This window comes from Paenibacillus sp. D9 (assembly GCF_001188365.1).
GTDB lineage: Bacteria > Bacillota > Bacilli > Paenibacillales > Paenibacillaceae > Paenibacillus_O > Paenibacillus_O humicus.
This window is the reverse complement of record NZ_JZEJ01000001.1, coordinates 953232-1137758: the sequence shown is the minus strand read 5'-3', so window position 1 is coordinate 1137758 and position 184527 is coordinate 953232. Positions and strand designations below refer to the sequence as shown.

The 184527-nt window shown below is 59.8% G+C and carries 177 protein-coding genes, 1 pseudogene and 2 riboswitches (1 of these 180 cut by a window edge); of the genes and pseudogenes, 134 read left to right on the top strand and 44 right to left on the bottom strand.

Features of this window, described 5'->3' with window-relative positions; genetic code table 11:
* From VE23_RS05295 to VE23_RS05275, 5 genes are all read left to right on the top strand, one after another.
* A partial coding sequence (locus VE23_RS05295; RefSeq protein WP_332310157.1) for an ATP-dependent helicase C-terminal domain-containing protein occupies positions 1-1019 on the top strand: 1019 nt, incomplete at its 5' end.
* Positions 1020-1148: 129 nt separating this feature from the next.
* The gene (locus VE23_RS05290; RefSeq protein ID WP_232313192.1) at positions 1149-1421 is read left to right on the top strand and encodes a DUF1294 domain-containing protein; all 273 of its coding nucleotides are present in this window, start codon (positions 1149-1151) and stop codon (positions 1419-1421) included.
* A gap of 152 nt (positions 1422-1573) precedes the next feature.
* The gene (locus VE23_RS05285) at positions 1574-3646 is read left to right on the top strand and encodes a HelD family protein (RefSeq protein ID WP_049867508.1); all 2073 of its coding nucleotides are present in this window, start codon (positions 1574-1576) and stop codon (positions 3644-3646) included.
* A gap of 355 nt (positions 3647-4001) precedes the next feature.
* On the top strand, positions 4002-4826 hold the full coding sequence (locus VE23_RS05280; protein WP_049867507.1) for an EcsC family protein: 825 nt from the start codon (positions 4002-4004) through the stop codon (positions 4824-4826).
* Between the two features lie 14 nt (positions 4827-4840).
* Positions 4841-6067: a nitric oxide synthase oxygenase gene (locus VE23_RS05275; protein WP_084781687.1), complete on the top strand. Its 1227-nt coding sequence runs from the start codon at positions 4841-4843 to the stop codon at positions 6065-6067.
* 121 nt (positions 6068-6188) lie between these two features.
* Here the strand turns inward: VE23_RS05275 and VE23_RS05270 are convergent, their stop codons facing one another.
* A complete protein-coding gene (locus tag VE23_RS05270) occupies positions 6189-6410 on the bottom strand; it encodes a hypothetical protein (RefSeq protein ID WP_127505389.1) in 222 nt (73 codons plus the stop codon).
* Positions 6411-6626: 216 nt separating this feature from the next.
* Between VE23_RS05270 and VE23_RS05265 the strand changes: the two genes are divergently transcribed.
* From VE23_RS05265 to VE23_RS05210, 12 genes are all read left to right on the top strand, one after another.
* Complete coding sequence (locus VE23_RS05265) at positions 6627-8318, top strand: spore germination protein (RefSeq protein WP_049867505.1); 1692 nt, start codon at positions 6627-6629, stop codon at positions 8316-8318.
* The gene (locus tag VE23_RS05260) at positions 8315-9415 is read left to right on the top strand and encodes a GerAB/ArcD/ProY family transporter (protein WP_049867504.1); all 1101 of its coding nucleotides are present in this window, start codon (positions 8315-8317) and stop codon (positions 9413-9415) included. The genes VE23_RS05265 and VE23_RS05260 overlap by 4 nt, the downstream gene beginning before the upstream one ends.
* Positions 9412-10707, top strand: a complete 1296-nt coding sequence (locus VE23_RS05255; RefSeq protein WP_048743726.1) for a Ger(x)C family spore germination protein — start codon at positions 9412-9414, stop codon at positions 10705-10707. The genes VE23_RS05260 and VE23_RS05255 overlap by 4 nt, the downstream gene beginning before the upstream one ends.
* A complete protein-coding gene (locus tag VE23_RS05250) occupies positions 10704-10886 on the top strand; it encodes a hypothetical protein (protein ID WP_021881273.1) in 183 nt (60 codons plus the stop codon). Before VE23_RS05255 ends, VE23_RS05250 begins: the two co-directional genes overlap by 4 nt.
* A gap of 269 nt (positions 10887-11155) precedes the next feature.
* Complete coding sequence (locus VE23_RS05245) at positions 11156-14002, top strand: Na+/H+ antiporter subunit A (RefSeq protein ID WP_157054062.1); 2847 nt, start codon at positions 11156-11158, stop codon at positions 14000-14002.
* Positions 14003-14341, top strand: coding sequence for a Na(+)/H(+) antiporter subunit C (locus tag VE23_RS05240; RefSeq protein WP_021882178.1), 339 nt, complete (start codon positions 14003-14005; stop codon positions 14339-14341).
* A complete protein-coding gene (locus tag VE23_RS05235) occupies positions 14334-15818 on the top strand; it encodes a Na+/H+ antiporter subunit D (protein WP_049867502.1) in 1485 nt (494 codons plus the stop codon). Before VE23_RS05240 ends, VE23_RS05235 begins: the two co-directional genes overlap by 8 nt.
* Positions 15818-16297: a Na+/H+ antiporter subunit E gene (locus VE23_RS05230; protein WP_048743720.1), complete on the top strand. Its 480-nt coding sequence runs from the start codon at positions 15818-15820 to the stop codon at positions 16295-16297. The genes VE23_RS05235 and VE23_RS05230 overlap by 1 nt, the downstream gene beginning before the upstream one ends.
* Positions 16294-16569, top strand: a complete 276-nt coding sequence (locus VE23_RS05225) for a Na(+)/H(+) antiporter subunit F1 (protein ID WP_021880176.1) — start codon at positions 16294-16296, stop codon at positions 16567-16569. The genes VE23_RS05230 and VE23_RS05225 overlap by 4 nt, the downstream gene beginning before the upstream one ends.
* Positions 16562-16963: a monovalent cation/H(+) antiporter subunit G gene (gene mnhG / locus VE23_RS05220; RefSeq protein WP_049867501.1), complete on the top strand. Its 402-nt coding sequence runs from the start codon at positions 16562-16564 to the stop codon at positions 16961-16963. The genes VE23_RS05225 and mnhG overlap by 8 nt, the downstream gene beginning before the upstream one ends.
* Before the next feature lie 228 nt (positions 16964-17191).
* Positions 17192-17722 (top strand): GNAT family N-acetyltransferase, encoded by a 531-nt coding sequence (locus VE23_RS05215; protein WP_084781312.1) that lies wholly within the window; start codon positions 17192-17194, stop codon positions 17720-17722.
* An 89-nt stretch (positions 17723-17811) separates the two neighbouring features.
* Positions 17812-17997: a hypothetical protein gene (locus tag VE23_RS05210; RefSeq protein WP_049867500.1), complete on the top strand. Its 186-nt coding sequence runs from the start codon at positions 17812-17814 to the stop codon at positions 17995-17997.
* Between the two features lie 183 nt (positions 17998-18180).
* Here VE23_RS05210 and VE23_RS05205 read toward each other — a convergent pair whose 3' ends face one another.
* Positions 18181-19680 carry a phytoene desaturase family protein gene (locus tag VE23_RS05205; protein WP_048743717.1) on the bottom strand — a complete coding sequence of 500 codons (1500 nt, stop codon included), beginning with the start codon at positions 19678-19680 and terminating at the stop codon, positions 18181-18183.
* 155 nt (positions 19681-19835) lie between these two features.
* Between VE23_RS05205 and VE23_RS05200 the strand changes: the two genes are divergently transcribed.
* The 9 genes from VE23_RS05200 (at position 19836) to VE23_RS05165 (ending at position 28078) form a co-directional block, all read left to right on the top strand.
* Positions 19836-20978 (top strand): glycosyltransferase, encoded by a 1143-nt coding sequence (locus VE23_RS05200; RefSeq protein WP_049867499.1) that lies wholly within the window; start codon positions 19836-19838, stop codon positions 20976-20978.
* On the top strand, positions 20968-21513 hold the full coding sequence (locus VE23_RS05195) for a hypothetical protein (RefSeq protein WP_048743715.1): 546 nt from the start codon (positions 20968-20970) through the stop codon (positions 21511-21513). The genes VE23_RS05200 and VE23_RS05195 overlap by 11 nt, the downstream gene beginning before the upstream one ends.
* A complete protein-coding gene (locus VE23_RS05190) occupies positions 21503-22651 on the top strand; it encodes a DUF3900 domain-containing protein (protein ID WP_049867498.1) in 1149 nt (382 codons plus the stop codon). Before VE23_RS05195 ends, VE23_RS05190 begins: the two co-directional genes overlap by 11 nt.
* A gap of 108 nt (positions 22652-22759) precedes the next feature.
* Complete coding sequence (locus tag VE23_RS05185) at positions 22760-23119, top strand: Lin0512 family protein (protein ID WP_048743710.1); 360 nt, start codon at positions 22760-22762, stop codon at positions 23117-23119.
* Between the two features lie 69 nt (positions 23120-23188).
* Positions 23189-23986 (top strand): undecaprenyl-diphosphate phosphatase, encoded by a 798-nt coding sequence (locus VE23_RS05180; RefSeq protein WP_021880169.1) that lies wholly within the window; start codon positions 23189-23191, stop codon positions 23984-23986.
* A gap of 147 nt (positions 23987-24133) precedes the next feature.
* Positions 24134-24268 carry a hypothetical protein gene (locus VE23_RS27625; RefSeq protein WP_269745398.1) on the top strand — a complete coding sequence of 45 codons (135 nt, stop codon included), beginning with the start codon at positions 24134-24136 and terminating at the stop codon, positions 24266-24268.
* Positions 24265-25770, top strand: coding sequence for a spore germination protein (locus VE23_RS05175; RefSeq protein WP_048743705.1), 1506 nt, complete (start codon positions 24265-24267; stop codon positions 25768-25770). Before VE23_RS27625 ends, VE23_RS05175 begins: the two co-directional genes overlap by 4 nt.
* Before the next feature lie 18 nt (positions 25771-25788).
* Positions 25789-26871, top strand: a complete 1083-nt coding sequence (locus VE23_RS05170; protein WP_049867497.1) for a GerAB/ArcD/ProY family transporter — start codon at positions 25789-25791, stop codon at positions 26869-26871.
* Between the two features lie 16 nt (positions 26872-26887).
* A complete protein-coding gene (locus tag VE23_RS05165; RefSeq protein WP_049867496.1) occupies positions 26888-28078 on the top strand; it encodes a Ger(x)C family spore germination protein in 1191 nt (396 codons plus the stop codon).
* 64 nt (positions 28079-28142) lie between these two features.
* On the opposite strand, the gene VE23_RS26950 is transcribed toward VE23_RS05165, so the two are convergent.
* A complete protein-coding gene (locus VE23_RS26950) occupies positions 28143-28316 on the bottom strand; it encodes a hypothetical protein (protein WP_198156135.1) in 174 nt (57 codons plus the stop codon).
* Positions 28317-28675: 359 nt separating this feature from the next.
* Between VE23_RS26950 and VE23_RS05160 the strand changes: the two genes are divergently transcribed.
* Positions 28676-29851 (top strand): hypothetical protein, encoded by a 1176-nt coding sequence (locus VE23_RS05160; protein WP_048743701.1) that lies wholly within the window; start codon positions 28676-28678, stop codon positions 29849-29851.
* A 71-nt stretch (positions 29852-29922) separates the two neighbouring features.
* On the opposite strand, the gene VE23_RS05155 is transcribed toward VE23_RS05160, so the two are convergent.
* Together VE23_RS05155 and helD are read right to left on the bottom strand one after the other, a co-directional pair.
* Complete coding sequence (locus VE23_RS05155) at positions 29923-31347, bottom strand: hypothetical protein (RefSeq protein ID WP_049867495.1); 1425 nt, start codon at positions 31345-31347, stop codon at positions 29923-29925.
* 84 nt (positions 31348-31431) lie between these two features.
* Positions 31432-33795: an RNA polymerase recycling motor HelD gene (helD, locus tag VE23_RS05150; RefSeq protein ID WP_049867494.1), complete on the bottom strand. Its 2364-nt coding sequence runs from the start codon at positions 33793-33795 to the stop codon at positions 31432-31434.
* A gap of 295 nt (positions 33796-34090) precedes the next feature.
* On the opposite strand from helD, the gene VE23_RS05145 reads away from it, so the two are divergent.
* From VE23_RS05145 to VE23_RS05110, 8 genes are all read left to right on the top strand, one after another.
* Complete coding sequence (locus VE23_RS05145) at positions 34091-34531, top strand: hypothetical protein (RefSeq protein WP_049867493.1); 441 nt, start codon at positions 34091-34093, stop codon at positions 34529-34531.
* 68 nt (positions 34532-34599) lie between these two features.
* Positions 34600-35160, top strand: coding sequence for a macro domain-containing protein (locus VE23_RS05140; RefSeq protein ID WP_021880836.1), 561 nt, complete (start codon positions 34600-34602; stop codon positions 35158-35160).
* Positions 35161-35316: 156 nt separating this feature from the next.
* Positions 35317-36687: a sensor histidine kinase gene (locus VE23_RS05135; protein WP_049867492.1), complete on the top strand. Its 1371-nt coding sequence runs from the start codon at positions 35317-35319 to the stop codon at positions 36685-36687.
* Positions 36677-37339, top strand: coding sequence for a response regulator transcription factor (locus tag VE23_RS05130; RefSeq protein WP_048748531.1), 663 nt, complete (start codon positions 36677-36679; stop codon positions 37337-37339). Before VE23_RS05135 ends, VE23_RS05130 begins: the two co-directional genes overlap by 11 nt.
* Positions 37340-37490: 151 nt before the next feature.
* A complete protein-coding gene (locus VE23_RS05125) occupies positions 37491-37940 on the top strand; it encodes a thiol-disulfide oxidoreductase DCC family protein (RefSeq protein ID WP_049867491.1) in 450 nt (149 codons plus the stop codon).
* Complete coding sequence (locus tag VE23_RS05120) at positions 37937-38902, top strand: DoxX-like family protein (protein ID WP_049867490.1); 966 nt, start codon at positions 37937-37939, stop codon at positions 38900-38902. Before VE23_RS05125 ends, VE23_RS05120 begins: the two co-directional genes overlap by 4 nt.
* A 20-nt stretch (positions 38903-38922) precedes the next feature.
* On the top strand, positions 38923-39630 hold the full coding sequence (locus tag VE23_RS05115; protein ID WP_049869640.1) for a DUF4166 domain-containing protein: 708 nt from the start codon (positions 38923-38925) through the stop codon (positions 39628-39630).
* Positions 39627-39848, top strand: coding sequence for a hypothetical protein (locus VE23_RS05110; RefSeq protein ID WP_049867489.1), 222 nt, complete (start codon positions 39627-39629; stop codon positions 39846-39848). Before VE23_RS05115 ends, VE23_RS05110 begins: the two co-directional genes overlap by 4 nt.
* Here VE23_RS05110 and VE23_RS05105 read toward each other — a convergent pair.
* Positions 39845-40900, bottom strand: coding sequence for a polysaccharide deacetylase family protein (locus VE23_RS05105; RefSeq protein WP_049867488.1), 1056 nt, complete (start codon positions 40898-40900; stop codon positions 39845-39847). The genes VE23_RS05110 and VE23_RS05105 overlap by 4 nt on opposite strands.
* A gap of 93 nt (positions 40901-40993) precedes the next feature.
* Positions 40994-43696, bottom strand: a complete 2703-nt coding sequence (gene mprF / locus VE23_RS05100; RefSeq protein ID WP_084781307.1) for a bifunctional lysylphosphatidylglycerol flippase/synthetase MprF — start codon at positions 43694-43696, stop codon at positions 40994-40996.
* 169 nt (positions 43697-43865) lie between these two features.
* On the opposite strand from mprF, the gene VE23_RS05095 reads away from it, so the two are divergent.
* Positions 43866-44138: a hypothetical protein gene (locus VE23_RS05095; protein WP_069202429.1), complete on the top strand. Its 273-nt coding sequence runs from the start codon at positions 43866-43868 to the stop codon at positions 44136-44138.
* Between the two features lie 217 nt (positions 44139-44355).
* Here VE23_RS05095 and VE23_RS05090 read toward each other — a convergent pair whose 3' ends face one another.
* Complete coding sequence (locus tag VE23_RS05090) at positions 44356-44799, bottom strand: GNAT family N-acetyltransferase (RefSeq protein WP_021878573.1); 444 nt, start codon at positions 44797-44799, stop codon at positions 44356-44358.
* A 96-nt stretch (positions 44800-44895) separates the two neighbouring features.
* Between VE23_RS05090 and VE23_RS05085 the strand changes: the two genes are divergently transcribed.
* The 12 genes from VE23_RS05085 to VE23_RS05030 all read left to right on the top strand — a co-directional run bounded on the left by VE23_RS05085 (position 44896) and on the right by VE23_RS05030 (position 55894).
* A complete protein-coding gene (locus VE23_RS05085) occupies positions 44896-45645 on the top strand; it encodes a metallophosphoesterase family protein (protein ID WP_049867486.1) in 750 nt (249 codons plus the stop codon).
* A gap of 94 nt (positions 45646-45739) precedes the next feature.
* A complete protein-coding gene (locus tag VE23_RS05080; RefSeq protein ID WP_048748527.1) occupies positions 45740-46321 on the top strand; it encodes a hypothetical protein in 582 nt (193 codons plus the stop codon).
* Positions 46322-46413: 92 nt separating this feature from the next.
* Complete coding sequence (locus tag VE23_RS05075) at positions 46414-47148, top strand: DUF421 domain-containing protein (RefSeq protein WP_049867485.1); 735 nt, start codon at positions 46414-46416, stop codon at positions 47146-47148.
* Positions 47149-47232: 84 nt separating this feature from the next.
* Positions 47233-48981: an ABC transporter ATP-binding protein gene (locus VE23_RS05070; RefSeq protein ID WP_049867484.1), complete on the top strand. Its 1749-nt coding sequence runs from the start codon at positions 47233-47235 to the stop codon at positions 48979-48981.
* Positions 48978-50855: an ABC transporter ATP-binding protein gene (locus VE23_RS05065; RefSeq protein ID WP_048748525.1), complete on the top strand. Its 1878-nt coding sequence runs from the start codon at positions 48978-48980 to the stop codon at positions 50853-50855. Before VE23_RS05070 ends, VE23_RS05065 begins: the two co-directional genes overlap by 4 nt.
* A gap of 99 nt (positions 50856-50954) precedes the next feature.
* The gene (locus tag VE23_RS05060) at positions 50955-51866 is read left to right on the top strand and encodes a MarR family transcriptional regulator (protein ID WP_049867483.1); all 912 of its coding nucleotides are present in this window, start codon (positions 50955-50957) and stop codon (positions 51864-51866) included.
* A gap of 275 nt (positions 51867-52141) precedes the next feature.
* Entirely contained in the window at positions 52142-53134 is a 993-nt protein-coding gene (locus tag VE23_RS05055; RefSeq protein ID WP_048748523.1) for a serine hydrolase domain-containing protein, read from the top strand.
* Positions 53135-53189: 55 nt separating this feature from the next.
* The gene (locus VE23_RS05050) at positions 53190-53531 is read left to right on the top strand and encodes a hypothetical protein (RefSeq protein WP_021878582.1); all 342 of its coding nucleotides are present in this window, start codon (positions 53190-53192) and stop codon (positions 53529-53531) included.
* Positions 53532-53695: 164 nt separating this feature from the next.
* Positions 53696-54085: a hypothetical protein gene (locus VE23_RS05045; RefSeq protein WP_048748522.1), complete on the top strand. Its 390-nt coding sequence runs from the start codon at positions 53696-53698 to the stop codon at positions 54083-54085.
* A gap of 112 nt (positions 54086-54197) precedes the next feature.
* Positions 54198-54632 carry an organic hydroperoxide resistance protein gene (locus VE23_RS05040; protein WP_048748521.1) on the top strand — a complete coding sequence of 145 codons (435 nt, stop codon included), beginning with the start codon at positions 54198-54200 and terminating at the stop codon, positions 54630-54632.
* A 182-nt stretch (positions 54633-54814) separates the two neighbouring features.
* Positions 54815-55567, top strand: a complete 753-nt coding sequence (locus VE23_RS05035; protein WP_049867482.1) for a GNAT family N-acetyltransferase — start codon at positions 54815-54817, stop codon at positions 55565-55567.
* Between the two features lie 108 nt (positions 55568-55675).
* On the top strand, positions 55676-55894 hold the full coding sequence (locus tag VE23_RS05030; RefSeq protein WP_021878586.1) for a cold-inducible protein YdjO-related protein: 219 nt from the start codon (positions 55676-55678) through the stop codon (positions 55892-55894).
* A 251-nt stretch (positions 55895-56145) separates the two neighbouring features.
* On the opposite strand, the gene VE23_RS05025 is transcribed toward VE23_RS05030, so the two are convergent.
* On the bottom strand, positions 56146-57180 hold the full coding sequence (locus VE23_RS05025) for a HoxN/HupN/NixA family nickel/cobalt transporter (protein WP_049869637.1): 1035 nt from the start codon (positions 57178-57180) through the stop codon (positions 56146-56148).
* A gap of 181 nt (positions 57181-57361) precedes the next feature.
* Between VE23_RS05025 and VE23_RS05020 the strand changes: the two genes are divergently transcribed.
* From VE23_RS05020 to VE23_RS05010, 3 genes are read left to right on the top strand one after another with little or no spacing between them, the layout of a single operon-like run.
* Positions 57362-57826 carry an SACOL1771 family peroxiredoxin gene (locus tag VE23_RS05020; RefSeq protein ID WP_048748520.1) on the top strand — a complete coding sequence of 155 codons (465 nt, stop codon included), beginning with the start codon at positions 57362-57364 and terminating at the stop codon, positions 57824-57826.
* Entirely contained in the window at positions 57823-59856 is a 2034-nt protein-coding gene (locus VE23_RS05015) for a peptidoglycan D,D-transpeptidase FtsI family protein (protein WP_021878589.1), read from the top strand. Before VE23_RS05020 ends, VE23_RS05015 begins: the two co-directional genes overlap by 4 nt.
* Positions 59857-59897: 41 nt before the next feature.
* Positions 59898-60212 (top strand): HNH endonuclease, encoded by a 315-nt coding sequence (locus tag VE23_RS05010; RefSeq protein ID WP_021878590.1) that lies wholly within the window; start codon positions 59898-59900, stop codon positions 60210-60212.
* Positions 60213-60394: 182 nt separating this feature from the next.
* Here VE23_RS05010 and VE23_RS05005 read toward each other — a convergent pair whose 3' ends face one another.
* Positions 60395-60910, bottom strand: coding sequence for a GNAT family N-acetyltransferase (locus VE23_RS05005; RefSeq protein ID WP_084781305.1), 516 nt, complete (start codon positions 60908-60910; stop codon positions 60395-60397).
* Positions 60911-60971: 61 nt separating this feature from the next.
* Positions 60972-61409 (bottom strand): annotated as a pseudogene (locus VE23_RS27280) (IS1595 family transposase); the annotation flags it as partial.
* 118 nt (positions 61410-61527) lie between these two features.
* On the opposite strand from VE23_RS27280, the gene VE23_RS05000 reads away from it, so the two are divergent.
* From VE23_RS05000 to VE23_RS04990, 4 genes are all read left to right on the top strand, one after another.
* The gene (locus tag VE23_RS05000) at positions 61528-63408 is read left to right on the top strand and encodes an LTA synthase family protein (protein WP_049867481.1); all 1881 of its coding nucleotides are present in this window, start codon (positions 61528-61530) and stop codon (positions 63406-63408) included.
* Positions 63409-63550: 142 nt separating this feature from the next.
* Positions 63551-64615 carry a lactonase family protein gene (locus VE23_RS04995; protein WP_049867480.1) on the top strand — a complete coding sequence of 355 codons (1065 nt, stop codon included), beginning with the start codon at positions 63551-63553 and terminating at the stop codon, positions 64613-64615.
* A 270-nt stretch (positions 64616-64885) separates the two neighbouring features.
* The gene (locus VE23_RS26360) at positions 64886-65050 is read left to right on the top strand and encodes a hypothetical protein (protein ID WP_021878597.1); all 165 of its coding nucleotides are present in this window, start codon (positions 64886-64888) and stop codon (positions 65048-65050) included.
* 91 nt (positions 65051-65141) lie between these two features.
* Entirely contained in the window at positions 65142-65930 is a 789-nt protein-coding gene (locus VE23_RS04990; RefSeq protein WP_049867479.1) for an SDR family oxidoreductase, read from the top strand.
* A 79-nt stretch (positions 65931-66009) separates the two neighbouring features.
* Here VE23_RS04990 and VE23_RS04985 read toward each other — a convergent pair whose 3' ends face one another.
* Both VE23_RS04985 and VE23_RS04980 read right to left on the bottom strand, forming a co-directional pair.
* Complete coding sequence (locus tag VE23_RS04985) at positions 66010-66486, bottom strand: GNAT family N-acetyltransferase (RefSeq protein WP_049867478.1); 477 nt, start codon at positions 66484-66486, stop codon at positions 66010-66012.
* Positions 66483-67076 (bottom strand): CGNR zinc finger domain-containing protein, encoded by a 594-nt coding sequence (locus VE23_RS04980; protein ID WP_049867477.1) that lies wholly within the window; start codon positions 67074-67076, stop codon positions 66483-66485. Before VE23_RS04980 ends, VE23_RS04985 begins: the two co-directional genes overlap by 4 nt.
* Before the next feature lie 158 nt (positions 67077-67234).
* Here VE23_RS04980 and VE23_RS04975 point away from each other — a divergent pair, with 158 nt between their 5' ends.
* The gene (locus tag VE23_RS04975; protein WP_049867476.1) at positions 67235-67741 is read left to right on the top strand and encodes a DinB family protein; all 507 of its coding nucleotides are present in this window, start codon (positions 67235-67237) and stop codon (positions 67739-67741) included.
* Between the two features lie 57 nt (positions 67742-67798).
* On the opposite strand, the gene VE23_RS04970 is transcribed toward VE23_RS04975, so the two are convergent.
* Positions 67799-69049, bottom strand: coding sequence for a DNA glycosylase AlkZ-like family protein (locus tag VE23_RS04970; protein ID WP_049867475.1), 1251 nt, complete (start codon positions 69047-69049; stop codon positions 67799-67801).
* A 335-nt stretch (positions 69050-69384) separates the two neighbouring features.
* Here VE23_RS04970 and VE23_RS04965 point away from each other — a divergent pair, with 335 nt between their 5' ends.
* Genes VE23_RS04965 through VE23_RS04935 form a run of 7 tightly spaced genes read left to right on the top strand, consistent with a single transcriptional unit; the run spans position 69385 to position 76966 of the window.
* A complete protein-coding gene (locus VE23_RS04965; protein ID WP_049867474.1) occupies positions 69385-70170 on the top strand; it encodes an ABC transporter ATP-binding protein in 786 nt (261 codons plus the stop codon).
* On the top strand, positions 70167-70973 hold the full coding sequence (locus VE23_RS04960; protein ID WP_232316811.1) for an ABC transporter permease: 807 nt from the start codon (positions 70167-70169) through the stop codon (positions 70971-70973). The genes VE23_RS04965 and VE23_RS04960 overlap by 4 nt, the downstream gene beginning before the upstream one ends.
* Positions 70970-72091 (top strand): ABC transporter permease, encoded by a 1122-nt coding sequence (locus tag VE23_RS04955; protein ID WP_157053908.1) that lies wholly within the window; start codon positions 70970-70972, stop codon positions 72089-72091. The genes VE23_RS04960 and VE23_RS04955 overlap by 4 nt, the downstream gene beginning before the upstream one ends.
* Before the next feature lie 52 nt (positions 72092-72143).
* Positions 72144-73181, top strand: a complete 1038-nt coding sequence (locus VE23_RS04950; RefSeq protein WP_049867473.1) for an ABC transporter substrate-binding protein — start codon at positions 72144-72146, stop codon at positions 73179-73181.
* Positions 73182-73205: 24 nt separating this feature from the next.
* Positions 73206-74087: a nitrilase-related carbon-nitrogen hydrolase gene (locus tag VE23_RS04945; protein ID WP_198156219.1), complete on the top strand. Its 882-nt coding sequence runs from the start codon at positions 73206-73208 to the stop codon at positions 74085-74087.
* A 13-nt stretch (positions 74088-74100) separates the two neighbouring features.
* Positions 74101-75567, top strand: a complete 1467-nt coding sequence (gene mmsA, locus VE23_RS04940) for a CoA-acylating methylmalonate-semialdehyde dehydrogenase (protein ID WP_049867472.1) — start codon at positions 74101-74103, stop codon at positions 75565-75567.
* Positions 75568-75598: 31 nt separating this feature from the next.
* Positions 75599-76966: an aspartate aminotransferase family protein gene (locus VE23_RS04935; RefSeq protein WP_049867471.1), complete on the top strand. Its 1368-nt coding sequence runs from the start codon at positions 75599-75601 to the stop codon at positions 76964-76966.
* On the opposite strand, the gene VE23_RS04930 is transcribed toward VE23_RS04935, so the two are convergent.
* On the bottom strand, positions 76858-78246 hold the full coding sequence (locus VE23_RS04930; RefSeq protein ID WP_049867470.1) for a PucR family transcriptional regulator: 1389 nt from the start codon (positions 78244-78246) through the stop codon (positions 76858-76860). The two genes, VE23_RS04935 and VE23_RS04930, sit on opposite strands and share 109 nt — an antisense overlap.
* A gap of 224 nt (positions 78247-78470) precedes the next feature.
* On the opposite strand from VE23_RS04930, the gene VE23_RS04925 reads away from it, so the two are divergent.
* From VE23_RS04925 to VE23_RS04875, 11 genes are all read left to right on the top strand, one after another.
* On the top strand, positions 78471-79772 hold the full coding sequence (locus VE23_RS04925; protein ID WP_049867469.1) for a Zn-dependent hydrolase: 1302 nt from the start codon (positions 78471-78473) through the stop codon (positions 79770-79772).
* Positions 79744-81117: an NAD(P)-dependent oxidoreductase gene (locus VE23_RS04920; protein ID WP_049867468.1), complete on the top strand. Its 1374-nt coding sequence runs from the start codon at positions 79744-79746 to the stop codon at positions 81115-81117. Before VE23_RS04925 ends, VE23_RS04920 begins: the two co-directional genes overlap by 29 nt.
* A 115-nt stretch (positions 81118-81232) precedes the next feature.
* Positions 81233-82519, top strand: coding sequence for an NAD-dependent dihydropyrimidine dehydrogenase subunit PreA (preA, locus tag VE23_RS04915; protein ID WP_049867467.1), 1287 nt, complete (start codon positions 81233-81235; stop codon positions 82517-82519).
* 2 nt (positions 82520-82521) lie between these two features.
* The gene (gene hydA / locus VE23_RS04910; protein ID WP_049867466.1) at positions 82522-83958 is read left to right on the top strand and encodes a dihydropyrimidinase; all 1437 of its coding nucleotides are present in this window, start codon (positions 82522-82524) and stop codon (positions 83956-83958) included.
* Entirely contained in the window at positions 83955-84194 is a 240-nt protein-coding gene (locus VE23_RS04905) for a hypothetical protein (protein WP_021880781.1), read from the top strand. The genes hydA and VE23_RS04905 overlap by 4 nt, the downstream gene beginning before the upstream one ends.
* Before the next feature lie 262 nt (positions 84195-84456).
* The gene (gene deoC, locus VE23_RS04900) at positions 84457-85131 is read left to right on the top strand and encodes a deoxyribose-phosphate aldolase (protein WP_021880780.1); all 675 of its coding nucleotides are present in this window, start codon (positions 84457-84459) and stop codon (positions 85129-85131) included.
* Between the two features lie 232 nt (positions 85132-85363).
* Positions 85364-86545, top strand: a complete 1182-nt coding sequence (gene deoB / locus VE23_RS04895) for a phosphopentomutase (RefSeq protein ID WP_048744112.1) — start codon at positions 85364-85366, stop codon at positions 86543-86545.
* Positions 86546-86593: 48 nt separating this feature from the next.
* On the top strand, positions 86594-87310 hold the full coding sequence (gene deoD / locus VE23_RS04890) for a purine-nucleoside phosphorylase (RefSeq protein WP_049867465.1): 717 nt from the start codon (positions 86594-86596) through the stop codon (positions 87308-87310).
* Positions 87311-87479: 169 nt separating this feature from the next.
* On the top strand, positions 87480-88781 hold the full coding sequence (locus VE23_RS04885; RefSeq protein ID WP_049867464.1) for a pyrimidine-nucleoside phosphorylase: 1302 nt from the start codon (positions 87480-87482) through the stop codon (positions 88779-88781).
* Positions 88782-88985: 204 nt separating this feature from the next.
* The gene (locus VE23_RS04880) at positions 88986-90032 is read left to right on the top strand and encodes a M42 family metallopeptidase (protein ID WP_021880775.1); all 1047 of its coding nucleotides are present in this window, start codon (positions 88986-88988) and stop codon (positions 90030-90032) included.
* Between the two features lie 52 nt (positions 90033-90084).
* Entirely contained in the window at positions 90085-90696 is a 612-nt protein-coding gene (locus tag VE23_RS04875; protein WP_048744107.1) for a thymidine kinase, read from the top strand.
* 87 nt (positions 90697-90783) lie between these two features.
* On the opposite strand, the gene VE23_RS27620 is transcribed toward VE23_RS04875, so the two are convergent.
* Positions 90784-90912 carry a hypothetical protein gene (locus VE23_RS27620; protein ID WP_021881879.1) on the bottom strand — a complete coding sequence of 43 codons (129 nt, stop codon included), beginning with the start codon at positions 90910-90912 and terminating at the stop codon, positions 90784-90786.
* Positions 90913-91128: 216 nt separating this feature from the next.
* On the opposite strand from VE23_RS27620, the gene VE23_RS04870 reads away from it, so the two are divergent.
* Positions 91129-91389, top strand: a complete 261-nt coding sequence (locus VE23_RS04870; protein WP_021881878.1) for an HPr family phosphocarrier protein — start codon at positions 91129-91131, stop codon at positions 91387-91389.
* Between the two features lie 81 nt (positions 91390-91470).
* On the opposite strand, the gene VE23_RS04865 is transcribed toward VE23_RS04870, so the two are convergent.
* Complete coding sequence (locus tag VE23_RS04865; RefSeq protein ID WP_048744104.1) at positions 91471-92409, bottom strand: DMT family transporter; 939 nt, start codon at positions 92407-92409, stop codon at positions 91471-91473.
* 124 nt (positions 92410-92533) lie between these two features.
* Between VE23_RS04865 and VE23_RS04860 the strand changes: the two genes are divergently transcribed.
* A complete protein-coding gene (locus VE23_RS04860; RefSeq protein ID WP_021881876.1) occupies positions 92534-92857 on the top strand; it encodes an antibiotic biosynthesis monooxygenase in 324 nt (107 codons plus the stop codon).
* A 79-nt stretch (positions 92858-92936) separates the two neighbouring features.
* The gene (locus VE23_RS04855; RefSeq protein ID WP_021881875.1) at positions 92937-93128 is read left to right on the top strand and encodes a hypothetical protein; all 192 of its coding nucleotides are present in this window, start codon (positions 92937-92939) and stop codon (positions 93126-93128) included.
* Between the two features lie 85 nt (positions 93129-93213).
* On the opposite strand, the gene VE23_RS04850 is transcribed toward VE23_RS04855, so the two are convergent.
* The gene (locus VE23_RS04850; RefSeq protein ID WP_049867462.1) at positions 93214-93915 is read right to left on the bottom strand and encodes an HAD family hydrolase; all 702 of its coding nucleotides are present in this window, start codon (positions 93913-93915) and stop codon (positions 93214-93216) included.
* A 167-nt stretch (positions 93916-94082) separates the two neighbouring features.
* On the opposite strand from VE23_RS04850, the gene VE23_RS27615 reads away from it, so the two are divergent.
* A complete protein-coding gene (locus VE23_RS27615; protein WP_049867461.1) occupies positions 94083-95126 on the top strand; it encodes a globin-coupled sensor protein in 1044 nt (347 codons plus the stop codon).
* A gap of 68 nt (positions 95127-95194) precedes the next feature.
* Here the strand turns inward: VE23_RS27615 and VE23_RS04840 are convergent, their stop codons facing one another.
* On the bottom strand, positions 95195-96658 hold the full coding sequence (locus tag VE23_RS04840) for an NAD(P)/FAD-dependent oxidoreductase (protein WP_049867460.1): 1464 nt from the start codon (positions 96656-96658) through the stop codon (positions 95195-95197).
* A 48-nt stretch (positions 96659-96706) separates the two neighbouring features.
* A riboswitch (purine riboswitch) is annotated at positions 96707-96806 on the bottom strand.
* Between the two features lie 290 nt (positions 96807-97096).
* Here VE23_RS04840 and VE23_RS04835 point away from each other — a divergent pair.
* Together VE23_RS04835 and VE23_RS04830 are read left to right on the top strand one after the other, a co-directional pair.
* Positions 97097-97783, top strand: coding sequence for a Na-translocating system protein MpsC family protein (locus VE23_RS04835; protein WP_021880766.1), 687 nt, complete (start codon positions 97097-97099; stop codon positions 97781-97783).
* A 108-nt stretch (positions 97784-97891) separates the two neighbouring features.
* Positions 97892-98989, top strand: a complete 1098-nt coding sequence (locus tag VE23_RS04830; RefSeq protein ID WP_049867459.1) for a sensor histidine kinase — start codon at positions 97892-97894, stop codon at positions 98987-98989.
* Here the strand turns inward: VE23_RS04830 and glsA are convergent.
* Positions 98986-99927, bottom strand: coding sequence for a glutaminase A (gene glsA, locus VE23_RS04825; RefSeq protein ID WP_021880768.1), 942 nt, complete (start codon positions 99925-99927; stop codon positions 98986-98988). The genes VE23_RS04830 and glsA overlap by 4 nt on opposite strands.
* A gap of 203 nt (positions 99928-100130) precedes the next feature.
* On the opposite strand from glsA, the gene VE23_RS04820 reads away from it, so the two are divergent.
* Positions 100131-101480 (top strand): PDZ domain-containing protein, encoded by a 1350-nt coding sequence (locus tag VE23_RS04820; RefSeq protein WP_049867458.1) that lies wholly within the window; start codon positions 100131-100133, stop codon positions 101478-101480.
* A gap of 58 nt (positions 101481-101538) precedes the next feature.
* Here the strand turns inward: VE23_RS04820 and VE23_RS04815 are convergent, their stop codons facing one another.
* Complete coding sequence (locus tag VE23_RS04815; RefSeq protein WP_049867457.1) at positions 101539-102609, bottom strand: permease; 1071 nt, start codon at positions 102607-102609, stop codon at positions 101539-101541.
* 182 nt (positions 102610-102791) lie between these two features.
* Between VE23_RS04815 and selD the strand changes: the two genes are divergently transcribed.
* Positions 102792-103841 (top strand): selenide, water dikinase SelD, encoded by a 1050-nt coding sequence (gene selD / locus VE23_RS04810; protein ID WP_049867456.1) that lies wholly within the window; start codon positions 102792-102794, stop codon positions 103839-103841.
* Between the two features lie 11 nt (positions 103842-103852).
* The gene (gene mnmH, locus VE23_RS04805; protein WP_049867455.1) at positions 103853-104896 is read left to right on the top strand and encodes a tRNA 2-selenouridine(34) synthase MnmH; all 1044 of its coding nucleotides are present in this window, start codon (positions 103853-103855) and stop codon (positions 104894-104896) included.
* 114 nt (positions 104897-105010) lie between these two features.
* On the opposite strand, the gene VE23_RS04800 is transcribed toward mnmH, so the two are convergent.
* The 4 genes from VE23_RS04800 to VE23_RS04785 form a co-directional block, all read right to left on the bottom strand.
* A complete protein-coding gene (locus VE23_RS04800) occupies positions 105011-105874 on the bottom strand; it encodes an SDR family oxidoreductase (RefSeq protein WP_048744085.1) in 864 nt (287 codons plus the stop codon).
* Between the two features lie 80 nt (positions 105875-105954).
* Positions 105955-106926 (bottom strand): electron transfer flavoprotein subunit alpha/FixB family protein, encoded by a 972-nt coding sequence (locus VE23_RS04795; RefSeq protein ID WP_049867453.1) that lies wholly within the window; start codon positions 106924-106926, stop codon positions 105955-105957.
* 35 nt (positions 106927-106961) lie between these two features.
* Positions 106962-107729 (bottom strand): electron transfer flavoprotein subunit beta/FixA family protein, encoded by a 768-nt coding sequence (locus VE23_RS04790; protein ID WP_048744081.1) that lies wholly within the window; start codon positions 107727-107729, stop codon positions 106962-106964.
* Positions 107730-107762: 33 nt separating this feature from the next.
* The gene (locus VE23_RS04785; RefSeq protein WP_049867452.1) at positions 107763-108347 is read right to left on the bottom strand and encodes a TetR/AcrR family transcriptional regulator; all 585 of its coding nucleotides are present in this window, start codon (positions 108345-108347) and stop codon (positions 107763-107765) included.
* 343 nt (positions 108348-108690) lie between these two features.
* Here VE23_RS04785 and VE23_RS04780 point away from each other — a divergent pair, with 343 nt between their 5' ends.
* From VE23_RS04780 to VE23_RS04755, 6 genes are all read left to right on the top strand, one after another.
* Positions 108691-110961 (top strand): (Fe-S)-binding protein, encoded by a 2271-nt coding sequence (locus tag VE23_RS04780; protein WP_049867450.1) that lies wholly within the window; start codon positions 108691-108693, stop codon positions 110959-110961.
* A gap of 158 nt (positions 110962-111119) precedes the next feature.
* Positions 111120-113519 (top strand): 3-hydroxyacyl-CoA dehydrogenase/enoyl-CoA hydratase family protein, encoded by a 2400-nt coding sequence (locus VE23_RS04775; protein ID WP_049867449.1) that lies wholly within the window; start codon positions 111120-111122, stop codon positions 113517-113519.
* Between the two features lie 276 nt (positions 113520-113795).
* The gene (locus VE23_RS04770; protein WP_048744135.1) at positions 113796-114980 is read left to right on the top strand and encodes an acetyl-CoA C-acyltransferase; all 1185 of its coding nucleotides are present in this window, start codon (positions 113796-113798) and stop codon (positions 114978-114980) included.
* 146 nt (positions 114981-115126) lie between these two features.
* Positions 115127-116911, top strand: coding sequence for an acyl-CoA dehydrogenase family protein (locus tag VE23_RS04765; RefSeq protein ID WP_084781300.1), 1785 nt, complete (start codon positions 115127-115129; stop codon positions 116909-116911).
* 25 nt (positions 116912-116936) lie between these two features.
* The gene (locus tag VE23_RS04760; RefSeq protein WP_049867448.1) at positions 116937-118640 is read left to right on the top strand and encodes a long-chain-fatty-acid--CoA ligase; all 1704 of its coding nucleotides are present in this window, start codon (positions 116937-116939) and stop codon (positions 118638-118640) included.
* A gap of 26 nt (positions 118641-118666) precedes the next feature.
* Positions 118667-119101 (top strand): PaaI family thioesterase, encoded by a 435-nt coding sequence (locus VE23_RS04755; protein ID WP_084781298.1) that lies wholly within the window; start codon positions 118667-118669, stop codon positions 119099-119101.
* Positions 119102-119163: 62 nt separating this feature from the next.
* On the opposite strand, the gene VE23_RS26355 is transcribed toward VE23_RS04755, so the two are convergent.
* Positions 119164-119535 (bottom strand): hypothetical protein, encoded by a 372-nt coding sequence (locus VE23_RS26355; protein WP_157053907.1) that lies wholly within the window; start codon positions 119533-119535, stop codon positions 119164-119166.
* A 412-nt stretch (positions 119536-119947) separates the two neighbouring features.
* Between VE23_RS26355 and VE23_RS04750 the strand changes: the two genes are divergently transcribed.
* From VE23_RS04750 to VE23_RS04730, 5 genes are all read left to right on the top strand, one after another.
* Positions 119948-120631 carry an NAD-dependent epimerase/dehydratase family protein gene (locus tag VE23_RS04750; RefSeq protein ID WP_049867447.1) on the top strand — a complete coding sequence of 228 codons (684 nt, stop codon included), beginning with the start codon at positions 119948-119950 and terminating at the stop codon, positions 120629-120631.
* The gene (locus VE23_RS04745; RefSeq protein ID WP_049867446.1) at positions 120628-121701 is read left to right on the top strand and encodes a hypothetical protein; all 1074 of its coding nucleotides are present in this window, start codon (positions 120628-120630) and stop codon (positions 121699-121701) included. Before VE23_RS04750 ends, VE23_RS04745 begins: the two co-directional genes overlap by 4 nt.
* 55 nt (positions 121702-121756) lie before the next feature.
* Entirely contained in the window at positions 121757-123679 is a 1923-nt protein-coding gene (locus VE23_RS04740) for an ATP-dependent DNA helicase (RefSeq protein ID WP_021879883.1), read from the top strand.
* A gap of 1 nt (position 123680) precedes the next feature.
* On the top strand, positions 123681-123980 hold the full coding sequence (locus VE23_RS04735) for a DUF6509 family protein (RefSeq protein WP_048749697.1): 300 nt from the start codon (positions 123681-123683) through the stop codon (positions 123978-123980).
* A gap of 64 nt (positions 123981-124044) precedes the next feature.
* Positions 124045-124380: an MGMT family protein gene (locus tag VE23_RS04730; protein ID WP_049867444.1), complete on the top strand. Its 336-nt coding sequence runs from the start codon at positions 124045-124047 to the stop codon at positions 124378-124380.
* On the opposite strand, the gene VE23_RS04725 is transcribed toward VE23_RS04730, so the two are convergent.
* Positions 124377-125357, bottom strand: a complete 981-nt coding sequence (locus tag VE23_RS04725) for a DMT family transporter (protein WP_232316804.1) — start codon at positions 125355-125357, stop codon at positions 124377-124379. The two genes, VE23_RS04730 and VE23_RS04725, sit on opposite strands and share 4 nt — an antisense overlap.
* A 122-nt stretch (positions 125358-125479) precedes the next feature.
* Positions 125480-125633, bottom strand: a riboswitch (FMN riboswitch).
* 132 nt (positions 125634-125765) lie between these two features.
* Between VE23_RS04725 and VE23_RS04720 the strand changes: the two genes are divergently transcribed.
* On the top strand, positions 125766-126152 hold the full coding sequence (locus VE23_RS04720) for a hypothetical protein (protein WP_049867443.1): 387 nt from the start codon (positions 125766-125768) through the stop codon (positions 126150-126152).
* A gap of 156 nt (positions 126153-126308) precedes the next feature.
* Here VE23_RS04720 and VE23_RS04715 read toward each other — a convergent pair whose 3' ends face one another.
* Complete coding sequence (locus tag VE23_RS04715) at positions 126309-127664, bottom strand: MFS transporter (protein WP_049867442.1); 1356 nt, start codon at positions 127662-127664, stop codon at positions 126309-126311.
* Between the two features lie 126 nt (positions 127665-127790).
* On the opposite strand from VE23_RS04715, the gene VE23_RS04710 reads away from it, so the two are divergent.
* The 6 genes from VE23_RS04710 (at position 127791) to VE23_RS04685 (ending at position 135344) form a co-directional block, all read left to right on the top strand.
* On the top strand, positions 127791-129284 hold the full coding sequence (locus VE23_RS04710; protein WP_049867441.1) for an aminotransferase-like domain-containing protein: 1494 nt from the start codon (positions 127791-127793) through the stop codon (positions 129282-129284).
* Positions 129281-129997: a response regulator transcription factor gene (locus VE23_RS04705; protein ID WP_021882428.1), complete on the top strand. Its 717-nt coding sequence runs from the start codon at positions 129281-129283 to the stop codon at positions 129995-129997. The genes VE23_RS04710 and VE23_RS04705 overlap by 4 nt, the downstream gene beginning before the upstream one ends.
* Complete coding sequence (locus VE23_RS04700; protein ID WP_049867440.1) at positions 129994-131337, top strand: sensor histidine kinase; 1344 nt, start codon at positions 129994-129996, stop codon at positions 131335-131337. The genes VE23_RS04705 and VE23_RS04700 overlap by 4 nt, the downstream gene beginning before the upstream one ends.
* Positions 131338-131441: 104 nt before the next feature.
* Positions 131442-132122, top strand: coding sequence for an ABC transporter ATP-binding protein (locus VE23_RS04695; protein WP_049867439.1), 681 nt, complete (start codon positions 131442-131444; stop codon positions 132120-132122).
* On the top strand, positions 132122-134893 hold the full coding sequence (locus tag VE23_RS04690; RefSeq protein ID WP_049867438.1) for an FtsX-like permease family protein: 2772 nt from the start codon (positions 132122-132124) through the stop codon (positions 134891-134893). The genes VE23_RS04695 and VE23_RS04690 overlap by 1 nt, the downstream gene beginning before the upstream one ends.
* Positions 134894-135098: 205 nt before the next feature.
* The gene (locus VE23_RS04685) at positions 135099-135344 is read left to right on the top strand and encodes a hypothetical protein (protein WP_048746150.1); all 246 of its coding nucleotides are present in this window, start codon (positions 135099-135101) and stop codon (positions 135342-135344) included.
* 1 nt (position 135345) lies between these two features.
* Here the strand turns inward: VE23_RS04685 and VE23_RS04680 are convergent, their stop codons facing one another.
* Positions 135346-136248 (bottom strand): DMT family transporter, encoded by a 903-nt coding sequence (locus VE23_RS04680; protein ID WP_049867437.1) that lies wholly within the window; start codon positions 136246-136248, stop codon positions 135346-135348.
* Between the two features lie 136 nt (positions 136249-136384).
* On the opposite strand from VE23_RS04680, the gene VE23_RS04675 reads away from it, so the two are divergent.
* A complete protein-coding gene (locus VE23_RS04675) occupies positions 136385-137263 on the top strand; it encodes a LysR family transcriptional regulator (protein ID WP_048746217.1) in 879 nt (292 codons plus the stop codon).
* A gap of 73 nt (positions 137264-137336) precedes the next feature.
* Here VE23_RS04675 and VE23_RS04670 read toward each other — a convergent pair whose 3' ends face one another.
* Positions 137337-138593: an N-acetylmuramoyl-L-alanine amidase gene (locus tag VE23_RS04670; RefSeq protein WP_049867436.1), complete on the bottom strand. Its 1257-nt coding sequence runs from the start codon at positions 138591-138593 to the stop codon at positions 137337-137339.
* 127 nt (positions 138594-138720) lie between these two features.
* On the bottom strand, positions 138721-139029 hold the full coding sequence (locus VE23_RS04665; RefSeq protein WP_049867435.1) for a hypothetical protein: 309 nt from the start codon (positions 139027-139029) through the stop codon (positions 138721-138723).
* Positions 139030-139176: 147 nt separating this feature from the next.
* On the opposite strand from VE23_RS04665, the gene VE23_RS04660 reads away from it, so the two are divergent.
* The 3 genes from VE23_RS04660 (at position 139177) to VE23_RS04650 (ending at position 141083) form a co-directional block, all read left to right on the top strand.
* A complete protein-coding gene (locus VE23_RS04660; RefSeq protein WP_049867434.1) occupies positions 139177-140256 on the top strand; it encodes a hypothetical protein in 1080 nt (359 codons plus the stop codon).
* Positions 140257-140310: 54 nt separating this feature from the next.
* Positions 140311-140604 carry a hypothetical protein gene (locus VE23_RS04655; protein ID WP_049867433.1) on the top strand — a complete coding sequence of 98 codons (294 nt, stop codon included), beginning with the start codon at positions 140311-140313 and terminating at the stop codon, positions 140602-140604.
* A 104-nt stretch (positions 140605-140708) separates the two neighbouring features.
* Positions 140709-141083, top strand: a complete 375-nt coding sequence (locus VE23_RS04650; RefSeq protein WP_049867432.1) for a hypothetical protein — start codon at positions 140709-140711, stop codon at positions 141081-141083.
* 69 nt (positions 141084-141152) lie between these two features.
* Here the strand turns inward: VE23_RS04650 and VE23_RS04645 are convergent, their stop codons facing one another.
* Positions 141153-141515, bottom strand: a complete 363-nt coding sequence (locus VE23_RS04645) for a DUF423 domain-containing protein (protein WP_049867431.1) — start codon at positions 141513-141515, stop codon at positions 141153-141155.
* Positions 141516-141628: 113 nt separating this feature from the next.
* On the opposite strand from VE23_RS04645, the gene VE23_RS04640 reads away from it, so the two are divergent.
* From VE23_RS04640 to VE23_RS04605, 8 genes are all read left to right on the top strand, one after another.
* Entirely contained in the window at positions 141629-142174 is a 546-nt protein-coding gene (locus tag VE23_RS04640; protein WP_373864505.1) for a cysteine hydrolase family protein, read from the top strand.
* Positions 142175-142285: 111 nt separating this feature from the next.
* Positions 142286-143581: an MFS transporter gene (locus VE23_RS04635; RefSeq protein ID WP_049867430.1), complete on the top strand. Its 1296-nt coding sequence runs from the start codon at positions 142286-142288 to the stop codon at positions 143579-143581.
* Positions 143582-143655: 74 nt separating this feature from the next.
* Complete coding sequence (locus VE23_RS04630; protein WP_049867429.1) at positions 143656-144372, top strand: class I SAM-dependent methyltransferase; 717 nt, start codon at positions 143656-143658, stop codon at positions 144370-144372.
* Between the two features lie 213 nt (positions 144373-144585).
* Positions 144586-146091, top strand: a complete 1506-nt coding sequence (locus VE23_RS04625; RefSeq protein WP_127505525.1) for an FTR1 family iron permease — start codon at positions 144586-144588, stop codon at positions 146089-146091.
* 37 nt (positions 146092-146128) lie between these two features.
* Positions 146129-147307 carry an iron uptake system protein EfeO gene (gene efeO, locus VE23_RS04620; RefSeq protein ID WP_049867427.1) on the top strand — a complete coding sequence of 393 codons (1179 nt, stop codon included), beginning with the start codon at positions 146129-146131 and terminating at the stop codon, positions 147305-147307.
* Between the two features lie 31 nt (positions 147308-147338).
* Positions 147339-148559: an iron uptake transporter deferrochelatase/peroxidase subunit gene (efeB, locus tag VE23_RS04615; RefSeq protein WP_049867426.1), complete on the top strand. Its 1221-nt coding sequence runs from the start codon at positions 147339-147341 to the stop codon at positions 148557-148559.
* Positions 148560-148691: 132 nt separating this feature from the next.
* Positions 148692-149588: a phosphogluconate dehydrogenase (NAD(+)-dependent, decarboxylating) gene (gene gnd, locus VE23_RS04610; protein ID WP_049867425.1), complete on the top strand. Its 897-nt coding sequence runs from the start codon at positions 148692-148694 to the stop codon at positions 149586-149588.
* Between the two features lie 49 nt (positions 149589-149637).
* On the top strand, positions 149638-150447 hold the full coding sequence (locus VE23_RS04605; protein ID WP_049867424.1) for an MBL fold metallo-hydrolase: 810 nt from the start codon (positions 149638-149640) through the stop codon (positions 150445-150447).
* A gap of 55 nt (positions 150448-150502) precedes the next feature.
* Here VE23_RS04605 and VE23_RS04600 read toward each other — a convergent pair whose 3' ends face one another.
* From VE23_RS04600 to VE23_RS04590, 3 genes are read right to left on the bottom strand one after another with little or no spacing between them, the layout of a single operon-like run.
* Positions 150503-151654, bottom strand: coding sequence for a Ger(x)C family spore germination protein (locus VE23_RS04600; protein WP_048746168.1), 1152 nt, complete (start codon positions 151652-151654; stop codon positions 150503-150505).
* Complete coding sequence (locus VE23_RS04595; protein ID WP_084781289.1) at positions 151651-153177, bottom strand: spore germination protein; 1527 nt, start codon at positions 153175-153177, stop codon at positions 151651-151653. The genes VE23_RS04600 and VE23_RS04595 overlap by 4 nt, the downstream gene beginning before the upstream one ends.
* Positions 153122-154105 (bottom strand): GerAB/ArcD/ProY family transporter, encoded by a 984-nt coding sequence (locus VE23_RS04590; protein ID WP_049867422.1) that lies wholly within the window; start codon positions 154103-154105, stop codon positions 153122-153124. The genes VE23_RS04595 and VE23_RS04590 overlap by 56 nt, the downstream gene beginning before the upstream one ends.
* Before the next feature lie 3 nt (positions 154106-154108).
* Here VE23_RS04590 and VE23_RS27610 point away from each other — a divergent pair, with 3 nt between their 5' ends.
* The 5 genes from VE23_RS27610 (at position 154109) to VE23_RS04570 (ending at position 157527) form a co-directional block, all read left to right on the top strand.
* On the top strand, positions 154109-154234 hold the full coding sequence (locus VE23_RS27610; RefSeq protein WP_269745987.1) for a hypothetical protein: 126 nt from the start codon (positions 154109-154111) through the stop codon (positions 154232-154234).
* 129 nt (positions 154235-154363) lie between these two features.
* Positions 154364-154939 (top strand): DUF1697 domain-containing protein, encoded by a 576-nt coding sequence (locus VE23_RS04585; RefSeq protein ID WP_048746173.1) that lies wholly within the window; start codon positions 154364-154366, stop codon positions 154937-154939.
* 135 nt (positions 154940-155074) lie between these two features.
* On the top strand, positions 155075-156004 hold the full coding sequence (locus VE23_RS04580; RefSeq protein ID WP_049867421.1) for an RluA family pseudouridine synthase: 930 nt from the start codon (positions 155075-155077) through the stop codon (positions 156002-156004).
* Positions 156005-156129: 125 nt separating this feature from the next.
* Complete coding sequence (locus VE23_RS04575) at positions 156130-156552, top strand: DUF1801 domain-containing protein (RefSeq protein ID WP_049867420.1); 423 nt, start codon at positions 156130-156132, stop codon at positions 156550-156552.
* Positions 156553-156672: 120 nt separating this feature from the next.
* Complete coding sequence (locus tag VE23_RS04570) at positions 156673-157527, top strand: phosphotransferase (protein WP_332310156.1); 855 nt, start codon at positions 156673-156675, stop codon at positions 157525-157527.
* Between the two features lie 403 nt (positions 157528-157930).
* Here VE23_RS04570 and VE23_RS04565 read toward each other — a convergent pair whose 3' ends face one another.
* The 5 genes from VE23_RS04565 to VE23_RS04545 all read right to left on the bottom strand — a co-directional run bounded on the left by VE23_RS04565 (position 157931) and on the right by VE23_RS04545 (position 162363).
* Entirely contained in the window at positions 157931-158299 is a 369-nt protein-coding gene (locus VE23_RS04565; protein WP_049867417.1) for a GNAT family N-acetyltransferase, read from the bottom strand.
* Positions 158300-158383: 84 nt separating this feature from the next.
* Positions 158384-159133 carry a class I SAM-dependent methyltransferase gene (locus tag VE23_RS04560; RefSeq protein WP_332310155.1) on the bottom strand — a complete coding sequence of 250 codons (750 nt, stop codon included), beginning with the start codon at positions 159131-159133 and terminating at the stop codon, positions 158384-158386.
* A 73-nt stretch (positions 159134-159206) separates the two neighbouring features.
* Positions 159207-160358: a DHHW family protein gene (locus VE23_RS04555; RefSeq protein ID WP_049867415.1), complete on the bottom strand. Its 1152-nt coding sequence runs from the start codon at positions 160356-160358 to the stop codon at positions 159207-159209.
* A gap of 24 nt (positions 160359-160382) precedes the next feature.
* Positions 160383-161801 carry an MBOAT family O-acyltransferase gene (locus tag VE23_RS04550; protein ID WP_049867414.1) on the bottom strand — a complete coding sequence of 473 codons (1419 nt, stop codon included), beginning with the start codon at positions 161799-161801 and terminating at the stop codon, positions 160383-160385.
* Positions 161802-161814: 13 nt separating this feature from the next.
* Complete coding sequence (locus tag VE23_RS04545) at positions 161815-162363, bottom strand: DUF4358 domain-containing protein (RefSeq protein ID WP_083436401.1); 549 nt, start codon at positions 162361-162363, stop codon at positions 161815-161817.
* A gap of 212 nt (positions 162364-162575) precedes the next feature.
* Between VE23_RS04545 and VE23_RS04535 the strand changes: the two genes are divergently transcribed.
* From VE23_RS04535 to VE23_RS04510, 6 genes are all read left to right on the top strand, one after another.
* The gene (locus VE23_RS04535) at positions 162576-163295 is read left to right on the top strand and encodes a YebC/PmpR family DNA-binding transcriptional regulator (protein ID WP_048746186.1); all 720 of its coding nucleotides are present in this window, start codon (positions 162576-162578) and stop codon (positions 163293-163295) included.
* 181 nt (positions 163296-163476) lie between these two features.
* Positions 163477-164214: a PadR family transcriptional regulator gene (locus tag VE23_RS04530; protein ID WP_084781287.1), complete on the top strand. Its 738-nt coding sequence runs from the start codon at positions 163477-163479 to the stop codon at positions 164212-164214.
* Positions 164211-165950: an ABC transporter ATP-binding protein gene (locus tag VE23_RS04525; protein WP_049867409.1), complete on the top strand. Its 1740-nt coding sequence runs from the start codon at positions 164211-164213 to the stop codon at positions 165948-165950. Before VE23_RS04530 ends, VE23_RS04525 begins: the two co-directional genes overlap by 4 nt.
* Positions 165951-165954: 4 nt before the next feature.
* A complete protein-coding gene (locus VE23_RS04520) occupies positions 165955-167709 on the top strand; it encodes an ABC transporter ATP-binding protein (RefSeq protein WP_049867408.1) in 1755 nt (584 codons plus the stop codon).
* Between the two features lie 37 nt (positions 167710-167746).
* Entirely contained in the window at positions 167747-168658 is a 912-nt protein-coding gene (locus VE23_RS04515; RefSeq protein ID WP_049867407.1) for a LysR family transcriptional regulator, read from the top strand.
* Positions 168659-168758: 100 nt separating this feature from the next.
* Positions 168759-169196: a rhodanese-like domain-containing protein gene (locus VE23_RS04510; RefSeq protein WP_049867406.1), complete on the top strand. Its 438-nt coding sequence runs from the start codon at positions 168759-168761 to the stop codon at positions 169194-169196.
* A gap of 151 nt (positions 169197-169347) precedes the next feature.
* Here VE23_RS04510 and VE23_RS04505 read toward each other — a convergent pair whose 3' ends face one another.
* Positions 169348-170073 (bottom strand): response regulator, encoded by a 726-nt coding sequence (locus tag VE23_RS04505; RefSeq protein WP_049867405.1) that lies wholly within the window; start codon positions 170071-170073, stop codon positions 169348-169350.
* A 15-nt stretch (positions 170074-170088) separates the two neighbouring features.
* Positions 170089-171681, bottom strand: coding sequence for an ATP-binding protein (locus VE23_RS04500; RefSeq protein ID WP_048746196.1), 1593 nt, complete (start codon positions 171679-171681; stop codon positions 170089-170091).
* Between the two features lie 212 nt (positions 171682-171893).
* Between VE23_RS04500 and VE23_RS04490 the strand changes: the two genes are divergently transcribed.
* The 3 genes from VE23_RS04490 to VE23_RS04480 are packed head-to-tail and all read left to right on the top strand — an operon-like array spanning position 171894 to position 174954.
* Positions 171894-172907, top strand: a complete 1014-nt coding sequence (locus tag VE23_RS04490) for a Bug family tripartite tricarboxylate transporter substrate binding protein (RefSeq protein WP_048746200.1) — start codon at positions 171894-171896, stop codon at positions 172905-172907.
* 46 nt (positions 172908-172953) lie between these two features.
* On the top strand, positions 172954-173415 hold the full coding sequence (locus VE23_RS04485) for a tripartite tricarboxylate transporter TctB family protein (RefSeq protein ID WP_049867403.1): 462 nt from the start codon (positions 172954-172956) through the stop codon (positions 173413-173415).
* A 12-nt stretch (positions 173416-173427) separates the two neighbouring features.
* Positions 173428-174954: a tripartite tricarboxylate transporter permease gene (locus tag VE23_RS04480; RefSeq protein ID WP_021881627.1), complete on the top strand. Its 1527-nt coding sequence runs from the start codon at positions 173428-173430 to the stop codon at positions 174952-174954.
* Between the two features lie 124 nt (positions 174955-175078).
* Here VE23_RS04480 and VE23_RS04475 read toward each other — a convergent pair whose 3' ends face one another.
* On the bottom strand, positions 175079-176335 hold the full coding sequence (locus VE23_RS04475) for an MFS transporter (protein ID WP_049867402.1): 1257 nt from the start codon (positions 176333-176335) through the stop codon (positions 175079-175081).
* A gap of 103 nt (positions 176336-176438) precedes the next feature.
* Between VE23_RS04475 and VE23_RS04470 the strand changes: the two genes are divergently transcribed.
* The gene (locus VE23_RS04470; protein WP_049867401.1) at positions 176439-178238 is read left to right on the top strand and encodes an ABC transporter substrate-binding protein; all 1800 of its coding nucleotides are present in this window, start codon (positions 176439-176441) and stop codon (positions 178236-178238) included.
* Between the two features lie 187 nt (positions 178239-178425).
* Here VE23_RS04470 and VE23_RS04465 read toward each other — a convergent pair whose 3' ends face one another.
* Positions 178426-180042: an S-layer homology domain-containing protein gene (locus VE23_RS04465; protein ID WP_049867400.1), complete on the bottom strand. Its 1617-nt coding sequence runs from the start codon at positions 180040-180042 to the stop codon at positions 178426-178428.
* A gap of 152 nt (positions 180043-180194) precedes the next feature.
* Here VE23_RS04465 and VE23_RS04460 point away from each other — a divergent pair, with 152 nt between their 5' ends.
* From VE23_RS04460 to VE23_RS04435, 6 genes are all read left to right on the top strand, one after another.
* Positions 180195-180389, top strand: a complete 195-nt coding sequence (locus VE23_RS04460) for a DUF3934 family protein (RefSeq protein WP_021881569.1) — start codon at positions 180195-180197, stop codon at positions 180387-180389.
* A gap of 91 nt (positions 180390-180480) precedes the next feature.
* Positions 180481-182091, top strand: a complete 1611-nt coding sequence (locus tag VE23_RS04455; RefSeq protein WP_198156134.1) for a zinc ribbon domain-containing protein — start codon at positions 180481-180483, stop codon at positions 182089-182091.
* Positions 182092-182343: 252 nt separating this feature from the next.
* On the top strand, positions 182344-182769 hold the full coding sequence (locus tag VE23_RS04450; protein WP_048746210.1) for a DMT family transporter: 426 nt from the start codon (positions 182344-182346) through the stop codon (positions 182767-182769).
* Between the two features lie 44 nt (positions 182770-182813).
* Positions 182814-183521, top strand: coding sequence for a Crp/Fnr family transcriptional regulator (locus VE23_RS04445; RefSeq protein ID WP_049869629.1), 708 nt, complete (start codon positions 182814-182816; stop codon positions 183519-183521).
* A gap of 6 nt (positions 183522-183527) precedes the next feature.
* The gene (locus tag VE23_RS04440; RefSeq protein ID WP_021881564.1) at positions 183528-184019 is read left to right on the top strand and encodes a DMT family transporter; all 492 of its coding nucleotides are present in this window, start codon (positions 183528-183530) and stop codon (positions 184017-184019) included.
* Positions 184016-184527, top strand: the 5' portion of a protein-coding gene (locus VE23_RS04435) for a YjjG family noncanonical pyrimidine nucleotidase (RefSeq protein WP_021881563.1). Its footprint extends 190 nt past the window's final position; 512 of the gene's 702 nt are visible here — the first part of the coding sequence; the start codon lies at positions 184016-184018; its stop codon lies beyond the right edge, outside the window. Before VE23_RS04440 ends, VE23_RS04435 begins: the two co-directional genes overlap by 4 nt.

The window sequence follows — 184527 nt, the reverse complement described above, 5'->3', positions numbered from 1 at the left end:
GCTCGGCCGCCGGCGAAGCCCACCGCGGCGGCGAGCCGGGCTTCGCTGCGGCGGAAGCGCCGGGCGGCCTGCTGCTCGCGCTGGCGTATCCCGACCGCATCGCGCAGCGGAGGCCGGACGGCCGCTTTCTGATGTCCGGCGGCCGGGGGGCGGCGCTGCCGAATCCGCAGCCGCTCTCGCAATGCGGCTATCTCGTCGTCTGCGAGCTGGACGACTCCGGCACGGAGGGCCGGATCGACCTGGCTGCTTCCGTCGAGCTCGAGGAGCTGGAAACGCATTTGCCGGAGCTTTTCCAAACCGAGGAGCTGGTCGTCTGGGACGATGGAGCGCAAGCCGTCCGCAGCCGCAAGAAGCTGAAGCTCGGCGCGATCACGGTCCGCGAGGCGCAGCTTCAGCAGCCCGATCCCGCCATGGTGTCAGCCGCGCTGATGGACGGAATCCGCAAGCTGGGCCTGCGCATCCTTCCGTGGAACCGCGCCTCCAGGCAGCTGCAAGCCCGCATGAGGCTGATGCATGCGATGCGTCCGGACTGGCCGGATGCCTCCGACGAGGCGCTGCTCGCAAGCCTGGAGCATTGGCTCGCGCCTTATGCGGTCGGCATCCGCAGCGCGGCCGGGCTGCAGAAGCTGGAGCTGACGGCAGCTCTAGACGTGCTGCTCGGCTGGGAGCGGCGCCGCCAGCTCGACGATTATGCCCCGACGCATCTCGCCGTGCCGAGCGGTTCCCGAATACCGGTCGACTACAGCGATCCTGAGGCTCCCTTCCTCGCGGTCCGGCTCCAGGAGCTGTTCGGCATGAAGCAGTCTCCGAAGGTCGGCGGCGGACGGCTGCCGATCGTCCTGCATCTTCTGTCTCCGGCACAGCGGCCCGTGCAGGTCACCCGCGATCTGGAGAGCTTCTGGACATCGGCCTACTTCGAAGTGCGCAAGGAGCTCAAGGTGCGCTATCCGAAGCATTACTGGCCCGAAGATCCGCTGCAGGCGCAGGCGACCAGCCGCGCCAAGCCTAGAGGCACCTGAACGCTGCGTTCCTTGTCGGTTGGCCTGATCTGCTCTTCATAGCGGCATGATCGCGGTCTGTATTCAATTCGGCACAGGCGGCTTCGCTGCCGAAGCTTTCAAAAGGAATACTGGAAGGAGTGAATCCATTTGACGAAGGCATTCCTGGCCATCTATCTGCTGGCGGCCAACGTCCTGGCTTTCGCCATGTTCGGCATCGACAAGGCGGCCGCTAGAGCGGGGCGGCGGCGCATCCCCGAGAAGAGGCTGTTCGCCGTCAGCCTGCTGGGAGGCGCGCCCGGCGCATGGGCGGGCATGAAGAAGTGGAGGCATAAGACGCTCCATAATTCCTTCCGGTTCGGAATTCCCCTGCTCATCGTCATTGATGCCATATGGGTGTATGCGGTATTGAAAATGATCTAGCCGCACTTGTTCCGGGCTTGCGGCCCGGATTTTTTTATTTCGTCTCGCAGAAAATGAAAGCGGCGCCACATTTCCGATTGCTGCCAGATTGTCTTCTGTGCTATAGTTACCTTTCGCTTTTTCCAAAAACCCACCCTTAGGAGGTAACTGGCATGAGTGCTCAAAGTGCCTATCAAGAGGAAGAAACACGGCTCGCAAGTGCCGTTAAGGACATCGAAGTCCAGCTGCGGGGCATCGGCCCCCGCTATACCGGCGACGATTTCACCGAGCAGATGCTCGACCTGCAGAGAGAGGAACGGGAGAGAAGGCTGGAGCTGGCGCGCAAGGAAGCCTACTTCGGAAGGATCGACTTCCAGGAGGAAGGCAAGGCGGATCCCAGCCCTCTCTACATCGGCAAGGCCGGAGTGGCCCGTTCGGGCTCGGACGAGCTGCTCGTCATCGATTGGCGCGCTCCGGTAGCGAGCCTGTTCTATTCGTTCAGCGGGGGGGAAGCCCCGGTCAATTATGTCTCCCCGGACGGGGAAATCGAAGGCACCGTCCATCTCAAGCGCAACCTGATGGTGCGCCGGGAGGAGCTGCTGAGGCTGGTCGACAGCTTCGTGCGCGGCCAGGAGGACGATGCCGTCACGGATGAGTTTCTGCTCTACCGGCTCGGCAAGAGCAAGGACAACAAGCTCCGCGACATCGTCTCGACGATCCAGCAGGAGCAGGACAAGATCATCCGCGCGGACAAAAATCTCGCCTTGTTCATCCAGGGCGTGGCCGGTTCGGGAAAAACGACGGTGGCTTTGCATCGCCTCGCCTTCCTGCTCTATCAATACGCCGGGCGCATCCGCTCGGAACGGATGATCATCTTCGCCCCCAACCGGATGTTCCTGGATTACATTTCGGGCGTGCTGCCCGAGCTCGGCGTCGGCGATATCGTCCAGACGACGTTCTCCGAATGGGCGATCGAGCTGCTGCAGAACGAGGTGTCGCTGCGCTCGCCTGCGGATACGATGGAATACTGGTTCGAACGCACTCACACAGCCGAGGAATGGCAGGAGGCTTCCGGCTTGCTGAAGGGGAGCCTTGCCTTCAAGGACGCGCTTGAGGCGAAGCTCGGCGAGCTGGAAGAGGGCATGGTGCCGACGGAACCCTTCGAGCCGCTGCCCGGCTTCCGCCTGAAGCCTGAGCAGATGAGCGAATGGTTCCATACCGATTACGGCGAGGAATCGATCATGCGCCGGCGCGACCGGCTTGCAAGCCGGATCAGCCGCTGGCTGGAAGGCGAGCTCAAGAGCCGCGGCGTGACGGACAAGAAGATCCGCTCCAAAGCGCTCGCGAAGCTGGCTTCCTTCAACAAGAAAATACCGTCCTATACCGCGCCTGCCCTATACCGGGCGCTGCTGGACGGCAAGTCTGCCTCCGGCGCGCTGCCGAAGGCGCTGGCCAAGGCGACCGCGCAGCGGATCAAAGCCGGAGAGGCGGAGCAGGAGGATCTCGCTCCGCTCGTCTATCTTCACATCCGCCTGCACGGACTCGGCCTGCCGCATTACGACCATATCGTTATCGACGAAGCGCAGGACTACTCTCCGTTCCAGATCGAAGCGCTCAAGCTGTGCCAGCGCCAGCCGTCGATGACGGTGCTCGGCGACTTGCAGCAAGGCATTCACGCTTACGCGGGAATCAATAGCTGGAGCCAGCTTCGGGATTTGTTCGCTCCCGAGCAGACCGGTTATTACGAGCTGGACCGAAGCTACCGCTCCACGATGGAAATCATCGACTTCGCCAACCGCGTGCTCGCCGGCATGTCGGGTGAAGTAAAACCTGCCGTTCCGGTGTTCCGCAGCGGCGATCCGGTCGAGGAGCTGGCCTGCGGCGGCGGGGACTGGGCCGGGCGGCTCGCAGACACGGTGCGGGAGTGGCAAGAGGAGAAATGGTTCCAGACGATCGCCGTCATCGGAAGGACAGAGGCCGAATGCGTGGATATCCACCGGATCCTCACGGAGGCAGGCCTCGATGCGGCGCTCGTCCATTCCCGCCAGCCGGCGTACGGCGGCGGCCTCACGGTCGTGCCGGTCTATCTGTCCAAAGGGCTTGAGTTCGATGCGGTGCTCATCGCCGATGCGGGCGAAGCGGCGTACGGCCCGACCGACGCGAAGCTTCTGTATGTAGGCTGCACGAGGGCTCTGCACCGACTGCGGGTTCTGTATCAGGGCAGGCTGACCGGACTGCTGGCCTAAGGCTCCTCCGTCGCCCCGCCGGGTCCTTGCCAAGCCACAGCTCTGTATCAGGGCAGGCGGACCGGGCTGCCGGCCCAAGGCTCCTCCGTTGCCCCGCCGGGCCCTTGCCAGGCCCGGCTTCAGCCCGCTTGCCCGAACAGCCGCGCCTTCTGCTTGCCATCCGCAGGCCGACAGGCCCGGCTTTTTGGCTCTCCGTCTTGCCTCAGGGATTGCTCTCCCCGTTTCCGGGTAAACAATGCATAACCGCAACCTGGATGGCGCCTTCCCCGTAGGTGGGAGAGCGGGACGCTCCGGCATGTCCGCCGGTGATCCGTCCGCAACAGGCAAGCGTTGCACATAAGGAGGATTGGCTCTGATGTCCATTCATGCGGGAGGCGGCCTGGAGACGGCTGCGCAATTGAAATCGGCCTTGGCTGAAGTCGAGAAATGGGAAAAGGATCAAAAAAATCTGATGATTTGGGATCGGCTGTCGCGGCTGCCGTTCAAGATGCTCGACAAGATCACTCCCAGGATCGTTCATGAGAAGCTGGGCGTTGCGCTGGACGAGCTTGGCGGATATATACAGAACGGCGGAAAGTATCTGGTCGCGGGCCGCAAGGTCGGGCAGCTGCTGGCCGCATCCAATGCGAAGCGCGGGGGACCGGAGTCGGGCCCCTATTCGCTGGCGGTCATGGACGAGGCTGCCCGAAAGCTTGCCGGCGAGCGTACTTTGTTCGCGACGGCGCAGGGCGCGACGACGGGCATCGGAGGCATCTTCACGCTCGCCGTGGATATTCCGGCCGTGTTCGGCCTTTCGCTCAAGGCGATTCAGGAAATCGGCCTGTCGTACGGTTTTGATCCGACGCTCAAGGAAGAGCGGATCTTCACGGTCAAGGTCATGCAATTCGCATCCTCGGATATTGTCGGAAAACGTGCTATTCTGGAAGAGATCAATCAGCAGGCATCGGCCGGAGAGGAAGCGGCCCAAGCCGCGATTTCCCGCATCCAGGGATGGAGGGAGGTCATCAGCGTCTACCGGGACAACTGGGGCTGGAAGAAGCTGCTCCAGGCGATACCGGTAGCCGGCATCTTTTTCGGCGCCTATACGAACCGGGGGATGCTCAAGGACGTGACCGAAGCGGCGGAGATGCTGTACCGGAAGCGGAGAATTCTGGCCAGACTGGCCGAAAGCGGGGAATAGACAGCATGAGCAGCATGGAGGGCATCGATGCCTTGTGCCGGCAGGCGGAATCGTTTCTGCGCCGGTATTACGGGGAAATGGACAAGCCGCCGGAAGAGGCGGAAGAGCGGATCCGGGAGGTCGACGCCGAGATTCGCCGGACGGGCGCTTATGTCCACACGCCCGGTGAGCTGGCCTACGGGGGAAAGGCGGCCTGGCGCAACAACAGCCGCTGCATCGGCCGTTTGTTCTGGAATTCCCTTGAAGTCATCGACGCCCGCCATGCATCCACTGAGGACGAGGTGGCCGAATGCCTGTTCCGGCATCTGGAGAAGGCGGGAGCGGGGGGCAGGATCCGGCCGCTCATGACGATCTTCCGCAGCCGCTCGGAAGGCTCGGAAGAAATATCCATCTGGAACCACCAGCTCATCCGATATGCGGGTTATCCTTCGCCGGACGGCTCTTCGCCGCGCCGCGGCGATCCGGCATCCGATGAGTTTACGTCCATATGCCTGCGGCTCGGGTGGAAAGGAACCGGAGGCGACTACGACGTGCTGCCGCTCGTCATCGGCATCGGAGCCAGGGAGCCGAAGCTGGTTGAGATTCCGCCTCATCTGATTCAGGAAGTCGAGATCCGGCATCCCGACACGCCCGCCCTGGATCGTCTCGGCCTCAGATGGTACGCCGTGCCGGTCATATCCGACATGAGCCTGGAGATCGGCGGCATCCATTATCCGGCCGCTCCGTTCAACGGCTGGTATATGGAAACGGAGATCGGCGCCCGCAATTTCGCGGACGCCGGCCGGTACGACAGGCTTCCCGACGTTGCCGACGCCCTCGGCCTCGACCGCAGCAGCAACACGACGCTGTGGAAGGACCGGGCGCTGGTGGAGCTGAACCTGGCTGTCCTTCATTCCTTCAAGCGGGCCGGAGTCAGCATCGTGGACCATCATACGGCGGCGGATCAATTCATGCGCTTCCAGCAGCAGGAGCGGGAACAGGGCAGAGACGTGTCCGCGCGCTGGAGCTGGCTCATCCCGCCGGTATCCCCGGCGGCTACTGCGGTATGGCATGACAGCGCCATGCAGGAATACGATTTCAGCCCAAGCCTGAATTATCAGCCTCCGGCATGGGCACGCGCAGCCTGTGCTGCTCCCCGCCCGGCTCCGCCTGAATCTTCCGGAGCCGCGCAGCGGCCTGTCTTCGCCGAGACGGCAGGAATCAGGAGCGGCTGTCCCTTTCACGCGAGCCGCGGCAGCTAAGATGCCGGCAGGCTACCAAGCCGACCCAAGCAACCGGGTCGGCTTTTTGTCGTGCTCGTACATAGAAAAGCCGCCGCTCGCGCCGATGGGCCGGCCGGCAATCCGGCGGCTGTCGGGGGATTCAGGGAAGGCGGCGATGCATGCCGGATCCGTCCTCAGGCCGGAATTCCTCCATGGCAACGCTCCGGCCGATCCCGGCATAGTTGACGAGGACATCATTGAAGCTCACCTCTCCTTTGCGGCTTCTCAGCTCGGCATCCAGTCCGGCGGACAGCTTTTGTCCCGCCTTTTTTTGCCATGGGCTTGTATTGAGTAGGCTGCTCTGCAATTGCCATGCTTGCATTGAATAGGCTGCTCTGCAATTGCCATGCTTGCATTGAATAGGCTGCTCTGCAATTGCCATAGGAGTGCCGCTTCAGGTCTTGCCGTTTCCAGCCGCCCCTGGGTTATCCGGAAGATGGGAATAAAATGAACCTCTCAAGCAGATGTTATCTTTATCCAGTCGGCCAAAAAATGCAGGCAAGTTCATGAAGGCTTGCTAACCAGGGGTTGAAGCGAAATGAAGGGATGGGCCAAGCTTAAAAAATATGTCGTCGCAGATCTGTCGACGGAGCCTCCGGAATCCTTCTCTCTAGGAAACTGGGAGGCGGACGGCGCTGCTCGAGCCGAGAATACGCCTGTTATCGACGCGCTTCCCCATGTCCCGCCGCTGCTGGACGGGGAAGGCAATCCTTTGCGGCTTCAAGATAAGCTGGAGGAGAACATTTCGTGGCTGAAGAAGCATTTTTCCTATCCGCAGAACAGCGGACTCATCTTCCATTCCATCTCTTTGGGCAAGCATTCGAGACCGGTCATCGTCGTCTACCTCGACAGCCTGATCGAATGGCAGCATCTGAGCCGGACGGTCATAACGCCGCTGCTGGAAGCCGACCTTCCGGATGAGAGCCGGCTGGAAATTTCGGACATGGCCTCTTCCGTTTTTACGAACGGACAAATGGAATCCTCCTGCTTCATGGGAGACATCGCGAACGCCATCGTCATCGGCTCGGCGGTCGTCATCATCGACGGCGTCGACTCGGCGGGCATCCTGGATGTCGAGGGCATGGAGAAGCGGGCGCTGGAGGCTCCAAAAACGGAAAATGTCGTGCTGGGCTCCCAGGTAGGCTTCACGGAGGACATCCGTACGAATATATCGTTGATCCGCCGCCGTCTGAGCACCCCGGATCTCATCGTCGAATCGGGAGTGATCGGAAGCCTTTCGCGAACGCGGATTTCCTTCGCCTACTTGAAGTCGATCGCCAACGAGGAGCTCGTCAATGAAGTGCGGCGGCGCATTGCGTCTATCCGCATCGACTATATCGGCGACAGCGGGATGGTGGAGCAGCTGATCGAGGACCATCCCAATTCCATTTACCCCGGCATTCTCAGCACGGAGAGACCTGACCGGGTGGCGGCGCAACTGGCCGATGGCTTTGTTGGCATACTGGTGGACAATTCTCCGTTCGCCCTGATCGTGCCGGCCCAATTTCCGTTGTTCCTGCAGACAGCCGAGGACAGCTATTTGCGCTGGCATTACAGCACCTTTCTGAGAATCGTGCGCAGTGTCGGCTTCTTCATGTCCCTTTACCTGCCTTCCCTCTATGTAGCCATTGCCAATTACCACCATGAAATGATTCCGACGACGCTCGTTCTCGCCATTGCCGGCACGCGCGAATCCGTGCCGCTTCCCGTCTCGGCGGAGGCGTTCCTGCTGGAATCGATGTTCGAGCTGATCCGGGAAGCCGGGGTCCGCATCCCGAGCGTGATCGGCCCGACGATCGGAATCGTCGGGGCGCTGATTCTTGGGCAAGCCGCGGTTCAGGCGAATATCGTCAGCCCCATCATCGTCATTGTCACCTCGGCCACGGCGCTTGCCTCTTATACGATTCCGAATTACAACATGCAGTTCACGACGCGCATCCTGAGATTCGTTTATTTGGCCTGCGCCTCTTTCCTCGGTCTGGTCGGCGTCATTCTGCTGTCTATCATGCTGTGGACGTATTGGATGGCGGGCAACCGCTTCGGAGTGCCGAGCCTGTCTCCTCTGGCGCCGCGGCGGCCGACCCGGGATACGCTGATCCGGGCTCCTTTGCAGAAGCAGGTGAAGCGGCCAATCTCGGTTCATCCGAAGGACATGAATAAAATTCCGGATGAGCAGAACGGCAACGACAGCATGGAATCCGGCCCTGCCAAAGGAGGAGAATCCTCTTGAATACGCATCGTATCGGCGTGCGCGAAACGGCATCGATCGGGATCATCTTCATTATCGCCAAGATTTTTCTTCCTTTTCAGAGGTCGCTGGCGGAAATAGGAGGGACGGCGGCATGGATCATCGCCCTCATCGCCGCCATGCTGTGCCCGCTCACCTGGTGGTCGATCCGGGGGGTTCTCCGCCATGCTTCGGGAGGCTCGACCTTGATCGAGGCGACGGAGGAGATATGGGGACCTTGGCTGGGGACGATATGGAATCTCGTCTATTTCACCTTTTTCTTTACGATTACGTTTCTCGTGCTTCGCGAGTTCTCGGAGCTGCTGGCCTCCGACATTTTGCCGCGAACGCCGATGAACATCATCATGATCGCCATGCTGATTCCGATTGCGGTCGTGGCCTATGCCGGACTGGAAGCCATCGGCCGCTTCTGCTGGTCGGCTGCTGGCCTGATCGTGGCGAGCGTCGTCATCGTGCTCATGGGAGGCCTGATGACCCATTTCGAGCCGGACGCCTTGCTGCCGTTCTGGGGCACGGGACGCTCGCGGGTGCTGTCGCTTGGCCTCGTGAAGAGCTCCTTGTTCTCGGAAATGCTCGTTTTCGGCTTTCTCCTTCCCCGCTTGAGAAAGACAAGCCAGTGGCCGAAGGCTGCCTGGTGGTGCATGTCGGTATCGGCCTTCACGATCTTCATTACGACGTTCGTTTACTTATTCGTTTTCCCTTATCCGACGGCCATCCGTCTGAATGTGCCGATGTTCGAGCTCAGCCGGCTCGTCATTTTCGGCCGATGGATCCAGAGGCTGGAAAGCGTCTTTCTCATTTCCTGGCTCATCTGCGCCGTCGTGAAGCTGGCCATCGGCTTATACTGCTCGGCGGCCACGCTCTCTCAGATGATGAAGCTGCCGAAGGTCCAGCCGGTTATCTTTCCGCTCGCTCTTCTCGTGTACGCTTGTTCCATTCTTCCCGGCAGCGAGATGGAGGCCGTATCATGGGATGGCCAATATCTGCGGACGTACGGCTCGCTCGTGAGCATCGGGATCCCCATGCTGACCTGGCTCCTCGGCATGATCAAGAGCAAGCTGAAGGGGCAGCAGACATGAGGCGCTTTCTGAGAGCGATGCTGGCGCTGCCGATGGTCGGACTGCCTCTAGTGTCCGGCTGCTGGGACCGGCTTGATCCCGAGAACATGGCGTTCATCATGGCCGTCGGCGTCGACCCCGGCCCGAGCAGCAATTTCATCTATACGTTTGCAGTTGCCATGCCGAAGTCCAGCAACGCCGCCGCAGGCGGAGACAGCTCCGGCGGGAGCCAGGAGCAGATCGTCGACGTCTTCTCCCAGGAGGCGTCGAATCTGACCGCGGCGCTGATGGCCAGCCAAAGCTATGTCGCGAGGCGGCTGACCCTGATCCATTCCAAAGTGTTCGTTCTTGGAGAAAGCCTTGCCCGCAAAGGCGTCATGCCGGTATTGGGCGAGGTTGTGCGCAACGACGAATTCCGGAGAACGGTCAACGTCATCACGACGAAGGGGAGGGCGGATACGTTCATCCATTCCATCAAGCCTACGATGGAAAAAGACATCAATCTCTGGTTCGAGCTGGAGCTGGACCCCCACAATATCGGGGCTGTCACTCCGCATCACTCCCGATTCCACGATTTCATCGTCGATATGGAGCAGCCAGGCACCGGAGCGACGACAATCCTGTCCGCGGCTCGGCCCGATATCGAGAAGGGCAAGGCTCGCATTGCGGATGAAGATTCGGACAAGAAGGCTTCGCAGCCCATAGAGGGCGACCAGTATGCCGGAACCTTACATAGGTCGGGCGAAACCCCGATCGACTTTTTCGGAAGCGCGGTATACCGGGGGGAAAGAATGGTCGGCTTTCTTACGGCTTATGAAACGATCATGATGAACATGCTGCGCGGGGAGTTCGAGAAGACGACGCTGGAATTCCGCGATCCGTCCGACGAGAAGCTCACGCTCAGCATCATCATGAGCGCCCAGAAAAAGCCCGACATGGACATCAAGAGGAACAAGGATGAAATCGAGGTGTCGTTCAAGGTGCGGATGGAGGGAGATCTGATCGGTTCGTTCTCGAAGCTCGATTATACGCTTCCGCAAAACCAGAAGAAGCTGGAGACTTCCGTCGAAGAGCAATTGAGGGACCGGACGTCCAAAATACTGGACAAAACGATGCATCAATGGAGCACGGATTGCTTCCATATCGGCAATCACGTCAGGGCGACATTTCCCACGCTGCAGGATTGGTACGCATTCAAGTGGAGAGACCATATCAAGGAGACCAAATATCGGCTGGATATCCGCTTCCAGATGCGCAGGCATGGAGACCAGGTTGGACCTGCTGTGGAAGGAGACAAGATGAATCTGAAATGACACAAAACCTGAAAATCGCGTTCATTGCGCTGTTGTCGATATGGGCAAGCCTTTATGTCGGAGTGCTGATCCCTTCGCTATGGAGGCAAAAAAACTTCCGGGGAGCGATCATCATCGCCATTCTTTCCGCATCGGCTCTGACGATGCCGGTAGCCATTACGCTGATCAAGGAAGGTTGACACGGGCATAGGCTGCGGCTGCTATTCTTCGGCTTGGATACGGCTCGGAATTCCGTTTTTACACCCGCGTGATTTGACAATCTGCTCGTTCCAGGGTAGACTGACAGAAATCGAGTGCCCAATCGCATACAAGTTTTTTTCGGAGGAGCCTGCCACCAGCGGGCTCTTTTTGCGTTTTTTCGGGTATGTAACAAGAAATGCAATTACTTTGGCCTGCGATTGGGAACCATTGGTAGAGAACGAAGTCCGCAAGAGGAGGTAAGCAGTTGATCTTCATCGTCGTCTTTTTCCCTTTTCTGCTGGCCGCCTTGCTGCCGCTGCTGTCCCGCCTGTTCGGACGCGTCCATGCCGGCTGGCTTGCGCTGCCTGCGCCAGCTCTGCTGCTGGTCTATTTTGCTTCGCTGCTCCCGGAAGTGAGCGGGGGGACGCCCATCGAGGCCTCCATGCCATGGATGCCTTCGCTGGATATCCGCTTCGATCTGTCGGTCGACGGCCTCGGCCTGCTGTTCGCGCTCCTCATCGGGGGCATCGGGGTGCTCGTCACCTTGTATTCGGTGTTTTATCTCGACAGGAACAAGGAAGCGGTAACCCGCTTTTATGTCTGCCTGCTGCTGTTCATGGGAGCCATGCTCGGCGTCGTGCTGTCCGATCATCTCATCGCGCTGTATGCGTTCTGGGAATTGACCAGCGTATCGTCGTTCCTGCTCATCGCCTTCTGGCATCATCGGCCGCAGTCCCGCGACGGGGCGATGAAATCCATGCTGATCACCGTGCTGGGCGGATTGTCCATGCTGGCCGGCTTCCTTCTGCTGTACCTGCAGACGGACACGTTCAGCATCCGGAAAATCATCGCTCTCGCTCCCGAGCTTCCGGGACATTCCTTGTTCGTCCCGGCCATGCTGCTCATTCTGCTCGGGGCGTTCACCAAGTCGGCCCAGTTCCCTTTCCATATCTGGCTGCCGGATGCCATGGAAGCTCCGACTCCGGTAAGCGCCTATCTGCACTCCGCGACGATGGTCAAGGCAGGCTTGTACCTGGCTGCCCGCATGACGCCGGTCTTCGCCGGGCAGGCGGTCTGGTACTCCATGCTGATCGGAGCCGGCCTGATCACGCTCTTTTACGGTTCGTTCCGCGCGTTCAAGCAGACCGATCTCAAGGCGCTGCTCGCCTATTCGACGATCAGCCAGCTCGGCCTCATCATGGCGTTGATCGGGCTCGGATCGGTCCATTCCGGATCGGAAGGAGGGCTGGAATCGATGCTCTCCGCAGCGGCTCTTGCCGCCGCTATCCTGCATCTGGTCAACCATGCCGCCTTCAAGGGAACGCTGTTCATGGCTGTCGGCATCGTCGACCACGAGACGGGAACGAGGGATATCCGCAAGCTGGGGGGACTGATGGCTCTGATGCCGGTCACCTTCACGATTTCGCTTCTGGGGGCGCTGTCCATGGCGGGGGTACCGCCATTCGGCGGTTATATCAGCAAGGAGCTGTTCTTCGCCTCCGCGCTGGACGCCTGGAGGCACGGCTTGCCGCTGAGGACTCCAGTCGTTCTCGTGCCGCTCATCGCCTGGCTCGGCAGCGTGTTCACATTTGCCTACAGCGTGCGGTTCATTGTCCGCACGTTCGGCGGCCGGGAGAGCGGGGATCCGGACCGGCGCCCGCATGAAGCTCCTGCCGGCTTGCTGCTTCCGCCTGCCGTGCTCGGGGCGGCGGCGCTGCTGCTCGGCCTCGCCCCAGGCTTGACGGCGTCTCCGCTCGTCGCTCCGGCTCTCGCGTCGATTCATCCCGCAGCGGCGGAAGCGGAGCTGCATTTCACGCTCTGGCATGGCCTTACCGCGGAAGTATGGATGACTGCCGGCGTCTTCGCGCTCGGCGCGGGAATCTTCTTCCTCCAGCGCAAAGCGGCGCTGCTCCGCGATCCGCTGCCTGCGCCAATAAGCCTGAACGGACTGTATGGAGGGATTCTCGGAGGTGTGGACCGGGCAGGACGCCGACTGACATCGCTCTATATGACCGGTTCGCTTCGGCATTACACGATGTACTTGTTCGGGTTCCTCATCCTGGCCCTGACCGCCACAGCAGCCGCGACGGGAGGAGTTGCGATTTCCTTGCAGGGACTGGCGCCAATGACGGTCTATGAAGCGGTCATCCTGACCGCTCTCATCGCCGCCGCCGCCGCCGTGCCGTTCGCCAGATCGAGGCTGATGGCGATCATCCTGACCGGTGCGGTCGGCTACATGGTCGTCCTCTTCTTTGTCGTCTTCCGCGCGCCGGATCTCGCCCTCACGCAGATCATCGTCGAGACGGTATCGGTCACGCTGTTCCTGCTCTGCTTCTATCATCTGCCGGCCTTGAAGAGAGACCGGGAATCGCTGCGGTTCCGGCTGCCCAACTTCATCATCGCGCTGGGAGTCGGGGCCGTCATGACGCTGATCGCCCTCGCGGCATTCAGCGGACGCTCCTTCGAATCGATCTCGGACTATTACCTCAAGGAAAGCTATCGGCTGGCCGGGGGCAAAAACGTCGTCAACGTCATTCTGGTCGACTTCCGGGGCTTCGATACGATGCTGGAGATCGTCGTGCTCGGCGTGGCCGCTTTTGCAATCTACGCCTTGATCACCCTCCGCCTGCCCCAGGAAGAGCGGCGGAAGGGAACGGTCAGGGAGAAGGAATTCCGCCTCGTCTACGAGGACGTCCGCAGCAATGACGTCATCCTGCGCACGCTGGCCAAGGTCATCATCTTCATCATCCTGACCTTCTCGCTCTATTTGCTGTTCGCAGGCCATCACGAGCCTGGAGGAGGCTTCATCGGAGCTCTGATGACGTCTTCCGCGCTTGTGCTGCTCTCCATGGCGTTCGGAATCAAGACGGTGCGCGATGCGATACCGGTCGATTTCCGCCTGCTGGCAGCGGCCGGCATCGGAGTGGCCGTCCTCACAGGTGTCGGCTCGATCGTGCTTGGCGTCCCTTTCCTGAGCCATACGTTCGGCTATGCAGACCTGCCCGTCTTCGGCAAAAACGAGCTGGCGACAGCAGTAATCTTCGATCTCGGCGTCTACATGACCGTCGTCGGCATCACCATGACCATCATCCTAGCCATCGGGAGGGACAAGTAAATGGAGCTGTTCATGTCTTTAGCCGTCGGCATCCTGTTCGCCGTCGGCGTCTATCTCATCTTGTCCAAAAGCCTTTTGCGCATCGTGCTCGGAACCTCGCTGCTTACGCATGGAGTGCATCTGCTGCTGCTGACGATGTCCAGGCTCAAGGCGGGCTCCGCCCCTCTGCTCGGAGAAGGAGCGGAGCGGTATACCGATCCGCTGCCACAGGCGCTCATCCTCACCTCCATCGTCATCAGCTTCGGGGTGACATCCTTGTTTTTCGTCCTTGCCTATCAGGCCTACAAGAAGCTCGGCACCGACGACATGGAACAGCTGAGGGGGCGGGAGCATGAATAACCTCGTCGTCCTGCCGCTGCTTTTTCCTTTGTGCACAGCCATCATTCTCTTCTTCTTCAAGGAGAAGGTCCGAATCCAGCGGGCTGCCGGCGCCGCCGGCATGGGAGCGACGCTGCTGGCTTGCGGCCTGCTCCTGGCTCAGGTGCTGCGCTCCGGCACGCAGACGCTGAACATGGGAGGCTGGATGCCGCCCTACGGCATCGTCTTCGTCGCCGACCCCTTCGCCGCGCTGCTTGCGGCTGCGGCGACGCTGGTGTCCTCGTTCTGCCTCCTGTACGCCTTCGGCACGGTAGGGAAGGAGCGGGAGAGATTTTACTTCTATCCGTTCTTCCATCTGCTTCTTGCCGGAGTCAACGGCTCGTTCCTGACCGGGGATCTGTTCAATCTGTTCGTCTGCTTCGAGGTGATGCTCATTTCCTCTTATGCGCTCCTCGTGCTCGGCGGAACGAAGATCCAGATTCGGGAGACGATCAAATACGTTCTCGTCAACATCATCTCCTCGACGCTGTTCGTGGCGGCGGTCGCTTACTTGTACGGCGTTGCGGGAACGCTCAATATGGCGGATCTGTCGGTGAAGGTCGCAGCGGCCGGGCAGGGGGGGATTCTGAATGTCATCGCCGTCTTTTTCCTCGTCGTCTTCTCGCTCAAGGCGGGCCTGTTCCTGTTCTTCTGGCTGCCCGGCTCCTACAGCGCGCCGCCGATGGCCGTCGCGGCGCTGTTCGGCGCCCTGCTCACCAAGGTCGGGCTGTACGCGCTCGTCCGCACGTTCACGCTTGTATTCCCGAACGATCCGGCCATTACCCATGTCTGGATCGGCTGGATGGCAGGAGCGACGATGGCGCTTGGCGCCGCCGGCGCCCTGGCCTACCGGAACCTGCTGTCGGTGCTGAACTACAACATCGTCATCAGCATCGGCTTCATCGCCTTCGGACTGTCGGTCTCGAACCGCCCGGCTCTGGAAGGCGTCGTATTCTACCTGCTCCACGACATGGCTGCCAAGGCTCTGCTCTTCCTGCTGGCCGGCCTCATCCTCCAGGCACGCGGAACCGACAAGGCGGCAAGGCTGGGCGGACTCATCCGCAGCCAGCCCTGGATCGGCTGGATGTTCTTCACGGCCGCGCTCGCGATTGCCGGGATACCGCCGCTCAGCGGCTTCGGAGGCAAGCTGCTGCTTGTGAAAGGAGGCCTGCAGGGGGACAGCTTCGTGCTGACAGCCATCTCGCTGGCCTCGAGCTTGATCGTTCTGTACACGCTGATCCGCTTGTTCATGGATGTTTTTTTCGGAGAAGCCAAGGAACAGCCGGCTGCCGCCGCCGTCCCGCTGCGCGGCCATGTCGTCCTGGCAGGAGCGCTCTGCGCCATCGTCGTGCTGATGGGGCTCGGCTCGGAGTGGATCTATCAGGCCGCCAGCGCCGCCGCCGGCACGCTGTCCGATCCATCGAAATATATTGAAGCCGTATTGAAGGAGCCGGTCTGATGGCATCCCAATTTCTGATCAACCTCATCATTGCGTTTCTCTGGATGTTTCTGTACAACGACTTGACCTTTCCGAGGTTTCTGGCGGGTTACGGCCTCGGCCTGCTGTTCATCGCCGTCCTGAACCGCTTCCTCAAGAAGGAATTCTATCTGCGCAAGGTGCTGGCCGTAATCAGGCTGCTGGGCATCTTCATCCGCGAGCTGTTTTCCTCCAGCTTCAAGGTGCTCTATCAGATCGTGAAGCCGCGACTGGACATGCGTCCCGGCATTGTCGCGATCGACACGGAGCTGAAGACGAGCTGGGAGCTGACTCTGCTCGCCTGCCTCATCTGCCTGACGCCGGGCACGCTGACGCTGGACGTATCGGATGACAGCCGGGTGCTGTATATCCATGCCATCGATATCGGGGACGCCGAGCAGCTGAAGGAGCAGATCCGCAGCACCTTTGAAAAAGCGATCATGGAGGTGACGAGAACATGATGAACCCTATGCTTGAAATCTCGCTGGCGCTGCTGTCCCTGGCTGCGGCCGGCTGCATGTACCGGCTGCTCAAGGGTCCGTCGATATCGGACCGGATCGCCGCGCTGGATACGATCGGCATTCTGCTGCTGTCGATGATCGCCGTGCTGGGGATGCTGGAGGGAACGTCGGCCTACTTCGACATCATTCTGGTCATCGGAATCGTCACCTTCATCGGCACGACGGCTTTTGCGAGATACATCGAGAGAGGAGCGGTGATGGAGGATGAATGACTTCTGGTCCGCCGCATCGGGCCTCATGGTGCTGTTCGGCTCCATCATCAGCCTGTTCAGCGCCTTCGGCCTCATCCGCCTGCCGGATGTGTACCTCCGATCACATGCCGCTACCAAGAGCGCCACGCTCGGCGTCCTGTTCATCCTGACCGGGGCTTTCCTTTATTTCGCCGCCGTGCAAGGGCAGTTCAGCATCAAGCTGCTGCTCGGCATCGTGTTTGTCTTCCTCACGGGGCCGGTGGCGGGCCATTTGAATGCGCGCGCCGCATACCGGACCGGTGTAGGCATGTGGGACAGAAGCGTGCGCGACGATCTCAAGGCCGCCTTGAAAAAGGAGCGCGAGGAAGCCGAATCGAAAAGAACGGAGCTCATCCGCCGCTCGGAGGCGGATTGAAGGGGTTTCTTGTCCGTTCAGCAGCGTAGCTGCCTGCCTATACAAGCCGACTGCCGCAGTCGGCTTTTTTCATTTGTCTGCTTGACAGGGGGAAGACCAGGAGGTTCGGTACTTTTCATTCTAACGTTCAAGGAAGAAATCAACCCTGTTCCGCGCCGGGGGGTGGAAGACTTTCCCTCCTCGTCCAGTTATGGTAGAGTGGGAAAAAAACTTGCGGGGGATGCGGGAATGGAATCCGAAGCGCTGATGAGCATCCGCGACGCGAAGCCGGGCGATGAGGCAGGAATAGCCGGCGTTCAAGTCAGCAGCTGGCAGACGACGTACAAGGACATTGTCGATCCGGCCTATTTGCAGGCGATGGAGACCGGCCCGAGACAAGACATGTGGGAAAGGGCTCTGGCCGCTCCCGATGCAGGCTCCTGTACGCTTGTGCTGGAGAACGGCGAGGGAAAGATCGTCGGATTTCTCAAAGCAGGCAAAAGCCGGGACATGGCGGAGGAAGGCAGCGCGGAGCTGTACGTGCTTTATTTGCTGAAGGCGTACCAAGGAGCGGGATGGGGAACGGAGCTGTTCCGCACGATGCGGGGAAGGCTGCAGGATCTCGGCTACCTCACTTTGCATGTATGGGTGTTGGAAGGCAATCCGGCGCGCTTTTTTTATGAAAAAATGGGGGCGAGAGATTACGGCATGCAGGAACAGGTCGAGATCGGATCTAGAATCCATATCGAGCGCTCGCTGGAATGGAAGACCATTTTCTGATTAAAAAAAAGCATGCATAGAGAAACAATAGCAGGTATGGTAAAATATTCCTCATTGCTGCCTGTTGTAGTGATGGGAGAGTTGAATCGATGATAGCGCTCTTCGGGCGTGTAGCGGTATTGCTATGCACATATGTTCTGATTTTGCTCGGCCCGTTCGGCTTGTATTTGGGAGGGCTGTTCCTGCTTCTGCTGGGCGTCCACCTCGGCTGGATGTATATCGAGGAAGCGGATAACCGGCCCCAGATCAAATACGGCCGCAAATGGAAGCTTTGAACGGCCGGAGCCTGCCTGGCCGGAGCGTGAATGGGGCTCTCCCGCGCAACAAGCCCGCTTGCGGACCGGATGGTCCGACAAGCGGGCTTTTGTCTGCAAGGCGATTCCATGCCTGCTGCTCATTGAATTTCAAGGGCTGCCGTCATCCGAATGCAGCCTCAATCCATTTCGTATCGAGACGCTCTACATCGCCTCATAGCGGGCGAGATCCTCGCGGATGAGATCGGCCGTCAGCTGTCCGCTCAGCGTGACCATCGGCACGCCGCCGCCGGGGTGGGTCGAGCCGCCGACGAAATACAGCCCTTCGAGCACCGCGCTGCGGCTCGGAATCTTGAATCCGCCGTTCAGCTTCCGGTCGGTGACCGTGCCGTAGATGGAGCCGCCGTTCGCCCCGTACAGGCTGCGCAGGTCGTCGGGGATGAACTGCTCTTCGTAGACGATATGACCGCGCAGGCCTTCCGCGCCCATCCGCTCCAGCTTGTCGAGCACGAGGCCGCGATAGCGCTCGCGATGCTGCTCCCAGCTCTCTCCCTCGGCGAGCGGCGGCACATGCGTCAGCACGAACCAGTTCTCGCAGCCTTCCGGAGCCTGGCTGGAATCCGACTTGGACGATATTCCGACGTAGACGGTCGGATCGTCCGTCGGCATCCTGTCGACGAACATGTCGCGGAATTCCCGCTCGGGATCGCGGGAGAAGAAGAAGTTGTGATGCTTGAACGCCTCGTAGCTGCGGTCTACGCCGAGCAGCAGCACATGGCCGGATACGGACGGCTCGTATTTGACGAGCTTCTCGGCGGCGCGCCGGCTGCCGGGAGCTTGCGCCAGAAGGGAGCTGTGCGCCGGGATCGCTTCCAGATTGCAGACGACGAGATCGGCCTCAAGCTTTTCTCCGCCGGCCAGCTCCACTCCGACCGCCGCTCCGTTGGAATCGAGGATGCGGACGACTTCCGCTCCGGTGCGCACTTCGGCTCCAAGCTCGTTCAGCAGCTTGAGCTCGGCCTGCGCGATTCCGTACATGCCGCCAGTGACGAAGTAGATGCCGAGGCCCATCTGCACGTAGACGAGCTGGGAGAGCACGGCAGGCGCCGCGTAAGGGGAAGAGCCGACATACATCGCGAAAAATTGGAAGATTTGCCGCAGATGCGGATGCTTCAAGTAGCTCTCCGTAACCTGCGCCATCGACTTCATCGGATCCATCGAGAGCAGCTCCTTGAGGGAATGCTGCTGCCTGAGATCGGACAGACCGCTCAGGGAGCGGCTGTAAAAGCTTTTCATGCTGAGATCGTACTGCTTTCTCGAGTAGTCGAGGAACGACAGGAAGCTTTCACGGTCCTGCGGGGACAGCTCCGCGATGCTGTCCAGCATCGAAGGCAGATCGCCGACGAGATCCAGCACCTTGCCGTCCTCGTATATTCCGCGCCACTGGGGCTCTATTCTCTGGATGTCGATATAATCATGCAGATTGCGTCCGGCGGAGGCGAACAGTCTCTCAAGCGTCCAGGGCATCGTCAGGATGGACGGTCCTGTATCGAAGGAATACCCCAGTCCGGAACGGATATTCAGCTTGCCGCCCGCCCGCTCGTTTTTCTCCAGCACCGTAACCTGATGGCCGTCAGCGCTCAGCCGGATCGCTGCCGACAGTCCGGCCAGGCCGCCTCCGACGATGATGATGTTTTTGCTCATTTGCTCTTTCCTCCTTGGATTAGGGATGCCGAAACCGTCGATACTGGCTAACATCCGGTTTATATACCATTTATAACCATTGTGGACCGTATTCTCTCTCTCGATACGGGGGAGCTTTCAAAGATTTCGAGAATACCGGCAAGGAGGAGATCTGCATGTGGATGGGATGGATCTGGCAGGGGCTGCTCATCGGAAGCGGCCTGCTGCTGATCGGCTGGGGGAGAGGCGGCAGGAACAGCCTGGATCGTTTCGGGAGCAAAACCTTTGCAAGCGCTGGCTCGTCAACCGAAATGGAGATCAGCGTCATCGTGCCTGCGCGTGATGAGGAAGCCAACCTCAAGCAGCTGCTTCCGCTGCTGCAGTCCATGGTACCGGCTCCAATGGAAATCATCGTTGTCGATGACGGATCGTCCGATGGGACACGGCAGAGCGCCGTCTCTCGGGGCGTCACTCTGGTCGAAGCCGGCCGTCTGCCGGCCGGCTGGCAGGGCAAAGCCTGGGCATGCGCCCGCGGAGCGGACGCGGCTGTCGGAAGCCGTCTGCTGTTCCTGGATGCGGATGTGCGGCCAGCGCCGCATCTGCTGCGGATGCTGTCGGAAGCCGCCGCTGACGGCGGCTGCGTCACCGTGCAGCCGTATCACCGGATCGGGAGCGCTGCGGAGCATTTCTCCGCCTTTTTCAATGCGGCCGTGCTGGCCGGCTCCGGACGCTTCTCCCCGGTAGCGCGGCGCGGCCGGGAGGGCTCGTTCGGACCATGCCTGTTCTGCAGCCGGGAAGAGTATATGATGGCAGGAGGCCACGCGTCGATACGGGGCGAGGTGCTGGAGAACGATCGCCTTGCGGCGCGTTTCCGGTCGGCAGGATTGCCTTGCCGGGCATACGTAGGCGGGAGCGGGCTTTCGTTCCGCATGTATGAGGGCGGCTTGAAGGCGATTGCGGCGGGCTGGGCCAAGAGCATCGCGCTCGGCGCGGCATCCGCGCAGATGCGCATGCTGGCGCTGACGATCCTATGGATATCGGGGCTGTCGGGCGCCGCGATCGGAGCTATGTCGGCCGCCGCGAAGGCTGTTTCCGGACAACCGCAAGCCGCTGAGCTGACGGCCTGCCTTTTGCTGTACGCCTTGGCCGCATGGACCTGCCGCAGGGCGTTCCGGCTGGCGGGATCGTTCGTCGCCTGGACGTATGCTCTCTATCCGCTCGCCTTGGCTTACTTCTGCGGCGTATTCGCATACGGCCTCTATCGTTCCTTCGTCAGGCGGCGCGTATCGTGGAAAGGCAGGGATATCGATGTGGCTTGAGCCCGGAACGACGGCTACGATATTGCTGGACGCAGGCGTCCTGGTCCTGCTGCATGCCTGCTCCGTGGCTTCCGCGCTGAGGCGTCCCTGGCAGCGGTACGACAAGGATGCCGGCTTGACGCGGCTGCTGCCGTTCGAGAAGGACGGGCGCTGGTATGAGAGGAAGCTCGGCATCCACAAATGGAAGGACAGGCTTCCGGACGGAGGAAGCTGGATCCGGAGCGGCTTCGCCAAGAAGCGGCTGCTGTCCGCCGATCGCGATTACCTCCGGCGCTTCGCTGCCGAGACGCGGCGCGGCGAGCTGACGCATTGGCTGATGTTCCTGCCGCTTCCGCTGTTCGCCGTCTGGAACAATGGACTCGGCATGGCGATCATGGCGGCCTATACGATCGCGGCCAATCTGCCTTGCATTCTCGTGCAGCGCTACAACCGGGCCCGGCTGCTGAAAGTCATGTCGCGCCGGGAAAGGTTGTGCTATCCTAATAGGACAGACCAATACAGCGCGAAGGAGCTGCCCGGAGACCATGGAATTTGATGTGCAGTTTTTGAGCTTCTTCGTCATCCAGACGGACGGGGAGAGCACGGACAGCGGCAAGCGGTTCAAGCATTTCCAGACGATGGACGGAGAAGATTACGAGGACAGTCCGCTCAAGGACTTCCTCACCGGCGAATTCGCCCGGATCGTCAAGCGCAAGGCGGAGCGCAACCCAGCTTCGGAATCCGTGCCGACCAAGATCGGACGCTTCCGCGTCGAGCCGGGGTACGAGCTGGACAGCAATCCCGACTACAATCTGCTGCAGCGGCTGCGCAGCGCCGAGGATGCCGAGCGGTTCCACAGCATAGCCGACGAGCTTGTCCGCATCTATATGGATACTTCGGCAGTCCGGGGCGGCGCGCTCATCGCGGTTCAGGCGACGCTGTCCAAGCTGTTCGACCAGCCGTTCCTGTTCATCCTGAAATGCGACTTCGAACCGAAAATAGCCCGCATTGCGGACGAGAGAAGCTTGATCTCCACCGTGGAGATGGCCATCAGCGCGCGCAGCATGAAATCGATCCTCTACCCGCATATGCCGGAGGAGGGGATGATGGATTCCTGGGAGGTCAAGCTTCACCAGGCCTCGCATGCGAGATATTTCGAGGATTTCCTGAAGTTCGTCAGCTATGAGCGTCCGCTTCCCGAGGTGATGGGCGAGCAGGTGCTCGAAATGGTGCAGCAATACATGGAGGAAAAGTGGCAGGATGATCAAGGCCATCTGCGCAAGGAAGAGGAAGAGGCGGTCGAGATCTGGGCCGCGTCGGACAAGCGCGAGCTGCTGGAGAGATGGACGCCGGAGCAGGTATTCGCCGCTTCGGCCGTTCTCGTGGAGCAGAAGGAGGATCTCGCGCTCAGCTTCAAGCTTGGCGGAGTCCAGGTCAAGGGACTGCTGTCCGACTTCGGCAAATCGCTGCACTTCGCCCGTCACAACGGCCGTTACGTAGCCGTCCTGGAAGGAGACTTCTTCCAGTTCGAGCGCGGAATTTCGCCCGTCGAGCTCATCCATCCGCCGGAGCTTGAGGAAGTGATGAAAGTAATCGGCGCGGAGGAGAGCGGGACTGCCGTTCCTCAAGGCGGCGACGCGACCGGACAGAGCGAGGCGGCCGCCTCTGCGGAGGAAGACGACGTCCCCTGGTAAGCTTGCGGCAGCTCCATAAGCTTCCGGTATATCCATCCGCTCCAGGCAAGCAGGAGGAGTCATCCGGACATCGGACAGCGATCTGAATCGATTGGGAGGAGAGAATTCATGCGGCAAGTAATGTTCATCGAGCTCGGCATGGGAACGGATCTGCATGGACAGAACGTGACCAAGGCTGCGGTAAGGGCTGTGCAGGATGCGATCCACCGCAATTCCATGCCCGGCATCCGCACCGTGCTGCCGGAAGGCAAGCTGGAGAATATGAAGGTGAGGGTGCGGCTTGCCGTGCCTTGCGACGAAGAGAAGCTGGATCTGGAAGCCGTTCGCGCGGAGCTTCCCTACGGGGAAGTTTCCTTCGAGGTCGTGGCCGGAGGCATGGTCACGTCCAGCGGCATCGTGCTGGAAGACAAGCAGGACGTGAACGATCTGATCTATGTCGTGCTTGCGTCCGTCGAAGCGGGTTACTGAAGGCGGAGGCGGCAGCCCGAGCCTGGCGCTGCCGGCCGTAGCCATACATAAGAAGTTAGGGGAGCGGATATTTTGGATTATATCAAAGCAATCATATTGGGCATTATTGAAGGCTTGACGGAGTTCATACCCGTATCGTCGACCGGCCACATGATTCTGGCCGCCAAGCTGCTCGATTTCGTCGGCGAACGGGCCACGGTGTTCGAGGTCGTCGTCCAGCTCGGAGCCGTGCTGGCCGTGTTTGTCCTTTATTTCAAGCGTTTCGTCGGCTTCCTCAAATTCGACTTTTCCAAAAACTCCGGCCTCAACCTGATCCATATCATTCTCGGCATGATTCCGGCAGGCATTCTAGGCGTCCTGCTGCATGGATTCATAAAGGATTACCTGTTCAATTACAAATCGGTTCTTGTCGCTTTGATTGTCGGCGGCATTCTCATGATTTTCGCCGAACGGTACCAGAAAGGCCGCCTTCCTTCCGCCGAAACGGTGGACGACATTACGTACAAGCAAGCCTTCGGAATCGGGATCTTCCAGATTCTCGCCCTCTGGTCCGGCTTTTCCCGTTCGGGCTCGACGATTTCCGGCGGCATCTTCATGGGCACGAGCCAAAAGGCCGCTGCCGACTTCACCTTCATTCTGTCGGTGCCGATGATGATCGGCGCTACCGGCGTCGATCTCATCAAGAGCCGCGACCTGCTCGTGCCGGAGGATTACGGCCTGTTCGCAGTCGGCCTGGTCGTCTCCTTCATTGTCGGCCTCATAGCGGTGACCACGTTCATCAACCTGATCAAGAAACTCAAGCTGAGCTGGTTCGCTTATTACCGCTTTGCTCTTGCGGCGGTGTTCTTCCTGTTCGTCGTCCTGTAACACGGCGAAATGACAGGCCAGCATCATCGATCTCATCCATTGCCCGGCCGGTTCCTCACAGGAACCGGTCTTTTTGTCTTGGAATAAATGGAAACCGGGAGGGGAGACTAGAGCCGATCTCATCTCATCCGCTAAGGAGGCTGCCGTATGACCATTCAGTGGAATTCGATTCTGGACTGGGCTCTGCTGGGCGAAGCGGCAGCGGCCATTGCCGTTCCATGGGGAATATCCATTCTGGCAGGTTATGCGCAAGCGGCTCGCAGGGGAGGGACGAAGCGATGAGCCGGGAATCCGGCGGATCGGCGCCTGCCGGCGTGGAATCTTCCTGGTCGGGAAGCTATGTCCACAATATGGCTCTGATCAGGAAGAGCATGGAGACCAACGCGGATATCAAGCTCCGGGCGTTCACGATCAGCCACGGCCGGGAAGCATGCCTGGCGTACGTAGACGGCTTGGCCGATCTGAAGGCGATCGATATGCTGCTCCTCAGCAAGCTGGGCGATCCGACTTCCGATGAAGGGAGCATCGAGAACGTCGAGCTCGCGGTAAGGCGGACACTGCCGTCCATCATCGGAGCGGCTTGGTCCGATGATTACGCCTTGATCCTGAACCGGATCCGTTCCGGAAGCACGGCCTTGCTGATGGACGGCCTGTCCCAGGCTTTGCTGCTGGAGACGGTCAAGGACCAGACGCGGAGCCTGGAGGAGCCGATCTCCGAGGCCGTGCTGCGCGGCCCGCGGATCGGCTTCTGCGAATCGCTCCAGCTCAACACGGCGCTGCTGCGTTCAGCCGGCGAGGCGCCGAATATGGCGATGGAGAAAATGACGGTCGGACGTGAAATCCGCAAAGAGGTCATGATCGTGTACATGACCGATATCGTGCGCGCTGGCCTCGTCGAGGAAGTGAAGAAAAGGATTGCGGCGATCGATATCGACCATCTGCCGGAATCGGGTTACGTGGAGCAGCTCGTGGAGGATAATTTCCTGAGCCCGTTCCAGCAGATCCAGAATACCGAAAGGCCGGACCGCGTCATTGCGGGCATTCTGGAAGGAAGAGTAGGCATCCTGCTCGACGGAACGCCGTTTGCCTTGCTGGCGCCGGCGACGTTCAGCATGCTGATTCAATCTCCGGAAGATTATTACGACCGCTGGCTTCCGGGCTCCCTGATCCGGCTGCTCCGGTTCGCCTCTGTCGTCATCTGCTTGCTGACGCCGGCTCTCTATATCGCCTTCACTTCCTTCCATCCCGGCCTGATTCCGACCAAGCTGGCGCTGTCGATCATCGGAGCCAGGCAGGGAGTGCCGTTTCCATCGTTGATTGAAACGCTGATCATGGAAGTTTCCATCGAGATTCTGCGGGAAGCGGGACTAAGGCTGCCCAAGCCGATCGGTCCGGCGATGGGCATCGTCGGCGGCCTGATCATCGGGGATGCCGCAGTCCAGGCTGGAATCGTCAGTCCGATCCTCGTCATCGTCGTTGCCATTACAGCCATATCCTCGTTTGTCATTCCGCAATACAGCGCCGGCATCACGCTCCGGATTCTCAGGTTCGCGGCCATGATCTGCGCAGCTACCTTCGGGCTGTACGGCGTCGTTCTGTTCATTTTGCTGCTGCTTGCGCATTTGGCGAGGCTGGAAAGCTTCGGCGTGCCTTATTTGAGCCCGCTAGTCCCTTACAGGCCTAGAGATTGGAAGGATCTGCTGCTGCGGCTCCCATTGCCTCTGCTTCGCAAGCGGCCTTCCTTTCTATCTCCCCAAAATGAATTCCGCGAAGATAACGGCTGAAGAAAGGAGCTGAGGACGTTGAAGCTGACTATGCCCCAGACAGCGGTGCTGATCATCAACTATATGCTTGCTACCGCCATTCTGGTCCTGCCGAGAACGGCTGTCCAAGAAGCCGGCACGCCGGATATTTGGATCTGCGTCCTGCTTAGCGGCCTTCTTTCTCTGGTTTTCGGCTTGATTCTCTCGCGGCTCAGCGGGCTGTTTCCGGGAGAGACGGTCTACCAATACGCCGGGAAGCTCATCGGCAGATGGCCGGCTTGTTTTTTCGGAACGGTTATGGTGGTCTATTTCATGGTCATCTCGGCTCTTGAGGCGAGGTCGCTTCAGGAAATCACATCCAAATTCCTGCTGGAGGGTACTCCCGGCTGGGCGATCGTCATGCCGTTTCTGTGGGTGGGAGCTTACCTTGTCCTTGGCGGCATCCAGCCGATCTCGCGGGCCTTCGATGTTATTTTCCCCATTACGGGACTCATTTTCCTGGCGGTCATGATGCTCAGCGTGCATGTCGTGGATCTGCATCGGCTGCTGCCTGTGATGGGGCAGGGTCCGCTTCCCGTTCTGAAAGGGATGAGAGCGACGGCTTTCGCTTTTTCCGGACCTGAAATCATGCTCATCCTCGTCGCCTTCATGCAGAAGCCGAAGTCTGCCGGCAAAGCTTTCGCGGTGGCGGTCGGAGTGGTGACCTTGTTCTATCTGATCGACTGCGTCATGACGGTCGGCACCTTCTCGATCGACGGCGTGACGGCCAGAACCTGGCCGACGATCGATCTGATGCGGAGCTTCGAGCTTCCCGGACTGCTCTTCGAACGTTATGAATCGCTCATCCTGGCAATATGGATCATGAAGTTCTTTTCCACGTATGCTCTTTCCTACTATGCCTCCAGCCTGGGCTTGTCGCAGCTGTTCCGGATTCCGTACCGCACCGCCGTGTTTGTTCAGCTGCCGTTCCTGTTTCTGATCAACGTGCTGCCGGCAGCGATCGAGGATGTGTTCAAAATCTGGGACTTGCTTTCCATGGCGGGAACCGGCTTCATTCTAGTTATTGCGGTCATCCTGCTTGGCATAGCGGCCCTCAAGGGGATCAAGCATGCGCAGTCATGAGCGGAGCCGGCGATACATGCAAGCCGCAGTACTGGCGGCATGGATGCTTCTTCCTTCCGGATGCTGGAGCAACAAGGAAATCGAAACCCAGAGCCTGCAGATCGCCGTCGCTCTGGATCTCCCTCATCCGACGAAGGTCGAGCGCGGACTGGATGCCGTCAATCCGGATCGGCATGCCCGGGATTATATCACGAATACGTTTCAATTGATCATTCCGGGACAGGTGGGCAAGATCGGGGGATCCACGAGCGAGGAGCTGAGCACGAGGCCGTACAGGAATATTTCGCAGACCGGGGAGTCTGTATTCGGCAACGTAAGGGAGCTGGCGAAGAGAATCAGCACGCCTCCTCTGGGACATCATCTCAAGGTCATCATCATCAGCGATGCGTTGGCCAAGCGGTATGATATCGCTTCGTTTCTCGACTTTTATTTCCGCGACAACGATATCCGTCTCAGCCCGCTTATCCTGATCAGCAGAGGAGAGGCGGGCAAAACGCTCGAATCGGACAGCCAGACGGACATTCCCGGCTTCCAGATTCCGGAGACGGTCCGCAACCGGTTCCGCAGCAATAAAATCCTTCCGCCGGTCCAGTCCTACGAGCTTCTCAGCATGCTGAGATCCAAAAAAAGCTTTCTGCTCCAGACAGTCGTCAAGTCGGACAGCGAACTTGAATATAGAGGAGCGGCGATCGTCAAGGGTGAATCGGGGAAGATCGCCGGGTATTTGAGCGACCAGGAGCTTGAGGCCGCATCCTGGATCCGGGGAGGAAACCGCAGAGGCGGCGTGCTCAAGCTCGGAAGGAACTTGTCCAATGTGCCGATCGATATGGAAATCGGGTCGATTCAAAGCTCGATTGCGGCCAAAGAAAGCAACGGACGGTTTCATTTCCTGGTGGACGTCGAGGGAGACGGAGAAATCATGGAGGATTGGAGGCAGACGGCGGTGGGCAAGTATTCGGATGCCTATTATCGAGGCATGGAGAGGAAGCTGGAGGAGGAAGTGAAACAGAACATCGAATCGTTGCTGGATCAGCTGCAGAGCCGCTACCATGCCGATCCGCTCGAATTTCATGAAACGGTGCGCAGGAGAATGCCTCGGACATGGAAGAAGGTCCAGGAGCATTGGGACGAGCATTTTTCGGCGGCGGATGTGGAAGTGCGTGTGCGGATCCATCTCGCGGGGCACGGAGCTTCAGAGCTGTCTTAGCTTGTTTCCGAACGGCAAAACAGCCGGCCATCGCAATGGATGGCCGGCTGCCTGCGTGCTTGGATTACTTGGTCGTTTCGTTCAGCGGCTTGGCCGTACCCGTTGCTGCGGGACGGCTGCCCGCTGCTCCGGAAGCCAATGATTTGACGGTGCTGAACAATTTGTCGCGGGCGGGCTTATTGCGCATCAAGTAGGTGACTCCGGCGCCGACGGCAGTAGCGAGCAGTTTTTTATTCATCGTTGTTCCTCCTTGATCTTCGGTGGGATATGTGCTCATTAACCGATTGGACGAGGTGGAAAACGAAAGAACTGAACCTCTTGCAGCCGAAGGATTGCCGTTTCGCCAAGAAAGCCTGGCAACACTTCGAGCAAAACGTTGTTCATCAGGCAGCATGGGGGTAAAAAGAAGCATCGCCGCCGGGCCGTAGACCCCGACTTGCGTGCGGAAATTGAAGAGATTGTTCGGTTGGAAATGCAACATGTCGGCTTCAAATCGCGTTATTTACGATATCAGGCGAAGCCCGTTCGGGAACGAAATGCTGCCGCCATCAACCACACCCTGAGAACAGGGTCGCGACAAGGAGAGGTCACTCAGTCATGAAATCAATCCAACGCTCTTTCATTGCTTCTGCCGCCATTATCGGCGTTCTTCTGGCTTCAGCCGGTCCTATCGGCAGCCTGGGCAAACCCGGCTTGGCCGAAGCGGCGGCTCCCGGCTGCACGGACGGAGACCACGGCATTTTCTCCGGCGAGCCTGCAGGAGGCGGGAGCTTCCGCTTCTCGACTCTCGACTTCCTGAATCCGACGACCGGAAGGGCTGCGGGCAACGGGTTTCTGATCGGCACCTCCGACGGCGGCTGCAACTGGCAGTCGATCTATCAAGGAACATGGCAGTTCTCGCAGATGGATTTCGTGTCCAATACGACCGGATGGGCGCTGGCCCGATCCGCGGCGTCCGGACCGAACGCGCTGATCAGGACGGCCGACGGCGGATCCACATGGGAGAAGCTCAAGCCGGAAACGGCTGATCTCGAGCGCATACGGTTCCTGGACGCTTCGCGCGGATTCGGGTACAGCCGCGCCTTTTCCTACTATACGTCGGATGGAGGGGTCAGCTGGAGCCGAATTCCGACGCCTCCGAACACGCGGGGAGCTGAATTCTCCAGCCGCAACACCGGCTGGGCGATCGTCGTCGATCCATCCAAGGGATACCGGCTGGAGCAGACGCTGGACGGGGGCAAGAGCTGGACCACGAAGCTGTCGGCCCCGTCGGAAGAGGCGAGCGGAGGCGTCGTGCGCGTGTCGGGGCAAGCCGTTTGGGCGATGCTCATGGGTGGGGCGGGCATGTCGCAGCAATCGTACTCGCTGTATGCTTCCTCGGATTCGGGATCGACATGGATCCGGACGATCGGGCAAAATACGGCCGGAGGCGGACACGCCCCCGGCGAAGGAGAAGCCGTCACCGGCATGGGGCCCGCTTCTCCGGGAGGGCATCCCGGCGAGCTGAAGCTGATCGGCGCCACGGCCATACTGTCGGGCTATTCGCCTGCGGCAGGCAAGGTCGGCATCGGCCGCTCCCCGGATGGAGGCAGGACCTGGAGCAGCGGCGGCATGCTGCCGGGATTCGGAGGAGCTGCGATCAGCTTTGCAAGCCCCGCCATCGGCTGGATCACCGTCGACGGCGACAGCGGGACGGCGGTCTACTCCACCAAGGACAGCGGCAAAAGCTGGACCAAAACGATCGGAGTGGCGGCAAAGCCATCCTTGCAGTGAAGCATTGAAAGAAAGAAAAGCCTGAAGCCCTTAGAGGGCCTCAGGCTTTTGTCGTTCAGCGGGCTGCAAACCTACAGCAGAAAGATCGCTGCGACCGTCGTAACGGCGAGTCCAATCAGCACCGGCTTCAGATTGCGGCGGGCGAGCTCGAACGGGCTCACGCCGCAAATCGCCGCCGCCGGAATGAGCGCCCACGGCACGAGCGTGCCGCCGCCGACCCAGATGGCCGCGATCTGCCCCAGCGCGGTCAGCGTGTCGGTTCCCGAGCCGATCGCCGTGCCGAACAGATGGGCGATCGAGCCGGCCAGCGAGATGCCTGAGAATCCTGAGCCGTCGAGGCCGGTTATGGCGCCGGCCGCCGTCAGCGTTACGGCTGCGACCGTTCCGTTGACCGGTACCGCGTGGGCCAGCGCGACGCCCAGATCGTTGACGATGCCGTGGGAGCCGACGGGGAGGGCGGCTTCGCCGAACAAGGACGGCAAGGCGGAATCGCCGAGGTAGAAGAAGGCCGCAATCGGGATGACCGGACCGAACACCTTGAAGCCGAACAGAAAGCCGTCCACGATGTAGGCGGTCGATTTCTCCAGTCCCGCGCCGCGGTGGGCAAGCATGGACAGAACGACCGTAATCAAGGCGGCGGTTCCTCCGATGAGAGCGGTCGCATCCCCTCCTTGCAGCTTGAGGGCGAACATGACTGCGACGTCGGCGGCGAACAGGAGCGGAATGAGGACGGCGAGCGCTCTCTTGATGCCGATGCCGAGGCCGGCGGACTGTGCGGACGGCCGGGCATGCGGATCGCCTCCGAAAATCGAATCGGCGGGGCCGGAGCCGACGAGGCCGTCGCGCCAAGCGCCGGACTTCTGATCGCGTCTCATGAGCCAATAAGCCGTCAGAGTCGTGACGACGCCCATGACGATGACGAGCGGCACGCTCGCCTCCATGACCTGGGACACCGGCAGGCCGGCCGCGTCCGCCGTCAGCTTGGGAGCGCCCTGGATGATGTAATCTCCCGACAGCGCGATGCCGTGGCCGAACAGGTTCATCGCCATGGCCGCACCGAGAGCCGGAAGTCCAACCCGCAGGGCGACCGGCAGCAGGACGGCTCCGATCAGCGCGACGGCCGGAGAAGGCCAGAAGAAGAACGAGACGACCATCATGATGAGGCCGATTCCCCAGAAGGCCATCCCCTGGGAGCGGATCAGTCCCGTGAACGGCCGGATCATTACCTCGTTCACGCCGGTTTCCATGAGCAGACGGCTCATCGCGACGATAATGGAGATGATGAGGATGGTTCCGGACAATTCCTTGATCGCATAGATAAGGCTGTTGAACGTTCCGCTGACCGCGCCGCTCAGCGTGCCGCTCGCCAGCAAGCCGATGATGCCGATGCCGAGCACGCAGACGACCGTCGTATCGCGGCGCATGGCCATGAAAGCGACGATGATGCCGATCAGCAGCAGGTAAACCCAATGGATGGCTGTGAGCGTGAGCTCCATGAATCCGTCTTCCTCTCCCGACAGGATGTCTGTCTATGACATCCTATGCGGAAGCGGAACTAGGCGTTCATCCGTGCTGCGCGTTCATTTTTTCGTAGACAAGGAAGGTTCCAGCCTATAGGTTCCTTCCGCCGCCTCGAGGATGAAGCGGCTCGGTTCGCCCGGGCTGAACAGCTGCAGGCGGTGCATCGCTCTCGTGCAAGCCGTGTAGAACAGCTTGCGCAGCCGTTCTTCGCCGTACGCTTCGGCCGAAGCGTCGTGGATGAGAACGGAGTCGAATTCGACGCCCTTGGCCAGGTAAGCGGGAATGACCATAAGACCGCTCTGGAATGTGGCGGTATCCTTCGTGACGAGGCGCAGCTCCTCCAAACCCGGATAGGAGCGCAGCGCTTCCCATGCCGCCTTGCTTTCGGCCGCCGTTTTGCAGATGACCGCTGCGGAGCCGGAGCCGGCTTGCTGCAGCTCCAGCAGGCTGGCGGCAAGAAGGCGGTCCCGTTCGGCCGTGCCGGAGGAGGCGATCACCTCGGGCAGCTCCCCGGGACGGTCGAATGGAATGATGGCATCGCCTCCCGGAAGCATTGAGCGGGTGAACTCGACGATCGGACGGGTGGAGCGGTAGCTGCGGCTGAGCACGATCGTTTCCGTTTCCTCGGCTCCGTACAGGCCGGCCAGCAAGGCGTTTCCTTCGAGTTCCGTGGAGTGGGCGAAGATGGCTTGGTTGAAGTCGCCGAGCGCCGTCATCTTGGCGAAGGGAAACAGCCTTTTGAGAAACTGGAACTGGAACGGGGAATAGTCCTGGGCTTCGTCGACGAGCACGTACCGGATGCCGGTATTGGTGCGGAAGCCCTGCACAAGCTCCGTCAAATACAGCATGGGCGAGGCGTCCTCGTAAGGAAGACAGCGTTCGGCAAGCCGTTCGCGGGTGAAGCGGCATACATCTCCCCATGACGCGGGGAGGCCGGAGCCGCCGGCATCTTCCCGGAACAGCTGCAGATAGAGGTTGTGCATGTCGATCCACGCCAGCCTTGCGGCCATCCGGCGCAGCGGCTTGAATGCCTCGCGAACGAGCTGCTCCCTCAGAAGCCTTTCCTCCAGCGCGCTCTCGTCATGCTCCTCGCCGCCTTTGCCGCGCCGCTTGCGCATTTGATTATAGATGCTCTGGTAACGGTCATTGTCGAGATATTCGATTTCATTGCGCACCCATTCCTCGGCGCATTCCTCTTGCTCCAGCCGCGACAGCTCCTCCAGGAGCCATTCGCGCAGCAGCTCGATGCGGTTCGGCAGCCGGATATGGGCTTCGAAGCCGTAGAAGCGGGCGCCGATGTCTTCGCGGCTGATGAGCAGCCTGCCGCGGAATTTGAAGCCGCGGAATTTCATGCCGGACTGAAGCAGGCTGTCCGCGAACGTTTGAATCCGCTCCAGGAAGCCCGCAGAGTTTTTGTAGCGGATGGTCTCGAGACGGAGGCGTCGCCCGGCGGCGTCGCCGGATTCGTCCACTATCGCCTCGAGCTGGTCATTGATGTCCTCGATGTCGTACCGGCGGCCCAGACGCGACTCCACGTACTGCTGGAACGTCGTTTGCCGGATATTCTCCTCGCCGAGCTCAGGCAGCACCGAGGAAATATAGCTGTTGAACATCGGGTTGGGGGAGAACAGCACCATCTGGTCCGCGCCGATCCGCGTACGGTGCTTATACAGCAGGTAGGCGACCCGCTGCAGAGCGGCGGATGTCTTGCCGCTGCCGGCGGCGCCCTGTACGATCAGCAGCCGGGAGAGGTCGTTGCGGATGATGGCGTTCTGCTCCCGCTGGATCGTCCCGACGATGGCTTGCATCTGGGAGGTCGAGCTGCGGCTGAGAGCTTCCTGCAGCAGCTCGTCGCCGATGGTCATTCCCGTGTCGAACATGGCCTTGATGACGCCGTCGCGGATGGTGAACTGCCGCTTCAGCGTCATTTCGCCTTCGATGGGCCCTCCAGGGGTGTCATAGGAAGCGGGTCCGGGACCGTAATCGTAATAAAGGCTGGCGACTGGCGTTCTCCAATCGTAGACGAGGAAGCTCTCTCCGTCTTCCGTCAGGAAGGAGGCGGTGCCGATATAGATCGGATCGGTGCTGCCGCCGGCTTCATTTTCCTGAAAATCGATGCGGCCGAAGTAGGGAGACGGCAGCAGGCGGCGCATTTTCGTCAATCCTTCCCGCAGATGGCGGTGGCTGCGCTCGCGCTCGGAGAGGATTTCGGCCTGCTGCTTCATGCTTATCGCCGTCTCCAGCCGATCGTCGCCGGCCGTCAGGTTGACGGTCACGTCATCCCAGAAGTCGGCGCGGATATCGACGACCTGCGTTTTGAGATCCGATACGAGCGGCTCGTCGCGAGCGATCCTCGTTTGCAGCTCCCCGCGCACGGCATCGACGCGGTCCTGCTCCTGCTTCCATAACTCGCGGTTTGCCATGGGGCACTTCCTTTCCTTGGTTCGTACTCACCGGCTGTCAGCCTGCCGAAAAAATATTGACGGCAGGGGAGAAGGGGTGTATAATACGATTGAGATAAATGTGATTTATCTCATATCTTTTAACCATCTAATGAATCTTATCATTTATTGAATTCTATTTCAATATGTGCAGGCCGGATCACTTGATCCGGCCTTTATTTATGTTCGCCCTCGATTATGATTCTCCTCCGTCATGCTCGGGAATATAACGGCCTTCATTCGGATAAGTATGAGCAAGAATGGAGGGGGATGAACGATGATCCGGTTCAATTCGGTCTGGATAACGACTCCCGCCCAGGCTGAGCGCTACAGCCGGCAGCTGGCGCTTCCGGCAGGCAGGCAGGAGGAAGATTTCCCGCGGATGCGTCTGCTGCTCTCCCGCAAGCTCATTCCTTTTTTCGCCTACGGACAGCTCACGCTTGGAGACAAGGAAGCCGCTTTCGAGCCCCTCAATCCGACCTTCTCCTCCGTGGCCGTGTATCAGTTCTACAACCTGAACAGGAGTCTTGCTTTCAGCTATGAATACAGCGACTTGATCGTGAAGAAATTTCCGCAGCCGGTGCCGAATCCGCTTCCCGTCTATGGAGACTGGGTGTCGATCGCCAGCCGCTCCAACAGCGTGGAATATTGGCTGGCATCCTCCAGTCCCGGCGCTCAGCTGTATACTTGGCTGGTCAAGATCGGAAAAAAACGGTAATGGCGATTCAACGGGGTCCTTCTGGAGTAAGTACTGGATAGAATGTACGCGGGAGGTAGGCGAAGACGATGACGATCCAGATCAATTCCACGCTGCTCGAGACGGTTCAGGGGGACATAACCCGCATCGAAGCCGATATCATTGTCAATGCCGCCAATGCCAGCCTTTCCGGCGGCGCGGGCGTAGACGGGGCGATCATGCAGGCTGGCGGCATCGCCATACACGACGAGCTGATGCTGATCCGCAATGACAAGGGAGGCTGCTCCACCGGAGACGCGGTCATTACGACGGCGGGCAAGCTTCCGGCAGCCTATGTCATCCATGCGGTGGGACCGGTCTGGCAGGGCGGCGGCCACGGAGAGAAGCGGCTGCTCGCCAGCTGTTATCGCAGAGCGCTGGAGATCGCCGACGCCAGCAAGGCTTCCAGCATCGCTTTTCCGGCGATCAGCACCGGCATATACGGGTATCCCAAGGAAGAAGCGGCGGCGGTCGCTTTTGCCGAGGTGAAGGCATACATCAAAAACCGCGAGGACACTTCCATCAAAAGAATCACTTTCGTCTGCAAGGACGAGGAAAATTGCCGCTATTACGGCATGCAGATGAAGCAAGCCTACCTGGCCTCCAGCTAGGCATGCGGCCGGACCGGCATCCGTAGGGATGCCGGTTTTTTCCTTTCCTGCCCTCTGCCCGATCGGGCAGAGGGCGCCCCATGGCCGGATTCCCCCATGCTGTTCCGGCATGTTATCCGATATAATGGCAGTATGAGCTGACAAAGGGGTGGATCCGTGCTTTATTATTTCGCGGCTCTGACAGCCGCAGGTGCGGCGGCTTGGCTGGCGCGGCCGCGGGAAGCGGTCAACCGCTGGGCCGCCGTTTTTATGCTGACCGCGGCTTCGGGAGGGCTGACGGAGCAGCTTCGGCAGCGGGGACTATCAGGCTTGGCGGAGGCGGCCGGATTGTTCAATGCATGCCTGACTCCTTATGCGGTCCTGATTTTCTGCCTGTTGTACGGCGGCTTCCTGCCGTCAAGCAGGCAGCGGCTGGCCGCCAAGCTGCTGCTGCTGGCGCCCCCGGCTGCATCCGCCGCGAGCGCCTGGCTGCTGTCGCCCGCACATGCTCCGAACTACGGCATGCTGCTCGTATGGGCGGGACCCTATTACGCGGCAGCCTGCGCATGCCTCCTCGTGTCGCTGCATAGGGAGCGGCATGCCGCCAGCCGCAGGAGTAGACTGGCGTTGACGGCCGTGATGGTGCCGACGCTGCTCGGCGTTCTGGGCTTTATCAACGTCGGCCGCGCGCTGCGGCCTCAGTACGATTTCTTTCCCTATGTGGCCATGTTCATCGCCTATTCGTTGGGGGCCGCCTTGATCGCCATCTTTCTTTACGGCGTTCTCGGCATCAGGCTCCGCGTGGAGCGGGATCCCGTCGAGAGCGCGATGCGGACGGCAGGCATGGGCGCTTCGATGCTGAGCCACTCCTTGAAAAACGAAATCGGCAAAATCAAGATCGGAGCCGAGCTGCTCGATCGGGAGCTCAAAGCCGAGCCTCAGCGGGCGGCAGAAGGCGGCGCGGCAGAAAGCCTGGAGCTGATCCGGGAATCCGCTGACCGCATGCTGGATACGGTGACGAGGATTCACGGCCAGACGAGGGAAATGGATTGGCGGGAGCAGCATTGCCGCCTGGACGAGCTGCTGCTGCGCTCCGTTGCCCGATGCAGCGCCGCCGCCGCTCTCCGCGGCGTCTCGCTTGCTGCGGGCAGCATCCAGGTTCCTGCGAAAGTGAGCTGCGATCCGTTCCACCTGGAGGAAGCGCTCGTGAACGTTATCTCCAACGGAATCGAAGCGGCTGCTCCGGGAGGGACGGTCTCCGCAAGCCTGCTGCGGGAGCGGAGAAAGCTTGTCGTCCGGATCGCCGACGACGGACCCGGCATCGCCGCCGTCCATCTGCCTTATCTGTTCCTGCCCTTTTACAGCACGAAGCAGGGGCGGAGCAATTATGGAATCGGCTTGTCGTATGTGTACCAGGTCATGAAGCGGGCCGGAGGCAGAGTCGACGTCAGGACCGTGGAAGGAAACGGCACGACGCTGGAGCTGACGATGGCGCCAAGCCGTTTGCCGGATGGAAAAAGGGAGGCTGGATCAAGGAATGGGAACTGATGAGCGTGATGATCGGCTGATCCGGATTTTGATGGTGGAGGACGACCCGGACTGGATCCGCGCGATGAGCCGCTTTCTGGGCGGCGAGCCGGACATGCTCCTGGTAGCTTCCGCGCGGGGGCCGGAAGAGGCCCTCAAGGCTGCCGCCGCCTTGGACTATGATGTCGTCCTGATGGACATCCAGCTCGGCGAAGGGGTCCGGGACGGAATAAGCGCAGCCGCCGATCTGCTGGAGCTGCGGAATTCGCCGGTAATCATGCTGACCTCCGTGGGCGAGGAGCGGGCGATGACCCGCTCCTTCGCTTCCGGTGCGGTGCAGTACATCGGGAAGACGGACTACCGGGAGTTGCCGGCCGCGATACGCAAGGCCGTATCCCAACCGGCGCCCATGGCGGCTCTGCTGAAGGAGTTCCGCAGGCTCAAGCGGGAGGAGCAGCTTCAGCCGCTTACTCCATCAGAGCGGGAGGTGTATGAGCTGATCGAGCGCGGCACGACCCAGGCCGAGATCGGCAGAAGGCTCTTCAAGAGCGAGAGCACGCTGAAAAACCAGGTGAACCGGATCCTCAAGAAGCTCGGCGCGCGCAGCAGCCGCGAAGCGGTGCGCAAAATCAAGAGAGGCGACGGGGACGGCGCCGGAATAGAGCGGGATTAGCGGAACGCGGCGGCATATGCACGGCAAAGAGGGCCTACGGAATGTAGGCCCTCTTTGCCGTTCCCTCCTCTTCTTTTGAGGCCTGACGCTGTCTCCGCAGCAGCGATACGATAGAAGCAGCAGGAAGGGCTATGAAAGGGAGGGCTGTACAATGAAACGATCGATCGCTCTCGTAGACGGGAACTGCGCGCTTTGCAATGCGCTGACACGATTCGCCGCCGATCGGGATCATGATGACCGGCTGCGCTTCGCGGCGCTGCAATCCGAAGCAGGCAGCGTCATTTTGGAGCGGCACGGGTTGAAGGCGGTAGAAACAAACAGCTTCGTCTTGGTGAAGGAAGGCGAAGTCTATACGAAGGGAACAGCTGCCATGATCTTGCTGCGAATGCTTCGAGGCGGGAGGCTGCCCGCTATGATGCTGCAGACGCTGCCTTCCGGCATCAGGGATATCGGCTATGACGCTCTGGCCAAGCTCCGGCACCGGCTGGCGCCGCATGGAGGCTGCAGCCTGCTGGATGCGGAACGCATTCGAGGCAAGCGGGTGGTAAACGCCGAAGAAGCTCTCCAATTGCTCGGCGAGGATAAGGAGGCGGAAAAATGAGCCGAACCGGGAACAAAAGCCTAGTTGGGAAAATCTCCGTCCAGCCGATCTACGTCGAGATGAGGATGCGCTGCGGTGTCGAGGAGCTTTGGCATCTGACCCAGCAGCCCAAGCTGCATGAACGCTGGGATCTTCGGTTTACGTCCATCGACTTTCTGCCGCAATCGGAAGGACGGGAGGGCAGGCGGTTCCGCTACCGGACGCGGATCGGCTTCGGCGCGGCTGTGGAAGGCTTCGGGACAACGAAGACGAGGCCGCACTCCGCCGCCGGCCGGAGGCTGTCCACTTTAAGGTTCTCTTCCTCGCAAAAATGGTCGTTGCTCCGGTCTGGAGCGGGATACTGGCAGTATGAGGAAACGGGGGAAGGGCTGCGGTTCATGACCCGCTACACGTACTCGACCCGGTTTGGTACCGCCGGGAAGCTGGCGGACCGGTATATGTTCCGGCCTCTCATGGGATGGGCGACGGCGTGGAGCTTCGATCGTCTCCGGATGTGGGCCGAGAAGGGGTGGCAGCCGGAGCTGGTCGCCGCTATGGCTGCGATTCATCTGGCGTCCATTACTGCTCTTGCGGGCATGTGGCTCTACGAAGGAATCGTGCCGAAGCTGCTCCACGACTCCGGCACGGAGCTCGGCATGCTGGCGGGGCTTGGCCTGACATCGACGGCGCAATCATTGGCCCTGCAGCTGCTCGGCTGGGGAGAAGCTGCCGCGGCCGTCATTTTAGTGGCCTGCAGGCATTCCCGAGCGGTCATCACCATCCAGGCCGCCTGCCTGCTGCTGCTGTCCGTATGCGGAGCCGCGCTCCGGCCGGAGCTGCTGGCCGAGCCGTTCAATCCTCTGACGACCACGATTCCGCTGCTCGTGCTGTCGGCGGCAGCAGCGATTGCGGTCCCTTATTGCCCCCGGGCTTCGAGATGCCTGCGCAAGCAGCCGAGGGCAAAAGGGGGGAGGAGCCTATGAAAAGGAAGGAGTCTGAAGTGATGGACAGGTTCAAGGGAGCCGGACAGAGCGCCGGCAAGTCGATCTACGAGCTTGCGCTCGGGAATGAATTCAGCAAGCTGCATCCTCGTATCCGGGAGCGCTTCTCCTTGCACAGCGGCTCGGCATCCGCGGCCGTAGGCAGAGGGACAATGGATGCTGTCTGGCATCACCCTCTGGTCAAGCTTCCGCTCCATATCGGCAAGATGCGGAATATCATGTTTCCGGAGAGCGGAGCATCCGTTCCGTTCACGGTGGAGAATTACAGCTACAAGGACCGGTTCGGCAGGGAAACCGTCACCTGGATCCGCACCTTCCGGTTCCCGAAGCGGATCCGCCGCTTCGATGCGACGATGATATTCAGCCGCAGCCGCGGCTGCATCGTCGACTATCTCGGCAACAAGCAGCATTTGGCAGTCGATCTCGATATGGAAGCGACGGCGGCGGGCGGCATCCGGCTGCGTTCGGGAGAGCAGCGGTTCTACGAGGGCTGGGCGGGATTCCGCTTCCCGGATGCTTTTACCGGCCAAGCGGACGTGGAGGAGTGGTTCGACGACGAGGCGGGTCTGTTCCGCGTCCGTGTCGAGGTGAAAAGCCCGCTTCTGGGCGATGTGTTCCGTTATGAGGGCCGTTTCGAGAACAGTATGGAACGGGCTGGAATCGCCGTGCCCCCGCATGTGCTTCCCATTCGCACGGAGCGTCGGGAATGAAAGGACCCCCGCTTGCCGGCTGGCATATCGGGGGCCGATTGCTGTCGTCAGGATGCTTGGAAAGCGATGGCGGCAGAAGCGGCAGTCCTTCTGCGAGCCAGGGAAGCACCGGGAGCGCCGGAGCCGAGGAATCACCGGGAGCAGTGGATGCCGAGGAAGCTGCCGGAGTCAAGGAAGCACCGGGAGCTGCCGATGCAGAGAAAGCTGCCGGAGCCTAGGAAGCCGTTGCAAGCGTCGAAGGCAACGTCCGGCGCAAGGGCGGCATCGCCGAAGCGAGCCTGTTCAGCTCGGCTGCGATCGCCGCAGTCGAGATTGCCGGGGATCCGGCATTGACCCGAGGCAGAAGCAGCGGATCGGAGGTTCGGCTTGCGAGTCCGGGAGCTGTCGTGAAGGCGTATTTGATTCCCTGCGCCCGCAGCAGGGAGACCGCTTCCGGCGTATGCAGGCCGTAGGGATAAGCGAAAGAATCGACCGGACGAGAATTGAGCCGCCGCAAGGCGGTCAGGCATCTGGTCGTATCGGCGGTTATTCGGGCCCGGTAATCGGCGTCGCTTTCGAGCCTGCCGGCACGGAGAAGGCGGCCTGTGAGCAAGTCATGGCGCCGGTCGATTTTGACATGCAGCGCGTCGGTATGAGCCTGGACCTCCATGGCGGGATCGTCGGTTTCCATCTTCTTGATCTCCGCGGGCGTCATATGCGGCGTGTAGACGAGAGCCGAAGGGCTGAAGTCGCCGGTAATGACGAAGCAGGCTCCGGCAAGGCCGCGCTGCCTCAGAATCGGATAGGCATAACGGTAAAAGCTCTCATAGCCGTCGTCGAATGTAACGAGCAGCGAGCCTTTCGGCACGCTTTGCTTGCCCTGCATGAACATTCGGAACTGCTGCAGCGAGATGATCCGGTAGCCGATCTTGCGGAGACCGTCGAGCTCGGAGGCGAACTGCCCCGGCGTGATCGCGTCGGCTCCGGCTGCGGTCGGCTCGATGTCGTGGTACATGAGCACGCCGACTTTGCCGGTGAAGGAAGCCGGAACGGCCGCAGGAACCGGCAGTCCCTGGGCAGAGGCGGCGCCTCCGCTTGCCGGAGCTCCTTCCTTGTGCTTGCCGCGAGCCGGGAACTGGCTCCAGCCTTGCTCCCGGGAACCGGGGAGCTGCGCGGCGGAATGCCCGGCGACAGGCTTGCCGGCGATGCCGCGAAGCAGGATAAGGCCGAGCAAGGCCGCCGCGATCAACACGGCTGCAAAGCCTGCCGCCAAAGGAATTTTCCATTTCATATCGTCTGCCTTCTTTCGCATCCGTGTCGTATCGGAGCGTATCATCCGAAGCTTAAAGCCAGCTGAAAAGAAGATGACGAATCGGCTTCGCCGCTAGTCCGCTTTCCGGGAGACAAGCCGGACGAGATCGAGCAGCAGCAGCGGCAGGCTCGCTCCTTCGGGATAAGCCAAGTAGCGCGGCTCCCAGGCGGGGTCGAACTTTTCCTTGTAGCGGCGCAGTCCCTGGAATCCGTACCAATGCCCTCCATATTGGAACACGAGACGGGCAAGCTTCTCCTCGCGGAAGGACTTGCTGCTGCCGCCCACGCTGGCCAGCGGAGCCATGCCGAGATTGAAGCGTTCGAAGCCTTCGGCCTTGCACCATTCCAGCAGGCGGATGAACAGCAGGTCCATCACGCCATTGGGGGCGCCGGGCAGATGCCGCATCAGATCGACCGACATCGTCCTGCCGCCGTCCTCCGATGGGGCGAGCGAGGCAAAGGCCGCCGTCCTGCCGTCCGGGCCGCTGATCAGCGCAATCGGAAAACGCTGCAAATAGTCTTCCTTGAACCAGCCGAGCGAGAAGCCCTTCTCGCGGCGGCCGCCAAGCCAGGCGTCGGACACCGTCCGCAGCTCGTCCATAAGCTCGCGGCTGTGCGGAGGCGCCGCCATGCGGAAGCTGAAGCCTTCCCGGTCGAAGCGGTTGCGCACGCTGCGCAGGGCGGCCTGGCTTTTGCCTGCAAGCGTGAAGGCGGCAGGATCGGCGAAGGCTTCTTCCCCGAGCTTGAAAAAGCGCAAGCCGTTCTCATGATAGACGGGGAGATAGTCCGGACTTGCCTGGTAAAAGACGGGCGTCATCGCATAACGGTCCGCGTACGCCTGGAATTCCTGCACGGCCCTGCTCGCATGCTCCATCGGACCGAGCGGATCGCCGAGAGCGACCAGCCTGCCGCGGATGACGGCATAGGGAATAAGCGCTTCGCCGTCTGCGGCCCAGAAAAGGCTCTTGTCGCCTGTATACAGAATCGGAGTGAGAGGATTGCCCTGCTTGCCTCCGACAAAGGCGCGAAGCTTCTCCAGGTCCTGCTCATCCGGAGCCGAGCCCGGCGGCCGCCCGGGACGCAGCAGCATGAGGGCGGCGAGGAAGATCCAGGCTCCGGCAAGTCCCAGAGCGGCGCCTGCCGCATGCTCGCCGGACGACAGCAGCAGGCTGCGGTCGAACGAGCGCGGAAGATGATGCAGGAATCCTTTGCCGGAATGGTCGGCGACAAAGCTGTACAGAAACGCCACCACGGCGGATATGCCCAGCATGGCCCCGATCCGGCCCGCCCCGAGCGGCGCGCTCCGGCGATAGAAGCGGGAACGGGAAATCCACAGCAGCAGGGCGACGAGGAGCAGGAACAGGGCTTCCTCATAGTCGAACGCCTTGGCGAAGGTGAAGCCTGCGCCTGCGACGAGCAGGACGAGAACGGCGATGTAGGCCCGCTTCACCTTGAGAGAAATTCCTCTCGACAGCATGACGAGCACGATTCCGATCATGACGGAAAGATGATGGGAAATATGCATGACCGGCAGCGTGAGCAGCCCTTCGGTCAGCTCCAGCCTGCCGAGCAGGCCCGGCGTCGCCGCGGACAGCAGCAGCACCGCTCCGGCCGCGAGCACGAGCTTGGAAAGCGCCCATACGCCGACATCTCCGATATAAGCGTTCTGTCCGGGCCAGGACCAGAACCGCTGCCAGGCGTTGAACGCATTCTGCATTTTGCCGTTCTCGGTCAACGGATTCCGCTTGCGGCGGGGAATGAGCTCGATCGCGGCCATCATGAGGCCGATGATCCATGGGATCAGATAATAAAAGATGCGGAACAGCAGAAGGATGGCGAGCGCCCGGTTGGCATGGCCGCCGTACAGCTGCAGTCCCAGCACGGCGATGAGGTCGAAGGCGCCTGCGCCTCCCGGCGCCATGCTCACCAGGCCGGCCACTGCGGCCGCGACATAGATGCCGAGCACCGTATCGACAGGCAGCTCCGGCAGCATGATGTGCGCCGCAAGCGTGAATACCGCCGCCGCCGACAGCCATTCCAGCAGGGAAGCGCCGAGGCTTGCCGTTATGACGCGCCAGGGCAGCTGGCTTTCGCCCCGGTTGAACCAGCGGGCGTACAATTTGGAGCGCTGCATGGCCAGAAACAGCGGAACGTACAGCGCCATGCCCCAGACGGCCGGGTACAGCCAGGGGTGCGCATCGAACAGCTTGGAGGCACGGAGGAGGCCGAGAGCGTCTCCCCAGGCCATGATGGACAAGCCGGCGATCATGACCGGCGACAGGAAGACGACGGCTTTGGCCGCTGTCTGCACCGGCACGCCCTCGCCCCTGTAGAGCAGCGCCCTGAGGCCGGCTCCGGTGAAGCCGGCGAAGCCGAGCACGTTGTTGGACGTATTGGCGATCCATCCGAAGCGGAAGGTCGTCCAGCGGCTCATCTCGAGCCTGAAGTGGCGGCGGACGACAAAGTCGTAGCCGCTCATGGCGGCCGCGGCGGCAAGGCCTGCCGCCAGCAGCAGGAGCATGTCCCTGTCCGGCAGCCGCCGCAGCTCGCGGAGCATCGTGCCGGCCGACATGTCATGGAACAGATGCCTGCCTTCAAAAAAGACAAGTCCGATGACGAATAGCGGCAGCAGCAGGCGCAGCGCCTTGATCCGATAGATCGGCTCAAGCGCCTTGACAGCTTTTATCCACGGACGGGATTCGGCGTTGCGGCCTTCCTGTTCTTCCTCGCAAGCCTTGTTTTCGTCGGTCGGGTGGGTCGGATGGGATGGATTCATTGCGCTGTCCGCCTTTCCTGAAAATGCCGGATGACTTCCTGTCCTTCGTATGTTATCACACCCTCCCCGCTTTTTCTTCCGTCCGCCGCCGCGGCCGGGACCATGGCGCTGGAAATCCGGGACAAGGTTAAGTATGATAAGGTCATGAACGACGAGGGGGAAGCAGCAGGTGAAGTGGGAAATCATCCATGCCGAGATGACGGTTGCCGAAGACGGCGGTTATGTCGGACAAGTGCAATTCAAGATCGAAGGACATAAGCAGGCATACGAAATTGCGCTGCAGAGCAACAAGAGAGGCAAGGACTGGGCATACGGCTTGTTTTTCAAGGACGAAGCCGGGCCGGAAGCGGAGATCGAAGCGGTGGAGGAGGAGCTCGAGGACAACGACGAGTTCTACGAAGCCTTGATCGCGGCCGCCAAGGACGCTCTCAAGCAAGACTAGCCGGACGTAAAATTGAAAACCCGCATGCGAGGGCGACTCCGCATGCGGGTTTTTGACGTTCTCTGCCTGATGGATCCCATCTTTAGTTGCGTTGCCTGGAAGAAAGGGCGGCAGGAAATTCGATGAAACGGTAGAATGGCGCTGTTCCAAAATGGAATATAATGCGAAAATCAGTGAACAGCGAATTCCTGGAGGCCATTCATCCTTCCGTCCGGAACTAGCTCAGCTCCTTGCTCATCCTGACATGCGGAATTCCTGCATCGAGGAAAATGTCGGGCGACACGGGCTTGTACCCGAGCTTGGCGTAGAACGGCTCCGCCTGGCATTGGGCGTCAAGCACGGCGCGGCCGTACCCTGCTTCCCGAGCGGCTTGCTCCATCGCCTGCACGATGGCGGAGCCGGCGCCGCGGCCGCGCATGGAGGCCAGGACAGCGATCCGCTGCAGCTTGGCGCTGCTTCCTTCGAAAGCCTTGACCCGGCCCGTTCCGACCGGCGCGGCGTCATCGGTCAGGAGAACGTGGATGCACGACTCCGGAGACTCGTCGTAATGGTCGAGCTCTTCTTCGATGGAAACTCCCTGCTCACGGACGAACACTTCCTTGCGGATATGGAGGCATTGCTCCAGCTGTTCTTTCGTTTGGACTCTAGTTGCAGACAACATTCGTCATCATCCCTTCCGCTGATTGCTTCCGGTGTATTGTAGCAAATCGGCGCCGGCAACCGCAATTAAGAGGGCGACAACAAGGAGGACTCCTACATGGATAGATTTCGAACAATCGCCATCAGCGACATTCACGGCTGCAGCCGTGAGCTTGGAAAGCTTTTGCAGAAAGTCGGTTATCGCCCCGGTGAGGACAGGCTGATCCTGCTCGGCGATTACGTGGACCGAGGACCGGACAGCTGCGGCGTCATCAACGCCGTGTTGGCTCTGCTGCGCGAAGGCGGGGGCCGGGCGACCGCGCTGAGAGGCAATCATGACCAGCGCTTCCTCCAATGCCTGCGCCATCCTGAGCCTGAGCTGATTGACAAGTTTCTCGGGCAAGGAGGGCATGAAACGCTGCGGAGCTACGCTCGGGCCGCCGGAACGGAATACCGCGGGGCGGCAGACGCCTCCGGCATGCTCCGGCTTATCCGCACCGAATTCAAGGAGCATGTCGAGCTGCTGGACAGCCTCGATCTGCATGCGGAGGACGAAGCCTTCATTTATGTCCATGCAGGCATTGATCCGGCTGCCGGGTCCAGCTGGAAGGATCAGCCCAGAGAGCTGTTCATGTGGATAAGGGAGCCGTTCTACCACGCTCCGGTGACGGCGGGCAAAACCGTCGTCTTCGGCCATACTCGTACGATCAAATTCCAGAAGGAGCCGTCGGTCTGGTTCGGCGGAGACAAGATCGGAATCGACGGCGGCTGCTCGGCGGGCGGCCGTCTCAACGCCCTCCTGATCGACGCAGCCGGCGGCGTGAGCGAGGACGCTGTCAACGCGGGAGAATCCCCGGCGGGCCGCTGAGGCATTGCGGCCATTCCGCTGGTGACGCTTGCTTCATTTGCCGCCTCCTGAGGGTATAGGTAGCTATAGAACGAATTGCTTAGGAGGAGACAGCATGAAACATCTCAAGCCATCCCAGCTGGACTTTCTGAAGAACAGCCTGCTGCAGGAGAAGAAGGAGCTGGAGGCTCACTTCGACCTCAATCGGGAAACCGATCTGGAGGGAGCGCCCCTGACCGCCACCGATTCCGACGGGGAGCTGTCCAGCTACGACAATCATCCGGCCGATTCCGGGACCGTCACGTTCGAGAAAGAGCGCGACATGGCGCTAGACGAAAAGCTCGGCAAGAAGCTCGCTCAGGTGAACCGCGCGCTGAGCTTGATGGAGGAAGGCAAGTACGGCCTGGATGCTTCCACCGGAGAACCGATTCCGTACGAGCGTCTTGAAGCGATTCCCTCGACCCGGCATACGGTCGACAACGTTCCTGAACGGGAAAGTGGGGAGTACCGCCCCGTCGAAGAAGAGGTCATGACGCTGCCGCCGACGGGAGCGGGAGAGAGCAGGCAAGCTCATTCCGGCCGCTTCGACGACGCGGATGCCTGGAAGACGCTGGAGGAATACGGCAACGCCTCCGATACGGTTGCTGCCCAGCCGGAAGGCGCCGAGGCCGCAAATGAAATGGAAAAGCTTCGCTAATCGAAGCGCTCCTATCGAAGCCATAGGAAACAGGAAATCGGACCGTTCCGCGGTCCGGTTTTTTTTCGGATCGACACCGGGGGAGGGACGGAATGGACCCATTGTTCGGGCAAATTGCGCTCAAGCTGCTGATCGCGCTTGTCAGCCTGATGATCATGACGAGAGTGCTGGGCAAAAAGGAGATTTCGCAGCTGACCGCATTCGACTTTGTATCTTCGCTCATGCTAAGCGAGCTGGTCGGCAATACCATTTACGACAAGGAGGTCGGATACGGCCATCTCGTGTTCGCCTTGGCTGTCTGGACGCTGCTGTCCTACGGCATGGAGAAGCTGCTGAACCGGATTCCCTGGCTGTCCAGGCGGGTGACGGGCTCGCCGGATCTGGTCATCCGGGAAGGAATCATCGACCGTGCGGCGATGAAGAGGAACAATCTGGACTTCGGCCAATTGAGCATGCTGCTGCGCGAGAACGGCGTCTTCTCCGTGCGCGATGTCGCTTATGCGCTGTTCGAGACCAACGGCAGCATCAGCGTCCTGAGCAAGCCGGCCGCAGGCGGCAGTCAAAAGGAGGAGCCGGACAGCCCTTCCTTGCCGGTGAGCGTGATCGAGGACGGAGACATCGTCGACAGGGCGCTGGAGTCGCTGGGCAGGGACCGCCAGTGGCTGCTCGGATTGCTCGCGCATATCGGCATCGATGATGAGAGGCAAATCCTCTATGGGGAATGGTCGGACGCCAGCGGCTTGTTCTATCAGCTTCGTTCCCAGCGGCCTCCCGGGCCGGGAGCGAAGAAGCTGCGGAACAGGGATCGGACCGGAAAAAGCGGGTGAAGACCTTGTTTGACAGAAGATTTCGGCGAAGATTAAGATGAGTAGGAATGAATTGGTTTAGAAGTAAAATAAGGAGGGAAAGCCTTGTTCAAGCTGTTTCGGCTGCTAAAGCCATTCCGGCTTCAGATTGCGGCCGTATTGGCGCTTGTCTTTTGCCAATCGTTGTCCGACCTGTATCTTCCGACGCTGCTGTCGGACATCGTGGACAAGGGCATTTTGAAGGGCGACGTGCCTTATATCTGGAGAATCGGCGGCTTCATGCTGCTCGTGTCCGCCGCGGGTGCGGCCTGCATCATCGCATCCAGCTTCCTGTCGTCCCGTGTCGCCTCCGGCTTCGGCCGCAGCGCCCGCTCGAAGCTGTTCGCGCATGCGGAGAAGTTCTCGCTGCCGGAGTTCGACCGGATCGGGACGGCCTCGATGATCAACAGGACGACGAACGACGTCAACCAGGTGCAGCAGGTTCTGATCATGATGATGAGAATGATGGTCAGCGCGCCGATGATGTGCATCGGCGGGCTGATCATGGCCTTCTCCAAGGATGCGAAGCTATCCCTGCTCCTTGTCGTAGTCATTCCGGTCATCGGCCTTACGATCTTCGCCGTCATGCGCAAGGCGATTCCGCTGTTCAGGGCGATGCAGGTCAAGCTCGACAAGCTGAACCTCGTTCTGCGCGAAGGCTTGACCGGCATCCGGGTCATCCGCTCCTTCAATCGCGGGGAGTACGAGCAGGGCAGGTTCGACTCGGCCAGCCGCGATCTGGCCGATACGGCGCTGCGCGTCAACCGGATGATGGCGATCCTGATGCCGACGATGATGCTCATCATGAACCTGACAACCGTGCTCATCGTCTGGTTCGGAGCGAAGCGGATCGATGCGGGAGACATGAATATCGGTAGCCTGATCGCGTTCATCCAGTATGCCAGCCAGATCATGTTCTCGCTCGTCATGATGTCCATGATGTTCGCCATGGTGCCGCGCGCAGCGACTTCCGCAGCCCGGATCAACGAGATGCTGGATATCGCTCCGACGATAACCGACGGGCAGGCGAAGCCGTCGCCCGCAGCTTCGCCGAGGACAGGCGCAGCTCGCGGGGAGGTTGAATTCCGCGAAGTGAGCTTCCATTATCCCGGTGCCGAGAGGCCGGCGCTGGACCGGGTCAGCTTCACGGCCAGGGCGGGAGAGACGACCGCTGTCATCGGGGGCACCGGCTCCGGCAAGACGACCCTGCTGAACCTCATCATGAGGTTTTACGATGCGGGAGAGGGCGAGGTGCGGGTCGGGGGCAGGGATGTCAGAAGCTTGTCCCAGGAAGAGCTTCGCGCAGGAATCGGCCTCGTGCCGCAGAAGGCGCTGCTGTTCTCCGGCTCGGTGAGCGGCAACATCCGCTACGGCAAGGAGGATGCGACGGATGCCGAAGTGCGCCATGCCGCTGAGGTGGCGCAGGCTGCCGGCTTCGTCGAAGCGATGCCGGAAGGCTTCTCGACGGACATCGCCCAAGGCGGAGCCAACCTGTCCGGAGGGCAGAAGCAGCGGCTGTCGATCGCGAGGGCGCTTGTGAGGCGCCCCGATCTGTATCTGTTCGACGACAGCTTCTCGGCGCTGGACGCGTCGACGGAATCGAGGCTTCGCGCCGCGCTGGCGGAGGAGACAGGTGGAGCCGCCGTGCTGGTGGTTGCCCAGCGGGTGAGCTCCGTCATGGGAGCGGATCGGATCCTGGTGCTGGATGAAGGGCGATTGGCTGGCGACGGCACCCATGCAGAGCTGATGGAGAGCTGCGGCGTCTACCGCGAAATCGTGGAATCCCAGCTCCGGACAGAGGAGGAATCGGCATGAGCGAGGAACGGCGGACGCCGCCGGGACGCCATCCCGGCGCGATTCCGCGGATGGGCGGAGGGCCGGGTCCCGGAGCGATGATGCCCGGAGAGAAGCCCAAGGAATTCAAAAAAACGATGCTGCGGCTGCTCCGGTTCCTGAAGCCTTACCGGCTCAGGCTGCTGCTGGTGCTGGCAAGCGCCATTGCCGCTTCGGTGTTCTCCATCGTCGGTCCCAAGCTGCTCGGGCACGGGACCGACATCATTGTGAAGGGCGTCGTGGCGAGAATGAATGGAGCTGCCGGCGTTCCGTTCGATTATGCCGGCTTGCTGCATGTTCTGGGATGGCTGGCAGGCTTGTACGTTCTCAGCTTTCTGTTCGGGTACGTCCAGCAATATCTGATGGCTGGCGTTACCCAAGGAGCGGTATACCGGCTGAGAAAGGAAGTGGACGACAAGCTGCAGAGGCTCCCTCTGCAGTTCTACGACGCCAAGTCGCACGGCGATATTCTGAGCCGGGTCGTCAACGACGTGGACAACATCAGCGGCACGCTGCAGCAGAGCTTGACTCAGCTTATCACCTCGGCCGTCACGCTCGTCGGCGTCATCGTCATGATGCTGACGATCAGCCCCTTGCTGACGCTGATCGTCTTTGTCACGCTGCCGCTCAGCTTCCTGGTCACCAAGGCGGTTGCCAAGCGGTCGCAAAAGCATTTTGCCGGCCAGCAGCGGTCGATCGGCGAATTGAACGGCCATGTCGAGGAAATGTTCACCGGACACCGGATCGTTAAGGCGTTCGGCCGGGAGAAGGAGTCGGTGGAGCGCTTCGAGGCCATCAACGGCAAGCTGTACCAATCCGCCTGGCGCGCCCAGTTCATCAGCGGCACGCTGATGCCGCTCATGTCCTTCGTCGGCAATCTGGGCTATGTGCTGATCAGCGTCGTCGGCGGACTGATGGTGACCCGGGGCGGCGTCTCGATCGGGGATATCCAGGCGTTCATCCAATATGCGAGACAGTTCACGATGCCGATCACGCAGCTGGCGAACATCGCCAACATCATCCAATCGACCGCGGCTTCGGCGGAGAGGGTATTCGAGCTGCTGGACGAACAGGAAGAAGAGCCGGACGGCACGTCGGAAGCCGGACGCGGCATCCGTGGAAATGTCGCTTTCGAATCGGTGGATTTCGGCTACAAGCCGGAGGTTCCGTTGATGAAGGGGCTGTCGATCGAAGTGAAGAGCGGGCAGACGGCGGCGATCGTAGGTCCGACCGGTGCGGGCAAGACGACTCTCGTGAACCTGCTCCTCCGTTTCTACGAGGTGGACGGCGGCAAGATCACGATCGACGGCCGGGATATCCGCCAGCTCACCCGAGGGAGCCTGCGCAGCCTGTTCGGCATGGTGCTGCAGGATACCTGGCTGTACAAAGGCACGATCCGGGACAATATCGCCTACGGCCGCACGGAGGCGACCGACGCCGAAATCGAGGATGCGGCCCGTGCGGCGCATGCCGATTTCTTCATCCGCACGCTCCCGGAAGGGTATGAGACCGTACTCAACGAGGACGCCAGCAACTTGTCCCAAGGGCAAAAGCAGCTCCTTACGATCGCGAGGGCGCTGCTGGCCGATCCCGCCATCCTCATTCTCGACGAGGCGACGAGCAGCGTGGATACGCGCACGGAAGTGCAGATCCGGCATGCGATGAAGGAGCTGATGAGAGGCAGGACGAGTTTCGTCATTGCCCACAGGCTCTCCACGATCCGGGACGCGGATGTCATTCTCGTCATGGACAAAGGCTCCGTAGCGGAACAGGGCACGCATGAGGAGCTCATCGCCCGTGGAGGCATTTATGCGGAGCTTTACCGGAGCCAATTTTCTGGAAATGAAGCCTCCTAATATGAGAATCGTTAGAGGTTCATGAGAGAACCTTAACCGACTGTGCCCCCTGAAGTCCTGTACACTGGGACGAAGGGTTTGGTATTGGAGGGAATCATCATGTATACAAAAAGATGTTTGTTTTGCGACGCGATCGTGCCGGTGAAGGCCGGCCCGGCGCAGGAAGAGCGCTTTATCGGCTGCGACTGCGCGCCGGGGGCGGAATATTCGCTGGCCGAAGGAACATACGACCGGCTCGGCATGCTCTCTTATCCGCGGCAGCGCGAGCTGTTCCCGCTGGCGTCGGCATATATACGGGAAATGGCGGACTGCGGCAAGGAAATCCGGCTAGACCTCGAGCAGGTCGAGACGCTGCCGGCATCACCGCAGGTGCCTGCGACGGTCGAAGCGAAAGCAGACAGGCTGCTGGCCTTCTTGCGCAGGAACAGCGAGTCGCCGGGAGATCCGGTCGTCATCCACCGCTTGTCGCGCAGCTATAATCTGACCTACTCCCAGAACCTGCAGGAGATGGTCTATGTCATCGAGATGCTGCGAGAGCAGGAGCTCATCGAACGGACGGGATCGACGTTCAGCCTGACGGAAGGCGGATGGAGCCGCGCGGAGCTGGCCGTATCCGGCCGCACGGCGAAAACCTGCGCGCTGGTGTTCGCCGACAAGGGCGGAGAGCTGCCGGAGTGGGCGGGCCATGTGCTGCCGCTGCTGCAGCAATGCGGCTACATCCCGCGCATCCTGACCCGGGATGAAGAGGACGGGCGAAGCCTGCTCGAGCAGGCTGCTGCTGCCGACCTGCTGCTGGCCGACTTGACCGGCAATCCGCCGGAGGCTTATCTGGCGACAGGCAGCGCCGCGGCTTCGGGCGTGCCCGTCATCTGGACGGTGCAGGACGGCGGCGCGGATAGCCTGCCTCATCTGGAAGGACTGACTCCGATCGTCTGGAGCCGGCCGGAGGAGCTGTCGGCTATTCTGCTGCAGCGTCTGGGCAGCGGCCTGCAGCTGCGCAAGACGGGCTGATCGGCATCGGCCGACTTCTCCAGGGAATCGACGAAAGGCTTCGCGCTTCGATATTGAGGCGCGAAGCCTTTTTTGTTTTTCCGCCGGTAGAGCCGATAGCCGTCGACGGATGGCCTGCGCGGCGGGATGCATATCCGGGCATCCGGACAACTCTTTTTGACTTGGAGCGGTCCGACTGTTTCAATAAAGCAGAAGGCGTGTATTGGAATCCATTCGAATAAGCCGGAGCATCCGGCATCATTCTATTAGCAGGGATCGGCAAGGGGGTATCCACCATGACGGCAACGGCAGCGTCCCGATGCGGTTCGGCCATTATGCTGACGGACAAGCAGGCCATGCAATTGGACAGCTGGAAAATCAAAGGCATTTATGCGGAGCAAGGCGGCAAGGTTCTGCTGGAGTGGACGGCCGGCGGCCCGGATCGTCCCGCTTCCATCTATTCCTGCACGAAGAGCGTGCTGTCGGCCTTGATCGGAATCGCGGTCGGACAGGGACTGATCGGCAGCGTCTCAGACCCGGTCTTCTCTTATTTGGACATGGAGGAGGAAGGGATCGCCAAGGCGATCGAAGACGATCCCCGCAAGCGGGACATTACGATACAGCATCTGCTCACGATGACGAGCGGCCTCGATTGGCCGGATTTCGACAAGCCGTATTGGGAGATGAAGAAGGCCGCATCACCGGCCGCATTCGTCCTGGGGAGAGAGCTCGCGCATGAGCCGGGAACGGCGTTTACGTACAATACGGGAGGCTCCCAGCTGCTCTCCGTTATTCTCACCCGCGCCGCGCAGGAAAGCCTGCCCTCGTTCGCCCGCAAAAATCTGTTCCGTCCGGCCGGCATCGGCAGCGCCAGATGGAACCGGCTCGGAGAAGGGCATGAGGCTGGCGCCGGACTGTCGATGAGCATGAAGGATTTGTCCCGGTTCGGAAGGCTTTATCTTCAGCAAGGAAGATGGAACGGCGAGGCGATCATTCCTCCGAATTGGATCGCGGACTCGCAGAAGCCTCATCATAAAGGTCTTCTTCATTACGAGCCGTCCATCTACGGCTGCTATGGCTATCATTGGTGGGTGTCCCCCGAAAGCAAGCAGGACGGCCCCGGCTACTATTTCGCCTTCGGATACGGGGGACAATACCTGTTCGTCATTCCGTCGCTGGACATGACGGTCGTAGTGCGCAAAAGCCTGGACGGACGGAACAAGTCGATCTATTCCCGCCGCGTCCTGACGGAGCTGGTCATCCCGGCCGCGACTGGACATACTTGGTGAGAAAGCGGGCATCCTAAGGATATCCAGGCAGCAGCCCCAATAGGAGGAATCAGAGATGAACATGAATGGACAGCAGGGAGCTTCCGGCTCGGAGGAGATCAACAGCCTTACGATGAGCTATGAGCAATTCCAGGAGCAGGTGCGCATGAAGCGCATCCAGGATCAGGAGGCCGGCAAGGCCGCCCTGCACCGTGCGGGAGCGGACAGCAGCGGCGAGAAAGTCCGCGGACTGGTGAACACGATGCAGGAGCTCGTCCACGAGCTGAGCATGATGGAAAATCAGATCCAGGTGCAGGCGGACGCGCAGCTGAGGCAAATCCGCAAGCTCAAGGAACGAGTGAGCGCGGCCGAACAGGAAGTCCGGAGCAGCATTTCCGGCGGACAGCAAACGCATTAGACGTCTCGCACGGCAACGGAACCGCCTTTCGTTCGGAACCGCAGCGCCTGCTGGAATCCGGCCTCTGCCGGTCCCTCGCAGGCGCTGTTTGGCATGGAGCCGGACTTTGGCCGGAAGCGCCGGTTTATGATATGCTGGTACCTAACCGAAAGGAGGCAGCGCCCTTGAATTCCGATTTCATTCCCGTTCGCGAGCTGGAGGGAACTCTGCTCTTATCGATCAAAAAGCCGGATTTCGGCATGACCGTCACCACTTCCGAACTTATCTATCATAAACCCCATGCCAACTATCATCTGAAGCTGGAGGACATGGTTAGCATCGTGCCGTTCGCCAATCCCAAGAAGCCTGCGGCTCCATTACGCGCCTATCAGGATGGGACCGCCGAATACGCGGTCAGCTTCACGGAAGGACCGTCTTACCGCATCCAGGTCGCCTCGGCGATGATGCATAACCGGAGCGGACGCTTTGCGCTGGGCGCGATGCAGTTCGTGCTGCCGCTCCCGAACCGGATGCTGCAGCTCATCGGAACCTATAGCGGCATGAAGCTGATTTGAACGCTATCCTCCGGGGATGTCCTCCCGGAGGATTTTTTGCGATTAAAATCGGGTCCGGAAGGTTATATTCAAGCATGTACGAATGAATGAACCGAAAGCGAGGAGAGGCAACATGGATGCACTCTATACAGCGGAGGTAACGGCCCGCGGCGGCCGTCAGGGCAGCGTCAAATCATCGGATGGCGTTCTGGATTTGCCGCTGGCGATGCCGAAAGGACTGGGCGGCAGCGGCGCCGAAGCGACCAATCCGGAGCAGCTGTTCGCGGCCGGATACTCGGCTTGCTTCGAAAGCGCTCTTCAGCTCGCTGCCCGCAAGCAGGGAATCGATGCAGGCGGAGCCGAGGTGACCGGCCATGTGTCGATCTTCAAGGAAGGGGAAAGCTTCGCTCTGGCGGTAAGGCTGGATATATCCATTCCGGGAGCGGAGCTGGAGCAGACCCGCAAGCTGGCTGAAAAAGCCCATGAGCTGTGCCCCTATTCCAAGGCGACAAGAGGCAACATCGAGGTCGAGCTCAATGTGCTGAAGAGTCAAGCCGCGCAGGCCTGAAAAACATGGCTCCTGTCCGCGCAGGTCTGAAGAGACATCGGCCATAGGCATCCTTCCCTCAGGGGGAGGATGTTTTTTTTCGTTAACCAGGAATGCAGGCATAGGAAAAAGAAAATTGAATAAAAATAAATAATAAAGTATATTTATACCTATGAGATTCAGTCAGATTCGGAGGGACTCCATTGAAAGCATACTATGAAGTTGAAGAGGCGGCGCTCAACAGCTGGCCGGCTCTGCAGACAAGAAGCCTGGGCGGATGGCTCGTCAAAGCCAATCAAGGGTATACAAAGAGATCCAATTCGGTTCAGCCGCTGCATCATTTCGGTCCGATGGAACAGCATCTGGAACATAAAATCAGCCGCTGCGAGCAGTTTTACCGGGAGACCGGCCAGCCTGCCATCTTCAAGATCACGCCGTTCACGGAGCCGGAGCATCTCGATTCCGTGCTTGCGCGACGCGGGTACCGGATCGCAGATCCATCCACGGTGATGGTAACGCCGATACCGGCCGCTGTGCCGGCAGGGGCGGGCGAGCTCGTGCTGGAGGACCAGCCGAGATCCTACTGGCTGTCCTTGCTTGTGGAGTGGAACGGGCTCAAAGCGAGCGAGGAGAAAACCTTCGTCTCCATGTTCGATTCCTCGCCGCTGCCTCGCGTTTTCGCTGTCTTGTATGCTCAAGGCCGGCCGGTCGCGCTCGGAGTCGGAGTGCTTGACGGGGATTACCTGGGGCTCTATGACATCGTGACGGCTCCTGACTGCAGGGGACGCGGTCACGCTGCCGAGCTCATCCGCGGCTTGTACCGCTGGGCGGCGCAGCGCGGAGTGCGCCAGAGCTATCTTCAGGTCGTCACCGGCAACAAGCCGGCAGAAGCGTTGTACGCCAAGCTCGGCTATCGCGAGGCTTATCCGTATTGGTACCGGGTGCAGCCGGAATAGCTGTCAAGTCTTTACTTTGCGAGGATCAGAGGTGTATAGTAGTCAGGCTGTCTCTGCGACGGGACGGCGTCAACAGACTGACCCGACATAAGAAAGGAATGCACCCTCTTGACGACTTCCGAAGATACGAAACCCGAACTGATTCCTACAAAAATATGGAAATGCCGCAACGCCGACTGCAAGGCATGGGTCCGCGACGAATTCGCGGCCGAGTCGCAGCTGTGCCCGATGTGCAAAGGCCCGATGCTGCGGAGCATGAGGCATCTGCCTGCCGTACAGAATAAAATCAAGCGCAAGCCGAAGCCGAAGGACGAGTACGGCTTGTAATCCGGCAGCTTACCTGATTTCGCCCCCGGCTGATGGCAGGCCGGGGGCGAGTTTTATTAGATGAAGAGGTCCGGACAGACATGTTCGATGCGGTGCGATATGGTACAATAAGACGAGTAGAACAGCTGGAGCCGGGCGGCGCCGGTCATTAGGCTCCAGCTCCTGAACGCCTCTCCGCGCTTGATAGGGCGGCCGGCAGGAGATGTGCACCAGACGCGGAAGATGGAAACTTTTCGCTGTCCATATTCGTCTCAATTTCGGGACGCCTTGGCCTTCGCGTCGGCTATTCTCCAGGCCAGCCAGGATATTCCCCAGGATAGGGCGAACAAGGCTGCAAGCATATAACCGAGCTCGGAAAATTCCAGTGCGGCGACGGCTTTCATGATCGGAGACTGCCAATGCAAGTAGCCGTCCAGCATCTGAACGATTTCGACGCCTCCGATGAACAGGGCGCTCGTCACGGAGAGGAACGTTACGGTCAGGTTGTAGCGAAGATGCCGTACAGGGGACTGCACCGCCCATTTGTAGGCACGCGTCATGAAGATTCCGTCCGCTGTGTCCAGCATGCTCATGCCCGCTGCGAACAGGATCGGGAGCGAAAGGATGGCGAAGGCGGGCAGCTCGCTCGCAGCCGCCGTAGCCGATAGCGCGAGAAGTCCGATTTCGGTCGCCGTATCGAAGCCGAGTCCGAACAGGAACCCGAGCGGATAGACATGCCAGCTCTTGCCGACAAAGGCGGTCAGCGGCTTGACGAGCCTGGCGATCCAGCCGCGCGACTCCAGCAGCCGGGCGAGCTCTTCCCGATGCTCGGCTTCCCGGTATATCCGGCTCAGCTTGAAGAGCTGGATGAGGACGGCCAGATTGGCCAGGCCGATGAGCAGCAGGAAAGTGCCGGAGACGGTGATGCCGATCCGGCCGCCGATTTCCTGCATGGCCGGCAGGCGCTCCTGCGCCCATTGGAAGGAAAGGGCGACGGCGAGCACCATGAGGAATACGACGCTGGAATGGCCGAGGGAGAAATAGAAGCCGACGCCCAGAGGACTGCGGCGGAGCTCGACGAGCTTGCGCACCGTATTGTCGATCGCAGCGATATGATCCGCATCGAATGCATGCCGGAGTCCGAGCGTATACGCCAGAATTCCGAGTCCCCAGAAGGCGGGATGATGGCTTGCAGCCAGGAACAGGCCGGCGAGCCCGGCTGCATGCAGAAGCAGGACGACAGCCGCGTATGCGGCCCAGGAACGGTCTTTGCGGACGGATGCGGGCGCGGAGGAGGATAAAGGCATGGACATGTCAGGTTACATCCCTTCGAGGCGGGTTTCACAGCGGATGGACGCTGCGCATCGCTAAAAGTTTTAGAAAATGTACCATCCTATTTCGAAGCGGTCAATAATGATGTCAGCTTTTATTTCATGAATGGATACGGTCGTTCAATTATTTCATGCTTGGTCATAGAAGGAGCGCGAGATGGAACATCTTTTCACACTTCAAGCCGAATGGCAGGGGGGAAGAGGAGGAGAGGGGACGATTGCAGCCGGAGGGCTGAATGCGGCTGTCTCCATTCCCTCCGTCATGGACGGTCCGGGCATCGGAACGAATCCGGACGAGATGCTGCTCGGAGCGGCATCGACCTGTTATCTCATCACGCTCGCCGCCATGCTGGAGCGTTCCGGCATCGAGCCGGAGAGGCTGTCCCTGCGGTCCGAAGCGGTCGTCGATACGACAAGCGGCGTGTATACGTATGTGTCGATCACGCATAAGCCTGATATCCTGCTGCCTGCTTCCGCTTCTGTCCGCCAGGCGGATACGGCGGGGAAGCTGGCGGAGAAGGCCGAGCGGACGTGCATGATATCCAAGGCCTTGCGGGGAAATGTCGCCGTGTCGGCTGTTCCTGAAATCGCGATCGGGCAAGAGAAAGGAGGCAAGCCATGAAGGGCGCCAACGGCAAGCCTCCGCAAATCGTCGGCAGGGATGAAGAGAAGGACTATGTCATCCGCAGGCAGTTCATGTTTCGGCTCAATGCGTTCTTTTTTGCCGCTTTCGTGCTGTTCGGCATCCTGATCGTGCGGCTGGCGGTGCTGCAGTTCGTAGAGGGACCGACGCTGAAGGCGCAGCGGGAATGGCAGGGCACGAGCAAGGTGGCCATTCCTCCGTTCCGGGGGGACATCCTCGATTCCGACAAGAAGCCGATCGCCTTCTCGACGTCGACCCAGACGCTTACGTATACCGTCCAGGACGAGCGCAAGCCGGAGATCGCCATCGAGATGAGCAAGAAGCTGGCCGAGGTGTTCGCGAGGCTCACCGACAAGGATGATCCCGAAGGCAAGCTCACCGCGGAGGAAATCCAGAAGAAGATGGACCTCAACTTCCGGACGAACACGATTTCCGTGCCGCGCAAGATCAAGTCGGACCTCAACAATAAGGAAATCGCTTATTTCCTGGAGAACAAGGAGCAGTTCAAGGGCGTCGACATCGTCGAGGAGAACGTGCGGAACTATGACTCCGACAAAGTCGCGGTGCAGCTCGTCGGCTACTTGCGCAGCTACCGCACCGCCCCCGAGACGCTGACCAAGTATAACGCGATCAAGGAAATAACGGATCCGACGGAGAAATACTCGCCGGAGGAAACGGTCGGTTACGACGGGCTTGAGTACTTGTACCAGGAGCAGCTGCGCGGCAAAAACGGAGTCAAGACGTTCCCGGTCGACCGCCTGCAGCGGATCATCGGTCCGCCGGAAGTCGAGGCGCCGACCCGCGGCAACGATCTCGTGCTCACGATCAACCGCTCCGTGCAGCTGACGGCGCAGAAAGCGATGACGGAGCAGATCGACAAGCTGCGCCATTCGACGACGAAGCCGGAGAACGCCGGCAACAAGGCGAAGATCGGCTTTGCCGTGGCGATGGAGGTCGATACCGGCAAAGTTGTCGCCATGGCCAGCATGCCGGACTACGATCCGAACCAGTGGAAGGACGGCACGCCTTCCAAGGAAGAGCTGTTCTACTTTACGAGGAACGGCACGATCCGCTCTGTATCGCCTCCGTATGCGACGGACAAGGAGCAGACGAAGCATACTCCTTCTCTCGTCTACCTCGGTTCGACGCAGAAGCCGCTCTCCATTCTGATCGGTTTGAATGAGGGCTTGTTCTCGGCCACGGAGGAATACCATGATGTCGGCTACTACAAATTCGGTTCCACAGGCTCCGAGAGGACGATCCGGAATGCGAGCAACAAAGCGAACGGATACATCAACGCTTCCGAAGCGATCGCCCATTCCTCCAATGCGTTCATGTCCGCCATGGTCGGCGAGCGGCTGCTGAAAAAATACGGCAAGGATGCTGTCGGCGTATGGGATAAATACATGAAGGAATTCGGCCTCGGCGTTTCGACGGAAAGCGGGCTGCTCGGCGAGCAGAAGGGCGTGGAGGACTATACGCATGATGCGAAGGAGTCCAGCAATATTTCCGCGCTTGTCGGATCCTCCTTCGGGCAGCTCGGCAAATATACGACGCTGCAGCTGGCCCAGTACGCTTCCATGCTCGCCAACAAAGGCAAGCGCATGAAGCCTCAATTCGTGAACGAAATTCTCGATCCGTCAGGCAACGTCGTCCAATCGTATAAGCCCGAGGTGCTTAACCAGGTCACCTTCCCGGATTCCTATTGGAACACGATCTACAAAGGAATGGCCAAAGTAAGCGTGCAAGGCTTCGAAGGGGTCAGCTATTCTTTCCTGCGCAAGACAGGAACATCGCAGCAGACCGTTGCGGGCGGCGTGAAGGTGGAAAATTCCGTATTCATCGCCTTCGCTCCGGCAGACAAGCCGAAGCTGGCCGTCGCGATTGTCATTCCCGAGGGCGGTTACGGCGGCTGGGGAGCCGCGCCGGTCGCCCGTCAAATCTTCGACGCCTACGACCAGGCGGTCGGGCTTAACGGCGTACCGAAAAAAGCATCAACCCATCCTTGACCGGGCAAGCTGATGGAAAAGTCCATGAAGGAGCTTGACCCATGTCAATGGAGACCGGAACGGCGAAGGGCCGCTGCGAGCTGTGCGGGAGATCCGGAGTCAGCTTGACCGAGCATCATCTTACGCCGCGGGAGCAGGGCGGAACATTTAAAGGCACAGCCCTTCTCTGCCCTCCCTGCCATCGCCAGATCCACGCGCTTTACACCAATGCAGACCTCGTGCTGCGCGAGCTGACGACACTCGACGCTTTGCGGGCGGACGAAGCGATCGCCGCTTTTATCCGTTACATCCGCAAGCAGCCGCCATCTTCCATGCCCAAGCTCCGCAAATCAGTCCGCGTCCGCAATAAGCATTGAGACGGAACAAAAACCGCCATTTCGGCGGTTTTTGTTTTTGGCTATGTTAAACTCAGATGTTGATTTTTGAGCATAAGAAAACCCCATTGAATGAAGGCGGTTCATTGAGCTATCGTTGTCCGTTAGCTCAATTTCAACCAGGATATGGGTTCATCATGGAAACCTTTTTCAATTTCACCTGCTCATTTTGTTCGCTCAACAGAATACAGAAAAAATTCCATATCTATATTCCTAAAATTCTTAGTATCTTTATCAATAATATTCATACCGTTTCGAACCGCAACTTTTTGAGCGGCTATATTTGTGTCCCTAATAATAGAATAAACCCTAATTGCATTAAGAACTGAAAAAGCGTATTCCTTGCAAGCAATTGCCGCTTCTGCTGCGTAACCTTTGTGCCAATATGCTTTTTGAAACAAAAATCCTATTTCCAAAATTTCTTTTTCTCTCCAGCCTTGCATTGTCAAGCCACATTGACCAATCATTTCGTTTGTTTCTTTCAATACAACAGCCCAAAGTCCAAAACCATATTCTTCATATCTTTTAAGATGTCTGTTAAGCCAATTTTGTGCTTCTTCTAAGTTGAATTCTCTTCCATAAGCAGCACGCATTACTTCCTCATCACACAATATTCCGCACAATGCATCATAATCGGACTGCACCATTTCTCTAATTATAAGACGTTTTGTTTCGATCAAAACTCTCCCACCTTTCTATTGCATCAATAACCTTCCAAAATTTCTTATCCTGCCAGTTAGCTTAACAGGAGTAAGCAGACAGCCGAAGCTTTTTATTCGTGTCGTCAACAGTGAACAAGCACGATTTGAACAACATATTCTTCTTTTTCGATGAGGTATTCTCATATTCCTTGCTGTCTATATAACGGAACCATGTCAAATAGTGCTGCAAATATTTGGTTGCAACGCCATTGAAGCGGTCCATCCATTTTTTTAAGCGGCTGTGGTAGCTGTTCACGTTTTAGATATGGTAAACGCCCTTAACGCGCTGTTTTCCATCGGATTTGAATCGGTAATGAGCCGAACCTTTTGAATTCGCATAAGAGCTAAACGCCCTCCACGAATCCGTGCAAAGCACGTTTGAGTCGGATAAATGCCCGCCGATCGCTTCGTCCAACTTCGTTGTCTTGATACAACCACGCCCAAGAAAACCAGAGTAGGCCATCTTCTGACGGTCACGCTCTCAAATGAGCCCGTTGGCAGCCAGGGCTTGGAGCCCGTTCATGCGAAGCATTCCTGCGTTATGATATACTGATACGGTGAAAATGGCAGGATGCCACCAGGAAGAAGGATTCGATATGTTGAAATCTGTTGGAGCCGGCTCCCGTTCTCAAGGCCGCAATCTTTTCTATTATTTGTTCGTTCTGATGCTGGCCAAGCTGGAGTGGATGCGGTACAACCTGTTCGGCGGATTGGAGCCGCTTGCCGTAGTCGCCGACTTTGCATCCCTGCTCGTGCTGGCGGGGCTGCTGGAGCTTCTAACCCCGCGCCGCGGCAAAGGACCCGCCTACTGGGGGTTCAATCTCGTTTATTCTCTCGTCTTGTTTGCGATCACGTTGTATTTCAGCCATTTCGGCTCTGTGGCGACCTATACCGCTCTCGGAAACCTCAACCAGGTCTATGGGATCCGGGAGAGCGTGGACGCGACCATCCAGCCGATGGACTACATCTACTTCGCGGACGTCATCCTGATTGCCGTGATATGGATGCTGCGCCGGACGCGCGGACGGAAAATCGAGGGACGCAAAGGACTATGGAAGCCGGCTGCGGCCCTGCTTACGGTTGCCGGACTCGCCGGCAGCTTCTGGTTCATCCGCGATGCGGAGGCGACCCAGAGCGAGCTGGCGCAGGCCGAGAGCGTCGGCGTCTTCAATTATCAGGTCGTCAGCGCGATCAAGATCCGCGAGGAGAACAAGGAGATTGCGTCCGGCGATATCGGCAAGACGATTCAGGAGATCGAGGAGCTGCAGGCTTCGTATCCGTACCGCAAGGACGAATCGGCGCCGCTTCAGGAGTTCGGAGCCGCCAAGGGGACGAATCTGGTCATCATCCAGATGGAGGCGTTCCAGAATTTCCCGATCCATCTGAAGCTGCAAGGCCAGGAACTGACCCCGAACCTGAACAAGCTCGCGGACGAGGGATACTATTTTCCTCATTTCTTCCAGCAGATCGGCCAGGGGAATACGTCGGATGCGGAATTCATGACGAACACGTCCATCTACCCGACCGGGACGATCGCCATGTCCACCGGCTACGGCAACCGCAAGCTTCCGAGCCTGCCGAGACTTCTTCAAGGCGAAGGATACGAGGCGAATACGTTCCATATCAACAATGTGGGCTTCTGGGATCGGAACAAGCTGTACCCGGCGCTCAACTTCGACAAGTATTATGACAAGCCGTTCTACAACAACGACCATTTCAACAGCTTCGGCGCATCGGATGAGGAGCTGTACCGGGTCGCCGCAGGGAAAATGGCGGAGCTCAGCGGAAAAGGGAAGCCGTTTTACGCCCATCTGATCACGACATCGAGCCATTTTCCGTTCCAAATCCCGAAGGACAAGCAGACTCTGATCGAAGATGAATCCCTGGCCGGCTCGCAGCTCGGCGATTACCTGCAGGCGATCCATTACACGGACGATGCCGTCGGGATGCTGGTGGACAGGCTGAAGGCCGAGGGGTTATGGGAGAACACGACTCTCGTCATTTACGGCGATCATTTCGGCTTGCAGCCTCAGAGCAACGATCCGGCCTTCATCCAGCAGGAGCTCGGAATTCCTTATCACAATCTGATTTCCCGGTTCAACATTCCGCTCATCATCCGAGTTCCCGGCCAGCAGGGCAAGGTCGTCGAAGGAATCGGAGGGCAGCTCGACATTCTTCCGACCGTCGCCAACCTGATGGGAATCTCGCTGAAAAAAGAAGGCTTCACTGCATTCGGACGCGACTTGCTGAATACCGACCGCAATATTCTCGGAGAACGTTATTACTTGCCGTCGGGCTCGTTCATCAACGAAGAGATCCTGTTCGTGCCGGGCAAAGGATTCGAGGACGGGAAGGCGGTCTCCTTGAAGACGCTGCAGCCGGTCGCCGACTTCTCCAAGTACCGGAGCGATTACGATTACACGATCAAGCTGCTCGGGCTGTCGGATGCGTATGTGAAGCTTCTGCCCAAGCGGTAGCTGCTGTGACCGGAGAGGCGGCCGATAGCAGGCATGACGAAGAGCATGAAGGACAGGAAGAACTTGAAGGACATGATGAGATGAAACTGACGAAAACTTGAGGAACAAACCAAACATGAAGGCAGAAGGGAATGGTTGAAACATGGACCCATTGTATGTATTCGTCGGCTCCTATGCGGAACCGGATGGAAGCGGCTTGTATGCCTACCGCTGGAATGAAGACGAGCTCAGCCTGGATCTGCTGGCGGAGGCGGACGGGCTCAAAAATCCGACCTTCCTGAACATCGATCCGGCCGGACGTTTTGTGTACGCCATTTCCGAGGGAAAATCGCCGGAAGGAGGCAAAACGGGCGCCGCCGTCTCGTTCCGTTTCGATCCGCTGGTCAATTCTCTGGAAAGGCTGAGCGAAGCGGCTACTACGGATGGCCCGACCTGCCATATCCAGCGGGATCCGGACAGCCGCCATCTCGTCGTCGTCAGCTATCATGGCGGCATGGTGGGCTTGATGGAGCTGGACGCAGACGGGAAGATCGGTCCGAGGCTGGACCAGCAGCAGCATGAGGGCCATAGCGTGAACGAGGAACGGCAGGACCGCCCGCATCCGCATTCCTCGCAGTTCAGCCCCGATGGCCGGTATGTGTTCGTCCAGGATCTTGGCCTTGATCTGATCCGTACCTATGCCGTTGAAGAAGGCGCCCTGAAGCCTGTGCGGGACAATGACATCCATGCGGGAGCCGGACCCCGGCATTTGGCGTTCCATCCGGACGGCCATATCGCATATGTCATCAACGAAGTGGATTCAACGGTCAGCGTGCTGGAGTATGATGCGGAAACAGGAGGCTTGACGGAGCTTCATTATCTTCCGACGCTACCGGAGGGCTACGAAGGGGAGAACACCTGCGCCGAGATTGCCGTCTCCAGCGATGGACGCTTTGTCTACGGCTCGAACCGGGGGCATGACAGCATCGTCGTTTATGAGGGATCGGATGAGGGCCGTCGGCTGGAGCCGGTTCAGCATATCCATACCGAGGGAGAGCATCCAAGGCATTTCGCCTTGACGCCGGATGGGAACTGGCTGTTCGCTGCGAATAAAGATACGAACAACATCGCTCTCTTCCGTGTCGACCGCCAATCCGGCAAGCTTCAGTATACAGACCGTAGCTTTGAAGTCTCGCAGCCGGTCTGCGTCATGCCTTTCAACCTATAGGCCTTCGTGAGCGACAGGCAAGCAGTGGACTGCTTGCCTGTTTTTTTGTTGCGAAGATAAGGGAAAGGCGGCATGCGGTGCATCCGGCAAAAGCGTTGGGATCGCGGCGAGGATGGGACTGAATAATGGAGAGGGAGAGATGGACATCGGGAATCTCGTGTTCCTGTCGAAAATTAAATTTATTAAAATGATTGAAATCAGCAGGAAATTGATTGATATAATCGAAATAATAAAATTAGTGAATATAATGTATCGAAAAGAGGCCATTTAATGCGGGACATGCCATTTGCGAAATTGCTTGCTGTCATCTTTTTTCTTCTTGCTGGAATCGCGGGCACTGTCCTGCTCGCCCCTCCGGCTTCCGACTTTCCGGCGGAGCCGGCAGCGCCGGAGCTGCAAGGAAGCGCCGCTCACAGCCAGCCGGTCTACCGCTGACGATTCATCCGTTATCGGGATGATTAAGTATTCTATAGATGAATGGAAGCCATTCTAAAACTAGGATACATAATCGAAAGGATGATGAAAGATGACCGTCAGCCGGCTGCTGGAAGGAAAAGTGGCGATCGTTACAGGAGGTGGCTCCGGCATCGGGAGAGCCGCCGCGCTTGATTTTGCCCGTCATGGAGCGAAGATCGGTTTTCTGGACCGCACACCGGATGATGCCGAGAAAGTCAGGGACGAAATCCAAAGCGAAGGCGGAGAGGCTATCGTGACGGCGACCGACGTCAGCGACGCCGCTGCGGTCGAGGCTGGCATCCGTTCCGTATACGAGCGTTTCGGGCGAATCGACGTCGTGTTCGCGAACGCCGGCATCAACGGGGTGTGGACGACGATCGAGGACCTGGATGTGGACGATTGGGACGAGACGCTTGGCATCAATCTGCGCGGCACGTTCCTCACGGTGAAGTACAGCATTCCGCATCTCAAGAAAAACGGCGGCAGCATCATCATTACGAGCTCCATCAACGGCAACCGGATCTTCAACAATACCGGCGCCAGCGCTTACAGCTCCTCCAAAGCCGGGCAGGTCGCCTTCATGAAGATGGCTGCGCTGGAGCTCGCCCCGCATAAGATCAGGGTGAACGCCGTTTGTCCGGGGGCGATCAACACCCATATCGACGACAGCACGATCAAAACCAAGGAAGCCGAGGAAGCTGCGATACCGGTGGAATATCCCGAGGGCTCCCATCCTCTCGCCGGCAAGCCGGGCAAGGCTGCCCAAGTCGCGGATCTCGTCACTTATCTGGCATCCGATCTGTCCTCCCACGTTACGGGCACCGATATATACGTGGATGGAGCGGAGTCGCTGCTGTAAGCCAAAAAAAAACGCATGGCGTCATGAGCGCCATGCGTTTTTTTTTTTTTTATAACCGGCAGGACGAGCTGGAATACGATTACGGCCGTGGGCTCCTGCGGAGACCGGTCAGCCAAACGCCGGGAACGATCTCGACCCGGCCGCTCTCCTCGAAGCCGAAACGGAGATAGAGCTGCACTGCGGGATCGTTGGCCGTGCCTGTCGACACCCGGTATTCGGAGTTCGGGTACAGGCCGAGAGCAAAGCGAATCAGGGAACTCCCTATTCCGCGCCTGAAAAAATCGGGGTGGACGACAAGGCGGGCGATCGTGACGATGCCCGAAGGCTCGCGCTCGATCGCGACGGCGCCGGCCAGCCTGCCGTCGAGACGGCAGCCGTAGAAGACGGCAGGGGAGGCGAGCAGAGCTTCATGGGTTTCCCCGATCTGGGGAATGCCGTCGAAGCCGATCAGGCGGGCCTCTTCCCGATAGGCGGCCGTCTGCAAGGCGCGCAATTGCTCCGATACGGCTGCGTCGGTTACGTCAAGACATTCGGCCTGGAATTTGGATTCGTTCATTTTTCATCCTTCTTTCGTCTGCTCGTGGTTGAAGCGGTTTTGGCCCGTTCGCGGAAGCGCCGGACCTTCATCAGATTGCCGCAGCATTTATCGTCGCAGTAGCGCTTCGAGCGATTGCGCGTCGTATCGTAATAAATCCAGCGGCAGTCGGGATTGTCGCATATTCGGAACCGTTCCAGCTCTCCATGGGCAAGGGAGTCCGCGTAGGAAGCGGCTATTTTCGCCATGATGCCTTGCCAGCCGGATTCCGAGGGAATCTCGACGAGAGAGAGGGCTCCATTTCCGAAGGACAGCCTTTTGGTATAGGGGCTGGAGACGAGTGAGGAGTTGAGGCAGGCAAAATCGGTATCGGATAAAGGAGGAGCCTCCTCGACACGGACAGAGTCGCTGATACGGGAAGTCAGCTCCCTGAGGCTGCCGCGGAGCGTCCGCATCGCTTGAAGCTCCTCAGGCGAAGGCGGACCGGGATCGACGAGGGCGTGCTCGGTCAAAAATTGAGATCTCCAGGCGGGACGTTCGAGCCGGTCCTCGCTCGCGCCGCTGCCTCTCCAATCGTACCACTGGCTGTTCAAGTAATCTTCCCAGATCATGATGCCCATCCTCCATGCCGGTTCAGTATGAAACGTTCTAAACTAAAATAGATCGTTACATCTAAAGCGGTTTCGGGTATACTATCGTCAGCATCACGTAACCGGCTATACGACATTATATCGTTACATCCCATTCTCTACAAGGAGGACGACAACCAATGGCCCGAATCAAAACGGAGTTGCTGCAGAAAGGCTGGGAGCATGCTTACGACAAGGAGGACTGGCAGCCGCCGCTCGGCATGGCGCTGGAAGGCGTAACGGAGGAGCAGGCCGACTGGCGGCCGCCAGGCGAGGCAGGGAATACGATCCGCGAGAACGTGCACCATCTGATCTTCTACAAAGAGCGTTTTCTGAACAAGTGGTACGGAGTCGAGGCTCCTGCTCAGCCGCGGATCAGCAACACCGACACGTTCCAGCCGGCTGTCAACGGAGCGGAAGGCGAAGCTTGGGAGGCGACGAAGAAACGTCTGGCCGAAGCCCATGCGAAAATCGGATTCATCATTCAAGCCATGGATGATGCGGTGTACGACAAGGATGTTGTCAAGGACAGCCCGGCTGGACCTTGGCTTACAAGCCTGTACGTGCATGATGCTTATCACTGCGGCCAGATCATCCTTCTTCGCAAGCTGCAGGGCTCCTGGTCGCCAACTCGATCGTTCGACTGAAAGCATGCCTTGAAAAAGCCGCCAGGCTGCGCAAGTCGCAGCCTGGCGGCTTTTTTGTCATGGAAAAGGAGCGTTCACGAGCGCATCGAGCTCGGGGTCGGCAGCCAGCGCGGCAGGGGACAGCTCGAACGACTCGCAGCCGAGATAACGGCGGAAGGAGGTGAAGCCTTGCCTTACGCTGCCGCGGATTTCTTCGTTCCATTCGACTCCCGGCTCCGGCCACCATCCGAGAATGATGCGGCGATCCTTGCTTCCCTTGATCCGGCCGGGCTCGAAACGGGCGACCATGCGGTCGCCGCAAAGGACGGGCAGCACATAATAGCCGTACAGCCTCGACGCGGCGGGCTTGTACACTTCCCATACATAATGAAAGCCGTACAGCTCCTTGACCAGCCTGCGGTCCCACAGCAGATTGTCGAGGGCGGCGAGCACGCTTGTCCGCGGCGGGCGGCTGGACCAGCGCGATGCCGGAGAAGAGGAGCTCCAGCGCTCCCAGTCCTCGCTGCGGACAAAATGAGGGGCGGTCAGCCCTTCGGCTTCGACCTGCACGAGCAGCCCGTCTTCCAGCAGCTCCAGAAATCCCCGCTTGCGGTCGGCCGTGTTCATGAAATGCGTGCCGACCCATGCATCGGAAGCGCGGTAAGGCAGCAGGCCGACGCCTCCGATCCGGCGCATCAGCCTCCATTTTCGGTAGTCCTGCTCGGACGGATTCGGATCGGGCGCTTGCAGGAGCGCTTCCGGAAAATGCTTTTCGGCCAAGTCGTAGGCTTTCTGGTTGCGCTGCTTGTGATGGACGATCAGCTCGCCCCATAGATTCATGCTTTCCATAACGGCTCTCGATACCCTAGCCGGAGCCCACGCCCAGTCCATTTTCTCCTTGTGCTCCAAATCCCGTGACAGCAGCGGCCCCCGATCCCGGAAGGCCTGGCGGACGGAAGGAAGAAGCTCGCGGATCTCCTTGATATCGGCGTAACGGTCATGCGCCTGCCGGCGCTCCCGGGCGAAATAGGGCCAATCGCTGCTGCTGTAGATGCTCATGACCTTGTCCCAGCCGTCCAGCAGCCGCCTGTCGTCATATAACAGCTCCTCCAGCATCGCGGGGCTGAAGCCGGGAATTCTGGACTGAAGGACAAGCTCGGCATTGCGTCCGGCCTGGTCCAGGGGATCGAACTGGATGCAGCCTACGCGCGAGATGAACGAGAGAATGCCTTCCTTGCCCTCGAATTCCGGCGTCGGTCCAAGGCCTTGATGGTCCAACATGAAGCGGCGCGCTTCGGCTGAGGATAGTTGAACGATATTTTTCCCCATGGTTCAAGCCTCGCTTTCCTGTATCCGTTCGAGCCGGCCTCCTATCCATTCGGAAACGGGGAACGGATGTTCCTGATTGGGATTATACCGGAATGTCTTCGATACCGAAAGGCCGTTTCAGCATTATTTTTCCAGACGAAATGCGTCAGCTTCATGTCTGATTTCATCCCATCTCGGCATCTGCCGGGCCGGTTGTTTTGACAGAGTGACCAAGCGGGATTGACCGTCCTGTCTAATGCTTTTGGATCCCCTCCGGAGTACGATTAAGCAGATGGCAGCAATCAGAACATGAAGCTCACGCAGGATAAAAACGTCCACGAGGGGGTTTGAATCGGATGGAAGCGGGTTCGGCGGTTGCAGCGGAGATCGAAATGAAGGGGATCGGAATGGATTACGGCGGAGGAGGACAGTCTCCGGCCGTGCGGGACGTATGCATGACCGTCCGCAAGGGAGAATTCGCCGCGCTGCTCGGACCGTCAGGCTGCGGCAAGACGACGCTGCTGAGGATGATCGCGGATCTGCTGGAGCCTACGTCGGGAGAGGTGAGAGTATCCGGGTCGGCTCCGCGTGCAGCTCGGCTGGCCGGCAAGCTCGGCATGGTGTTCCAGACGCCGGCTTTGTTCGAATGGAGGAGCGTGCGGGCGAACGTTGAGCTGCCGCTTGAGCTGGCGGGCGTTCCGCGGACAGACCGCAGGGAACGGTCCGAGTCGCTGCTGAGGCTCGTCGGTCTGGAAGGATTCGGCCTCCGCTACCCTTGGCAGCTCAGCGGGGGGATGCAGCAGCGCGCTTCCATTGCCCGCGCTTTGGCGATGAAGCCGGATATCCTGCTCATGGATGAGCCTTTCTCGGCACTAGACGAATTCACGAGAGAGAAGCTGAACGAGGAGCTCCTATCCGTGTGGGGCCACACAGGATGCACCGTTGTTTTCGTCACGCACAGCATCGCCGAGGCCGTCTTCCTGTCGGATCGGGTGTTCGTCCTTTCCCCCCGTCCCGGGAGATTGGCGGCAGCGGTGGATATTCCGCTGCCGCGGCCTCGGGATGCGTCGACGAGGGCGCTCCCGAGCTTTCACGAGCTCGTGGACGGCATCAGGGGGCGGTTCCGCGAGGCGTCGGCGTGAAGGCGGCGGCGGCAGCCAGAATCATGCCGGCTCTTGCTTGGGCAGCCGCAGCGCTGGCTCTGTGGCAATCCGGCGCTTGGCTGCTTCAGCAGCGGGGAGTGGCGCTGGCTTCGTCCAAGCTTCCTTATCCCTATCTTGTCGCCGAAGCGCTGTTCCGCAACGCCGGGAGCTTGCTTGCGGAGGCGGCTGTGACGCTGCTCAACGCATGCGAAGGCTTTCTGCTGGGGGCGGCTGCGGGAGTGGCGCTGGCGCTGCTCATGAGCTTGTCGGCGACGATGGAGCGGATCGCCGCTCCGTATGCGGTCGCCTCCCAGATGGTGCCGATACTGGGGCTGGCGCCGATAGTGTACGCCATTTTCCGGGACGAGAATACGGCGAGAGTGCTCATTGCCGGTTATATTTCCTTTTTTCCGGTCGCGCTCCATACGCTTCGCGGGCTGCAGTCGGTACGTCAAGAAGATCGGGATCTGCTTCATGTCCTTGCATGCGGACGAGCGGCCTCTTACCGGGTGCTGCGGCTGCCTGCGGCTCTGCCGGGAATGTTCACGGGCTTGAAGGCGGCCGCCCCGCTCGCTGTGACCGGTGCGATTCTCGTGGAGCTGATGGGCGCTCAGCGCGGCATCGGAGTGCTCATGCTGCGTCATCTATACTACGGCCCGACCCATGCGGCGCTGTTCTGGTGCACCGTGCTGCTGGCGGCAACTCTTGGCATCGCGGCATACGGCATAACGGCGGCGCTCGAGAATACGCTGCTGCCCTGGAGCCGAACGTCGGGACGACGTCAAGGGAGGGGGCTGCGATGAGCATGCCTTATTCGACATCGAGCGCAAGGAGCGGGAAGGAAGCATCCGGGAAAGTCGAAGCCGAGCGGGCCTCCGGCGTTTCGGAGCATGTTGCCGTCCTCGTCACGGTAGAGGCGACGGCTGAGGGAGCTCTGAAGGGAGACGGTGAAGCCGGAGCTGCTGATGCTGCCCGCCTGCACGGAGCAGCGGATCCGACCGCCGACACAGAAGCAGGTGTCGAGCTCGGAGCGGCAGCAGGTGCCGAGGTCGGTGCCGAAGCATCGGATGCATCCGCCGCAGCCGATGATCGGAACAGAACCCGAACTTCGCCTAAGGCAGCTCCAGCGGAAAAGGGCCGATTCATGCGGCAGGGTACGGCCGCATGGGCTCTGCCGCTAGGCGCGGGCCTTGCCCTCGCTGCGATCTGGCAGGCCGGGCTCATCCATGCCGTTCTCGGCCTGGCAGCCTATCAGCTGCCGCTGCCCTCGGCGATCTTCCGGGCGGCAGCGGACAACGCCGGCCTGCTGTTCCGCTCCGCAGGCTACACGCTGCTGGAGGCGGCGGCGGGCATCGCCGCCGGCACCCTGCTCGGCTGGCTGGCGGCGGCAATGGCCGCCGCCATGCCGAGATGGGGGAGCGGCGCGCTGCTGCTGGCCGCTTCGCTTGGCGCGGTTCCGATCGTAGCGCTCGCCCCGATCATGAACCTGTGGCTCGGCGACGGCCTCGCCTCCAGAGCCGCCGTCGCCGCCGCCGCGACGCTGGCGCCGATGGCGATCGGCAGCTACCGCGGCCTGACATCGGCCGATTCCGCTTCAATGGATCTGATGCACGTTCTCGGTGCGGGGGCGGCGCCGGCTTTTTTCAAGCTCAGGCTGCCGTCATCGCTGCCGGCGATGCTGACAGCGTTCAAGATCAGCACGGCCGGCGGCCTGATTGCGGCGATGGTGAGCGAATTTTTCTACTCCTCGCGCGGACTTGGCTATCTGCTGTCCAATTCGGTGAAGATCGCCCGCATGCCTCTTGGATGGGCATGCATCGGAGCGGCGGCAGCCGCGGGGATCGGCATGTATATGCTTGTGCAAGCGGCCGAAAGGCGATTGCTCCTCTGGCATCCCGAATTTCGGAGGCGCCGGAGCTAGAAGGCGGAACATCGCGTTCCGCATCATGCGGACGGGAATGAGGAGGATGCTTATGAAGAGGCCAGCAAGCTGGAACAGCCGACTGGCGGCGGCGGGGCTCGCCGTGCTGATGGCCGGAGCGCTGACGGCCTGCGGTGGCAGCGGCAAGGAAGCTTCCGGCGAAGGCGCAGGTGCGGTCAAGCTGCAGTTGAAATGGGTGCCCCAGGCCCAGTTCGCCGGTTACTATGTAGCGCTCGAAAAAGGCTACTACAAAGACGAAGGACTAAGCGTGACGATCGTCCCGGGCGGACCGGACATTGTCCCGGAGCAGCAGGTCGCCAACGGCTCGGCCGATATCGGCGTGGATTGGGTCGCGAGCCTGCTGGCGCATCAGGAGCAGGGACTTCCGCTCGTCGAGATCGCGCAGGTGTACCAGAAAAGCGGTCTCGTGCTTGTATCCAGGAAATCGGCAGGCATTGCCGGACCGTCGGACCTGAAAGGCAAAAAAGTCGGCAACTGGATGGGCGGCAACGAATTCGAGCTTTTGGCGCTGTTCGACAAATACAAGCTGAACCCTTCCAAGGATCTGCAGTTCGCCAAGCAAGGCTTCACGATGGACCAGTTTCTGGGCGGCGAACTGGACGCGGCTTCGGCCATGACATACAACGAGTACCAGGTCGTGCTGGAGCAGGGCATTCCCGAGGCGGAGCTGTCGGTCATCGACATGAACAAGGAAGGCGTCGGGATGCTGGAGGACAATCTGTTCGCCAACAAGGACTGGCTGGCGAAGAACAAGGAGACGGCCGCCAAATTCCTGAGGGCGTCGCTAAAGGGCTGGAAGGACGCCGTCGAGGATCAAGAGGGAGCGGTCGATATTGTGATGAAATCAGCGGATGCGGCGAGCACATCGCGCGATCATCAGCTGAAGATGATGAAGGAGGTTGCGAAGCTGGTTGCTCCGGACGGCTTCGATATCGGCAAGCTCGGCATGATCGACGAGGAGGCTTTCCGGCAGACCGCGGAGATCGCGTTGAAGTTCGGCGTCATCCAGAAGGCGGCGGATGCGGGAACCGCCTATACGACGGAAATCTACGGCATGGCGGCCAAATAGACGGGAGGCTGGGGCATGGGGATAATGGATACGGTCAAAATCGGCTTGATCCAGGCAAGGCATGAAGTGGACGGCGATGAGGACGTCGCGGTCCACAAGGCCGCCGCGATCGACAAGCATATCCGGCTCATCCGCGAAGCGGCCGGGCGCGGAGCCCGGATCATCGGTCTGCAGGAAATTTTTTTCGGTCCGTATTTCTGCGCGGAGCAGGTTCCCAAATGGTACGGGGCGGCAGAGGAGGTCCCTGCCGGGCCGACCGTGCAAGTGTTCGCGAAGCTTGCACGGGAGCTTGGCATCGTGCTTGTCCTGCCCGTCTATGAGCGGGAAGGCATCGCCAGCTATTACAATACGGCGGCGGTCATCGATGCCGACGGAACGGTGCTGGGCAAATACCGCAAGCATCATATTCCCCAGGTCGGAGCGGGCGGGGGAAGCTGCGGCTTCTGGGAGAAGTATTATTTCAAGCCCGGGAATCTCGGCTATCCCGTCTTCGACACGGCCTATGGAAAAGTAGGCGTCTATATTTGCTACGACCGGCATTTTCCGGAGGGAGCGAGGATGCTCGGCCTTGGCGGGGCGGAGATTGTCTTCAATCCGTCGGCGACGGTGGCCGGCACGTCGGAGTACTTGTGGAAGCTGGAGCAGCCGGCCCATGCAGTCGCCAACGGCTACTACGTGGCCGCGATCAACCGGGTAGGGACGGAAGCTCCCTGGAACATGGGAGAGTTCTACGGCCAGTCCTATCTGGTCGACCCCCGCGGCAGGATTGTGGCGGAAGGCAGCAGGGACCGGGACGAGGCCGTCATCGGGGAGCTGGACCGCGCGGTGATCCGCGAGGCTCGGGAGGCGTGGCAGTTTTATCGCGACCGGCGGCCGGAAACATACGGCGAGCTGGCGCATCTGTGAGGAGGAAGCGGAGATGACGGAGACGTCTGCGGGGCCGCGCAAGCTGGGCAACTGGATCGGAGGCTCGTGGAAGGAGGCCGCGGTCGGGACCGGGCAGGCGGAGGTGCGGAATCCGGCAACGGGAGAGGTGCTGGCCGTCGTGCCGATGTCCGGCCGCGCCGAGGTGGAGGATGCTGCCGCCGCCGCGCTGCTGGCGTTCCGGGACTGGCGCAAGGTGCCGGTGCCGGCCAGGGCAAGGCTGCTGTTCCGCTACCGGGAGCTGCTTCATGGCTGCCGGATGGAGCTTGCTGCGATCCTTACAGCCGAGAACGGCAAATGCCTGGAGGAGGCTCTGGGCGAAGTGCAGCGCGGAATCGAATGCGTGGAATTCGCAGCTGGAGCGCCGACGCTGATGATGGGCAGCCAGCTGCCGGATATCGCGGGCGGCATCGAATCCGGCATGTACCGTTATCCGCTCGGCGTCGTCGCGGGCATAACCCCGTTCAATTTTCCGATGATGGTGCCATGCTGGATGTTTCCGCTGGCTGTCGCCTGCGGCAATGCGTTCCTATTGAAGCCGTCGGAGAAGACGCCTCTGCTCAGCTGCCGGCTTGCGGAGCTGTTCGCGGAAGCGGGCTTTCCGCCCGGCGTGCTCAATGTCGTGAACGGCTCGAAGGAGGCGGTCGACGCGCTCTTGGAGCATCCGGCTATCGCCGCGGTCAGCTTCGTCGGCTCGCAGCCTGCGGCTGCGGCCGTCCATGCCCGAGCGGCAGCGGCGGGCAAGCGCATCCAGGCGCTGGCAGGAGCGAAAAACCACTCCATCGTGCTTGCGGATGCCGATCTCAAGGCCGCCGCGAGCCAGATCGCTGCGGCTGCATTCGGCTCCGCCGGCCAGCGCTGCATGGCCTGCTCCGTCGTCGCCGTGCAGGAGTCGGCGGCAGAGGCGTTCATGCCGCTGCTCCAAGACGCCGCCGAAGCTTTGATCGTCGGCGACGGAGCGAGGCCGGGGACTCCTATCGGTCCCCTCATCGACTGCGGCAGCCGCGACCGGGCGCTGAAGCTGCTGGAGCTCGCAATCCGGGACGGAGCGGCGCTGCTCATGGACGGCCGGAGGGGGGAGTGGAACTCGGATGAAGCTGCATTTCTCGGACCGACGATCGTAGTCGAGGTCACCCCGGATATGGCGATCTGGCAGGAGGAGCTGTTCGCGCCGATCCTATGCGTGCTGACCGTGCCCGATCTGAAGGCTGGAATCGCGCTCGCGAACCGGTCGAGGTACGCGAACGGGGCTTGCCTGTTCACCGACAGCGCGGCTGCCGTACGGGAGTTCCGCGAGGAAATGGACGCCGGCATGCTGGGCGTGAATCTCGGCGTTCCGGCTCCGATGGCATTCTTTCCTTTTTCCGGAGCGAAAAGCTCCTTCTACGGCGATCTTCATGCCAACGGGCGGGACGGAGTCGAGTTCTACACCCGCAAAAAAATGGTGACGGCCCGGTATTGACCGGCGCCTGCGCCTAAAAGGAGCGAGTCTTATGATTGAAGCCGGCCGTACAGCCGCGGATCATATTGCGGCAGACCGCCGCGTCGTCTGGCACGGCATGCGTCCTTTCAAGGAAAACGATGTGCCGCTGCTGATTACGGAAGCGAATGGATCTTGGATTACCGACTGCGAGGGCAACCGGTATCTGGACGGCATGTCCGGCCTCTGGTGCGTCAATGCGGGCTATGGACGGCAGGAGCTGGCCGATGCGGCATACCGGCAGCTATCCTCCATGCCGTACTACCCGCTCACCCAAACGCATCTGCCGGCGATCCGGCTGGCGGAGAAGCTTGGCGAATGGCTTGAAGGCGATTACGTCGTGTTTTTCTCCAACAGCGGCTCGGAAGCGAACGAAGCGGCGTTCAAGATGGCGCGGCAATATCAGCAGCAGACCGGACATCCGTACCGGCACAAGTTCATTGCGCGCTATCGCGGCTATCACGGCAGCTCGCCGGGAGCTCTCTCCGCGACGGGGCAGGCCGTCCGAAAGCTCAAGTACGAGCCGCTTGCGCCGGGATTCCTGCATGTCCGCCCGCCGGACAGCTACCGAAGACCGGAGGGAATGAGCCGGGAAGCCCATCAGCTCCAATGCGCGAGGGAAATCGAGGAGACGATCGTATGGGAGGGCGCGGATACGGTCGCCGGCGTCATCCTGGAGCCGGCTATTACCGGAGGCGGCATCATCGTGCCCGACAAGGCGTACATGGAAGAGGTCAGGCGGATCTGCACGCAGCACGGCGCGCTGATGATCGTCGACGAGGTCATCTGCGGCTTCGGCCGGTCGGGCCGCAGCTTCGGCCACCACAACTTCGGCGTCTCCCCGGACATCGTCACGATGGCCAAAGGGATCACAAGCGGTTATCTGCCGCTCGCCGCGACCGCCGTAAAGCGCGAAATCTATCAGGCTTTCTGCCAAAAGGGGGAATACGATCATCTGCGCCATGTCAATACGTTCGGGGGCCATCCGGCCTCCTGCGCGGTCGCGCTTGCCAATCTGGAGCTGATGGAAAGGGAGAAGCTGAGGGAACGCTCTTCCCTGCTGGGAGCAAGGCTCCTGGAGGAGCTCGGAGCGGCGCTGGCCGGACATCCTCTGGCGGGGGATGTCCGGGGCTTCGGGTTCATGGCGGGAATCGAGCTGGTGGAAGACAGGCAGAGCCGCAAGCCGGCCGCTCCCGATGTCGTGCAGGGAATCATAGACAGCTGCCGGCGCCGGGGGCTGATCATCGGGAAGAACGGAGATACCGTCGCCGGCTACAACAACGTGCTTACGCTCGCGCCGCCGCTGTCGAGCACAGACGAGGACTTGGATTTCCTGCTGGCGGCGCTTCTCGAAGCGCTGGAGGAAGCCTCTCCGGCGTGACGGGCGTCCGGCGTCTGGGGCTCAGGCTCCCGCAGCGAGCCGGGATGCAGCAGCATGTAGGCGCGCAGCGCGACCTGCACGGCCAGTCTCCGTTCCGGCATGTGCCAGAAGGATCCAAGCAGCTCGCCGATGCGCTCCAGCCGGTAATAGAGCGACTGGCGCACGATGTACAATCTGCGGGCGGCCTCCTGCTTGTTGCCCTCCGCGTCGAGATACACCTTCAGCGTCAGCAGCAGCTCGCTTCCCTTGAGACGGTCGGCCAAAAGGAGCGGCCCGAGATGCCTGTCGACGAAGTCTTCCAGCCTGCTGCCGTCATTGAGGGCAGGCAGCAGCTGCAGCACTCCGAGCTCCTCGTAGAACAGGCAAGGAGACTTGCTGCGGCCGGCAGCGCCGGCGAGATCGAGAGCGAGCTGCGCCTGCCGGCGGCTTTCGGCAGCTCCTTGGCGGCCGGCCAGGGCTTCGCCTGCCCCCGCAGCCCGCGGCTGCCATTCGGCCAGCCGCAGCAGCGCGTTTTCGAGAAGGCGGCGGCATGTCTCGGCAGCCGAGGCATCGGCGATGACGAGGGTGATGCGCGCGCCGTCGCCGTCCGCAAGACAAGGCGAGCCGGTCCGTTCCAGCTCGCGCTTCAGCAGATAAGCGGCCTCGGTGATGCAGCCGGCAGCTCCGGGGAGGAGAGCGGCCGTATCGTGGCGGCGGCCGGTACCCGCTCCGAGCTCGAGCAGCACCGTGCGGCACGGCAGCCTCTCGAAAGGCTGCAGCAGCGGATCGCTCCGCCAAGCCTCGTTACCGGGTCCGTACTCTTTGGCTTGCAGCAGCCAGCCGATTCTCTCCTTGTCCGGACGCTCCCGGGCATGCGGCAGCTGCCTGCGGCTGCCGCTCTGAAGCCCTAGGATGAGGCGGTGAAGATCATGAGTGATATCGACGTAGCGCACTTTGCCGGAAAAAACGATGAGCGGGAAGCCGGCTTCTTCAGCTTGCACAATCCATTCCTCGGGAAGGCATGCCATATAGGGGCCAAGCTCGATGCACAGGCACGCGGCTCCGCGGCGGATAAGCGTAGCCAGGAAGCGGCGGCGTTCGGCCGCTTCTCCCCGAAATCCGACCCCGGTCGTCAGAATCATTTCTCCGCCGTGCAGAAGCTCATCGGCTTCGGATATTTCCAGAATGTGGACCCAGCGGATCTCCCGATCCAGGCCGCTGGAGCCGGCTGCCACCAAGGCTTGGGCAAAGTGGGGACTGAGAAGCGTATCGCGGACGGTAAGAGGGCGTTGGACCGGCATAAGCATCCTCCTTATTGCTGGTTCGATTATAAGCTTCCGATTTCTGTAGCTGTCTCTGTAGGGGAAACGGACATGCAGGAACGGATGATCGAAAGAGGAAAGGAGAAGAAGTAAGATTATCTTACATCAAAAGAGGGGAATGGAAAATAAATATTCAAAAAATTCGGAAAATTGAGTATGATACGTTATGTAACCTTACATTACGCTTCGAGGGAGGAAGCCCAATGAAGGAAGCCGGAGCAGCCGTATCGATTGAACGACTGCGTTCGAGAATTGCCAGTCTGGGGCGGATCGGAGCGATAGGCGCCACCTCGGCCAGCCGGCCGGCCATGAGCGCTCTTGATGCGCAGGCGCGGGAAACCGTACGGAGCTGGATGGAGGAGGCGGGGATGAAAGCTCGGGTCGACGCCTTCGGAAACTTGATCGGGAGGATGGAAGGCAAGGAAGACGGCCCTGTCCTCATGCTGGGATCGCATATCGATACGCAGCCGAATGCGGGTCTTTATGACGGCGTCGCAGGGGTGGTCGGCGCGATCGAAGCGGTGCAGCTCCTGCGCGATTCGGGAGAGCCGCCTCAAGGCCCCGTCGAGGTGGCCGTCTTTTCCGACGAGGAAGGCTGCAGGTTCGACAAGGGCTTGTTCGGATCGAGAGGACTTGCCGGCAGGCTGGAGGAGGGGGAACTTGACCGAACGGACGCTCAAGGCGTCACGAGGCGCGAGGCGCTGCTGACATTCGGCGGGGACCCAGGCCGCTTCGCGGAAGATGCCTGCTCTCCGGGCGCCGTCAAGGCCTATCTGGAGCTGCACATCGAGCAGGGACCCGTGCTGGAGTCCCTGAACGCATCATGCGGACTCGTCACCGGCATCTCAGGTCCGCTCTGGTGGACCGTCGAGCTGCGGGGATTCGCCGGCCACGCAGGCTCCGTGCCGATGGCGATGCGCCGGGACGCGCTGGCGGGAGCGGCGGCGGTCATTGCCGGGCTGCAGGAGCTTCTTCGCGGCGAGGAGGGCTCGCCGGCCGTGGGCACGGTCGGGTCGCTACATGTCTATCCGAATTCCCGCAACGTCATTCCGGAGAGGGTCCGGTTCACGGTCGACCTGAGGGATATGGACATGTCGAGGCGCGGCAGGCTGGAGCGTCGGCTCCGCCTTCTCATCGCGGACAAGGCGGCCGACAACGGCTTGGAATGGGACCTTGTCGTCGATACGGACAGCGAGCCCCGCTATTGCGATCCGGACTTGATGGCTGCCGTCAGGGAAGCGGCGGCCGAAGCGGGCCTGCCGCTGCCGGAGCTGATGAGCGGTCCGTTCCACGATGCGCTTGCGATGTCGCATGTGTGCCCGTACGCCATGATCTTCATCCGCTCGCGCGATGGAATCAGCCATAATCCGCTTGAATATTCGAGCCCGGAGGATATCGCGGCAGGCACGGAGCTGCTGGCCCGGACGCTCATGCGCCTGGCGGCCCGGCCGCCGTACGGGGAAGGAGGACGGCGCGATGGGAATCGACAAGCTGAGAAGCTTTGAGGAGGCGGGCGGCCCATTCGCCGAGCTGACGCTGCCGCTAAGCCGCGCCGCCGCTATGGAAGAATCCAACCGCTGCCTGTACTGCTATGATGCGCCCTGCATCCGGGCCTGTCCGACCGGCATCGACGTGCCTGCCTTCATCAAGCGCATCGCAACGGGCAATACGGCCGGTGCCGCTTATACAATCCTGGACGCCAATCCCTTGGGAGCGAGCTGCGCGCGCGTCTGTCCGACGGAGCTGCTCTGCGAAGGGGCCTGCGTGCTCGGCGGCCCGTCTACGCCGATCATGATCGGCAGGCTGCAGCGCTATGCTACGGACGATGCCGCCGCGAGCGGACGCCAGCTGTTCCAGGCCGGCGAGCCGAATGGACGCAGCGTCGCTGTCGTCGGCAGCGGCCCGGCGGGACTGTCGGCCGCCCGCGAGCTCGCGAGAGGCGGCTTCAAGGTTGTCGTCTATGAAGCCAAGGCCGAGGCGGGAGGGCTCGGGCATTCCGGAATCGTCTCCTTCCGCCTCCCGCCTCATGTGCCCCGCTGGGAAATTTCCCAGATCGAGGGGCTTGGCGTCGAGATCCGCACCGGCGTCCGCATCGGCGGCTCGGTGAGCGCGCAAGAGCTGCTGGGCGGGTACGACGCGGTTCTGCTTGCGGCAGGCATGGGATATGTGCCTCCGCTCGGACTGCCGGGAGAGGAGCTGGATGGCGTCTACGACGCGATCCGCCTCATCGAGACGACGAAATCGGGCCGCATCCCCTCGAGGCTGGAAGGAGCGCGGGTCGCCGTCATCGGAGCCGGCAATACGGCCGTCGATGCGGCGACGAGCGCGCTGAGGCTCGGCGCGGCTTCCGTCCGCATCGTCTATCGGCGGACGCAAGCGGAGATGACGGCTTATCCGTTCGAATACGAGTTCGCCAAGCGGGAGGGAGTGGAATTCCGCTGGCTCACCCTACCGGTCGGCATTGCCGGCGACGGTTCGGGAGGAGTCGCCGGACTGGATTGCGTGCGGCTGGAGCTGACCGGGGAGCGGGGACGGGACGGCCGGAAAATTCCGGTTCCGCTTCCTTCCTCGGAGTTCCGCATGGCAGCGGATGCGGTCATTTTGGCTACGGGACAGCAAAGGCTGATCTCTCTTTCGGAGCAGTTCGGCCTTCGCCATGAACGCGGAATTCCGGAGGTCGACCCCCTCACCGGGAGAACTTCTCATCCGCGGGTCTATGCGGCAGGGGATATGATCCACGGCTCCGGAGCCGGGGAAGCGACCGTCGTCTCGGCGGCGGAGCAGGGCAAGCGGGCCGCCGCGGCGATCGCCTCCGCTCTGGCGGGGGGGACGGAAGCTGCGGCCGGATGACAGCAGCGCCGTCAGAAGACTGCGAGGCTGCCAGAAGACAGCGAGGCTGCCAGAAGACAGCAAGGCCGGCAGATGACTAGGGACCGTCCCAGGTCCACCGACAGGAGGCGAAGGCATGGCCGATTTATCGATTTCCATGGCGGGAATCACATCGCCGAACCCGTTTTGGCTGGCGTCCGCTCCGCCTACCAATACAGGGTATCAGGTGCAGAGAGCGTTTGAAGCCGGCTGGGGAGGAGCGGTCTGGAAAACGCTCGGCGAGCCGATCATCAATACGTCCTCCCGCTTCGCGGCCGTCCACTACGGCGGGGGGGGCGTGGCCGGCTTCAACAATATCGAGTTGATTTCCGACAGGCCGCTGGAAGTGAATCTGCGGGAAATCAGGGAAACGAAAAGGCTTTATCCGAAGCACGCTGTGGTCGCCTCGCTGATGGTCGAGCCGAAGCGGGAGAAGTGGCATGAGATCGTGAAGCGCGTCGAGGATGCGGGAGTGGATGGACTGGAGCTCAACTTCGGCTGTCCGCACGGAATGGCGGAGCGCGGCATGGGCGCGGCATCGGGGCAGCAGCCGGATCTCGTCGAGATGCAGACGCTGTGGGCCAAGGAAGCCGCCTCGACGCCGGTGATCGTGAAGCTGACCCCTAACATTACGGACGTCAGGATAACGGCCCGCCATGCGGTACTTGGCGGCGCGGACGCGGTCAGCCTGATCAACACGATCAACAGCTTGGCCGGAGTCGACCTCGATACGTGGAACACCGTTCCCCATGTCGGCGGCCTGGGAGCGCATGGAGGCTACTGCGGTCCGGCCGTGAAGCCGATCGCCTTGAACATGGTGGCGGAATGCGCCCGGGATTCCGAGATAGGCGTGCCGATCTCCGGCATCGGGGGGATCTCCTCCTGGCAGGATGCGGTCGAGTTCATGCTGATGGGCGCTTCGGGCGTGCAGGTATGCACGGCGGCGATGCACCACGGCTTTCGGATCGTCGGGGACATGATCGACGGCCTGAACCGGTATCTGGACGACAAGGGGCTGGCAGCGGCGAGCGAGCTGACCGGCCGCAGCGTCGGCCGCTACGGAGACTGGGGCGATCTGGATCTCAACTACAGAGTCGTCGCGCGGATCGATACGGCGGCCTGCATCAACTGCAACAAATGCCATATCGCCTGCGAGGACGCTTCGCATCAATGCATCGACATGCTGACAGGAAGCGGCGGCAAGCCGTTCCTGCAGGTGAGGGAAGAGGATTGCGTCGGCTGCAACCTCTGCTCGATCGTCTGCCCGGCCGACGGCGCGATCGAGATGGTGGAGCTGCCGGGAGCCGCGCCCCTTACGTGGAATGAACGCCAGCGGGCGCTGGAGAAGCTGAATGCCGATTCGGCCGAGATGGAGGCGGTATGACGATGAGCTCAACGAAAGTGATTGTCGGCGGGACGATTGTGACGGCAAGCGATATGTACCAAGCCGATATTCGGATCGAGAACGGCATCGTGGCGGCGATCGGCAGCCGCCTCGATGCTGCCGGAGCCGAAATCATCGATGCGGCAGGCTTGTATGTATTTCCGGGTGGAATCGATCCCCACACCCATCTGGACATGCCGTTCGGCGGCACCGTCACCGCGGACGACTTCGAGAGCGGCACGATTGCGGCCGCATTCGGAGGCACGACGACGGTGCTCGATTTTTGCCTGACCAAACGGGGCGAACCGCTGTCCGAGGCGGTGCGGACCTGGCATGCCAAAGCGGCCGGCAAAGCGGCCGTCGATTACGGATTCCATCTCATGGTGGCGGATGCCGGAGAGCAGGCGCTGAGGGAGCTGCCGGAAATTATCGGGAGGGAAGGCATTACCTCTCTCAAGGTGTTCATGGCCTACAAGGACGTCTTTCAGGTGGATGACGGAACGATGTTCCGGACGCTGCAGCTTGCCAGGGAGGAAGGAGCGCTCGTCATGGTCCATGCCGAGAACGGGGACGTCATCGACTTTCTCGTCGAGCAGGCGTTGGCGCGGGGCGACACCGATCCGATCCATCATGCCCTTACCCGTCCTCCCGAGCTGGAAGGAGAGGCGACCGGGCGGGCCGCGGAGCTGGCGGGGCTGGCGGGAGCTCCCCTCTATGTCGTCCACGTCACCTGCGCGCAGGCGGTTCAGCGCATCGGGGAGGCCAGGGCGAGGGGACTGGCGGTATACGGCGAGACCTGCCCCCAGTATTTGACTCTGGACATCTCCAGCCTGGAAAAGCCGGATTTCGAAGGAGCCAAATACGTCTGGTCTCCGCCGCTGCGGGAACGGGAGCATCAGCAGGTTTTGTGGGACGCCTTGTCCAGCGGAACGCTGCAGACGGTCGGGTCGGATCAATGCTCCTTTCATTTCAAAGGACAAAAGGAGCTTGGACGCGGCGATTTCTCCAAAATACCGAACGGCGGCCCTACGATCGAGGACCGGTTCACTCTTCTCTATTCCGAGGGCGTGGAGAAGGGGAGAATCACGATCCATCAGTTCGTCGACCTCGTATCGACGGCAAGCGCCAAGCTGTTCGGGCTGTTTCCGCGCAAAGGCACGATAGCGGTAGGGAGCGATGCCGATCTCGTCCTGTTCGACCCGTCCGCCAAACGGATTTTATCGGCGGATTCCCATCATCTTAAAGTCGATTACAGCGCCTTTGAAGGGATGGAGGCGACCGGGAAGCCGGTATCGGTGCTTCTGCGCGGACAGTTCGTCGTTCGCGACGGCGAGTTCGTCGGTCAAGCCGGCTGCGGAAGGTACGTGCCGAGAGCCAGATTCGGTGCAAGGACGCCGATATCCGTACCGGAAGCTTCTGCGGGGGGGAGGGGGGGATGAGCGCCTGCGAATCCGCATGGGAAGAGAAGCGGCTGCTGGACCGGCTGCTGGAGGAAGAGCGGAGCATCCTGGACGTACGAGAGGATTTGGACGGAACTGTCGTCCGCTTCTCCGCTCCGGTCGCCGGTTCCGGCCGGCATGCTTCTGCCCCTTGCCTCATCCGGCTGCAATCGGCCGATGCCCGCAAATACGTCGCCAATCTGGTCATCCTTCAGATTCATGCGGCGGAGTTATAGGCGGCTGGGGCGATCGAATCGATAGGAGAAATGTGCAGGCTGCCGCAGCTTGCAAGCTGCATCGGCCAGACCGGGGCCTGCAATCCGAAATTCGAAATGAGAGAAGATGGAAAAACCGAGAAGCCTGCCGAATAATCGGCAGGCTTTTTATGGCATTCTAGGGATAGGAAACCGGTTGAACAAATGCTTATCTACCGTTTTACAATTGTTCAGAGCGGTGATATGATGAAGGCAGCATGCATAATTAGGGGATGATGAGCACATGGAGCATAAGCAATTGGCAGGCATGATCGACCACACGCTGCTTCGCGCGGATGCGGTCAAGGAAGAGATCCTCAAGCTGACGGAGGAGGCGAAGCAATACGGCTTCGCTTCGGTCTGCGTGAACCCGGCATGGGTAGAGCTTGCGGCGGCGCAGCTTGGCGGAACGGACGTGAAGGTATGCACGGTGATCGGCTTCCCGCTCGGGGCGTCGACAAAAGAGGCGAAGGCTTTTGAAACGACGGACGCAATCGCCAACGGCGCCGGAGAAATCGACATGGTCGTCAATGTCGGCGCTCTCAAAGGCGGAGACGACGCGCTTGTCGAGGCCGACATCCGCGCTGTCGTCGAGGCGGCTGCGGGCAAAGCTGTTGTCAAGGTCATTATCGAGACCTGCCTGCTGACGGATGAGGAGAAAGTCCGCGCCTGCGAGGCTGCCGTGCGCGCCGGAGCCGACTTCGTGAAGACGTCTACAGGCTTCTCTACGGGCGGCGCCACTCCGGAGGACGTGGCGCTGATGCGCCGCACGGTCGGTCCGGACCTGGGCGTCAAGGCATCGGGCGGCGTCCGCAGCCTCGAGGACATGCAGCGGATGGTGTCCGCAGGCGCGACCCGAATCGGAGCAAGCTCCGGCGTCAAGATCATGCAGGGCGGCCAATCCACCGCTGCTTACTGAGGAGCTCGATCCGAAGCAAGGCTTCCATGAAGCCGGAAGAACCGGAAGGTTTTTCCGGCTTTTGATTTTGCGCGCGCAGCGGCTTCGCGCCGGCATTTGCCGCGAAGCCTGCCTCGGGCTATGATGGAAGAAGCGGCTCCCGAGACGCGGCGTCTGCCGGCCATTCTACCGGCCCAACAGCATCCGGTTCGATCGTCCGCTTACTTATGGAATTCAGAAAGGAAGGGCCCAAATGCAGCCATTCAAACGCATTCATGTCATCGTCATGGACTCCGTCGGCATCGGAGAAGCTCCGGATTCAGCCGATTTCGGAGATCATGGCGTCAACACTTTGGGACATATAGCCGATCATATGGGCGGGCTCTCGATGCCCAACATGGAGAAGCTGGGGTTGTCCAACATCGCTCCGATTCTCGGAGTCGAGCCGGCGACGGCTCCGCAGGCCTATTACGGCCTCATGCAGGAAGCCTCCAGCGGCAAGGACACGATGACGGGCCACTGGGAGATGATGGGGCTGCGCATCGATACGCCTTTCCGCGTATTCGAGCATGGATTCCCGCAGGAGCTGATCCAGCGGATCGAGGAGCATACCGGCCGCAAGGTCATCGGCAACAAGCCGGCCAGCGGAACGGAAATCATCGACGAGCTGGGCGAGGAGCATATGCGCACCGGAGCGTTGATCGTGTATACATCGGCTGACTCGGTGCTGCAGATCGCTGCGCACGAGGAGATCGTGCCGCTGAAGGAGCTGTACGACATCTGCGAATTCTGCCGCGAAATCACGCTCGAGGACCCATATATGCTCGGACGGATCATCGCCCGCCCGTTCATCGGCGAGCCGGGGACGTTCAAGAGAACGGCCGGACGGCATGATTATGCCCTCAAGCCGTTCCAGCCGACCGTCATGAATACTCTCCAGGAGGCCGGGCTTGACGTTGTCGCAATCGGCAAGATTTCCGATATATTCGACGGCGAAGGCGTAACCCGCTCTATCCGCACCGCGAGCAATATGGAAGGCATGGACAGGCTGGCCGAAGTATGCGGCGAGGATTTCACCGGCATGAGCTTCCTCAACCTGGTCGATTTCGATGCCCTGTACGGGCACAGGCGCGACCCGCAGGGGTATGGAGAGGCTCTGCAGGAGTACGATGCGCGCCTGCCTGAAGTGATCGGGAAGCTTGGCGAGGACGATCTGCTTGTCATTACGGCGGATCACGGGAATGATCCGACCTATATCGGCACCGACCATACGCGCGAATACGTGCCGCTGCTGGTCTATTCCCCGCGTTTCCAAGGCCGCGTCAGCGCTCTGCCGCTCAGGACGACTTTTGCTGACGTAGGGGCTACGATCGCCGACAACTTCAAGGTGAAGGCTCCCGAGCACGGCCATAGCTTCCTGGGGGAGCTGCAGTAGCTCTCCCGCTTCCGTTTTTCAGACCGACAATGCAAAGGAGAAATGAGCATGAGCGTACATATCGGAGCCAAGGAAGGCCAGATCGCGGAGACGGTGCTTCTGCCCGGAGACCCGCTGAGAGCCAAATATATCGCTGAAACGTATTTGTCCGAGGTGGAGCTTTACAATGAAGTCCGCGGAATGCTGGGCTATACGGGCATGTACAAAGGACAGCGCGTCTCCGTGCAGGGCTCGGGCATGGGGCTGCCGTCCATCAGCATCTACGCCCAGGAGCTGATCCGCAGCTACGGCGTCAAGAACCTGATCCGGGTCGGCACCTGCGGAGCGATGCAGCAGCATGTCCGGGTGAGGGACGTCATTCTCGCTCAAGCGTCATGCACCGACTCCAGCATGAACCGCCATCAATTCCTCGGCTACGACTATGCCCCGATAGCTGACTTCCAGTTGCTCAGAAAAGCGTACGAGCTGGCATCGGCAGCCGGCATGAATGTCCATGTCGGCAACATCTTCAGCACCGATGTGTTCTACAAGGAAGACACCTCCGCGGTCCAGCGCCTGATGGATCATGGCGTGCTCGGAGTGGAGATGGAGACGACGGCGCTGTACACGATCGCCGCCCGCCACGGCGTCAAGGCGCTGACCGTGCTTACCGTCAGCGACCATCTGCTTACCGGAGAGGAAACGACGGCAGAAGAGCGCCAATCGACTTTCAACGACATGATGGCGGCCGCTCTCGATACCGCCGTGTCGATCAATCCGAAGTAGCTGCCGGGCCGCATCATTGATGCCGTTAAATTTCGACAGAAGCTTCCGGATTCCGGCAAATCGATTAACGTCATTAAAAACGGGCGGACAGGCTTTGTAGGGGCATGGAACGTGAATTGATCGTATTTAATATTTACGATATTAACTATTGAAGGGATGGTCTTCGTTCATGAGAATGGTGGACTTGATCGAGAAAAAGCGCGACGGGCATGAATTGAGCGAAGAGGAAATCGCCTTCATCATCCAAGGCTATACGAACGGGGATATACCCGATTATCAGATCAGCGCCTGGGCGATGGCGATCTTCTTCCGCGACATGTCCAGACGCGAGAGGGCGGATCTGACGATGGCGATGGTCCGTTCCGGCGATTCCATCGACCTGTCGGATATCGAGGGCATCAAGGTCGACAAGCATTCGACGGGAGGCGTCGGCGATACGACGACGCTCGTACTTGCTCCTCTCGTTGCCGCTGCCGGCGTGCCGGTGGCGAAGATGTCCGGACGCGGCCTCGGCCATACGGGCGGCACGATCGACAAGCTCGAGGCGGTGGAAGGCTTCCATGTGGAGCTGACCAAGGAGGACTTCACCCGTCTCGTCAACGAGCATGGCATCGCCATCATCGGCCAGAGCGGCAATCTGACGCCGGCCGACAAGAAGCTGTACGCTCTCAGGGACGTCACGGCTACGGTCGATTCCATCCCGCTGATCGCGAGCTCCATCATGAGCAAGAAGATCGCGGCCGGAGCCGATGCGATCGTCCTCGACGTGAAGACCGGCGCCGGCGCATTCATGAAGGATGAGCAGGATGCGAGGGAGCTGGCGGAGGCGATGGTCGCCATCGGCAACGAAGTCGGCCGCAAGACGATGGCCGTCATCTCCGACATGAGCCAGCCGCTCGGCCTTGCGATCGGCAACGCGCTTGAAGTGAAGGAAGCGATCGATACGCTGCGAGGCGAAGGACCGGCCGATCTGCTGGACCTGTGCCTCGCTCTCGGACGCCAGATGGTCTATCTCGGCGGCAAGGCGGCATCGCTCGAGGAAGCGGAGGACAAGCTGCGCGCTCTTATCGCGAGCGGCGCGGCGCTTGACAAGTTCAAGGAGTTCATCGCCAACCAAGGCGGAAATCCTGCCGTCGCCGACAATCCGGAGCTTCTGCCGCAGGCGCCGTACCGCATCGAGCTGCCGTCCAAGGAGGACGGATTTGTCGCCGAAATTACGGCTGACGCCGTCGGCACGGCCGCGATGATTCTCGGAGCCGGCCGCGCGACGAAGGAATCCGAAATCGATCTGTCGGTGGGCCTCGTGCTGAACAAAAAAGTCGGCGACGCCGTCAAAGCGGGAGACTCCCTCGTTACGATCCATGCTTCCAGCGAGGACGTCGCAGAGGTCAAGGAGCGCCTGTACAAAGCGATTCGCGTTGCGGGCAGCGCCAAGGCGCCTGTGCTGGTCCGGGGAATCGTAACCGAATAAGCGATTCAGGATTCATGCCGCCGGCTGCGCCGACAAGCCGCGGCCGTCATGTCCCTTTCGATCAGCCTGCATGGACGGCTGGCCGGAAGGGACTTTTCCGTGCTGCGCTGCAGCCGCCTTGGACGGCGGTCCGGCCAAGCAAAATATGGTACAATGTCGAAGGATTCAGGATGATGAAGCTTAGTTGGAGAGGGGAATGTCGGAATGGCTGTTCTGAAGGATAAGCTCGATCGAGCGTACATTCTTGATTTTTTGCAAAAGCTTCTGGAGACGCCCAGCCCGAGCGGCTTCTGCATGAATATTATGTCGCTGGTCCAGCGGGAGGCGGAGCGTCTCGGCTACAAGATGGAATTGACGCCTAAAGGGAACGGCATCTTGACCGTTCAGGGAACGGGAAGCAAGGCTCCGCTGCTGCTGTCCGCCCATGTCGATACGCTTGGCGCGATGGTCCGCTCCGTCAAGGGCAACGGCATGCTCCGCATGACGCCGATCGGCGGTTATGCGATGCATACGGTCGAAGGGGAGTATTGCCAGGTGCATACCCGCAGCGGCCGGGTGTACGAGGGCACCGTGCTGTCGACGGCGACGTCCGTGCATGTGTATCCGGATGCCCGCAGCCAGAAGCGCGAAGAGGCGACGATGGAGGTCAGGCTCGACGAGTCGGTGTTCAGCAAGGAGGACACGCTTGCGCTCGGAATCGCGCCGGGCGACTTCGTCTCGTGGGATCCGCGCGTGCGCATCTTCGACAACGGCTGGGTCAAGTCCCGCCATCTGGACGACAAGGCCAGCGTCGCAGCGCTGTTCGGCATTCTCGAAGCGCTTAAGCGGGAAGGGCTCCAGCCGTCAGGCAGCGTTACCTTCCTCATTTCGACCTACGAGGAAGTCGGCCACGGAAGCGCCCATATCCCGGCGGACATCGTCGAGATGATTGCGGTCGACATGGGCGCGCTCGGCGACGATTTGTCGGCAACGGAGCTCGACGTATCCATTTGCGCCAAGGATTCCTCCGGTCCTTACGACTACGGCATGACTTCCAGGCTGATCGAGCTCGCCCGGCGCGAGCAGCTTCCGCATGCGGTCGACATTTATCCGTTCTACGGCTCGGATGCCTCGGCCGCTCTGCGCGGCGGAGCGAACATCCGGGCGGCGCTGATCGGCCCCGGCGTCCATGCCTCCCACGGGATGGAGCGTACGCATGCGGATGCGATCCTCCATACAGGCGCGCTGCTGCTCGCCTACATGATGGAATAGGAAGCTGCCGTCCGGCAGCGCAGAAGGATCGATTGAAGAGGGGGAAGCCGTTTTGGCCCAGCTGTATTACAAATACGGGACGATGAACAGCGGCAAGTCCTTTGAGATCATCAAGGTTGCCCATAATTACGAGGAGCAGGGAAAAGCGGTCCTGATCTTCTCTCCGGCCATGGATACGCGCAGCGGAGAAGAGCAGGTCGGGTCCCGCGTCGGCTTCACGCGCAAGGCGCTCCCGGTCCGCGAAGAAACCGACATCTTCGAGGAGGTGCTGCGGCATCAGCCTGCGGGAGCGCCGAAGGCGATCTACTGCGTGCTCATCGACGAGGCGCAGTTTCTGAAGAAGGAGCATATCCTGCAGCTGACCCGGGTCGTGGACGAGCTGAATGTGCCGGTGATGGCATTCGGGCTCAAAAACGATTTCCGCAACCAGCTGTTCGAGGGAAGCTATTATCTGCTTGCGCAAGCAGACAAGATCGAGGAGATCAAGACGATCTGCTGGTATTGCGACCGCAAGGCGACGATGGTGATCCGCTTCCTGGACGGAGTTCCCGTGAACGAAGGGAATCAGATTCAAATCGGAGGCAACGACGACTACAAGCCCGTCTGCCGCAAATGTTATAACGCGGCTTTCTCGGCGAGCATGAAAAACGAACCGGATAAATGAATGAAGCCGGCCTCTTCAACGCCTGTCAAATGGCGTTGAAGAGGCCGGCTTTTGTTTCGAGCCCGCTTTGAGCTGCCGCTTGTCTTGTCAGCGGCTTTTCCTTTTCGCTTTCCTGCTCAGCCAATATATCCACCCGCCGACGCCGATTACGACCGCAGCGGCGAGGATGTAGAACAACACGGCATACATCCTGTCCTCGAATGGGGACATCATCATCACAATCGCCTCCCGTATATAGGTATTCTTTACCCAACTGCGGGCGATTTAAGACATGCCGCAGCAATTAGGGACGCAAGTCCGCTTACGACCTCGCCAAGGCCATTCATTATTTTGGTGAATGCGCTTCAAGCAGGAACCCGGCTCCTCATTTCGAATATAACGTACACATGCGGTGATTCGATTTTATCCCGAGGAAAAGAAGGTCAATGCAGGATGCGAGTTCATGAATTTGTGATTGCTGCCGATTTTACCCGCGAGGATCTTGCCCGGCTATCCTCGGAATCCGCCCGCTTCCGTTCGGACATCAAGCTAGAGTTCGCTCATGGGGACGGCATCAACATCGTGGACGTGAAAAGCCTGCTCGGCATGCTTTTGCTGCCGATCCGCTCCGGTACGCGCGTCATGCTGCGTGTCAAAGGGAAGGATGAGGAGGAGGCTTTCCTCCATATGCTGGAGCTGCTGGAGAAGGAATAAGCAGGAAGACGGGCGGAACCGTATAAAAGAAAGGCCAGCCCGGAATGGGGCTGGCCTGTTCGGCTTGGCAGCATGGCAGGCTCAGGAAACGGCGCCGCTCGTCGTGTCCAGAGCAGCATCTCCTTGCTTGGCGGCGGAAGGGCGTTCCTCCGACTTGAGATAGAGGATGAAGCCGGCAATCATGAATACGCCGCCGATCAGCTGGAACCCTGTGATCAGCTCGCCGAACAACAGGAGGCCGAGAAGGCTGGCGCCGATCGGCTCGGCCAGTACGGCCATGGAGATCGTCGTCGCCTTGATCGATTGCAGCAGCCAGTTGAAAATCATATGGCCGAAGACGGTCGGGATGATGGCGAGCAGCAGGAACAGTCCCCATTCCCGTGATTCATACCCCATCATCGGGATGCCTGCGAACACATTGTAGACAGCGAAGCAAAGCGCGGTGATGCCGAATACGATCAGGCTGTAGACGTAAGATGGGATTCGCGCCATGAGCTGCTTGGCCAGAATCATGTTCACGGCAACGGCGACCGTCCCGAGAAGGGACAGCGTATCTCCGAAAAAGGCGCTTTGCGACAGGCCGAAGTCGCCTGAGCTCACCAGGATGGCTCCGGCAATCGATACCGACATGCCAATGACCGCTGAGCGGCGCAGCCTGTCCTTGAAGACGAGGTAAGCGCCTATGGCTACAAATACGGGCTCAAGAGTGAGCAGAATCGTAGAGCTTGCGATCGAGGTGTAGGACAAGGAAGCCATCCAGAGCAGGAAATGCAGCGCCAGGAAGAAGCCTGCGACGGTCAGCTTCACCCAGTCCCGAAGAGTGATCGACGCGAAGGCATGGCGATGTTTCCAGCCGAAAGGCAGCATCAATAAAAAGGTGAAAAGCATCCGGTACAGCCCTTGAACGGATACGGGAGCACTGGAATAACGGACAAGTATGGGAGAGCAGGAAATGGCGGCCATACCGACGACAAGGGGCAATAGAATCGACAAAGTTGATTTCGGCTGCAAAGTATTCATCCGAATATTTTAATCGTTCCGAAGCTTTGCTGCAATTCCTTTTTCATTGACAATGAGAATTATTATCAATTATCATAAGGAGGATGGATAGCAGAATGGAGACGATCGAAAGGGGACAAGCCGCATGCTCGTCATTCAACGCCGGATCAAAGTGAAGGAAGGTTTCTCCGGACAAATCGTGGAGCGGTTCAGCAAGCCGGGACCGGTACAGGAAATGGACGGATTCATTGATATGAGCGTCCTTGTGAAGGCTGTTCGCCGGGGCGAGGAAGAAGTCATCGTCCAAATCCGATGGGAGTCGGAAGAGGCTTGGAAGGGCTGGGAAAAAAGCGATGTCCATATCCAAGGCCACCGCGAGAGCCGCGGCAAGACGCCGCCGGATTATGTGCTGGAAACGGAAGTCTCCCGATATGAGGTTGCGGCTGTGAAGGGTTCTATTGCCCGCTGATTGTCACATTTATAGCCCGAAAGAGTCATACGCATGTCCCGGCTCCAAGCTAAGCTAAAGGTGGAAGGAGCTGCTGCCCATGCATGTCGGCGAGGATACATCCTTGACGGACTCGCTTTATTTGATTTTCTTTGGACTTCTCATGATCGGGACGATTATACTGTTCGTGTACGGCTTCAAAAAGATGGACGATTCCGGCGATGACGAGGAGGAGGCAACGCCTGCTTCTGCGCCGCCTCATCGTCCCCAGGACAGCCAGGCTCAGGATTAGGCCGGCATCCGCAGCATCCATAGACTCCAATGAAAGTCCAAAAAAACCGCCGATCGGCGGTTTTTTTTTATGCTGTCCATGCGCGTCAGGAGGCGCGGGTCGGATCCGTAGGCTGCCATAGCTCGAGCCAGCGAGCCATTTCGCCGATGGACGGTATCGTGCCGCTCGGCTGGAGAGACGGAGAGGGGCTGGATTGGCGCAGAGCCAAGCCTTGGCGGACCCATAGGGCATGCATGCCGACCTGGCGCGCGGGAACGATGTCGTTGTCGATCCGGTCTCCTACCATTAAAGCTTTGCAGGCGGGACAGCCCGTAGTTTGGAGGGCATGCTCATACAGGCGCGGATCCGGCTTCACCAGGCCCGTCTCCGCGGAGGAGAATACCGCTTCAATATGCTCCATGAGCCCGTAAGACTCCAACCGATGGACGGTTCCGGCGCTCTGATTGGCGATGACTCCGATCCGATAGCTCCCGCTGAGCGACTGCAGGAGGCTCTTCGCCTCCGGGAACGGCTTGTCCAGCTCCTTGCGGTATTTCATTTCCTTCCAGATCGCTTGGCGAAGCGCGTCGTCGGGGAACAGCCGCAGCAGGATATCGGCCATCGGAAACGGAGAGAACCGTTCATGGGCTTGCATCCAGGCTTCCCGGATGTCCCGCTCGCATACCGCGATGCCCCGGCGCCCGGCTGCGCGGATGAGCTGCGAGATAATATCGGCTATCGGCGCGGATTCATCCACGAGTGTCTCGCCGACGTCGAAAAAGATCCATTCCACCGGATTGCTTTTCACTTGTTTTCTTCCTTCCCGTTGCATGCAGTCGATTACTATATCGTACCATGACGGAAAGCGGGCCTCAAGAAAGGAGGCAGCGTTTTCAATTTGCTGCGGCACTAAACTATTTCAACTCACCAGCCGATAAAGTCAGGATTAGGTTAACAAGGCAAGGAGATGGGGACATGATTGCCGTTGCGCCGGAAAGAGAAGCCCAGCTACAATTCATCGGGCTGAAGCAAGAAGACCTGGATCTGCTTCAAGGCAGCAGGGCCGTATTCGAGAACATCGTGGACAGGCTCGTAGACTCGCTGTATGGGCAGATTGCGGCGAAGCCCGAGCTGAGAGCGATCATTGAAGCCCACAGCACGCTGGAGAGGCTGAAGGCGACGCAAAGGACATACTTCCTGTCGATGACGGATGGGAAGATCGACGAAGCCTATTTCAACAACCGCCTCCTGGTAGGCAAGATCCATTCCCGCATCGGGCTGACGACCCGGTGGTATCTGGGCGCTTACATGATTTATTTGGATCTCGCCGCGGCCCACCTGGCAGCCGAGCTTCCGGGACAGTGGACGCCGGTGCTCCATTCCTTGACGAAGATGTTCAACCTCGATTCGCAGCTTGTGCTCGAAGCCTATGAAAAGGACGAGAAGGCCAAGCTGGAGAGAGTGCTGGACAGCCAGTCCCATATTCTGACGGGCGTCAGCGAAGCGATCCGCCAGCTGGCGGCGGGAATGGAGCAGGTAAGCCGCAGCACGGCAGCAGTCAACAGGCTGGCCCGAGCGACGGTGCTGTCGCAGGAGCAGACCGACGCCGAACTCGGCTTGCTCGGCGAACAGATCGGCTCCATCGAATCCATGGGCGCGCTCATGGGCGACATTTCCGACCGGACGCATCTCCTCGGTCTCAACGCCGCTATCGAAGCGGCGCGGGCCGGCGAGCAGGGTAGAGGCTTCGAAGTCGTCGCGGGGGAAGTGCGCAAGCTTGCCCGGCATTCCAAGGAATCGCTTGAGCTGATTCAGGAGAAGGTGGAATCGATCGGCGAGGTGCTTCACAAAGTGCAGGCGATGTCGAGGGACACGACTCAGGCTGCCGGAGAACAAGCCGCAAGCTCCGAGGAGCTGGCTCTGTTCATCCGGATCATCGAGAACGTTTCGGTGGAGCTGGAGCAATTGAAAAGCGAGGCGGAGCGATCCATAACGGACGGAGTCCAGACGGACGGTTAAAGACGACAGCAATTGGATAGGCAAAAGGAAGGCAGACCGGATAATCCGGTCTGCCTTTTTGATTGAATTCAGGACAGCGCAGCAGCCGGAGCGGATGCCGTACCGATCCGCTCCAGCATGGAGCGGGCGATCCAGACGCCTGCGGCGCCAGCCTGAGCCAGTCCGCGCGTAATGCCGGCGCCGTCGCCGCCGCAGTACAGGCCGCGGATTTCCGTCTCAAGCTTCGCGTCGAGCTTCGGCCTGGCGGAGTAGAATTTCGCCTCGACGCCGTAGAACAGCGTGTGTTCTGAAGCAATGCCGGGTGTTACTTTCTCCAGCGCTTCCACCATCTCGATCAGGCTGCGCATCGTGTTGTAAGGCAGCACGAGTCCGAGATCGCCGGGGACGGCCTCCTTCAAGGTCGGCTCCAGAAACCCTTCGGAGATGCGGCTTGCCGTCGAGCGGCGCCCGCGGATGATATCCCCGTATTTCTGGACGATGACGCCGCCGCTCGAGAGATCGTTGGCCCGCCTGCATATTTCCCTCGCATATTCGTTCGGCTTGTCGAACGGCTCCGTGAACGTATGGGAGACGAGCAGCGCAAAGTTGGTATTCCGGGATCCGAGGCTCGGATCCTTGTAGGAATGGCCGTTGGCGGCCATGACGCCGCTGTGGTTCTCGACGACGACATGTCCGGAAGGGTTGCTGCAGAACGTGCGCACCCGGGTGCCGACCGATGTGTTGAAGACGAATTTTCCTTCGTACAGATGCTCGTTGATTTCCCGCATGACGACATCGGACGTTTCGACCCTGACCCCGACATCGACCTGGTTGTTGTACATCTTGAGCCTGCGCCGCTTGAGCACCGACGTGAGCCAGGCGGAACCATCCCGGCCGGGAGCGATCATGACGAGATCCGCCTCATGCGTGGTCCCGTTTTTGAGCGCGATTCCCGTAATGCGATGTCCGCCATCCTGTTTCTCGGTGACGATGTCCTCGACTTCGGTCTTGAACGACATCTCGATGCGCGTTTTCAAATATTCATAAATGGACTTGAGGATGTCCAGATTCTGCTCGGTGCCCAGATGCCTCACTTCCGCCCGCAGCAGCTTGAGTCCGGCGGCATAGCCGCGCTGCTCGATGCTTCGGATCGTATCCGTCGTAGGATCGGTGATGGCCGCTGTCGCTCCGTGCTCGAGGTTGATGCTGTCCACATAGCGGATCAGCTCCAGAACTTTGGAAGGGGCGAGATAATCCGTCAGCCAGCCTCCGAATTCGGTCGTAATGTTGAATTTGCCGTCGCTGTAAGCGCCCGCCCCGCCGAAGCCGGCTGTAATGGAGCAGGCCGGCAGACAGCCGGCGAAGTCTTTTTTGCCTGCCGCCGGCGGGCAAAGCTGAATCTTTTCTTCCAGTATGGGACAGCTGCGGCGATAAATATCATGGCCTTTGTCCACAAGCAGAACGTTCAGTCCCGGATGCTGCAGCGTCAGCTCGTAGCTGGCAAAGATGCCTGCGGGTCCGGCTCCGACGATGATCACATCATATTTTCCCATCCTAATCATCCTCCCGGCTTCATCAAAAAATCCCGGCTGCAAACGGGTATGCGAAAGCATCCCGTTCGTAGCCAGGAATTTGAGGTTCCTTGTAGAGACCCCCGAACCTTATTATCGGGGATATACGAACGCGCCGGGTAAGGCGACAAGTGAAATGGTAACCGAGAAGCGCGTATGTGTCAACGATTTTGAATGAAATTATTCGTAATTGATTGAATTACTCACTATCAATATCATTATATATAGGTTTATTTGGTCTAAACACGAACAATGATGAAATCAACAAGGTCTTCAAGCGGGTTTCAAAATAAGCAGGGCCCGTTTGCCGGCGGCCATTCTGTCGATAAGCATCTCTATCTATCGATGGCATTATATGCTATAATGGCGACGTCCAAGTTCAAAATCGTTTTTGATACTAGCTAAAAGGATGACTAAAGGTTGGAGAACCGTGCCGCTCTGTCCCAATTGACCAGCCAAATGGGCAAATTGCTCCGAGACCGCTTCGGCAAAGGTCCGGAATCGATTTTCGTTTCAAGCAATGAAGTATGCGTGACCATGCATTTTCGCCAGTTCGTCAGCGTGGTCGAGAAGATCATGCTGCAGCAGAACAAGGACGAGGCTGTCAGGGAAATGCGCCAGCTCGTAATGGATCTCCTTCTGCCGGATTTCAAGGCTCTCGTTCTGGAGTCGCTGGATCTGGAGATTACGGATGTGTATTACGACTGGAACCTGGACAACCACTCCGGAATCATGGTCGGTTTGGTGGACAGCTCCAAATTCGAAGCGCATCAGGAGAAGTACAGGGGCAAGCCGTACATACACGAATCGGTGAGAAGGATATCGGAAGAAGCAGAGAAGCTTCCTGACAAGCTTTACTCGTTCTGGACGAATCCCCGGACGTTGATCGTGTACCGGTCCGGCATTCTGATCAAGCTGGAGAAGGAATTGCTCCGGGCCGGCTACGAGCCGGCGCTTCGCGTAGCGAAGCGCTCGCTGGAAAAATCCATGCTGCTTACGGAAGTCGACATGAACCGTGCGGTGGGCCGCAGCCCCGACGGTCTGTACCTCGACTGGAAGTTCGACAAGGATCAAAGCATTATCGTTTATACGTTTCCAAACGAATAACGGACTTTATGACCAGATATTACGATACGCTGTTCATGAGCCAAGAACCGGTGCCGGCAAGGCGCCTATTCTTGGCTTTTATTATTTTTCGGGGTGGGCGTTGATGCGATGACGGAATTAACACATGATCATTTGGCGGAAGAAGAAAATGTCCGCTTGCCGATGGACGCGCTGTTGACGGGAATCTCGAAGCTGATCGATGCCGACGCCTACTTCGTTTCCGAACGGCAAGGGAACGAGGAGCATGTCGCGCATCTGCATCATAAGGGGGAACCGATTCTGCACTGCGGTCTGGAGGTCGATGAACCGGAAGCTGGAGCCGAAGGAGATACCTGGCTCGGGTTTCATTACTGCGGGCTGCAGGTGAGAACCGGCGGCAAGGCATCGACGGGGACGCTGGGACTGCTGCGGAGGGAAGCGGCGTTCACCGAGATGGAGAAAGCCGTCCTGCAGATGGCGGCGGCCAGATGGCTCCTTCAGAAGGAATCCGGACTCGAGGAAGAGAGCCTGGAAGACAAGCGCCGCCTCGAAGCGATGAGTTCCGCCAATGCCAGGTTGGAAAAGGATAAGGATCAGCTCTACGAACTTGGACTTGAGATGATCACTCCTATGACCGGCATTTCCGGCATGGCGGAGCTTCTGGCGGAGACGGAATTGACCGACGAGCAGAGAAGCTACGTCGATACGATTATTGGAAGCAGCGGCTATCTCATTCAACTGATCCAGCATATGATGGCCAACTCGCGCATGGCCGCCGGTTCCGTCGATCGCCGGATAACGCCGTTCTCGCTTCATTTGCTGCTGGCAGAGCTTGCCGCCGGTCTTCACGACGGGCTCAGCCAGCAGCTGCAGCTCAGCTGCTGGCTGGATCCCGAGCTTCCGATCCGGGTGGTCGGGGACGAGGAGCTGCTTCGGGAGACGCTCATCATCCTTCTCTCGGCAGCCGCCTTCGGCGCAGAGCCGGGAACGGTCGGCGCCCGTGTTCATGTGAATTCCCGAAGCATCGGCAACGATATGCTCGATCTGCTCTTCACGATCTGGCATCCCCATGAAGTCGAGAGCCGCATTCAGCCCATATCCGGCGTCAGGGACCGGATCGAGGGAATGGGCGGCGAGCTGTGGTTCGAGCATGACGGGGAAGGCTACCGCATCCGCTTCACCATCCAGGTAAGGGAAGGTGAAGCGGAAGGCGAGGAAATTCTCTAGAACATGCTCCAGTCGAATTCACGGGACAACGAACGCAGCAGATGAACCCCGGCCAAGCTGTTGCCATGCGGGTTGAGCGCCGGACCGATGACCCCGATTCCCGCCAAGCCCGGCACGAGCGCCAGAATGCCGCCGGATACGCCGGACTTGGCAGGCAAGCCGACATCGATGGCGAATTGTCCGGAGCCGTTGTACATGCCGCAGGTGACCATGAACGTTTTGGCAATCTGCACGTAGCGTCTTGGAATCAAGGCTTGTCCCGTGACGGGATCGATGCCGTCGTTCGCCAGAATGACGGCCATCCTCGCGAGATCGCTGCATGTGACCGAGATGGAGCAATGGCGGAAATAGACTTCCAGAACTTCCTCGACTCCGCCTCGGAGAACGCCGTTGTCGGTCAGGAAATACGCCATGGACCGGTTCAGGTTGCCGGTTGCGGATTCGGAATAATAGGTGGCGTCGTCAACCGCCAGATCAGGATTGCCTGCAAGTCCGGAGATGAAATCCAGGATGCGCCCCGCCTTCTCGGCGGGGCTGTTTCCGTTGATCAAGGAAGAAATGACGATGGCCCCGGCGTTGATAAGCGGATTGAAGGGAATTCCCGGCTGTACGAGCTCGAGCTTGAGCATCGAGTTGAAATTGTCTCCGGTCGGCTCCATGCCGACTTTGCTGAATACAGCCTCCTCGCCATTGTCCATGAGAGCGAGGATCAGCGTGAATACCTTGGATATGCTTTGCATGGTGAATCTGGTCCCGCAGTCGCCTGCCGAGACGGAACCGCCGTTCATGTCGGCGATATGGATGCCGAGAGTATCGGGATCCGCCTTGCTGAGCTCGGGAATATAGGAAGCGGTCTTGCCGTCTGCCGTTCGGGCGCGGCTGTTGTCCAGCCATTGCGGCAGGCCGGCTTGCAGGGCGTTCCAGGTTGCGATGTCCATAGGCTGAATCGATCTCCTTGGTGTGCCGGCACCAAGCCGGGCCGGCATTATGGTAGCGAACTTCTTCATTGTATCGGCATTCGCCGGGTCTGTAAAACGGCCGACCGGAAGCCTGCATTGAATGTAAGCCTCCCTCTTGTGTATCCTAGTAGAGAAGGAAGACAAGGGAAAGTCAGAAGCAGTCATTCGGGGAGGACGAGGAAATGGGCAAAAGCTCCCGCTGGTACGCGGCATCCCTGATCGCCGCTGCGGTTGGGTCCGTTTGTGGAGAACTGATCTGGATCGGGGATCCATTGCGGCTGGGCAGCTATTATTGGATGGATCTGATTCAAATCCTGTCCCGGACCGCTGCGGCCATCCCTCTCATGTGGGCTGCCGGCGCTTATTCCTCCTGGCTGCAGAGGGGAAGAAGCTGGCTTGGCGTCATTAATCTTCTCGCCGTAGCCGGAGGCATCCTGACGGCGCTGCTGCTTCTTACGCGGCCGGACCGCTTCGGAGCCGCCGCTGCGGCAGCGGCGGCTACCGGAGCTCTCATCCTCATCGACGCTCTTGTGAGCGAGACTGCAAGACGGGGAGGCTTCCCCTGGAGATCGTTGACGACCGCCTTGGCAGCGGCGGCGGTCGGAGCGTTTCTTTTTTACCCGACCTCATATGGCGTCACCACTCCGGGATTCACGATGAACATGAACCGGTATGCCCATATCCAAGGAGGTACGGACAGGGGGAGCCTGGAAGGCGTTCTCGTCATCGAGCGTCCGGCTTTTCCGGTGGACTGGATCTACGCCGGGCTGTTCCCCCATTTGCATATTGAAAAGAGGGATACGAGCATTTCGCTGGGAGAAATCCAACGGCAGGTGTTCATCCAGCGGGCAGGCGCCAACGACGTCGGAACCGCTGTCGCGCTCAAAAAGCTCGGTCTCGGCCAGGGCGTGATCCCGACCGGGGTTCAAGTGCTCGCTCTGCTCAAGGACAGTCCGGCGGAAGGACGGCTTGAGCCCGGCGATGTGCTGATCCGCTTGAACGGCAAGGAGGTCGGCACGACGGCCATGCTGGCGAAGGTCATGGGCTCCGTCAAGCCGGGCGATACGGTCCGTGTAGGGCTCAAGCGGGGCAGTCAGGAGATGTCGGCGGATATCGAAACGAAGGAGAATCCCGAGCAGCCGGGCCGCGCGGCATTCGGCATCCAGGTGCAGGACCGCACCCGGGCGGATCTGACGAGAAAGGCCGACTACCGCTCCTATATCGTGTACCAAGGAGGCCCGTCGCATGGGGCGATGCTGGCTTTGACGGTTATCGATCAGCTGACTCCGGGAGGCGTTACGTACGGCAATCGGGTGGCCGGCACCGGCACGCTGGACGGGAATGGGAACGTCGGGGAAATCGGCGGCATCGAGCAGAAGGCCTATACGGTCGCCCGAGCAGGCGCGGATGTGTTCTTCGTGCCGCAAGGCCAGGAGCAGGATGCCCGCAAAGGCAGCGCCTCGCTGGAGATCGTTCCCGTCCGCACTCTCGACGACATGCTGTTGTGGCTGAAGGCTCATCCGAAAGATTGAAGCGATGAAAAAAAGGCCGTCTCCGATTATTTTCGGAGACGGCCTTTTTTTCATGCGGCTATAGGAAGAAGGAGCCGATGATGCCGCTGAGCACGCCGGCGGCGACGACGGACCCGAACACAAGCCCCAATACTTTGGCCGGGAACGCGCGGCGGATCATCAGGAGCGACGGCAGGCTGACGGCAGGCAGCGTGATGAGCAGAGCGCCTGCGGCGCTGCCGCCGAAACCGAGCGAGGTGAATGCCTGCACGATCGGAATCTCGGCTGCAGTCGGAATGACGAACAGCGTGCCTGCAACAGCGAACAAAAGCAGCGTCAGAATGGTCATGCCTGTCCCTTCGCCGAGGCTCGGGAAGAGCCAGGCGCGCGCGGCGCCGAGCAGCAGAACGGCGATGATGTAAGCCGGGACGACGTTCAGCAGCATTTGGCCGAGGCTTCGCAGCCAGCGCAGCCAGAACGGACGATCGTCGTCAGCCGGCACGGCGGTGAGCACCTGATCTTCCGGGATGGCGGCGTCCTTGACGAAGCGGTTCGCAAAGTAGCTCACCCCGAAGGTGATGGCGATGCCGAACAACAGCCGCAGCAGCGTGAACTTCCACGTGAGCACGAACGTCATGAAGATGAGCGTCGCCGGATTCAGCAGCGGATTGCCGAGCCAGAAGGCGAGGGCGGCGCCGGCGGAAACGTTTTTTTTGCGCAGGCCGACAGCGATCGGAGCGGCGCAGCAGGAGCACATCATGCCGGGCAGCGAGGCCAGGCCGCCGATGGCGGTGCTCTTGAAGCTGCGTCCGCCGAGAACGCGGAGCAGCCAGCCTGACGGAATCAGCACCTGAACGAGGGAGCCGAGCAGGATGCCGAGCACGGCGGCTTTCCAGACGGCTTTATAATAAGCCTGGGCATAGTCCCACGCGGACTGCCACGACGGGGACGGAATGCTTTCAGAGCCGCCGGTCAGAATCGAGCTGCCAATCGTATGCTCCGTGATGGCTTTCAACGCTTTTCCGTAGTAGGGCCACCATTTTACATATGTCAGGCCGGCGACGGTAATCAGGATGAATGCGACAGCAAGCCAGACGGCCTTTTTGCCGCTCATCGCCGGGCGCGGAAGAGTTCCTTGGGAAGGACTCATGAATACAACCTCCTAAGATGGAATGGAAAACTTGATTATTATAGCATATCCCGCGATCCGTTCCTTCACTTTTTTGAAGCGTTAGGGCGATAGGGGCGAAGCTCGGCGCGCCATTTTGGTTTTTGCGCGGCCTTGGCGTATACTTAAGGGAGTAAAGTACTAGCCATCTGGGAGGATGAACCATGCCGGAATCCAATGTGATCAAATTGACCTCGCTCTCCACCAAAGGCGGCTGCGGCTGCAAAATCGGACCGTCCGACTTGTCGGAAGTGCTGAGGCAGCTGCCTCCGGCGCTGCCCAACGCCGATCTGCTCGTCGGGCTTGATACAAGCGACGACGCAGGGGTCTACCGGCTGAGCGACGAGCTCGCGCTCGTGCAGACGGTCGATTTCTTTACTCCGATCGTCGATGACCCGTATTCCTTCGGCCAGATCGCGGCTGCCAACGCCATCAGCGACATTTACGCGATGGGCGGCAAGCCGCTGACGGCCCTCAATATCGTCGCATTTCCGATCGCGACGCTCGACAAAAGCATCCTCGCCGATATTCTCCGCGGAGCTGCCGACAAGCTTGCGGAAGCAGGCGCGACGCTCGTCGGAGGCCATTCCATCGACGACAAGGAGCCCAAGTTCGGCATGGCTGTCACCGGTCTCGTCCATCCTGGCCGCGTCCGCACGAATGCCGGCTCCCGTCCGGGCGACAAGCTCATCCTGACCAAGCCGATCGGGGTGGGCATCTATACGACGTCGATCAAGAAGGACCGGCTGACGGAAAAAGATGTCGCCAAGGTGACTTCCGTCATGGCGGAGCTCAACCGCAAGGCGGCCGAAATCATGGACGGCTACGACGTCCATGCCTGCACCGATGTGACCGGCTTTGGGCTGCTCGGCCATGCTTCGGAGATGGCAAAAGGGAGCCGGGTCGGCCTGAATATCCGACGCGGCGACGTTCCGGTCCTGCCGCGCACCCGCGAGCTCGCCGAAGAAGGCTTCGTGCCGGGCGGCACGAGAAACAACTATGCGCATGTGCAGCCTGCTGTCACGTTCGGCCCGGAGCTCGACGAGCTCGACCGCCTCATCCTGTGCGACGCGGTGACTTCGGGAGGACTCCTCATTTCCGTAGCCGGAGAAGAAGCGGATTCCCTGCTCGGCGAGCTGCTTGCCGCAGGTCTTGAGGCGGCTCTCATCGGAGAAGCGGTCGACGACCATCACGGCATCATCGAAGTATCGTAAGGAGAGATTCCATGTTTCAGGATTTGACCGTGCAAGAGCTGAGAGCGAAGAGGGACTCGGGAGAGCTCGTCATCATCGACGTCCGCTCCCCGTCCGAATACGAGGAATCCACGATTCCCGGAAGCATCAACATCCCCTTCTTCGACGACCGCGAGCGGGCGGAGATCGGCACGCTCTACAAGCAGGTGAGCGTCCAGGAAGCGAAGAAGCGGGGGCTCGAGATTATCTCGGCCAAGCTGCCGGCATTCATCGCGCAGTTCGCGGCCATTCCCCAGAAGAAGGCCCTGTTCTGCTGGAGAGGGGGCATGCGGAGCCGGACGACGGCGACTCTGCTTTCCTTGATGGACATCCACGCTTACCGGCTGTCGGGCGGATTCCGCGAATACCGGCGCTGGGTCGTCGAGACGCTGGCGGAATTCTCCTTCAATCAGCGCGCCTATGTCCTTCACGGCAATACGGGGACGGGCAAGACGGCAATTCTGTCCGAGCTTGAACGCCGCGGGTATCCGGTGCTGGATCTGGAGGGGATGGCGGGGCATCGCGGCTCCATATTCGGCCAGATCGGGATGCGCGCCCACAACCAGAAGACGTTCGAGTCGCTGCTGCTTGAGCGGCTGATCGCTCTGCAGCATTCGCCCTACGTCATTATGGAGGCGGAAAGCCGCCGCATCGGCAAATGCGTGCTTCCCGAGTTTCTGATGGAAGCCAAGGAGACGGGAATTCCGATCCGGGTCGAGCTGCCGATCGGGGAGCGGATCCGGCATATTCTGGAGGATTACCGTCCGGAGGAGCACAAGCAGCAATGCATGGCCGCCTTCCGCGTGATCAAGTCGAGAATCCATACCCCTGTCGCGGCGGAAATCGAGCAGAGCATTCGGAACGATGACTTCGGCCGCGCCGCGGAGCTGCTGCTGACCGCTTATTACGACCCGCGCTACGAGCACGGCTCCGACCGGTACGACAGCGGACAGGAACGGTTCGTGCAGGCCGATTCGGCTGCCGCCGCCCTGGAGCCGATCATCGCGGCGCTCCCGGGAAGCGGAGTTCCGGTCTGATTGTGCAGGAAAAGCCCTCGCCGGGCAGAAGCTTCTGCCCGGCGAGGGCTTTTTGGCGTATGCAGCTGCTTCCCCCATGAACGGAAGCTGCCGGTCGCACAGGCGGCAAACGCTTTATTGCCCTTTGCCGCCTGTGCGGGTAAGCTCGGCCAGCCGGTCCCACTGTTCCGGCGTCACTTCAAGCAGGCTGTTGAACTGTCCGGCGCCCTGGAGCCATTCGCCGCCGTCGATCGTCACCACCTCGCCGTTGAGATAAGAAGCGTAATCGGAGACGAGAAATGCGGCCAGATCGGCAAGCTCCTGCTTGTCGCCCACTCGCTTGAGCGGAATGCGGTCCGCCATGCGCTCGGCCAGCTCCGGTGTCGGAGCCAGCCTTGCCCATGCGCCTTCCGTCGGAAACGGACCTGGCGCGATGGCGACCTGGCGGATGCCGTAGCGCGCCCATTCCACCGCCAGCGAGCGGGTGAGAGCAAGCACCCCGGCTTTGGCGGCGGCCGACGGCGCCACGAACCCGGAGCCGGTCTCGGCATAGGTCGTGACGATGTTCAGCATCGTTCCGCCCCGGCCGGCCGCGATCCAGCGCTTGCCGAACTCCAACGTCGCATAGAAGGTTCCGTGCAGCACGATGTTCAGCACGGCGTCGACGGCGCGGGGCGAGAGCCTCTCGGTCGGGCTGATGAAGTTGCCTGCGGCATTGTTGACGAGCACGTCGACGCCTCCGAAGCGCTCGTCCAAAGCATCCGCCAATGCGGATAGGGAAGCCGGGTCCCGGACGTCGCAGCTTTGGACGAACACGTCATGGCCGGCCTCGCGGAACGCCTCAGCCGCTTCCTGCAGCTTCTCCTCGCGGCGTCCCGCGAGCGCGATGGAGGCTCCATGCCGGGCGAAGCCTTCCGCCATTGCGCGTCCAAGTCCGGTCGCGCCGCCCGTCACGAGCACGGTTTTGCCTTTGAGCAGATCGGGTCGAAACGGTCCCATAACAAGCTCCTCCTCAGGAATGATTCATATCCATCGAAAAACCCGCCCGTAATGGCATCATCCGGGCGGGTTCATGCTGTTTACGCGAGCACTTTGCGGAACTCTTCCGTCAGCAGCGGCACGACTTCGAACAGGTCGCCGACGATGCCGTAGTCGGCGACTTTGAAGATCGGAGCTTCCGGATCCTTGTTGATCGCGATGATGACGCGCGACTGGCTCATGCCCGCCAAATGCTGGATGGCTCCGCTGATGCCGCAGGCGATGTACACTTCCGGCGTGACGACCTTGCCGGTCTGGCCGATCTGCAGCGCGTAGTCGCAGTAGCCGGCGTCGCAGGCTCCGCGGGAGGCGCCGACGGCGGCACCGAGCACATCGGCCAGCTCTTCGAGCGGCTTGAAGCCGTCGGAGCTCTTCACGCCGCGTCCGCCGGAGATGACGATCTTCGCCTCGGACAGGTCCACTTTGCCGCCGGCTTTGCGCACGACGTCCTTGACGATCGAGCGGAGATCGGAGGCTGGAGCATAATCGCGGTCGACCACTTCGGCCGGCGACGCGGCCTGTTCGGCTGGCGGAAGGTTGTTCGGCCGGACGGTGACGACGCCGGAGCCGCCGGAAAAGGCTTTTTCCTCGAAAGCTTTGCCCGCGTAGATCGGACGGGTATAAACAGAGCCGTCCGCGGAATCGCTTACAGCAATGACGTCGGAAATTTGTCCGGCTCCAAGATGGGCGGCGACAAGCGGCGCCAGATCCTTGCCTTCCGCAGTATGGCCGAGGAAGACGCGGCCTGGCTTCCGTTCGTCGAGAAGGCCTTTGACGGCGGCCAGATAAGCCGGAGCGTTGTATGACGCGAGCTCAGGATGATCGACGGCGTAGACTTTGCCCGACACGTAGGCGGCCAGCTCGGAGGCGACCGGAATGATGCCGCTACCGATGATGACGGCGTCGACCGAAGCGCCGCCCGCGGACTGGTTGGCGGCATGGACGGCTTCAAGCGATACCTGGCGCAATTTTCCGCCGCGGATTTCGGCGATGACAAGAACGGATTGGCTCATGGTTTAACCTCCTTGGATAGGAAAAAAGGATGGGATCAGATCGCTTTGGCTTCTGTGCGCAGCAGCTCGACGAGGCGAGCGGCCTGCTCGGCCGGCGTTCCCTTGATGAGCTGGCCGGCTCCGCGCTCAGGCGGCAGGGAAAGGCCAAGCCGCTTAGTCAGCGGGGCGACGGCGGCGGCGTCGACGCCGAGATCGTCCAGAGACAGCGTCTGGAACGGCTTTTTCTTCGCCTTCATGATATTCGGCAGCGACGGGTAGCGCGGCTCGTTCAAGCCTTGCTGGGCGGTGAACAGCGCCGGCAGCGTCAGCTCGAGGGATTCCGTGTCGCCTTCGGCATCCCGCTTGACGCTGGCAGCCGTACCGTCGATGTCAAGACTCGTGATGGAAGCGGCGTGGGGAATGCCGAGACCCGCCGCAAGCCGGACCGCGACTTGGCCGCCGCCGGTATCGACGGAGAAGTTGCCTCCGAGGATGACGTCGAAGGGCTGCTTGGAGATATAAGCCTGGAGCAAGGAGGCGATGCCCGCTTCGTCGGATTGGATGCGCTCGTCGGAGATCAGCACCGCCTCATCGGCTCCCATCGCCAGCGCCGAGCGGAGCGCTTCCGCTGCCCGGGCGGGGCCGACAGAGACGACGGTAACCGTTCCGCCGTGCTTTTCCCGGAGCTGGAGCGCTTCCTCGACCGCATATTCATCGTAAGGGTTGATGACATATTTGACGCCGTCGTCCGAAACCTGGCCGTCCTGGATCACGATCCGTTCTTCCGTATCAAAGGTTTGCTTCAGCAGGCAGAAAATGTTCATCTCGATTCTCCTCCTCGAATGGTTGAATAGGTTTTATCTTTTTAGGCCATGCAGGAAAAATTCCACGGTTTTGTCGACTTGGGCGGTCAGGGAGAACTTCTGCCCGGATATGAGCCAGGAGGAAACCGCCTCATCCATCGCTCCGAATATAAGATGCCGGGTCAGCTTGACGTCGAGATTGTCCCGGAACGCTCCTTCTCTCACCCCTTTTTCCAGAATCTGCTCAATGAGCTGGATGTAAGGCCGTACGGTCAGGCCGATCGCCTTGCGCAGCTCCAGCGAGCTCTGCCTCAGCTCGATCTGGGTCACGTATGCGAGATTGATGTTCTGCTCCAGGACGGAGTAGTGGATCTCGCAGATGGCGCGCAGAGCTTCGCCGGCAGTCGCCGTATCCTCCAGCCGGGCTTTGAACCGTCCGACCAGATCCCCGAGCCTTTCCTCGAACAAGGAGATCAGGATATCTTCCTTCTTCTTGAAATATAAATAGATCGTACCGTCGGCGACTCCGGCCTCCTTGGCGATTTTCGACACCTGCGAGCCGTGGAACCCGTTTTCGGCAATGACTTTTTGGGCGGCTTCCAGGATCTGATAATATTTTTCCGGCTTCCTACTTGTCATGATGGCACCTCGGTGGTAGTATTTACGTATGGTGAATGAATGCTCATTCATTTTCTTCATCTTAGGGGATATCACACGGATTGTCAACGATTTATCCGGAACTTGGACGCTAACCGCCTTCCAGAAGGCGGAACATGCTTGGGATCGGAGAGGAAGAGGCGGGATATCTTCCTTCTTATTTCTTAGTAGTGTAGCGGAGGATTTGGAGACGTATGCAGCCGCGCCGGACAGCATGACAGGCGGGATACCACTAAGATTTTTTTGAACCGGCCTTGTAAGCGCTTCATCTAAGAATGCCCGGCGAACGGCCGGCGAAAGGAATTTGCAGAGAGGGTGAGCCGCAATGGCAGGACAGCTGATCAATCTCATCTTGTTTTTGGCTCTGACGGGCTGCGGAGTCTATCTGTTCTACAGGGCGGTGTACCACCGCTGGCTCTATATGATGCTGGGGAAAAAGACAGCCGTGCCTCTCAAGGGAGAGGGCAGATGGGGCGAGTTCCTCGCTCAAGTATTCGGCCAGACGAAGCTGCTCAAGGATATCCGCAGCGGCATCATGCATATTGTCATCTTCTATGGATTCGTCATTCTGCAGTTCGGAGCGCTCGACCTGATCATCAAAGGCCTGACGGCAGGCAAGCACCATCTGCCGGTTCCCGGATACGGCTGGTTCAGCCTGCTGCAGGAAATCACCGTATTCGCCATTCTGGTCGCGATGGGGTATGCGGCCTACCGCCGCTACGGCGAGAAGCTCGCCCGTCTGAAGAGAGGGTGGAAGCCGAGCATCGTCGTCTTCTTCATCTTCGGACTGATGGCATCCGTCCTGTTCTCCCTTGCTTTCGAGCGGATTTGGCTCGGCATGGCATTTTCCGGCTACGCGCCGATCACCTCCGTGATGGCCGAAGGCATGCAAGGAATCGGAGCCGGAGCCGCGCATGTGCTGTTCATGGTTTCCTGGTGGGCGCATCTGGCCATCCTGCTCGCGTTTCTCGTGTACGTGCCTCAGTCGAAGCACTTCCATATCCTCACCGCGCCGGTCAACATCTATCTGCGCAAGCAGGAGCCGGCCGGAAGGCTGAGCAAGATCGATCTGGAGGACGAGGAAGCGGAATCGTTCGGCGTCGGCAAGATCGAGGAGTTCAACCAGAAGCAGATGCTCGATTTCTATGCCTGCGTGGAATGCGGCCGCTGCACGAATGTGTGCCCGGCATCCAATACCGGCAAGGCGCTCTCTCCGATGCACATGATCGTGAAGCTTCGCGACCACTTGATCGACAAGGGAGCGGCCGTCACCGGCAAATCTCCCTGGGTTCCCGAATTCGCTTTCGGCACAGGAAGCGCCGGGGGAGGCAAGGCGCATGCCTTTGTCCCTCGTTCTGCGGAAATGCCCGGCTCGCTGCTCGAGATGGCCGGAGGAAGCGCGGAGGAGGTGGCGGCCGGCGCGGAAGAGTCGGACTCCGTCGCATGGAGGGATCCCGGCGGCGCCATCACGGATATCCGGCCGACGATCGGCTGGCAGAAGGCTTCCTGGCATCAAGAGGAGCGCAGCCCGCAGGAAGTCGAGCTCATCGGCGAAGTCATGACGGAGGACGAGATCTGGGCGTGCACGACATGCCGCAACTGCGAGGACCAATGTCCGGTCGGCAACGAGCATGTCGACAAGATCATCGACTTGCGCCGCCACCTCGTCCTCATGCAGGGCAGCGTGCCGCATGAAGGCCAGCGCGCAATGCAGAACATCGAGCGCCAAGGCAACCCTTGGGGAATCAACCGCAACGACCGCGTGAAATGGACCGGAGACGTGGAAGGGGTCAGCGTTCCGCTCGTCAAGGAAAACCCGGAGTTCGACTATCTGTTCTTCGTCGGCTCCATGGGCTCCTACGATCTCCGCAGCCGCAAAATCTCGAGGGCCGTCGCCCGCCTGCTGAACGAATCCGGCATCCGCTTCGCGATTCTCGGCAACGAGGAGAGAAACTCCGGCGACACGCCGCGGCGCATGGGCAACGAGATGCTGTTCCAACAGCTGTGCATGGAGAACATCGAGACGTTCCGGAAGTACGGAGTGACGAAGATTGTGACGGCATGCCCGCATACGTTCAACACGCTGAAGAACGAGTATCCGGACTTCGGTCTCGAAGGCGTGGAGGTGCTCCATCATACGCAGCTGTTCGACCGGCTGCTGAAGGAAGGCAGGCTGCAGCCGAAGCATGAGGTCAACGAGCGGATCACCTACCATGATTCCTGTTATCTGGGCCGCTACAACAACGTGTATGACGAGCCGCGCGATGTGCTCCGTGCCATTCCCGGCGTGGAGCTGGTGGAGATGGCGCGCAGCCGGGAGAACGGCATGTGCTGCGGAGCGGGCGGCGGCATGATGTGGATGGAGGAGACGGCAGGCAAGCGCGTCAACCTGGCGCGCACCGAGCAGGCGCTCGAAGTGAATCCGACGCTGATCAGCAGCGCGTGTCCGTACTGTCTGACGATGCTGGAGGACGGCACGAAACTGAAGGAAGTCGATGACAAGGTGAAGGCTCGCGACATCGCCGAGATTCTCGAGGAAGCCGTATTCGGACGCGCAGGCAGCGCTCCGGCCGGCAGCGAAGGGATGGCCGTATAACGCATGGAGGCAGCCAGAGCCGGCAGCATAAGGGTACGCGCACCTTAGTTAGCGGACCGTCCTTCTTCGATCGGCCATGAAGAGGAAGAGAGCATCCGACACGGGAAAAGCATTGTTCTTGAAAGCCGTAAAAACCTTAATCAAGGAGGCAAGCAACGATGAGCATTTCGATCCGCAAAGCCGCCGTCATCGGCTCCGGCATTATGGGTTCCGGCATTGCCGCCCATCTGGCCAACGTAGGCATTCCGACGCTGCTCCTGGACATCGTGCCCAAGCAGCTCACCCCCGAGGAAGAGAAGAAAGGCCTGACGGCCGAGCATCCGGCTGTCCGCAGCAGGCTGGCCGCAAGCGCCATCGCCAAGCTGAAGAAGACGAATCCGGCGCCTCTCTACGATCCGGCCTTCGCGGGCCGCATCACGCCGGGCAACCTGGAGGACGATCTCCACAAGATCGCGGATGCCGACTGGATCATCGAGGTCATCGTCGAGAATCTGGACGCGAAGCGCAGCCTGCTCGACCGCATCGAGCAGCACTGGAAGCCGGGAACGATTGTCAGCTCCAACACTTCCGGCATCTCCATCAACGCGATGGCGGAAGGGCGCAGCGAGCCGTTCCGCAGGTCGTTCATGGGCACCCATTTCTTCAATCCGCCCCGTTACATGAAACTGCTGGAAATCGTTCCGGCGGACGGAACGGATGCGGAGCTTGTGAACGAGATGAAGGCATTTACAGAAACCGTCCTCGGCAAAGGCGTCGTCATCGCCAAGGACACCCCGAACTTCATTGCAAATAGAATCGGGACGTACGGTCTGCTCGTGTCGCTGCAGGAAATGGAGAAGGGCGGCTTCACCGTCGAGGAAGTGGATGCGGTCACCGGTCCGGCTATGGGACGCCCGAAGAGCGCCACCTTCCGCACGCTGGATCTCGTCGGCCTCGATACGTTCATCCATGTCGCGGACAACGTCCGCCTGAATGTGGACAACGAGGCCGAGCGCAAAGACTTCACGCCTCCGGCCGCCCTGACGCAGCTCGTCGAGCGCGGCTGGCTGGGCGAGAAATCCGGCCAAGGCTTTTATTTGAAGCGCAAAGGAGAAGGCGGCAAGAGCGAGATTCTGTCGATCGATCTCGGCACGCTGGAGTATACGCCGCAGAGGAAGGCGGCTTCCGGCTCCCTGGAAGCGGCCAAGAGCGTCAAAGGCGCCCGTGAAAAGACGAAGGCTCTCCTCGGCGCCGGAGACAAGTATTCGGAGCTGGCCTGGAATATTTTGAAGCAGGTTCTGGTCTATTCCGCCGACAAGGTCGGGGAGATCGCCGACTCCATCCAGGAGATCGACGAAGCGATGAAATGGGGCTTCAACTGGGAGCTGGGGCCGTTCGAGACGTGGGATGCCATCGGGCTGGCGAAATCGGTGCAGCGGATGGAGAAGGAAGGCCTCGCCGTTCCGGCATGGGTCAAGGAATGGATCGATGCCGGCCATACGAGCTTCTACAAGAAAGACAACGGCAAGCGCTTCTATGTGAGCGGCAGCCAGTATAAGGAAGTGGAAGCCCCTGTTCAAGAGATCGACCTGCGCTCGCTCAAGGAGCAGAACAAGGTCGTCAAATCCAATGCAGGCGCCAGCCTGATCGATATCGGCGACGGCGTCGTCTGCCTGGAATTCCATTCCCCGAACAACGCCATCGGCGACGATATCCTGACGATGATCCAGCAGAGCGCGGAGGAAGTCCGGCGCAACTGGAGCGGTCTCGTTCTGGCGAATCAGGGACGCAACTTCTGCGTCGGCGCGAATCTGATGCTGCTGCTCATGGAAGCGCAGGACGAGGAATGGGATGAAGTCGACGAGATCATCAACCTGTTCCAGCAGAGCATGTATAAGCTGAAGCGGCTGGAGAAGCCGGTCGTCGCGGCTCCCCACCGGATGACGCTGGGCGGCGGCGTCGAAGCCTGCATGCCGGCGGACCAAGTCATCGCCGCGGCTGAGACTTATTACGGCCTCGTGGAAGTCGGCGTCGGCCTCATCCCCGCCGGCGGCGGCTGCAAGGAATTCGCCTTGCGCGTCAGCAAGCAGGCCGGGCATCCGGAAGCGGACCTGCTGCCTCTGCTCGGCCAGGTGTTCGAGACGGTCGGCTCGGCGAAGGTCTCCTCGAGCGGGCATGATGCCAAGCGGCTCGGCTACCTCCGCACGAACGACCGCATCCTGCCGAACGCCGACCATCTGATCTACGAAGCGAAGCAGGCTGTCCTGCAAATGGCTGCGGACGGCTACACGCTGCCTCCGGAAGAGAAGATCCGCATCGCCGGCGCCGAAGGCAAAGCCGCTCTGCAGCTCGCGGCGATCGGCATGAAGGAAGGCGGCTACATCAGCGACCACGACCTTCTCATCGCCAAGAAGCTGGCGCATGTGCTGAGCGGCGGCGACTTGCCGGCCGGCACGCTCGTATCGGAGCAGTATCTGCTCGATCTGGAGCGCGAAGCCTTCCTCAGCCTGACAGGCGAGCCGAAGACCCAGGCCCGCATGCAGCATATGCTCGCCAAAGGCAAGGCTTTGCGGAACTAGGATATCGCTCGGCACAGGAACGACACATTCGTGTGGAATCAAAGCAGTCCGGGTTCAAGAGCAATGTGATGACTCAGGATTCCGGAGGAATTTGGGACGGCTGTGCAGAGAGCGCAGGAAATGAAAGTGCCCTGGAGAAGCGGAGCGGTAGCACTTGCAGCCGGATTTCCGCATTTATGCGGAATCAAAGAATCCGGGGGCAAGAGCAATCGGAAGGGCCTTTTATTTCCGGAGCGGCTGCTCACAAAACGCGAACCATTAAAGGAGCGTGAAGTCATGAGAGAAGCGGTAATCGTATCCATGGCCCGGACGGCGATCGGCAAAGGCAAGAAAGGAAGCCTTCGCCAAACCCGCGCGGACGACCTCGGCAAAATCGTGCTGCAGGAAGTGGTCTCGCGGGCGCCGGGGCTCAAGAAAGAAGATGTGGAGGATATCATCATCGGCTGCGCGATGCCCGAAGGGGAGCAGGGGCTCAACTTCGCCCGCATCATGTCGCTGTATGCAGGCTTCCCGGTGACGGTTCCGGCGCTGACCGTCAACCGGTTCTGCTCCTCCGGCCTGCAATCGATCGCCTTCGCGGCGGAGCGCATCATGACCGGCAACGCGGATGTGATGATCGCCGGGGGGGTGGAGAGCATGAGCCACGTTCCGATGACCGGCTTCAAAATTTCCCCGAATCCGAAAATCGTCGATGAATACCCGGAAGTCTATATCGGGATGGGGCATACGGCCGAGCGCGTCGCGGAGAAGTTCGGCGTCAGCCGCGAGGACCAGGACATCTTCGCTGCCCGCTCCCATGAGAAGGCGGCTGCAGCCATCGCCGCAGGCAAGTTCGCCGATGAGATCGTCCCGTTCGAAGCGGAGCTCAAGTCCATGGAAGACAGCGGCAAGGTGAAAACCGAGAAGTTCGTCTTCAACACCGATGAAGGCGTCCGCGTCGATACGACGCCGGATACGCTCGGCAAGCTGCGCCCTGCGTTCAAGCTGAACGGCTCGGTGACGGCGGGCAACTCCTCGCAGATCAGCGACGGAGCGGCTGCGGTCGTCATCATGAGCCGCGAGAAAGCCGACGAGCTCGGCCTGAAGCCGCTGGCTACGTTCCGTTCGTTCGCCCTTGCGGGCGTCGAGCCGGAGATCATGGGCGTAGGCCCGGTCGAGGCGATTCCAAAGGCGCTGAAGCGAGCCGGCATTTCCCAGGAGCAGGTCGATCTCTATGAAATCAATGAAGCGTTCGCCTCCCAGTGCCTCCATATCATCCGGGAGCTCGGCATCGACGAGGAGAAGGTCAATGTCAACGGCGGCGCGATCGCGCTGGGCCATCCGCTCGGCTGCACCGGCACCAAGATCAGCGTCTCGCTGATCAACGAGCTGCGCCGCAGAGGGGGCGGCTACGGCGTCGTGTCGATGTGCATCGGCGGCGGCATGGGAGCGGCAGGCGTCTTCGAAGTCCATCCCGCTTGAGCAGGTAGAGTGCAGGCAAGGGATGCTGCACCGGGGCGTCCAGCCGGCCGAGGCGGAGCAGAATTCCGCTGGCGGCCGTATCTGCGGCGGGGAAATCCGAGGGCAGCATGGCTCATCAATCCAACCCATTCCAAGGAGCGATTATCATGACGACCAAAAGCAAAGTGCTGGGCGGAAGCTTCATTATCGAGGATATCGACGCGAGCAGCATTGTCATCCCGGAAGAATTGACCGAAGAGCAGCGCATGATCGCCGAGACGACGGAGGATTTCGTCGCGGGCGAGATCGCGCCTGTCGACGAGGCGATCGAGAAGCTCAATTATGAGCTGACGGTCGAAAAGCTGCGCAAGGCCGGAGAGCTTGGCCTGCTGGGAGCCGATGTGCCGGAAGCCTACGGCGGTCTCGGCCTCGACAAGGTAAGCTCCACGCTGATCAGCGAGAAAATGACGAAGGCGTCGGCATTCGCCCTTTCCGCCGGCGCGCATGTCGGCATCGGCACGCTGCCGATCGTCTATTTCGGCAATGAAGAGCAGAAGCAGAAGTACCTGCCCAAGCTCTCGACCGGCGAGCTGATCGCGGCTTACTGCCTGACGGAGCCGTCCTCCGGCTCCGACGCTCTCGGCGCCAAAGCGACGGCCGTCCTGGACGAGGACGGCAAGCATTACGTGCTGAACGGCACGAAGCAGTTCATTACGAACGCCGGCTTCGCCGACGTGTTCATCGTGTACGCCAAGGTGGACGGCAAGGACTTCAGCACGTTCATCGTCGAGCGTTCGATGGAAGGGGTGAGCATCGGTCCGGAAGAGAAGAAAATGGGAATCAAAGGCTCCTCGACCTGTCCGCTCATTCTGGAAGACGTCAAGGTGCCGGCCGAAAACCTGCTGTGGGAAGTCGGCAAGGGCCATCTGATCGCCTTCAACATCCTCAACATCGGCCGCTACAAGCTCGCCGTCGGCTGCGTAGGCTCCTCCAAGGACGCCATCGAATACTCGGCCAAATACGCGAATGAACGCGCCCAGTTCGGCCGCCCGATCAGCAGCTTCCCGCTCGTGGCGAAGAAGCTGGCCGACATGAACATCCGCACGTACGTCATGGAGTCGATGGTCTACCGCACGGCCGGGCTGTTCGACGTCGGGCTCGCCGACGTGGACTATTCCGCTGCCGACGTCGGCTATCAGTCGGCCAAGGCGATCGCGGAATACCAGCTGGAATGCTCCATCAACAAGGTGTTCGCATCCGAAGGCCTCGACTTCGTCGCCGACGAAGGCGTGCAGATCCACGGCGGCTACGGCTTCACCCAGGAATACCGCGTCGAGCGCATCTACCGCGATTCCCGCATCAACCGCATCTTCGAGGGGACGAATGAAATCAACCGGCTGCTCATACCCGGCACGCTCATCAAGCGCGCGATGAAGGGCGAGCTGCCTCTCATGCAGAAAGCGATGAAGCTGCAGGGCGAGCTGCTGGAAATGCGCTCCTCGCTCGGCGAGAAGTTCGAGGGCACGCTGGAGCTGGAAGCTCATCTGCTCTCCAACGCCAAGAAAATCTTCCTGATGGCCGGCGCCGGAGCCGTCCAGAAGTACCAGATGAAGCTGGATCAGGAGCAGGAAATACTGAGCAACCTGGCCGACATCATGATCTCGATCTTCGCGATGGAAAGCGCCGTCCTCCGCACCCAAAAGCGCATTTCGCTCCAGGGCGGAGCAAAGGCTCAGCTCGGCGTCGACATGACGACCGTCTTCGTGCAGGAGGAGTTCGCCCGCATCGCGGAGCTTGCAAAGGAAACGCTCGCCGCCATGGAATCCGGGGATACGCTTCGCACGCAGCTGTCCGTGCTGAAAAAGCTGACGAAGTCGAATCCGGCCAATACGGTGCAGCTGAAGCGCCGCATTGCTTCGCGCGTCATCGAAGCGGAGCGCTACGTTCCTTAATCGGGCAGGAAATGGGGTGAACGGCATGTCAAACCGGCCATGGCTCAGCCATTATCCCGCCGAAGTACCGCCGACCTACGACTATCCGGACCAGAACCTGGCGGAATTCCTGGTCCAGACCGCCCGCAAGCATCCAAAGCGCACCGCGCTGGAATTCATGGGCGCCCGCATCTCCTACGAGAATCTGTTGGATCAAACGTACCGCTTCGCGAACGCCATGAACGGGCTCGGTCTCCGCAAGGGAGACCGGGTCGCGGTCATGCTTCCCAACTGCCCTCAGGCCGTCATCGCCTATTATGGCGCGCTGCTCGCGGGAGGCATCGTCGTCATGACGAATCCGCTCTATATGCCTCGGGAGCTGGAGCATCAGCTGACGGACAGCGGGGCGAAAATCATCGTCACCTTGGATCAGCTCGTCGGCCGCGTGAAGCAATCGATGGCCAAACAGCCGATGGAGCGGATTATCGTCACTTCCGTAGCGGATTATCTGTCCTTTCCGAAAAATCTCCTCTATCCGATCAAGGCCAGGAAGGACGGCACGCCGATTCCTTCGATCGACTATGACGGCGAGGAGCTGATTTCGTTCCGCAAGCTGCTGAAGCAAGCGGAGCCCAAGCCGGCCGGAGTGCCGATCGACGCGCGCAACGATTTGGCTCTGATTCAGTATACGGGCGGTACGACGGGATTCGCCAAGGGCGTCATGCTGACCCATCGCAATCTGATCGCCAATACGATCCAGTCCAAGCTGTGGAACTACAGGGCCGGCGGCCCGGAAGAGCGCTATCTCGCCGCGCTGCCCTTTTTCCACGTCTTCGGCATGACCGTCCTGCTCAACCTGGGCATCCTGAACGGATCGACGCTTGACCTGCTCCCGAGGTTCGAGATCAAGCAGGTGCTCCGAGCGATTGCCAAAAAAAAAGCTACTGTCTTTCCAGGCGCGCCGACGATGTACATTGCCGTCATCAATTATCCCGATATCAGGAATTATGATCTTTCCTCGATCAAAGCCTGCATCAGCGGGGCAGCCTCGCTGCCGCTCGAGGTGCAGGAGAGATTCGAGCAGCTCACGGGAGGCAAGCTGATCGAAGGGTACGGCCTTACGGAGGCGTCGCCGGTCACGCATGCTAACAATATTTGGGAGAAACGCAAGCCGGGCTCCATCGGCATTCCATTCCCCGATACGGAAGCCAAGATCGTCCATCCCGACACCGGGGAGGATGTCGAGCCCGGCGAGATCGGAGAGCTGATCGTCCGCGGGCCGCAGGTGATGTCCGGCTATTGGAACCGTCCCGAGGATACGGCGGTCACGATCAGGAACGGCTGGCTCTATACGGGCGATCTCGGCCGGATGGACGCGGACGGCTATTTCTTCATCTTGGACCGGCGCAAGGATCTCATCATCGCGGGAGGGTATAATATCTATCCCCGAGAGGTGGAGGAGGTGCTCTTCGAGCATCCCGACGTCGAGGAGGCGATCGTCGCCGGCATCAACGACCCTTACCGGGGAGAGACGGTGAAGGCCTATATCGTGCTCAGAAGCGGAGCGAAGGAGGATCCTCAGGCGTTGAAGGCGTTTTGCAAGGAAAGGCTTGCCGCCTACAAAGTGCCCAAGGCGTACGAATTCCGCGCGGCGCTGCCCAAGACGCTCGTAGGCAAGGTGCTTCGGCGCAAGCTGATCGAGGAAGAGCAGGAGAAGGAGAAGGAGAAGGAGAAAACGGCAAAGGACTGAAGCGCCGTCTGAAAGGAGAACGCCGGATGGACAAAAACTTGGAAGCGGATTCATCGATCCTGGCCAAACAAATGGCGATCTGGGAGGAAGCGGCGAAAGAATCGTTCTGGGGCTTTCTGGGCGCCGAGAAGCAGCAGCTGGAAAACGGCAGATGCGTCGTCTATCTCGATGTCCAGCCGCATCATATGAATCTGATCGGCATTCTGCATGGCGGGGTCTATGCGACGCTGATCGATTCCGCGATGGGGATGGCCGCGATGGCGGCCCATCCGGAGACGGCTGTCGTGACGACGAACCTGAACCTCAATTATGTCTCGCCGATCAGGGAGGGACGGCTGATCGTCTCGGCCGAGATCGTCCATCAATCCCGCAAGATGATCAGTACGCAAGCGTACGCCCGCACGGAACAAGGGGACTTATGCGCCTTCGGCACCGGTACCTTCCGCGTGCTCGGCAAGTAGGCTGCCCGCATCGATTTTACCGCTTCTGCCGCCGCAGAAGCGGTTTTTGCGTTAGCTTGAGCTTATTGCAGGTAGCAATGAGCAGAAAAAATCGTCTTACTCGGAGCTTCTGTGGCAGAAGCAGCGAAATAAGCAGAAAAAATCGTCTTACTCGGAGTTTCTGGGGCAGAAGCGGCCAAATAAGCAGAAAAAATCGTCTTATTCGGAGCTTTTGGGGCAGAAGCAGCCAAATAAGCAGAAAAAATCGTCTTATTCGGTGTTTCTTGGGCAGAAGAGGCCAAATAAGCAGAAAAAATCGTCTTACTCGGAGCTTCTGGGGCAGAAGCGGCCAAATAAGCAGAAAAAATCGTCTTACTCGAAACTTTTGGAGCAGAAGCGGCCAAATAAGCAGAAAAAATCGTCTTACTCGGAGCTTTTGAGGTAGAAGCAGTCAAATAAGCAGAAAAAATCGTCTTACTCGGAGCTTATGGGGCAGAAGCAGCGAAATAAGCAGAAAAAATCGTCTTATTCGGAGCTTTTGGGGCAGAAGCGGCCAAATAAGCAGAAAAAATCGTCTTACTCGGAGCTATTGGGGCAGAAGCAGTCAAATAAGCAGAAAAAATCGTCTTACTCGGAACTTTTGGGGCAGAAGCAGTCAAATAAGCAGAAAAAATCGTCTTCCTCGGAGCTTTTGGGGCAGAGGCGTGCTTTTTGCTGCTCGGTGAGTCTGTTTCCGAACCCTTTTGGTCCTTCTACACGTCTGTTTCCAAATAGAGGAGCAAAATGCATAATAGAGGCGCAAATTGCTTTCCAAGCGGCGAAATGAAAAAATGGATGGATATCATGGGGCAGAAAAGGAGATTGCAAATGGGAGAAACGGCGGTTGTTGCAGGAGGAACCGGTCTCGTCGGCCGCGAGCTGCTCAACCTGCTTCTTGCAGGAGAGCGCTATGCCAACGTCATTGCGATCGGACGCCGTCCAACGGGCTTGTCGGATCCGAGGCTGGAGGAGAGGGCGATGGAAGGCGGCCAGCCGGAGCAATGTCTCGAAGGCATTCCGGGTGGATACGACCTGTTCATCGCCACAGGCACGACAATCAAGAAAGCGGGTACGCGTGAAGCGTTTCGGCGGGTGGATTACGAGCTTCCGCTGCGGCTTGCCGAAATGGCGGCTTCGCAGGGAGCCGGCGCGCTTGTGATCGTATCGTCCATCGGCGCTTCGCCGGACTCCCGGTATTTCTATCTCCGGGTCAAGGGAGAGCTGGAGCGGCAGCTGGAGAAGCTGAGCCTGCGGCGTCTGATTGTGCTCAGACCTTCCCAGCTGCTCGGGAAGCGCCAGGAGCGGCGGCCGGGCGAGAAATGGGCCGCTGCGCTGGCGAAGCCGCTGTCGGGGCTGATGGTCGGCAAGCTGGCCCGCTACCGGCCCATTCATGCGGCGACGGTTGCGTCCGCCATGCTGGAGGCGGCGAAGAGGGCTCCCGAGGGAGTGACGGTGGTGGAGTCAGAGCAGATTGCCGCCATCGGCTCGCACGGATGGGGGGCGGACGAATGAAAGCAATCCGCAAGGCCGCATTCTGCGCGGCTGCGATCATGCTCGCGGCGTCTCTCTCCGCCTGCAGCGGGGGAGACGACAAAGCCGGCTCGTCAGGAAAGAGCACGGGCAGGGATGCAGCTGCGATCACCCCTTCCTCCTCGCCTGATCACAGCATTGAAGGACAGGAGCCGACTGAAACGCCATCACCGTCAGCGAGCACGCTAAAGGAGTCTGGATCGCCATCACCGTCAGCGAGCGCGCCAAAGCCGGCTGCGTGCGGAAAACCGTCCGCTTCGCCGTCGACTAATACCGCGACAGCGGCTCCTGCTCTTGGAGAGAAATCCCTGTCCGCCTACTTCGGCTTTGCCGACGAGACGGGAACGAAGCTGATGATCGTGCCGGATATCCAGGGAGAGATCGATCCGGATGCCCTCTCTTCGATCAAGACCGCAGCGGGAGCAGGCGGCAAGACGCTGCCGGTGGCTTATGCGGGAGTGCAGCAAGGAGACGCAAAGGATAACGGCAGGCAGACGGCTTCCAACTTTGTCCATATGAAGGGGTACGTGTTTCAGGTTGAACAGGGTACTGCCCAGCCGAACGCTACCTATTATATGCTGCGCGGCGAGCAAGCTCCGGAAGCCTTCTTCCCGGTCGAGGACAGGAAGGCTGCCAAGCCGGGCGCCTCTCTGTTGAAGGCTGTTGCCCAAGAGAAGAAACGGAAGGTCGACCAGGCTTGGACGATCGGCCGGATAGACGTGAATGGAAAACCAATGGATCTGCTGCTGATCCAGTTCGCGCGGGAGCAAAAAAGCATGCTGGCGAGCCTCGTTCTCGTACCGGAGGAATCGAAACCCCTTTACAAGGACTTCCCGGCGGATTATGATGAAAATTCTACGTGGACCGTTGACGACGGCGGCACCATGAACCCGGACTCCTTTTCCTTGCGCTTTGCCGCGCGTACCGGAGAAGGCATGATTCTGGGCATGGAATGGAATGCTGCCGAGGGCAGCAATTCCTTTCTGCTGCAAGCCGATTCCGGCAAGCTGGCCGATCTCGGCATCGGCGGCGGAAGATACATGAGTCCATGACGGGGCATGAAGCTGCCCCGCAGAAATCTAGAACCAAGCGGAGGCTGCAGCGCATTTGACCCCATATCCTTTCGAATTTGATCCGACCCGTCCCTTCATCGAGCAAGCCAGCGACTGGATCTCGGATGTTTTCTACGATATTCTGCCTGAAGCCGGCTTTGAAGTCCGCGATGAGCAGATTTACATGGCTTTCCAGCTGGAACGGGCCTATAAGGAAAAGAAAACGCTGTTCGCCGAGGCCGGCGTCGGCACCGGTAAAACACTCGTCTACCTGCTCTATGCCGTCGCATATGCCCGGTATACCCGCCGGCCGGCCGTCATCGCCTGCGCCGACGAATCGCTGATCGAGCAGCTGACGAAGGCGGAAGGCGACATCGCCAAGCTGGCGGCTTACCTGGACCTGAAGGTGGATGCCCGGATGGCGAAGTCGCAAAGCCAGTATCTGTGCCTGAACAAGCTCGACGACGTGCGGGGCGACGAGAGCTATGATGCGATCTACGAGACGCTTCCCGAGTTCGTGCGCAAGCCCGATACGCTGCAGTCCTTTCATCCGTACGGCAGCCGCAAGGATTATGCCGGGCTTGACGACGCCCGCTGGTCGAAGATCGGCTGGGACGTGTTCCAGGACTGCTTCGTCTGCCCGCAGCGACATCGCTGCGGCATGACGCTGTCGCGCGACCATTACCGGAAGTCGCCGGATCTCATTATCTGCTCCCATGATTTCTACATGGAGCATGTGTGGACGGCCGAGGCGCGCAAGCGGGAAGGCCAGCTGCCGCTGCTGCCCGAGCACAGCTCGGTCGTTTTCGACGAAGGCCATCTGCTGGAGACGGCCGCTCAGAACGCATTGACCTACAAGCTCCAGCACTCGGTATTTGAATCCATCATCAGCCGCCTGCTGCAGAACGACATCCGCGAAACGCTCGCCTATGCGATCGAGGACGCCATAAGCCGCAGCGAGGAGCTGTTCCGGCGCCTGCAGGAGGCCAGCCGTCCTGTGGAAGGCTCCGAAAGACTGGAGTTCGAGCCGACGCCTGGACTTCTGCGGGAAATCCGCGCTTTCCGCTCCTTGCTGGAGGAGATCGAGGAGCAGCTCGTATTCGAGAGCGGCTTGTTCACCCTGGACGGCTATCACCTTACTATCGTGGAAGAGCATCTCGATATGATCGGCACTGCCCTGGCGTTGTTCGAGAAGCCCGATGGGCTCATCACCTGGCTGCTGCCGGATCCGGATGGCTTGACGCTGGTCATGATGCCGAGGCTGGTCAAGGAAGTGCTTCGGGAGCGGGTATTCGCCAAATCGATGCCGATCATCTTCTCTTCGGCTACGCTGTCGGCCGGAGGCTCCTTCCACTATGCGGCCGATACGCTTGGAATCGAGGAGTTCTTGAGCTTCAGCACTCCGTCTCCGTACGATTACGCTTCCCAGATGCGGATTCATCTCGATCCTGCCGCGGCAGCGGAGGACAAGAGGCGGCGCACGGTCGAAGCGCTCCGCCACAGCGGAGGAAGGGCGCTCCTTCTCTTCCCGTCCCGCAAGCAGCTGGAGTCGTTCCGCGACTGGGCTGCCGTAGCGCCCGAGATGAAGGAATACCGGCTTCACTTTGAAGGCACGGCAGAAATAAGCAGCCTGATCGCGGCTTTCCAGCAAGACGAGGAAAGCGTCCTGTGCGCTCATACTCTATGGGAAGGACTCGATGTGCCGGGTCCGTCGCTGTCGCTCGTCGTCGTCTGGGATCTGCCTTGGCCGCCGCGGGATCCGGTCTTCAACGCCAGGCGCCAAGCGGCGGCGAGCGCCTTCGGGGAAATCGAGGTTCCGTTCATGCAGCTGAGGCTGAGGCAAGGGGTCGGGAGGCTGATCCGATCGCGCGGAGACAGCGGGGACGTCGTCATCCTGTCCTCGCAGCTGCTTGACAGCCAAGTACGGGAAGCCGTCGTATCGGTACTGCCCGAAGGAACGTTACAGGAGGAGAATTGAGATGGAAATTACGGAATACAGCGTGGAGAAAATCAAGGATCCATTCGGCATTCTAGACGGACAGCGGTATGAATACCTGCTTCAGATCGAGGTGGATGAAGAGGACGAGCTGTACTCGCCGAGCGGCCTGTACGTGCGCGCTGTATACAAGCAAGAAGGAGCGGGAGGCTCCATCATCCGCCACGAGATCCGCGAGCGGGGCAGCGACCGGCTGCTCGACTTCGGGCTTGAGGATGAAGAGCTCGCCGAATTGGAGACGTTCTGCAAGGAACATATCGCCGACTCGGAAGCAAACGGATAATCAGACAAGAGCCCGCGGCTGCTGGACAGCGCGGGCTCTAGTTCTACTTATGGGGGAGAGACATATGCAGCCTTTTACGGAAAAAGTGATCCGGGTCGTCGGCGCCATCCCGGAAGGCAAGGTCATGACCTACGGCTCGGTCGCTGCAGCGGCCGGAAGCCCTCGCGCCGCGCGCCAGATCGTCCGCATCCTCCATTCCATGGGGGAGAAGTACGGGCTGCCCTGGCATCGGGTCGTCAACGCGGCAGGCTCCGTGTCGCTGCCGGGCGATGCCGGCGAGCTTCAAAGGGCATTGCTGGCCGCGGAAGGCATCGAAGAAGGCTCCCGCGGAGCGATCGATCTCGACCGGCATCGGCATGAACCGGATGCAGAGCAGGCCGGCGGCGAAGCCGGGCATTAAGCGGCGGACTGCTCCGCTGCGGCTCTCGACGTGCTGCGGCTGAGCATGACGAGCACGCCCCAGATAAGCAGGAAGCCGATCAGCTCATGAATCTTGAGCACGGATCCAAAAGCGATCCAGTTGATCAGGACGCCGACGGCAGGGAAGGCGAGCTCGGCCAGCGTGGCGATGGAAGCCTTCGTCGAGGAAAGCCCTTTATAATAGAGCAGCATGCTCAGAAGGCCGGGAATGAAAGCCTGGAAAAGCAGGTTCACGATCAGCACGGCCGCTGCGCCTGTGCTTCCCAGATGCTTCCAGGAGTCTCCGGCGGCCAGCAGCAGAACGCCCAGCAGCGGGATGGCGAGCAGGAAGCGGAGCGAAGTGACGATATGGAAGCCCAGCTTCTTCTGCAGCAGGTATTTGCCCATGACGGTCGATCCGCCCCACAGGAAAGCGGCGCCGATCGAGTACAGCGCGGCCTGGGAGCCGAGATCGTGCAAGCCGAGCTGCGGACCATGGAAGCCGAATGTAAGCAGGTATGTTCCGGCGAGCGCGACGAGCAGATACCAGGAGAAGCGGGCTGGGAAAGATTCCTTGAGCATGAAGCGGGCGAGAATGATGGCCAGCAGCGGCTGCAGCTTCTGCAGCAGCAGGACGGCGTTGAAGTTGCCCATCGTGAACGCGGACGTGAACAGCACCGTGGCGATGGCGGAGCCGCCCCAGGAAACGAAGAACAGGGCTCCGACGACGCCGAGGGTGAGCTTGCCGGTGAGCTGATGACGGTAATGGATAAGGACCGGTACGGCATACAGAGCGAGGAGAAGATGCTCCAGGAAAACGATCTGCGGAGACGTGAAGGTTTTCAGAAGCAGGATGCGGAAAAGGGGATCGACTCCCCAGAGCGTCGCGCCGAGAACGACGTACCAAATGCCGCGGCTGCGGGTAAACAGGCCTTTGTCCGCGCTGAGCGGACGGTCAAGCGTAGCTGTGTCTTTCAATTCAACAACCTCCAGTGGCGGGTTTTTGAATTGAACCTCGTAGAAGCTCATAACCCCCGCCGAAAGACAAATGGCGGGGGCACGAAATAATACGCCTCGCCAAAATCGTGGCACGAAGCGCATTAAACCTTCTCTCATCCGGACTGTCACCGTCGGCCTTGGATTCTCACCAAGTCAGTCCCGGATCCGCATTCGCAGTTCCGGGAGTCGCGGGCTTCGGCGCGCATTCGCGCCGTCACCGCCGGTAGGGAATTGCACCCTGCCCCGAAGGTTCATATTCAGTTGCGTGAATTATATCACAAGGCGACAGCACTCGACAAGAAAAGTTCATGGTTGCAGGGAGCAGCAGCGCATCTCCCCAGGTATAATAAGGAGGACAAGCGCAACAGGGAAAGGAGAATACTGGTCATGAAGAAATGGACATTCGCGGCGATCGCGGTTCTCATGCTTCTGGTCGCGGCGGGCTGCGGATCTTCCGGCAACGCGCCTTATCAGGATGAGTCGGCGGTCAAGGTCGCGATTACGAGCGACCCGGCAGCCGTGGCCGGAACGCCGCTGCAGCTGACGGCGGCTATTGAGGGACTGGTTACGGAAGAGAACCTCAAAATCGACTTCGACATCCGGGAAGAAACGGAGCAGGAGCTCCCTATTTTGATCACTTCCAAGAAGAAAGCCCAGGGACAGTATGAGGTCACGCATACGTTCGATAAGCCGGGCAAATACGTCATCTACATCCATATCTATTCCGGAGACGATCTCCATATCATCAAGCGCAGCACGTTCGACGTCGCTTGATCCGGAAGCCGGTCAAGGGCTGTCCCCATCGGGGGACAGCCCTTTTTTTCTTGTTCGCTTTAAGGCGCGGGGCAGACCTGTCGATCTCGAGGCTTGGGTGACTGCTGTCCATCGAACCGCATAGGGACGGAAGGCGGCCTCGGCCGGCATCGGTATTCAGCCGGAAGCCTCCAGCTCGGCTGAGCTGCCGCGCGATGGGCGGCGTCTTGCCGCAAGATGCCGGGAGAGCAGGAGGAAGAAGACGAAAGCGAGCGCGCTCAAAATCAAATTGACGGCAATGACGGTCTGGTACGAATGCTGCAGCCGGTAGAGAATGCCTCCTCCGAGCGTGGCAGCCGCACCTCCGAGCTGATGGAGCAGCAGCAGAAAGCCGGTGCGCAGCCCGCCCGGTCCGCCGGCGTTCTCATCCGCGAGCAGAATGCCGCCGGATACGGCGCCAACATAGCTCGCGCCGAAAAGCAGCGAGAAAAATACCGGCGACAGCTGCAGATGGGGAAGCAGCAAGGAAAAGGCGAGAACTCGGACTCCAAACAGCAAAGCCAGCGCTGACGAGCGGGAGGAGCGGTCCAGGAAATAGGAGAACAGAAGTCCGCCGCAAACTTCGAGAACGCCGAGCAGGCTGAGCGAAGCGGCGATCGTTGCGGTCGGCACATGCGAATGCTGGTGGATGGCTGCCAGGTTCATTTCCACGGTGCCCATGCTGAAGCCACAGGCAAGGAGAGAGAAGGAGACGACGAGGAAGACGCGGTTTCGGGCCATGTCCAGCAGCGCGGCGGACTTCTCCCGCCAGCTCTGGGGAGGGTTCGCGGGAGAGGCCCCGGAATTTCCGGACGGAGCTGCGGAAAGCGGCTTTTGGCCGTCCTTCGGTGGGAGGATCGTTTCAGGAGCTGCGGAGAGCTCTTGGTTCTCGGAGAGAGGAACGTTCCCCGTATCTTCATGCCGGCCTCCCGCCCGGCTCCGGAATACGAGCGCCGCCAAAGGAAGGAACAGCAGGTGGACGACGAGCAGCACCGCATAGAGCTGTCTCCACTCGTACTTGTGGCCTTGCGTCAACAGCGGCGTCAGCACGGCCAGGCCAAGCGACCCGGCGCTGCCGAGCAGAGCGAGAGCTTTGGCCCGGTGATGGCGGAACCAGTCCTGCACGAGCATATAGGCCGAGGCGGCTCCCAGCCCGCTCAATCCGGCAAGCAATCCGTTCCCGAGCCAATATCCGAGCGTACCGGGAATGAACAGCACCGAGGCGGCGCCGAGGGCGTTCATCGCGGCGGAGATTCCCATCGCCGCCGCATAGCCTTTGCGGTCGGCGAGAAGGCCGCCGAGCGGCGCGCATACAGCGGTAAGCACGATGGCGGTCGACCACGTAAAGCCGAGAAAGTCCCGCTCGACGCCGAGATCGGCGGTAATTTCCGGCTGGAAAAAAGCGATGACGATGCGGCCCAGCGAGCCTGCGAACGTAAAGCACCACAAGACGGCCAGAAGCAGCCAGGCGAATTTCGGTTCCTTGAACAACATGGCGGTTCCCCCTCTGTTTTGTTGTTATCATAGCGGTTCGGGAGATTGGGCGCACCAGCCAATTGGAGGAAATTTTGCCCATCCAATTCATGAAGGCGATATAATCAAACAAAAGGGGGGATGATCATGTTCTGGAAACCGAGTCCATCCGGCTCAGATGCCGTCTATATCCAAATATGCCGGCACTATGAGGAGCAGATCCGCAGCGGTCTGCTGCCTCCGGGCTCGAAGCTGCCGGCGGAACGGGATCTTGCCCTCCGGCTGGCGGTCAACCGCAGCACGGTCCAGGCGGCATACGGCGAGCTGAGGGCGCTCGGTCTCGTCCAGTCGCGCCCGGGAAGCGGGACGAGCGTCAGCGACTCGATGTGGGAGCAGGGGGAGCGGCAGCCGGATTGGATCCGCTATTTGAGCCGAAGATACAATCCTTCTAGCCGGCTGCAGGAGGCCGTCAACGAGGCGCCTCGAGAAGGCGTGATCGACCTCACCCAAGGAGAGCTGCATCGCAGCCTGATGCCTCTGGAGCTGATGGAGCGGCTGTCGGGAGAGCTTGATTGGAGCCGGCCGTTCAGCTACAGGGACGATCCGCAGGGCGATTGCGGCTTGAGGGAGGCTCTCGCCTCCCATCCGCGGATCGGTCCTTCGCTGGCAGCGAAGCCGGATGAGCTGCTCCTGACAGGCGGCGTCAAGCATTCGCTCGGCCTAATCGCGAGAGCGATGCTGGAGCCGGGGGACGCCGTAGCGGTCGAAGGTCCGTCCTATCTGTACACGATGGGCGTATTCGCGGCAGCCGGCATCTACATGGTCCGGCTGCCGGTCGACAAGGAAGGCCTCACGCCGGAAGCGATACCGGAGCTGTACCGCCGCCACCGGATCCGGCTTGTCGTTACGAATCCGACGTTCCAGAATCCGACCGGATCGACGCTGTCGCTGGCGAGACGGCTGCAGCTCCTCGCCATCTGCACCGAGCTCAGGCTGCCGATCATCGAGGACGATCCCTACTCCCTGCTCGGCAGGCCGGGCTGGACGGCGCTTCCTTCGCTGCGCTCGCTGCCCGGCGGCAGGGAGCGGGTCCTATCCTGCGGCACATTCTCGAAGATCGCCACTCCCGGCATGCGGACAGGCTGGATCGCGGCGCCAAGGGCGCTGATGGCGCCGCTGATGGCCGCGCGCCACGCCTCGGGGTTGACGACCAGCCATCCGGGTGAACGTCTGGGAGCGGCGCTGCTGGGCAGCGGCCAGTTCGATACCAGGCTGGAGACCGTCCGGGCGGCTCTCGAACGCAGAAGACAGGCGGCCGCGGAAGCCTCGGCGGCCAGCCTTGCTCCGCATGCGGCCATCCAGGCGGCGCTTCCGGAGGGCGGCTTTTATATCTGGCTGAAGCATGGCCTGGCGCGCTCCGGACTGGAAGTGCTGCAGGAATGCATGGAGCAAGGCGTCGCCGTCAGTCCCGGGGAGCTGTACGGGGAACGTCCCGGCTGGATGCGCATCAGCGTCGCGGCGGCCGAAGAGGACATGATCGCCGAGGGAATACGGCGGGCAGCCGCTGCGTTGGAGCGGCTGGCAGGCAAGGAATGCCATAAGAACAAGAACAATCAGGGCCGGAGGGAGGATCGGGGATGACACGAATTGTATGGGTCGAGGACGAGCGGGAGCTGGCGGAGCAAGGGGCTGCGTATTTGCGCAGAGAAGGCTGCGAGGTCCATACGGCTGATTCGGCAGAAGCGGCGATCGTCCTGATCGAGCAGGAGAAGCCGCAGCTGCTGCTTGTGGATTGGCTGCTGAAGGGCGGCGGAACGGGTCTCGACTTATGCCGCCGCAATGAAAGGCTGTGGCAGCTGCCGATCCTGATGGTGACGGCGCGAAGCGACGAGTTCGACCGCATCCTGGCGCTTGAGATCGGCGCGGACGATTATATCCAGAAGCCGTTCAGCCTGAGGGAGCTGCATGCCCGGATCAAGGCGGTGCTTCGCCGAGCCGGAAGGATGAAGGAAGGAGAGGGCTCGCTCCCGGCTAAGACGGAAGGGCTCGTCCGCGGCGACCTCTCCATCTCTCCGGAGCGGTTCGAAGCCAGCGTCGGAGGGGCTCCGGTGGAGCTGACCCGAACCGAGTTCGCGCTGCTGCTGAAGCTGGCCTCTCATCCCGGAAGGGTATTCACCCGGACGCATCTGCTGGAGGAGGCTCTCGGCGAAGCGTACGCAGGGTATGAGCGGACGATAGACAGCCATATCCGGAATTTGCGGCGCAAGCTCGGCGACGATTCGGCCGAGCCTCGTTATATCGGGACGGTATACGGCGTCGGATATCGCTTCCTTCAGGAAGAGAGGCGCGAATGAAGGCACGCTCCCTGTCCCGAGCTGCCTGGCTGCGGACAGCCTGCGGCTCGGCCGCTGCGGCGATAGCGGCTGCTGCCGTGCTGGTAGGGACGCCGCAATCGTCGAAGGAGCCTGACGAAGCGAAGCGGCTCGCTCTGTACTGGAGCGGCTATGCGTCTGCGTATGCCGGCTTGCACGGTTCGGCGGACGGCATGGAGGAGGCTCTCCGGCGGGATGCGGCTGCGCATCCCGCCGGGGGCGCTGTTTACTTGGAGGTTAGGACGGCCGCAGGCGAGACGATCGCTGTCGCCGGAGAGGATGGTCCTCGCGGCAGCCGTCTGTCGTCGGTCAAGCCTTTCATGCTTGACGGACGCGTGGCGGGAACGGTCGAGGCCTCCGTCGCCTCCTCTGCCGGCGGGCATGCGGCGGTATGGCCTGCCGCCGCCGGCATGGCCGCGTTCGCCTGCGCCTGGGGCCTGATGAGGCTGGAGGCCGCTCGCGGCCAGCGCCGGCTGAGACTGTGGGCCGACGAGGCGAAGCTCCTTCGGCCGAGCGGCAGCGGGCATACTGCCGCTGCGGCAGTGCATGGAGCGCGCATGCTTCAGGCGCCTTCCGCCGAGGATCCGGGCGAAGAGGAGCTGTCCCGACGTCTGTCCGAAGCGGGCGATTATATCCAGCACCTGCAGACAGTGCGCAAATCGATGGTGGGCGAAGTCGCCCATGAGCTGCGGACGCCGCTTGCCGTCCTGCTGGCGTCTCTGGACAACGCCTTGTACGAGGAGCGGGCGCTGGATGCCTCCCAGCTCGCCAAGTTGTCGGAGCAGGCGAGAGGGATGGCCCGTCTTGTCCAGGATCTGCAGGATCTGTCGCTCGCCGAGAGCGGCCGGCTGGCGCTGGACAAGCGCTGGTTCGCTCCGGCCGAAGCGGCCGCCGCGATCGCGGAGCTGCTGGAAGCGGAGGCCGGGGATAAAGGAATCCGGGTCCGGACGGAGCTCGACGAGGCGGCGAAGGTATTCGGCGACGAGAAGCGGATCCGCCAGCTTTTGCTCAACTTGTCGGACAACGCTCTTCGGCATGCGCGCACGACGATGACCGTCCGAATCGCGGCGGCAGGCAGCGGAGTGCGGATCGAAGTCGAGGACGACGGCTGGGGAATGGAGGAGGAAGAGCTCGATCAGCTGTTCCAGCGCTATGTCCGCAGGCGGACTTACGCGGACGGAAGTCCCGCGCCGCGCGGGCTCGGATTGGGGCTGGCCGTCGTCAAGGGCATTGCCGAAGCCCATGGAGGCTCCGTCGGCGTCAGCAGCCGCTTCGGAGCGGGAGCTCTTTTTTATGCCGAGCTTCCTGCCTATCGCGAATAGCCGCCTTCTGCACAATGTCTGCACATTGTGTCGATGGCTGCTGCACATAAGCCTGTTAGTCTACTGGCGTACCCGCCGAGCGGGAGAAAGGGGCTGGCGCCGGAATGCTGAAGGCGAAGCAAGTGAGCAAAACGTTCGGGACGGGCAGCGAGGCCGCCCGGGCGCTCAAGGAGATCAATCTGCAGGTAGAGGAAGGGGAGACGGTGGCGGTCACCGGGCCGTCGGGCTGCGGCAAGACGACGCTGCTTCATGTGCTCGCCGGCCTGGAGCCGCCCGGGAGCGGCGAAGTCTGGCTCGGAGAGAGCGCTCTCCACAAGCTCGGCGAGAAGGAGCTGGCGGAGGTCAGGCTTCGGCGGATGGGGTTCGTTTTCCAATCCTATCATCTGGTTCCCGTCCTGAGCGCGGCCGAGAACGTCATGCTGCCGCTCATGGCCAGAGGCATGTCCAGGAAAGAGGCGCAGTCCGCAGCGCGGGAAACGCTGAAGCTCGTCGGGCTGGAGAACAAGGCGGCGGCGTTGCCGGCGCAGCTGTCCGGAGGCCAGAACCAGCGCGTGGCGATCGCCAGGGCGGTAGCCGGCCGCCCGGACATCCTGTTCGCGGACGAGCCTACGGGCGCGCTCGACTCCGATACGGCGGAGCAGATATTGGGCTTGCTGGAGATGCTGAATGTCCGCAGCGGCACGACGATCGTGCTCGTGACGCATGATGCGGGCTTCGCAGCCCGGATGAAGAGGCAGATCCGCATGTTCAACGGGCGGATCGTGCATGACGGAGGTACGCTCTGATGCTGGCGAAGGGATTGAGCTGGCGGATAGGCCTCCTGTATCTGAAAAGGCAGAAGCGGCAGACGCTGCTCAGCCTGCTGGCCGGGGCGATCGGGGCGATGCTCATCTCGATGTCCTGCTTTCATTACATCGCCGTCAAGGGCAGCGGAGATGCTTGGGTACGCGCTCATTTCGGCCCGATCGACTGGGTGTTGATGCCGAGGCAGGGCAAGCCGTTCAGCGGCGAGCAGGCCGTGACGCTCCGATCTGAGCTGGAATCGATGCCCGGCGTCCGCTATCGCAGCCTGCCGGTCGTTGCCGGCGCGACGACGCTGTTCGCTTCCGACCGGCAGGATGCAGATGCGAAGTCTCTGCAGCAGGTCCAGCTGCTCGGGCTGGATCCGCGGCAAGCGAAGCTCTTTGATGAAGGACAAGCCGAATTATGGAGGACGGGGCTGCCTTCGGGTCAAGCGATTCTGGACCGGGAAACCGCAGGCAGGCTCGGGCTTGAAGCCGGCGACGCGGTGTGGGCGGCGGATGCCGCCGGGATGCGCAAGCCTCTGATCGTCCGGGACGTCGTCGAGGCGACCGGAGTGACCGGATATAGAGGCGATCGGGGCAGCAGGAACGGAACGATCCTGGTGAACGAGCGCGATGCGGCAGCGCTTGCCGGCAGCCCTGAAGGCAGCTACAGCTTCGTGCTGGTCGGGAGGACGGATCCGGCCGGCAGCGTCATTGGCATGAACTACAGCAACAAGATGAATGAGCTGACGGAGACTCGATTCGTGAAGCGTGAAGCCTTATCCAGAGCAGGCGGAAATATGGTCATGGTCATTTTGGCGATCAGTATGACGGCGATCTTCTCCAGCGCTTTTTTGCTACGCCAGATCGTCCACATGATGGCCGAATCGCGAAGCGAGCTGTACGGGGTGCTGAGGGCGATCGGGATGAACCGGCGGCAGGCGAGGGGGCTGTTCGCGGCCGAGGCGCTGCTGCTCGGGCTGCTGTCCGGCCTGATCGGGCTGCTGTCAGGGGCGGGGGCAGGATGGGCAATGGTGAAGCTGCTCTACGGCGGCGGATACGGGCACGCGGTCAGCTCCGCAGGCATTCCCATCACAGCCCGCATTTCGCCTGCCCTGGCGGCCGTCGCAGCGGCAGCCGTCCTCTTGTATCAAAGCCTGCTGGTCCTGCTCGCCAGCCGCAAAGCCGGTGCGGGGACCATCGTTTCCGCATTGAGGGGAGAGGCGGCGTCCGGCGGCAAGCAGGGCAGAGGGTGGAAAAGGCAAGCCGGAGCCTGGACGCTCCCGATTCTAGCGGCTGCTTTTTTGGGGGCTCATCTCTATCAGGCGTTCCGCTGGGAGCCGGCAGCGCCTTCCGGAGGAACGATGCTTGCGCTGCTGCTGACCTGGCTTGGCGCTTCGGCCGCAGCGGTTTACGCCGTGTTTGGCTTGCTGCTGAGCGCTGGTCGCCGGCTGGCGGGACGCCTCAGCCTGTCCTCTCTGCTCGCCGTTCGTTATGCCGGCCAGCGTCCGGGAAGGACGTTCACCGTCATGCTCCTGTTCGGCATCGCGATGATGACGGTGACCTTCACCTCGGGGCTCAGCAGCCTCATTCTCAAAAACATGGACACGGAACGCACGGTTCAGACAATGCTCGGGTATGGCGGCTACGTTCCCTACCAATCGGCGGAAGAAAAAGAACGCGTGCTCGAGCTCTTGAGGACGGATGCCGAGCTGCGCCGGACGGTCTCGCATCACGCCGTTGTCGAGCCTGTCATGGGCGGCGTCCAGCTGGAAGGGAAAGGCTCCCGCTTCAGCCAGGCGTTCGTGCCGGTCTCGCAGGAGCTGCTGGCCGGCGGCGGCTGGACGCTTGCCGAACGGTCGCCGGAGTTCGGCAGCGATGAAGAGGCATGGAACAAAGTGGAATCGGATGACGGTTATGTCGTCCTGCCTCTTCAATACAGGAAGACGGCAGGCGATAAGCCCTCTATATTTCACGGACCCGAAGCAACCTATACAGCGGGAGATCATATCCGAATGAGCTTTTACAAGAATAATCTCGTCGGTCCCTCGGACAAGCCCGACCTCACCGTCGAGCTGAAGATTGCCGGCTTTGCGGCCGATAATACAGAATCCACCGCCCGCACCGAATACGTATATGCAACGACCTATGTTAATCCTGAGCTGCTGGCCAAGCTCAAGCCCTACCATCACCCATGGGACAATCAGGTCCATCAAGGCCTGCTGCTGCTTCAGTTTCATTACCGAGACCTGCAGCTGGACCGGGAGATCAGCAGCCGTCTCGTGTCGGGCGGAGCGTTGTCCGTCGGCATTCCATATTTGTCGAACAGCGAGAAGTATGCCGAAAACAAGCAGCTCGTGAACGGCTTCATCGGCTTCACCGTTCTGTCCGCCGTCATCGGGCTGCTGGGGCTTGCGGTGCTTCAGAAACGCTCTATAGGAGAGAGGTCGCGGGAGATCGCGATGCTGCGCTGCGCCGGCATTCCATCCCGCAAGCTGTTCCGCTCGTTCCTGCTGGAGGGGACGCTGCTCGGCGGCTGCGGCCTGCTCGCCGGCACGGCTGCCGGAGCGACGGGCGCCCATGCCTTCATCCGGATTTTGCAGACCGACCTGAGGCCGGGAGAAGCGCCCGTCGAAGCCGAATTTCCTTGGCTGCTTCTGTCCGGCGTGCTTGGCTTGCTGCTGGCGGCGGCGTTCCTGTTCAACATCGGACCCGCGCGCGGAGCGTTGATCTCCTCGCCGACGGAACCTTTGCGCTCTGCCGACGTCTAATGAAGGAAGGAGCGCTTCGCCGATATTGCGGCGAAGCGCTCCTTTTTCCAGCAATCTTAAGAAAAAACTCAGATTTCGTAAATACTTTGTTACTTTTTGTCTGGTAAAATTCCCTTATACTGGTTTTGTGCGTACCATGGTGCTACATATTGCTGTTAGGATTCGTCTTATAGATAGAGCTATGCCACGGGGGAGAGAATGAATCATGAGCAAGAGGGATCAAGCCGACAGGATTCGCCGATTGCGGTCGGTCGAAAGTCACTGCTACAGCGTATGCATGTACCTGCTGCAGAACGAGGCGCTCGCGGTTCAGGCGGCGCAGGATGCGCTGTGCGACATGTTCAGCCGCGACAGCCTGCATCCGGATGAGGTCAAAAAAACAGCCATGGAGCATGCGCTCGCGGCGGCGGGCAAAGCCCGCGCGGCAAGCCAGGCATGCGCCATGGCGTGAATCAGGTTTCGGCCGGAACGGCCGGCTGGCCTGATTTTTTTTTGCGCAGCGCCGATATCCAGCGCCCTCCGTACTCCGACACGAGTACGCCCGACATGACGAGCAGGGCTCCGATATAACCTTGCATTCCCAATACCTCGTCTGCGAACAGATAGCCGAACAGGGCGGCGAAGACGGGCTCAAGCGCAAAGATTAGGCCTGCCCGGGCCGGGGATGTATACCGCTGGGCGAGCGGCTGCGCGATATAGCAGAATGCGCTGCACACGACAGCCAGAGCGCCGACGGAGAGCCATCCGTTCAGCGAATGCGGCAGGGATGGCTTCTCCAGGAGAAAGGCGAGGACGAAGCCGTAGCCGCCTGTAAACGCCAGCTGCAGGATGCCGAGCTGGAACATGTCGACCTTTTTCCTGACGGCGCGCGAGGTGACGAGCACATACACGGCATATAAGAATGCCGCTGCGATGCACAGAATGTCTCCCGGCTGCATGCTGAGAGGCATCTTCAGCGTGAGCAGGCCGATGCCGGCGATCGCGAGGCTGATGCCGGCCGTCAGCTGCGGCTTCATCCTCTGGCGCATGAATACGGCGGACAGAATCGGCACGAATATGACCGTCAGGCTGACCAGAAAGCCGGCATTCGACGTGCTCGTCGTCTTGAGGCCGTACGTGATGGAGACGAAGACGCCGAGCAGCAGCGCTCCCTGCAAAGCTGCATAACCGGTCGTATGCAAGGACAAGCCTTTCAGCTTCCGATGGAAGAGCACGGCCGTAAGCGCGAAGGCTATGCCGAATCTCAGTCCGATCAACGTCATTTCCCCGACCGAATCCAACGCCAGCTTCATCAGCAGGTAGGAGGATCCCCAGCATATCGTTACCATTACGAGCAGCCATTCCGACTTCTTCATGTTCGTGTTCCCGTCCTCTTCTTGTCGTATCTTCCGATGGTAAAGTATACTAGGAACCATAACATAAGGGAATTGAATGTTATTCATGTTTTACATGAAGGAAATTCATGATAAAAAAGGAATGGAGCAGCCGCTCATGAGTCTGGTCAAATACGAAATATTCAGCGCAGTCGTCGAGCACGGAAGCTTGACAAAAGCAGCGGAAACGCTGGGTTTGACCCAATCCGGAGTGAGCCATGCGCTCGGCAGCCTGGAGAAGGAATTCGGCATCCAGCTGCTCGCCCGCAGCCGCTCGGGCATCCGGCTCACCGTCGACGGCGAGAGGGTGCTGAAGCCGATGCGCGAGATGCTGTCCTGGCAGGAGCAGCTTCAGCAGGAAATCGCGGCGATCAAAGGGCTGCAGGCGGGCACGGTGCGGCTCGGCACGTTCACGAGCGTGTCGGTCCACTGGCTGCCGCAAATGATCAAGGAGTTCGACCGAGACTATCCGGGAATCGAAATCAAGCTGATCGAGGGGGATTACCGGGATATCGAGGAAGGCATCACCGACGGCAGCATGGATATGGGCTTCTTGAGCCTTCCGGCCCGGGATGGCCTCGACACGTTGGCGTTGAAGAAGGACCGCATGCTCTGCGTGCTGCCGGCCGGACATCCGCTCGCCGGCCAGCCGTTCTTGTCTCTCCAGCAGCTTCAAGGCGAGGACTTCATCATTCCGAAGGAAGGCTCCGACTATGACGTCCGGCGCATTCTCGAGGAGGTCATCCAGAGGCCGCGCATCAAGTACGAGACGGCGGACGATTATGCCATCATCGCCATGGTGGAGCACGGCCTCGGCATCAGCATCCTTCCGGAGCTCGTGCTGCAGGGAAGGGATCATCACGCCGCGATGGTCGAGCTGGAGGACGGCCGCTACCGGACGCTGGCGATCGCCGCCTCCTCGTTCAAGCTGCTTTCGCCGGCAGCCCGCCGCTTCCTCGACTATATCAAGCGGTTCATGGAATCCAGGCAGCCGTGAAGGCGGAGTCAGCCGGTGTGCGGGGGCGGCATCGTTATGTAGGCGCCGCTGCCGCGGCGCATGGCTTGCAGCATCAGGACTGCAGCCGGCTGTACAGCCGTTGAAGAACGAGGGCTTCCGCCCACAGCGGCAGCGGAGCTTCCGGCTGCTGCTTCCAGGCCGGGTCCGTTAGCAGGCCTTGGGCATAGAGCCAGTCGACGGCTTCCTGCTTGTACGATTGCGCAGCCGCCGCAGATACGGGCTTCAGCGCCATGGCCGCCGCGATACCTTCGCCGATCGCTGCCGCCAGGTTTTGGCGGACGGCGGCATCCTTCAGCAAGCCGGCATCGAAGGCTTGGTCGAGAAACAGGTTTTCGAGCAGCAGGGCAGGCATCGATGTCTCGCGCAGGACAGCGAAGTTCGCTTCCTTCTTGCCCCTGTCCGCGACGCCCAGCGGCTTCAGATACGCCATGATCCGGCTGTGGACGGCATCCTGGCTGCGGCCGGAGGCGCCGGTGCGGGTTCCGGGATATACATAGGATTCGTAGCCTTCGCCTCCCCCTGCGTTATGATGGATGGAAACAAAGTATGCCGCTCCCCAGCCATTCGCAAGGCTTGCCCTGTCGCTCAAGGCGACGAACACATCGCTGCTGCGGGTGAGGCGGATATCGACGGCGTACTTGCTCCTCAAGTAGGAGGCTGTCTTCAGCGTCAAGTCCAGGGCGCTGTCCTTCTCGACGATGCCGTTGCCGGATGCGCCGGGATCGGTACCCCCATGGCCCGCGTCCAGCGCGAGGATGGGAAGCGCCGCCGCAGGCGCTGTGCTCATCGCTTGATACAGCGTCAGAATCCGCTGTCCGTAAGTCTCGCCGGCGGCCATGGCGTCTGCAAGGCTGGCGTACTTGGTCCGGTCATAACCCGGCACGGCCCAGCGGCCCGCAAGATCTTCCCACGCCGGCGCGGAGCCGCGCGTCACGAGCGAGAAGCGGGGGTCGACGATGGTTTCCCCGGCAGGCACGGCCGCTGTGGAAGCGTAGGCGAACAGATGCTGGATCTGCGCCGTGACGCCTTCAGCGATCGTAGCGAACGAAGCGCCCGGATTGCCGCCTCCGGTCGCGCCGATGCCGGCGAAGTTGTTCTGCGACGGCTGGACGTCTCCGCCGAAGCGGAACCAGTTCGTCTCATGGATCGATTGGCACAGGGCGATGTCCCCGCGCACGCCGTAACGGGCGCCGACGGCCAGGAACTGCCTGGCGATTTCTCCGTTGAAGGAAGGGTTCACGCCCGCCACATAACGGATCATCGCGTCGGCCGATACGGACTGGGAGCCCAGGATGGATGTTTTGGCCATAAATCTATCACTCCTTTTCGGTCATGCGTTACTCTATTCCCGGAGTGGACAAGGAGTGAGGGCGGACGGCCTCGCCAAGCAAAAATGAAAAAAAGCCCGCCCTGTAGGGGCAGGCAGGCTCAGGCCGTCAGTCGACCCGGTCGTAAAACTTCTTCCAGTCCTTCTGGCCTTTGTGGACCAGGTCGGATACGGTCCGTTCGATGACCGTATGCACGGCGTTGCGGAAAAACTCCGTTTCTTGCCGGATCGCAGCTTCCACCTCGCCGTTGGATTTCTCGCTGTTGGTGCTGCGGGCGCCGATCTCGACGCGGTGATACTGCTCGTGTTCTTCAAGGAGGTCGAGAAGATGGTCGAAAGCGATCAGCACGCCTTCATGCCCGTTGAGCTTATTCTCGTTTTGCAGCGCCTGCTTTAATCTTTCCAGGTTTTTGCGCATCGGTTCATCACTCCTTGTAGAAATTGGATACCGCTATATTCTCACAAGGTGCCTGCTGTGCGCAATAGGATGCATTCCAGTCCTTCTGCTTTTGACATTCGCGTTGCAAGGGTATGATTTCGTATAGAAATGAAAGGGGGCCTGGCTTTGGACGAGGCCATCGGGCCGGATAGGCTCAACGCCGCTGGCCGAGCAGGCGGGCGTAGCCGCCGCCCGGTCATCGCGATCGCCGGCGCTGGCGGATCGGTAGGAAGCAGGCTTGCCGCCATGCTGCCGCCCGAGGCCGCTCTCATCGGGATCGGCAGGCATCCTGCTGCCAGCGGCCATCACGGTCGCCTTGCGTGGCGGACATGCGACTTCTATTCGCAGGAAGAAGCCGTATTTGCTCTGGCTGAAGTCGATATGGCCATTTTCCTCCTCCATGCAGGCAAGCCTTCTGCGAGGCTGACCCAAGGGACATCGCGGGACCTCGACGCCCTGCTGGCGGAGCATTTCGCTTTTGCCGCGGCGGCCAACGGCGTGAAGCGGATCATCTGTCTCGACGGAAATATCCTGCCATACCCGTCGATGCCGAGGCGGGCCGGCAACGGTCAAAAGCGGCGGGAGGTGGAAGGCATTCTCGCTTCTCACGGAGTGCCGCTGACCGTCATCCCGGCTGGCGGTGCAGGCCCGCTTCATGCAGCGGCAGCCATATGCGCCGCTCTGGGCTATCGCGCGATGGCGGGGGAGAAAGGAACTGGCGATACCGTCCGCGAGGCGTCCGGGCAAGCAGGATTCGCGAACGGAATGGACCGAAGGCGGGATGTCCGATCCGTCCAAAGGCTCACCCTGCCGGACGGCATGAACGCGGAGCAAGCGGCCTTCTATTACCTGGACTGGCTGTCCCGCTTCTGCCGCCCGCTGCTGCGGGTCGAGAGGAATCCGGCAGGGGAATGCCGAATCTATGCGGCAGGGATTCCGCGTCCTCTCCTGCAGCTGACTGAGCGCAGGCAAGCCGGGGCTTTCCGCAGCTTCACCTTCGAGATCAGCGGAGGGCTGCTGGCCGGCAAGGGGAAAGGGAGACGGGGGAGGCTTGAATTTCTGCTGCTGCCGGGATCGAGGGAATGCCTCGCGGCCATCCACGATTTCATCCCTTCGCTGCCTTGGCTGCTGTACAAGTACTCGCAAGCGCAAGTTCATCTGCTCGTCATGTATGCTTTTGGGAGACATTTGAAAAAATGGAGATAGAACCTTGATCGTTCTGACAGGTTAGAATTATCCATTTGCATGGAGGAGAAGGCTATGATCGGATATTGGATAGCCGGTGCGGCGATTGCGGCAGCCGCAGCATGGGCTTGGAGCCGTTCCCGGGCTGCCGGCCGGCAAGGCAAGAGCAAAATCGTCAACATGAACGCATACCGTTCCAGGAAAGGCAGAAGCGACAGCGCAGCCGCGAAGCCGGGGTCTCAATTATGCTCCTCATGTCGCAAGCCCGCTGCGCGGCTGAGTTTTTTTTCCGACGAGAACGGCCGCGTGGTCGGCTTGTGCCGGGAATGCAAGCCAAGCGCGGAGCGCAGGCAGCTGGACCGTCTGTAAGATGCGAGCCGGGCAGGCATTTGCCCATCATTGCCGCATGCCGTGACCTCATCAACGCCCTAAGAATAGAATAGGACAAGTCTGGGTGAAGGAGGGTGGTCGGCATGTCGACTTATACGACCGGCTTGATGGCGAATGTGGCTCAGGGAGGGACTGCTGCGGCTCAAGCTTGGCTTTATGCCCGCAACCTGGGTCCGGACGAAGCGCTTGTCGTCGTGCAGGTGTTTGGAATCCCGATCGGAGGCTCGACCTTGTCGCCGATCTATGTGGCAGGGTTCATGGTGCCCTCGAACTCGGCGGTTACCCGCTCGTTCGGCGTTGCGGGATTGTCGATCTACGAGATGCAGCTGAACAATGTGGACGATCTCTCGGAAATGGCGATGTCGGTATATGGAGTGGATTCGGCAGGCAATCTGGTGCCTTCCCAACGGATTTTGCCGCTGGAGCTGTCGCCGATGCTCGGTCTTGTCCAATCTTGAGGGTGCGTGTTGCGCCGATGGCCTGATTTCCGCCCGGGCGGAAATCAGCATCCCTGCATAAGCAGCGCGCTAAAGCCAAAAAGCGGCGGCCATCAGCGCCCAGCCAGCCAGAAAAGCAAGGCCGCCGATCGGCGTGACGATTCCAAGCTTGCGGATTCCGGACAGGCTCAGGGCATAGAGGCTGCCCGAGAACAGCAGGATGCCTGCCGCAAGCAGCCAGCCGGCGGGGGCCAGCAGATCGGAGTCGGAAAAGTATCCGGCAACCCCGATTAAGAGAAGGCCGATGCCATGGACGAGCTGATACAGAACTCCTGTCTGGTATACGGCCAGCTTGTCCTCGCTCAGCTTGCGCTTGAGCGCATGGGCGCCGAAAGCGCCGAGCGCGACCCCGAGAAACATGGCGGCGGCTCCCAAACCTATGAATGCATTCATTTCGTCAACGCCTCCTTCATCACGAATCGTAGCGGATCAGGGCCGATCCGTCAACGAACGGGAGAGCGGCCGGCGATAGCAGGCAAAGAGATCCGAAAGAGAGGATGAATGGCATGAGAGCACTGATCAATATTGATTATACGTATGATTTCATAGCGGATGACGGCGCGTTGACATGCGGCAAGCCCGGACAAGCGATCGAGGAGGAGGTCGTCCGGCTTACGCGGGAATTCGCGGAAGCCGGAGACTTGGTCGTTTTCGCGGTCGACGTCCATGAGGCTGGAAATCCGTGGCATCCTGAAACGAAGCTGTTCCCGCCTCATAATCAGAGAGGGACGAAGGGAAGGGAGCTGTACGGCTCGCTGGCCGAAACGTACGAGAGCATCAAGGAGATGCCCAACGTCATTTACATGGACAAGACCCGCTATTCGGCTTTTGCCGGCACTGATCTGGATCTGCGGCTGCGGGAGAGAGGAATCCGAGACCTGCATCTTGTCGGCGACTGCACGGATATTTGCATCCTGCACACGGCTGTAGACGCCTATAATCTCCATTACTCCCTTTTCATCCATGAGCAAGCGGTCGCGAGCTTCGACCAGGCCGGTCATGAATGGGCTTTGCGGCATTTCCGCACCTGCCTGGGAGCGCAGATCGTCTGATCCTAGCTTTGCAGAGCTTGTTCGTTTGTCGAACAAGCTCTTTTTTTGCGCATCGGGATACACTCGCCGGGAGTATTGTCGGAATCTGCCGCATGAGGTAGTATGGGTAACATGTCCAACTTCATGAGAGAATGGCAGATGCAAATCCAGAGCTACAGCCGGAATATCCGGTTGTTTTTTGTGTTCAACCTGCTCTGGAACGTGGGGCTCGGCATGTACAGCCTCGTCTACAATTTATATGTGAAAGCGCTTGGCTACGAGCCGACGATGGTCGGCCAAATCGTCGGCATGACCGCGCTGGCCTCCGCGCTCATCCTGATTCCCGCCGGCCTGGCCAATGACCGCTTCGGGCCGAAGCGGATGATCAGCATCGGGGCTGCCGCTGTCGTTGCGGCGCTCGTCCTCCGCGCCTGGCTGCCGGGAGCGGGCGGCTTGACCGGATCCGCATTCGCGGGAGGCATCGCCCAGGCGATCGTATCGGCGACGATCCTGCCGTTCATGGCGAACAACTCGACTGCCAGGCAAAGGATCCATCTGTTCAGCTTCAACATGGCGCTCGTCATGGCAGCCAACGTGGTAGGGAATCTGGCGGGCGGCTTCATCACCGACCTGCTGCAGCTTGCGGGTATGGGCGAAGTGCTCAGCCTGCGGCTTACGCTGCTGATCGGCGCCGGTATAGCCGGAGCCGGACTAATACCCGTGCTCATGTTCGGGAAGGAAGAGGAAGCGGCGTCAGCCTCGATGGGAGGAGTCGGGCAGCCGCCAAGCCCCGTGAAGGGTGTTCGGCTCAAAGCCGCCATGAAGGAGCATCGCTCCTCCTTCTATGCGATAGGAGCCTTTACTTTGCTCAGCCTGCTTTCTTCCATGGCGGGCGGCATGGTCGTGCCTTATCTCAACGTTTATTTCGAAGACCGGTTCGAGGCGTCCAAGTCGGTCATCGGCCTCGTCGTTGCGCTCGGCCAAGGCGCGACGGCAGTCGCCTACCTGCTCGGGCCGGCGATCGCCCGGCGGATGGGGGAGGTCAGAGCGGTCGTATGGCTTCAGCTCAGCTCCATCCCGTTTCTTGTCCTGACCGCTTATACGCATCAATTCTGGCTTGCCGGCGCAGGGTACTTGTTCCGCCAGGCGCTGATGAATGCCGCGAATCCGTTCTACAATACGATCAAGATGAAGTATGTGCATCGCTCGCTCCGGGGGCTGGCGGCCAGCTCGGGCGAAGCGATGTTCAATCTGGGCTGGTTCATCGCAGCACCGATCAGCACGGGCCTTGTCGCCAAGTACGGGCCTTACCAAGGGTATGCGTGGGCATTTTCGGTTACGGCAGTCATTTATACGCTCATCGCCGTCATGTTCTGGTATCTTTTCTCCAAGGACCGCTTCAAGCCGGCAGAGGAGGCCGAAGCTTGAGCAGGCGCCTTTTTCAACGGTCCTGAAGCAGGGTATGAAGAAATCATACCCATTACATGCAAGGGAGGATCCCCATGTCCAAGACGGATTTTGAGGAAGCCAGGGAATCGGAGAAAACTTATCATGCCCATCTGTATGAGACCGAGGAGATTCTGAAGCCGGGAAGCTGGCTGTCGCAACCGATTCCGGCTGTCATGGAATCGCTCGAGCTCGTCATCGCCGGCAATCCGAATCCGGCTGTACTTGACCTTGGCTGCGGATCGGGCCGCAATGCCATCCCTATCGCCATGAGGCTGCAGGAGGCCGGAGCGGGCCGGCTGATCGGAACGGATCTGCTCGAGGAAGCGGTAAGCAAGCTGACGGAAAATGCTCGGAAGTATGGAGTCGAGAAAGAAGTAGAGGCGGTTCAGTGCGACGCAGAGGAAGCGGATTACGAGCCGGATTCCTATGACTATGTCGTCGCTTGCGGCTGTCTCGAGCATGTTTCCTCGGAGGATGCCCTTCGAGCCGTTATCGGGAGGCTGCAGCAAGCAACCGTGAGCGGCGGCATCCACTGCTTGTCCATGAATACCGGAATCTCCGAGACAGCGGCGGCGACGGGGGAGGAGCTTGATGCGAAGATCGAGCTTAATCTTTCGGAAGACGAAGCGTACCGCTTGCTGAGCGATGTATACGCCGATTGGACTCTGCTCCGGGAAGAACGGAACGATGTTGCCATTGAAGAAGAGAAGTACGAGGAAAAAACCGAGTTCAGGGCTCGTTCCGTGATGATGGTTTTTCAAAAACGATAAGAGGTAGAAGCAAAAGGGCCTGCAATCGATGCAGGCTCTCTATCTTTGCTTGACAATAAGGTAAGCATAATTATGTAAACCATAGAAATCGATTTTTAAAAACGGTAAAACCGTCAAGAAAAATACATTGACACTCAAACAGAAATTCCTTTATTATTTACTGGTTACTGATAATGATTATCAATATGAATTGCAATTCGGAGGCCGATAGACGTGAACCTGGAAGCTGCGGCAAGTATGCGCATTGTCAGGCTGATGCTGCTTGGAATGCTGGCGGCCATGCTGATGTCAGGCCGGACCGCATGGGCAAGCGGAGCCGGCGACAGCCATGCAAAAGAGAATGTGCCCGCCATATCGGGACAGGCGGATATCATTTATGCAAGTCTTGAAGCGAAGGACAGCCAGGCAGCCGCAGAAACATTCAAAGCTGTCAAGAAGTGGTGGGCTCTTCATAAAGCGGACGTCAAGGGCGAATCGCTCGACCTCGCCCTTGAGATCGATAAGCAGATCGCAGATCTATCCCTGTCCTTGTTGACCGAGGATCTGTCCGCAGCTCTCGATACTTCCGGCGCGCTGAGATTTTCCCTTCACAACTATGAAGACGGTGCATACGCCGGCAATGACGGCAAGACGAAGATGACGCTGGCCTTCTATGTCTCCAAGCTGGCCGATGCCAGGAACAAGGCCGACCGTCAGGATTGGGCGGGAGCCGCGAGCCTGGTCAAGCAGCTCCAGAGCCAGTGGCTGGCTGTAGAGGGCGATGTCGTCAGCCGCTCGCAGAAAGTATACAACGACACGGAACGGGATCTCGTCCTTGCGGATGCCTATTTGGCCAACGAAGGCCAAAGGCCGCAAGCATCCGCGGTCTTGAAGAGAATGGCCGACAGTCTTGCGCCTCTTGCGGAGGCTGGTTACAGCTGGTGGGATGCCGCCTTGATCCCTCTGCGGGAAGGTCTAGAGGCGGTACTTGTCGTCGGCGCGCTGCTCGTGGCCGCTGGCCGATCCAAATCGGCAGCGGCGAAGCGGTGGGTGGCGGGAGGATCGGCGCTGGGGATGCTTGTCTGCCTGGCGGCCGGTTTTGCCATCGCGATCCTTTTCTCGTCGGAGGCATTCGGCGGGAGCAGCTCGCTGATCAACGGATGGACCGGCATCCTATCCAGCCTGCTCCTGCTCTATGTGAGCTACTGGCTCCACCGCAACGCGGATATCGGCCGTTGGAACAAATTTCTGAACCGCCAGAGCGACAAAGCCGCCTCGAGCGGCCGCATGGTCAGCTTTGGCCTACTCGCCTTCTTCGCCATCCTGCGTGAAGGATTGGAGACGGTCATCTTCCTGATCGGACTGGCAGGCAAGATGAGTCTGGGAACGCTCGCAGCCGGCATCGGGGCAGGGTTTGGATTGCTGTTCGTCCTTGCCTTCATCATCCTGAAGGCAGGACAGAAGCTTCCGGTGCGGCCGCTCTTTCTGGCATCCAGCCTCGTCGTCTTTTACCTCTGCTTCAAATTTCTTGGATCCGGCATCCACAGCCTGCAAATGGCAGGGGCGATTCCTTCCGACGTGAAGGATTACTTGCCTCAGTGGGCTTCGATCAGCCTTTATCCTTCCTGGTACAGCACGCTTCCCCAGCTTGTCTTCGTGCTGCTCGCGCTGGCAGGCTCCGCGTCTGGATGGCTTAAGCGGCTCGGAGGCCATACAGGCCGGACGGAAACGGCGTCCTAAATAAAATGATTGATTATCGATAGGAGATCTGAACTCGATGAAGAAACGCGCTCAAGCTCTTACGGCATTGTCTCTTGGCGGCATTCTGCTGCTCTCCGCCTGCTCTTCGGCATCTACAGGTGCTGGCGAATCAGCGGCCGATTCCGGAGCCGCCCCTTCATCGGCAGCTGCAGGCGGCAATCAGGCCGTACTGGACGGCACAACCAAAATGAAGGAGCAGACAAGCAAGCTTCAGGATGCTCTGGCCAAGAAGGACTTGGCCGAAGTCAAGCAGCAGGGCAAAGCCATCAACGATATCTGGCTGTCCTATGAAAATACGGTCAGAACGGCTTTCCCGCTTGAGTACACGGAAGTAGAAAAGCATGAAATTCCGATCTTCTCGGCGTCGGCTTACGACAAAGTGGATTTCGATGCTCTTGCGGCGACCGCTCAAAAGCTGATGCAGGCTCTTGAGGCGCTCCAGCAGGCCAAGCCGTCAAGCAGCAGCTCCTCCGAGCTGCTGGACAAGGCTGTCGCCAATTACGAGGCCTTTGTCAAGGAGCAGGCAAAAGCGCTTGCGGATTCCACCAAGGTGTTCGCGGGCCTCGTCAAATCCGGCGATATGGAAGCGGCCAAGGCGGAATACACCAAAGCGCGCGTTTATTTTGAAACGATCGAGCCCGTAGCGGAAAGCTTCGGCGATCTGGATCCCCGAATCGACGCCCGCCTGGCAGACGTGGAGAATGAAAGCGAATGGACGGGCTATCACCGGATCGAGAAAGCTCTGTGGGCGGACAAATCGCTGGCCGGCATGGATGTCTATGCCGATCAGCTGGTGAAGGACACCGAGGAGCTGGCTGCGAAGGTGCAGGATATCAAGCTTGATGCCAAGACGATGGTTGCCGGAGCGATCGAGCTGATCAACGAGGCGGCGACCTCCAAGATTACCGGCGAAGAAGAGATTTATTCCAAAAGCGATCTTGTCGACCTCGCAGCGAATGTCGAAGGCTCCAAGACGGTCTATCTGGCGATCATCCCTGCCCTCAACGAGCACAATACGGAGCTTGCGGACAAACTCGACAAGCAGTTCCAGGACATGGAAGCGATGCTGCTCACGTACCGCAAGAGCGGCGATTATGTCGCCTACGACAAGCTGACGACCGACCAGATCCGTGAAATCAGCGACAAGCTGAGCCAGCTGTCGGAGCTGATGACCCAGACCGCGGCTATTCTGTAATCCCAACCGCAGCGAAAAGGAAGTGAGCACAATGGACAAGAACCCGTCGAAAGTATCGCGGAGAGACTTTCTGAAGCTGTCTGCGGTCGCCGGCGCGGCGCTTGCTCTCGGTGGAGGAGGGGCGGGAGCCGTGCTGTCCGCTCTCGGCCAGAAGAAGGCTTCGGCGGAAGCGTCTCAGGAGACGGCTTTTTACGGGCCGAACCAGGCCGGCATCGCAACGCCCCAGCAGACCTATATGTATCTGGCCAGCTTCCGCATCCTGGATATCGGCCGAGCCGGGCTGATCGCCATGCTCAAGGAATGGACGCGCTTCAGCGACCTCAGCGCTTCGGGCGGATACAGGCAGAGCAGCGGCAACGGGCTGCTGCCGCCGGCCGATACCGGTGAAACGATGGATCTCGGAGCTGCCGGCTTGACGATCACCTATGGGTTCGGCACGTCCTTCTTCCTCGACAGAGGCTCGGACCGTTTCGGCATCGCTTCGCGAAAGCCGCTGTATCTGGAGGAGATTCCCCGGATGCCCAAGGACCATATCGAGGAAGGCTTCAAGGGCGGGGACATCGTCGTCCAGATCTGCGCGAACGACCAGCAGGTCGCATTCCACGCGCTTCGCAACCTGATTCGGCTCGCGACAGGCTCCGCCGTGGTCAACTGGACCGAAGAGGGCTTCATCAGCGCGCCGGAGGGAAAGACGCCGCGGAACCTGTTCGGCTTCAAGGACGGCACCGCCAACAGCCTGCATCAGACTCCGCAAGGTTATGACGAGGTTCTGTGGGCGGGAACGGAGGAGCCGGATTGGATGAAGGGCGGATCGTACCTTGCCTACAGAAAAATCCGCATGCTGCTGGAAGTATGGGACCGTTCATCCCTTCAAGCCCAGGAGGATACGTTCGGCCGTTCCAAGGACAGCGGCGCCGCGTACGGGTCGAAAGGCGAATTCGACCCGGTCGTAAAAGCCGAGCTGCCTGCCGATTCCCATGTCCGGCTCGCGAAGGACTCCGGACAGAGCATTCATCGGCGCGCCTATTCTTATACGGGAGCAATCGATTCCAGAACCGGCCAGCTTGATGCGGGACTGCTGTTTCTCAGCTATCAGCGCAATCCGTCGAAGCAGTTCATCCCCATGCTGCGGATGATGCAGAGCAGGGACAAGCTCAACGAGTATACCCAGCATATCGCAAGCGCGATGTATGCCTGTCCCGGAGGAATCCGGGAAGGGCAGTACATCGGACAGGCTCTGCTGGAAGGGTAGGGGAAGGAGATTCCGCCATGATGGCGGAATCTCCTTTTTTTGCATGCCGCCATTCGTTCCGGGAAGACTAAGCTTCCCATTCCTTCTCTCCGGGTAAGGAAAGGAAGACAAGGATAGAGGAGGAATCGGAAGATGCATATCGGCTTGATCGGGCTTGGCAAGATGGGCATGAATTTGGGTAGGAATCTGATGGAGCACGGGTATCGGATAACGGCATTCGACGTGAATCCGAAGGCCGTGGAGGAGCTGCGGAAAGAAGGAGCGCAGGGAGCCTCCACCTTGAAGGAGCTGGCAGACTCGCTGCCGCAGCCGAGAATCGCGCTCATCCTCGTTCCGCACCAAGTCGTCGACGGCGTGCTGGAAGAGCTCGGGAGCCTGTTCGCACGTGGAGACATCGTCATCGAAGCGGGGAATTCGCATTACAAGGAGACCATCCGCAGATACGAGCGGATGATGGAAGCCGGAATCTCCTTTGTGGATGCGGGGACGTCCGGCGGCATGGAGGGCGCCAGGAACGGCGCCTGCTACATGGTAGGCGGCGATGCGGATGCATGGGAGATCGTGGAGCCGATCTTCAGGGACACGTCGGTTCCGAATGGCTGCTTATATGCCGGCAAGCCGGGCAGCGGGCATTTTCTCAAGATGGTCCACAACGGGATCGAATACGGCATGATGGCCGCAATCGGCGAGGGCTTCGAGGTGCTCGAGAAAAGCGGCTTCGACTTCGATTACGAGAAAGTGGCGCGGGTGTGGAACAACGGCTCGGTCATCCGTTCGTGGCTGATGGAGCTGTCCGAACGGGCTTTCGCCAAGGATGCGGACCTCGATGAGCTGCGAGGCGTCATGAATTCCTCCGGAGAAGGGAAGTGGACGGTCGAGACGGCTCTCGATCTCCAGGCGGCGATTCCGGTCATCGCCATGTCGCTCATGATGCGGTATCGCTCGCTTGAATCCGATACGTTCACCGGGAAGGTGGTAGCGGCGCTGCGCAACGAATTCGGCGGCCATGCCGTCGTCAGATCGGAATGAATGCGGCAGGCGGCTGAGGGCATACTGGGGTAAAAGGAGCTGGACATAGATGACCGCGCTGCCGGAAGACCTGGATCTGAAAAGAACGATGATTGCGAATGTCGTCATGATCGGCAAGCCGGGTTCTGGGCATTGGGTGCTCGTCGATTGCGGAATCGCGGGATTTTCCCGGTCCATTCAGGATGCGGCGGAGGAGAGGTTCGGCTCGGCTCCACCGAAGGCAATTGTGCTGACGCATGGTCATTTCGACCATGTAGGCTCGCTGGAAAAGCTTTTGGAGGAATGGGATGTTCCCGTCTACGCCCATGAGCTGGAGCTCCCTTATGTAGGAGGCACGAAGGATTATCCCGAGCCGGATCCAGCGGCGGGAGGCGGGCTGATGACGGCGGTATCGCCGCTATATCCTCGTCATGGACTCGGACTTGGCGGACGCGTCCAGCCGCTTCCTTCCGACGGACATGTCCCGCATCTGCCGGATTGGCGGTGGATTCATACTCCGGGCCATACACCCGGCCACATTTCCTTGTTCCGGGACCGGGACCGGACCGTCATCGCCGGAGATGCCTTCATCACCGTCAAGCAGGAGTCGGCCTGGGCGGTTCTGACACAGGAACAGGAGGTGCATGGACCTCCTGTTTATTTCACGCCGGACTGGCATGCCTCCAAAATCTCGGTGCGCCGCCTGCGCGAGCTGGACCCGGCCCTCGCGCTCACCGGTCATGGAGCCCCAATGCAAGGGGAAGCGCTCAGGAAAGGCTTGTCGAGGCTTGCGGACAAATTCGATGAGATCGCGGTGCCAAGCCATGGACGATATGCAGGGGACAGCCATGCACCCGAAGACGAGCCTCCGTTCGTATGAATCCGGGACGATGATCAGAAGAGCAAAAAAACACCCCTTGGAGGGTGTTTTTTTGCTACAGCGAGCGGCCTTTGGATTTCTGCGTGCTGTCCAGGTGGACATGGACGCGAATCGAGCGGATCGACTTCTCGTTCAGGAAGTAATCCGACTTGCCGAGAAGCTTCATATATTGGCCGGGATGTCTCCGGTACAGCTCAAGCTGGAAATGGTACGGATCGGTCTTCATGGCGACCGATTTCATATGCGTCGCCATGATTTCCTCCTTGATGACTTCCTCAGCCTGTTCTTCCATCGCTCGAATAGACAGGTTCGCATTCATATCGACGACATAACCGCTGCATTCTACCGCGACATCGTAAAGAGGCTCTCCGCCGACCTCGGATATTTTCATAACGAATTTAGGGTGGGAGAGCATGAGGACGCCGGTCGCCTTGCCTCGGTAGGGAATTTTCACCGGCGTCAGGTCCAGCTTGGGATTCCGCCAGCGGATGCCCTTGAGGTCATCCATGCGCATTCGGGCCGTCATGGCATAGTCTTTGAAGAAATAAGCCCCATTGATCATGAACATCGATTTGGGGCGCCGATCCTCCAACCACAGCTTGTGGTCGATGGAAATTTCCGGAATCATTCCGATGTTGCCCGGCTCGTTCATGTAGCTCCAGACTTCCCTGCTTGTCATCGGCAGGATGAACGATTTCTGCGTGTTCATCTGGACGGCGGTGAACATCATCGTATCGAGCGGCGACAGATTGAACATCGACTTCTGCACGAGAATGTCCTCGATCTTCTCGCGGGTTCCGTAGACCAGGAAATTGTACCTCGCTTCCCGGTGCCGGTTCAGCACCTCGAAGAAATCCTTCACTCCCCGTTTCATGATGTTCTCGGACAGGATGACGGTGCGCACATGCCCCCAGAATACGGGCGCTTGGGCAGTGGCGTTCGTTTCAAACAGAGCCCCCGGAATCGTCTCGCCGTCTCCTTTGCCGATCCAGATCGGGACCGGCTTGCCCAGCTCGACGTTTTCGGTGCGGGCGACGTTGGAGAAGTTCAGCACTTGGATGTAGCCCACGTACTTGCCGTTTTTGTAATCCATCGCGATGGCGGTCGCATAAGCCAGGCTCTGGATATCTCTGGAATTGCCGCAGCCTGTCAGGCAGAGTGCGGCGGAGATCAGCATGGCGGCAAGCCTCATGATCGTTAGCCTCATGATTGCTCCTCTTCTTTCTGATGGTCGCCGTCCATGCCCTTTTCGGACATGCTCGCCGGCCTGCGGCGGATGAAGTACCATGGAGCGCGCAGGAACGAGTTCAGCACATCGCGGGGAATGAGCGGAGACAGAGGAGCCAGGTAATTCGCTCCGAAGGACTGCAGCTTCGACATATAGGCGACGAATAGCACGATTCCGAGAATCAGGCCGTAGAGACCGAAGACGGATGCCAGCAGGAAGAAAAACAGGCGAATGATGCTGATGACTGTGCTTAGCGACTGGTTGACCAGCGTCACTCCCGATACGGCTGTAATGGCTCCGATGACGACGACGGAGGGCGAGACGAGCCCGGCCCTGATGGCGGCGTCCCCGATGATCAGGCCTCCGATCGACGTCAGCGTCTGCCCGATCGGGTTCGGCAGCCGCACTCCCGCTTCCTTGAATATCTCCAGCAGCATGAGCAGCAGGAACATCTCCATCTGCGAAGACAGAGGCAGTCCAAGCCTCGACACGGATATCGTCGCCATCAGCCGGAACGGGATCTGATCCTGGTGGAAGGCCATCAAAGCGACCCAGATGCCGGGCAGGAAGATGGATATGAATAGGCTCAGCAGCCTGACCAGCCTGGCGAACGAGACGTAGGAGTAGTTGAAGTGGACATCCTCCGGCGATTTCATGATGAGGCTGATTCCGGAAGGAGCGATCAGCACCATGGGGTTGCCGTCCACAAAAATGATGAATCTTCCTGCAAGCAAGCAGGAGACGACGTAATCGGGCCTGCCGGTGAAGTCCATGAGCGGGAGGATTTTAAGACGGTTCTGCGTCAGCAGGTCCTCCAGCTGATTGATGCTGTACAAGCCGTCGATATCAATATTGCCGAGCCTGCTGCGCACGACCTCGAGAGTCTTGGGCTTCAGGATATCCCGAAAATACATCAGGACGACCTTGGTCCGCGTTCTCCTGCCGATCGTATACCGCTCGGTGACGAGCGAGCTGCTGCGGACTCTCTTCCGGATAAGGGCGACGTTGACGTCGATATCCTCGATGAAGCAGTCCTTCGGCCCTTTGATGGATATCTCGGTGCTGGATTCATAGGGAGTGCGGTTCGGCTTGTCGGACAAGTCCATATAGGCGAGGCTTCCTTCCTGGACGAACAGGAGCAGAAGCATGCCGTCATAGACGATGTCTTCCACCTCCTGCGGTTCAGGATTGCGGTCGAAGCCCTGCAGCGTCAAAGCTTCGGACAGCTGCAGCAACGGCCGCGAGAAGGAGCCGAGCTTGCGGTAGCAGGCCCCCAGTTCGGGAAGAACGAATTTATTGATCGAGATCGTATCGCATAGCCCGGTATTGTAGAGGAGCACAACTTCCTTTTCACTGTTCTCGCCAAAGTAGGCGCTGCGGACCATGACGTCCTCGGAGCCGTTGAACTGCTTTTCCAAGGCGGCTTTCGTCCATGCACGAGGGGCTTCAGCCTGTCGGCTGGGGGGCTGCCGGGGGTCCGTTGTCTGGCTTGGACGATTCATTGGCATTCCTCCTGTCCGGTTTGGCAAATGCGGCGCAAAGCGACCATATCAAGGATAAAGGAAGCAAAACGGCGAGCGAGATCGGCATGAAGTAATCGAACATCAACAAGTACAGCGTCCAATTGTTGGCGGGCAGTATCGTGTAGACGAGGTAGCTGGCCATCACCGCCAGGATGAAGACCGCTTTCTTTCTCGAGCTGCGCAGAGGGAGGACATCCGCGAGAATGAAGACAGGCAGACTGACTCGTATCGACGCTCCTGAGAGCCACTGGAAGATCGAGAAGAAATCCAGATGCTCGACATACTGTCCGATGCGAAGCAGCCGCCACTGCTCGTAGGGCGAGGTCATCTGCATCGCCGCTTCGAGCGGTCCGAACTCGGTGATCGCCCCGATGACGGGACCGTTCATCATGATGACGATGAAGCTGCTGTACAGAAGCAGATGCCAGGGCTTTGCTTTGCCCCGGATGTGATGCTGCAGCAGCATGAGCGCCAGCAGCTCCATATAAGCCGATCCGGCGTATACCAAGCCGTTGATGACCGGCCTCCAGCCATGCTCCAGGACCGGCATGAGCAGCGTATAGTCCTTGACCGATGAATTCGAGATGCCGACGAAAAAGCCGAGGATGATGACGACCGGAAGCAGGACGCCGGAGGCGATCGCGATAATGCGATTCCCCAGGAAGCGAGCAGCAGGCAGATCAGCACGAGCAGGATCGCAAGCTGGAAGGCGCTGCTTGCCGGGAGATAGTTGCTGACGCTCCAGTTCGCGGTCTGAATGACGGTGCCGAGTCCAATGAAATAGAGATGGATGCAGACGGGAAGAAGCAGAATCCACGACAACGCCGGGTGCGTATGCCGCGCAAGCCACGACTGCCAGTTCTGCATGGATGATTTCTTCATCATGTAATAAAGCAGGAGGCTCCATGGAATGAAGAAAACGCCTGCGGAGATGACGGTAATCCAGGCATCCCGTCCCGAAGCGTCGAGCAGCATCGGATTGACGATGACATGGCAGGCGAGGCCGTTGGAGAGCATGAGAATCATCAGGGCTTGAAACATGTTCATTTTGTAGGACGAGGTTGACATAGGCTCACATCCGGTCAAGAATTGATAAACGATAGTTTGCGCCATCCATTTTTTTCTATACCTGACTGTTCCGACAATCAGGCGGGAAGGGGAAACCATGATGCCGGCATCCAACGATTGGATCATTCTGCTGAGAGGAATCAACGTAGGCGGAAAGGCGCGAGTCCGAATGGCTGATCTCAAGGAAGCTCTGGAGGCAGCGGGACTGATAGAGGTGAAGTCGTATATCCAGAGCGGCAATCTGATTGCAGGCCGCGGCGGGACGGAGGATGAAGTGAAGGCCTTGATCGAGGGGGCTTTCAAGGAGAGATTCGGATTTCATTCGGAGGCCATGCTGCGTACAGTCGAGCAGTGGAGCTCCGTCCTTGAGTCGCTTCCATTCCGCTTGTCGGAGATCGAGGAGGCCGAGTCGAAGGAACAAGGAGAAAGCCTCTATGTCTGCTTCCTGCACGATGCTCCCGCAGAGGAGGCGGTCGGCATGCTGCGCGGGCTCGAATCGGCCGAAGAGAGGTTCGCCGTCCGGGGAAGGGAAATCTATCTGCTGTTCCACGGAAGCATCCGGGATTCCAAGCTGGCGGTCAAGCTTGGACGTCTCGCGCCGAATTCGACGGTGCGCAACTGGAAGACCGTAGTGAAGCTGAAGGAGCTTGCCGACGGGCGCAACACTCCTTAACTGGCTGGACGCAGGAAGGCTTGCAGACTCGCAAACGCTGTTTTTAACCGGACTGCCTGTATGGTATAGTTGTAGGGCTGATTGTGAACATAAACGACTTTATACCTGTATAGGCCCATACCGGAGGTTTCCTTGATGAGCAGAAAGAAATTCAACGCCCCAAAAGCAAAGCCACCGGCAACCAGGCAGTATGCCGTTCAAGAGCCGGCGGAATTGCTTGCTTTTTTATTGATCAAGCTGTCCGGCGCCGGACGCAACTCGGTGAAATCCATGCTCGCGCGCGGTCAAGTTTCCGTTGATGGCCGCCCTTCGACCGCATACAACCTGCCTCTTGCTCCCGGTCAGACCGTGACGGTCCAAACCGAAAAGACGGTAGAGGCTCCGCCCCTAGCAGGGTTGTCGATTCTCCATGAAGACGATCATGTCATCGTCATCCACAAGGATGCGGGACTGCTGTCCATCGCATCGCCGAAGGAAGCGGAAATGACCGCCTACCGCCAGCTTATGGCCCATGTCCGCGCCAAGGATCCGGCCGGCCGGATTTTTGTCGTGCACCGTCTTGACCGGGATACCTCCGGCGTGATGATGTTCGCCAAAAGCGAGGATGTCCAGCAGAAGCTTCAGAACAACTGGCAGGAAGCGGTGAAGGAGAGAACGTACATCGCTTTGGTAGAAGGCAGAGTATCGAAGGCGGAAGGGACGATCTCTTCCTGGCTGAAGGAAAGCAGCACGTTGAAAATGTATTCCAGTCCGCATCCCAACGGCGGGCAGCATGCCGTGACCCACTACAAAACGATTCAGTCCAGCCCCGGCTTTTCGCTGCTGGAGGTCAACCTGGAGACGGGACGCAAAAACCAGATCCGCGCCCATATGGAAGAGCTGGGACATCCCGTCGTGGGCGACAAGAAATACGGCTCCAAATCAAAGGCGATCGGCAGGCTCGGGTTGCATGCAAGCGTGCTCGCTTTCATCCATCCGGTGACGGAAAGCCTGATGCGCTTTGAGGCTGACATGCCGAAGTCGTTCTTGAGTCCGTTTCGGACCGGTTCGGACAAGAAGAGCTGATTCCTTGGCGGAATGCTGATATCCACTTGTTCAGCAGGAAAGCAGAGCCGTTTAGCAGAATGGATGCTGAGCGGCTTTTTTCAACTTGTTGTCAACGGCTTCATCCAAAAAGGAGGGATTCGCTCATGCCTGAACCGAAAACGAAAGAAACCGACGATAGCGTCCTGGAGTTCATTGAAAACGTCGATTCCGTCAAGAAGCGCGAGGATGCCTTCAAGCTGCTGCAGCTCTTTGCCGAGACGACAGGTTATCCGCCGAAAATGTGGGGACCGAGCATCATCGGATTCGGCAGCTATCATTATAAATATAAGTCGGGTCATGAAGGCGATGCTCCGCTGGTCGGATTCTCGCCTCGCAAGGCCAAGATCAGCCTGTATTTCGCGACGGGCGATACCGAGCGGGAAGCCATGCTGAAGGACTTCGGGAAATATACGGCAGGAAAAGCCTGCGTCTACATCAATAAGGTGGAAGACATCGACACGGACGTTCTAAGGGCCTTGATTGCCCGGTCGGTTGCGTTTTTGAAGGAGACTTATCCGGGAAACTGACCGGCGCGCTGTTGTTGAAAGGCTTGGGGTGGCGGGAAGGAAAATGGAAGGGAGCGGAAAAAGATCAGCGCCAATCAATGGGATGCGGAATGGGAAGTATCGGAGAGGCTGGCTCGCCGCTTGATCGAAAGTCAATTTCCGGCGTTATCCGGCAAGACCGTCGAAAGAATCGGTTATGGCTGGGACAATACCGTCTTTCGGGTCGGATCGGAGACGGTGTTCCGCTTTCCGAGAAGAAAAGTCGCCATAGACCTTCTGAAGCGAGAGTGGAGGATTTTGCCGCAGCTTGCAGAGCGTGTATCGATTCCATTTTCGAGGCCGTTGCATTTGGGAAAAGCGAGTCCGGATTTTCCGGCTTCATTTCTCGGATACAGCTATCTGCCGGGCCGATATCCGATCGGGCTGAGCGATGAGCAGCGCGTCCGGTCCTCATCCGCTTTGGCTGTTTTTTTGAGGCAGGTGCACGCTTTTCCGACCGAGACCGCCTTGGAATGCGGAGCGCCGAGCGATCATCGCAATCTGCTCGACATGGAATCGCGAAAACTCAAGATGCTGGAATGGCTTCCCAGGCTTGCAGCCCATATGCGTGATGATGAATACCGTTCTCTCCGCCGTTATTTGACGGAAGGAGGCGCCAAGCTCGCAGCCGGCAAAAAGGTGTTCCTGCATGGAGATCTTCACTTCAAGAACATGCTGGTTGACGATAGCGGACTCATATCGGGAATCATGGATTGGGGCGATATGAATGTCGGCCATCCGGCTTGCGATCTCAACATCGCCTATAGTTTTCTGCCATCCCATGCCAGAGAGCGCTTTTTCGAAGAATACGGCGAAGTCGATCAGGAGACGAGGGAACTGGCGCGGCTGATCGCGGTCTACATCCCGATGCTCATCATGCTGCAGGCTGTCGAAGAGAAGGATGCCGGGATCGTCGCAGCCGCGAAGGATACGATACAGCGGGCGCTCTCGGATTGAGCCGATGCATGCAGGGAGAGTATAATCAACCTTACTTTATCGCAGAGGGAGAGAAGGCCATGGATACTCGCAGGCTGAATCAACTTCATCATCACAAGCAGCGTTAGCACACCTGTATACAAACAGGGTGGGCTAGCGCTGCTCGCGTTGGCCTCCTTGCGGCATATGGAGCGCGCAGGACCATGAGGTCCTGCGCGCTTTTTTTATCTCAAAAAACAAAACGGAAGGAGCGGCAGAATGCAAAATGTAAAAGGAACTTACGATTATTGGGGCAAAAAACAGGCGACCGGAGATACGGCTGCGTCCATCTTGAAAGCTGCTGCAGCTTTGCGGAGAGCCGGCATAAGGACCAGCACGGATCTGAGCAGGCGCAAGCTGAAACAGCGAGACTGTGAACGACAGGCTAGAACTCGATTCCTCTAACCTTGGAATAAACCATCGTATCCCTCGGGCTTCCGCTTGGATCGATGGAGTGACGGCGAAGAACTCCCTCCTGCATATAGCCGCAGCGCAACGCGACTGCAGCGCTTCGGCCGTTCCGGGAATCGCAGCGGATTTCAATCAAGCTGGCCAGCACTGCGGATCGAGGCTTCGGACTCGTCCGGCGCAGTTTCGCCCAGGGCATCCACGGACGAAGCTCCTCGCTGCTTTCCTTGACGGCTTCGTTCACAGCGGCCCCATCATCCCGCAGGGGGGCGCGAATAAGCAGCCGCTCGCTTTCAAAGCTTTCTGGGATGGATAGCAGAATGGCATCACAATCATTGATCTTCATCGAAACCCGCCTTCCGGAAAATATCCTCCAGCAAGCATTGAAAGGGAATAATTGGAGGTCCAGGATCATTCTGCATGTCGGCTGTCATCTGCGCGATGCGGAGAAGAACAAGAAGAGCGGGATTCTCCGGCGCCTCTCGTAGGTATCCGCGGAATGGAACCGTTCCCGGACGGGATTCGACTCGCGCAGGCTTCCGACCGCCAAGCCGGCCGCTTGAAGGGCGGAAAAATAATGCTCGACGGTTCGGTGAAACTTCCTGACCGTTGTGCCCAGCCATTGCTGCTCCCGGAAGCCTTCATCGAAATACCGGTCGACGGTCCAGTCGGTCCGGGTCCCCGAAGGCTGAAGAGTGGAGGTGATGACGGGGTGCTCGACGGAGAACACCAGCCGGCCGCCGGGCTTCAGCGATTGGACAATCCGTTCCAGCACGGCTTCCAAATCGTCCACATAGTGGAGCGCCAGCCTCGACAGCACAAGATCGTAGCTTGCCTGCGGATCGCTCCAATCCTCCATCGAGCTGTGGATGAAAGCGCCGGCTGTGCCGGCAAGCGTCCGCCGGGCGAGCTCCGACATCGCCGCCGAGCCTTCGACGCCGGCATAGGAGGCGCAATTCCGCTCCAGCAGCTCCGTGCCGAAGCGGGCGTCGCCGCAGCCCAGATCCAGAATGCGCAGCCCTTCCGGGTCGCCGATCAGCTCCAGCATCACGGGCTTTTCCAGGGTGTCGTTGGCATTGTCCACGCTGTTTCTGCGGCTCATATAGGCCTGCAGAAAATGCTCGTCATCATAATAATCATGTCCTCGCTCCGATATGGGAATCCCTCCTGTTCGGTCCACATTATACCAATCCCATCGTATTTTATATATGGCAAAAAATAAGGAAGCCCCGGATTCTGTCCGGGGCTTCCTCTCAGTTCAGATGGTTCAGCAAGCCGCTTGTTTCAAACAGGCTGCCTGTGTTGAACAGGAACAGAATCTGCTCGATGCCGTTCGCCGCCGCGTAATCACCGATGCTGCCGTTGTAGTACCGGGGATCGATCACATGGATTTCCCTGGCATGAAGAGCCAGGAAAGGAATTGCGCTGTGGGCGTAGGAATCCTTGACGACGAGCAGCTTGTCCAGATCGGCCCTGGCCGGAGGCAGCTCCGTCCGAATGACGGAGAGAGCATGAACGCCTCCGAGGAAGTAGGAATACTGATCCTTTTGGGCTAGATAGCTGCCGTCGTAGAGGCTGTTCTTCGTCTGGCCCGTGTCCAGAATCGACATCGTCAGCGGATAGGAGACTTTCGGGACATAGAGATCGATCTCATCCGGCTTGAGGCCTGCGAACTGGCCGCGGGTCTGATAGCTGCCGAGAAACGAGCTGCTGACGGGGCGAACGGTGAAATCCTGCACTGTCAGCGGCGTCCAGTTCATCGAACGGGCATAAGCCCGGTAAGCGAGAAACGCTCCGTACGTCGTCCAGTGATGGTCGGTCCGGTAAAACAGCTGCTTGGATCCGGCAGCGGCATCTAGGAATGAGAACCCATTCAGAAAGTGGATTCCGCGGCCTTGAAGCAAGCGGCCGAATTCCTTGTTGACTTCGCGCTGGGAATCATGGGGAGCTCCGGCTGGCAGCCGATCCGGATCCATTCCGACCGAGTTCGGGGAGAGCATGAAGGAAATGTCCAGATCGGGATGGTGACCGGCAAATGTCTTCAGCTTGTCCGCGTAGGCTTGCATAACGTCAGACTGGGGCTTGCGGTAGGCCTCGAACAGCCAACCGCCGCTGCCGAGGTAAACGCCGTTGTTTTCCCTTTGCCCCCGCAGCGTCTCCAGCCGGGACTTCAGCTCGATCCAGCCGTTGCGCCATGGAAAATGATCGGATAGGTAGGCTTCCGTTTCGTCGGCGAATTTCTTGCTGCTGACCGATTCCCAATCCAGACGCGGAAAGGCTTGCAAATAGCGGTTTTCCAATTCCGAAAAGGAGCTTTTGGGGGTAACGGCCAGCAGGACGGAGACGCCGAGCAGCATGCCGGCAAATCCGCAGGCCAGCAGCCGGTTGTAGGTTCTGCCGCGCATGACCGCACCTGCTCTCCAAGGAAGTTAGAATCGGAAATAAAGAAAGGGATTGAAGGTCGCATCCACGAGATAGGCGGTGGACAGCAGAAACAGCAGCGCCAGCATGATGAGCTTGATTACCGGAAGCAGCTTGGCTGATCTTGCGCCGGCGGCAAGGCTGGCGAATCGGATCTTGAACCGGGTCCAGTTCAAGGAAGCCAGCACAAGAAGGAGCAGCAATACGGCGTTGCCGGAAGCGAGGTACCCGGTCTGCCCGTCAGCGAGCGGCTGGCCGTGGATTCCCGCCATTGCGCCGAGATAGCCGATGACTTGGGACAGCGATTCGAAGGCGAACAGAACCCATCCGACCAGAATCAGCGCCACAGCATACAGATGGCCGACGATTCGCGGCCATTGCTCCAGCTTGCGGAGCAGCCAGACTTTCTCAAGCATCAGAATCACTCCAAAGTAAAGCCCCCACAGAAGGAAGTTCCAGCTCGCACCATGCCACAATCCGGTGAGCATCCAGACGATGAGAATGTTGCGCAGCTGCAGCGGCAGGCCGCGGCGGTTGCCTCCAAGCGGAATGTAGACATAGTCGCGGAACCAGCCGCTCAGCGACATATGCCAGCGGCGCCAGAAGTCCGTGATGCTGCGAGCGGTATAAGGCTTGTTGAAATTCTCGTTGAAGCGGAAGCCGAACATGAGCCCGAGTCCGATCGCCATGTCGGAATAACCGCTGAAGTCGAAGTAGATCTGAAAGGCGAAGGCGGCAATTCCCAGCCAGGCGGTAAGAACGGGCAGCGATTCCGCGGGGGCTGCCGATACGCTGTGCCAGAGAAGCCCGATATTGTTGGCCAGCAGCACTTTTTTGGCGAGACCGATCAGGAATCGCTCTACGCCTTCGGCGAACAAGGCCCAATCTGCCTTGCGCTCCGTAAGCTCCTTCTCCACGGTGACATAGGCGACGATAGGCCCGGCGACAAGCTGGGGAAACAAAGCCACGAATGCGGCGAAATCAAGCCAGTTCCGCTGCGCCTTCACCCTGCGCCGATAGACGTCGACGATGTAGGACATCGACTGGAAGGTATAAAAGGAGATCCCGATCGGCAAGGGAAGATCCGGCAGCGGGAAATCCGTACCGATGAAATCGTTCACGCTTCCGATCAGAAAATCGGAATATTTGAAGACGGACAGCAGAGCCAGGTTGACGGCGATCGAACCGGCCACGAGGGCTTTGCGCGCTTGGGCGCTCCAGTCCTCCTTGCCGAGCAGGCGGCCGAAACCGTAATCCATCGTCGCGGAAAACAGCATCAGCAAGATGTAGACCGGCTCTCCCCAGGCGTAGAAGAGCAGGCTGAACATCAGCAGCACGACGTTTTTGAGCCGCTTGGGAGAAGCATAATAAACGATCAGCACCGCAGGCAGGAAGAGAAACAGGAACAGCAGGCTGCTGAACACCATAACGGCCTACCCGTTACTTGGAAGCGTCGAAAAATCCGTCGAACGCGGCCTTCAGTTGTTCGCTCTTGTCCGAGATCAGGAAGAGCACATAGCTGCCCTTGACGTCGATGACGTAGCTCTTGGCGTTCTCATACTGGTCGGGCAAATAGTTCTCGAACTGCTTCTGGACGTCGGCGGCGCGCTGTTTGAGCGCATCCTGGACAGCTTTCATGTCTTTGGCGTCCTTGACTTTCAGGACGGCGATTTCATTCGTCTTGACATTCATGAGAGGAACCTTGATGGCGAAATCCTCCAGAAGCGACGGATCGATATGGTACTGCTGCTCGACTCCGTCCTTGTCGACATCCGCGAAGGCCGGCTGTTCGATCTTTTCCAGCATGCCGGCAACGATATCCTTGGCCGACTGGGCCGGCTCCTTGGGAGTCGACGGAGCGGGAGATGCGGACGGTGCCGGAGATGCCGATGCGGAAGGGCTCGGACTATTTGTGGCCGCATTCGAAGAACAGGCGGCAAGCGCGATGGCGGCGGAGAGAAGCAGCAGGGCGGATAAGCTTTTTTTCATGATCAGGAACTCCCTTGGGTATAAGATTCTATGTTGTTCAAGGAAGATAGACGGTCGAAAAATGTCGAATGTTGCGAAAGGAATTAAATCCCAATGGGCGCGCCTGAGGTTCGGATTCGGAGATAGGGATCAGCTCTTTGCGAGGCATCTGTCCATTGCCAGCCTGAATCGGTTATAATGGATGGGAGAATCCACAGGAAAGCGGGAGTACAATGGGTCGCAAATGGAACAATATCAAGGAAAAAAAAGCTTCGAAAGACGCCAATACCAGTCGGATCTATGCCAAATTCGGCCTTGAAATCTATGTAGCCGCCCGCAAGGGAGAGCCGGATCCGGAGTCGAACCGCGCCCTGCGCGTCGTGCTGGAGCGCGCCAAAACGTACAATGTGCCGAAGGCGATTATCGACCGCGCCATCGACAAGGCGAAGGGAAGCTCGGACGAGGTGTACGAGGAGCTCCGCTATGAGGGCTTCGGCCCGAACGGCTCCATGGTCATCGTCGATGCGCTGACGAACAACGTGAACCGGACGGCTTCGGCCGTGCGCGCGGCGTTCAGCAAAAACGGCGGCAACATGGGCGTCAACGGCTCCGTCGCCTACATGTTCGACGCGACTGCCGTCATCGGTGTGGCGGACAAGTCCCTGGACGACATCATGGAGATCATGCTCGAAGCCGACGTGGACGTGCGCGATATCGTCGAGGAAGACGAGAACATTCTCGTCTATGCCGAGCCGGATCAATTCCACGCCGTGCAGGAAGCGCTCAAGGCCGCCGGCATCTCGGAATTCACCGTAGCCGAGCTGACGATGCTCGCTCAGAACTACGTGACGCTGCCGGAAGAAGCGGAGGCTCCGTTCGAGAAGATCATCGACACGCTGGAGGATCTCGAGGACGTGCAGCAGGTGTATCACAACGTGGAGTATGAGGAATAGAATCGCAAAGAGAAGGCCGTCGGCTCCCTCCTAGGAGCTTGACGGTCTTTTTTGCGAGAAAAATGGAGGTGCCGCTTATGCGCGCTGCACGTATCGAAAAGAATGATTTGACGCTCAATGCGATATATCGTAATCTCGAAGCAATACAGTAACGATATATCGCATTGGAGGTTGAACATCGATGAGAGATAGGAGCCGAAGCCGGGAAGGACATAGCTTCCGGAGCGCCCGGCGGCATGGGTTGGATCCGGGCCGCGGACACGGACCCGGCCGCCAGGATGGCGGACGAGGCGGACGAGGCGGACGGGGAGGCGGAGGCGACGGCGGAGGCCGGATGTTCCACCGGGGGCAGTTGAAGTATGCCGTGCTCCAGCTGTTGAGCCGGGAGCCGATGCATGGCTATCAGCTCATGAAGACGATGGAGGAGGAGAGCGGCGGCAGTTATATTCCCAGCGCCGGCTCCGTATATCCCGTGCTTCAGAAGCTTGAGCATAAAGGGCTGATTTCTTCCGAAGCCTCGACGGATAGCCGCCGTTCCTACCGGATCACCGAGGAAGGACGGGAGGATCTGGCAGAGCACCGTCGCAGGATGGGAGCCGATGTCGATGCAGGCAAGCCTTCCTGGCAGGACTGGAGAAAGTCTCACGCGCAGCGTATGAAGGAGATTTACCATCGGTCTCTTGCAGCTGCGGAGGAATACGGCGGCGAAAAGGGGCCCGACCTCAGCCTGCTGGATTGGAACAGCATGATCCAATACGGAGTCGAGCTGATGGCGCAGCAGCCTTCCTCGCCTGAGGAGACAGGAAACACTACGCCTTTGGCGGACGCTTACGCAGCTCTGAAAGCATGGCTGGATGGACTGGAGCAGGGCGGAGAAGATGACGTTCAGCCGGGCGAGGCCGAGGCTGCCGGAAAATGATCAAGCTTCTGTCGTCGAAGCTCTCGCCTTATCGGTGGGCGGTCATCGCAGCGCCGCTGTTCATGCTGCTGGAGGTCGCGATGGATCTGCTGCAGCCGAGATTCATGGCCGCCATCGTCGACCAGGGCATCGTGAAATCGGATCCGTCCCAGGTGCTGCGGACGGCTCCTTACATGCTCGGCGCAGCCCTTGTCGGCCTGGCAGGCGGAGTGCTGTGCACGGTCTATTCTACGCTCGCTTCGCAGAATGCCGGGCATGATCTGCGCGCCAGCTTGTACGGCAAGGTGCAGCGGCTTGGATTGGACACCGTCGACCGTTTCGGAACGGGCAGCCTGCTCACCCGGCTCACCGGAGATATCGCCCAGCTGCAGCAGGTCATCCTCGTCGCGCTCCGCATGCTTGCCCGCAGCGTGTTCATCGTTGCCGGCAGCATCGTCATGTGCATCGTCATGAGTCCGAGGCTGTCCCTCGTGCTGATCGTCATGATTCCGCTGCTCGCGCTGCTTCTGGCGTTCACGACCCGCCGATCGGTTCCGCTGTTCGGATCGGTGCAGAGAGCAATGGATCGGGTCAACACAATTCTGCAAGAGAATCTATCCGGCATCCGGGTCGTCAAGGCGTTCGTGCGCGCCGCTCACGAGCGGGAGCGGTTCGGCTCCGCCAACAACCGCTTCCTGGATGCCAGCCTCCGCGCGGCCCGGCTTGCCGCGCTCAACGGTCCGCTGCTCGCCATCGTGCTGAATTTCAGCACGGTTGCGGCGCTCTGGTACGGCGGAGCGCTCACCCGCAGCGGGAGCCTGCAGCCCGGGGAGCTGGCCGCATTTCTGACCTATATCAGCCAGCTACTGTTCGCCACGATGAACCTCGGCAACCATCTCATGACGATCGGCCGCGCTCAGGCATCCGCGAGGCGGATCCAGGAAGTGCTGCAGGCGGAGACAAAGGAATCGGCCTATAAACCTGAGATCGCAATGCCAGCGCGGCCCGAAAAGGGAGCTCCATGTCTGGAGCTTCGAGGCGCCGGGTATCGATATCCAAATACGGATGGACGATCGCAGCCGGCTGCGCTGGCAGGAATCGATCTGTCCATCCGCGAAGGAGAACGAATCGGTATCGCCGGCATCAACGGAGCGGGCAAATCCACGCTTGCAGGGCTGATGGCCGGTCTGCTGAATCCTGCCGAAGGAGAAGTGCTGCTGGATGGAATTCCATTGAAGCAATGGGATGCCGGAAAGCTTCGCGAGCGGGTTGGAATCGTGCTGCAGCAAGCGCATCTGTTCAGCGGCTCCATCCGTGAAAATATCGCCTACGGCCGTCCAGGCGCAGCGGCGGATGACATCGAAGCGGCTGCCGATGATGCGCAGGCCAAGGCTTTCATCGATGCGATTCCTGAACGCTACGAGGCGATGCTCGGCCAGCGCGGCGTGAACCTGAGCGGAGGCCAGAAGCAGCGGGTCGCTATCGCCCGGACTCTGCTCCTGAAGCCGGATATTCTCATCCTGGATGACAGCTCGAGCGCGCTGGACGCCTCGACGGACGCCAGGCTGAGAGAGAAGCTTGAACGAAGGGAGCATACGACCCTGATCGTCATCTCGCAGCGCATCTCTGCACTGGCGGGAATGGACCGCATCGCGGTCCTCGAAAATGGAAAATTGACCGCAGTCGGCAGCCACGAGGAGCTTCTCGCCAGCAGCGTTCTGTACCGGCAGCTGTCCGACTCCCAGCAAGGAGCGTGATCGCATGTCCAAGCCCCAATCCCCTCTCAAGAGGGTCGGTTCCTATCTGAAGGGACAACATCGTTCCGTTCTCTTCATAGCGATTCTCACAATCGCCGCTTCCGCCTTGACGCTTGCCGGACCTTATCTGCTCGGGCGAGCCATCGACGGCTTCATTATTCCGAAGGAGAGGGCGGGCCTCACACGTGCCTGCCTGCTGCTGGCAGCCGTCTATGCGGCATCCGCTTTTGTCGCCTGGATTCAGGCGCGCCTGCTCGCCTCGGTGTCCCAGAGAACGGTTTGGAGGATGAGAGGCGATCTGTTCAGCCACATCCAGAATCTTCCTCTTCGCTATTTTACCGGAAAAAAGCAAGGCGATCTCATGAGCCGGGCGACCAACGATATCGAGAACGTATCCAATACGCTCAACCAAAGCCTGGTGCAGCTGCTGTCGAGCGCGCTCTCGATTGTCGGCAGCTTCGCGGTCATGGTCTGGCTGCAGCCGCTGCTGACTGCGGTCGCCATCTCGACGGTTCCTCTCCTGTTTCTCGCCTCCAGGCGCATTGGCGCGGCGACGAAAAAGCAATTCAGGCTGCAGCAGCTGGAGCTGGGCGCCATCAACGGCTATATTGAGGAGACCGTCTCCGGACGGCGGATCGTCACGCTGTTCAATCAGGAAGACCGTGCAGAGCGGCAGTTCGGCGAGATGAACGGCAGGCTGAGAACGGCGGGCGTCAAAGCTCAACTCATTTCCGGCCTCATGGGACCGTCCATGAATGTGCTCGGCCATCTGAACTACCTGCTCATCGCCGCTGCCGGCGGCTGGCTGGCGGCCGGCGGCCATGCTTCGGCCGGCGTCATCGTCAGCTTCCTGGCCTATTCCAGGCAGTTCAGCTCCCCGATCAACGAGCTGGCCAACCAGTACAACCTCATCCAGGCCGGAATCGCCGGAGCGGAGAGGGTGTTCGAGACGATGGATGTCCCGTCGGAGCATGACGGGGCGGAACCGTCCGAGCCGTTGCCGGGCTCCGGCCGTTCTCTCCGGAATTCCGCGGTGACGTTCGATCGGGTCGGATTCGCCTATTCGCCGGAGGCTCCCATCCTCGAGGAGATCAGCTTCCGCTCGGAGCCGGGCAGCATGACCGCTCTCGTCGGACCTACAGGAGCCGGCAAGACGACGATCATGTCGCTGCTGGCCCGCTTCTACGAGCCGACCTCGGGCAGCATCTTCATCGGCGGCGAAGAAATCGGGAGCATGGACAAGAGAATGCTTCGCTCCCGCATCGGCATCGTCCTGCAGGACAGCGTCCTGTTCAAGGGGACGATCCGCGACAATATCCGCTACGGCCGTCTCGATGCTTCGGAGGCGGAGATTGAACGCGCGGCCAAGGCAGCCTCCGCCCACGGCTTCATAACCCGAATGCCGGACGGCTACGACACGGAGCTGTCGGCTGACGGCGGCAGCCTCAGCCAAGGGCAGCGACAGCTGCTTTGCATCGCCCGTACGCTGCTGGCCGATCCCGATATCCTTATCCTCGACGAAGCGACGAGCAGCGTCGATACGCTGGCCGAGCAGCGCATCCAGCAGGCGATGGCGGTTCTGGTGGAAGGAAGGACGAGCTTTGTGATCGCCCATCGGCTCAGCACGATCCGGGCTGCGGACACCATTCTGGTCGTTGACGGAGGCCGGATCGTACAGCAGGGCAATCATGAACAGCTCTCTTCCGTCCAAGGGCTGTATCGGGATTTGCACACACGGCATTTCCAGAGCGTATCTTGAAGGCTGCAACAAGGAAGCCGGGAAGGAGAGGACGATTATGGAGCTTACGTATCTTCGTACGTTGGTCGAGGTTGCGGACAGAGGCAGCTACACGGAAGCCGCCGAACGGCTCGGCTATGCCCAGTCGAGCGTAACGGCCCAGATCCAGAAGCTGGAGGAGGCTTACGGAGCCGTCCTGCTGGAGCGCCGGGGGAGGAGGATGGCGTTGACCGAATCCGGGGAGACGCTGCTGGGTTATGCCAGGCAGATTCTCAGCCTGCATGCGGAATCGAGGGATGCTGTCGCTTCCGGCGGCAAAGGCACGCTTACGATCGGGACGATCGAGACGGTCGCCTCGTATTACTTGCCCAAGCGGCTGCAAATCTTCGGCCAAAGCCACCCGGATATGAACGTGGCTCTCGTGACCGGCAATGAATCGCAGATCATCAAGATGGTCAAGGAGGGCAGTCTGGACGCCGGCTTCATTCTCGATCCGCCTTATGCCGATCCCGAGCTTCATGTGCGCTTGATCCAGGAGCAGGATCTGCTCATCGTGACCTCTCCGGAGCATCGCTTCGGCGCTAGGAACACGCTGTCCCTGCGTGATCTGGAAGGCGAATCCGTCATCCTCACCGAGGAAGGCTGCACATACCGAGCCTTGCTGCTGCAATCGCTCCGCAAGGAAGCGGTGCCATGCAGGCTCTCGTATGAATTCGGCAGCCTGCAGGCGATCAAGCAGGGCGTCGGCTACGGGCTGGGCATCGCTCTTCTGCCGAGAATCGCCGTCGAGAAGGAGATCGCGAGCGGCCAGCTTCATGCCGCGAGGCTGGACCGTTCGGAGTTCCGCTTCTGCATCCAGCTGCTTTACGCCAAGCGGAGAAGGGTTTCGCAGGCGTTCGAGGCCTTTGTACATGTCATGAGCGGCTCAGGCTCTATCGGTGAAGAGACCGCTATCCATCGAAACGAATGATGCCAGGAATCGAAAACGGCCGATAACGGCAGCGGTCAGGTTCATGATAAGCTGGCTTCACGAAAGGTTCCACGAGAACCGACAGGAGGCTGAAAGGATCATGACAAGTTCTATCGCATCATCTCTCGTTGAAGAAACTCCCTTCGCGGCACCGCTTGAAGCCAGCCGCCATTTTGCCGCCAGGCTGGCGGTAGAGACGGATCCGTCCGATGTGCACCACGATCTGAAGCATGGAGCCGGCTCGTTCGTGCTGGTAGACGCCCGTTCGCCGGAAGCTTATGGAAACGGCCACATTCCCGGCGCCGTCAGCCTTCCCCACAGGCTGATCAACGCCCAATCGGTCCAGTCCCTGGACCCGCAGATTCCGATCGTCGCCTACTGCTGGAGCCCGGCCTGCAACGCCGGAACGAAGGCGGCCGCCAAGCTCGCCGCGCTCGGATTCCAGGTCAAGGAAATGATCGGCGGCATCGAATACTGGCGCCGCGAAGGATTCGAGATCGCGGGCAGGCTCGGAGAGGACGCGCCGCTCATTGGATAGCGGAGCGAATGGGAAGAAAAGAAGCCGCCTGCGCAGGCGGCTTCTTTTTCTTCCCAAGGAATCCGATAGGATGAGCCGGCATGCCGCCTATTGTTCGGCACCCGGCTAAGTCTTCAGAAAATAGGGGTTCCGATGAGAGGCTGCCGCCCGTCTACGAGCGTCCCTTGCGGCAGCGGTATACCCGTTCCGGCCGCCCGACTCCGTAAGTCAGGTCCGCGTCGATCGTACCGAGACCGACCAGATACTCCAAATACCTGCGGCTGGTAGAGCGGCTGAATCCGATCAGCTTGGCGACCTTTTCGGCCGACATGCCGTTCTTGTCGCCGGCAATCGCCTGGGACACCTTATCGAGTGTCAGCTTGTCGATTCCTTTGGGCAGCGGCGAAAGGTCTGCCGGTCCAGGGAGCTCTCCCGCCCGGGTGAGCAGGCGGTCCACGTCATGCTGCCCGATGCTGTCGGCTTCGTGCAGGCGCGAGAGCTCGCGATGGTAATGGGCGTATCTTTCCATCGTTTCCTTGAGCCTGTCGAATACGACCGGTTTCATCAAATAGTCGAAGGCTCCGCAGCGGATCGCCTCCTGCACCGGTCCGATCTCGCGGGCGGCCGTGATCATGACGACATCGGTGCAGCGGTGCAGCTGCCGGATATGGCGAAGAAGGTCCAGGCCGCTTGCGGGCGGCAGGTTAATATCGAGAAGCACGAGCTGCGGCTCCAGAATTTCAAGCTGAACCTTGGCCTGTGCTTCGTCGGCAGCGATTCCGCATACCCGGAAGCCGGGAATCTGCTCCAGAAACCGCCTGTTGATCTCGGCGATGCGCAGATCGTCTTCGATAATCAGCACTTCAATCGGCATGTCGGGCTTTTTTTGCTGTTCCATGACTTCAACCTCCCGTTATTCCGGATGCTTTGGCACCGCCGCTATAAAGATCGTTCCTCCGGTTGGCTTGCGGCTGTAAGTCACCATGCCCCCAAGCCTCGTCACGGCCTCATGCACAAGATAGAGGCCGATCCCCCGATCGTCGCCTTCTTTGGTGGAGATGCCTTTATGAAACACCGTCTCGCCAAGCCCTTCCGCCACGCCCGCGCCATTATCCTCGCATTCGATGATGAGATCCTTGCCGAGATCGGTCAGCAGCAGACTGACCCGCCGCTCTTGCGGCGAAAGGCCGCTGCGTGCCAGCACAGCTTCCATCGCGTTGTCTGCAAGATTGCCGATGATCGTCACGAGCAGGCTGCGGTCGAGCGACTCCGGCACATCCCTGAAGCTGCTCTCGGCATCGAGAGTGAAATTGACCTTGAGCTCCCTCGCATGATTGAACTTGCCGATCAGAAACCCGCCGATAACGGGATCTGGAATCTCGCGCATGATGAACTGCACCAGATTTTGCTGCATGCCGGCTTCGGTGTGAATCAGCTCCACGGCTTCCTGATACGATCCCAGCTGGATAAGCCCGGAGATCACATACAGCCGGTTGGAGAATTCATGCGTCTGGGCGCGCAGGGAGTCCGCGAACAGCCTGACCCTCGACAGCTCCTGCGCAAGGCGGTACAGCTCCGACTTGTCCCTGAAGCTGGAGACCGCTCCGGCTACCTCTCCCTTGCCGTCCAGCAGCGGCACCCGGTTGGCGACGACATCCTTGCCGCGCATCTGCATTTCCCGGTCCAGCTGGACCTCTCCGCTCCGCACGACTTCAAGCAGGCCTGTATTGGGAAGCACCTCTTCTATCGCTCTGCCGGTCAGATCCTCGTTCTCGGGCACCTGAAGAATATCCATGGCGATGCGGTTGGCCATCGTAATCCGGCCTTCCCGGTTGACGGCGATGACGCCTTCCCGGATCGATTCCAGAATCGCTTTCTTCTCCATGTACAGCGCGGCGATTTCCTTGGGCTCCAGTCCATGGATGGAGCGGCGCACGCTGCGGGCGATAAAGACGGCGCCGGCTGCTCCGAGCAAAAGCACGAAGGCGCATACGGCATAGACCTTGTGCTGGTAGGGATCGTCGATCCGGTCGATCTCCGAGGCGAGGAACCCGACGCTGACGATTCCGATGACTTGTCCGTTCTCAGCGAGGATAGGCGCCTTGCCGCGGAGCGACAGCCCCATGGAGCCTGTCGCTTCGGAAATAATCGCTTTTCCCTCCAGAACCGGACCGTTGTCGCCTCCGACCATCGGCTTGCCGATCCGGTCCGCGATCGGATGGGAGAGGCGGATTCCGTTGCGGTCGCCGATGACGACGTATTCGGCTTTGGTTTTCAGGCGGACGCTTTCGGCGATCGGCTGGATGACACGGCTCGGCTCGGGCGCCAGGAGCGCCTCCCGTATTTCCGGCATGACTGCCAGCGACTCCGCGACGGTCAGGGCCCGCACGCCGATCTGCTGCTCCACGACGCGGGTTACGACATAATAGAACGTTCCCCCAAGCGCGAGAATGAGCAGGGTCAGGAGAGAGCAGATGATGAGAATCAGTTTGGTTTGCAAACGCATGATGAAGACAGCCTCCGTTGGCTCAGGCCGGCATTCCCGGGAGCGAGAGAGCGGCGTGAACAAAATGAACAAAACGCCCGAAACGAATTCAATTCGTTTTATGTCCTTAACGTGGTTGGGCATGCAGGCGGATGGTATTATGAAAGCGCTTTATATGATAGGAGATCGGAATCGATCAGCTAAACTATACTACATGCAAAGGGGTTTTTGAAATGAATAAAAGACTGCTGAAGACAGCGGCTGTCCTGACTCCGCTGCTCATCCTGAGCCTGGGGCTTGCAGCTTGCGGCGATGGAGGGAGCGGAAGCTCGGCCAGCTATCCGTCCAGGTCGCTTACGCTGGTCGCTCCGTCGGGAGCCGGCGGAGGATGGGACATGACCGCACGGACCATTTCCAAGGTGCTGACCGAGAGCAAGGCGGTCACGAAAGCGATTACGGTCGAGAACAAGCCCGGCGGCGGCGGAGCCGTGTTCATGGCCGAATATGCAACGAAAGACAAGAAGGACGATTACAAGCTGTTCGTCAACTCGCCTCCGATTCTGATCAACAACTTGAAGAAGGAAGGCAATTCTCCTTACGGATACGCGGATACGACGCCGCTGGCGCAGCTGACCAAAGACTATGGGGCCATCGCCGTCGCGGCCGACTCCAAATACGAGGATCTGAAAACCCTGCTGGACGACATCAAGAAGGATCCTTCCGCATTCACGGTAGCGGGCGGCTCGGCGCCCGGCTCCATGGATCATCTGGTCTCGATCCTTCCGGCCTACAAATATGGGATCGATCCCAAAACGATCAAGTATGTCTCCTACGACGGAGGAGGGGAGGCGCTTACCGCCTTGCTGGGCGGCAATGCGGACGTGCTCGGTACCGATGCCTCTTCCCTGGACCAGTACGTGAAGTCCGGCAAGATCAAAGTGCTGGCGGTCGCGGCGCCGGAGCGGCTGGACAATCTGAAGGATGTGCCGACGATGAAGGAGCAGGGCATCGATGCCGAATTCCTGATCTGGCGCGGCATTTTCGGGCCGAAGGAAATGAGCGAGGGGGCAAAGGCCTTCTGGGAGGAGACGCTTGCCAAAATGAAGGATTCGCCGGAATGGGCGGCCGAAATGAAGGCAAACAACTGGCAGACGGACTACAAGAACTCGGATGAGTTCAAAACGTTCCTGGAAGACCAGAACAAGCAGCTGCACGATATGCTGGCGGCGCTCGGCATGCAGAAGTAATCCATTTTGAACCGAGGCTATCCGCCCGGAGAGAGGAGGAATCACGGTGAACCACAGCTTTGACCGATATGCAGGCATCGTGTTCGGCGCCATCGGCATTTTTTTCATGGCAGGCAGCAGCACCATCTCTTCCAGCGCTTACGGCAGCAGCATCGGAGCCAACATCTTTCCGCTTTTCCTGGGAGGATGCCTCCTGCTGCTCAGCGTCAAGCTGATCTATGATACTTTCCGCAAGGAACGCGCGGCATCCGCGAAAGCTTCGCTGGATTACAAGCGGTTCGGCATCATATTCATCGCGGCGGTTCTGTACGCCCTGCTGCTCGAAAGCGCCGGATTCGTCATTACGACCTTCCTGTTCCTGCTGATCGGGTTCCAGACGATGCAAAAGGGGCGCCTGGCAGCTTCCATCCTGATTGCAGCCTGCTTTTCATTCGGCATCTATTATCTCTATGTCCATGTGCTCGACGGATCCCTTCCGGGCTTTCCGGCATGGCTGGGCTTATCCTAAGGGGGCGGCAACATGAGCACGATCGATTATTTGCTTCACGGACTCGCCACGGCCATGCAGTGGCATAATCTGCTCTTCGTCTTCTTCGGGGTCCTGATCGGCACCGTCGTCGGCGTTCTGCCCGGCATCGGTCCGATGAGCGGCGTGGCGCTGCTGATTCCAATCACCGCTACGATGACGTCGGGATTGTCGCCCGAAGAGGCGGCGACCAGCTCCATCATTCTGCTGGCAGGCGTCTACTACGGCGCGATGTACGGAGGCTCGACGACTTCCATCCTGCTGAACACGCCGGGAGAGTCATCGTCGGTCGTCACCACGCTCGACGGCTATCAGATGGCGAAGCAGGGCAGGGCGGGAGCGGCGCTAGCGATTGCGGCCATCGGATCCTTCGCGGCGGGAATCATCTCTCTGATCGGCCTCATCTTCCTGGCGCGGCCGCTGTCTGCCGTCGCGATCAAGTTCGGTCCGGCGGAATACTTCTCGCTCATGATTCTCGGCTTGCTGGCGATCAGCGGCCTGGCCGGCAAGTCGATGCTCAAATCCTTGATCATGACCGCATTCGGCCTGCTTCTGGCGACGATCGGCATCGACAGCGTGTCGGGAGTCGAGCGGTTCACCTTCGGCGTGCCGGAGCTGTACCAAGGCCTTGAATTCCTGACCGTTGCCGTCGGCTTGTTCGCTGTCGGCGAGGTGTTCAAGACGATACTGGAGAAGGACAGCAATGAAGGGGAAATGGCGAAGATCAACCGCATCCTGCCGACGAAGCAGGACATGAAGGACAGCGCCGCTCCGATCGCCCGCGGCTCCGTGCTCGGCTTCTTCATCGGGCTGCTTCCCGGAGCAGGCGCGATTCTCGCTTCCTTCTTCGCTTATATCATGGAAAAGAAAATCAGCAAAAATCCCGAGCAGTTCGGCAAAGGCGCGATCGCCGGCGTCGCGGCGCCGGAATCGGCCAACAACGCCGCATCGGGCGGGGCGATGATTCCGCTGCTCAGCCTCGGCATCCCGTCTTCCGGCACGACGGCGATTCTCATGGGCGCCTTCATCATGTACAATGTCCAGCCGGGTCCCTTGCTGTTCCAGGATCACCCGCAGCTCGCCTGGGGCGTCATCGCCAGCATGTTCGTCGGCAATCTGATGCTGCTCATCCTCAATCTGCCGCTCGTCCGCATCTTCGCCAAGGTCATCCAGACGCCGGCGAAATATCTGATACCTCTGATCATCGTCTTTTCCGTATTCGGCGTCTACGCGGTGCAATATTCCACCTTCGACCTGCTGCTCGTCATGGGCTGCGGCCTGGCCGGTTATTTCCTCGCCAAAAACGATTTTCCGCTGGCACCGCTCGTGCTCGGCCTGATTCTCGGACCTATGATGGAGAACAACATGCGCCGGGCGCTGACGATCTCCAACGGGGATTTCATGATCTTCCTGGAAAAGCCGGTATCGCTCCTGTTCCTGTTCATCGGACTGCTGTGGGTGACCATTCCGCTCGTGCTGAAGCTGAAGGGTCGGAAGGTGCTGATCAACGAAGAAGCTTGACTTGGACGGGATGGAAGGCAAAGAGAGCTGATCGCCGATCAGCTCTCTTTTAATGGTCTCGGCAAATCCTTTTCCGGATCCTTCCAAGCCAAGCCAGGTTTCCGAGGAAACGGCGACGGCGCGGCTAATCCACGGCAACGGGGCCGGGAACAAGATGTTGCGGCCCGGCTTTCCATAACGAAGTCGTGGACCAGCTCAGAAAAAGAATCAAATTCCAGGCCAGGCAGCCCCAAAAGATGATTCTCGAGCCGGCATGCTCCATGACGAAGCCGCTCAGGAGCATGGCAGCCGGCATGCCGAGCCGGAAAAACGTTCCGGTAATGCCAAGCACTCTTCCCATGAGAGCCGCGGGAGTCTGCTCCAGGCGATAGGTGTAGACCGTCACATTGCTCAGTGCTGCAGCCATGCCGTAAAGGAATGCGGCGATTCCGAACCAGATCGGGCCTTGGGCGCTGCCGAAGAGCAGATAGGAAGCCATGAACAGCAGCATGACGATGCCGTAGCATTTGCCCGTCCCCAGAAGCCGGCGCAGCCGGGGAGCGGCATAACTTCCCGCCAATCCTCCGGCGCCTGTCAAGGAAAGGATCAGGGCCAGCAAGAAGGAGGAAAGCCGAAGCTCATCCTTGGCGAAGTAGATCATGGCGGTTCCCGCTACCGTCATGCTGCAGTTGGCGAAAAGAATGAACAGCGTAAACGTCCGGAGGGGCTTGTGCTCCCGGAAAAAACGCCAGCTTTCGAGAAGCTCCGCTTTGAAGCCCGCGCCGGAGCTTCTGCCTGCCGCCTCGCTCAGCCGCAGCCAGGATATGGGGAGGAGGCAGAGAAGATACAGGACAGCGGTGGCCAGAAGTCCGCCGGACAGATCCGGCAGCAGCAGGACGGCCGACAAGGCGGGTCCGGCCAGGCCGACGGTCGTCTCCACGGCCGAAAGCCTGGCGTTGGCTTGGCCGAGCTGGGAGTCTGGAACGGCAAGCTTCGTCAAGCTGCCTTGGACATTGAAATATCCGTATCCGAACGTCATGAGCAAAAAGCCGATGCCGTAATAGGCGGGCAAAAAAACGGTGCCGGTACGGTATAGCCAGACCAGAACCAGCAGCAGCAGTCCTTGGATAGCGATCATGCCGATCGTCCAGGCTTTTTTGTTGCTGCGGTCCACGAGAACTCCGATCAGGACGGCGAAAAACAAATTCGGAAGCAGCTCGGCGGTTCTCATCGTAGCCATGGCGACTGATGAATGGGTAAGCTCATACATCATCAGCGGCAAAATCAGCTCATAGAGCTTGTTCCCGGCGGTCATGAGAATGGCCGCTGCGAGAACGATCCGAAAACCTCCGTTCCGGCTTAGCGGAGCATCTTTCGATCCATCTCCTGCAATTCCTTTCACTTGCCATCTCTCCCTCAATGCTTTATGAATGAAGTATAGGGGCATCGTAATGAGCCAAAAAGGTCATTTATCAGGCCTACTTTTTCATCTTTTGGAGAGAAGCATGAAAATAACGGAGGATTATTTGCTTTTGACGCGCGCATTCCCGGAGGGAAGAAAGCTTTCTCCGGTTCTCGTGTCGAAGACGGAGCTGGCCGAAGCGTTGTTCTGCAGCGAAAGGAACGCCAAGCTCATTATCGGCAAGCTGGCCGCCACGGGCTGGCTCCGGTTCGAACCGGGAAGAGGGCGGGGAAACAAATCCAGGCTGTATCTGGATGCGGATCCCGCTCCGCTGCTCCTGCAGGTGGCCGAAGACAAAGTCCGCGGCGGCGATGCCGAGGCTGCTTTCAGGCTGATCGGGGAATATGCCGGGACGGACGCCGTCAAGCGGGAGTTCATGGATTGGTTTTACCGGTATTTGGGCTATCAAAGCGATGGCGGATCGAGCCGGGTCGTTGAAAAGCTGCGGCTGCCCATCTACAGGCCGATCGTGTCAATGGATCCGGGAGAAGCATTTTATGCTTTGGACGGTTATCTGGTGGAGCTGATTTTCGGGACGCTCGTATGCTGCGGCGACGACGAGAGCGCAATGATCAGCCAGGGAATCGCCCATCATTGGGAGTACGATGAGGCAGGCATGTCCTGGACCTTCCATTTGCGCAAAGGCATTCGCTTCCACCACGGCCGGGAGCTCGATGCCGAGGACGTGAAGTTCAGCTACGAGCGTCTCAAGCATACCGCTCACGCCTGGGCCGTTCGCAGCATCGGCAGCATGGAAGCCCTGTCGTCTCATGCCATCCGGATAACGCTGAAGGAGCGGGACAGTTATTTCCTGCGCGTGCTGAGCTATTCGACATGCTCGATCGTTCCGAGGGATCTTTATGGCGCCGACGGCAGCGGCAGCCCGGAGCTGCCGGTCGGAACAGGGCCGTTCAAGGCGGTTCGCCGAACGAGAGGGAGCCTGCTGCTCCAAGCGTTCGATTCCTATTTCGGGTATAGGCCGCATCTGGACGAGCTTGAACTGATCGTGCTGCCGAATGCGGATAGTCTGGAAAAGAACGACGATGCCGGATTCGTTCATGTCTTGACCGGCGAGCAGACCCTTGCGGAGAAAATCGGCTGGAAGCATATCGGGATGATGAGCGGGACGAGCCTGCTTACCGTCAACCGCAGCATGCCCGGGCTTCTCGAGGATCCTTTTCTGAGGAGAGCGCTGAACGTCCTGATCGACAGGCAAGCGATGGTCACAGAGCTCGGATTTCCCCGCATATCGCCTTCCTCGGGCTTCGTATGGGGCAACGACGATAAGGGAGTCGATGAATTCGATCCCGATGCCGGCATGAAACTGCTGTCAAAATCAAGTTATGCCGGTGAAACCATAACCTTGGCGACATTCCCGAGACATCAGAACGATGCGGAATGGATCTCCAGCAGCCTGTCCCAATACGGAGTAAGGGTGGAGGTCGTTCTTCACACCTGGGCCGGCATGCTGCTGCAGCAATCCGTCGAGGCGGCACATCTGATTCTGTTCGAAGCGGTTCTCAGCGAAGGCCCAATCCGCCTGCTGGAATACCTGCAATCCTCGACAGGGTTCATATCGAGCCATATGTCGCCGGAGACGAGGAGGCGGACGGAACAAATTCTCGGCCGATTCAAGCTCGCGGACTCGGAAGAAACGCGTAGGGACTGTTTGGATGAAATTGAAGGCTTGCTGAAAAGCGAAGGGGATATCCTTTTTCTGAACTCCAAAGCTGTCAGCGCCATGACGCATCCTTCGCTTCGGGATGTTCGGCTCAGCCATAGAGGATGGGTCGATTTTCGAAACGCTTGGGTCATGCCGGATTCTAAGCAGATCAAACCTTAATTCATACATGTCATTAAATATTCATGATGCGAATATATAGGGTCGTTAAATAAGCGCGAATTCCCTGCCCATCAAGGATTTCCACCTCGCGTCCTTGATCGGAAAAGAAAGCCAAAAGAAGGCCGTTCCGGCATCCATCGCCTGGAACGGCCTTTTTATTGGGCAGAAGCGCATATTCAGGTTGAATTCAAGAGAAGGAATACCCGGCATAACGGATCGCATTGCGCTGGGCAGCCCATACATCCGGGCTTTCACCGCCCATATACCAGTAGGCGAATCCGGCAGCGCCGCTCTGAAGGGCCAGACTCATTTTGGCCGACAGAGACCGGCTGTCTTCAAGCCAGATCTGATGGCGCACGGTGCCGATGTAGTAGCTCGCGGTGTAGGTCGATAAGCTGGAGCTCCAAGCCGGACGCAAGCCGAGCGATGCCGCGATGCCGTTCTGCTCGGGAAGGCTGAGATCGGCCGATGTCACGATGCCGCTGGCGGCTGTGCTCCAATCCCTCGTATAAAAGGGCAGGCCGAGAATCGTCTTGGCGGCCGGCACGACCGCCTGCAGCTTGCCGAGGCCTCCGGCTACCCAGGGCAGGGAGGCGACGGCTCCGGCATTCTGGCCTCCGCTCCAGTGCTCGTCATACCCCATCAGCACGATGTAATCCGCGGCCGAGCCCAAGGCGGCATAATCAAACGCTTCGGTCCAGTCGCTGCCGGTATCCGGCGATACGCTTACGGACAGTACGGCGCCGAATGCATGGAGAGACTTGGCCAGCTCGGAGACGAACTGCGTCATGTTCTGCCGATCCTCGGGAGCGACATTCTCAAAGTCCAGGTTGATGCCGTCCGCTCCGCTCGCTGAGATGCTGGCGGCGAGCTGCTTGACGGCGGCCGAGCGGCTCGCAGACTGGCTCAGCAGGGCGTGCGTATCCGCTTGCCTGGACCGGTTGCCGACCATGACCCATACTTTCTTCCCTTTGGAATGGGCCCACTGCACCAGCTTGGCGTCGGATGAATCGGACGATAAGCCCTTCGGACCGACGAACAGCCATCGGGGCGACAGCGTGTTGATCCCGCTGGACGACGCCTGCTGCTTGAATTGTTCCGTCGTGGAGCTGTACTGCCAGCCCATCTGGACGGGTGCTTCGGGCTCGGCCTCGAACTGCTGCGACCATTCAGCACGGTTCCGGATGCGGTCCAGCAGCACAGCGGCTTCCGCCCTGCTGATCGCCGCCTTGGGGCGGAAGTAGCCCTGATCTCCGGCCATCAGCGACAGCCGGTTCATCTCGAGAACCGATGCTTCGGCCCATGCGGAGATTTGTTGTTGATCCCGATAGATGCTGTCGCCGATGACAGGCGCCCCGCGCTTCAAGGCACGCAGCAGCATGACGGCGGCTTCCTCGCGGGTGACGCTTGCCGCAGGCTCGAACCGGTCCGCGGAACGGCCGCCGATCCAGCCGATATTGACGGCTGCCTGGATCATGGGATAGAAGGCAGAGGAACGGGCGACGTCGCGAAATGCCGGTATGGCGGCCGGTACCGGCTCGAGACCAAGCGTTCTCGCGATCAGGGTCGCAAGCTCGGCTCTCGTAACGCTTCGAGCTGGAGAATAGCGGTCGGCTGAAGTGCCGGACACGATTCCGAGCTTGGCGAGGCGCAGGATGGCGCTCTCCGCATAGCTGCCGGAGATGTCCTTGAACGCTGGAGCGGCGGCGGCTTGGGCGGAAGGGAAGAGCGGCGCCGTTAAGGCCGCTCCCAGCAGGAGGAACGCGCCTTTTCGGGCTAGTCTTCGAATATGTAGGCTCATCATCGGTCTTCAACTCTCTTTCGGACGGTCTATCATCCATCGTAAACAAAAAGAGAGAGCAGCCCCATGCTTAAATATTGGTAAGGCTGCATGGACGGATTTGCCGTAAACAGGTTGACAGAGTATGATAGAAGCACGATTGGAGTGAAGGAAGCATGAGCAAATCCAAAGGCGGAGGCACCGGCCGGGGTACGGGCAAGAAGGGCTGGAACCGCTGGCAAGCCGGCGCCAAGCGCGCCGCAAGCAAACCGAAGCCATATGTGAGCAAAGGGCTGCAGAAAAAAGCGGAAGAGGCCAAGACGGCGCGGCTTGCCGCCAAAGCCGAAGCAAACAACCCGGGCAGCAGCTAAGCACAGCCTCAGCACATTTCGGAAGCATTTCGAAAAAAGCTGGGGTTTTTCTTTTGCCCTCCTCCAGCCGATCCGGAAAGGAATGATCCCAATGGAATCCAGCGTAAGCTGTCCTTGGTGCGGAAACGACATGCGGCTTGAACAGCGCGTATGCCCCTCTTGCCTGCATGAGGTGCTGCCTTGGCATTTGGAAGGCATCGATGAAGACGGAGCACCGGAGCGGAATACCCTTTTGGCGGATGCAGACCTGTTGTCTGCAGAAGAGTCGGGAGACACGGCGAATGACAGCGGGGCGGCCCATGCAGGCACGCTGTCCGTGGATGAGATCGCAAGCATGACGCTGGAAGAGCTGCTGGCTGCGAGCTTCATATGCGGCCGCTGCGGCAGCCGCGAATGCTCGGTCAATGAAGCGGCGATGAACGGGACAGGTCTGAGCCGGCTGTTCGATTTCGATTACATCCACCTGATGTACACAAGCTGTGAGGAGTGCGGGAAAGTCGAGTGGTACGACTCCGAGGTGCTGCGAAGAAAAACGCCGGAGGAGATGTCGAGATTGCTCGCCAAGCTTTTTTCCGACAAGAACAAAGGAGTGACGGGAATGAACCGGCGGAGGTTTCATGAATATGGATTGAAGGTCGGCAGGATGAAAACGGGACCTCTCAACAGCATCGCGGATGTCCCGGGAGTGAGCGCGGGCCATGTCACGCTGCTGTCCGAAGGAGATGATCAGCCGGTCGTACGGACGGGAGTCACCGCTATTCTGCCGCATCAAGGAAATCTGTTCCGGGAGAAGGCCGCTGCGGCATCCTATGTCATCAACGGCTTCGGCAAAACGGCCGGGCTTATCCAGGTCGACGAGCTCGGCACGCTGGAGGGACCGGTCATGCTGACCAATACGTTCGGCGTGTCCGCTGCGGCTGAAGGCGCGCTGCGCTACATGATGGAGCAGGATGACGGAATCGGCGGAGAGGCCGGCTCCATCAACATCGTAACGGGCGAATGCAACGACAGTTATTTGAACGACATGCGCGGCCTGCATGTCCGGCCGGAACATGCGGTTGAAGCGATTCGTCTGGCCAAGGAAGCCTGGGAGCAGAGGAGACCGGTCGGAGAAGGCGCCGTCGGAGCCGGCACCGGCATGGTGTGCTTTGGCTGGAAGGGAGGAATCGGGACCTCTTCGCGAGCCGTCGCTGCGGCGGGCCGCGAATACCATATCGGCGTTCTCGTCTTGACCAACTTCGGCAGCGGCGTCGACCTCTCCATTCTGGGCGAGCCAATCGGACAGCTTCTGGCCAGGAACGAGGCTGACGACCGCAAGGAGGACGGCTCGGTCATCATCGTGGTTGCGACCGATCTGCCGCTCGATTCGCGGCAGCTGAAGCGGGTGGCGAAGCGCGCTGCCTTCGGGCTGGGACGGACCGGCTCGATCGCCCACCACGGCAGCGGCGATATCGTCATCGCCTTCAGCAACGGCATGCTGACGCCCCATGATCCGGAGCAGGATTTGCTTGCCGTGCAAGTCGTCCGCGAAGACGGACCGCTCATCTCCGAATGCTTCCGTGCCGCAGCGGATGCGACGGAGGAAGCGGTCTACAGCTCCTTGTTCGCAGGGACAGATATGAGCGGAAGATCGGGAAGAGAGGTCCATGCGTTTCCCGTCGATAGGGTTATCGGCCGGTTTGAAGCCCGCAGCGCCTTCTGACCGTTCTTGTCCCCGCATAGGCATGAGGCCATACGGGAAAGGACAGCCTAACGGTGCTGTCCTTTTTGGTGTGGAGATCGAGATGGCGATAGGAGATCGGGTTGATTCACCGCTCTCTTCTGCGATCGCCGGTTCTGCATTCCTGCCGGCTTTCAAGCCCATTCCCTAAAAAGGACATATGTCCTTTTCAAATGTATCCCGGATATTGTGTAATGAGGGAGAAAGCGACGAGTACACGAGGGGAAGATACCGATGAAGGGAATTCTGTTCGCCGCAGCAGCGGGCATGTTCATTACGCTGCAGGGAGTAGCCAATTCGAGGATCGGCGCCGCGATCGGCACCTGGCAGGCGGCTGCGCTGACACAGCTGACGGGCTTCGTCGCGGCGCTGCTGCTGCTCGGCCTCTTCCGCCGATCGGCAGGCACTGGACTTCGCGGGGTCAAACCGCTTTACTTGACCGGAGGAGCGATGGGAGCCGTCATCGTCTTCAGCAACGTACAGGCGATCCATGCCATCGGCATTACGATTGCGGCAGCCGTGCTGCTCATCGCGCAGCTCAGCTTGACCTTCCTTATCGACGGCAGAGGCTGGTTCGGCGTCGTGAAGCAAACGATGAGCCTACCCCAGTTTCTCGGCATCGCCATGATGATCAGCGGCGTCCTGATCCTGAGGGTATAATGAAAGGACTAAGCATGACGATGGAAGGCGGGAAGGACAACGGAATGAAGCATGAACATCCCGACCGGCAGCTGCTGGATAAATACTTGAAGCTTCATGGCCTCGAAGACGTCTTCGGCAAGCCGCTGCTGCCGCATCTCACCTTGCGCCGGTTCGACCAAGGCGAATTGATCTGCAGCCAGGGAGATGCCGCCGACAGCGTGTATGTGCTGGTTAAGGGCAAGGTGAAGATCTTCACGACCTCCGAAGAGGGGAAGTCGCTTATTCTTTCCTTCAAAACGCCGCTGGAAGTAATCGGAGATCTCGAATATGTGCAGAAAGCGGATTTTCTGAATACGGTCGAAGCGGTATCGCCCGTCGCCATGATTGGCGTCCATCACCGCTGGCTTGCCCTGCATGGAGACGATCACCCGCCGTTTCTGCGGTTCCTTCTTGATATCCTCACCAAAAAGTTTTATGCGAAGTCGAATTCCTTGAGCTTCAATCTGATGTACCCGGTGGAGATCAGGCTTGCCAGCTATCTGCTCTCGGTATCGTACGACGAGACCGATCCGTTGTTCCAGGGGGAGCTTCGGGCTTCCATGCTGAGAGATGCCGCCAATCTGATTGGAACGAGCTACCGGCATGTGAACCGGGTGTTGAAGCAGTTTGCCGCGGATGGATGCATCCGGCGCTCCAAAGGCGTGATCTCCATCCTGGATCGAGGGAAGCTCGAGGCGCTCGCCAGCCGCAACTTGTATGAAAGGAGCTGACTCAAGATGATGACGGGAATATCATTGTCGATTCTGGCCGGCTGCCTGCTCAGCCTGCAAAATATATTCAACAGCAAAGTCAGCGAAAAAACCGGCACCTGGGTGACGACGGCGCTTGTTCTCGGCCTCGGCTTCGCGGCCTCCTTGACGCTGGGCCTGCTGTTTCAGGGAACCAGGATGTTCCGTCTCGGGAATATGGAAGCCTGGTTCGCCTTCAGCGGACTGCTCGGAGTCGGCGTTGTCGTCTGCATGGTTCAGGGGATCAAGCATCTGGGTCCAACCTATGGCGTTCTCGTCGCTCTCAGCTCCCAGCTGATTCTGGCGCTCATGCTGGATTCGCTCGGATGGCTCGGACTGGAAAAGGTGGATTTCACGATGAAGCAGCTCATCGGAGTGCTTGTCGTCATCGGAGGAGCCGCCGTATTCAAGCTGTCGGGCAACAAGCGGAACGCTCGCGGCGCCGTTCGCGAACATGCTGATATGGAGGGCTTAAAGTGAAAGCATACAAAACGCTGCTTTTCGATGTGGATGACACCTTGCTCGATTTTGGAGCCGCCGAAAGGATGGCTCTGAGCCTCTTGTGCTCCGAGCACGGCCTTGCGCTGGATGAAGAGCTCCATTTCCGCTACAAGGAGATCAACGGCAGCCTGTGGAGGGCATTCGAAGAAGGAAAGCTCTCCCGGGATGAAGTCGTGAACACGAGGTACTCGCTGCTGTTCAAGGAATATGGCCGGGAAGTGGACGGCGTCGCCGTGGAAGCGCAGTACCGCAAGCTTCTGGAGCAAGGCCATGACGAGGTCAAGGGCGCCTTGGCCTTGATCACCGCTCTCGAGCCCCGATACGACCTGTTCATCGTCACGAACGGAGTTTCCGCTACTCAGCACAAGCGGCTGCAGGCATCCGGGCTGTTCCCGATGTTCCGCAACGTATTCGTCTCCGAGGACACCGGGTTCCAGAAGCCGATGAAGGCCTTTTTCGATTATGTGTTCGAGCGCATTCCCGGCTT

Coding starts and splice junctions, on each gene's coding strand:
- VE23_RS04705 (WP_021882428.1), top strand. CDS start 129,281: ATGACACGAATTGTATGGGTCGAGGACGAGCGGGAGCTGGCGGAGCAA.
- VE23_RS04950 (WP_049867473.1), top strand. CDS start 72,144: ATGAAGAGGCCAGCAAGCTGGAACAGCCGACTGGCGGCGGCGGGGCTC.
- VE23_RS04640 (WP_373864505.1), top strand. CDS start 141,629: ATGAGAGCACTGATCAATATTGATTATACGTATGATTTCATAGCGGAT.
- VE23_RS05215 (WP_084781312.1), top strand. CDS start 17,192: ATGGAATCCGAAGCGCTGATGAGCATCCGCGACGCGAAGCCGGGCGAT.
- VE23_RS05085 (WP_049867486.1), top strand. CDS start 44,896: ATGGATAGATTTCGAACAATCGCCATCAGCGACATTCACGGCTGCAGC.
- VE23_RS04760 (WP_049867448.1), top strand. CDS start 116,937: ATGTCAAACCGGCCATGGCTCAGCCATTATCCCGCCGAAGTACCGCCG.
- VE23_RS05000 (WP_049867481.1), top strand. CDS start 61,528: ATGTTGAAATCTGTTGGAGCCGGCTCCCGTTCTCAAGGCCGCAATCTT.
- VE23_RS05240 (WP_021882178.1), top strand. CDS start 14,003: ATGGAGCTGTTCATGTCTTTAGCCGTCGGCATCCTGTTCGCCGTCGGC.
- VE23_RS04595 (WP_084781289.1), bottom strand. CDS start 153,177: ATGAATCGTCCAAGCCAGACAACGGACCCCCGGCAGCCCCCCAGCCGA.
- VE23_RS04780 (WP_049867450.1), top strand. CDS start 108,691: ATGGCAGGACAGCTGATCAATCTCATCTTGTTTTTGGCTCTGACGGGC.
- VE23_RS04545 (WP_083436401.1), bottom strand. CDS start 162,363: ATGAAAAAAAGCTTATCCGCCCTGCTGCTTCTCTCCGCCGCCATCGCG.
- VE23_RS04585 (WP_048746173.1), top strand. CDS start 154,364: ATGATGCCGGCATCCAACGATTGGATCATTCTGCTGAGAGGAATCAAC.
- VE23_RS05140 (WP_021880836.1), top strand. CDS start 34,600: ATGACGATCCAGATCAATTCCACGCTGCTCGAGACGGTTCAGGGGGAC.
- VE23_RS04630 (WP_049867429.1), top strand. CDS start 143,656: ATGTCCAAGACGGATTTTGAGGAAGCCAGGGAATCGGAGAAAACTTAT.
- VE23_RS04855 (WP_021881875.1), top strand. CDS start 92,937: ATGCATGTCGGCGAGGATACATCCTTGACGGACTCGCTTTATTTGATT.
- VE23_RS04715 (WP_049867442.1), bottom strand. CDS start 127,664: ATGTTGTTCAAGGAACCGAAATTCGCCTGGCTGCTTCTGGCCGTCTTG.
- VE23_RS27615 (WP_049867461.1), top strand. CDS start 94,083: ATGATTGCCGTTGCGCCGGAAAGAGAAGCCCAGCTACAATTCATCGGG.
- VE23_RS04655 (WP_049867433.1), top strand. CDS start 140,311: ATGATCGGATATTGGATAGCCGGTGCGGCGATTGCGGCAGCCGCAGCA.
- gnd (WP_049867425.1), top strand. CDS start 148,692: ATGCATATCGGCTTGATCGGGCTTGGCAAGATGGGCATGAATTTGGGT.
- VE23_RS04695 (WP_049867439.1), top strand. CDS start 131,442: ATGCTGAAGGCGAAGCAAGTGAGCAAAACGTTCGGGACGGGCAGCGAG.
- VE23_RS04795 (WP_049867453.1), bottom strand. CDS start 106,926: ATGAGCCAATCCGTTCTTGTCATCGCCGAAATCCGCGGCGGAAAATTG.
- VE23_RS04745 (WP_049867446.1), top strand. CDS start 120,628: ATGAAAGCAATCCGCAAGGCCGCATTCTGCGCGGCTGCGATCATGCTC.
- hydA (WP_049867466.1), top strand. CDS start 82,522: ATGAGCTCAACGAAAGTGATTGTCGGCGGGACGATTGTGACGGCAAGC.
- VE23_RS04685 (WP_048746150.1), top strand. CDS start 135,099: ATGAGCAAGAGGGATCAAGCCGACAGGATTCGCCGATTGCGGTCGGTC.
- VE23_RS04710 (WP_049867441.1), top strand. CDS start 127,791: ATGTTCTGGAAACCGAGTCCATCCGGCTCAGATGCCGTCTATATCCAA.
- VE23_RS04455 (WP_198156134.1), top strand. CDS start 180,481: ATGGAATCCAGCGTAAGCTGTCCTTGGTGCGGAAACGACATGCGGCTT.
- mprF (WP_084781307.1), bottom strand. CDS start 43,696: ATGAATCCATCCCATCCGACCCACCCGACCGACGAAAACAAGGCTTGC.
- VE23_RS05165 (WP_049867496.1), top strand. CDS start 26,888: ATGCAAGCCGCAGTACTGGCGGCATGGATGCTTCTTCCTTCCGGATGC.
- VE23_RS05200 (WP_049867499.1), top strand. CDS start 19,836: ATGTGGATGGGATGGATCTGGCAGGGGCTGCTCATCGGAAGCGGCCTG.
- VE23_RS04460 (WP_021881569.1), top strand. CDS start 180,195: ATGAGCAAATCCAAAGGCGGAGGCACCGGCCGGGGTACGGGCAAGAAG.
- VE23_RS04675 (WP_048746217.1), top strand. CDS start 136,385: ATGAGTCTGGTCAAATACGAAATATTCAGCGCAGTCGTCGAGCACGGA.
- VE23_RS05075 (WP_049867485.1), top strand. CDS start 46,414: ATGGACCCATTGTTCGGGCAAATTGCGCTCAAGCTGCTGATCGCGCTT.
- VE23_RS04965 (WP_049867474.1), top strand. CDS start 69,385: ATGGAAGCGGGTTCGGCGGTTGCAGCGGAGATCGAAATGAAGGGGATC.
- VE23_RS04720 (WP_049867443.1), top strand. CDS start 125,766: ATGAAGAAATGGACATTCGCGGCGATCGCGGTTCTCATGCTTCTGGTC.
- VE23_RS04790 (WP_048744081.1), bottom strand. CDS start 107,729: ATGAACATTTTCTGCCTGCTGAAGCAAACCTTTGATACGGAAGAACGG.
- VE23_RS04785 (WP_049867452.1), bottom strand. CDS start 108,347: ATGACAAGTAGGAAGCCGGAAAAATATTATCAGATCCTGGAAGCCGCC.
- VE23_RS05060 (WP_049867483.1), top strand. CDS start 50,955: ATGTATACAAAAAGATGTTTGTTTTGCGACGCGATCGTGCCGGTGAAG.
- VE23_RS05080 (WP_048748527.1), top strand. CDS start 45,740: ATGAAACATCTCAAGCCATCCCAGCTGGACTTTCTGAAGAACAGCCTG.
- VE23_RS04635 (WP_049867430.1), top strand. CDS start 142,286: ATGTCCAACTTCATGAGAGAATGGCAGATGCAAATCCAGAGCTACAGC.
- VE23_RS05255 (WP_048743726.1), top strand. CDS start 9,412: ATGAGGCGCTTTCTGAGAGCGATGCTGGCGCTGCCGATGGTCGGACTG.
- VE23_RS04565 (WP_049867417.1), bottom strand. CDS start 158,299: ATGAAGATCAATGATTGTGATGCCATTCTGCTATCCATCCCAGAAAGC.
- VE23_RS04945 (WP_198156219.1), top strand. CDS start 73,206: ATGGATACGGTCAAAATCGGCTTGATCCAGGCAAGGCATGAAGTGGAC.
- VE23_RS04880 (WP_021880775.1), top strand. CDS start 88,986: ATGGCTGTTCTGAAGGATAAGCTCGATCGAGCGTACATTCTTGATTTT.
- VE23_RS04490 (WP_048746200.1), top strand. CDS start 171,894: ATGAATAAAAGACTGCTGAAGACAGCGGCTGTCCTGACTCCGCTGCTC.
- VE23_RS04680 (WP_049867437.1), bottom strand. CDS start 136,248: ATGAAGAAGTCGGAATGGCTGCTCGTAATGGTAACGATATGCTGGGGA.
- VE23_RS04775 (WP_049867449.1), top strand. CDS start 111,120: ATGAGCATTTCGATCCGCAAAGCCGCCGTCATCGGCTCCGGCATTATG.
- VE23_RS04730 (WP_049867444.1), top strand. CDS start 124,045: ATGCAGCCTTTTACGGAAAAAGTGATCCGGGTCGTCGGCGCCATCCCG.
- VE23_RS05275 (WP_084781687.1), top strand. CDS start 4,841: ATGGAGGGCATCGATGCCTTGTGCCGGCAGGCGGAATCGTTTCTGCGC.
- VE23_RS04465 (WP_049867400.1), bottom strand. CDS start 180,042: ATGATGAGCCTACATATTCGAAGACTAGCCCGAAAAGGCGCGTTCCTC.
- VE23_RS04525 (WP_049867409.1), top strand. CDS start 164,211: ATGATCAAGCTTCTGTCGTCGAAGCTCTCGCCTTATCGGTGGGCGGTC.
- VE23_RS04590 (WP_049867422.1), bottom strand. CDS start 154,105: ATGGAGCCTCCTGCTTTATTACATGATGAAGAAATCATCCATGCAGAA.
- VE23_RS05280 (WP_049867507.1), top strand. CDS start 4,002: ATGTCCATTCATGCGGGAGGCGGCCTGGAGACGGCTGCGCAATTGAAA.
- preA (WP_049867467.1), top strand. CDS start 81,233: ATGGCCGATTTATCGATTTCCATGGCGGGAATCACATCGCCGAACCCG.
- VE23_RS05190 (WP_049867498.1), top strand. CDS start 21,503: ATGGAATTTGATGTGCAGTTTTTGAGCTTCTTCGTCATCCAGACGGAC.
- VE23_RS05155 (WP_049867495.1), bottom strand. CDS start 31,347: ATGGAGCTCACGCTCACAGCCATCCATTGGGTTTACCTGCTGCTGATC.
- VE23_RS04985 (WP_049867478.1), bottom strand. CDS start 66,486: ATGAACGAATCCAAATTCCAGGCCGAATGTCTTGACGTAACCGACGCA.
- VE23_RS04530 (WP_084781287.1), top strand. CDS start 163,477: ATGAGAGATAGGAGCCGAAGCCGGGAAGGACATAGCTTCCGGAGCGCC.
- VE23_RS27625 (WP_269745398.1), top strand. CDS start 24,134: ATGACCATTCAGTGGAATTCGATTCTGGACTGGGCTCTGCTGGGCGAA.
- VE23_RS04670 (WP_049867436.1), bottom strand. CDS start 138,593: ATGGCCAAAACATCCATCCTGGGCTCCCAGTCCGTATCGGCCGACGCG.
- VE23_RS04535 (WP_048746186.1), top strand. CDS start 162,576: ATGGGTCGCAAATGGAACAATATCAAGGAAAAAAAAGCTTCGAAAGAC.
- VE23_RS04550 (WP_049867414.1), bottom strand. CDS start 161,801: ATGGTGTTCAGCAGCCTGCTGTTCCTGTTTCTCTTCCTGCCTGCGGTG.
- VE23_RS04770 (WP_048744135.1), top strand. CDS start 113,796: ATGAGAGAAGCGGTAATCGTATCCATGGCCCGGACGGCGATCGGCAAA.
- VE23_RS04970 (WP_049867475.1), bottom strand. CDS start 69,049: ATGGGGAAAAATATCGTTCAACTATCCTCAGCCGAAGCGCGCCGCTTC.
- VE23_RS04870 (WP_021881878.1), top strand. CDS start 91,129: ATGCGAGTTCATGAATTTGTGATTGCTGCCGATTTTACCCGCGAGGAT.
- VE23_RS05025 (WP_049869637.1), bottom strand. CDS start 57,180: ATGCCTTTATCCTCCTCCGCGCCCGCATCCGTCCGCAAAGACCGTTCC.
- VE23_RS05065 (WP_048748525.1), top strand. CDS start 48,978: ATGAGCGAGGAACGGCGGACGCCGCCGGGACGCCATCCCGGCGCGATT.
- VE23_RS04650 (WP_049867432.1), top strand. CDS start 140,709: ATGTCGACTTATACGACCGGCTTGATGGCGAATGTGGCTCAGGGAGGG.
- VE23_RS26360 (WP_021878597.1), top strand. CDS start 64,886: ATGCGGGACATGCCATTTGCGAAATTGCTTGCTGTCATCTTTTTTCTT.
- VE23_RS04480 (WP_021881627.1), top strand. CDS start 173,428: ATGAGCACGATCGATTATTTGCTTCACGGACTCGCCACGGCCATGCAG.
- VE23_RS04800 (WP_048744085.1), bottom strand. CDS start 105,874: ATGGGACCGTTTCGACCCGATCTGCTCAAAGGCAAAACCGTGCTCGTG.
- VE23_RS04830 (WP_049867459.1), top strand. CDS start 97,892: ATGACGGAATTAACACATGATCATTTGGCGGAAGAAGAAAATGTCCGC.
- VE23_RS04860 (WP_021881876.1), top strand. CDS start 92,534: ATGCTCGTCATTCAACGCCGGATCAAAGTGAAGGAAGGTTTCTCCGGA.
- VE23_RS05285 (WP_049867508.1), top strand. CDS start 1,574: ATGAGTGCTCAAAGTGCCTATCAAGAGGAAGAAACACGGCTCGCAAGT.
- VE23_RS05105 (WP_049867488.1), bottom strand. CDS start 40,900: ATGAAATGGAAAATTCCTTTGGCGGCAGGCTTTGCAGCCGTGTTGATC.
- VE23_RS04515 (WP_049867407.1), top strand. CDS start 167,747: ATGGAGCTTACGTATCTTCGTACGTTGGTCGAGGTTGCGGACAGAGGC.
- VE23_RS04450 (WP_048746210.1), top strand. CDS start 182,344: ATGAAGGGAATTCTGTTCGCCGCAGCAGCGGGCATGTTCATTACGCTG.
- VE23_RS27620 (WP_021881879.1), bottom strand. CDS start 90,912: ATGATGATGTCCCCATTCGAGGACAGGATGTATGCCGTGTTGTTCTAC.
- VE23_RS04765 (WP_084781300.1), top strand. CDS start 115,127: ATGACGACCAAAAGCAAAGTGCTGGGCGGAAGCTTCATTATCGAGGAT.
- VE23_RS05115 (WP_049869640.1), top strand. CDS start 38,923: ATGGACAGGTTCAAGGGAGCCGGACAGAGCGCCGGCAAGTCGATCTAC.
- VE23_RS04815 (WP_049867457.1), bottom strand. CDS start 102,609: ATGAGTCCTTCCCAAGGAACTCTTCCGCGCCCGGCGATGAGCGGCAAA.
- VE23_RS04445 (WP_049869629.1), top strand. CDS start 182,814: ATGAAGCATGAACATCCCGACCGGCAGCTGCTGGATAAATACTTGAAG.
- VE23_RS04440 (WP_021881564.1), top strand. CDS start 183,528: ATGATGACGGGAATATCATTGTCGATTCTGGCCGGCTGCCTGCTCAGC.
- VE23_RS04885 (WP_049867464.1), top strand. CDS start 87,480: ATGAGAATGGTGGACTTGATCGAGAAAAAGCGCGACGGGCATGAATTG.
- VE23_RS04865 (WP_048744104.1), bottom strand. CDS start 92,409: ATGAATACTTTGCAGCCGAAATCAACTTTGTCGATTCTATTGCCCCTT.
- VE23_RS05195 (WP_048743715.1), top strand. CDS start 20,968: ATGTGGCTTGAGCCCGGAACGACGGCTACGATATTGCTGGACGCAGGC.
- VE23_RS05050 (WP_021878582.1), top strand. CDS start 53,190: ATGAACATGAATGGACAGCAGGGAGCTTCCGGCTCGGAGGAGATCAAC.
- VE23_RS04510 (WP_049867406.1), top strand. CDS start 168,759: ATGACAAGTTCTATCGCATCATCTCTCGTTGAAGAAACTCCCTTCGCG.
- VE23_RS04600 (WP_048746168.1), bottom strand. CDS start 151,654: ATGAGGCTAACGATCATGAGGCTTGCCGCCATGCTGATCTCCGCCGCA.
- VE23_RS05270 (WP_127505389.1), bottom strand. CDS start 6,410: ATGCAAGCATGGCAATTGCAGAGCAGCCTACTCAATACAAGCCCATGG.
- VE23_RS04975 (WP_049867476.1), top strand. CDS start 67,235: ATGGCCCGAATCAAAACGGAGTTGCTGCAGAAAGGCTGGGAGCATGCT.
- VE23_RS05160 (WP_048743701.1), top strand. CDS start 28,676: ATGAAATCAATCCAACGCTCTTTCATTGCTTCTGCCGCCATTATCGGC.
- VE23_RS05235 (WP_049867502.1), top strand. CDS start 14,334: ATGAATAACCTCGTCGTCCTGCCGCTGCTTTTTCCTTTGTGCACAGCC.
- VE23_RS05225 (WP_021880176.1), top strand. CDS start 16,294: ATGATGAACCCTATGCTTGAAATCTCGCTGGCGCTGCTGTCCCTGGCT.
- VE23_RS04990 (WP_049867479.1), top strand. CDS start 65,142: ATGACCGTCAGCCGGCTGCTGGAAGGAAAAGTGGCGATCGTTACAGGA.
- VE23_RS05205 (WP_048743717.1), bottom strand. CDS start 19,680: ATGAGCAAAAACATCATCATCGTCGGAGGCGGCCTGGCCGGACTGTCG.
- VE23_RS05230 (WP_048743720.1), top strand. CDS start 15,818: ATGGCATCCCAATTTCTGATCAACCTCATCATTGCGTTTCTCTGGATG.
- VE23_RS05265 (WP_049867505.1), top strand. CDS start 6,627: ATGAAGGGATGGGCCAAGCTTAAAAAATATGTCGTCGCAGATCTGTCG.
- VE23_RS04505 (WP_049867405.1), bottom strand. CDS start 170,073: ATGGAACAGCAAAAAAAGCCCGACATGCCGATTGAAGTGCTGATTATC.
- VE23_RS04605 (WP_049867424.1), top strand. CDS start 149,638: ATGACCGCGCTGCCGGAAGACCTGGATCTGAAAAGAACGATGATTGCG.
- VE23_RS05015 (WP_021878589.1), top strand. CDS start 57,823: ATGAAGGGCGCCAACGGCAAGCCTCCGCAAATCGTCGGCAGGGATGAA.
- VE23_RS04820 (WP_049867458.1), top strand. CDS start 100,131: ATGGGCAAAAGCTCCCGCTGGTACGCGGCATCCCTGATCGCCGCTGCG.
- VE23_RS05040 (WP_048748521.1), top strand. CDS start 54,198: ATGGATGCACTCTATACAGCGGAGGTAACGGCCCGCGGCGGCCGTCAG.
- VE23_RS04980 (WP_049867477.1), bottom strand. CDS start 67,076: ATGATCTGGGAAGATTACTTGAACAGCCAGTGGTACGATTGGAGAGGC.
- VE23_RS04905 (WP_021880781.1), top strand. CDS start 83,955: ATGAGCGCCTGCGAATCCGCATGGGAAGAGAAGCGGCTGCTGGACCGG.
- selD (WP_049867456.1), top strand. CDS start 102,792: ATGCCGGAATCCAATGTGATCAAATTGACCTCGCTCTCCACCAAAGGC.
- VE23_RS04930 (WP_049867470.1), bottom strand. CDS start 78,246: ATGCCGGTCCAACGCCCTCTTACCGTCCGCGATACGCTTCTCAGTCCC.
- VE23_RS26950 (WP_198156135.1), bottom strand. CDS start 28,316: ATGAATAAAAAACTGCTCGCTACTGCCGTCGGCGCCGGAGTCACCTAC.
- helD (WP_049867494.1), bottom strand. CDS start 33,795: ATGGCAAACCGCGAGTTATGGAAGCAGGAGCAGGACCGCGTCGATGCC.
- VE23_RS04690 (WP_049867438.1), top strand. CDS start 132,122: ATGCTGGCGAAGGGATTGAGCTGGCGGATAGGCCTCCTGTATCTGAAA.
- VE23_RS04925 (WP_049867469.1), top strand. CDS start 78,471: ATGAAGGAAGCCGGAGCAGCCGTATCGATTGAACGACTGCGTTCGAGA.
- VE23_RS05175 (WP_048743705.1), top strand. CDS start 24,265: ATGAGCCGGGAATCCGGCGGATCGGCGCCTGCCGGCGTGGAATCTTCC.
- efeO (WP_049867427.1), top strand. CDS start 146,129: ATGAAGAAACGCGCTCAAGCTCTTACGGCATTGTCTCTTGGCGGCATT.
- VE23_RS05250 (WP_021881273.1), top strand. CDS start 10,704: ATGACACAAAACCTGAAAATCGCGTTCATTGCGCTGTTGTCGATATGG.
- VE23_RS04580 (WP_049867421.1), top strand. CDS start 155,075: ATGAGCAGAAAGAAATTCAACGCCCCAAAAGCAAAGCCACCGGCAACC.
- VE23_RS05210 (WP_049867500.1), top strand. CDS start 17,812: ATGATAGCGCTCTTCGGGCGTGTAGCGGTATTGCTATGCACATATGTT.
- VE23_RS04840 (WP_049867460.1), bottom strand. CDS start 96,658: ATGGGAAAATATGATGTGATCATCGTCGGAGCCGGACCCGCAGGCATC.
- VE23_RS05010 (WP_021878590.1), top strand. CDS start 59,898: ATGTCAATGGAGACCGGAACGGCGAAGGGCCGCTGCGAGCTGTGCGGG.
- VE23_RS04735 (WP_048749697.1), top strand. CDS start 123,681: ATGGAAATTACGGAATACAGCGTGGAGAAAATCAAGGATCCATTCGGC.
- VE23_RS27610 (WP_269745987.1), top strand. CDS start 154,109: ATGAAGAAAACGCCTGCGGAGATGACGGTAATCCAGGCATCCCGTCCC.
- VE23_RS04750 (WP_049867447.1), top strand. CDS start 119,948: ATGGGAGAAACGGCGGTTGTTGCAGGAGGAACCGGTCTCGTCGGCCGC.
- VE23_RS04995 (WP_049867480.1), top strand. CDS start 63,551: ATGGACCCATTGTATGTATTCGTCGGCTCCTATGCGGAACCGGATGGA.
- deoB (WP_048744112.1), top strand. CDS start 85,364: ATGCAGCCATTCAAACGCATTCATGTCATCGTCATGGACTCCGTCGGC.
- VE23_RS04665 (WP_049867435.1), bottom strand. CDS start 139,029: ATGCGCAAAAACCTGGAAAGATTAAAGCAGGCGCTGCAAAACGAGAAT.
- deoD (WP_049867465.1), top strand. CDS start 86,594: ATGAGCGTACATATCGGAGCCAAGGAAGGCCAGATCGCGGAGACGGTG.
- VE23_RS04755 (WP_084781298.1), top strand. CDS start 118,667: ATGGACAAAAACTTGGAAGCGGATTCATCGATCCTGGCCAAACAAATG.
- VE23_RS05120 (WP_049867490.1), top strand. CDS start 37,937: ATGAGCCGAACCGGGAACAAAAGCCTAGTTGGGAAAATCTCCGTCCAG.
- VE23_RS05145 (WP_049867493.1), top strand. CDS start 34,091: ATGATCCGGTTCAATTCGGTCTGGATAACGACTCCCGCCCAGGCTGAG.
- efeB (WP_049867426.1), top strand. CDS start 147,339: ATGGACAAGAACCCGTCGAAAGTATCGCGGAGAGACTTTCTGAAGCTG.
- VE23_RS05125 (WP_049867491.1), top strand. CDS start 37,491: ATGAAACGATCGATCGCTCTCGTAGACGGGAACTGCGCGCTTTGCAAT.
- VE23_RS04920 (WP_049867468.1), top strand. CDS start 79,744: ATGGGAATCGACAAGCTGAGAAGCTTTGAGGAGGCGGGCGGCCCATTC.
- VE23_RS04645 (WP_049867431.1), bottom strand. CDS start 141,515: ATGAATGCATTCATAGGTTTGGGAGCCGCCGCCATGTTTCTCGGGGTC.
- glsA (WP_021880768.1), bottom strand. CDS start 99,927: ATGGACATCGCAACCTGGAACGCCCTGCAAGCCGGCCTGCCGCAATGG.
- VE23_RS04700 (WP_049867440.1), top strand. CDS start 129,994: ATGAAGGCACGCTCCCTGTCCCGAGCTGCCTGGCTGCGGACAGCCTGC.
- VE23_RS04555 (WP_049867415.1), bottom strand. CDS start 160,358: ATGCGCGGCAGAACCTACAACCGGCTGCTGGCCTGCGGATTTGCCGGC.
- VE23_RS05110 (WP_049867489.1), top strand. CDS start 39,627: ATGAAAGGACCCCCGCTTGCCGGCTGGCATATCGGGGGCCGATTGCTG.
- VE23_RS04935 (WP_049867471.1), top strand. CDS start 75,599: ATGATTGAAGCCGGCCGTACAGCCGCGGATCATATTGCGGCAGACCGC.
- VE23_RS05020 (WP_048748520.1), top strand. CDS start 57,362: ATGGAACATCTTTTCACACTTCAAGCCGAATGGCAGGGGGGAAGAGGA.
- mnhG (WP_049867501.1), top strand. CDS start 16,562: ATGAATGACTTCTGGTCCGCCGCATCGGGCCTCATGGTGCTGTTCGGC.
- VE23_RS04500 (WP_048746196.1), bottom strand. CDS start 171,681: ATGCGTTTGCAAACCAAACTGATTCTCATCATCTGCTCTCTCCTGACC.
- mmsA (WP_049867472.1), top strand. CDS start 74,101: ATGACGGAGACGTCTGCGGGGCCGCGCAAGCTGGGCAACTGGATCGGA.
- VE23_RS05090 (WP_021878573.1), bottom strand. CDS start 44,799: ATGTTGTCTGCAACTAGAGTCCAAACGAAAGAACAGCTGGAGCAATGC.
- mnmH (WP_049867455.1), top strand. CDS start 103,853: ATGTTTCAGGATTTGACCGTGCAAGAGCTGAGAGCGAAGAGGGACTCG.
- VE23_RS04575 (WP_049867420.1), top strand. CDS start 156,130: ATGCCTGAACCGAAAACGAAAGAAACCGACGATAGCGTCCTGGAGTTC.
- VE23_RS05130 (WP_048748531.1), top strand. CDS start 36,677: ATGGGAACTGATGAGCGTGATGATCGGCTGATCCGGATTTTGATGGTG.
- VE23_RS04955 (WP_157053908.1), top strand. CDS start 70,970: ATGAGCATGCCTTATTCGACATCGAGCGCAAGGAGCGGGAAGGAAGCA.
- VE23_RS05055 (WP_048748523.1), top strand. CDS start 52,142: ATGACGGCAACGGCAGCGTCCCGATGCGGTTCGGCCATTATGCTGACG.
- VE23_RS04520 (WP_049867408.1), top strand. CDS start 165,955: ATGTCCAAGCCCCAATCCCCTCTCAAGAGGGTCGGTTCCTATCTGAAG.
- deoC (WP_021880780.1), top strand. CDS start 84,457: ATGGAGCATAAGCAATTGGCAGGCATGATCGACCACACGCTGCTTCGC.
- VE23_RS05185 (WP_048743710.1), top strand. CDS start 22,760: ATGCGGCAAGTAATGTTCATCGAGCTCGGCATGGGAACGGATCTGCAT.
- VE23_RS04470 (WP_049867401.1), top strand. CDS start 176,439: ATGAAAATAACGGAGGATTATTTGCTTTTGACGCGCGCATTCCCGGAG.